Origin of the sequence: Asticcacaulis tiandongensis (assembly GCF_006475605.1) — a bacterium.
Taxonomy (GTDB): Bacteria; Pseudomonadota; Alphaproteobacteria; order Caulobacterales; family Caulobacteraceae; genus Asticcacaulis; species Asticcacaulis tiandongensis.
In genome coordinates this window covers 1-214,549 of the sequence record NZ_SSBC01000020.1, presented here as the reverse complement: position 1 = coordinate 214,549, position 214,549 = coordinate 1, and the positions used below count along the sequence as shown (strand labels likewise).

The 214,549-nt window shown below is 57.0% G+C and carries 205 protein-coding genes, 5 tRNA genes, 1 pseudogene and 2 riboswitches; of the genes and pseudogenes, 94 read left to right on the top strand and 117 right to left on the bottom strand.

Translation table 11 applies throughout. The annotated features are described in order from the left end of the window. Both E5201_RS13385 and E5201_RS13380 read left to right on the top strand, forming a co-directional pair. Positions 1 to 115 (top strand): annotated as a pseudogene (locus tag E5201_RS13385) (IS5/IS1182 family transposase); the annotation flags it as partial. Between the two features lie 398 nt (positions 116 to 513). Next, positions 514 to 771 carry a hypothetical protein gene (locus tag E5201_RS13380; protein WP_140986852.1) on the top strand — a complete coding sequence of 86 codons (258 nt, stop codon included), beginning with the start codon at positions 514 to 516 and terminating at the stop codon, positions 769 to 771. A 155-nt stretch (positions 772 to 926) separates the two neighbouring features. Here E5201_RS13380 and E5201_RS13375 read toward each other — a convergent pair whose 3' ends face one another. Both E5201_RS13375 and E5201_RS13370 read right to left on the bottom strand, forming a co-directional pair. Beyond that, positions 927 to 1,124 (bottom strand): CsbD family protein, encoded by a 198-nt coding sequence (locus E5201_RS13375; protein ID WP_140986851.1) that lies wholly within the window; start codon positions 1,122 to 1,124, stop codon positions 927 to 929. A gap of 128 nt (positions 1,125 to 1,252) precedes the next feature. Then, positions 1,253 to 2,416, bottom strand: coding sequence for a patatin-like phospholipase family protein (locus tag E5201_RS13370; protein ID WP_140986850.1), 1,164 nt, complete (start codon positions 2,414 to 2,416; stop codon positions 1,253 to 1,255). Positions 2,417 to 2,613: 197 nt separating this feature from the next. Here E5201_RS13370 and E5201_RS13365 point away from each other — a divergent pair, with 197 nt between their 5' ends. Beyond that, entirely contained in the window at positions 2,614 to 3,279 is a 666-nt protein-coding gene (locus tag E5201_RS13365) for a hypothetical protein (protein ID WP_140986849.1), read from the top strand. 102 nt (positions 3,280 to 3,381) lie between these two features. Here E5201_RS13365 and E5201_RS13360 read toward each other — a convergent pair whose 3' ends face one another. Then, entirely contained in the window at positions 3,382 to 4,266 is an 885-nt protein-coding gene (locus E5201_RS13360; protein ID WP_140986848.1) for an SIMPL domain-containing protein, read from the bottom strand. 194 nt (positions 4,267 to 4,460) lie between these two features. On the opposite strand from E5201_RS13360, the gene E5201_RS13355 reads away from it, so the two are divergent. From E5201_RS13355 to E5201_RS13310, 10 genes are all read left to right on the top strand, one after another. After that, positions 4,461 to 6,371, top strand: a complete 1,911-nt coding sequence (locus tag E5201_RS13355) for a class II glutamine amidotransferase (protein ID WP_140986847.1) — start codon at positions 4,461 to 4,463, stop codon at positions 6,369 to 6,371. 19 nt (positions 6,372 to 6,390) lie between these two features. Beyond that, positions 6,391 to 7,866 (top strand): circularly permuted type 2 ATP-grasp protein, encoded by a 1,476-nt coding sequence (locus E5201_RS13350; RefSeq protein ID WP_140986846.1) that lies wholly within the window; start codon positions 6,391 to 6,393, stop codon positions 7,864 to 7,866. 47 nt (positions 7,867 to 7,913) lie between these two features. After that, entirely contained in the window at positions 7,914 to 8,846 is a 933-nt protein-coding gene (locus E5201_RS13345) for an alpha-E domain-containing protein (RefSeq protein WP_140986844.1), read from the top strand. 72 nt (positions 8,847 to 8,918) lie between these two features. Beyond that, complete coding sequence (locus E5201_RS13340; RefSeq protein WP_140986842.1) at positions 8,919 to 9,920, top strand: hypothetical protein; 1,002 nt, start codon at positions 8,919 to 8,921, stop codon at positions 9,918 to 9,920. A gap of 71 nt (positions 9,921 to 9,991) precedes the next feature. Next, positions 9,992 to 10,975 carry a hypothetical protein gene (locus E5201_RS13335; protein WP_140986840.1) on the top strand — a complete coding sequence of 328 codons (984 nt, stop codon included), beginning with the start codon at positions 9,992 to 9,994 and terminating at the stop codon, positions 10,973 to 10,975. Positions 10,976 to 11,212: 237 nt separating this feature from the next. Further along, on the top strand, positions 11,213 to 13,369 hold the full coding sequence (locus E5201_RS13330) for an AAA family ATPase (RefSeq protein ID WP_140986838.1): 2,157 nt from the start codon (positions 11,213 to 11,215) through the stop codon (positions 13,367 to 13,369). Positions 13,370 to 13,514: 145 nt separating this feature from the next. Further along, positions 13,515 to 13,847, top strand: a complete 333-nt coding sequence (locus E5201_RS13325; protein WP_140986836.1) for a hypothetical protein — start codon at positions 13,515 to 13,517, stop codon at positions 13,845 to 13,847. Then, positions 13,837 to 14,340, top strand: coding sequence for a terminase small subunit (locus E5201_RS13320; protein ID WP_181404640.1), 504 nt, complete (start codon positions 13,837 to 13,839; stop codon positions 14,338 to 14,340). The genes E5201_RS13325 and E5201_RS13320 overlap by 11 nt, the downstream gene beginning before the upstream one ends. Next, positions 14,327 to 16,099, top strand: a complete 1,773-nt coding sequence (locus E5201_RS13315) for a phage terminase large subunit family protein (RefSeq protein ID WP_140986832.1) — start codon at positions 14,327 to 14,329, stop codon at positions 16,097 to 16,099. The genes E5201_RS13320 and E5201_RS13315 overlap by 14 nt, the downstream gene beginning before the upstream one ends. Then, a complete protein-coding gene (locus E5201_RS13310; protein ID WP_219993638.1) occupies positions 16,099 to 16,446 on the top strand; it encodes a hypothetical protein in 348 nt (115 codons plus the stop codon). The genes E5201_RS13315 and E5201_RS13310 overlap by 1 nt, the downstream gene beginning before the upstream one ends. Before the next feature lie 26 nt (positions 16,447 to 16,472). Here the strand turns inward: E5201_RS13310 and E5201_RS13305 are convergent, their stop codons facing one another. Continuing rightward, complete coding sequence (locus E5201_RS13305) at positions 16,473 to 16,766, bottom strand: hypothetical protein (protein WP_140986828.1); 294 nt, start codon at positions 16,764 to 16,766, stop codon at positions 16,473 to 16,475. 14 nt (positions 16,767 to 16,780) lie between these two features. Then, entirely contained in the window at positions 16,781 to 16,969 is a 189-nt protein-coding gene (locus tag E5201_RS13300; protein WP_140986826.1) for a hypothetical protein, read from the bottom strand. Between the two features lie 229 nt (positions 16,970 to 17,198). Here E5201_RS13300 and E5201_RS13295 point away from each other — a divergent pair, with 229 nt between their 5' ends. Genes E5201_RS13295 through E5201_RS15145 form a run of 7 tightly spaced genes read left to right on the top strand, consistent with a single transcriptional unit; the run spans position 17,199 to position 22,813 of the window. Beyond that, on the top strand, positions 17,199 to 17,729 hold the full coding sequence (locus E5201_RS13295; RefSeq protein WP_140986824.1) for a hypothetical protein: 531 nt from the start codon (positions 17,199 to 17,201) through the stop codon (positions 17,727 to 17,729). Positions 17,730 to 17,732: 3 nt separating this feature from the next. After that, entirely contained in the window at positions 17,733 to 19,139 is a 1,407-nt protein-coding gene (locus E5201_RS13290) for a phage portal protein (protein ID WP_140986822.1), read from the top strand. Next, positions 19,114 to 20,859, top strand: a complete 1,746-nt coding sequence (locus tag E5201_RS13285; RefSeq protein ID WP_140986820.1) for a prohead protease/major capsid protein fusion protein — start codon at positions 19,114 to 19,116, stop codon at positions 20,857 to 20,859. The genes E5201_RS13290 and E5201_RS13285 overlap by 26 nt, the downstream gene beginning before the upstream one ends. Before the next feature lie 2 nt (positions 20,860 to 20,861). Continuing rightward, complete coding sequence (locus E5201_RS13280) at positions 20,862 to 21,077, top strand: phage head-tail joining protein (protein ID WP_140986817.1); 216 nt, start codon at positions 20,862 to 20,864, stop codon at positions 21,075 to 21,077. Positions 21,078 to 21,079: 2 nt separating this feature from the next. Next, complete coding sequence (locus E5201_RS13275) at positions 21,080 to 21,409, top strand: DUF2190 family protein (RefSeq protein ID WP_140986815.1); 330 nt, start codon at positions 21,080 to 21,082, stop codon at positions 21,407 to 21,409. 1 nt (position 21,410) lies between these two features. After that, positions 21,411 to 21,752, top strand: a complete 342-nt coding sequence (locus E5201_RS15035) for a helix-turn-helix domain-containing protein (protein ID WP_140986813.1) — start codon at positions 21,411 to 21,413, stop codon at positions 21,750 to 21,752. 56 nt (positions 21,753 to 21,808) lie between these two features. Continuing rightward, the gene (locus E5201_RS15145; protein WP_425456584.1) at positions 21,809 to 22,813 is read left to right on the top strand and encodes a tyrosine-type recombinase/integrase; all 1,005 of its coding nucleotides are present in this window, start codon (positions 21,809 to 21,811) and stop codon (positions 22,811 to 22,813) included. Here E5201_RS15145 and E5201_RS13260 read toward each other — a convergent pair. Both E5201_RS13260 and E5201_RS13255 read right to left on the bottom strand, forming a co-directional pair. Then, positions 22,764 to 22,838, bottom strand: a tRNA-Val gene (locus E5201_RS13260). The two genes, E5201_RS15145 and E5201_RS13260, sit on opposite strands and share 50 nt — an antisense overlap. Positions 22,839 to 22,930: 92 nt before the next feature. After that, positions 22,931 to 23,287, bottom strand: coding sequence for a response regulator (locus E5201_RS13255; protein ID WP_140986811.1), 357 nt, complete (start codon positions 23,285 to 23,287; stop codon positions 22,931 to 22,933). A 99-nt stretch (positions 23,288 to 23,386) separates the two neighbouring features. Here E5201_RS13255 and E5201_RS13250 point away from each other — a divergent pair, with 99 nt between their 5' ends. Next, positions 23,387 to 24,262, top strand: coding sequence for an N-formylglutamate amidohydrolase (locus E5201_RS13250; RefSeq protein ID WP_140986809.1), 876 nt, complete (start codon positions 23,387 to 23,389; stop codon positions 24,260 to 24,262). Positions 24,263 to 24,529: 267 nt separating this feature from the next. Here the strand turns inward: E5201_RS13250 and E5201_RS13245 are convergent, their stop codons facing one another. Then, positions 24,530 to 25,318 carry a DUF599 domain-containing protein gene (locus tag E5201_RS13245; protein ID WP_140986807.1) on the bottom strand — a complete coding sequence of 263 codons (789 nt, stop codon included), beginning with the start codon at positions 25,316 to 25,318 and terminating at the stop codon, positions 24,530 to 24,532. A 224-nt stretch (positions 25,319 to 25,542) separates the two neighbouring features. Here E5201_RS13245 and ppa point away from each other — a divergent pair, with 224 nt between their 5' ends. Then, entirely contained in the window at positions 25,543 to 26,079 is a 537-nt protein-coding gene (gene ppa / locus E5201_RS13240; RefSeq protein WP_140986805.1) for an inorganic diphosphatase, read from the top strand. Positions 26,080 to 26,134: 55 nt separating this feature from the next. Here ppa and E5201_RS13235 read toward each other — a convergent pair whose 3' ends face one another. The 4 genes from E5201_RS13235 to E5201_RS13220 all read right to left on the bottom strand — a co-directional run bounded on the left by E5201_RS13235 (position 26,135) and on the right by E5201_RS13220 (position 29,228). Then, a complete protein-coding gene (locus E5201_RS13235) occupies positions 26,135 to 27,361 on the bottom strand; it encodes an alpha/beta fold hydrolase (RefSeq protein ID WP_140986803.1) in 1,227 nt (408 codons plus the stop codon). Between the two features lie 6 nt (positions 27,362 to 27,367). Beyond that, a complete protein-coding gene (locus E5201_RS13230) occupies positions 27,368 to 28,249 on the bottom strand; it encodes a class I SAM-dependent methyltransferase (protein WP_140986801.1) in 882 nt (293 codons plus the stop codon). A 253-nt stretch (positions 28,250 to 28,502) separates the two neighbouring features. Continuing rightward, a complete protein-coding gene (bfr, locus tag E5201_RS13225; RefSeq protein ID WP_140986799.1) occupies positions 28,503 to 28,988 on the bottom strand; it encodes a bacterioferritin in 486 nt (161 codons plus the stop codon). Positions 28,989 to 29,042: 54 nt separating this feature from the next. After that, positions 29,043 to 29,228 carry a (2Fe-2S)-binding protein gene (locus E5201_RS13220; RefSeq protein WP_140986797.1) on the bottom strand — a complete coding sequence of 62 codons (186 nt, stop codon included), beginning with the start codon at positions 29,226 to 29,228 and terminating at the stop codon, positions 29,043 to 29,045. 186 nt (positions 29,229 to 29,414) lie between these two features. On the opposite strand from E5201_RS13220, the gene E5201_RS13215 reads away from it, so the two are divergent. After that, positions 29,415 to 30,650, top strand: coding sequence for a tetratricopeptide repeat protein (locus E5201_RS13215; protein WP_140986795.1), 1,236 nt, complete (start codon positions 29,415 to 29,417; stop codon positions 30,648 to 30,650). Positions 30,651 to 30,659: 9 nt separating this feature from the next. Here E5201_RS13215 and E5201_RS13210 read toward each other — a convergent pair whose 3' ends face one another. The 8 genes from E5201_RS13210 to E5201_RS13175 form a co-directional block, all read right to left on the bottom strand. Continuing rightward, on the bottom strand, positions 30,660 to 30,896 hold the full coding sequence (locus tag E5201_RS13210) for a hypothetical protein (RefSeq protein ID WP_140986793.1): 237 nt from the start codon (positions 30,894 to 30,896) through the stop codon (positions 30,660 to 30,662). Between the two features lie 73 nt (positions 30,897 to 30,969). Continuing rightward, the gene (locus E5201_RS13205; protein ID WP_140986791.1) at positions 30,970 to 33,579 is read right to left on the bottom strand and encodes a glycosyl hydrolase 115 family protein; all 2,610 of its coding nucleotides are present in this window, start codon (positions 33,577 to 33,579) and stop codon (positions 30,970 to 30,972) included. Positions 33,580 to 33,598: 19 nt separating this feature from the next. Then, positions 33,599 to 34,621 carry a cupin-like domain-containing protein gene (locus tag E5201_RS13200; RefSeq protein ID WP_140986789.1) on the bottom strand — a complete coding sequence of 341 codons (1,023 nt, stop codon included), beginning with the start codon at positions 34,619 to 34,621 and terminating at the stop codon, positions 33,599 to 33,601. 3 nt (positions 34,622 to 34,624) lie between these two features. Further along, entirely contained in the window at positions 34,625 to 36,244 is a 1,620-nt protein-coding gene (locus E5201_RS13195) for a GH35 family beta-galactosidase (protein WP_140986787.1), read from the bottom strand. Continuing rightward, positions 36,245 to 38,641, bottom strand: coding sequence for a glycoside hydrolase family 3 N-terminal domain-containing protein (locus tag E5201_RS13190; RefSeq protein WP_140986785.1), 2,397 nt, complete (start codon positions 38,639 to 38,641; stop codon positions 36,245 to 36,247). A gap of 90 nt (positions 38,642 to 38,731) precedes the next feature. After that, positions 38,732 to 40,276, bottom strand: a complete 1,545-nt coding sequence (locus E5201_RS13185) for a tryptophan halogenase family protein (RefSeq protein ID WP_140986783.1) — start codon at positions 40,274 to 40,276, stop codon at positions 38,732 to 38,734. 49 nt (positions 40,277 to 40,325) lie between these two features. Continuing rightward, positions 40,326 to 41,768, bottom strand: coding sequence for a tryptophan 7-halogenase (locus E5201_RS13180; RefSeq protein WP_181404639.1), 1,443 nt, complete (start codon positions 41,766 to 41,768; stop codon positions 40,326 to 40,328). 1 nt (position 41,769) lies between these two features. Further along, a complete protein-coding gene (locus E5201_RS13175; RefSeq protein WP_140986779.1) occupies positions 41,770 to 43,314 on the bottom strand; it encodes a tryptophan halogenase family protein in 1,545 nt (514 codons plus the stop codon). 263 nt (positions 43,315 to 43,577) lie between these two features. On the opposite strand from E5201_RS13175, the gene E5201_RS13170 reads away from it, so the two are divergent. The 4 genes from E5201_RS13170 to E5201_RS13155 all read left to right on the top strand — a co-directional run bounded on the left by E5201_RS13170 (position 43,578) and on the right by E5201_RS13155 (position 50,452). Continuing rightward, positions 43,578 to 46,850: a TonB-dependent receptor gene (locus tag E5201_RS13170; RefSeq protein ID WP_246050750.1), complete on the top strand. Its 3,273-nt coding sequence runs from the start codon at positions 43,578 to 43,580 to the stop codon at positions 46,848 to 46,850. Positions 46,851 to 47,029: 179 nt separating this feature from the next. Further along, a complete protein-coding gene (locus tag E5201_RS13165; protein WP_140986777.1) occupies positions 47,030 to 48,172 on the top strand; it encodes an endo-1,4-beta-xylanase in 1,143 nt (380 codons plus the stop codon). 3 nt (positions 48,173 to 48,175) lie between these two features. Beyond that, positions 48,176 to 49,873, top strand: a complete 1,698-nt coding sequence (locus E5201_RS13160) for a glycoside hydrolase family 43 protein (protein WP_140986775.1) — start codon at positions 48,176 to 48,178, stop codon at positions 49,871 to 49,873. Positions 49,874 to 49,891: 18 nt separating this feature from the next. Next, complete coding sequence (locus E5201_RS13155; RefSeq protein WP_140986773.1) at positions 49,892 to 50,452, top strand: hypothetical protein; 561 nt, start codon at positions 49,892 to 49,894, stop codon at positions 50,450 to 50,452. 125 nt (positions 50,453 to 50,577) lie between these two features. On the opposite strand, the gene E5201_RS13150 is transcribed toward E5201_RS13155, so the two are convergent. The 3 genes from E5201_RS13150 to E5201_RS13140 form a co-directional block, all read right to left on the bottom strand. Then, positions 50,578 to 51,225: an OmpW/AlkL family protein gene (locus E5201_RS13150; RefSeq protein ID WP_140986771.1), complete on the bottom strand. Its 648-nt coding sequence runs from the start codon at positions 51,223 to 51,225 to the stop codon at positions 50,578 to 50,580. Between the two features lie 129 nt (positions 51,226 to 51,354). Beyond that, positions 51,355 to 52,443, bottom strand: a complete 1,089-nt coding sequence (locus tag E5201_RS13145; RefSeq protein ID WP_140986769.1) for an NADH:flavin oxidoreductase — start codon at positions 52,441 to 52,443, stop codon at positions 51,355 to 51,357. A gap of 65 nt (positions 52,444 to 52,508) precedes the next feature. Further along, complete coding sequence (locus E5201_RS13140) at positions 52,509 to 53,636, bottom strand: Mrp/NBP35 family ATP-binding protein (RefSeq protein ID WP_140986767.1); 1,128 nt, start codon at positions 53,634 to 53,636, stop codon at positions 52,509 to 52,511. Between the two features lie 107 nt (positions 53,637 to 53,743). On the opposite strand from E5201_RS13140, the gene miaA reads away from it, so the two are divergent. From miaA to E5201_RS13125, 3 genes are all read left to right on the top strand, one after another. Then, positions 53,744 to 54,607 (top strand): tRNA (adenosine(37)-N6)-dimethylallyltransferase MiaA, encoded by an 864-nt coding sequence (miaA, locus tag E5201_RS13135; RefSeq protein WP_140986765.1) that lies wholly within the window; start codon positions 53,744 to 53,746, stop codon positions 54,605 to 54,607. Positions 54,608 to 54,877: 270 nt separating this feature from the next. Then, entirely contained in the window at positions 54,878 to 55,975 is a 1,098-nt protein-coding gene (locus E5201_RS13130; RefSeq protein WP_246050743.1) for an aldose epimerase family protein, read from the top strand. 36 nt (positions 55,976 to 56,011) lie between these two features. After that, a complete protein-coding gene (locus E5201_RS13125; protein WP_140986761.1) occupies positions 56,012 to 57,823 on the top strand; it encodes an IlvD/Edd family dehydratase in 1,812 nt (603 codons plus the stop codon). A gap of 209 nt (positions 57,824 to 58,032) precedes the next feature. On the opposite strand, the gene E5201_RS13120 is transcribed toward E5201_RS13125, so the two are convergent. From E5201_RS13120 to E5201_RS13095, 6 genes are all read right to left on the bottom strand, one after another. Next, positions 58,033 to 59,286, bottom strand: coding sequence for a pentapeptide repeat-containing protein (locus tag E5201_RS13120; protein ID WP_140986759.1), 1,254 nt, complete (start codon positions 59,284 to 59,286; stop codon positions 58,033 to 58,035). Between the two features lie 58 nt (positions 59,287 to 59,344). Next, a complete protein-coding gene (locus tag E5201_RS13115) occupies positions 59,345 to 59,962 on the bottom strand; it encodes a bifunctional diaminohydroxyphosphoribosylaminopyrimidine deaminase/5-amino-6-(5-phosphoribosylamino)uracil reductase RibD (protein WP_140986757.1) in 618 nt (205 codons plus the stop codon). An 18-nt stretch (positions 59,963 to 59,980) separates the two neighbouring features. Further along, a complete protein-coding gene (gene gpmA / locus E5201_RS13110) occupies positions 59,981 to 60,706 on the bottom strand; it encodes a 2,3-diphosphoglycerate-dependent phosphoglycerate mutase (RefSeq protein WP_140986755.1) in 726 nt (241 codons plus the stop codon). Positions 60,707 to 60,859: 153 nt separating this feature from the next. Beyond that, on the bottom strand, positions 60,860 to 61,660 hold the full coding sequence (locus E5201_RS13105; RefSeq protein WP_140986753.1) for a hypothetical protein: 801 nt from the start codon (positions 61,658 to 61,660) through the stop codon (positions 60,860 to 60,862). 179 nt (positions 61,661 to 61,839) lie between these two features. Next, positions 61,840 to 64,056 carry an FAD-dependent oxidoreductase gene (locus tag E5201_RS13100; RefSeq protein WP_140986880.1) on the bottom strand — a complete coding sequence of 739 codons (2,217 nt, stop codon included), beginning with the start codon at positions 64,054 to 64,056 and terminating at the stop codon, positions 61,840 to 61,842. Between the two features lie 12 nt (positions 64,057 to 64,068). After that, entirely contained in the window at positions 64,069 to 65,286 is a 1,218-nt protein-coding gene (locus tag E5201_RS13095; protein ID WP_140986751.1) for an acetyl-CoA C-acetyltransferase, read from the bottom strand. A 239-nt stretch (positions 65,287 to 65,525) separates the two neighbouring features. Here E5201_RS13095 and E5201_RS13090 point away from each other — a divergent pair, with 239 nt between their 5' ends. The 3 genes from E5201_RS13090 to E5201_RS13080 are packed head-to-tail and all read left to right on the top strand — an operon-like array spanning position 65,526 to position 67,969. Then, a complete protein-coding gene (locus E5201_RS13090; protein WP_140986749.1) occupies positions 65,526 to 66,389 on the top strand; it encodes an SMP-30/gluconolactonase/LRE family protein in 864 nt (287 codons plus the stop codon). A 33-nt stretch (positions 66,390 to 66,422) separates the two neighbouring features. Further along, positions 66,423 to 67,334 (top strand): 2-dehydro-3-deoxygalactonokinase, encoded by a 912-nt coding sequence (locus tag E5201_RS13085; RefSeq protein WP_140986747.1) that lies wholly within the window; start codon positions 66,423 to 66,425, stop codon positions 67,332 to 67,334. Then, complete coding sequence (locus tag E5201_RS13080) at positions 67,331 to 67,969, top strand: 2-dehydro-3-deoxy-6-phosphogalactonate aldolase (protein WP_140986745.1); 639 nt, start codon at positions 67,331 to 67,333, stop codon at positions 67,967 to 67,969. The genes E5201_RS13085 and E5201_RS13080 overlap by 4 nt, the downstream gene beginning before the upstream one ends. A gap of 58 nt (positions 67,970 to 68,027) precedes the next feature. On the opposite strand, the gene E5201_RS13075 is transcribed toward E5201_RS13080, so the two are convergent. Beyond that, the gene (locus E5201_RS13075) at positions 68,028 to 68,441 is read right to left on the bottom strand and encodes a winged helix-turn-helix transcriptional regulator (RefSeq protein WP_246050734.1); all 414 of its coding nucleotides are present in this window, start codon (positions 68,439 to 68,441) and stop codon (positions 68,028 to 68,030) included. A 116-nt stretch (positions 68,442 to 68,557) separates the two neighbouring features. On the opposite strand from E5201_RS13075, the gene E5201_RS13070 reads away from it, so the two are divergent. The 4 genes from E5201_RS13070 to rlmN all read left to right on the top strand — a co-directional run bounded on the left by E5201_RS13070 (position 68,558) and on the right by rlmN (position 71,634). Beyond that, a complete protein-coding gene (locus E5201_RS13070) occupies positions 68,558 to 69,418 on the top strand; it encodes an SDR family oxidoreductase (RefSeq protein ID WP_140986743.1) in 861 nt (286 codons plus the stop codon). Between the two features lie 93 nt (positions 69,419 to 69,511). Then, positions 69,512 to 69,910 carry a YidB family protein gene (locus E5201_RS13065; RefSeq protein ID WP_140986741.1) on the top strand — a complete coding sequence of 133 codons (399 nt, stop codon included), beginning with the start codon at positions 69,512 to 69,514 and terminating at the stop codon, positions 69,908 to 69,910. Between the two features lie 49 nt (positions 69,911 to 69,959). Then, positions 69,960 to 70,379, top strand: a complete 420-nt coding sequence (locus E5201_RS13060; protein WP_140986739.1) for an MAPEG family protein — start codon at positions 69,960 to 69,962, stop codon at positions 70,377 to 70,379. 73 nt (positions 70,380 to 70,452) lie between these two features. Next, positions 70,453 to 71,634, top strand: coding sequence for a dual-specificity RNA methyltransferase RlmN (gene rlmN, locus E5201_RS13055; RefSeq protein WP_140986737.1), 1,182 nt, complete (start codon positions 70,453 to 70,455; stop codon positions 71,632 to 71,634). 40 nt (positions 71,635 to 71,674) lie between these two features. Here the strand turns inward: rlmN and bamJ are convergent, their stop codons facing one another. Together bamJ and E5201_RS13045 are read right to left on the bottom strand one after the other, a co-directional pair. After that, positions 71,675 to 72,172, bottom strand: a complete 498-nt coding sequence (gene bamJ / locus E5201_RS13050; protein ID WP_140986735.1) for a BamJ family beta-barrel-assembly machinery protein — start codon at positions 72,170 to 72,172, stop codon at positions 71,675 to 71,677. Further along, positions 72,153 to 73,355, bottom strand: coding sequence for a threonine ammonia-lyase (locus tag E5201_RS13045; protein WP_140986876.1), 1,203 nt, complete (start codon positions 73,353 to 73,355; stop codon positions 72,153 to 72,155). Before E5201_RS13045 ends, bamJ begins: the two co-directional genes overlap by 20 nt. A gap of 244 nt (positions 73,356 to 73,599) precedes the next feature. On the opposite strand from E5201_RS13045, the gene E5201_RS13040 reads away from it, so the two are divergent. Beyond that, positions 73,600 to 75,645 (top strand): NAD(+) synthase, encoded by a 2,046-nt coding sequence (locus E5201_RS13040; protein ID WP_140986733.1) that lies wholly within the window; start codon positions 73,600 to 73,602, stop codon positions 75,643 to 75,645. Between the two features lie 4 nt (positions 75,646 to 75,649). On the opposite strand, the gene E5201_RS13035 is transcribed toward E5201_RS13040, so the two are convergent. Together E5201_RS13035 and E5201_RS13030 are read right to left on the bottom strand one after the other, a co-directional pair. Further along, positions 75,650 to 75,970: a 4a-hydroxytetrahydrobiopterin dehydratase gene (locus tag E5201_RS13035; RefSeq protein ID WP_140986731.1), complete on the bottom strand. Its 321-nt coding sequence runs from the start codon at positions 75,968 to 75,970 to the stop codon at positions 75,650 to 75,652. Positions 75,971 to 76,027: 57 nt separating this feature from the next. Continuing rightward, entirely contained in the window at positions 76,028 to 76,834 is an 807-nt protein-coding gene (locus tag E5201_RS13030) for a sugar phosphate isomerase/epimerase family protein (RefSeq protein WP_246050731.1), read from the bottom strand. A gap of 138 nt (positions 76,835 to 76,972) precedes the next feature. Between E5201_RS13030 and E5201_RS13025 the strand changes: the two genes are divergently transcribed. Together E5201_RS13025 and E5201_RS13020 are read left to right on the top strand one after the other, a co-directional pair. Beyond that, the gene (locus E5201_RS13025) at positions 76,973 to 77,305 is read left to right on the top strand and encodes a metalloregulator ArsR/SmtB family transcription factor (RefSeq protein WP_140986727.1); all 333 of its coding nucleotides are present in this window, start codon (positions 76,973 to 76,975) and stop codon (positions 77,303 to 77,305) included. Then, complete coding sequence (locus E5201_RS13020; protein WP_140986725.1) at positions 77,295 to 77,888, top strand: SRPBCC family protein; 594 nt, start codon at positions 77,295 to 77,297, stop codon at positions 77,886 to 77,888. The genes E5201_RS13025 and E5201_RS13020 overlap by 11 nt, the downstream gene beginning before the upstream one ends. Here the strand turns inward: E5201_RS13020 and E5201_RS13015 are convergent. From E5201_RS13015 to E5201_RS13005, 3 genes are read right to left on the bottom strand one after another with little or no spacing between them, the layout of a single operon-like run. Then, the gene (locus tag E5201_RS13015) at positions 77,874 to 78,164 is read right to left on the bottom strand and encodes a hypothetical protein (RefSeq protein WP_219993637.1); all 291 of its coding nucleotides are present in this window, start codon (positions 78,162 to 78,164) and stop codon (positions 77,874 to 77,876) included. The genes E5201_RS13020 and E5201_RS13015 overlap by 15 nt on opposite strands. A gap of 44 nt (positions 78,165 to 78,208) precedes the next feature. Next, complete coding sequence (locus E5201_RS13010; RefSeq protein ID WP_140986723.1) at positions 78,209 to 78,511, bottom strand: winged helix-turn-helix domain-containing protein; 303 nt, start codon at positions 78,509 to 78,511, stop codon at positions 78,209 to 78,211. A gap of 3 nt (positions 78,512 to 78,514) precedes the next feature. Continuing rightward, complete coding sequence (locus tag E5201_RS13005; RefSeq protein WP_140986721.1) at positions 78,515 to 79,126, bottom strand: hypothetical protein; 612 nt, start codon at positions 79,124 to 79,126, stop codon at positions 78,515 to 78,517. A gap of 219 nt (positions 79,127 to 79,345) precedes the next feature. Here E5201_RS13005 and E5201_RS13000 point away from each other — a divergent pair, with 219 nt between their 5' ends. Both E5201_RS13000 and E5201_RS12995 read left to right on the top strand, forming a co-directional pair. Then, positions 79,346 to 81,520 carry a prolyl oligopeptidase family serine peptidase gene (locus E5201_RS13000; RefSeq protein WP_140986719.1) on the top strand — a complete coding sequence of 725 codons (2,175 nt, stop codon included), beginning with the start codon at positions 79,346 to 79,348 and terminating at the stop codon, positions 81,518 to 81,520. A gap of 125 nt (positions 81,521 to 81,645) precedes the next feature. Next, complete coding sequence (locus E5201_RS12995) at positions 81,646 to 82,035, top strand: MliC family protein (RefSeq protein ID WP_140986717.1); 390 nt, start codon at positions 81,646 to 81,648, stop codon at positions 82,033 to 82,035. Between the two features lie 22 nt (positions 82,036 to 82,057). Here the strand turns inward: E5201_RS12995 and E5201_RS12990 are convergent, their stop codons facing one another. The 4 genes from E5201_RS12990 to E5201_RS12975 form a co-directional block, all read right to left on the bottom strand. Then, positions 82,058 to 83,281 carry a hypothetical protein gene (locus E5201_RS12990; protein WP_140986715.1) on the bottom strand — a complete coding sequence of 408 codons (1,224 nt, stop codon included), beginning with the start codon at positions 83,279 to 83,281 and terminating at the stop codon, positions 82,058 to 82,060. Between the two features lie 24 nt (positions 83,282 to 83,305). Beyond that, positions 83,306 to 84,487 carry a hypothetical protein gene (locus tag E5201_RS12985; RefSeq protein ID WP_140986713.1) on the bottom strand — a complete coding sequence of 394 codons (1,182 nt, stop codon included), beginning with the start codon at positions 84,485 to 84,487 and terminating at the stop codon, positions 83,306 to 83,308. Continuing rightward, on the bottom strand, positions 84,484 to 85,398 hold the full coding sequence (locus E5201_RS12980) for a response regulator (protein ID WP_140986711.1): 915 nt from the start codon (positions 85,396 to 85,398) through the stop codon (positions 84,484 to 84,486). Before E5201_RS12980 ends, E5201_RS12985 begins: the two co-directional genes overlap by 4 nt. 66 nt (positions 85,399 to 85,464) lie before the next feature. Continuing rightward, positions 85,465 to 85,851, bottom strand: coding sequence for a DUF2147 domain-containing protein (locus tag E5201_RS12975; RefSeq protein ID WP_246050722.1), 387 nt, complete (start codon positions 85,849 to 85,851; stop codon positions 85,465 to 85,467). A 112-nt stretch (positions 85,852 to 85,963) separates the two neighbouring features. On the opposite strand from E5201_RS12975, the gene E5201_RS12970 reads away from it, so the two are divergent. Continuing rightward, positions 85,964 to 86,746, top strand: coding sequence for a DUF1295 domain-containing protein (locus tag E5201_RS12970; protein ID WP_140986709.1), 783 nt, complete (start codon positions 85,964 to 85,966; stop codon positions 86,744 to 86,746). Here the strand turns inward: E5201_RS12970 and E5201_RS12965 are convergent. The 3 genes from E5201_RS12965 to E5201_RS12955 are packed head-to-tail and all read right to left on the bottom strand — an operon-like array spanning position 86,735 to position 90,108. Further along, the gene (locus E5201_RS12965) at positions 86,735 to 87,949 is read right to left on the bottom strand and encodes an SAM-dependent methyltransferase (protein ID WP_140986707.1); all 1,215 of its coding nucleotides are present in this window, start codon (positions 87,947 to 87,949) and stop codon (positions 86,735 to 86,737) included. The two genes, E5201_RS12970 and E5201_RS12965, sit on opposite strands and share 12 nt — an antisense overlap. A gap of 3 nt (positions 87,950 to 87,952) precedes the next feature. Next, positions 87,953 to 88,738, bottom strand: coding sequence for a DUF1365 domain-containing protein (locus E5201_RS12960; protein WP_140986704.1), 786 nt, complete (start codon positions 88,736 to 88,738; stop codon positions 87,953 to 87,955). Then, a complete protein-coding gene (locus E5201_RS12955; protein WP_140986702.1) occupies positions 88,735 to 90,108 on the bottom strand; it encodes an NAD(P)/FAD-dependent oxidoreductase in 1,374 nt (457 codons plus the stop codon). The genes E5201_RS12960 and E5201_RS12955 overlap by 4 nt, the downstream gene beginning before the upstream one ends. Positions 90,109 to 90,229: 121 nt before the next feature. On the opposite strand from E5201_RS12955, the gene E5201_RS12950 reads away from it, so the two are divergent. The 3 genes from E5201_RS12950 to E5201_RS12940 are packed head-to-tail and all read left to right on the top strand — an operon-like array spanning position 90,230 to position 91,967. Next, positions 90,230 to 90,901: a sigma-70 family RNA polymerase sigma factor gene (locus E5201_RS12950; RefSeq protein WP_140986700.1), complete on the top strand. Its 672-nt coding sequence runs from the start codon at positions 90,230 to 90,232 to the stop codon at positions 90,899 to 90,901. Then, positions 90,898 to 91,554, top strand: coding sequence for a ChrR family anti-sigma-E factor (locus tag E5201_RS12945; protein WP_140986699.1), 657 nt, complete (start codon positions 90,898 to 90,900; stop codon positions 91,552 to 91,554). The genes E5201_RS12950 and E5201_RS12945 overlap by 4 nt, the downstream gene beginning before the upstream one ends. A 2-nt stretch (positions 91,555 to 91,556) precedes the next feature. Then, on the top strand, positions 91,557 to 91,967 hold the full coding sequence (locus E5201_RS12940) for a DUF2177 family protein (RefSeq protein ID WP_140986697.1): 411 nt from the start codon (positions 91,557 to 91,559) through the stop codon (positions 91,965 to 91,967). Positions 91,968 to 92,002: 35 nt separating this feature from the next. Here the strand turns inward: E5201_RS12940 and E5201_RS12935 are convergent. Together E5201_RS12935 and E5201_RS12930 are read right to left on the bottom strand one after the other, a co-directional pair. Continuing rightward, positions 92,003 to 92,076, bottom strand: a tRNA-Gly gene (locus E5201_RS12935). 144 nt (positions 92,077 to 92,220) lie between these two features. Further along, entirely contained in the window at positions 92,221 to 92,544 is a 324-nt protein-coding gene (locus E5201_RS12930; protein ID WP_140986696.1) for a hypothetical protein, read from the bottom strand. Positions 92,545 to 92,934: 390 nt separating this feature from the next. Here E5201_RS12930 and gcrA point away from each other — a divergent pair, with 390 nt between their 5' ends. After that, a complete protein-coding gene (gene gcrA / locus E5201_RS12925; protein WP_140986694.1) occupies positions 92,935 to 93,459 on the top strand; it encodes a cell cycle sigma 70 cofactor GcrA in 525 nt (174 codons plus the stop codon). 6 nt (positions 93,460 to 93,465) lie between these two features. On the opposite strand, the gene apaG is transcribed toward gcrA, so the two are convergent. Next, positions 93,466 to 93,864, bottom strand: a complete 399-nt coding sequence (gene apaG / locus E5201_RS12920; RefSeq protein WP_140986692.1) for a Co2+/Mg2+ efflux protein ApaG — start codon at positions 93,862 to 93,864, stop codon at positions 93,466 to 93,468. A gap of 124 nt (positions 93,865 to 93,988) precedes the next feature. Here apaG and E5201_RS12915 point away from each other — a divergent pair, with 124 nt between their 5' ends. Both E5201_RS12915 and E5201_RS12910 read left to right on the top strand, forming a co-directional pair. Continuing rightward, on the top strand, positions 93,989 to 95,008 hold the full coding sequence (locus tag E5201_RS12915) for a 2'-deoxycytidine 5'-triphosphate deaminase (protein WP_140986690.1): 1,020 nt from the start codon (positions 93,989 to 93,991) through the stop codon (positions 95,006 to 95,008). Between the two features lie 60 nt (positions 95,009 to 95,068). After that, positions 95,069 to 95,269: a YodC family protein gene (locus tag E5201_RS12910; RefSeq protein WP_140986688.1), complete on the top strand. Its 201-nt coding sequence runs from the start codon at positions 95,069 to 95,071 to the stop codon at positions 95,267 to 95,269. A gap of 2 nt (positions 95,270 to 95,271) precedes the next feature. Here the strand turns inward: E5201_RS12910 and E5201_RS12905 are convergent, their stop codons facing one another. Next, positions 95,272 to 96,228, bottom strand: coding sequence for a hypothetical protein (locus E5201_RS12905; RefSeq protein ID WP_140986687.1), 957 nt, complete (start codon positions 96,226 to 96,228; stop codon positions 95,272 to 95,274). A 2-nt stretch (positions 96,229 to 96,230) separates the two neighbouring features. Continuing rightward, the gene (locus tag E5201_RS12900; RefSeq protein ID WP_246050720.1) at positions 96,231 to 97,289 is read right to left on the bottom strand and encodes a glycosyltransferase family 2 protein; all 1,059 of its coding nucleotides are present in this window, start codon (positions 97,287 to 97,289) and stop codon (positions 96,231 to 96,233) included. Positions 97,290 to 97,567: 278 nt separating this feature from the next. Here E5201_RS12900 and E5201_RS12895 point away from each other — a divergent pair, with 278 nt between their 5' ends. From E5201_RS12895 to argF, 3 genes are all read left to right on the top strand, one after another. Further along, positions 97,568 to 98,506 carry a TraB/GumN family protein gene (locus E5201_RS12895; protein WP_140986685.1) on the top strand — a complete coding sequence of 313 codons (939 nt, stop codon included), beginning with the start codon at positions 97,568 to 97,570 and terminating at the stop codon, positions 98,504 to 98,506. Positions 98,507 to 98,616: 110 nt separating this feature from the next. After that, a complete protein-coding gene (locus E5201_RS12890; RefSeq protein ID WP_140986683.1) occupies positions 98,617 to 99,840 on the top strand; it encodes an aspartate aminotransferase family protein in 1,224 nt (407 codons plus the stop codon). After that, positions 99,840 to 100,763, top strand: coding sequence for an ornithine carbamoyltransferase (gene argF / locus E5201_RS12885; protein ID WP_140986681.1), 924 nt, complete (start codon positions 99,840 to 99,842; stop codon positions 100,761 to 100,763). The genes E5201_RS12890 and argF overlap by 1 nt, the downstream gene beginning before the upstream one ends. Before the next feature lie 10 nt (positions 100,764 to 100,773). On the opposite strand, the gene E5201_RS12880 is transcribed toward argF, so the two are convergent. Further along, the gene (locus E5201_RS12880) at positions 100,774 to 101,031 is read right to left on the bottom strand and encodes a hypothetical protein (RefSeq protein ID WP_246050717.1); all 258 of its coding nucleotides are present in this window, start codon (positions 101,029 to 101,031) and stop codon (positions 100,774 to 100,776) included. Positions 101,032 to 101,214: 183 nt separating this feature from the next. Between E5201_RS12880 and E5201_RS12875 the strand changes: the two genes are divergently transcribed. The 8 genes from E5201_RS12875 (at position 101,215) to E5201_RS12840 (ending at position 113,043) form a co-directional block, all read left to right on the top strand. Next, positions 101,215 to 104,082: an SEL1-like repeat protein gene (locus E5201_RS12875; RefSeq protein WP_140986679.1), complete on the top strand. Its 2,868-nt coding sequence runs from the start codon at positions 101,215 to 101,217 to the stop codon at positions 104,080 to 104,082. A 93-nt stretch (positions 104,083 to 104,175) separates the two neighbouring features. Next, complete coding sequence (locus tag E5201_RS12870) at positions 104,176 to 105,096, top strand: sulfite exporter TauE/SafE family protein (protein WP_140986677.1); 921 nt, start codon at positions 104,176 to 104,178, stop codon at positions 105,094 to 105,096. Between the two features lie 3 nt (positions 105,097 to 105,099). Further along, positions 105,100 to 105,816 (top strand): TIGR02186 family protein, encoded by a 717-nt coding sequence (locus tag E5201_RS12865; protein WP_140986675.1) that lies wholly within the window; start codon positions 105,100 to 105,102, stop codon positions 105,814 to 105,816. A gap of 158 nt (positions 105,817 to 105,974) precedes the next feature. Then, the gene (locus E5201_RS12860; RefSeq protein ID WP_140986865.1) at positions 105,975 to 108,788 is read left to right on the top strand and encodes an ATP-dependent DNA helicase; all 2,814 of its coding nucleotides are present in this window, start codon (positions 105,975 to 105,977) and stop codon (positions 108,786 to 108,788) included. A gap of 34 nt (positions 108,789 to 108,822) precedes the next feature. Further along, positions 108,823 to 109,908: a DUF2125 domain-containing protein gene (locus E5201_RS12855; protein WP_140986673.1), complete on the top strand. Its 1,086-nt coding sequence runs from the start codon at positions 108,823 to 108,825 to the stop codon at positions 109,906 to 109,908. 16 nt (positions 109,909 to 109,924) lie between these two features. After that, complete coding sequence (locus E5201_RS12850; RefSeq protein WP_140986671.1) at positions 109,925 to 110,731, top strand: chorismate mutase; 807 nt, start codon at positions 109,925 to 109,927, stop codon at positions 110,729 to 110,731. Between the two features lie 77 nt (positions 110,732 to 110,808). Then, on the top strand, positions 110,809 to 111,897 hold the full coding sequence (hisC, locus tag E5201_RS12845; protein WP_140986669.1) for a histidinol-phosphate transaminase: 1,089 nt from the start codon (positions 110,809 to 110,811) through the stop codon (positions 111,895 to 111,897). Positions 111,898 to 111,942: 45 nt separating this feature from the next. After that, on the top strand, positions 111,943 to 113,043 hold the full coding sequence (locus E5201_RS12840; protein ID WP_140986667.1) for an aromatic ring-hydroxylating oxygenase subunit alpha: 1,101 nt from the start codon (positions 111,943 to 111,945) through the stop codon (positions 113,041 to 113,043). A gap of 18 nt (positions 113,044 to 113,061) precedes the next feature. On the opposite strand, the gene mutT is transcribed toward E5201_RS12840, so the two are convergent. The 3 genes from mutT to E5201_RS12825 form a co-directional block, all read right to left on the bottom strand. Then, a complete protein-coding gene (gene mutT, locus E5201_RS12835; RefSeq protein ID WP_140986665.1) occupies positions 113,062 to 113,460 on the bottom strand; it encodes an 8-oxo-dGTP diphosphatase MutT in 399 nt (132 codons plus the stop codon). Between the two features lie 125 nt (positions 113,461 to 113,585). Further along, positions 113,586 to 115,007 carry a bifunctional glutamate N-acetyltransferase/amino-acid acetyltransferase ArgJ gene (gene argJ / locus E5201_RS12830; protein ID WP_140986663.1) on the bottom strand — a complete coding sequence of 474 codons (1,422 nt, stop codon included), beginning with the start codon at positions 115,005 to 115,007 and terminating at the stop codon, positions 113,586 to 113,588. 99 nt (positions 115,008 to 115,106) lie between these two features. Continuing rightward, positions 115,107 to 116,099 carry a peptidylprolyl isomerase gene (locus E5201_RS12825; protein ID WP_246050713.1) on the bottom strand — a complete coding sequence of 331 codons (993 nt, stop codon included), beginning with the start codon at positions 116,097 to 116,099 and terminating at the stop codon, positions 115,107 to 115,109. 279 nt (positions 116,100 to 116,378) lie between these two features. On the opposite strand from E5201_RS12825, the gene secA reads away from it, so the two are divergent. Beyond that, positions 116,379 to 119,222, top strand: a complete 2,844-nt coding sequence (secA, locus tag E5201_RS12820) for a preprotein translocase subunit SecA (RefSeq protein WP_140986661.1) — start codon at positions 116,379 to 116,381, stop codon at positions 119,220 to 119,222. A 298-nt stretch (positions 119,223 to 119,520) separates the two neighbouring features. Next, entirely contained in the window at positions 119,521 to 120,075 is a 555-nt protein-coding gene (locus E5201_RS12815; RefSeq protein ID WP_181404637.1) for a DUF2059 domain-containing protein, read from the top strand. 629 nt (positions 120,076 to 120,704) lie between these two features. On the opposite strand, the gene E5201_RS12810 is transcribed toward E5201_RS12815, so the two are convergent. Next, a complete protein-coding gene (locus E5201_RS12810; RefSeq protein ID WP_140986657.1) occupies positions 120,705 to 121,961 on the bottom strand; it encodes an aspartate kinase in 1,257 nt (418 codons plus the stop codon). 159 nt (positions 121,962 to 122,120) lie between these two features. Here E5201_RS12810 and ubiG point away from each other — a divergent pair, with 159 nt between their 5' ends. From ubiG to E5201_RS12785, 5 genes are all read left to right on the top strand, one after another. Next, complete coding sequence (gene ubiG / locus E5201_RS12805; protein ID WP_140986655.1) at positions 122,121 to 122,900, top strand: bifunctional 2-polyprenyl-6-hydroxyphenol methylase/3-demethylubiquinol 3-O-methyltransferase UbiG; 780 nt, start codon at positions 122,121 to 122,123, stop codon at positions 122,898 to 122,900. A gap of 36 nt (positions 122,901 to 122,936) precedes the next feature. Continuing rightward, the gene (gene prmC, locus E5201_RS12800) at positions 122,937 to 123,809 is read left to right on the top strand and encodes a peptide chain release factor N(5)-glutamine methyltransferase (protein WP_140986653.1); all 873 of its coding nucleotides are present in this window, start codon (positions 122,937 to 122,939) and stop codon (positions 123,807 to 123,809) included. A gap of 337 nt (positions 123,810 to 124,146) precedes the next feature. Continuing rightward, positions 124,147 to 125,124, top strand: a complete 978-nt coding sequence (locus E5201_RS12795; protein ID WP_246050711.1) for a DUF4167 domain-containing protein — start codon at positions 124,147 to 124,149, stop codon at positions 125,122 to 125,124. Between the two features lie 210 nt (positions 125,125 to 125,334). Beyond that, positions 125,335 to 127,581: a phosphoenolpyruvate--protein phosphotransferase gene (ptsP, locus tag E5201_RS12790; RefSeq protein ID WP_246050709.1), complete on the top strand. Its 2,247-nt coding sequence runs from the start codon at positions 125,335 to 125,337 to the stop codon at positions 127,579 to 127,581. Between the two features lie 53 nt (positions 127,582 to 127,634). Next, positions 127,635 to 129,728 (top strand): protein-disulfide reductase DsbD family protein, encoded by a 2,094-nt coding sequence (locus tag E5201_RS12785; protein WP_246050702.1) that lies wholly within the window; start codon positions 127,635 to 127,637, stop codon positions 129,726 to 129,728. A 45-nt stretch (positions 129,729 to 129,773) separates the two neighbouring features. Here the strand turns inward: E5201_RS12785 and E5201_RS12780 are convergent, their stop codons facing one another. Beyond that, complete coding sequence (locus E5201_RS12780) at positions 129,774 to 130,547, bottom strand: hypothetical protein (RefSeq protein ID WP_140986647.1); 774 nt, start codon at positions 130,545 to 130,547, stop codon at positions 129,774 to 129,776. Between the two features lie 118 nt (positions 130,548 to 130,665). Here E5201_RS12780 and E5201_RS12775 point away from each other — a divergent pair, with 118 nt between their 5' ends. After that, positions 130,666 to 131,328: a Fe2+-dependent dioxygenase gene (locus E5201_RS12775; protein ID WP_140986645.1), complete on the top strand. Its 663-nt coding sequence runs from the start codon at positions 130,666 to 130,668 to the stop codon at positions 131,326 to 131,328. 160 nt (positions 131,329 to 131,488) lie between these two features. On the opposite strand, the gene E5201_RS12770 is transcribed toward E5201_RS12775, so the two are convergent. Further along, entirely contained in the window at positions 131,489 to 132,199 is a 711-nt protein-coding gene (locus tag E5201_RS12770; RefSeq protein WP_140986642.1) for a DUF1013 domain-containing protein, read from the bottom strand. A gap of 208 nt (positions 132,200 to 132,407) precedes the next feature. Further along, positions 132,408 to 132,594: riboswitch (cobalamin riboswitch) on the top strand. Positions 132,595 to 132,721: 127 nt separating this feature from the next. Between E5201_RS12770 and E5201_RS12765 the strand changes: the two genes are divergently transcribed. Next, complete coding sequence (locus E5201_RS12765; RefSeq protein WP_140986640.1) at positions 132,722 to 134,590, top strand: TonB-dependent receptor plug domain-containing protein; 1,869 nt, start codon at positions 132,722 to 132,724, stop codon at positions 134,588 to 134,590. A gap of 416 nt (positions 134,591 to 135,006) precedes the next feature. Further along, entirely contained in the window at positions 135,007 to 136,209 is a 1,203-nt protein-coding gene (locus E5201_RS12760; protein ID WP_140986638.1) for a polysaccharide biosynthesis protein, read from the top strand. A gap of 11 nt (positions 136,210 to 136,220) precedes the next feature. On the opposite strand, the gene E5201_RS12755 is transcribed toward E5201_RS12760, so the two are convergent. The 3 genes from E5201_RS12755 to E5201_RS12745 all read right to left on the bottom strand — a co-directional run bounded on the left by E5201_RS12755 (position 136,221) and on the right by E5201_RS12745 (position 139,231). Then, positions 136,221 to 136,544, bottom strand: a complete 324-nt coding sequence (locus E5201_RS12755) for a DMT family transporter (RefSeq protein WP_140986636.1) — start codon at positions 136,542 to 136,544, stop codon at positions 136,221 to 136,223. Positions 136,545 to 136,567: 23 nt separating this feature from the next. Then, positions 136,568 to 136,631: riboswitch (guanidine-III (ykkC-III) riboswitch) on the bottom strand. A gap of 60 nt (positions 136,632 to 136,691) precedes the next feature. Beyond that, positions 136,692 to 138,086 (bottom strand): class II fumarate hydratase, encoded by a 1,395-nt coding sequence (gene fumC, locus E5201_RS12750; protein ID WP_140986859.1) that lies wholly within the window; start codon positions 138,084 to 138,086, stop codon positions 136,692 to 136,694. A 248-nt stretch (positions 138,087 to 138,334) separates the two neighbouring features. After that, entirely contained in the window at positions 138,335 to 139,231 is an 897-nt protein-coding gene (locus E5201_RS12745) for a hypothetical protein (protein ID WP_140986634.1), read from the bottom strand. A 91-nt stretch (positions 139,232 to 139,322) separates the two neighbouring features. On the opposite strand from E5201_RS12745, the gene E5201_RS12740 reads away from it, so the two are divergent. The 3 genes from E5201_RS12740 (at position 139,323) to E5201_RS12730 (ending at position 143,036) form a co-directional block, all read left to right on the top strand. Beyond that, positions 139,323 to 140,192, top strand: a complete 870-nt coding sequence (locus tag E5201_RS12740; protein ID WP_140986632.1) for a 50S ribosomal protein L11 methyltransferase — start codon at positions 139,323 to 139,325, stop codon at positions 140,190 to 140,192. 79 nt (positions 140,193 to 140,271) lie between these two features. Then, entirely contained in the window at positions 140,272 to 141,201 is a 930-nt protein-coding gene (locus tag E5201_RS12735; RefSeq protein WP_140986630.1) for an SHOCT domain-containing protein, read from the top strand. A 14-nt stretch (positions 141,202 to 141,215) separates the two neighbouring features. Further along, a complete protein-coding gene (locus E5201_RS12730) occupies positions 141,216 to 143,036 on the top strand; it encodes an aminopeptidase P family protein (protein ID WP_140986628.1) in 1,821 nt (606 codons plus the stop codon). A 94-nt stretch (positions 143,037 to 143,130) separates the two neighbouring features. On the opposite strand, the gene E5201_RS12725 is transcribed toward E5201_RS12730, so the two are convergent. From E5201_RS12725 to E5201_RS12685, 9 genes are read right to left on the bottom strand one after another with little or no spacing between them, the layout of a single operon-like run. Further along, complete coding sequence (locus E5201_RS12725; protein WP_140986626.1) at positions 143,131 to 143,988, bottom strand: SDR family oxidoreductase; 858 nt, start codon at positions 143,986 to 143,988, stop codon at positions 143,131 to 143,133. Then, positions 143,988 to 144,245, bottom strand: coding sequence for a hypothetical protein (locus tag E5201_RS12720; RefSeq protein WP_140986624.1), 258 nt, complete (start codon positions 144,243 to 144,245; stop codon positions 143,988 to 143,990). Before E5201_RS12720 ends, E5201_RS12725 begins: the two co-directional genes overlap by 1 nt. A 21-nt stretch (positions 144,246 to 144,266) precedes the next feature. Further along, positions 144,267 to 146,942 (bottom strand): methionine synthase, encoded by a 2,676-nt coding sequence (metH, locus tag E5201_RS12715; RefSeq protein ID WP_425456583.1) that lies wholly within the window; start codon positions 146,940 to 146,942, stop codon positions 144,267 to 144,269. Positions 146,943 to 146,948: 6 nt separating this feature from the next. Continuing rightward, positions 146,949 to 147,335 (bottom strand): hypothetical protein, encoded by a 387-nt coding sequence (locus E5201_RS12710; protein WP_140986620.1) that lies wholly within the window; start codon positions 147,333 to 147,335, stop codon positions 146,949 to 146,951. Continuing rightward, positions 147,332 to 148,318: a D-alanine--D-alanine ligase family protein gene (locus tag E5201_RS12705; protein WP_140986618.1), complete on the bottom strand. Its 987-nt coding sequence runs from the start codon at positions 148,316 to 148,318 to the stop codon at positions 147,332 to 147,334. Before E5201_RS12705 ends, E5201_RS12710 begins: the two co-directional genes overlap by 4 nt. A gap of 24 nt (positions 148,319 to 148,342) precedes the next feature. Further along, the gene (locus tag E5201_RS12700) at positions 148,343 to 149,011 is read right to left on the bottom strand and encodes a class I SAM-dependent methyltransferase (protein ID WP_181404636.1); all 669 of its coding nucleotides are present in this window, start codon (positions 149,009 to 149,011) and stop codon (positions 148,343 to 148,345) included. Positions 149,012 to 149,028: 17 nt separating this feature from the next. Beyond that, positions 149,029 to 150,135 (bottom strand): homocysteine S-methyltransferase family protein, encoded by a 1,107-nt coding sequence (locus E5201_RS12695; protein ID WP_425456582.1) that lies wholly within the window; start codon positions 150,133 to 150,135, stop codon positions 149,029 to 149,031. Between the two features lie 57 nt (positions 150,136 to 150,192). After that, complete coding sequence (gene metF / locus E5201_RS12690; RefSeq protein ID WP_140986612.1) at positions 150,193 to 151,116, bottom strand: methylenetetrahydrofolate reductase [NAD(P)H]; 924 nt, start codon at positions 151,114 to 151,116, stop codon at positions 150,193 to 150,195. Between the two features lie 25 nt (positions 151,117 to 151,141). After that, positions 151,142 to 152,101: an ArsR/SmtB family transcription factor gene (locus E5201_RS12685; protein WP_140986610.1), complete on the bottom strand. Its 960-nt coding sequence runs from the start codon at positions 152,099 to 152,101 to the stop codon at positions 151,142 to 151,144. 177 nt (positions 152,102 to 152,278) lie between these two features. Here E5201_RS12685 and E5201_RS12680 point away from each other — a divergent pair, with 177 nt between their 5' ends. The 3 genes from E5201_RS12680 (at position 152,279) to E5201_RS12670 (ending at position 153,573) form a co-directional block, all read left to right on the top strand. Beyond that, positions 152,279 to 152,653: a DUF983 domain-containing protein gene (locus E5201_RS12680; protein ID WP_140986608.1), complete on the top strand. Its 375-nt coding sequence runs from the start codon at positions 152,279 to 152,281 to the stop codon at positions 152,651 to 152,653. A gap of 116 nt (positions 152,654 to 152,769) precedes the next feature. Beyond that, complete coding sequence (locus E5201_RS12675) at positions 152,770 to 152,952, top strand: YegP family protein (RefSeq protein WP_140986606.1); 183 nt, start codon at positions 152,770 to 152,772, stop codon at positions 152,950 to 152,952. Positions 152,953 to 153,063: 111 nt separating this feature from the next. Continuing rightward, complete coding sequence (locus E5201_RS12670) at positions 153,064 to 153,573, top strand: GNAT family N-acetyltransferase (RefSeq protein WP_140986604.1); 510 nt, start codon at positions 153,064 to 153,066, stop codon at positions 153,571 to 153,573. A 120-nt stretch (positions 153,574 to 153,693) separates the two neighbouring features. Here the strand turns inward: E5201_RS12670 and E5201_RS12665 are convergent, their stop codons facing one another. The 3 genes from E5201_RS12665 to E5201_RS12655 form a co-directional block, all read right to left on the bottom strand. Continuing rightward, positions 153,694 to 154,146 carry an NUDIX domain-containing protein gene (locus tag E5201_RS12665; RefSeq protein ID WP_140986602.1) on the bottom strand — a complete coding sequence of 151 codons (453 nt, stop codon included), beginning with the start codon at positions 154,144 to 154,146 and terminating at the stop codon, positions 153,694 to 153,696. Between the two features lie 5 nt (positions 154,147 to 154,151). After that, entirely contained in the window at positions 154,152 to 154,475 is a 324-nt protein-coding gene (locus tag E5201_RS12660; RefSeq protein ID WP_140986600.1) for a 2Fe-2S iron-sulfur cluster-binding protein, read from the bottom strand. Positions 154,476 to 154,550: 75 nt separating this feature from the next. Next, positions 154,551 to 154,907 (bottom strand): Hpt domain-containing protein, encoded by a 357-nt coding sequence (locus tag E5201_RS12655; RefSeq protein ID WP_140986598.1) that lies wholly within the window; start codon positions 154,905 to 154,907, stop codon positions 154,551 to 154,553. A gap of 237 nt (positions 154,908 to 155,144) precedes the next feature. On the opposite strand from E5201_RS12655, the gene E5201_RS12650 reads away from it, so the two are divergent. Both E5201_RS12650 and E5201_RS12645 read left to right on the top strand, forming a co-directional pair. Continuing rightward, a tRNA-Lys gene (locus E5201_RS12650) sits at positions 155,145 to 155,220 on the top strand. Positions 155,221 to 155,474: 254 nt separating this feature from the next. Next, entirely contained in the window at positions 155,475 to 155,711 is a 237-nt protein-coding gene (locus E5201_RS12645; RefSeq protein ID WP_140986596.1) for a hypothetical protein, read from the top strand. 71 nt (positions 155,712 to 155,782) lie between these two features. Here E5201_RS12645 and E5201_RS12640 read toward each other — a convergent pair. After that, a tRNA-Arg gene (locus tag E5201_RS12640) sits at positions 155,783 to 155,859 on the bottom strand. A gap of 194 nt (positions 155,860 to 156,053) precedes the next feature. Here E5201_RS12640 and ggt point away from each other — a divergent pair. Continuing rightward, on the top strand, positions 156,054 to 157,766 hold the full coding sequence (gene ggt / locus E5201_RS12635; protein ID WP_140986594.1) for a gamma-glutamyltransferase: 1,713 nt from the start codon (positions 156,054 to 156,056) through the stop codon (positions 157,764 to 157,766). A 59-nt stretch (positions 157,767 to 157,825) separates the two neighbouring features. Here ggt and E5201_RS12630 read toward each other — a convergent pair whose 3' ends face one another. The 20 genes from E5201_RS12630 to E5201_RS12535 form a co-directional block, all read right to left on the bottom strand. Beyond that, positions 157,826 to 158,584, bottom strand: a complete 759-nt coding sequence (locus E5201_RS12630) for a 3-oxoacyl-ACP reductase (protein WP_140986592.1) — start codon at positions 158,582 to 158,584, stop codon at positions 157,826 to 157,828. Positions 158,585 to 158,586: 2 nt separating this feature from the next. Beyond that, positions 158,587 to 160,683 (bottom strand): NAD-dependent DNA ligase LigA, encoded by a 2,097-nt coding sequence (gene ligA / locus E5201_RS12625; RefSeq protein WP_140986590.1) that lies wholly within the window; start codon positions 160,681 to 160,683, stop codon positions 158,587 to 158,589. Between the two features lie 254 nt (positions 160,684 to 160,937). Next, entirely contained in the window at positions 160,938 to 161,486 is a 549-nt protein-coding gene (locus E5201_RS12620; RefSeq protein WP_140986588.1) for a hypothetical protein, read from the bottom strand. Positions 161,487 to 161,714: 228 nt separating this feature from the next. Then, entirely contained in the window at positions 161,715 to 163,439 is a 1,725-nt protein-coding gene (gene recN, locus E5201_RS12615; RefSeq protein ID WP_140986586.1) for a DNA repair protein RecN, read from the bottom strand. Between the two features lie 73 nt (positions 163,440 to 163,512). Further along, positions 163,513 to 164,424, bottom strand: coding sequence for an outer membrane protein assembly factor BamD (locus E5201_RS12610; protein ID WP_140986584.1), 912 nt, complete (start codon positions 164,422 to 164,424; stop codon positions 163,513 to 163,515). A gap of 109 nt (positions 164,425 to 164,533) precedes the next feature. Continuing rightward, positions 164,534 to 165,427, bottom strand: coding sequence for a UDP-3-O-acyl-N-acetylglucosamine deacetylase (lpxC, locus tag E5201_RS12605; RefSeq protein WP_140986582.1), 894 nt, complete (start codon positions 165,425 to 165,427; stop codon positions 164,534 to 164,536). Between the two features lie 130 nt (positions 165,428 to 165,557). Further along, positions 165,558 to 167,246 carry a cell division protein FtsZ gene (ftsZ, locus tag E5201_RS12600; protein ID WP_140986580.1) on the bottom strand — a complete coding sequence of 563 codons (1,689 nt, stop codon included), beginning with the start codon at positions 167,244 to 167,246 and terminating at the stop codon, positions 165,558 to 165,560. A gap of 407 nt (positions 167,247 to 167,653) precedes the next feature. Further along, positions 167,654 to 168,283: a YrbL family protein gene (locus tag E5201_RS12595; protein WP_140986577.1), complete on the bottom strand. Its 630-nt coding sequence runs from the start codon at positions 168,281 to 168,283 to the stop codon at positions 167,654 to 167,656. Positions 168,284 to 168,377: 94 nt separating this feature from the next. After that, on the bottom strand, positions 168,378 to 169,736 hold the full coding sequence (gene ftsA, locus E5201_RS12590) for a cell division protein FtsA (RefSeq protein ID WP_140986575.1): 1,359 nt from the start codon (positions 169,734 to 169,736) through the stop codon (positions 168,378 to 168,380). A 70-nt stretch (positions 169,737 to 169,806) separates the two neighbouring features. After that, positions 169,807 to 170,691, bottom strand: coding sequence for a cell division protein FtsQ/DivIB (locus tag E5201_RS12585; protein WP_140986573.1), 885 nt, complete (start codon positions 170,689 to 170,691; stop codon positions 169,807 to 169,809). Between the two features lie 256 nt (positions 170,692 to 170,947). Further along, positions 170,948 to 173,128 carry a heavy metal translocating P-type ATPase gene (locus E5201_RS12580; RefSeq protein ID WP_140986571.1) on the bottom strand — a complete coding sequence of 727 codons (2,181 nt, stop codon included), beginning with the start codon at positions 173,126 to 173,128 and terminating at the stop codon, positions 170,948 to 170,950. Then, entirely contained in the window at positions 173,125 to 173,274 is a 150-nt protein-coding gene (ccoS, locus tag E5201_RS12575; RefSeq protein ID WP_140986569.1) for a cbb3-type cytochrome oxidase assembly protein CcoS, read from the bottom strand. The genes E5201_RS12580 and ccoS overlap by 4 nt, the downstream gene beginning before the upstream one ends. A 118-nt stretch (positions 173,275 to 173,392) precedes the next feature. Beyond that, positions 173,393 to 173,914: a FixH family protein gene (locus tag E5201_RS12570; RefSeq protein ID WP_181404634.1), complete on the bottom strand. Its 522-nt coding sequence runs from the start codon at positions 173,912 to 173,914 to the stop codon at positions 173,393 to 173,395. Further along, positions 173,892 to 175,403 (bottom strand): cytochrome c oxidase accessory protein CcoG, encoded by a 1,512-nt coding sequence (gene ccoG, locus E5201_RS12565; protein WP_140986565.1) that lies wholly within the window; start codon positions 175,401 to 175,403, stop codon positions 173,892 to 173,894. The genes E5201_RS12570 and ccoG overlap by 23 nt, the downstream gene beginning before the upstream one ends. Before the next feature lie 217 nt (positions 175,404 to 175,620). Next, the gene (gene ccoP, locus E5201_RS12560; RefSeq protein ID WP_140986563.1) at positions 175,621 to 176,526 is read right to left on the bottom strand and encodes a cytochrome-c oxidase, cbb3-type subunit III; all 906 of its coding nucleotides are present in this window, start codon (positions 176,524 to 176,526) and stop codon (positions 175,621 to 175,623) included. After that, entirely contained in the window at positions 176,519 to 176,671 is a 153-nt protein-coding gene (locus tag E5201_RS12555) for a cbb3-type cytochrome oxidase subunit 3 (RefSeq protein WP_140986561.1), read from the bottom strand. The genes ccoP and E5201_RS12555 overlap by 8 nt, the downstream gene beginning before the upstream one ends. Then, complete coding sequence (ccoO, locus tag E5201_RS12550) at positions 176,668 to 177,411, bottom strand: cytochrome-c oxidase, cbb3-type subunit II (protein ID WP_140986559.1); 744 nt, start codon at positions 177,409 to 177,411, stop codon at positions 176,668 to 176,670. The genes E5201_RS12555 and ccoO overlap by 4 nt, the downstream gene beginning before the upstream one ends. Further along, positions 177,412 to 178,902 carry a cytochrome-c oxidase, cbb3-type subunit I gene (gene ccoN / locus E5201_RS12545; protein ID WP_140986557.1) on the bottom strand — a complete coding sequence of 497 codons (1,491 nt, stop codon included), beginning with the start codon at positions 178,900 to 178,902 and terminating at the stop codon, positions 177,412 to 177,414. A 91-nt stretch (positions 178,903 to 178,993) separates the two neighbouring features. Beyond that, positions 178,994 to 179,704, bottom strand: a complete 711-nt coding sequence (locus E5201_RS12540) for a sulfite exporter TauE/SafE family protein (RefSeq protein ID WP_140986555.1) — start codon at positions 179,702 to 179,704, stop codon at positions 178,994 to 178,996. A 242-nt stretch (positions 179,705 to 179,946) separates the two neighbouring features. Further along, positions 179,947 to 180,369, bottom strand: a complete 423-nt coding sequence (locus E5201_RS12535) for a group III truncated hemoglobin (protein WP_140986553.1) — start codon at positions 180,367 to 180,369, stop codon at positions 179,947 to 179,949. A 185-nt stretch (positions 180,370 to 180,554) separates the two neighbouring features. Here E5201_RS12535 and E5201_RS12530 point away from each other — a divergent pair, with 185 nt between their 5' ends. Beyond that, positions 180,555 to 181,274, top strand: a complete 720-nt coding sequence (locus E5201_RS12530; RefSeq protein WP_140986552.1) for an alternative oxidase — start codon at positions 180,555 to 180,557, stop codon at positions 181,272 to 181,274. Between the two features lie 107 nt (positions 181,275 to 181,381). Here E5201_RS12530 and E5201_RS12525 read toward each other — a convergent pair whose 3' ends face one another. Beyond that, a complete protein-coding gene (locus E5201_RS12525) occupies positions 181,382 to 183,223 on the bottom strand; it encodes an ABC transporter transmembrane domain-containing protein (RefSeq protein WP_140986550.1) in 1,842 nt (613 codons plus the stop codon). Between the two features lie 134 nt (positions 183,224 to 183,357). On the opposite strand from E5201_RS12525, the gene rpmE reads away from it, so the two are divergent. Beyond that, positions 183,358 to 183,582: a 50S ribosomal protein L31 gene (gene rpmE / locus E5201_RS12520; RefSeq protein ID WP_140986548.1), complete on the top strand. Its 225-nt coding sequence runs from the start codon at positions 183,358 to 183,360 to the stop codon at positions 183,580 to 183,582. Between the two features lie 161 nt (positions 183,583 to 183,743). Here rpmE and E5201_RS12515 read toward each other — a convergent pair whose 3' ends face one another. From E5201_RS12515 to E5201_RS12490, 6 genes are all read right to left on the bottom strand, one after another. Then, complete coding sequence (locus E5201_RS12515) at positions 183,744 to 183,944, bottom strand: DUF3126 family protein (protein WP_140986546.1); 201 nt, start codon at positions 183,942 to 183,944, stop codon at positions 183,744 to 183,746. Positions 183,945 to 184,172: 228 nt separating this feature from the next. Then, complete coding sequence (gene map / locus E5201_RS12510) at positions 184,173 to 184,946, bottom strand: type I methionyl aminopeptidase (protein ID WP_140986544.1); 774 nt, start codon at positions 184,944 to 184,946, stop codon at positions 184,173 to 184,175. After that, the gene (locus E5201_RS12505; RefSeq protein WP_140986542.1) at positions 184,943 to 185,155 is read right to left on the bottom strand and encodes a ParD-like family protein; all 213 of its coding nucleotides are present in this window, start codon (positions 185,153 to 185,155) and stop codon (positions 184,943 to 184,945) included. Before E5201_RS12505 ends, map begins: the two co-directional genes overlap by 4 nt. Positions 185,156 to 185,266: 111 nt before the next feature. After that, positions 185,267 to 186,430 carry an acetylornithine deacetylase gene (gene argE, locus E5201_RS12500; protein WP_140986540.1) on the bottom strand — a complete coding sequence of 388 codons (1,164 nt, stop codon included), beginning with the start codon at positions 186,428 to 186,430 and terminating at the stop codon, positions 185,267 to 185,269. Between the two features lie 5 nt (positions 186,431 to 186,435). After that, positions 186,436 to 187,263: a serine O-acetyltransferase gene (gene cysE, locus E5201_RS12495; protein ID WP_140986538.1), complete on the bottom strand. Its 828-nt coding sequence runs from the start codon at positions 187,261 to 187,263 to the stop codon at positions 186,436 to 186,438. An 11-nt stretch (positions 187,264 to 187,274) separates the two neighbouring features. Further along, a complete protein-coding gene (locus tag E5201_RS12490) occupies positions 187,275 to 187,901 on the bottom strand; it encodes an NUDIX domain-containing protein (RefSeq protein ID WP_140986536.1) in 627 nt (208 codons plus the stop codon). A 90-nt stretch (positions 187,902 to 187,991) separates the two neighbouring features. On the opposite strand from E5201_RS12490, the gene E5201_RS12485 reads away from it, so the two are divergent. Next, complete coding sequence (locus E5201_RS12485; RefSeq protein ID WP_140986534.1) at positions 187,992 to 188,624, top strand: nitroreductase family protein; 633 nt, start codon at positions 187,992 to 187,994, stop codon at positions 188,622 to 188,624. Positions 188,625 to 188,750: 126 nt separating this feature from the next. Here the strand turns inward: E5201_RS12485 and msrB are convergent, their stop codons facing one another. Genes msrB through E5201_RS12470 form a run of 3 tightly spaced genes read right to left on the bottom strand, consistent with a single transcriptional unit; the run spans position 188,751 to position 191,299 of the window. Further along, complete coding sequence (gene msrB / locus E5201_RS12480; RefSeq protein WP_140986532.1) at positions 188,751 to 189,227, bottom strand: peptide-methionine (R)-S-oxide reductase MsrB; 477 nt, start codon at positions 189,225 to 189,227, stop codon at positions 188,751 to 188,753. A gap of 51 nt (positions 189,228 to 189,278) precedes the next feature. Then, a complete protein-coding gene (gene pseG, locus E5201_RS12475) occupies positions 189,279 to 190,247 on the bottom strand; it encodes a UDP-2,4-diacetamido-2,4,6-trideoxy-beta-L-altropyranose hydrolase (protein ID WP_140986530.1) in 969 nt (322 codons plus the stop codon). Next, positions 190,247 to 191,299: an N-acetylneuraminate synthase family protein gene (locus E5201_RS12470; protein ID WP_181404633.1), complete on the bottom strand. Its 1,053-nt coding sequence runs from the start codon at positions 191,297 to 191,299 to the stop codon at positions 190,247 to 190,249. The genes pseG and E5201_RS12470 overlap by 1 nt, the downstream gene beginning before the upstream one ends. Positions 191,300 to 191,462: 163 nt before the next feature. Between E5201_RS12470 and E5201_RS12465 the strand changes: the two genes are divergently transcribed. From E5201_RS12465 to pseF, 4 genes are read left to right on the top strand one after another with little or no spacing between them, the layout of a single operon-like run. After that, positions 191,463 to 192,107: a class I SAM-dependent methyltransferase gene (locus tag E5201_RS12465; protein ID WP_140986526.1), complete on the top strand. Its 645-nt coding sequence runs from the start codon at positions 191,463 to 191,465 to the stop codon at positions 192,105 to 192,107. After that, positions 192,104 to 193,342: an NAD(P)-binding protein gene (locus E5201_RS12460; protein WP_342774738.1), complete on the top strand. Its 1,239-nt coding sequence runs from the start codon at positions 192,104 to 192,106 to the stop codon at positions 193,340 to 193,342. Before E5201_RS12465 ends, E5201_RS12460 begins: the two co-directional genes overlap by 4 nt. Before the next feature lies 1 nt (position 193,343). After that, positions 193,344 to 194,051 carry a WbqC family protein gene (locus tag E5201_RS12455; RefSeq protein ID WP_246050700.1) on the top strand — a complete coding sequence of 236 codons (708 nt, stop codon included), beginning with the start codon at positions 193,344 to 193,346 and terminating at the stop codon, positions 194,049 to 194,051. Continuing rightward, the gene (pseF, locus tag E5201_RS12450; protein WP_140986522.1) at positions 194,048 to 194,755 is read left to right on the top strand and encodes a pseudaminic acid cytidylyltransferase; all 708 of its coding nucleotides are present in this window, start codon (positions 194,048 to 194,050) and stop codon (positions 194,753 to 194,755) included. Before E5201_RS12455 ends, pseF begins: the two co-directional genes overlap by 4 nt. Before the next feature lie 23 nt (positions 194,756 to 194,778). Here the strand turns inward: pseF and E5201_RS12445 are convergent, their stop codons facing one another. From E5201_RS12445 to E5201_RS12410, 8 genes are all read right to left on the bottom strand, one after another. Then, on the bottom strand, positions 194,779 to 195,186 hold the full coding sequence (locus E5201_RS12445; protein ID WP_140986520.1) for a pilus assembly protein N-terminal domain-containing protein: 408 nt from the start codon (positions 195,184 to 195,186) through the stop codon (positions 194,779 to 194,781). 228 nt (positions 195,187 to 195,414) lie between these two features. After that, complete coding sequence (locus E5201_RS12440; RefSeq protein WP_140986518.1) at positions 195,415 to 196,260, bottom strand: aldose 1-epimerase; 846 nt, start codon at positions 196,258 to 196,260, stop codon at positions 195,415 to 195,417. A gap of 175 nt (positions 196,261 to 196,435) precedes the next feature. Next, on the bottom strand, positions 196,436 to 197,863 hold the full coding sequence (gene xylE / locus E5201_RS12435; RefSeq protein WP_140986516.1) for a D-xylose transporter XylE: 1,428 nt from the start codon (positions 197,861 to 197,863) through the stop codon (positions 196,436 to 196,438). A 382-nt stretch (positions 197,864 to 198,245) separates the two neighbouring features. Beyond that, on the bottom strand, positions 198,246 to 199,019 hold the full coding sequence (gene truA / locus E5201_RS12430) for a tRNA pseudouridine(38-40) synthase TruA (protein WP_140986514.1): 774 nt from the start codon (positions 199,017 to 199,019) through the stop codon (positions 198,246 to 198,248). Then, a complete protein-coding gene (fmt, locus tag E5201_RS12425) occupies positions 199,019 to 199,951 on the bottom strand; it encodes a methionyl-tRNA formyltransferase (protein ID WP_140986512.1) in 933 nt (310 codons plus the stop codon). The genes truA and fmt overlap by 1 nt, the downstream gene beginning before the upstream one ends. A 75-nt stretch (positions 199,952 to 200,026) precedes the next feature. Next, entirely contained in the window at positions 200,027 to 200,563 is a 537-nt protein-coding gene (gene def / locus E5201_RS12420) for a peptide deformylase (RefSeq protein WP_140986510.1), read from the bottom strand. Positions 200,564 to 200,648: 85 nt separating this feature from the next. Next, on the bottom strand, positions 200,649 to 201,911 hold the full coding sequence (locus tag E5201_RS12415) for a DNA recombination protein RmuC (RefSeq protein WP_140986507.1): 1,263 nt from the start codon (positions 201,909 to 201,911) through the stop codon (positions 200,649 to 200,651). Between the two features lie 52 nt (positions 201,912 to 201,963). Further along, positions 201,964 to 203,667, bottom strand: a complete 1,704-nt coding sequence (locus tag E5201_RS12410) for an alkaline phosphatase D family protein (protein WP_140986504.1) — start codon at positions 203,665 to 203,667, stop codon at positions 201,964 to 201,966. Between the two features lie 227 nt (positions 203,668 to 203,894). Between E5201_RS12410 and E5201_RS12405 the strand changes: the two genes are divergently transcribed. Continuing rightward, a tRNA-Arg gene (locus E5201_RS12405) sits at positions 203,895 to 203,971 on the top strand. On the opposite strand, the gene E5201_RS12400 is transcribed toward E5201_RS12405, so the two are convergent. The 4 genes from E5201_RS12400 to E5201_RS12385 form a co-directional block, all read right to left on the bottom strand. After that, complete coding sequence (locus E5201_RS12400; protein WP_140986502.1) at positions 203,942 to 205,597, bottom strand: recombinase family protein; 1,656 nt, start codon at positions 205,595 to 205,597, stop codon at positions 203,942 to 203,944. The genes E5201_RS12405 and E5201_RS12400 overlap by 30 nt on opposite strands. After that, the gene (locus E5201_RS12395) at positions 205,594 to 205,857 is read right to left on the bottom strand and encodes a hypothetical protein (protein ID WP_140986500.1); all 264 of its coding nucleotides are present in this window, start codon (positions 205,855 to 205,857) and stop codon (positions 205,594 to 205,596) included. Before E5201_RS12395 ends, E5201_RS12400 begins: the two co-directional genes overlap by 4 nt. A gap of 47 nt (positions 205,858 to 205,904) precedes the next feature. Continuing rightward, complete coding sequence (locus E5201_RS12390) at positions 205,905 to 206,321, bottom strand: hypothetical protein (protein ID WP_140986498.1); 417 nt, start codon at positions 206,319 to 206,321, stop codon at positions 205,905 to 205,907. A gap of 91 nt (positions 206,322 to 206,412) precedes the next feature. Further along, positions 206,413 to 206,604, bottom strand: coding sequence for a hypothetical protein (locus E5201_RS12385; RefSeq protein ID WP_140986496.1), 192 nt, complete (start codon positions 206,602 to 206,604; stop codon positions 206,413 to 206,415). Between the two features lie 284 nt (positions 206,605 to 206,888). On the opposite strand from E5201_RS12385, the gene E5201_RS12380 reads away from it, so the two are divergent. The 4 genes from E5201_RS12380 (at position 206,889) to E5201_RS12365 (ending at position 209,789) form a co-directional block, all read left to right on the top strand. Beyond that, positions 206,889 to 207,098, top strand: a complete 210-nt coding sequence (locus E5201_RS12380; RefSeq protein WP_219993636.1) for a hypothetical protein — start codon at positions 206,889 to 206,891, stop codon at positions 207,096 to 207,098. 37 nt (positions 207,099 to 207,135) lie between these two features. Beyond that, complete coding sequence (locus tag E5201_RS12375) at positions 207,136 to 207,378, top strand: hypothetical protein (protein ID WP_181404631.1); 243 nt, start codon at positions 207,136 to 207,138, stop codon at positions 207,376 to 207,378. A gap of 57 nt (positions 207,379 to 207,435) precedes the next feature. Continuing rightward, positions 207,436 to 208,617: a tyrosine-type recombinase/integrase gene (locus tag E5201_RS12370; protein WP_140986494.1), complete on the top strand. Its 1,182-nt coding sequence runs from the start codon at positions 207,436 to 207,438 to the stop codon at positions 208,615 to 208,617. Positions 208,618 to 209,147: 530 nt separating this feature from the next. Beyond that, complete coding sequence (locus tag E5201_RS12365; protein WP_140986492.1) at positions 209,148 to 209,789, top strand: DNA methyltransferase; 642 nt, start codon at positions 209,148 to 209,150, stop codon at positions 209,787 to 209,789. 243 nt (positions 209,790 to 210,032) lie between these two features. On the opposite strand, the gene E5201_RS12360 is transcribed toward E5201_RS12365, so the two are convergent. Further along, a complete protein-coding gene (locus tag E5201_RS12360) occupies positions 210,033 to 210,266 on the bottom strand; it encodes a hypothetical protein (RefSeq protein WP_140986490.1) in 234 nt (77 codons plus the stop codon). 267 nt (positions 210,267 to 210,533) lie between these two features. Between E5201_RS12360 and E5201_RS12355 the strand changes: the two genes are divergently transcribed. Next, the gene (locus tag E5201_RS12355; RefSeq protein ID WP_140986488.1) at positions 210,534 to 211,448 is read left to right on the top strand and encodes an ArdC family protein; all 915 of its coding nucleotides are present in this window, start codon (positions 210,534 to 210,536) and stop codon (positions 211,446 to 211,448) included. Between the two features lie 61 nt (positions 211,449 to 211,509). On the opposite strand, the gene E5201_RS12350 is transcribed toward E5201_RS12355, so the two are convergent. Further along, complete coding sequence (locus tag E5201_RS12350; protein ID WP_140986486.1) at positions 211,510 to 212,202, bottom strand: hypothetical protein; 693 nt, start codon at positions 212,200 to 212,202, stop codon at positions 211,510 to 211,512. Between the two features lie 107 nt (positions 212,203 to 212,309). On the opposite strand from E5201_RS12350, the gene E5201_RS12345 reads away from it, so the two are divergent. Both E5201_RS12345 and E5201_RS15140 read left to right on the top strand, forming a co-directional pair. Further along, the gene (locus E5201_RS12345) at positions 212,310 to 213,185 is read left to right on the top strand and encodes a hypothetical protein (RefSeq protein ID WP_140986484.1); all 876 of its coding nucleotides are present in this window, start codon (positions 212,310 to 212,312) and stop codon (positions 213,183 to 213,185) included. Further along, a complete protein-coding gene (locus E5201_RS15140) occupies positions 213,178 to 213,561 on the top strand; it encodes an ankyrin repeat domain-containing protein (RefSeq protein WP_140986482.1) in 384 nt (127 codons plus the stop codon). Before E5201_RS12345 ends, E5201_RS15140 begins: the two co-directional genes overlap by 8 nt. Here the strand turns inward: E5201_RS15140 and E5201_RS12335 are convergent. Continuing rightward, positions 213,553 to 214,549, bottom strand: a 997-nt coding sequence (locus E5201_RS12335) for a type IV secretory system conjugative DNA transfer family protein (RefSeq protein WP_140986480.1), incomplete at its 5' end; no start/stop codon positions are given. The two genes, E5201_RS15140 and E5201_RS12335, sit on opposite strands and share 9 nt — an antisense overlap.

Below are 214,549 nucleotides of genomic sequence, written 5' to 3'. Positions count from 1 at the left end.
GATCATGTTTGGACGGCTGAAGGACTGGCGGCGTGTGGCAACCCGCTATGACAGATGCCCGACTGTCTTCCTGTCCGCCATCGCACTCGCTGCTACAGTGCTCTTCTGGTTATGAGTCCTGAGCCTAAACTACCGGCGTGAAATCAGTTATTTAGAAAACGTTTCACATGAAATCGAATTCTAAATAAATAGTATAAATTCTATATTTTTGGAATAATTTATCGTCTGACATCGTTGGCATTCGCAATTTTCCGATTTTCAGGGCGAAAATTAGGATATTTTGCTATATGAATTTATTTTTACAGATAATACAAATAGATGGCGATCAAGACAGGTCTATGTATTTTCTGAACCTGCGTCTGGATTTCACCACATTATCCTATAAAATATGACGTATTAGAACGTAATGACGTAAGTGCGATTCCTTACGCCCCCTATACGTGTGTTTGTAGCGTTCCTCTTCCCGATCGCAATGTACCGAGTTCTGTCCAACTCTAAATGGCTAAACCTATCATGCCCGATTCCTCCCCGAATGCGGCATCACGTCTCTACGCACTGGCTGTGGCGCGCGATACCGCGAACCTGATTGATCTTGATGCCTCACTGGCTCTGGCGCGCGCTTCGGCGCGTACGCTGATGGCCCTCTCTCCACAGGCGGCGCTTTTGTTCAAAAGCTTCGCGCAGGAAGAGATTGACCGCCTGTCACTCGAATGTACCGAAGAGTCACAAGGCTCCATCGCCATTGTGCGCGAAACCATCAACATGGTCTGACTGTCCCTCCCCGGTCAGACCATGAAAAAAACCCCATGGGCCTTTGCTCATGGGGTTTTGATTTGGGGGTTTTTGATTTGGGGGTTTTTGATTTGGGGGTTTTTGATTTGGGGGTTTTTGATTTGGGGGTTTTTGATTTATGAAGGACCTACGACCTAAACGCGATCATTCCAGTCGCGGATTTGCTTTTCGGCTTCTTCTTCGGCAATGCCGTAGCGTTCCTGAAGCTTGCCCGCCAGACGCTTGCGGTCGCCTTCGATGACATCAAGGTCATCATTGGTGAGTTTGCCCCACGCCTTCTGAACGTTACCCTTGATCTGTTCCCAGTTACCTTCGATCTGGTTGCGGTTCATATGATCCTCCTAATGGCTAAAAAATGCGCGCTTTCGTAATTGAAAGCTGTCCTTAGCCTATGAAGCGATCCCTAAAGATGCAGCACGCACCGCGTCCCATATGGTCAAAAGGCCATAAGGCTTATGCCTCAGTCTTCACGCGAGAAATCATAGACCCGCAGCCCGTCCGCCTCGGCAGGCGGTTCGCGCCAGCGGCGTTTCGACATGGCCTTTTCGGCGTCACGCTGGCCCGCCGCCCAATGCTCGTTCATGGTGACGCGCGAAAATTCATAGTCTTTGGAATGGCTGTGATCGGTGCTGTCGTAGTTGATCAGGTGCACAATACTGACGCGGTGGTGGGCTGCCTTGCTGTAGCAGGCCCGCATGTCCGGATCGTCCTGCAACTCTGGAGGCAGGCGCTCATACAGGCTGCGAATGGTCTGTCTCAGGCGGTAACGCTCAAGGAAGGCGTCGGTGTTCAGGCGCGTCCGGCTGGAATAGGTGATGTCCTTGACGCGGGCATAGACCTCATCAAGCGTGTCCGGCATACCGCCCGAGGCGCTGAACAGATCCATCTGAAAGACCAGTGTATCGCCATCAAGCCCTTCGCTGGCACTGTGCAGTACATAGGTCAGGGGCGTGTTGCTGACCACACCGCCGTCCCAATAGGGCACGCCGTCAATCACGATTGCCGGAAACCCGGGCGGCAAGGCCCCTGAGGCCATGATGTGTTCAGGCCTGATTTCGGTTTCGCGGCTGTCGAAATACACTGAATTACCCGTCAGTACATTTACTGCCCCAACCGAAAGCCGCATTGCGCCGGAATTGATCCGGTCGAAATCGACAAATTGCAAAAGGGTTTCCCGCAGGGGTGTCGTATCATAGAAGCTTGTGTCCGAGGGCAATGTCCACGGCTGCACGAACGGCTGAACAAGTCCGGGCTGGAAAAAGCCCGGCACTCCACCGAACATGCTCATCATGCCTGACCATTGCCGGAACGACGCCCTGATCCACGGATGCAGGCCGCTCAGTTCGTCAGCCGGAAAGCGTACACTGATCCGTTCCCAGAAGCCCCTGAGCCTGGCGCAGCGGTCTTCGGGCGGGTTACCGGCGATGATGGCGGCATTGATGGCACCAATGGATACACCCGCTACCCAGTCAGGTTCCACCTCATTGGCTTGCAGCACCTCAAAGGCCCCGGCCTGATAAGACCCCAGCGCCCCGCCACCCTGAAGCACCAGAACCGTCTGGTCATAGGCAGCTGTTTTGGAGCCTTTTGCCTTTTTCGGCTGAGGGTTTTGTCCACGCGCCATGAGTAATCCTTACCTTTTTACGCCTTACGGCGAAACCCTAGCACAGGGGCACGCCCGACCCAACCTTGGCTGAGTATTAGTCGTCTGACGAACCGACGCTTCACTTTCACACAATACTAACAAAACGGCCTTACCGTTGATGACCAGTAAATTGTCCCTCCCCCGAAATGCCGCCCCAACCTTTAAGGATATGCCCCATGCGCCTCCATATTACCTCTTTTGCCGTTCTGGCCTTCGCGCTCAGCGCCGGTGCCGCCTCCGCCTATGACAGTGATTTTGCCGTAGGCGTACATGCCGGCACCACCGGCGTCGGTATCAGCGCCAAGTATCAGTTCAATGACTATTTCGTCCTTCGCGGCGACTATGATCACCTCGACTATTCGCGCGATTTCAATTCCGATGATGTCGATTATGACGGCCAACTGAACTTCAAGCCGTTTACCGTGGCCGTTGACATGCACCCGTTCCAGAACTCGTTCTTCGTTTCGGCGGGCTATAATACCGGCGACCGCAAGGTGAAGCTGACGGCCCGCCCGACCAGTAATACCGAAATCGGCGGCACCACCTATACCCCTGAGCAGATCGGAACCCTGACGGCCAATGCCGATCTGGGGAGTGGCGCGCCCTTCGTCGGTCTCGGGTTTGATAACACCTTCACCGCTTCGGGCAGCCTGAGCTTCCGCGTTCTGGCCGGTGCGATCATAGGTAAGGAACCGGAACTGCGCCTATCGTCTGACGGGACCGAGGCCAGCAATCCGCTTTATCAGGAAAGCCTGAGGCGCGAAGAAGCTGACCTTCAGGATGATGTCGATAAGGTCAAGACCTATCCGGTATTACAGATCGGTGTGAACTGGCGGTTCTAAGCATAGCGGAGGGGTAAAGCTATGGCTTTGCCCCTCCGGCTCGACTTCGCTAGCCACCTCCCCCGCACGCAGGGGAGGATGAAGCTATAAACGGATTCCGTTTTAGTTCAGGCCATACACAACACAGGCCTGCGCCGTGAGGGTATGCAGCGGCGGCTCCTGAATAAAGGCGTTTTGTGCCGCCTTGGCCTCAAGCTGATCGACCGCTGAGGCGCTTTCGGCCATCATCGGGGCCGGTGGAGCCGGGGCCGCCATCCGTGCACGCGCACCGGTTACCTGCACCGTGTAGGCATCCTGATCTTCGCCGTCTTTGGGCTCACCACGGGCCAGAATGTCAGTCTGACAGGCCCGTCCGGTCGGGTCGATCACCTTGACGCCGCCAAGCTTAGCGCCCGCCGCCGTCACCGCCAGATTGGCGCGTCGCGCCGCATCCTTCACCGCTTCGGAATAGAGCCATGTCTTGGTTTCATTTTCCGGCTCAAGGCTGAAATAGACCTGTTGCGTACTGGTGGGCGACGCCGCCAGCACCAGCGCATAGGCGCGCTCAAGGATTGATGTATCCAGTACCTTGACCGTCATGGTCAGGGTCACCTGATAGGAGTCTATCTTGTCGCCGCGCTGATTTTCGATACGGTTGCCGTCCTTGTCACGGTACTGTTCATAAAGGGCACGCATGGAAAAACCGGTATTGATCTGAACCTTGTCAGGCCCGAGCTTGCGCAAGGCTTCGGTCAGGGCGCGGGTTTGCTCGACGGCTTTGGCCTGTGCCTGATCAGCGGTTTTACCCACCGCAAGGAACGAGGCCGAGAACTGTGCCCGATTGGCAGGCACCTCAGTGCGGACATAGCCGACCTGAGTAATGACCGGCGTTTGCACCCACCACGGGGCCTTATCAAAACCTGATGCCGCGGTCTGGGCGGCGGCCGGTAAGGCCAGTAAAGAAACACCTGCGCTAACAAGAATGGATTTGGCAATAGATACAGGCATGTGTGCCCCCTTTGGTTGCGGACGTACCCCCATCTGTTACCGCAAAGGCGGCGGAAATTTGACCATGCGCGGATGTCACATCCTGTCACAAGCCTGTAATTAACACGAGAAAAATGTGTAACAAGCTGAACCACATAGCTTATAGACAACCAGACGGTTACACCGTCTAGTACATAGGCGTGAAAGGACGAAACGTGTTCGGCGATATTTCCAGCGACATATTTGCTTTCAGTTTCGACGGGTTAAGCTCGCCCGTCATCGACCTGAAGTTTCGCTCAGGCCCGCAAAAGGGGGATCACACGCTCGGCTGGGGGCTGGCCTGGTATCCTTCGGGTAATAAGGCCGCTCAGGTGGCCAAGGACCCCGCCGCCCGTGACACGGTGTCTTTTCGCGGCGCAATCAGCGACTGGGAAGGCTTTCGTTCAACCGTCTTCTTCTGCAAGGTGCGTGGCGCGGCGTCCGGCTATACCCATCTGGAGACCCAGCCCTTTACCCGATCCTTTGCCGGTCAGGAATGGGTCTTTATGCACAATGGCAACCTCGATAAGGAAGCCTTGCGTAAGCTGCATGACAATACCTCGATCTTCCTTGAGCCCTTGGGGCGTACCGATTCCGAACTGGCGCTGGTGTTCCTTCTAGGGCGCATTCAGGATTATGGCGCGCGCACGCTGGCCGATGTCGACCATCACGTCCTGCTAAGCTGGTTCATGCAGCTTGATGATCTGGGGTCGGCGGATATCGCCATCTCGGACGGGGTGAGCGTCGTTGTCTTCTACAGTGAACATTCTGAATCCACCCTCTATTACAGCCGCATCAGTCCGCCGCATAGTTCCACAGGCTTTGAGTCTGATGCCGCCTCCTTTGCCATAGATAATCCGCGTGACCTGTTCCGCACGGCGCTGGTCTTTGCGTCGTCGCCGTTTAACAATGGCAACTGGACACCGATGCAACCCGGCCAGATGATCATTGCCCGCAGAGGCTCTATGGTGTGGTCCAATAAGGCCGAGGCCCTGCCCAAGGCACCGCCCACCCTTCAGCGCGATCAACCCTCCGACAGCCAGAACCACATTGCCAATGTGCTTAAGGAGCATACCAGCGAGCGCTCGGCCCTGTTTGCCAGTGTCCAGTCCCAAAGCCAGCAAACCGCGCATCAGGCGCATATTATTCCGGCCCACACCCACATTATCAATACCCGGTCGATTACCCACGCACCGGATGGTACACCCCTGACCTATCGGCTCTATGATGTGCTGCACACGACCGAATATACCTATGCGCAGCCGGTCGAGCACTCGACCCATACCTTCCGCCTGCTGCCGGTCGAAGATCAGGTACAGGAGGTCATTCATTCGACCTTAAGCCTGTCTGCCGAAGGGGAAAGCGTGCGCTTTGAGGATGTGTTCGGCAATCAGAACATCCACTATTCGATCATCAATCCCTATACGTCGCTCAATGTCACCGTGCGGTCTCTGGTCAAGATATTTGGTCAGGCACCGGACGATTATGGCCCTGCGCGACGTCAGACCAACCTGCCGATCTCATGGATGCCCTGGCAAAATCAGGTCATGGAACCTTACATGATCGTTCTGGAGATGCCGGAAACCCAGATCGTTGAGTTGCTGAACTATGCGCGGTCCTTTTCCGAGCGCAACGGCAATCACCTGCTAGATACGCTCAATGACATGAACCAGACCATCTATCGGGATTATGGCTACGTGCCGGGGTCGACCTCGGTTTCGACGACACCATTCGATGTCTATGCCAACCGGCGCGGGGTCTGTCAGGACTTTGCCAATCTGTTCATCACGCTGGCGCGATTACTGGGCGTGCCAGCCCGCTATCGCATGGGCTATATCTATACCGGCGAAAATCACGAGAACAAATTCCAGTCGGATGCGTCTCACGCCTGGGCCGAGGTCTATATCCCCTACGTCGGCTGGCGCGGCTTTGATCCGACCAATGGCTGTCGCGTGGCGCAGGACCATGTGCGCGTCGCCTGCGGACGTAACTATCTTGATGCCACCCCTACCTCCGGTACCATTTACCGGGGCGGCGGCAGGGAAACGCTCAAGGTCGAGGTAAAGGTCAATGAGGTGTTTCTTTGAAAATTAACGGAGGGCGGCTATGAGTTTGGAAACCTATCAGACAGACGGCTTTTTCGATGAACTGTTCGCCCAGTGCGGCACCCCTCATCCATCCGCCGCCCCCCTTATTGCAGAGATAAACGCTCTCGGGCGCGGCGACTTAAAGCGTCGCCAGAGACTGGCCGAAGATATTCTCTATCAGTCGGGTAACACCTTCAATGTCTATGGCGACAAGAAGGGCACCGAAAAGATTCTGCCCTTCGACATCATTCCGCGACTGATCTCCAGCGAAGACTGGGGACGGCTGGAAAAGGGCATTACCCAGCGCCTGCATGCCTTGAACCTGTTCATTCAGGACATCTACAACGACCAGAAAATACTGAAGGACAAAGTCATTCCGGCGGAGATGATCTTCTCGTCTGCCTGTTATCTCAAGCCTTGCGAAGGCCTGTCGCCGCCAAAGGGCATATGGACGCATATTTCCGGCACCGATTTTGTTCGTGATGCGGACGGCGAATTTTATGTACTTGAGGACAATCTGCGCTGCCCGTCAGGGATTTCCTATGTACTGGAAAACCGCGCGGTTCTGAAGCGCCTGTTCCCGCAAGGCTTTCAGACCCTTAAGGTGCGGCCCGTCTCTAACTATGGCGATCACCTTTACCAGACGCTGAAATTTATCGCGCCTCAGGGCAAGGACAACCCGAACATCGTCGTGCTAACGCCCGGCATCTACAACAGTGCCTATTTTGAACATGCCTATCTGGCGCAGCAAATGGGTGTGCCCCTGTGTCAGGGATCTGACCTTCTGGTGTCCGACGATAAGGTATTTATGCGCACGACCAATGGCCTTAAGCAGGTTGATGTCATCTATCGGCGCATCGATGATGAATTTATCGACCCCGAGATATTCCGTGAAGACTCGCTTCTGGGCGTCCCCGGCATTATGCGCTGTTATCGCAAAGGTACGGTGGCGCTGGCCAATGCGCCGGGGACAGGCATAGCTGACGATAAGGCCGTCTATGCCTATGTGCCCAAGATTATCAAATACTATCTCGGTGAAGACGCCATCAGCCCGAACGTCCCAACCTATATCTGTGAGGACGAGAAAGAGCGCAACTATGTGCTTGATAATCTTGATAAGCTGGTGGTAAAGGCGGTGAACCTGTCGGGCGGCTATGGCATGCTGATCGGTCCAAAATCGACCAAGGCCGAGCGTCAGGAATTCGCCAGACGCATCAAGGCCAAGCCGCGCGACTATATCGCCCAGCCCACCCTGTCGTTGTCACGCGCCCCTACCCTGACCTCCGGCGGCATAGAGGGCCGTCACGTCGATTTCCGCCCCTATTCCCTTTACGGTCAGGACATCTTCACCCTGCCCGGCGGCCTGACGCGGGTGGCGCTCAAGAAAGGGTCTCTGATCGTTAATTCGTCTCAGGGCGGCGGTTCCAAAGATACATGGGTCTTATCCGATACTGAGGAATCTCACCGTTACGCCGGAGAACGTCCCCATGCGTGACGCCTGCCTGTGCTGTCATAACCATAATCCCCAAACGGGAGCCATTTATGCTTAGTCGCGTTGCCAATTCACTTTACTGGATGTCGCGTTATCTGGAACGCGCCGAGAATGTCGCCCGCTTTGTCGATGTTAATACCCACCTTATGCTCGATCTGGCCCTGCCGGTCGATCAGACCCAGTGGCTGCCGCTGATTTCTGCGTCTGATGACGAAGACGATTTCAAGGCGCGTTATGAACATGCCGATGAGAAGTCCGTCGTCAGGTTCCTGACCTTTGACGATAAAAATCCGAACTCCATATTGTCGTGCATTAACAGGGCGCGGGAAAATGCCCGCACGATCCGCGAAGTCATCCCCGTCGATGTCTGGGAGCGTATCAACGAGCTTTATCACCTGACGCAGGCCCATAGCCGCAAACGCTCCGTCGGCGCGCTGGAAAGCTATTACAACGAGGTCCGCCGGTCAGGTAACCACTTCGCCGGCATGCTGATCAACGCCATGTCGCGCGACGAAAGCTGGCATTTTGCCCGCATGGGGCAATTGCTGGAGCGCGCCGACAAGACGGCGCGACTCCTGGATGTGAAATATTTCCTGCTCCTGCCCAAGGGTGAAGCGATCGACAGTCCCTATGATAATGTGCAGTGGGGCGCAGTGCTGAAATCGGTCAATGCGCTGGAAATGTACCGTCAGGAATATCACGCCATCAACTATCGTGATGTGACGCAATTTCTGCTGTTTTCCAAACGCTTCCCGCGTTCGGTGCATTTCAGCATCGACTATGCGTCTTCGGCCCTGTCCAATATCTGCTCTGGCATGCCCGCCAATAAGGCGCTCAGTGACATGTATGCGCTCAACCAGCGCTTCCTGCGCACGGATGCCACAAAGATACTGACATCGGGCCTGCATGAATTTATCGACGACCTGCAACTCAGCCTGAATCAGGCCGATCAGTCGATCTATGAGACCTTTTTCATGCGGTAATCCATGGGCCGGAAAGCAGGGATTGCCTGACTAAGGTTTCCACCATACCCTCCCCAAAATAATGGAGGGGATATGGTTCAGTTTCACAAATTCATCTGCGCGACCGTGTGTGGGGCGCTAGCAATAGGCACGGCGCATGCGGCGGAATTGCCTGATCCACGGTCGTCCAGCTATCGCGAATTACCGCTGATGCTTGACGAAACCGGTACGATCTATTCAAAGCTTACCATTTCCCGCACTAAACAGACCGGCGACCAGCAGACCAGCCATTCCTTTGAAACCCATGCGCGTTACGATTTCGAATGGGATGATGAGGCTGAGGCCTTCCGGGTGGTTAAAAGTACGCTTCCGCTGAAGTCATCCAATACGTCATTAAGTCAGGCTCCGGTTGACCTGAGCGATATGACCACGGTTTTTAAAACACTGGCGCAAATTAGCTATCAGGCTGATGAAAGCCTCTCGCCTGTTGAAATCCGCAACTGGCCTGAGCTTAAGGAAGATCTCAAGCGCATATTTCGTTCGGTATCCTTACCGGAAGGTACAACGAATGATTTTATGTTCAACCAGCTTTATGGGGGCATGGACGCCCAAACCGCCGCCCCTTACCTTCTGGAAGCTGAACTGTTCGCGGCCATACCGCACAACCTCGGCCTTGAGATAGGCAAGCCCCTAATAGATGACACGCCGCTAATGGTGCCTATGGGCAATTTTCCGCTCGACGCACAGGTCAGGCTTACCCTCACAAGCTGGGATGAGGCCAGTAACACCGCCAAAGTGCATTATCTCTTCGCGCCTAAGCCTGAAGCTTTGGATCACTTTATAAGAGTGCATCTGCCGGCAACGCTCAAGGCTGCCAATGCGCCACCGGATGTGCTTAAGATGATCGAAGATGCCGTTAAAGCTAAGGGGGCTGGCGATCTGTTCGAATCCAAAACCGAATGCCATTATGATATGGCCATTGATACCGGCCTCATCAGAAAGGGTGAATGCACCAAGCATACACGTATTAATCTGTTAGACAGCATGACGGCGCAAACCGACAAGTGGACATTCAGCGAAAGTTTTAATCCCTGAACCTGCCACAGGATTGTCCCAATGCCTCGCTCTAATGGCGTCAATGACTAAATAATGCTATCAGGGCAGGTATGGGGTTACGTGGTTTCATTCTGATATGGCTTGTGACTGGTCTGGGGGCGGTATCCGCTCAGGCCCAGACCAAGGCCGTGACTGATCCCGGCGACTATTACCAGATCCCTTTGAACCTGCCGGATAAGGCGGCCATCCGGCAGGTCATCCACAAAACCACCCAGATACGTCTGAACGATCAGACCGAGACCGCCACCTTCTCAGGTGAATATATCAGCCGCTTCACCGCAGATAAGGACGGATATCGCGTTACCAAAACAACCGTCTCCTCCAACCTGACACTTGAGGGGGATGTGACGGACGAAAAAAGCGACGACATGCAGAAACTGTCGGCTGCACTGACAGACGTCGGTGTCATAACCTATGTGGCCGATGTCAATCTGACGCCCTTGCGTATTGATGACTGGCCGCGTCTGAGGCGCGCCATAAAACAGTCCATGCGTAAGGCCGGTCTGATGAAACAAAAGCAGGAAGCGGCTTTTGATGCCCTCTATGAACGCATAAGCCCTGAAGTCGCCTCCGAGCTGTTTCTGCCTGAGGACGGGTTGCTGGCTATACCGCGCAATCTGGGCTTAAGCCTTGAAAACCCCTATGTGCTGGAATCAAAAATTGAGCCCCCGTTTGGTGGCGAAGCCCTCAGGACGCGCGAAACGCTCAAACTGACCCGGTGGGATGAGGCGGGACAAAAAGCCTATATCTCCTATCAGTCCGGCCCCGCCAAGGCCGATCTTGAGGCCTATGCCACGGCCATTCAGCCCGAACTGGATACGGCGGCGCGTCTGGATGCCGAGCAATATGGCTGGGCCTATAGGCCTGTCATCGAAGTGCAACTCGATATCAGCACGCGCTGTAATTATGAAATGAGCCTGCAAACAGGATTGGTGCTCAGGGCCGCCTGTTTATCTATCCGCGACATCCGCGTCGGCGATCAGATACAGTCCCAGCGTGAAAGCTGGTCTATGAGCGAAAGCTTCGTAGATTAGATATGAAAAGCAAAAATCAGCGAAGAACCGCTTCGAGCTGATTTTTTCCGCTATAATTCACATTAAAGTACACTGAGCGAAGCGAAGGACTTTAGAGCGATTGAGAAAAATGGTGGACCCGACAGGGATTGAACCTGTGACCCCTACGATGTCAACGAACAAGAAAATCAATAAAATCAAAGGCAAAGGCCAGTAAAACACCGCAACGGCACGCAAGGAAAATAAGGATTTCCGCGAATGCTGCGTGTCACGAGCGTGTCACAGGACACAAACCCCGATCCCGAACTGGCTGAACTTTTGGGCGGTTACCCGCCACCAGATAATCAAAAAGCCGCCCCTGCGGACACAGGGAACGGCTTTGAAACGGTAGAAGAAGCAGCAAACTTCGGAGTGGAATATACCGCCGATCTCGATGAATTGCTAGGGGGCGCGATTGCCGAAGACCCACTTTTTTCGCTTCGCCGGAAACTGATCGAAAACGGCTACAGGCCAATTCCTTGCGAGGGGAAGAAACCTGTCCTTGGGAACTGGGGGCAGCTTCACGCCACGGTCGACGACCTGCGCGGCTGGACGGCGCCGAACACCGGAATCGTACTGGGCAGCAACCTGGTCGCCGTCGACATCGATGTTCTCGACGCGCATGTGTCTGGTGAACTGATCGAACTTGCCTTGAACCTTGGCACCGGCCTGCCGTTAGTGCGGGCGGGTAAAAAACCAAAGACCCTTTTGCTTTATCGCACTGACACGCCCGTCCGTAAGCGTAAATCGACCGTCTTCACGGATGCGCAAGGGCAGACCGGTGCCGTTGAGATTCTCGGTGATGGACAGCAATTTATCGCATATGGGACTCACCCAGACACCGGCAAGCCCTACCAATGGCTGCCGGAAACCATGTCACCGGTCGACATCCCATTGGCTGACCTGCCCCTGATCGACCTCGACCGCCTCGATACCTTCATGGTCGAAGCTGAGGCTATACTTCGGGCCACCGGCTGGGACTACAAAGGAAAACCAGAAGCCGCACCGGTCGAACAGCATGACGATGATGATGACCTTCTTGATCTTCTGGAACCCGATCACGCCCGCATAAAAACTGCCCTGACTTTCATCGGCAGCGATGATCATGACGACTGGATTCGCGTGGGCATGGCCCTGCACCATGAATATCGAGGCAAGGAGTCGGGCCGTGAATTTTGGCACGAATGGTCGCGGGGTTCCGATAAGTACGATCCACGCGATCTGAATCGTCGCTGGAAATCGTTCGGTGACAAGGCTCACTCGGTCACTATAGCAAGCCTGTACGATCTGGCGAAGGCGGGCGGCTGGAATAAGAAAGCCGCCCTGCCGCCGTCACGTTTATCGTTCCTGTCACCCGACGATTGCGACAACGCGCCGTCACGGGGCTATCTCATTAAGGGCTTGATAGCGCCGCGTGATGTCGGTTGCATCTTCGGCGCACCTGGGGCCGGTAAATCCCTCATATCCCCCTGGCTGGGGTACGCTGTCGCGCAAGGGCGGGAGGCCTTCGGGATGCGCACGAAGGCGGGCGAAGTGTTCTATGTGGCCGCTGAAGACGAACACGGCATGAGGGGACGTGTCAAAGCCCTGAAAGCCGAACACGGCAATGCTGAAGCCTTTACGCTTGTCGGTGGCGTCTCGGATCTCCTGTCACCAGATTCGCCTGATCTGAAGGCGCTGAAAGAGGCTGTCGAAGCCCGCAAGCCCGCCCTGATCTTTATCGACACCTTAGCGATGGCGTTTCCCGGACTGGAAGAAAATTCTGCCGAAGCTATGGGGCGTGTCGTGAAGGCGGCACGTGACCTCACGGCATGGGGCGCGGCGGTCATCCTGATACACCACGACACTAAAGCCGAAGGCTCGACGCCGCGCGGGCATAGCCTCTTGAACGGCGCTCTCGACATGGCCCTGCATGTGCAGCCCCGCGATGAGTCTGGGGTGATCAGGGGGAAGCTGACCAAGAACCGCAACGGCTCTTGTGACCGTGATATCGCCTTCAGCATTGGCACCGTCGACATGGGCGTCGATGAGGACGGCGACACGCTCACCACGGCGATATGCAGACCGCTATCAGGTGCGGCGGCTGTCAAAGGGCCGAAGCTGTCACCGAGTGAACGGGCAGCTCTCGACGTTCTGCGTGATCTCGAAAACATCGATTTAAATCGATGTTCTGTCCCGGAAAGAGAGTGGCGGGAGGCCTGTATTTCCGGACATTTAGTGTCCGGCGCGGAAAATCCTGACAGCCGCCGCCGGACATTCGATAGAGCGTGCCGGACATTGGCCGGACATGGCTTGGTCGTGTTTAACGGCGACAATGTAAACACCAAAAAGCACCATGATTACAACGGGATAATTGACGATGCTTTTGATGAATGAAGTGTCCCGGACATTCCGGACATTGGCCGGACATGCGGCTTTGTCCGACCGCAGAAACCCGGACGGACACGGACATGCCTTTATATAGGCATGTCCGAATGTCCGGACTGACCGAAAACCGTCCTATCAAATGAAACCTCCCCACATGGAACAGATCAATTACACCACCCCGCCGCTTGTCGGTACAATCGAAGTTTTCGGCCGTCGCACAGTTCGACTCACCAAAGTGACGCCTTACATTCGTCTGCGTGACGGCATGCCAAGTTTTGTTCTGCACTGGCACGACAAACACGGCACACACTTCACCTCTGGTCTGAAGTCAAAGTCGCTTACCCGCGTCAAAGACAAAAACGTCGATCCTAATGAACGTTCACACGGCGAAGGTACCTCCGGCGTATCTGTGCTGCGGGGGGCGCAGACCGCGGCGCTTCAATCTCCACAAAATTTTTTGAAAAAGGATTCCGACCGTGAATCTTGATCTCGACGAATTGCTGGGCGGCACCCCGGCACCCAGACACCCCCACAATCGCCCCGAGATTGCCACAGAGGCCGATCTTGCCACCTTCTGGGACGTGAGTACCCGGCAGGTCAGAAAGCTGCTCTCGGACGGCGTCATCTCGAAACTCGACGGGCGGAATTATGACGTGCAGGTCTGCACTGCGGCTTACCTAAAACACCTGGCGCAAAAGCGGTCATCGGGCAATTCGACCCTCGAAGCCGAGAAGATTAGGCTCGCCCGTGAACAGGCCGACAAATTGGAACTTCAGAATGCTGCTGCCCGTGGTGAATATGTCGCCGCGTCCGATGTCCAAAACACCTGGGCAACGATCCTGCGCGATGTTCGGGCTTCGGCATTGGCGCTTCCTGGTCGCGTCCAGACTCGACTGCCGCACCTCACGGCGCATGACATCAAAATTATCGATTCCGAAATTCGCACTGTCCTGACGGAGCTTTCCCATGCAACCGATTGAACGCATCCGCCGTAATGCGCTTAAAGCACTTATGCCGCCGCCAAACATCCGACTGGCCGATTGGATCGAGGCGAATGTTCACTTGCCTGAAACCGTATCGGCGCTGTCTGGCCGCGTGACCCTTTGGCAATTTCAGAAGGGAATCTGCAACGCGATCGACGACCCGGCTATTGAGCGCGTGACGATCATAAAACCCGTCCGCGTGGGCTTCACCACTTTGCTGACGGCAACACTGGCCAATTATGTCGCAAACTCACCGGCACCTATACTAAATGTGCAGCCTACCGAGGCCGACGCACGCGATTATATGGTTTCGGATGTCGAACCGACTTTTCAGGCTTCACCGGCTTTGCGCGGCCTGCTGACCGATGATGCTGACGAATCGGGCAGGTCGACTCTGCTTTCCCGAAAATTCCCAGCCGGTTCGCTGAAGCTTGTTGCCGCCAAAAGTCCGCGCAACCTTCGCCGTCACACAGCGAAGATTCTTTTGATGGATGAGGTGGATGCGATGGAACCGGGACCAGAAGGCGATCCACTTATTCTTGCCGAACGGCGGACACTGACATTTGCTGATCGGAAAATAATCGCCGGATCGACGCCGGTTTTCGATCATGGGCCGGTTTCAAAGCTATATGCGAAATCGGATCAGCGTATCTTCGAGGTCCCGTGCCCCGACTGCGGCGACTTCACCGAAATCCTTTGGCAGCACATTCAATGGGATGAGGGAAAACCGGAGACTGCCTATTTCGCTTGCCCGCACTGCGGTAGCTGCGTCGATGAGCGACACAAGGTTGCTATGGTCGAAAAAGGCCGATGGCGGGCAACCGTACCAGAGGTGCAAGGCCATGCAGGTTTCAGGCTCAACGCTCTGATCAGCCCGCATAAAAACGCCTCATGGGGCCGACTGGCGGCTGAGTTTGTCGCGGCTAAGGATGATCCGGCCACATTACAGGTGTTTGTAAACACGCTTCTTGGGCAACCTTGGCGTGAAGCCGCTGACGATCTCGATGAAAGCGACCTGTTGAATCGTCGCGAACCGTTCGGGCTTACGGCGATGCCACCTGAAGCGCTGATCGTGACGGCGGGCGTCGACTGTCAGGATGATCGTCTTGAAATCGTGTTTCTGGGGCATGGAAAAACGGAAACGTTTATCTTGGGCCATATAGTGATCTGGGGACCGGTCGACGCAGACTCGACGTGGGTCGAACTGGACGATCTATTACGGCGGTCGTGGCCTCACCCGAATGGGGGAACCCTGCGCGTCGACGCGGCGGTCATCGATTCCGGTGATGGTGGGCACTCTGACACTGTGACAGCCTTCACGCGTTCACGTTATGCGCGGCGAGTCGTCGCGGGCAAAGGGGTTGCGGGGTTTTCACGTCCGTTCATTCAGCGATCCACTACAAAGGGCACACCCTTGTTCCTGATCGGTGTCGACGCGATTAAAAGCCAACTTTTCAACCGCCTGTCACGTGGTTCCGGCTTCCGTTTTTCGGCTGATCTGGAACCTGTCTTCTTTGAACAACTGGCCTCTGAAAGGCGCGTCGTTCGGTATGTGAAGGGTGCGCCGGTGAGAAGGTTTGAGCGCGTGCCGGGCAAACGGGCTGAAACTTTGGATGCGACGGTATACGCATTGGCGGCGCGGAATCTTGTGGGTACTGACCTTGACCGTCGCACTGAAGAATTGCAATCTGCAGCTGCGCACACACCAAAAGCGCGTTCCACAATTAAATCAAATTGGCTGTCCGGGGGAATATGATGACTGCTAATGATAAAACGCCCGACTATTCATGGGGCTGCCTGCCAATTATTGGCATTATATTGTTTTTCTTATTAAAAAGCTGTTTTGCAGATAAACCTTCTGCACCTGTCAAAGAACGTCCTCAATACAGCAATGACGGCATGACTTATAAACAACGCAATGCAGCGGCGGCAGTCGTCAGGTCTTCAGGTTACTGGTGTGAAAATCCGGTCTCTTTGCATGAGCAATTAACTGGTAGCACGATACAAGAGTACATTGTGATGTGCGACACTGGGGATAGGGTCGCAAGATACAAAATCAGGATGACACCTGAGGGAAACTTTGGAACTGTGCGCCCACTTTAACTCATACTTAAATAAGAGATAGAAGATTATCGTTTTCCGAGTATCACTTCAGCACAAAGACCTGTGAATCTGTCTGCGGCAACAATTGCTTTTCCCCTATCATCTAACAGCCAGTCTACAAAAAGATGATATTCATCCTCAGTCTGATACCCTGGGGCGAAACGATCTTCAAAATTCCAGACAGCAGGATGTAAATAACCAAAATTACCTGCATCATACCCCATAGGTTTAAGGGTCCAAACGATGTCATATTTACACTGATCAGGTGCTATCTTCGCTGCGTGTTCCATTTCAAAAACGGGATCAAAACCTCTTTCCATAAACGAATTTCCCCTCAGTGAATTGTCTTCTGTTCAAGCCAATCGACCAGGCTGACCGGCGGTTCAACCCCACTTGAGGCGAATTTCCACACAAGCGCAACCATAACCTGTTTAAGGTCATGACCACACTCACGCGCTTCCGAGATGATCTGGGCAACCTCATATCGCCGTTCGGCCTCACTCATTTCCGCAAAAGATTTCATCTGGTTTCTCCTTCTATTTAAAAGAAAAACGCCGTGCGGTGAAGGAGATCGACCGCACGGCGCCTTGCCGCAGAAGGAAATTGTCAGAACTTGGCCACCCTGACACTTGGCATAATGACATAAAAATCATCACCGTCAAGCAATTTGACACATCGAGATAAATAATGCGTCACGACCCTTGATAATTTGACTTAACGTGTTAGATGTAACGTCAACACGGAGTTTCTTTATGCGCACTTTTCTCGACATCACGGCAATAATCGCCGATGGGCAGCACCTCAGCGCCCGTTCTGTTCCGACACTGTTGCGCCGCGTGCGCTTATTCGACAAACATGGCCTCCTGCCCGTAGAACGTGAGGATACCGGACGCCGTGAAGGCCGTTTGGACGTTGACGGCGCATGTCTGGCCGCAATTTTTTGCGAACTGCTTGATATGGGTTTTGACGTGGAAATGTGCCGTGAAGTAGCCGCGCGAATCCGCAAATATGACCTGTATCGTGCTGACGATGCTCCACTTTTGGAGGCCGTCATCGATGCAATAGGCAATCAGTCGGCAGTCGCTCTTACCCTTCAACTAATTTTGAATGGCAAGGGGGAAAAGTTCCATCGTGTCCGGTTTGACGGAGCCGAAACCAAAGACCCGTTAGTCACAGAGACGCAGACACTTGAGCGCCAACTGGCTTGCGAAACGGTTCGCGGCGAAACGCGGCTCGACTTAAACGTCATCCTGGCCCCCGTCATTGCTGCTTACGGGGAATAACCTATGTTTGCCCGTGCCCGTGCAGCCATCGATATTCTGACCGGAAAGCGATCTGCCGCGCCTATAGCCACGCGCCGCTTCGATGGGGCGGCAGGCGGTCGCCGTGGTCACGGCATGGGCCAATTTGGGCCGATCCAGCCGGAAGTAAGCGCTGCCGGTGCGACGGTGCGAAGCCGCGCCCGTCACCTTGCGCACAATAACCCATGGGTCAGTCACGCCGTCGCAAATTGGGCAGGGGCGTTGGTGGGGGCGGGCATAGTCCCAACACCCAAGCACCCCGACTCCGCGACCCGTAAGTCCCTTATCACTCACTTCAATACATGGTCCGAACACGCCGATTTCGATGGCCTGACTGATTTTTGGGGTCTGCAAGCGGCGGTCGCACGGTCGCTGGTTACAGATGGTGAAGCGTTCCTGCACATCATCGAAACTGATGACGGCCCGCGCCTTCGCCTGATCCCTGCCGAACTAATCGACGAAAGCAAAACCCTTAACCTGTCGGACGGCGGCTTTATAGTCTCTGGTGTCGAGTTCGATGCTTTCGGTCGCCGTGTCGCCTACCATATTCTGCCGCAACGCCCGACAGACCTGTTTGCGACGTATGCGCCTGCCGTGCGCGTGTCTGCTGATGACATAATTCACGTCTTTAAGCCTCTCGCACCTGGGCAAGTTCGCGGCATTTCGTGGCTGGCACCGGTGATCCTTCCGGCGTCTGATTTCGACCAACTAACCGACGCCCTCCTGATGGGGGCAAAAATCGCGGCTATGCACTCCGGTTTCCTGGTCGACCAAAACGGAAACGGCACGTCGATTTTCGACGGTGAGCAAAACGGTAGCATTCTGGAAGGTGGAATCGAACCTGGAGCGCTCAAATATCTGCCGCAAGGATGGGATGTAAAATTTAATAGCCCCGGTCAAGCACAGGAACTTTCGTCCTTTATAAAGCTAAATCTGCAAAGCCTTGCTGCCGGTCTGGGGTTGCCCGAACACTTTGTTTCCGGCGACCTCACTGGTGCGAATTATTCCTCCCTGCGGGCGGGCCTGCTGCCGTTTCGCCAACGAGTCGAGCAAACGCAGTATGGGACTCTTGTTCCCCAGTTCTTGCGCCCCGTCTGGCGTCGCGTTGTTACTTCAGACGTTCTTTCCGGCGCCCTGGACGCCCCTGATTTTGAGGCCGCATCTGCCGACTACCTGTCGGCCGACTGGCTTCCCCCGAAGCCGCTGCAGGTTGATCCGCTCAAGGACACTGAGGCGACGGTCGCGGAAATAAACGCGGGCCTGACCTCGCGCCGGAAAGCCGTTGCGGAACGTGGATGGGACCTCGAAGACCTTGATGCCGAAATCGCCGCCGACCCCTTCAAACCAAAAGCTAAGGAGGCGACCGATGCCCGACAACCCGCAACCGATTGAAACCCGTAGCGCTCCGGCAACCTTCTCACCGGATACGCTGAATCTGGAAACCGGAACCGTCGAGGCCGTGATCAGCACCGGCGCACCCGTGCTACGTAAGGGTTATACCGAACGTCTTGCTTTAGGCCGTGAGAACGTCACCCTTGCGCCGCGCCTTCCGGTTCTCGATGCGCACCGGCAGGCCTCTATCAGCGACATCAAGGGCCAAGTGGTCGATGTGCGCTTTGAAGCGGGACGAATTATCGCAACTCTAAAAATCTCTGATCCCGTTGTCCTCGCTGCGATCGAACGCGGCGATGTGACTGGGGTTTCAATCGGATACTCGGTTTCCCAATGGAGCGACACCGCCGACGCTCAAGGAAGAAACCGCGTACGCACGGCCACAGCCTGGACTTTAAAAGAAGTCTCACTGGTGCCAGTCCCCGCCGATCCGTCGGCATTGCTACGGAGTACACACATGACTGAAATTACTGAACAACCGGCGGAAAATCTAAACGCCGACACCATCGAAACCCGCGCCGCGATTAGACAAATTGCCCGCACGGCCGGACTGGACTCACAATGGGCTGATGCGCAAATCGACGCTGACGCTACCGTAATCGAAGCCCGAGCCGCCGCCTTTGAGGCGATTCAAACACGCTCCCGTCAAACCCCTGCGATCCGCGTGGTGTCGGCTGGTGACGATCCTGCGGCCCAGCGTCGTGCGCGTGAGGACGCGCTTTACGCCCGTGCGTCCGGTACGGCCCCAAGTGATCAGGGCCGCGCCTATATGGGCGACACGCTGCGCGACCATGCACGCGCCATTCTTGAAACCAACGGCGTTTCGACCCGTGGCCTGTCTGCGGACGAAATCTTTTACCGCGCGATGCACACGACCTCGGATTTCAAAAATCTGCTGGTCAATACCGGCAACCGGACTTTGCTGCCGGCCTATGAAATCGCGCAAAGCCCGCTGAAAAAACTGGCACGCCAATCGACCTTAACCGATTTCCGCGCCGCCTCACGCCTGAAGCTGTCGGACATTGGGCTGCTCCAAAAGGTCACTGAGTCGGGTGAAATCAAATCAACGTCGCGTGGCGAAGCGGCAGAGTCTTATAAGCTGGACACATACGCCACGATTTTCAGCCTTTCACGGCAGGCGTTGATCAATGACGATCTCGGAGCCTTCAGAGACTGGGGCAACACCGCGGGCCGCATGGCTGCCGAAACAGAAACGAATGTGCTGGTGAACCTCCTGCTTTCTAATCCGCTGATGGGTGAAGACAACAAAGCATTATTCCATGCGGATCATGGCAACTTGGCTATCGGTGACCTCGATATCGACGCAATCCGTGCCGCCCGTCTTGCTCTGCGCACGCGAAAAGGTCTGGATGGCGTCACACCGATCAACGCCACCCCGCGCTTCCTGCTGATCTCACCGGATCAGGAAACCAAGGCCGACGACATTATGGCGATCTTGCATGACGCGACTGTCGACTTTGCGCCGGAACTGTTGCGCAATCTGTCGGTTCTGGTCGATCCCCGACTGCCTAATGGTAGCTGGTACGTCTTCGCCGATCCTGCCGCGCTGCCGGTTTTGGAATATGCTTACCTTTCAAGCGCGCAAGGCCCGCAAATGTCTTCGCGTGAAGGCTGGGACACTCTTGGTATGGAGTTCCGCGTCGTCCTGGACTTCGGTGCCGGTGCCATTGATCACCGTGGCGCATATAAAGGCGGCTAATCATGGCGTCGTTAAGCGATCTCACCAGATGGCGCGACGCGCTTCAGGAGGCCCGTTTTAGGGGCGTCCGGCGCGTCCGAGATCAGTCTGGCGAAGAAGTGGAATATAAATCGGACTCGGAAATGGCGGCGGCTCTGGCTGCCGTCGAGGCCGCGATCTCCGGCGCTTCCCAGTCTCACCCTAAAACGATCTATCTCAGAACCTCGAAGGGAATCTGATCATGCGAAACTACGTACAAAGAGGCCACAGCCTCACAATTCCCGCACCGGCTGACGTTCTTTCCGGTGGAATCGTCATTGTCGGCGAATTGATCGGCGTGGCCAACGGTGATGCCAAAACAGGCGATTCGGTCGATGTCGATACGGTTGGTGTATACGTCCTTCCAAAGGTCGCCGCACTGGCAATTGCCATTGGTGATCTGGTCTATTGGGACAGCACAAACAAGCTGGTGACGAAAACAGCTTCCGGCAACAAAAAGTTGGGTTACGCTGTCACGGCGGCCGCTAATCCGTCTGCCGTTGTAAACATCCGCCTGGTGCCGACTGTCTAACATGTCGAATCTCGCCCTGTTTCCCAAACTTATGTCTGAAAAAGAAGCCTCTGAAATGCTTGGCATTTCCGTCGACACGATTCAGCGCATTCGGAAACGGGGCGAAATTGCCTTCAGGAAAATCGGAGGCCGTTATAGATATACGATTTCCGATCTGAATGAATACGCAGAAAATCAAAGAGTAGAGCCATGCCAAAGGGTACAAAAATCAGCGAAATCGGGGGCTTCTGGCTCTCACAACGCGCCCGCTCCCCTTTCTGGCACATCACATGGTTCGATTCCCGCACTCGACAGACAAAACGCCTCTCAACTGGCACAAGCGATCTTCGGGAAGCCGAAATAAAACTTGCCGAACACGTCACGACGCACGCCCATATACGCGACGTAAAGCCTGTAGAAATGCCTCTGGCGACCGTTCTGATCCGCTATTGGCAAGGTCACGCCTCCAAAATCGCAAGTAAGGTGCAGGCTAAGATCAGCCTCGCGCTTTGGAATGAATTTTTCGGGGATGACCTTGTTTCCGATCTGTCGATTGACCGGCAGGAAGCCTTCATGGTCTGGCTGAAAGCCAAGGGGCACAAGAACGCATATGTAAGCCGCACCATGTCTGTAGGCCGCGCTGCTATCCGTCGCGCCTGGCAACGTGGTGAAATCACCTCTGCCCCCTTCATTATAGATGAACGTGACCGCTCTGATGAGGATGAGCCTTACCGCTTATCAAAAGCTGAAATGCGCAAGCTGCTGAAAACAGCACAAGACTGGCCTCACCTTTACATCTTTATGATGATCTCTCTGAACACCTTGGCGCGCCCTGGGGCCGTGCTGGATCTCTCACCGTTTCAAATTGATCTCGACTCACGCCTGATCGACCTAAACCCGCATGGCCGGAAGCGCACAAAAAAGGGGCGTCCTGTCGTCCCTGCGACCGAAACCATACTGCCTTTCGTGACACGCAGAGACGTATCGCGTTTTGTGAATTGGCACGGGAAGCCGATTCAATCTATCAAGAAAGGATTCGCTACTGTCGTTAAAGCCGCTGGACTGCCTAAGGATGTCACGCCTTACAGCCTCCGGCACACGATGGCTGCGGAATTACGTGCCAGAGGGGTGCCCGCTTGGGAGGTCGAAGGCCTTCTTGGGCATAAACTTCCGGGCGTAACTGAAAAGTATGCGAAATTCGCTCCTGATTACCTCGGACACGGGGCCAAGGCGATCGACGCATATTTCACCGATCTGTTGAATTCTAAGGAGAATTTCGACGGATTTAATATCAATCGCGTGCCACTTGCGTTGCACACTGACCTATCGCCTAAAGACGAATTGATCAATTTTTCAATGATTTCAAAGGGAAAAATGGTGGACCCGACAGGGATTGAACCTGTGACCCCTACGATGTCAACGTAGTGCTCTCCCGCTGAGCTACGAGTCCACTTTTATCTTTGCGAGGCGCGCTGTATAACCTTGGCGTCTGGCTTTAGCAAGCGCAAATGATCAGCTTTTCCCCAGAAAGCTTATGTCAGCTTAGGCCGCAATCAGACGCTCGACCTCAGTGACGATTTCGCGCAGATGCACGGGCTTTTCCAGAACGGTCGCCTCAGGGGCCGCCTTCTGGGCATTGAGTGCCACAGCCGCAAAACCGGTAATAAACATGATTTTCAGGCCCGGTTGGCGTTGCGAGGCGATTTTGGCCACTTCGATACCATCCGCGCCCGGCATGACAATGTCGGTCAGAAGCAGGTCAAACGGCCCCTGATCGAGCGCTTCGATCGCGCTGTCGCCATCGGCGCAACTGATTACGTCGTAGCCCGCCCGTTGCAGGGCGCGCGTCAGAAAGCTGCGGACGGAATCTTCGTCTTCTGCCAGAAGTATCTTGGTCATCTTTTTCCTTGCCCCCAATAGTATGCTACGGTGCAATCATATCGCCCCGTATGTAAATTAGGGATGAAGAGATCGCAAATTTGTCTTATCAAGCCTTTAATGCCCGATCCATCTCTTTCAGATAATCAGCAACCGGCGTCAGCAGACCCTCCGGCCTTTGACCTGCGCAACACAGACGCTTCGGCGGCGGTGAATGGGCTGGTGTTTGCCGTACCGCATTCCGGTCGCTACCTGCCGCCTGATTTCCTCAAAGCGGCGCGTTATGATGAAACCACCCTCCGGTCGACCGAGGACGCCTTTGTTGATGAGCTGATCGGCTTTGACGCCCTGCTCCTGCCCTGTATTCGGGCGCGATACGGGCGGGCCTATGTTGATGTCAATCGCCATCCGCTGGAGCTTGATCCCCGCCTGATCAGCGATACTCTCCCCAGAGGTACGCTCAGCCATAGCCTGCGGGTCAAGGCCGGATACGGGGTCATCCCGCGCAGCCTTTCGGGCGGCAGGGATATCCACCTGCACCCCATTCGCTATGGCGAGGCCATCAGGCGTCTGCAAACCGTACACGCGCCCTATCACAGGGCCTTGCGGCAACTGATTGCCGATATCCGCTCAGCACACACACAGGTACGGCTTATTGACTGGCATTCCATGCCGGCCTCATCCGTGACGCAAAGCGGCGCCGACATTGTTCTGGGGGATCTGTTTGGCGAAAGCTGCCAGCCTACCCTGACGCAATTTGTCAAAAAGCGCTTGCAGGATAGCGGGCTTAAGGTGGCACTCAACCAGCCCTTTGCCGGTGGCTATACGCTGGAGCATCACGCAGAACCGGGCAAAGGTATTGAGGCCTTGCAGATCGAGATCAACCGCGCCCTCTATATGGATGAAGCGAGTCTTACACCGCATCAGGGTTTTGACCGGCTGCAAGCCATTCTGCGTAAGCTGATCAATGAACTGAAAGGCGGCGACCTGCAGTAAAGATAAAAAAAAGGCCGCGCATCTCGGCGCGGCCCAAGTCTACAGGGAGGAAACGCCCAGGAAGGGCATCGACGTAAAAACGTCGAACAAGTTGAATGTAGTTTGCAGCGCACAAAAACTCAAGCAAGGATTACGCACGACGTGATCACATATAGTAACAATAGCGGCCTGATCGCGCCAAATCGTGTGATTATTCGTGACAAAATAAGGCCATATTTGAAAAGGCCATTTCAGACCCGCCATCTCACAAATGGTGCACCGCCACATTTACGGCTCTTTTTCGCCCCTGAGCACGCGCTCATTGTCCTTGATTTCGTTTTCGTAAATCGGACGGGTATGGGTCGGATACGGATGCTCGGACAGGAGAATACGCATCTGGCGCAGGCCACGCGACGCGCGCGAGCGTGACTGACGCCAGACCAGAAGCGCGGTTGCACCAAGGCTGGCGGCAATCAATGCCCAGGGACCAAACAACCAGGCGGCGGCCGCCAGAGAATAGTAGTAGCCCCGCACCCCTTGCGAAAAATTCGACATGGCCGGTTCAATAATATCGGTGATTGCCTTGCTGAAAGCTTCGGCGGTTTCCTCATCGACATTATCCGGCACCGCGCCCATGCAGGCCACACAATAGTTGGTCTGACGCAGCGCCCAGATGAAATCGAGCAAACCACGTGACAGACAGACCATCACCAGAGCCAGCTTGGTCATCAGAAATTCGGACGACGTGTCAATACCCAGCGAATGCACGCTGTTATAGGACAGGTTGCCGGTAAAGATCGCCCCGCCGACCGCCGCAATAAGGATCAGGTTGGCCGAGGCAAAGAAACTGGTCGAATTGACGCTGTGGCCGATCAGGTTGGAATCGTACATCTTGAAGCTGCGGATGACCATTTCCTTCATCCACGCCCGCCGGACAAAGGACATATCCCTGACCGGGACGCCCGAGGCTTTTGACGACAGCTTGAGGATGGGCTCATAGCCTATCCAGCAGAGCAGAAACACCAGAAGTGCTACAAAATCATACCAGCTTCCGAACAGGGCAACGAACTTGTCCACAACCCGAATCTCCCATTATTTTCTGCCAGAGCCTAATCCAGCCCCATTAGATTATCCATGCATAAGCCGGAATTGTCCGGTTTAAAGCGTGGCTTGTCCCTAATCCGTAACGAAATATACCTTAAGGATCGGTATTAAGGACACTCTTCGCTTGTGCAAAAAGGGTTCACCCCTTAAAGACAAGCCAACTTTATTCCACCGAAACATCGAAGATTATAAAGAATATGAATATCGATAAAATCTCTGTTGGTCATAATGCGCCGTGGGACATTAATGCCATTATCGAAATCCCTCAGGGCGGGATGCCGGTAAAGTATGAACTGGATAAGGATTCTGGGGCGCTTTTTGTTGACCGTTTCCTCTATACCTCCATGTTCTATCCGGGCAATTACGGCTTCATTCCCCACACATTGGCGGATGATGGCGATCCCTGTGATGTGCTGGTGGTCGGGCCTGTGCCGGTTTATCCCGGCGTGGTGATCCGCTCGCGTCCGATCGGCGTGCTTTTGATGGAAGACGAAGCGGGTAAGGACGAAAAAATCCTCGCCGTGCCGGTCGATAAGCTGCACCCCTTCTACACCAATATCTCAAGCTATCGTCAGATGCCGACGATCCTCATCGAGCAGATAACCCACTTCTTTGCCCACTACAAAGACCTTGAAAAGGGTAAGACCACCAAGGTTCTGGGTTGGGGCGATCCGGAAGAAGCCGCGCAACTGATCCGTGAAGGTCAGGAACGTCTGGCGCAAAAAATCGGCTAAGGCCGGTTTAGTGTCTTTAATAAAAAAAGCCTTTCCGAAATGGAAAGGCTTTTTTTTATGGCTTGGTCGGTGAGGCCACCCGCTCTGGCACATCACTCAGTTCATAGGCGACAAATTCAGCCGGTGACGGTGCCTGAACCGCAATGGCATGCACCTCACCTTCCGGTTCAGTAACCGCCGTATGGGTGACTTCGTGCGTGTCATCCTCTGCCTCAGGTTCAAGGAGACGGGAATCGAATGCTTCTGTCTCTGCCTGAGGTGTGGGCGCATCCAGTTCAGTTGCCGGGGGCTCTGTTGCGGGCGTGGCCTGTTCAAAAACATAGCCCAGCAAGACATCGAACTCGTCCCAGAATTGCTGACGATACTCATCGAGCTCCATCAGGATTTCGTGCTCGGCACCTGCCACCTCGACATAGCGGCCCAGCGGCAATTTGCGGGCAAAAGCCTTCGAAGGCTGACGCATGATCAGGCTGTCGTCGCCGGAACAGATGATGCTGACCGGCGTTTTGACCTTTTTGACCAGCTTGCCCTTATCGCGGATCAGGGTCTCGCCCAGCTTGAGGGCGAAATGCAGCCAGCCCCAGGTCGGTGAACCAATCCCCAGATGCGGGCAGGCAAACAATTGTTCACGCCACAGATTATAGCGGCGCTCATCATGGGTCAGAGCGTCGCGCTCAAAAGTATGTTCAAACGGATCATCGAACAGTTCCGGCACATAGTCAGACGACAGGCCGTGGCGCACTTTCCAGTCGGTCTGGAAGGTCACCGCCCACAGGGAATGACGACCGGTCTTGACCCTGAGCATCGGGTTAATGAAAATCGCCCCTGATATCCGCGTCTCACCCTGTATCAGGGTCGCCAGATTGAGCGCCGCCCCCATAGAATGGCCGATCATCAGCCAGGGCTTGGGCGCGCGATCTTCAAACGCATCAAGAAGGCGCTGATAGTCATCCAGATATTCAGACTCAGACCGCGCATGGCCCTTAAGGCGATCTGGCATCAGGCGCGCCGACAGGCCTTGCCCGCGCCAGTCATGGACAACCACCGCAAAGCCGCGCGCCAGCAGGTCGCCTACCACCTCATAATATTTTTCGACGGGTTCGGTCCGCCCCGGACTGACAAATACGGTACCTCTGGCGGTTCCTTCAGGCTGCCAGAAGCCAAGCCGCAGGCGTAAACCGCCCGCCCCTCGGTACCATTCCCCGACACCACCCGCAGGCGGGCGTGCTTCGGGGATGGCCATCAAAGGGGCCTGAGACGACAGGGCGGCGATACGGCTCACGAGAAACTATCCGGGTTTTTTGAATTTCAACGTCATTCGGTCACTTTCACCGATTGATTCGTAGAGTGTACCATCAAATTCCGGATTTGGCGGCTCCCCCCGTGGAGAGGTTAACCTTTGTGGCGGCAAAGTCCATACCCCAAACGGATGGGCCTTATTATCCTTGGGGTTAGCATTTATTTCACTGGCCTCAACAAATTCAAAGCCCGCCTCACTGGCCAGTTGTTTGACGAAAGGTTCCTGCACATAGCCGTTGGTCGCGGCCGGGTCCTGAACATTCCCAACATCAGCGCGGTGCTGCTCTATGCCCAGTATGCCGCCCGGCTTAAGGACGCCAAAGGCATCAGCAAAAGCCTTTTCAGCAATACCCGCCGCCATCCAGTCATGCAGGGTCAGGAGGAACAGCACACAGTCCGCGCTGGCCGGATCACCCAGCCCCGTCGTCTGCGGGCCAAAGGCCGTATAGGTAATATCACCATATAGCTTTTTGTCGGCATCCAGCTGCGCCTTGTACTGGGCATTGAGCGTGTCCGCATCGGAGCCTTCTGCGGCCTCGATCAGGGCGGCAACATACTGCCCCTTGCCGCGCGCCAGCCAGGGCGCCAGAATGCCGGTCATATAGCCGCTGCCCGGCCAGACATCTATGACCGTATCACGCGGGTCAATGCCAAAAAACTCTATGGTCTCAATGGGGTGACGGAAGCGGTCGCGATCACGGTGCGAGGCATTGCGCCAGTTCCCTTCAATCGCCCAGATCAGCGAACCTTCTTCGGGCTTGCCCGGCACCGGCGCTTCTTCTTCGGGGGCCTTCGTGCAGGCGGGCAACAAAGCGGCCACCGCGCCGCCCATGCCGATACGCCGCAGCCAGTCGCGCCGGTTAAGACGCATATATTGTGAAACTGTTTGCCCGTCTGTCAAAAGCCGCACCTCAATCCAAGCCACACTGATTTCGCTTAAGGCCGCCAATCCCCTGCGGCCAGTTCGGGACTAAAGCCCCGAAACAGAGGAAGCGAAGTTAGGGGGAACGCCTGCAAAGGTCAAAGCCGAATCGCCCGCCAAAGCGCCTAAAAAACGCCAAAGGCCGCATCCCGATAAAGATAATCGGAATGCGGCCTGTAAAATACAACCTTAAAGACGGTTTCTAACCTTCGCCTTCGATCTCTTTCATAGCACTTTGCAGATAGTTGGGTTCGCCCATCAGCTTGATCAGGCTGAGTTGCGTCTCAAGCCAGTCAATGTGGTGTTCGGTATCCGACAGAATCTTCTTCAGAAGATCACGGCTGACATAGTCGGCATTGTCTTCGCAGAACTTGACGCCCTGCACCAGAATGCCGTGGCCATAGGTTTCAACCGACAGGTCAGCCTCAAGACATTCGGTGATGGTTTCACCGATCTTCAGCTTGTTCAGGTCCTGAAGATTGGGCAGGCCCTCAAGGAAGAAGACACGCTTGATCAGCATGTCGGCGTGTTTCATTTCCTCAATCGATTCCTGATAGACGATGCGGCCCAGATGATTGAGGCCCCAGTTTTCCAGCATACGCGCGTGCAGGAAGTACTGGTTGATCGCCGTCAGTTCGTTGGTCAGAACCCGGTTGAGAAGTTTAATGATTTCAGGATTGCCCTTCATGGCAGCCGCTCCTTAAAAGTGTCTATGGGCGGCAGAAGAAGGATGTTTAAAAGGCTACTCGGCGGCCATCTGGGCGCCAGCGCAAACCTCGTCGATCATCTGCCGGATGTCACAAACACATTTGGCGCACTGCGGACGGCTCTGGCAATGGTCGAAAACGGCCTTGACGGTTCCCGCCCCTGATAAAATGGCCTTTTGCGCATCTCTTTCGCGAATTGCGTTACAATTACAGACGTACACAGACTGACCCTATGCCTTTAGCGGTGTTAATGCCTCTGAGAATGGCTTTCATATAGATGACCATTAACCGGATTGCAAGTCAATTGCATCTGGTGGCAAGATTATTCCCTCCGCCCTCCCTGAACAGGGGTATGTGGCCTTGAGAACATCGCCTAGCTTCGGCTGTTCATCCTATGGAATCAGCCCATGAAAAAGTCTGCCGCGACACGCCTGTCCCTTTTGGTTTCCTCCGTGATTCTGGGGCTTTCGCCCCTGCCAATTCCGGCCGTTGCCCAGACATCCGTCCCTGCGCATGTCCCGCTCACAGTTGAACAGTGGATAAAGGAGGGCTTTCGTTTCTATGACCTGAAAGACAATGTGCGCGCGGCTGAGGCTTTTGAAAAGGCCGCCGAAAAAGGCAATGTGCTGGCCCAGACTCTGCTTGGGGCGATTTATGTCGCAGGCGGCAATGGCTTACAAGTTAACTATCCGAAGGCAGTGGGCTGGTTACGTAAAGCCGCAGATGCCGGAAGCGCCGATGCACAAAGTTTGCTGGCCGCCCTGCATAACGAAGGCAATGGCTTGCCCAGAGACCCTGTTAGGGCACGTCAGCTCTACACACAGGCCGCCGCAGGTGGCAATAATGCCGCTATTCAATGGCTGGAGAAGAATCCTCTGCCCAATCAGGGTCAGGGTCAGGGTCAGGGTCCGGCCGCCTATGCCAACAAAACGCCGGAACAACTCTACGATGAGGGGGAAAAACTGCATCTGGCGAAGAAATTCACCGAAGCCCTGCCGTTAATCACCGCTGCGTCCGAGCGCGGCTATGCGCCGGCCCAAAGCCGACTGGCAGGCATGCATCTGAGCGGTCAGGGGGTTCCGACAGATTACGCCAAGTCGTTCTACTGGACGAAAAAGGCCGCCGATCAGGGGCGGGCACTGGATGAATATGCGCTCGGGATAATGTACTGGAGCGGCATCGGCACTGGCAAAAATGAAGATACCGGTCGGCAATGGATTCGCAAGGCCGCCGACAAGGGGTTTCCTGCCGCTGTTGAGTGGCGGGCCAAAAATGACGGCTACACCAAAACCGCCGAAGAATGGTTCACCGAAGGGGCCAACTATCATCTGGCTGGTGATTACGCCAAGGCTGTCCCGTCACTGACCAAAGCCTCAGACATGGGCCACGCCCTATCCGCCAGCATGATTGGCGGCATGTACTTAGAAGGTACGCATTTCGCGCAGGACGACGCAAAGGCATTTCAGTGGTACAAAATCGCTGCCGACAGGGGCAACCGCGAAAGCCAGTTTCTGGTCGGCCTGCTCTATTATGTGGGGCGCGGCGTAACGCAGGATCAGGCAACGGGCAAACAATGGATCAGGAAATCAGCCGCGCAGGGCCTGACGCAAGCCACGGAATGGCTGGCTAAAAACGGCGGTTAGCCCGGAACCTTAAGCGTTTTCCTTAAACACCACCGTCACGCCGCGCTTTTTGAAATAGGACTGCATCAGCTTGCGGCCGGCGCGGTTGTTCTGGGCCAGACGCTCAGGCTCAACGACCACCTGCTTTTCACCGGCTTCGCTTAGCGCTTTCTTCAGGGCGCTGATATGCGTATCGAGATCGGCATTGTCCTCGATCATAGACGTATAGACGTTTTCAAGCGCTTCGGTAACTGTCAGGGTCGTCAAGGGAATGCTCCATAATCAATGCCCGCCCCTGTTATCAGAAACATTATGCCCTGATCAATCCTCAGAACCGTCATCAGTTGACCGGATGGCTTTGGGGCGGCCCCAGATAGGACGGCTTCAGGCCGCCTGTATCCAGCACAAGCTTCTGGATGACCACATTGGCATCGATGCGCCATATCTTGATTGTGTGATCGCCAGCCCTGAGCCCCTTGAACGGCACCTTGATAACATGGGCATTGTCGCTGACCGCCTTTTCCCAGTCAGGCTTATCGGGGATGAGGTCAAAACTCAGAATCTGCACCGGCCCGTCATCAATGGACACACCGAACCTAAGCCCCCCCTGCCCGCGCGTATCAAGCGTCGGCACCAGATAGACATGCAGTTCCGTATCGGCATCTTTGATCAGGCGGATGTCATATTCAAGCCGGACATTATCTTCCGGTGTCGTCGAAGGGGCATCCTGCGGCAGGGATACTACTGCCCCCAGTGTCCGGCCCAGATGGGGGATAACCGCCCAACCCACGTCAGATCGTTTTATCGACCGTTTAAAATTCGGTGCCTCGATGGAGACGACTTCGTTTTTCTCACCAAATTCATCGCCCGCCCGAATGTCCGGTTTAAACGGCTCGGGCGTGACCTTAAAAGCCGGTGCGGCTTTAGAATATGCATTCCGTTCAACCTTTGGCATGACCTGCGTTTCAGGCTGCTGCCAGTAGGTGTAACCAATACGCGTCTGTGACATCATATGGTTCCACTTGCCGCCATTCATCGCATGATAACGCGCGGATATAGCCTCATCATTTTTGAACAGGGCCTCTGCCCGATCGGCCCATTTATTGGCATCGGCATAGCCCCATCCATGCAGGGCGCGGTTCATGGCCACCGCCTCATAAAGCTGATACAGGTTCGACAGGGCGATGATCCGGTGGCTCACCAGATGGAAAAAGGCATCCTGCTGATCAGGGCGCAGTTTCGCGCCAATGGCTTCGGCATCGGCCTCAAGCGCTTTCAATTCGGCTACACGCTCCTGCCACTCGCCGCGACCAGCCTTGAGGTCTTCGAGTGTGCCCACACTGAACGTATCAGCATCCACCAGTTCAGGCTTACGGCGCGACGAAATCGTCGCATAACGGGTCATGAGATCGGCGATAGCCTCAGAATGCGTAACGCCGAACTGTTGCGCCGCCCATTGCGCAGACCAATGTGCCAACGCTTCCGGTGTCATGGCCTCAGGGTTCCATGCCATATCGAGGAAAAACGACAGCGGGATTTCAGCCGGTTTGATATCACCGACATTGACCACCCACAGGTCGCGGGCGCCACTGACATAGGCCAGATCCATCTGCTGCCAGGTCTTTTCAATCTGGATGGTGTCAATCCACTTATAGTTACGCGGCCCGCCGACATAGTCGAAATGATAATAGACGCCATAACCACCCTTACGGTCGAAGTCTTTGGTTGGCAACCGCCTGATCTGGCCCCAGTTGTCATCAGCAAACAGCAGCAACACGTCATCAGGCACCTGCATGCCGTGATCGTAATAGTCCTGCACCTCCTTATACAGCGCCCATACCTGCGGTGTGGCTTCGGGCGCGCGTCCGGTGACATCGGCTATGATCTTGCGCTGATCGGCCACGATGGTCTCAAGCAACTCGGTCGCCGTCCCCTCGGTCATGGGCTCATCACCATCACCACGCATCCCCAAAGTCACCAGACTGTCGTATATCGTCCCGTCCGTTTTGGTCATGCGCTCAATGCCGCCGCGCCAGAATTTGCGCAGGTTTTCGCCATTGGTGACATAGTTCCACGCCCCGCCGGTCACGCCCTGATCTTTATTGCGGTGCCATTCGTCCTGCGCCCGCATCATGGGTTCGTGGTGAGACGTGCTGACGACGATCCCCATCTCATCAGCCAGTTTATAGTTACGCGGGTCATCGTCGTTAAACGCCTTGCCCCACATGGCAGGCCACAGGAAATTGCCTTTAAGCCGCAGATTCAGCTCAAAAACGTTCTCATACATATCGGCATTGATGCCGCCGAACTTTTCCCGCGCCCAGTTGCCAAAGGCCGGTTCCTCATCATTGATAAACAGGCCACGGTATTTCACCTTGGGCTGATCCTGACGCTCACCAGCGGTGATATAGACCGACCGGCGACGCTCGACCGGCACATCCGCCCACCAGTACCAGGGCGACACACCGATTTTCGCGGAAATATCATAGGTGCCGAACACCGCCCCGCGCCGGTCGGAGCCAACAATCACCAAGGCCCGATCAATACCCGCAAACGGCTTATCGACCACCACCTGACGATAGGCTTCCCATTGGCCGCTGAGGTCGTCGGCCCGCACCGCACCCGAGGCCACAAGCCCGTCAACAACAGAATTGTGCCCCAGCGATCCGATGATCACCACCTGCCCTTTGGCGTTTTTAAGGTCATGTACCACCGTCGCCGGTTTGCCCGATACCCGCTCAAGGTCCTTGGCGAAGTTTCCGGCCACATGCAAAACCGCCGGATCATCCGTGGCGTCAACATAGATGCTGACGGGAGTGGCGTTGCGTATCAGTGCAAAAGCCGCCCCTGTGTCACGGTCACAGACACTTACCGGCGTATCACAGGCCAGTACTGATAAAGGTGTAAGAGCGGTAGCGGCCAGTAATGCGGCAATCATCTTAAGTCGCATGGGTCGTTTCCTCAGATTTTTATTTATTGGGCCTCAGCATGCTGAGAATGAAATTTTTCAGGCTGCCCATACGCTCAGGGGGCATGGGGCCAAACATGCCTCGCTGCGCTTCGGGCAGGTGGGCAAACGGTTCGCCGTTCACGCGGAAAATGAAATGGTCAAACATCTCTTTCCAGCCTGCGCGCATTTCGGGTGTCATATGGGCAAAAGCCGCAAGGGCCATGTAAAATGCCGGATAGGGCGGCATGAGATCAGGGCGTCCCGGACGCCACCAATAGTTGACCAGCATATTGAACGCCCCCCGCGCCTGCACGTCATGCCACCAGAAATAGGGGATATAGATGGCATCGCCCGGCTCAAGCACTGCCTGTTCCGCAGTTTCTAAAGCGTCGGCAAATTTCGGATATTTACCCAGTTCCGGCGCGATAACATCCGGCAAACTTATGGGCGTGCCATTAGGCGTCAGATCAAACGACCCCGGATAAAGATTAGGCAATTGCTCAGGTGGAAACAGCGTAAAGGTGCGCTCACCCGACACATTACAGGCGATATTGTCCATAATATCGTAATGGGTCTGGGTACGGGCGGCATTACCGATCCAGAAGCGCGGCCCCAGACGCGGATCAAGCAAACCGACCCGGTTTTCATTAACAAACGGCGGGCAATATTCGTGCGCGATCAGGGCCTGAAGTACATGGGCAGCGCATTCCCCTTCGCGGGGTGACTGCCCCTGATGTTGCAACAGCCAGTCAAGTGAGGCGCTTAAGGTTGTCGGAATTTTCTGAAAATTAAGCCCTGCAAAATCCGGCGTATAATAGAATTTCCCTCTGTGCTGCGCCTCAAGCGTCAAAGCCTGCGCCGGTTTACCAGTATCATGCTGCTTAAGATAGTTGCAAAGGGCCTCAGGTGAGGTTTGCGCCAGTCTGACCACCGGCCAGTCCACCACCAGACCCTTGAGCACCGCCGGACGGTTTGAGGGGATGATCTCCGCCTCAAACTGTTCTTTGGTGACGTTCTCATAAACGCGTACCGGTTTTACCATGGGCTATCTGTACCTGTAGAGGTTCAGGCGTTGTGCGCCGAAATGACTGGGGGGCAGGCGCAGATGCCGCCCCTGATGACTCTCGTCACCATTGAGCCAGCGCCCGTCCTGCCATTGCCGGTCAATGAACTCGGCTTCGATTATCCGGTCAATGGCAATCCGGTCATGGCCTTTCGGGTCTTCGAAGGTCAGAGTGACCCCTGAGCCCGCGACGATAAACTCATCCTTAGCCGTATGGATAATCAGCGCGCCGTGGGTCGCATGTTTCTGCTGATCCTTAGGCGTCCACGGATCGACAAATACCGCCTTAAAGCGATAGCCACCCAACTCAAAGAACTGAGGTGTCGTATCGACCTTGCCCTCACCATCCACAGGCGCAATCAGGCCCCGCATGGTGCCTTTGCCCTGATGGGCGGCAATGAGTGGTGACAGGTTTTTCAGCAGGCCATAGGCCTCACTTAAGCGCCCGTCACGCGGCAGGTTTTCTATCGCAAACGGAGAGACCCCGATCGTATCCAGTTCACCAAACGCATAGAAGGCTTCAGCCCCCGCCTCGGCCCGTTCGGCACGGTTCGATTCAGGAATGAACAGGGTATTGTCATGGCGTTTGAACTGCTGCACCCAGTGCACAAAATCCGGCCAGTAAATATCAATCGCCAGAATATCAATGGTCGGCGCACCAGCTTTCCAGACATCAAACAGATGCGGTAATGGCCCGGCGGACGGATATTCGCCCGACTTTTTTCCGGCCTGATTAAGCGCGGCATTGACGAATAACGGGATATTATGCGCGGCCTTACCCGATCTGGCCTGCGTCTCGACATATTGCGCATAGCCCCAGGCCTGAAACACCTCCTGCGCCGCATCGGACGTGCCAAATACCTCGGCCCATGTGCCTTTGGCTTTCGCGCCATTGGCGTCCCACAGGGCCTTCATCTGCGGATGCAGACGGGCGCGGTTCTTTGTCAGATAAGCCGTCAGCGCGGCAGGCACGGGCCCTTTCCACGCGGCTTCCGCCTCACGGCTGTGGTCGCGGGCCGACGGCAGCATACCAATCTCGTTCTGCACCTGAACCATGATCACCGTGTGGTCAGGGTCATTTTTCGCCAGATGCGCCATCAGGACGGCAAAGGCCTTGCGATCCGCCTCAAGCGTATCGGGATCATGCGCACTTAAAATATCCTGCGCCTGACCGTCACCGTTGCGGGCACGGGAAAAGCGTTTCGGGTCGTGCTTCACCCATGCGGGCACATAGGTGGACATGGAGTTTTTCCAAGCCCCAAACCACAGAAAGACCACGCGCATATCATTTGCCTGCGCCTGACGGATAATGCCGTCCGTCAGGGTGAAGTCAAAACGCCCCTCTTCCGGCTCAAGCTGCTCCCAAGTCAGGGGGATCAGCACCGTATTCAGGCCGCCAGCTTTCAATGTCTCCCACTGTTTCGCCAGATTAGGCAGGTAGGAACCGGTCGAATTGCCCAGTTCCCCCCCAAGGATCAGAAACGGCTGATCATCGACGATCAGTTGCTGGGTCGTTCCCTGTGTTTTCAGGTACGGGGCGGCGGCCTGAGCCCCGCCCGCAAGGGCGAAGCTCAGGGTCAGAACGCTGATCAGCGACTTCATTTACGCCACCGTCAGGGTGACGTTCTTGAGGTCCACACTGTTAGGGCCAACGCTGATGGTGAAGGTACCGGCTTCGACGACACGGGTCATGCTGGTGTCGAAGAACTCAAGCTCCGCAGGGCCGATTTTCAACTCAACCGTCTTGGTTTCACCCGGCTCAAGCGTGACGCGCTTAAAACCCTTCAGTTCCTTCACCGGACGGGTGACGGAGGCAAAGTCATCGCGGATATAAAGCTGCACCACCTCATCACCCTTGCGTGAACCGGTGTTTTTGACATCGACCAGAACCGTTACCGTCTCATTGGTAGCGATGGTTGATTTCGACAGACGCGGCTCGGAAATATCGAAGGTCGTATAGCTGAGGCCGAACCCGAACGGATAGAGCGGCGAGGTGTCGCCCCCGAGATAGCCGCGTCGTGCCGTAGGTTTGTGATTATAAAATACCGGCAACTGGCCCGTATTGCGCGCAAAGCTGATCGGCAGTTTACCGCCCGGATTGTAACGGCCAAACAGGATGTCGGCGGCGGCAAAACCGGTCTGTTGCCCGAGGTACCAGCCTTCGACAATCGCGTCGGCCTTTTCCTGCAACAGGTTGATCGACAAGGGTCGGCCATTGAGCAGGAACACAGTGGTTGGTTTTTTCAGTGCGAAAATGGCTTCGGCCAGTTCGTTCTGCTCACCAACCATATCAAGCGAGTCACGATCCCCCAGATGGTTGTCGGCCCAGGCCTCACGTGAGGTTTGCTCATTGTCCCCCAGAACCATGATGATGGTGTCGGCGGTTTTCGCCGACTCAACCGCTTCGGCAATCAGGCGACGATTGACCGCCGGATCGACGAAATGCACCTCATCGGCCGCCCAGTCGCGTTTTTCGGTGATGCGCACAGCTTCGCGGTATTCGAGCGTGAAGCCCTGTTGTTTGGCTTCGCGCTCAAGGCCCTCATAGATCGACACCACGTGACGCGGAATGTCGGAATAGCCACCGATCGGCGTGTCCTTGGCGTGTGTACCGAGCAACAGCACCTTGCCGACGGTCTTGCCATCCAGCGGCAACATGCCGTTGTTTTTCAGGAGCACGACCGACTTGAGGGCCGAGTCATGTGCCAGTTTCACCGCCTCAGGTGTTGCCGTCAGGCTATCGGCTTTCTTCGCATCAACATAAGGGGCCTCGAACATACCCGACAGGAACTTCCATTCGAGAATACGGCGCACAACGGTGTCAATCTCGGCGATGCTGATGCGGCCTTCGTTGACCAGTTCCACCAGATGCGGATAGGCTTCACCGTCCGGGGTTTCGATATCAACACCGGCCTTAAGCGCTCGGAAGGCGGCTTCCTTGAGGTTCGGCGTCAACTGGTGACGGCTGATGAGTTCCTTGATGGCGAAATAGTCGGAAACCGTCAGCCCCTTAAAGCCCCACTCCTCACGCAGGATCTTCGTCAGCAGCCAGCGGTTGGCGTGTGATGGCACACCATCGATTTCGTTATAGGACGGCATGATGGCCGCGATAGGCGTTTCGTTGACGATCTTTTCAAACGGCGGGAAATAGACTTCGCGCAGGACGCGCTCGGAAATCTGCGCTGGCCCGACATTGGTGCCGTTTTCCGGCTGACCGTGACCGGTCATGTGCTTCAGGGTCGCAAACACCTTATCAGGTGCCAGCTTACGCTCAGTACCTGAGAAGCCCTTGACCGAGGCCACACCCAGAACGCCCATCAGATAGGTGTCCTCACCAAAGGTTTCTTCAACGCGGCCCCAGCGCGGCTCACGGCAGACATCAACCACCGGCGTCAGAGCCAGATTGGCCCCACGCGCCCGCATTTCCTTGGCGCAGACGGCATAGATGTCTTCGACCATTTGCGGATCAAAGGCCGAGGCCATGGCAATGGCCTGCGGGAATGAGGTCGCATCGCGTGCCACATAGCCGTGCAGGGATTCTTCGTGCATAAACATCGGGATGCCCAGACGGGTTTTTTCAACGGCCCACTTTTGCGCCGCATTGATATAGGTCGCCGTTTCAAAGGCGGTACGGTTGACGACCTCGGCGTCAGCACCGGCATTTTCATTACCCTCGCTCATGCCGCGCTTGTCGCTTGGGCGGGCAATCATACCGAGGCCATTGGGGAATTCCGCAGACGCTTTTTTCGGGTCAAAATCGCCTTTGGGGTTGTTGATCTTGCCCTTTTCGAGCCAGATACACTGCATCTGGGCGACTTTTTCCTCTAAGGTCATGCGCCCCAGAAGGTCGTTGGTGCGCGCCTCAACCGAAGCGCTGGCGTCCTTATAGAGCGGTTTGCCCTGGGCTGAGGCCGATCCGGCGACGCCTAAAAACAGAGCGGTAGCGCTAACATTTGCAGTGAAACCTCGGCGCGTAACGGTTGTCGTAGCTTGGGTCATTTCATACTTCCCTTGTAGTGGTTTTTTTCTGGTTGTTATTCAAAAAGCGTCCCGCTCCGTCTGCGGCGGAGCGGTATCTCAACGGCGAACTCAGCCGTGTACGAACTCTGGTGAAGCACAGTGGCGTTTAATAAACTCAGCCTGACTGGGCATGACCTGTGACGATCGATAGATGACGTCCTTGATGTCATGCAGTCTGGCCTTCAGTTCCTCATCCGTCAACATCTCAACGACCGGATCATAGCTTCGTGACTGCATTCTCTGACCGGTCATGACGGCAAACCAGCTTGTGTCATTGAACAGTTCAAGGTCTTCGCGGAAAATACGCCCGCGGCTTTGGAATACTTCGTATTTTTCCTTAAGCCGGTCAGGCAGCGGAATATTACGGCAATAGTCCCAATAGGGCGTGTCATCGCGTTCCGTGGCATTGAAATGCAGCACAAGAAAATCGCGGATATATTCATATTCGTTGGTGCTTAAGGTATTGAAGCGGTCACGGTCCGCCGGTTCAAAATCCTTATCGGGGAACAGTTGCAGAAGCTTGGCGATACCGCTCTGGATCAGGAAGATCGAGGTCGATTCCAGAGGCTCCATAAAGCCCGCCGCCAGACCGATCGCCACAACATTTTTGTTCCAGAACTTCTTGCGATGACCACCGACAAATTTAATCAGGTGGGGTTCCTGAATATATTTGCCGTCCAGATTCTGAAGGAGTGTGTCACGCGCCTTTTCTTCATCGACAAAATTATTCGAGAACACATAGCCCGTGCCGATACGGTGCTGAAGCGGAATACGCCATTGCCAGCCCGCCTCACGCGCTGTTGCCCGTGTGAAAGGTGTAAAACCGACGGTCTTGCCGTTTTCATCACGGTGATATTCGCACTGCGTCGCCCAGGCACGGTTATTAGGCAGATATTTCGACCAGTCATTATAACCGGTTTTCAGCACCTGCTCGATCAACACGCCCCGGAAGCCTGAGCAGTCGATAAACAGTTCAGCCTCAAGGCGCTCACCATTCTCAAGCTTAATGGCGGTGACAAAACCGTTTTCCGGATTCTGTTCGACATCAACGACTTTGCCTTCGACGCGGGTGACGCCATGTGCTTCGGAAAACCGCCGAAGGAATTTGGCATAGAGGCTGGCGTCAAAGTGAAAGGCATAGGAAATATTGGCGATGGGTGAATTTTTCGCCGAACGATCCGCGCGCATGAAGCGATTTTCGCGTGCAGCGACCGACATCAGGTTATAGTCGGAAATTGAATCCACCACCCCAAGGGTCTGAAGCTTTTGCCAGTAGGCATGGAATGATACGCCGCGCATATCAACGCCATACGGACCAAAAGGATGGAAATAGCGATCGCCCTTACGCGCCCAGTCAACAAACTCGATACCGAGCTTAAATGAGCCATTAGTCTGACGGACAAAGTCGTTCTCATCCAACCCCAGAAGCCGGTTGAAAACATTCAACTGCGGAATGGTCGCTTCGCCGACGCCCACCGTAGCGATTTGTTCGGATTCGACCAGCCTTATGTCGGCATAGTCCTTACCCAGAATCTTGGACAAGGCCGCTGCCGTCATCCACCCCGCCGTGCCGCCACCGATAATGATGATCGACTGAATCCGGTTCTCACGCATAAACCTACGCTCCTGCTTCCTCTGTATATTTAAATAACGTCACGGCGGTTCAGGCCCGCCCTGACGCCGCCTGCTCTATCTGCTGCCGGAGTACGGCAAAGGATGGCAGGCGATTGATTTCATGGTTGATGATATTGCGCATCTGTTCAAGTCTTTTCAGCGTCAAAGCCTTGTCGAGCGCATCAATCGTGCGGTCATAACGCTCAGGCCGGATGCCCCGCCCCCACAAAAGTGAAAGGAAGTCGGCTTCACTGGCCGTTTCGTCGTCCAGCATCTGAATGTAACCGCGACTTCGGAAATAGCTGACCTTTTGCCGCACGCTTTCTGACCAGCCTGATTCCGCATAATGCAGCCGCGCAAAATCAGCCGTACGGTCAAAGCTCTGGGTCAGGACACGGTTATATTCGCGCGCCAGTTCCGGCCGACTTTCCTGATCGGGAAACAGCGCCAGAAACTGCGTCAGTTCGTGCTGAACAAACATCAGTTCATGCAGGCCAATGCCGTCCAGTACCCCTGAGGCCTCACCGATGCTCAGCACATTATCCTGCCAGAAGGCGGTGCGGCGGCCCTGTACAAAGGTTTCGATTTCGGCTTCGGCACCCATGTCTCCCAACAGGTTTCGCGCCTGATCCGTATCTATTTGGCGGCTGTCATATACCAGCCGAATACGGTCTTCGCCGCCCACGGGCCGCCGCAGCATAAAGCCGCCGTCCACCGCCGTAATATGATTGGCCGCCCGTTCATCGGCATGAAGGGCGCCGACCTCAATAGCCCGATCATGAGACAAGCCGACTGCGGCCACAAACGGCACATTCCGTTGTTCCGTCAGCCAGCCGTCAGCATCAATGAAAAAGTCCGCCTCGACCGTCTGACCGCCCTCAAGCTGTATCGCACTGACCCTCCCCAGCTCATCACGGCTAAAACCAGACAGCGTGCCTTCAATGACTCTGACCATAGGAGAGGCCGTTTTCAGCAAGCGCCTGTAGGCTGCGGTATCAAGATTGAGGCCATGGCCCACGCCGGAAAGCGGAGACTCCATCGCCGACACGGGCGGTGTAAAACGCCCCGAAGCCGCAAGTTTCACCGCGGGGGCATAGTCGTCTATATCGACCATCCCCGTCTGCTGCGCCTGCCAGGTCAGGAAATGATGGAAGGGGGCTGTATTCAGGCGCACGCCATAGTCACCAAAGGCGCGCCAGAACGCCCCCGAACCAGTACCATCCCCAAACCCGTCGTATTGGCTTCCATAAAACGGTAAGGCCTTCGCCGCCGTGAACAGTTGCGCCTCATTGAGGCCGATGCGCGCATTGAAGGCACGAAACGAGGGCGGCGCACTTAAGGCACGGCGGCTTTGTGGCGCATCCGTCGCCACCACACTGACCTGTGTCAACTGACGCCCATCCAGCGCCTTCAGGCTATGCCCCAGAAAGGCTGCTGCCATCCATGCCGCATAGCTGTCGCCAATAATAACTAAGTGTCTGAGCGCTGTCATATTAGTGCAACGCCTTTTCCGGTGTAACCGATCCCGGGCAATAGGCCTCAAGGAAGGCTCCATTGGACGGCATGGCGTCCACCGCCTGATCAATGCGTGATTTGGTATGCACCATCAGCGCCTCAAGTTCCGCATCGTTCAGACGCTCACTCAAAGGATCATAGCTGTCCGGCATGACGCCCTGCCCGAAATAGACCGACAACCAACTCGGCTCCAGGAAGAATTTTTGCTTGTAATTGACCACAACGGCCCGCTGACGGAACAGGTCCATCTCATATTTCAGGGCGTCAGGTATCTCCATCGTCCGGCAATAGTTCCAAAACTCGGAATCTGTCCGCTCGGTGGCGTGATAATGCAGGATCAGAAAATCACGTACCCGCGTATATTCCATGCTCATGATGCGATTATATTCATCACGGTCTTCGTCGCGGAAATCCTTGTCGGGGAACATCTCAACCAGATTGGTCACCGCCAGATGGATAAGGTGGATCGAGGTCGATTCAAGCGGCTCAAGAAAGCCTGACGACAAACCGATCGCCACCACATTCTTATTCCACTGTTTCTTACGCTTTCCGGTGACGAATTTCAGAAGCTTCGGCTCAGTGAGAGTCGGCCCTTCAAGATTATTCATCAGCGTATCGAGCGCGTCCTGCTCATCTATAAAGGCGCTGGAATGGACATAGCCATTGCCCAGCCGGTGTTGCAGAGGAATGCGCCACTGCCAGCCAACCTTATGTGCTGTATTGCGCGTGAGAGGCAGATGACCCTCGCGGATTTCACAGTTCACCGCCCAGGCCCGGTCATTGGGCAGCCAGTGGCTCCAGTCCTCGTAGCCGGTTTTGAGTGTCTGCTCGATCAGCAGGCCATGAAAGCCCGTGCAGTCAATAAACAGGTCCGCCACAATGCGCTCACCGCTGGCCAGCTGAATGGCCGTAACATCGCCGGTTTCCGGATGCTGCTCGACATGGGTGACCTTGCCTTCGGTGCGTACGACCCCGCGCGCCTCACTGTATTTGCGCAAATAAGCGGCATAGAGATAGGCATCAAACTGATAGGCATAGGAAAAGGTCGATAAAACCGATTGCGGGTCTTTGTCAGGTAAGGCAAACCGCCCCTTATTCATCATCTGTACCGACAAGGCATAGTCACCAATCTCGGACGCCAGCCCTTTTTTATGCGCCCTGACCCAGTGATGGTGAAAGCCGACACCAGCCACAGATTCGCCAAAAGCGCCGAACGGATGGGCATAGCGCAGACCTTCGCGGCCCCAGTTGCGGAATTCATTGCCCAATTTGAAGGTCGCCTGCGTGCTTTTCATGAATTCACGCTCGTCCAGACCCAGGCGTGCGTTAAAATATCTGATGTGTGGCACAGTTGCTTCACCCACGCCCACCGTGGCGATTTCTTGCGATTCCACCAGACGAATATTCAAATCCGCGTGATTATAAAGATGAGAGAGACTCGCAGCCGCAATCCATCCCGATGTGCCGCCACCAACAATCAGAACACGCTTTATTTTTTTATCATTACAATCAGTCACTTTCATCCGCCCCCGTGCAGATTCAATATATGCGCCCTGCCCGCCCTTATTTATATGATAATTATCCATTTTGTCGGATTAATGTATATATTGTCAGACACATTTATCTATTGCAGTGCAACCTAAGCATATAACTTCCCTTTATATGTATATTTATGCAACTCTTCCCCTTATGACTTGTGACGCATTCTTGACACAAGCTTTATACTAACCTAAAAAATACGAGAATGATAGCGCTAACAAACTATCATCAATCAGGGAAGAACATCATGAGAGACTCAAAACGTACGCGCGGCACGCCGCGCCCATACGGTCGCAATGTATCCGCAGCAGCTATGCTTTGCGGCGTTTCGGCCGTTGCTTTGTCGGCTTTTGCCGCCCCCGCCTTTGCGCAAAACACAGCACCTGCGGCCGAAGAAGTCGAAGAGGTCGTCGTTACCGGCATCCGTCGTTCATTACAGAACGCGCAAAACATCAAAAGAACTTCAGACGTCATCGTCGATTCGGTTACGGCTGAAGATATCGGTGCCCTGCCCGACCGCTCGGTTACCGAAGCGCTTCAACGTATCCCCGGCGTATCGATTAACCGCTTCGCTGCCGGCGTTGACCCCGACCACTTCTCTGTTGAAGGTTCTGGCGTCACGGTCCGCGGCCTGAATCTTACCCGTTCAGAGCTGAATGGTCGCGATTCCTTCTCTGCCAACAATGGTCGCGCACTGAGTTTTGCCGATGTACCGTCCGAACTTATGGCAGGTGTAGATGTCTTTAAGAATCCTTCTGCCGACATGATCGAAGGCGGTATCGCGGGTACAGTCAATCTACGTACACGCGTCCCGTTTGGCTCAAGCGGTCAGGTTTTCTCCTTCTCCGCTGAAGGCTCTTATGGTGATTTCGCAAAAAAGTGGACGCCCACCTATTCAGCCCTCTATTCAAACCGTTGGGACACCGAAGTTGGTGAGTTTGGTTTGCTGGTCAACTATGTCAATTCGGAATTGACTACCCGCTCGGACGGTGCCCAGCTTTCCAACTATTCCTGCCGCGATGATATTTTAACATACGACGCGAACAATCCCACAGCCCCCGCCACACCTGTCACGGCTCCAGGCGTTTCCTGCAACGGGAATGCAGGCGTTTATTTCCCTCGTGGCGCCGTCATGCGCACACAAACGTCTGAGCGTAAGCGCGAAGGTTACGGCGTGGCTGCTCAGTGGCGTTCCACTGACGATACGATGCTGGCAACATTCCAGTTCCTGCGTTCCGAAGCCACTCAGGCGTGGACCGAACACACAATTGAAATTGCTACCGACAATGTCACCAGCAACGGCGATTCGTTCCCCGTCTACGGTACGGATGTTGAATATGATCAAAGCGGCGTCTTCACCAACGGCCTGATCAGTGGTTACACCGGTTGGCGCTCGGATGTGGCGGGTGGTAACGACAGCCGTACGCCACGTTACGGACTGCAATCCAATAACCAGCGCCGCGATCAAAATCAGGAATACATGACTCAGGATATGAGTCTGGCCCTGCAATGGACCCCTAATGAGCGCTGGGGCTTCAAGTTCGACCTTCAGCATGTGAAATCTGATGTGGTTGTAGATGACCACGGCCTCTGGTCTTCATCTTTCCAGGACGTCGAAATCCGCACCAACGGCAAAGACATTCCTGATATTCGCTTCCGCACCCCAACCCTTCTCAGCCCCAATGGCACCCCATGTGATCCGGCTAACGGAGACTGGGATAACGATAATGGGTGTGGTCTTTATGCAGGCCCTGACCATCCAACCTATGCCGACCCGTACAATACATTCTGGCGGGCGGCCATGGATCACTTCGAACGTTCGGAAGGCGAACTCCTTTCCTTCCGCGCCGATAGCGAATATATTTTCGAACCCAATAATTACATAACCTCGATTTCATTCGGTGCCCGCTGGGCTGAACGCGACCAAACAACGCGTTTCTCCAGCTATAATTGGGGGGCTGTATCAGAAATTTGGGGCGGTACCGGTCCTGTATGGCTTGATGAAACCCTCAACAATGGTCAGGCCGCATCATCGAATGGCTACCTGTTCGGCTTCGATAATTTCATGAATGGTGAAATCAGCCATCCATTGGATACGCCGCGCTGGTATTCTTCAATTGATGCCGTAGCAGATTATCAGACCTATCGTGATTTTGCGTCCGCAATCAGCAGCACCTGGCGTGACCCGCAGCATCCGGATTTTGTCTGCGGCGACGGCACACCGGCACCGCAAAACTGGGTACCTGCCGATCTTCGCTGTGATGTGGTTGACGGGCCGTTCCGCGCGAACGAAATAAACCCGATCAACGAGATCAACAAAGCCGCTTACGTTATGGTCAAGTACCGTCACGAAGCCGATAATGGCTGGACTTATTCCGGCAATGTCGGCCTTCGCTATACATCGACCAATCGTCAATCGGATGGCTATATTGCTTTCCCCTTCGCTTCCATGATGACCGAAGCACAATGCGCCGCGGCACGGGCGGAAAGCGTATTCTGTAATGACCTTTCCCCTGCAGTACGTGATCAGGTTCGCGCTTTTTCCAACGGTGCTATTATTCCGGTTTCGGCAAAAACCGACATGCGTTACCTCTTGCCGAGCTTTAACCTGAAGGTTCAGCCAAGCCCTGAGTGGGTGTTCCGTCTGGGGCTGTCCAAGACACTTACCTATCCTGAAATGGGTGTCATTCGTAACTATCAAAACTATGCGATGGATCTTCAGGATAACGCCCGTGAAACCGTTCAGGCTAACGGCGGTGTACCACGTGTGGTCGCAGGGATAGGCAACCCTAATCTCACAGCTACCACATCAAATAATATTGACCTCTCGGCAGAATGGTACTTCGCACCTGTCGGGTCATTGACTTTGGCCCTGTTCCATAAGGAACTGTATAATGTCGTGACTAATGATACGCGTACGGTTCCGCTCACGAACAATGGCGTAACCTTCGAAGGCGTTATCAGCCAGCCAATGAATTCACCTGACAAGGCGAAAATCAAGGGTTTCGAACTGGCTTACCAACAGACGTTCAATTTCCTGCCATCTCCATTTGACGGACTGGGCGTCAACGCGAACTACTCATATATTTCGTCGTCTAACGTGAGCCAAAGCACGCTCTCCGCAACCGATCCGGACGTTGCCGCTGGTCGTGTCTCGATAATTGATACGTCGCTGCTGCCGCTGCAGGGCCTGTCCAAGCGGAATGCCAACCTCGCTGTTTTCTATGAAAAATACGGGTTGTCTGCACGTCTGGCCTATAACTACCGCTCAGACTTCCTGATCACCGTACGTGACGTTATCGTCCCTTATCAACCTATCATGCAGGAAGGCGGCGGTCAGATCGACGCCTCACTCTTCTATGATATCACGCCGCAGATCAAGATTGGGGTTCAGGGTGTTAACCTGAACAACGAGATCACCCACACCCGGGCAATTCTCAACAATCAACTGCTGACAGCCGGTCGCTCATGGTTCGTAAACGACCGTCGCGTGACCTTCGTTATTCGTGGTACATTCTAAGTAACGCCACGCTTTAGCGAGAAAAAACTGACGCACCGGAAACATTCCGGTGCGTCTTTTTGCGCCCCCTGCCGCCTCAACTGAATTTTACGTGAAACGGCACAAATAGAGTTGACGCCTTTCCTTAAACGCGGTTTTGTTAGCGCTAACAAATAATATAAAATCAACAGGTGAAGCGAATGAACTCCTCAAGGCTACTTTCACGCCGTCAGACGTTACAGGCCCTTGCCGGTATCACGGCCACGGGCGCCATTGCATGTGCGCTGCCTGCATTTGCGGCTTCGCCCACGCCGCTGAAAGATCTGGCGGCGGAAAAAGGCCTGCTGTTCGGTTCCGCTGTCGGGGCAGGCAAACCGGGCACACTCACCGGTACGTTTGAGAATGCCCGCTATCGGGAACTGCTTAAAGCTGAATGCAATGTGTTGGTGGCAGAGAACGAGCACAAGATTTACGTCATTGCCGCCCAGCCTGATCGCTATGATTTTGAGCCCGCTGACCGCCTGACGAACTTCGCGCTCGAAAACGGTATGAAGATGCGCGGCCACACCCTGTTCTGGAACCGTGTTGACTTCCTGCCTCAGTGGGTACTGAACTATGATTTCGGCCCCTTCCCTGCCACCGAATGTGAACGCTTCCTGCGCGACTATATCGAAACGGTATGCGAGCATTACAAAGGCCGCATCTATTCGTGGGATGTCGTCAATGAAACCATAGACCCGCAGACCGGTCTGGTACGCGACACGCCCTTCACCAAGGCTATGGGCTTTGATGCCCTGCGTGTTGCCTATGAGGCGGCACGTGAATATGCGCCGGGCACGGAACTGGTTTATAACGACTATATGGGCTGGGAAAAAGGCAACGAAACCCACCGCTACGGCGTACTTAAGCTACTGGAGAAGTTCAAAAAAGAGAACGTCCCCATCGATGCCTTTGGCGTCCAGAGCCACCTGGGCAATGACGGGCGCATCGACAATATCCAGCACAAGGAATGGAAGGCCTTTATCGATGAAATCGTCGGCATGGGCTATAATCTTCTGATCACCGAACTGGATGTCAACGACAAGGACCTGCCCGCCGACATCAAAAACCGAGATACCCAGCAGGCGGCGGTGACCAAGGACTATCTCGACTTCATGCTCTCATATCCGCAATTAAAGGCCGTGCTGTGCTGGGGACTGGTCGATAACTATAGCTGGTTGCAGGGCTTTGCCCCGCGGGCCGACGGCAAACCTCAGCGCCCGACACCTTATGACACGGATTTCCGCCCTAAGCCGATCCGCGAAGCCATAGCCTCGGCGCTCAAAGCCGCCCCAGCGAGGTAGATCATGCGCCTTATGCTCAAATCCGGTGCCCTGCTTCTGGCATTTTCTCTCGGCGGTTGCGCAGGTTTTTATGGTGGCGTCGATAAGGCCGTCGCTGCCGAAGCCCGCTTTGAGCGCTTCGGTTATGTCGGCAAGTCTCAGGAAAGCGCACAAGTCAAGCCGACCGCCAACCAGTACATTAACCCCATCCTGTCAGGCTATTATCCCGACCCCAGCATCACCCGCGTCGGCAATGACTATTACCTGATCAATTCGACCTTTGCCCATTTTCCGGGCATTCCGGTGTTCCATTCCACAGACCTTGTGAACTGGACACAGATCGGCAATGCCATTGACCGACCGTCACAACTGAATTTCAGCAACCTCGGCGTGTCACGCGGCGTCTTCGCGCCGGATATTTTCCATCATGAGGGCACCTTCTTTATCGTCAATACCTGCGTCGATTGCGGTGGCAACTTTATTATCACCGCCAAAGACCCCGCCGGACCGTGGTCTGATCCGGTATGGTTTGACTTTGACGGCATAGACCCGTCCATCTTCCTCGATACAGACGGTCAGGCCTATATGCTCAATAACGGCCCGCCGATCGGTGAACCGCTTTATGACGGCCATCGCGCCATCTGGATTCAGGCTTTTGATCCGAAAACCTTAAAACTGACCGGTGAGCGCACCCTGATCGTCAATGGCGGCGTGGACATATCGACCAAACCCAGCTGGATCGAAGGCCCGCACCTGATTAAAAAAGACGGCTTCTATTACCTGATTGCCGCAGAGGGCGGCACAGGTGATCAGCATTCACAGGTTGTCTTCCGCTCAGATTCTGTTCGTGGCCCGTTTGTGCCGCATAAAGGCAATCCGATCCTCAGCCAGCGCACCCTTGATCCCAACCGCGACCATCCGGTCACCTCAGCGGGTCATGCCAAGTTCGTGCAAACCCAGACCGGCGACTGGTGGGCAAGCTTCCTTGCCACACGGCCTTACGGGCCTGATCTGTATAATATCGGGCGTGAAACCTTCCTGTTGCCGGTGACATGGGAAGATGGTTGGCCGCGTATCCTTGAAGACGGTAAACGGATTGCCTTTGTGGTTGATAAGCCCGACCTGCCCGCACAAGGCCAGTCAAAGACGCCGACCACAGGTGACTTCGCCTATGTCGAAGAATTTGACGACGCCACCCTGTCGCCCGCATGGATAGGCATCCGCACACCGACGGCACCCTTTTATGACATTAACAATGGCAACTTAGTCCTCAAAGCCACCGACGACCACATGGGCAACACCAAAGGTGCGCCCGCCTTTATTGGCCGCCGTCAGCAGCATCATGTCGCTACCGTGACAACCACCCTCTCCTACAGACCTGAAAGCGCGGCCGACCGCGCCGGTCTGCTGGCGGTACAGAGCGATGACGCCTATCTATTTTTCGGCCTGACACAGCTTGAGGGCCAGACAGCGGTTGCGCTTTATAAACGCGAAAGCACCTCTGATCCGGCACAGGGTACACTAATCGCCAGCGCCCCCTTTAACGGCGATACCCTTAATCTTGAACTGAGGTTCAATGGTGCACAGCTTGAGGCGCTATACGGCACAGGCGGAGAACTGAGCCCGCTTGTTGAGGCTACCGACGCCACCTTTTTGAGTACCCGTAAGGCCGGAGGGTTTGTCGGTACGGTAATCGGGCCTTACACACATAAAACCAAATAAAAACAGGGGAGAATAAATATGAAAACACTGCGTTTAGCCGTAACGGCTTTTCTGAGCGCCAGTCTTGTGGTGCCTGTGGTTATGGCCCCTGCGGCCATGGCTCAGGAAGATATCCTCAAAAAGGCGATTAACAATCCGGCGGTATCCGCCTATGGTATCTATGGTTCAAAACAAACCAACTCAGCTATCAAGGACGAGACCGTACAGGGCGGAGAGGCCCGCCGTGTCGTCGTTACCGAAGCCAGCGCCCAGCCGTGGGACGCCACCGCTCAGACCGCCATTAAGGGCCGCATCAAACAGGGTGATCAGATTGTTGCCGTGGTCTGGCTGAAGTCGGTTGAAACCGATGGCTCGGCCCCCAAGGTCACCTTACGCCTTCAGGAAAGCGGCGCGCCCTATACCGGCCTGATCCAGAAGGACCATGTGATCAAGGGCGAATGGGAAATGTACACGGTGGAAATCATCGCCACCAAAGACTACCCCAAGGATACCACCGCCTTTGCCGTGCAACTGGCGCATTCGAAGCAGACCGTCGATATCGGGCCGTCCTTTGTGCTGAACATGGGACCGAAACAATAGATAAAAAAAGCCCTGAGACCTTTGAAAGTCGCCTCCTCAAAACGGCTACCGGTTTTGAGGGTTTAGCGGCAAAGGTCTCAGGGCAGTCTCCCACCTGAGGATTAAAAAGGTGGTTAGGCGTATACTCAGAAACGATAGCCTGCGCCAACCGAGACAACCCACGGATCAAGCGTTACCTTGGATTTCAGGTCGCCGCCGTTGATCTTGGCATCGGTTTCAAAAAAGACCTTCTTGGCATCAATATTGACCTGCCAGTTACCCTTGACGGCGATATCGACACCGGCCTGAAGCGCGTAGCCGATACCGTTATCCAGCTCGACGTCGAAACCGTTTAAGTTCTTATCATTATAAAAGACCATCGCATTCAGACCGGCGCCGACATAGGGGCTGACGCGGGCTTTCGGATTGAAATGATATTGTGCGGCCACGACGGGCGGCAGCACCCAGGTCGAATGCACCTTGGTATCGGTTGTACCGCCGACCGCGCGAACCTCATGCTTTGAGGTGCCTAGGATGGCCTCAACGGCAATATTGTCCGTAAAGAAGTAGGTAAAGCCAAGGCTTGGGATGGTGTCGTCGTTGACCTTTACATCAAGACCTGAATCAACGCCTGCGGCCGTTTTGATATCACCCGACTCCTCAGGTCCGACATTCGTCACGCGCGCATTGACGATAAAGGTGCCCTTTTCCTTAGGCTTAAAATCCTGCGCCTGAGCGGAAACAGATGCGGACAGGGCCAGAAGGCTGACGGCGGCAACGGAGAAAACTTTCATACCATAATTCCCTAAACTTAGCATGGGTATGAAGCCGTATTACGCCTCAGCGGGTGGCATAGCACCTGCGCATTATGCCGCGCGGCAGACTGACACACTGACAATCTGGCGCGCGGCAATCTGCGACAGCTAGTAAAGGCTGCCCAACAATGTCCGCTCAAAGGATTTGAAATCATCAGCGCCGCGGCGCACTTTTTCCACCCACTGCGGATCACTGATCAAAGCCCGTCCGACCGCCACCAGATCGAAATCACCGCGATCCAGACGACGCAACAACTCATTCAGATCGCTCGGTTCCGATTTTTCACCGGCAAAGCCATTGATGAAATCCCCACTCAGGCCCACAGACCCCACCGTAATGACCGGTGCACCGGTAAGCTTCTTGACCCAGCCGGCAAAATTGAGATCCGAGCCGTCAAACTCAGGTTCCCAGAACCGCCGTTGCGAGGCATGGATAATATCGGCGCCTGCCTCAAGCAGCGGGCGCACCCACGCCTCAAGTTCGTCGGGCGTCTGCGCCACCTTGGCGTCATAGGCACCGGGTTTAAACTGCGATAAACGGATAATAATCGGGAAATCAGGGCCGACGACAGCGCGAGCGGCCTTGATGATCTCAACGGCAAAGCGTGTGCGCTCACCGATGCTTGCCCCACCCCACTGATCTTCGCGGCGGTTGGTCTTGTCCCAGAAAAATTCGTCAATCAGATAGCCGTGCGCACCATGCAGTTCAATGGCATCAAAACCGGCAACTTTGGCGTCACCCGCCGCACGAGCAAAAGCCGCAATCGTGTCAGCAATATCGGCCTCGGTCATTGGCGACCACTGAGACTTAAGCTCCAGATCAAGACCGGAAGGCGACTCCTTGGGGCCTGCATCATAGCCACCCTGACTTGATGCCGCGCCCGTATGCCAGATTTGAGGCGCAATCAGTCCGCCCTTGGCGTGAACCGACTCAACGACCTTTTTCCATGCCGGAATAGCATCGCCGTAAAAATTCGGAATATCGCGTTCGTTTTTGGATGACGGCCGCTCAACCACCGTACCTTCGGTCAGGATCAGCCCGACGCCACCTTCGGCACGGCGCTGATAATAGGCGGCGACGTCCTGAGTTGGCACTCCGTGCGGCGAAAACTGCCGCGTCATGGGAGCCATAACGATGCGATTTTTCAATTGTAATGACTTGAGGCCAAATGGCGAAAAAAGCGTATCCAGAGACATAATAACTACCTTACCGAAACAAAACTGTCTCAGAGATAGTTACGATTGTGCCGCCCGCAAGCACATTAGCCGAGCTTTGCCCACACTTTTTCGGCAATGGCTTTAAAACGCTCAGCCACATCGCCGCTTTGAATCGGTTGTGCGTCGTCAGTCGCCTTACGCAAGGCCGGATCAAGCGGCACTTCGCCCAGGAATGTAATCCCCAATCCGTCAGCCAGCGCCTTCGCACCACCACGGCCAAAGACTTCGATCTTTTCACCCGATGGCCCCTCAAGATAGGCCATGTTTTCCACCACGCCCAGCACCGGAATAGAGGTCTTGCCAAACAGGGTCACAGCACGTCGGGCATCAATCACCGCCATTTCCTGAGGCGTGGACACCACCACCGCCCCGTCAATCAGGGTTTTTTGCGTCAGGGTAAGTTGCACATCCCCCGTTCCCGGCGGCAGATCAACCACCAGTACATCGAGCGGTGCCTCCGCCGTCCCCCATTCGGTCTGCGTCAGAAGCTGCGTCAATGCCTGAGAGGCCATAGGCCCGCGCCAGATCATCGCCTGATCGGCATCGACCAGAAAACCAACCGAATTGACCTTAAGGCCAAAGGCAACCGGCGGCACCATGTGCTTATGTTCATTGAAAGTCGGCGGCTGGGTAATCCCAAGCATAACGGGGGCCGATGGGCCATAGATATCGGCATCCAGAAGCCCGACCTTAAGCCCCAACGCCTTCAGACCCAGCGCCAGATTAAGGGATACAGTCGATTTGCCAACGCCGCCCTTGCCTGAACCGACGGCCACGACATATTTCACATGGGCGGGACGCTCGGTCGGCACCGGCGCAGGCTTGCCCTTACCGCCTGCCCCCTTGGCGTGCTGATCCACGGCCTGAGGGGCCAGACGCGCGGTTGCCGGACGGCGCGGCGGCGCGGGCTCGGACGGGTTTTCGACCTCGGCGGTCAGGACGACCTGCGCCTTCTGTATCCCCTCAAGCGAGGACAACAGACGCTCGGCCTCAAGGCGTACCGGCCCATAAAGCGTGACCCTGTCAGACGGCACTTCAATCATAAACCCGACCCGACCGGGCGACAACACCAGCCCACGCACAAGCCCCGCCGCATAGAGCCCCTCACCTGACACCGGATCCTTCAGGCCATTGAGCGCCGTAATGACGGCTTCCTTGTCTACCTGTGCCATGATCCGTATCCTTTAGTTTTAGGTGCCAATTTTAGATGTAAGTGCGGGCGTTTTCGCCTATAGGCTCAAATAGGCTTAATTAGACACAAGACAACCCTTTTTCGCAGATGTCCGCTTCCTCCCCCCCCGTATTTTTATTGGCTGGCCCGACCGCTTCGGGAAAGTCCGCCCATGCGCTCGACTGGGCCGCACAAACCGGTGGCGTCATCGTCAATGCGGATTCGATGCAGCTGTATCGTGATGCGCCCCTCCTGACGGCGCGACCTTCAGCCGCAGATGAGGCCGTAGCGCCTCACCACCTGTACGGCATACTCGCAGCCGATCAGCTTTGGTCAACCGGTGACTGGGTCAGGGCCATCAGGCCCTATATTGACGCCGCCCTTTCAGGTGGCGTACCACTGTGTCTGGTTGGTGGGACGGGGCTTTATTTTCTCAGCCTGATACGCGGCCTGTCTGAAATCCCTGATATTGACGAAGACGTGCGGCAAAAAGCCCGTCAGGCCTATGAGGAGATGGGCGAAGATGCCTTCCGCGCCCTGTTGCATCAGCATGATCCTGACGCTGCGGCCCGCATCGCCCCCAATGACCGCCAGCGCCTGACGCGCGCTCTTGAGGTCTTCTGGCAAACCGGCAAACCCTTAAGCGTCTGGCAGCAATCCAACACGCCGCTTTTGCTTGAGGGCCAGTATGAACTCACCATACTGAAGCCTGAGCGTGACATACTCTATGCACGTTGTGATCAGCGCTTTAAGCTGATGATACAGAACGGGGCGCTGGCTGAAGTCGAATCACTGGTCGCCAATGGCCTCAAACCGGACTGGCCGATCCTGCGCGTGCTGGGCTTAAACGAATTGTGGGCTTACCTGCGCGACGAGATGTCACTTGAGGCCGCCATAGCGCTGGCGCAACAAAAAACCCGCAATTACGCCAAACGGCAAACCACGTTTTTTGGCAATCAATTCAAGGTTTGATTTCGCCGTCAGCAGGGATAAATATCCTATGCTTTTAGCGACATTTTGTCATATAAATAGCCAGCCTCTATATTTGCTATTGTCTGACTTAAAAACCAAGGCTAAACCATTCACCGACGACGCAGGACACACTGCGCCCCAAAAAACGATCGTGTATAAAACTATCGGGAAACGCTAATCATCCCTTACGGAAAGGCTCCAGGCTTCATGAAAAAACTATTCGTATCCGCCGCAATGGCCGGGCTTGTGGGATTTGGAGGAATGGGTGTCATGACTCAAGCCATCGCCGCAACCGCCACTACCGAAGACTTCGGCAGTCTGGCTGACGGTTCAAAGGTTCAGGCCATTGTCCTGAAGAATAATAAGGGCGTTTCCGCCCGGGTTATCTCCTATGGCGCCACCCTTCAGGCGCTGCACGCCCCTGACCGTAAGGGCGACATTGCCGATATCACCATCGGTTATGATGACCTCAAAGGCTATGTCGATACGCCGCAATATCTCGGTGTGACCGTTGGCCGTTATGCCAACCGCATTGCCAAGGGCAAGTTCACCCTTGATGGCAAGGAATATACGCTGGCGACGAACAATAACGGCAACCATCTGCACGGTGGCCTCAAGGGCTGGGACAAGGTCAACTGGACGGTTAAGTCCGTCAAAGACGGCGGTGCCGCCGGTGAAGCCAGCGTCACCTTCACCTACATCTCCCCCGATGGCGAAGAAGGCTATCCGGGCAAGGTGATTGCCGAAGTGACCTATAGCCTTAACGAAAACAACGATCTGACCGTCAGCTATAAAGCCACCACCGATAAGCCGACCGTCGTCAACCTGACCAATCACGCCCTGTTCAATCTGGCGGGCATTGAGTCGGGCCGTAGCGCGCTTGAGGCCAAACTGCAACTTGAAGCCGACGGTTATCTGCCGACCGATGAGACCGCTATTCCCTATGGCAATATCGCGCCAGTCGCTGGCACGCCTTTCGACTTCACCTCTCCGGCCATCATCAATGACCGTGTGCGTGACGCCCGTGATCCGCAAATCCTGATTGGTCTGGGGATCGACCACAATTACGTCCTGCGTGGCGGCGTGACCAAAGAGCCCCGTCTGGCGGTTACCCTCACCGACGAAGCCTCAGGGCGCGGCATGAAGATTTTGACGACTGAACCGGGCATTCAGATGTACACCGGCAACTTCCTTGATGGTAAAATTCCCGGCAAGAACGGTCGGGTGACACGCATGGGTGATGCCGTGGCCTTCGAAGCCCAGCATTTCCCTGATTCGCCCAATCAGCCCTCTTTCCCGTCAACCCGCCTCGATCCGGGCCAAACCTACACCCAGACGACCGTTCACCACATTTTCGTGGCTGAATAATCCTTTTGCGTAATCTTATAAAAAGCACCGACTAATATGTCTAACGATCCCGTATCCCGTTCCAAGACCCAACTGCGTTCACGTGCATGGTTCGATAATCCGGAAAATGCTGACATGACCGCGCTGTATCTTGAGCGGTACATGAACTTCGGCCTGTCGCTCGAAGAGTTACAGTCCGACAAGCCGATTATCGGCATTGCCCAGACGGGATCAGACCTATCTCCGTGCAACCGCCACCATCTTGAGTTGGCCAAGCGCATCCGTGAAGGTATCCGCGAAGCCGGTGGCATCCCACTTGAGTTTCCGGTTCACCCGATTCAGGAAACCGGCAAGCGTCCGACCGCAGGCCTTGACCGTAACCTCGCCTATATCGGCCTTGTGGAAATCATCTATGGTTATCCGCTCGATGGCGTCGTTCTGACCATTGGGTGTGACAAGACGACCCCTGCCTGCCTGATGGCAGCGGCCACCGTCAACATCCCGTCGATTGCCCTTAGCGTCGGGCCAATGCTCAACGGCTGGTATAAGGGGGAGCGCACGGGTTCCGGCACCATCGTCTGGAAGGCGCGTGAACTTCTGGCCGCCGGTGAGATCGACTATCAGGGCTTCATCAAGCTCGTGGCGTCTTCGGCCCCGTCAACGGGCTATTGCAACACCATGGGTACGGCGACAACCATGAACTCGCTGGCCGAAGCTTTGGGCATGCAGTTGCCCTATTCGGCCGCTATTCCGGCCCCGCACCGCGACCGTCAGGAATGCTCTTACCTGACGGGTAAGCGCATCGTTGAAATGGTACACGAGGACCTGAAGCCTTCGGACATCCTGACCAAGGAAGCCTTTATCAACGCCATCCGCGTTAATTCGGCTATCGGCGGTTCGACCAATGCCCCGATCCACCTCAATGCCCTGGCGCGTCATATCGGTGTCGAGCTTTCGGTTGAGGAATGGCAGGAATATGGTGAGGAAATCCCGCTTCTGGTTAACCTCATGCCAGCCGGTGAATATCTAGGCGAAGACTATCACCATGCCGGTGGTGTGCCTGCGGTTGTCGGTCAGCTTATCAAGCAGGGCCTGATCCATGAAAACGCCCTGACCGTCAACGGCAAGACCATCGGTGACAACTGCCGTAATGCGATCATCGAAGACGAACGCGTTATCCGTCCGTTCGATCAACCGCTTAAGGAAGCCGCCGGTTTCCGCGTCCTGTCGGGCAACCTGTTCGATTCAGCAGTCATGAAGGTATCGGTTATTTCTCAGGAATTCCGCGACCGTTACCTGTCCGATCCGGCCTCCCCCAACGCCTTTACCGGCGACGCTATCGTGTTTGATGGCCCTGAGGACTATCATCACCGCATCGACGATGAATCTCTCGGCATCAACGAGCACTCGATCCTGTTCATGCGCGGCGCAGGCCCCATCGGTTATCCGGGTGCAGCCGAAGTCGTCAATATGCGCGCGCCGAACTACCTTCTGAAGCGTGGCATCACGTCTCTGGCCTGTATCGGTGACGGCCGTCAGTCCGGCACTTCCGGTTCGCCGTCGATCCTCAACGCCTCTCCCGAAGCGGCGGCTGGCGGTAATCTCGGCATTCTGAAAACCGGCGATAAGGTGCGCGTTGACCTCAATGCCAATACCGTCAACGTCCTGATTTCGGATGAGGAAATCGCTGAGCGTCGCGCCGCCCTTGAGGCAGCCGGTGGCTTCCAGTTCCCCGCCCACCAAACCCCCTGGCAGGAAATGCAACGCGCTGTTGTGGGTCAGATGGGTTCCGGCATGGTTCTGGAAAATGCGGTCAAATATCAACGCATCGCCCAGATCGGCGCAGGCGTGCCCCGCGACAACCACTAGCAGGCAAGGCCTCAGGCCCTGCACCCGTTAGCCCCGAGGCAAACGGTACCGACCTTTTCGCCTCCCTATGCCTGTGCATGGGGAGGCTTTCTTTATATTGTCATGGACAGAGACACACACCTCAGGCCTAACGGGTGCAGGGTCCGCGACCCTGCTCTATCTTGACGCGCTTTTAATCCGAAAAGTGCGACACACTTTTCGGAAAGCGCTTAAGCGGCAATCTTACCCTTTAGGGCGACACAGACCACGTTGACGAGGCTTTCAATATCGAGTTGCGCGTCCTGAACGTCCGAGCGCGACAGATCGGCCCCATCCATACGCGCCTTACGCAGATTGGCGCAGCGCAGATTGACACCCCGTATACGGGCTTCGCGCAGATCTGCGGGGAACAAACGATCGCCCCCCAGAATGAGCGGCCCGATCTGCGCCCCTTCCATATTGGCCCCATCCAGACGGGCGCGCGTCAGACGCACCCCGCGCAAGTCAGCGCCACGCAGGTCACAGTTACGCAGGTCGGCATCTTCCAGTTGCGCACCGGAAAGCTGCACATTGCGCATATCCAGACCGTAAAAGACGGCCCCCTTGGCCGATAAGGCCGCCAGATTAAGCCCCTTGATGCTTTTGAGGGCGCGCAGGTCCGCCTTATCAAACAAAGACGGCTTACCCGATTTCCCGACCGTCTCCACCCATAGGGCGTGGTCGCGGATCATTTCATCATAGGGCAGGGTCGTGACGTCTGTGCCTGCGGCCTTATCGGTCAGAACGCCGGACAAATCGGCCTGCGTGGCATTCCAGCCCTCGACCTTGGCCCCGATCAGCACCGCATCCTTCATTGACGCGCCCGACACATCGGCCCCCGACAGATCAGCGCCCGACAGGTCGCAATTATCCAGCTTGGCCAGCTTAAGGTTGGCTCGCACCAGCTTGCACTGGGTCATGATGGCGTCGGTAAAATCGGCCTTCATGGCCTGAATACCGGTCAGTTTCGACCGCTCAAGATTGGCCCCGCGCAAATTGGTGAAACCCGCGTCTGATATACGCGGCTGCGTCTCGACATAGGCCAGACCCGATGCCTTATCCGGCAAAGCCAGCGCCCCTTCACGCAAATCAGCCTCAAACAGGTCAACCCCCAGAAGGTTGGCCCCGCGCAGACAGGCGCCGCGAAGATCAACCCGACGCATTGACGCATAGCTCAGATTGGCCATCTGCATATCGACGCAATAGAAATTCGACTGATCAAGCCGCGCACCCGTCAGGTCGGTGCCGACCATGATCGTCGCCGTGAAATCGGCGTCAATAAGATCACGCCCTTTCAGATCAAGCCCTGAAATATCCGACCAGGCAAATACCGCGCGCGCGCCACCGGGACGACCTGACTTAAGGCGGGCATGCTTTTCACACACCATATCCACATCGGCCTGTGTCAGTTTTTTGTAACGCGATCCTGCGTTAGCGGCACTCATGGGTTACGGGCTTCCTTAAGGTCATTCTTATGCCCAAGCTTAACTGCGCACCGGTTAATTAACCGCTTACAGGCGCACGATGCAAAAGGCCTTGCTGCGCCAGATGTTTCGCAAGGTCTGAACCGCTTTCGACCCAAAGCCTGCGAAAGCCGCGCCCGCCCCAAATCTTTAAATCCTCAGCGGCCTCGGTCAAAGGGGCCTGTTCGTAACGGGCATCGAAGCCCTCGCCCGTGACACTTTCGGCCACCAATGGTCTGCCGGTATTCAGATAATGGACAAATCCGTGAATCAGACCGAAGGCTTCGGCGTGTATCAGGCCGGTTTCAACCACAATGCCGGCCGCCTCAAGCCGCCTTGTGCCGATGTGCGACGCATAGGGGGACGGGTCGTCACAGGCAAATACCACGCGCTTCACGCCTGCCCGCACGAGTAATTCTGAGCAGGAACAACCGCCCCCTGAGCGCTCACCGCAGGGTTCCAGCGTGACATAGGCGGTCGCGCCTTCAGCCTTGCCACCGAGGATTTGCAAGGCGGTTTCCTCGGCATGGGGTCTGCCGCCGTCACCGGTTGCGGCTTCAGCGATTACTTGCCCATCGCGCACAATGACACAGCCCACCGCCGGATTAGGCGAGGTGCGCCCAAGCTGACCATAGGCCAACTCAAGCGCCCTGCGCATATAGCTTTCGTCCGCCACTTAGGACGTATAGGCCGACAGAACCGGTAACGGATTGGCGCGCTCATGATCCAGATAATGCGCGCTCAGCGGACGCAACTCGTCAGTCAGTTGGATTACCAGCGGATTACCGGTCGGGATTTCCACCTCAAGGATGGCAGCTTCGGACAGGTCAAACAGTTGCTTGACGATGGCGCGAATGGAGTTGCCATGCGCGGCCACCAACACGGTTTCACCGCTTTTCAGCGCCGGAACAATGGTTTCCTCCCAGAACGGCAGCACACGATCAAGCGTCGTCTTAAGCGATTCCGTTTGCGGCAGGACCGAACCGGCATAGCGGCGGTCCTTAGTGAAATCAAACTCGCTGCCGGCCTCAAGCTCAGGCGGCGGCACGTCATAGGACCGACGCCAGATTTTCACCTGATCCTCACCGTGCTTGGCAGCGGTTTCCGCCTTATCAAGGCCCGTCAGACCGCCATAATGGCGTTCATTGAGGCGCCAGTCCTTGATGACCGGCACAAACCCTTGCGCCGCCGCATCCAGCGCCAGATTACAGGTGCGAATGGCGCGTGTCAGAACAGAGGTAAAGGCGCGGGTAATCTGAATATCTTCGGCCTTGATGAGTTCACCACCGCGACGGGCCTGTGCCTCACCTTCGGCGGTCAGATCCACATCCACCCAGCCGGTGAAACGGTTTTCCAGATTCCACTGGCTCTGGCCGTGACGAAGCAAAATGAGTGTGGGCATGGCGTTACCTTTGATCAATATATGAGAAACTATGGGCTAACCGCTATAAAAGCCCCTAAGCCTTAGCGCAAGCGACGATAGCGTGAGATGGGCGTGACTTTTGACGGCTGGCTTAAGGATACGCTTTTGGAAACAGCTCACGAAGCTTATCTTTTATAGCGCTCTTATTGTGCTGATATAACAATGACAAGAACAGGTCACCAACCCAAGGTGCCCCGCAAAAATCAGTTCATGCAAATGGTCTTCAAACAGGAATTGACGCACAGGCGCAAGCTTGAGCCGCCAGACGGCTAATTCCAGCACCACTATCGATCCGGCCGCAACCGGCAAAACATACGGACGCTTACCCCCATCAGAGGCGGCAAACCACCCCCCTAGAGCAACCAGAATGACATAGATGAACGGGCGTCCTGCCAAAAAATGATGCGTTCCATCACTATATGCCCGCCAGCTGATATAGACATAGGCGAGACACATCATCCACATGACCATCGCCAGACTATAGCTGCGTATCTCATCGTACGCACCTGGCCCCAAATCTCCCTTTCGGTAGGCCCCGTATAATCGATACAACAGGCCGATTGGAATGCCCACGATAATCAAAAGGCCTAACTCGGCAAACTGACGCAACTCTTCCAAAAATTCAGTCTGCCCCATGCGAAATGCCTCCGCCACACAGATAAGGGTGGCACACCAGATGACCGGCAAAACATATCGATACTGGAAGTACTTAGGCAAAGCGCACATAAGCACAAACAGGCCAAAAATTATGGCGAGCCAGACATGATACGGCTGCATTTCAGCGACAAAGCCTATAATGTGTTGCCCCTGTCGCCATGACGTAAGGGCGTAACCCAAAAGCACGACTCCATAACCAAGTATGGCCATAAATATATAGCTGGGCGAGAGACTGCCCTCCTTACCCACGATGCGTTCAAAACTTTCGTTGCGCATGCCCCACCCCGCTTGAACCTACTGCGCCAGCTTTGCGGTGTACCTCGGCATTAAGCGCCCAAGCCGATGATGCCCACAACATCATTGCGGCAATAGCGATAATTTTACTAATCATGATTTCCCCCCACCTAACCTATGGACAACTTTCAGGCGGGGCGATCAAAAAATCAACCGGAAAATCAAGCGGCCTTTTTCTCAGCCTTGCCGAAGCGGCCATAGAAGGTTTCGCCCTTCGTGGCCATATCGGTCAGCAGTTGCGGCGTAGCGAAGCGCGCACCGAATTTCGCCTCAAGTTCTTTCAACCGCGCAACAAATTTCTCAACACCAATCGCGTCGATAAAGCTGATGATCCCGCCTGACCAGGGCGCAAAGCCCCAGCCCAGAATGGAGCCGACATCGGCTTCACGCGGGTCGGTGATCACGCCTTCCTCGAAACAGCGGGCCGCCGTCACCGCCTGAATATACAGAAGCCGGTCCTTGATTTCCTGCACCAGTTCCGGCGTCGAGTCATCGACCTTCACTGCGAACAGATCACCAAGGCCCGACCACAGCGCCTTCTGGCCACCGTCAGGATAATCATAGAAACCCTTGCCGTTCTTCCGCCCCAGACGGCCATCGGCAACCATCTGAGCGACCTCTTTTTCACCCGGAATCGGCACATAGGCGTCACCCATGGCCTTGGCCGTTTCCGAGGTAATCTTGGTCAGGAGATCGAGCGCCACATCGTCCATCATCTCCAGCGGCCCGCGCGGCATTCCTGTCGCCCGTCCGGCATTGTCGATCAAGGCCGGTGCATAGCCCTCGGCCCACAGATGCAGACCCTCAGCCGTAAACGGAATGAAGCAGCGATTAGCGAAGAAGAAGCGCGCGTCATTGACGACAATCGGCGTCTTGCGGATTTTCAGCGCATAATCAATAGCCTTGGCCACGGTCTCATCCGAGGTCTGTTCCCCCCGAATAATCTCCACCAGTTGCATCTTATCGACCGGAGAGAAGAAGTGAATCCCGATGAATTTTTCCGCGGATGTTGACGCCTGAGCCAGTAGCGAAATCGGGATCGTTGAGGTATTGGTGCCAAAGATCGCACTGTCGGCCTTTGCGCCCTTATAAAGGTTGGCCTCGGCGTCCTTCGTGACCTTTTCTTTCAGGTCAGTGTTTTCAAACACCGCCTCAACCACCAGATCGCAGCCTTCGATAAGGCTGTAATCGGTCGACGGGGTGATCAGATCAAGCAGAGCCTGCCCCTTGGCCTCTGTCGTCTTGCCGCGTGAAACACCCTTTTTGACCAGCCCTTCGGCATGGGCCTTGCCCTTATCGGCGGCCGCCTGATCCCGATCCAGCAATATGACTTTGATACCCGCCAGAGCCGAGACATAGGCGATACCTGCGCCCATCATACCCGCACCAATGACCGCGACTTGTTGCGGATCGGTTTTGGCGATACCCGCCGGACGGCCCGCGCCCTTGCCAAGCTGCTGCATGGAAAAGAAGAAGGTGCGGATCATCGCCTTGGCCTGCGGCGTTTGCAGGGTATTGACGAAATAGCGGCTCTCGACACGAATGGCCGCATCAAAGGGCAGCTGAATGCCCTCATAGACCGCCTTCATCAGGTTTTGAACGGCGGGATAATTGCCAAAGGACTGCTTGCGCAACAGGGCATTGGCCATGACAAAAATCTGTGAGCCCGCCGGATGGTACGGCCCGCCACCGGGGATTTTGAAATCGGATTTGTCCCATGGAGCCGATGCCTTGGGATTGGCCTTTACCCATGTCTTCGCCGCCGAAAGCACCTGATCGTCAGCAACGACCTCATGGACGATACCGGCGGACAGAGCTTCTTTTGGCTTGAAGCTCTTGCCCTCGGACATGGCCATAAGCGCGGCCTGAACGCCAATCAGGCGCGGCAGTCTCTGCGATCCGCCCCCACCGGGGAACAGGCCGATTTTCACTTCCGGCAGGCCAACCTGCACCTTCGGCCCGTCGCTGAGTACGCGGTAATGACAGGCCAGAGACAGTTCAAGCCCGCCACCTAAGGCCAGACCATTGATCGCTACCGCCACCGGCTTGCCGCAGGTCTCAAGCGCGCGATAGACGCGGTTCATTTCAAAGGCGGCGTCAAAACCGGCCTTGAGCGCGCCTTCGGGGTCGTTCTTGTCAACCGGCCCTTCCCATGCGCCCCCAAGCATTTCCTCAAGGTCGGCACCAGCGCAAAAGCCGCTGGTCTTGGCTGAGGTGATCACCACGCCTTTGATGGCGTCATCGGTTCTTGCCTGTTCGGCAATGCGTGCCAGATCAGCCAGAGCGCCCTTGGTGAAGGTGTTCATCGACTTACCAGGCACATCGAAAAACGCCGTCAGGATGCCGTCGGAGTCGATTTCAATCTTGAAGTTTTCCATCATCCGACTCCCTTATATCCGTTCAATAACTGTGGCTGTGGCCATGCCACCGCCGACACAGAGCGTCACCAGCGCCGTCTGCTTGCCCGTCCGCTCAAGCTCATCAAGCACCGTGCCCAAAATCATCGCCCCTGTGGCCCCCAGTGGGTGGCCCATGGCAATCGCCCCCCCGCAGACATTGATCTTATCGTGCGGAATATCCAGCACCTGCATGTACCTCAGCACCACCGAAGCAAAGGCTTCGTTCAGTTCATAGAGGTCGATATCGCCGACACCCATCCCAAGTTTTTTCAGAAGCTTTTCGGTGACATAGGACGGTCCGGTCAGCATGATCGATGGCTCCGAGCCAATCGACGCCATGCCCTTGATGCGCGCACGTGGCTTAAGTCCTGCCTGCTTACCGGCCTCCGCCGACCCGATGAGCACCCCTGCCGAGCCATCGACAATCGCCGAAGAATTACCGGGCGTATGCACGTGATTGATGCGCTCAAGTTCGGGATAGCGCTGGTTGATCACCGCATCGAACCCCATCTCACCGATCATGGCAAAGGACGGATTAAGCCCGGCCAGAGTCTCAAGCGATGTGTTGGGACGGATGGTTTCATCGCGATCAAGGCGCGTCACCCCCATCTGATCCTTAACGGGTACGACCGAGCCCTTGAACCGCCCCTCGGCCCAGCTTTGGGCCGAACGTTTGTGGCTTTCGACGGCATAGGCGTCGACATCCTGACGCGAAAAGCCCCACTTGGTGGCAATCGTATCCGCCGAAACGCCCTGAGGCACGAAATAGGTCGGGAAGGCCGCATTGATATCAATGGCCCATGCGCCGCCATCCGACCCCATGGGGATGCGGCTCATGGATTCCACGCCGCCACCTATGGCGAAATCCGCCTCACCGGAAATGACCTTCGCCGCCGCCATATTGACCGCCTCAAGACCTGAGGCACAAAAGCGATTGATCTGAACCCCGCCGGTGGTTTGCGCATAACCCGCCGCCAGAACCGCCGCACGGGCAATATCACCGCCCTGCTCACCGACCGGTGTCACGCACCCCCAGATCACATCATCGATGCGCGCTGTATCAATACCGGTACGGTCACGCAGCGCCGCCAACACCTGTGCCGACAGGTTCAGCGCCGTAATATCATGCAGGCTGCCGTCCTTTTTCCCCTTACCGCGCGGCGTGCGCACCGCGTCATATATATAGGCTCCGTGAACGAGATCAGGCACTTGCGTTCTCCATAAGCGAGATTATGCCCGACACCCTGCGCCATGCTTACGCAAACGTCAAGATACGACACGGGTAACATATTCGGGAGATGGGGCAACGAAGCCCCTGTAAAGCCCGTTTTTGCTCTTGAAGAATTTTGGCTCAACCGGCCCAAATTATCGGACAAAAGCTTGCCACAGCGGCGTTGCGGCTGTAATCCGGCTATAGATTTTACCAACAAAAACCAAGGGGAGACGACATGAGCGATATCATCCGCTGCACGCCCGCAGGGGCCATTCTCGGCGAAGGGCCGCTATGGTCACGTCGTGACAACAGCATCTATTGGGTGGATATCCTTTCGCATCGTCTCCATGCCCATTCCCTGAAAGACGGGTCAAACCGTACATGGGATTTCCCCGAACCCATTGGCTGGGTGATCGAGCGCGAAAAAGGCGGCTTCATTGCCGGCCTGATGAGCGGTTTTGCCGAGGTCACGCTTGAGCCGTTTTCGATAAAACATATCGGCACCCCTTATCCGCATGAGCCGGAAAACCGCCTGAATGACGCCAAGGCCGACGATCGCGGTCGTATCTGGGCCGGTTCGATGCACAAGCCAATCGAAAAGGTGTCCGGTGCTTTTTACCGCCTTGAGACCGACCTGAGCTTCAGTGAGGTTGATGGCCCCTATAAGATCGCCAATGGCCCAACCTTTAGTGCGGATCACAAGACGATCTACCACACCGATACCGGCAAGTCGGAAATCTACGTCTTTGATGTCGTCAATGGCGAACTGGCAAACAAACGTTTGTGGCTGAAATTTGAAGACGACTGGGGCGGGCCGGATGGTATGACCACGGATGCACAAGGCGGCATCTGGGTCGCTCATTGGGGGCCAGGTCGTGTGACACGCTTCAACCCCGATGCGTCCATTGATTTCCATATTGACCTGCCCGCCAGCCAGATCACCAGCCTGACCTTTGCCGGCGAGAACCTTGATCGCGTCTTTGTCACCTCGGCTGCCGAAGGACTGGATGAGGTTCGTGAAGCCGGCACATTGTTTGAAATCCCAAGTGATCTGCTGCGCGGCCATACCGGTCTTGAGCCACAGAAATTCAAAGGCTAAGACTTAGGTCTTCGGAAAGAAAGAACCACAAATATGTCCACGCCATCACTGATCGCTGCCGACTGGGGCACGACCAACTTCCGTCTGTTCCTCTATGATCAGGACGGTAAGGTCATTGCCCGCCACGCCGCCAATATCGGCCTGAAAAACCTTGGGGTTCTGTCGTTTGAACAGGCGCTCCAGAGCGTGCTTAAGGACGACTTCGCCGGTCACGAAAACCTGCCGTTCCTGCTGTCCGGCATGGTAGGTTCGCGTCAGGGCTGGATCGAAGCCCCCTATGCCGCCTGCCCTGCCTCGCTTCAGACCCTTGTTGATGGTCTGGTGAAGGCCCCGTCCGACAAATACGACGTCTCGATCGTTCCGGGCCTGTTTGCCGAAAGCCCGGGCACCGGCCTTCTGAACGTCATGCGTGGCGAAGAAACCCAGATATTCGGCCTTCTGGAGCAGGAAAAGGCCGACGGCTTCTTCGTCCTGCCCGGCACCCATTGCAAATGGGCACTGATCCGTGACGAGAAGGTTCAAAGCTTCTCTACCCACATGACCGGCGAAGCGTTTCAGGTTCTGAAGACCCACTCGATCCTTGGGGCCTTGATGAACAATGACCGCCACGACGACGAAGCCTTCCTGCTGGGGGTTGAGCGCGGCATGTATAACCGTGCGCTTTTGTCGCTTTTATTCAGCGTGCGCACCGAAGCCCTGTTCAATAATATCAAGTCCGAAAGCCTGTCGTCCTATCTGTCGGGCATTCTGATCGGTTCGGAAGTCATTGCCGAACTGGAACGCCACGGCCACAGCCCCGTGCGTCTGGTGGGGGACGGACAACTGGTTGATCTTTACGAAAAAGCGCTGGCCTTTGCTGGTTTCAAGGACGTGACCCGTTATGACGGCACCAATGTCTCAGAAGCCGGTCTGTGGGCCATTCACAAACTGCGGAGCAATTCATGACCCTTCTGGCCCAATGGCAGGACATCCTGCAAACCCTGCCGCTCGTGGCGATCCTGCGCGGCCTCAAGCCCGAAGAGTCGGTCGAGGTCGGCGAAGCTCTGATGGAAGCGGGTTTTAAAATCGTCGAAGTGCCGCTCAATTCGCCTGAGCCCTTTGTCAGCATCGAAAAGCTGGCCAAGTCTCTGGGCAGCCGCGCCATTGTCGGGGCCGGTACGGTGCTTAACGTCGAAAGCGTGCGCAAACTGGCCGATGTTGGCGGTCAGATCGTCATTTCGCCCAATACCAATGTTGAGGTGATCCGCGAATCCAAGGCGCTCGGCCTTATCTCGTTTCCGGCCTTCTTTACCGCGACCGAAGCATTTGCGGCGGTTGATGCCGGTGCCGATGCCCTTAAGCTGTTTCCCGCCGAACTGGCTGGCCCCAAGGGTCTGAAGGCGCTTAAGGCCGTTTTGCCCAAGGACCTGCCGGTATTTCCGGTCGGCGGCGTAGAGCCTGATAATATGAACACCTATCTTGAGGTCGGTGCCGCCGGTTTCGGCATTGGTTCAGCAGTATATAAGCCCGGCGACACACCGGAAATCGTCTTCAAAAAAGCTAAGGCCTTTGTCGATGGCTGGAACGCTTTGAAGGCATAATCGCGTCTGCCCTCCTCTCCCCTTTGGGGAGAGGGTCGGGGTGAGGGGCAAACCGGCCCTACTGCGCCACCTCATCAAACCGCTCACGCGCCACAACCACCTGCGCGTGATTATCCACCGCCCAGCCAATCAGCGCCGACAACGGCACCATCAATGACCGCCCCATATCCGTCAGGCGATATTCCACACTCGGCGGCACGGTGGCAAAGACATGACGGCTAATGAACCCGTCCCGCTGTAAATCCTTAAGGGTCTGGGTCAGCATCCGCTGCGAAATATCCGGCACCGCGCGTTTCAGCGCCCCGAAGCGGTGTGGTTCAGTGCTTAAGGCCAGAAGGATCAGGCTCGCCCACTTGCCACTAATCTGATCGAGCACATCGCGCACCGGACAATTGCGCATGTCAAAGCCAGCGTTCATCACGCTCTCGGCGATCTGTGCCGCGTCAGGTAGCTTGTTTAACGTATCGGCCAATGGTTACCTCCGGCTCCCTATGGTACAAAAAGCTGCCGTCTTTACAGCTTTCCAAAACTTCCTAAATTATACCTGATCTCAATTTGAGACTATTAATATACTTAAGGAACTCAGATATGTCCACATTACTCGTAACCGGCGCTTCGGGCCAGTTGGGCCAGCTTGTCCTCAGCCATCTGAAAGCGACTAACGGCCACAAGGTCATCGCCGCCACACGCGATCCTTCAAAACTGTCCGACAGCGGTTTTGAGGCGCGCGCCGCCGATTTCGACAAGCCGGACACCCTTAAAGCCGCCTTTGAAGGCGTTGACCGTCTGCTGCTCATTTCCACAGACAGCATTGATGAAAAAGGCAAACGCCTGCGTCAGCACACCGCCGCGATTACCGCCGCCAAGGCCGCCGGTGTAAAGCACATCATCTATACCTCCCTGCCCAATCCGGTGCCTGAAAGCGCCCTGACGCTGGCCCCTGATCATTACGGCACCGAGCAGGCGATCATCGGCAGCGGTCTGGACTATACGATCCTGCGTAACAACTGGTACACGCAAAACCTGCTTGACGGCCTCGCTCAAGCCCTTTCCAGCGGCCAGTGGTTCACCGCCACAGCTGGCGGCAAGGTCGCCTATGTCACCCGCGAAGACTGCGCCGCAACCGCCGCTGCGGTTCTGCTTAACCCGCCCGCGCCCAGGGCCATTTATGAACTGACCGGCCCCGAAGCGCTCAGCTATGCCGACATCGCCCGTATCGCCACCGAGGTCACGGGCAAGCCCATTGACCTCATCGAAATCAGCGACGAACAATTACACGGAGGCCTGACGCAGGCCGGTCTGCCCGGTTTTGTCGCCGACATGCTGGTGTCATTTGAAAAGGCCGTCCGTCAGAATGAACTCAGTGCGGTCACAGACGCCGTTAAAACCCTGACCGGTCACAATCCGGTTAGTGCCAGAGACAGTCTGGCTCAGGCCCTTAAGGCATAAAGCTGACACATATCTGTACTTAAAAAATCACTGGCGTGAATCGTAGACAAAGCCCATGATCGCGCCAGCTTTTTTGATGAACAGGACTATATCATGCTGAACAATTTTCTCGGCGGCAAAGGCGGCTTCGACCTTGGCGCGATTGGCGACCTTCTCGGCAATGGCGGCGTACAGGACATCGTCGCAAAGCTGTCTCAGGGCGGTCTGGGTGAGGTCGTGCAATCCTGGATCGGGAATGGGGAAAACCTCCCTGTATCCGCCGAACAGCTTCAGAATATTCTCGGCAATGAACAACTAACCCAGCTGGCGTCGCGTTTCGGCATTGATCCGTCGCAGATCGCCAGCCTGCTGCCCGGCGTGATTGATCAGTTGACGCCGAACGGCCAACTCCCTGAGGGTGGCATTGCCGATGCCCTTGGTGGCCTTCTGGGCGGCAAGGGCATTGATGCCGGTGCCGTTGGCAACCTGCTCGGTGGCCTGTTCAAGCGCTAAGCCTTAAGGCCCCTTCCTCGTGGAGGGGCTTTTTCATACCCGAGGCTATATGACGCTCACCCAGTGGTTTATCCTGCCGTTTCTTGGCCACTTTGCTCTGGTCGCGCTTCTTTATGTCTGGCTAACGGTCCTGCGACAAAGCGCTGTGGCCAAGGGTGAGGTCAGGATTGGCGATTTCGTTAATGCCGGTGCCGACCCGTCGCGCTCAAAGCGCGTGGCCCGCAACCTGTCGAACCAGTTCGAACTGCCGGTTTTCGCCCTGTTTGCGGCGACGTTCATCTATTTTTCGCAAGCCGTCACAGCCATAGATGTTTTTGCGGCATGGCTGTTCCTCGCCGGACGCCTCATTCACAGCGCCGTTCAGACCCTGACCAGTAATATCCCCCTGCGTGGCATGGTGTTCCTTATCAATTTTGTGAGTGTAATGATACTGATGGGCCGTGTCGTCTGGCTCGCTTTAGCGATCTGAAAAGGCCACGCTTGGCGTCAAAGGCTTTTTCCTGTATAGGCTCGCAGCTTATCTCTTAATGAAAGCCTGAACCTTGGCCTATACACTCGATCTGTCTGCCAAACCTGATACCCCGTCACTGGTCAATATTACCGGATTGACGCGTCAGGGGCTGGTTGAGGCCCTGATCGCCTCAGGCGTGGTTGAAGCGCGCAAAGCGAAGATGCGTGCCACGCAGATCTGGCGCTGGGTGCATCATTACGGCTTTACCGACTTCGACAAGATGACGGATATCGCCAAGGATCAGCGCGGCCCGCTGGCTGAGAAATTCACGCTGGCCCGCCCCGAAGTCGTTGAGCGCCAGATTTCTCAGGACGGCACGCGCAAGTGGCTGATCCGCATGGCACCGGGCATCGAGGTCGAAACCGTCTATATTCCCGACGTCGGCCGCTCAGGCGCGCTTTGTGTCTCCTCACAGGTCGGGTGCACGCTCAACTGTTCTTTCTGTCACACCGGCACGCAAAAGCTGGTGCGCAATCTGACGGCGGCTGAAATCGTCGCTCAGGTACAGATTGCCCGTGATGACCTTGAGGAGTGGCCTTCACCCAAGGAAGACCGTAAGCTGTCGAACATCGTCTTCATGGGTATGGGCGAGCCGCTTTATAATCTCGACAGCGTGTCCGACGCCATCGATATCATTTCCGACAACGAAGGCATCGCTATTTCGCGCCGCCGGATCACGGTATCTACCTCCGGCGTCGTGCCTGAGCTGGAAGCGCTCGGCAACCGCACGGCGGCCATGCTGGCCATTTCGCTACATGCCACCAATGACGATCTGCGTGACATGCTGGTGCCGCTCAACAAGAAATACCCGCTTAAGGAACTGATGGCAGGTATTCGTAACTACCCCGGCATTTCCAATGCCCGTCGCGTGACCTTCGAATATGTCATGCTGAAGGATGTGAATGACTCACCCGCCGAAGCCCGTGCGCTTCTGGGGCTACTCAAAGGAATTCCAGCCAAGATCAACCTCATACCGTTCAATCCCTGGCCCGGCACCAACTATCAGTGCTCGGACTGGAAAACCATTGAGCGTTTCGCGGCTATTCTCAACAAGGCCGGTTACGCCTCACCGATCCGCACACCACGCGGACGTGATATTCTGGCGGCTTGCGGCCAGTTAAAATCCGAGAGTGAGAAGACCCGCGCCAGTGAACTGCGCAAGCAGGATCGCGTCGCGCCCCTGCCCTACGGAAATCTGGCCTCAGGATTATAAGAATAAAAAAAGCCCCTTCTTTTCAGAAGGGGCTTTTTACTTATGGCTGAATATCAATCAGCTCAATCTTGAACACCAGCACACTGTTGGCCGGAATGGGCCCTGCGGCCTTGTCGCCGTACCCAAGTTCAGACGGCACATAAAGTTCCCAGGTTTCACCCTTTTTCATTTGCGGGATCGCCACGCGCCAGGCCTCAACCAGCCCCTCAAGGGGGAACACGGCAGGCGAGCCGCGTTCAAAGCTGGAATCGAACACCGTGCCGTCAATCAGCTTGCCTTCATAATGCACCTTAACGGTGTCGCGCACCGTGGGCTTAGGGGCATTGGCATCGGCGGCAGGGGTCAGCACCTTATAGTACATGCCGCGCTCAAGCGGCTGCACGCCGTCTTCCTTGGAAACCTTGGTCAGGTAAGCCTGACCCGCCTCAAGGTTTGCGGCCACCGCTGCCGGATCAGGCTTTTGCCCGCAGGCCGCCCCGCTCAGACCAAACATCAGCGCCGTTGCCACAAGGGCAGGTTTAGTCCATGCGAAGGGCATATCCGGTATTCCTCAAGGCTTCAGAGATTTCATGGGCGTGGCGGGCATCCTGCGTTTCGACCATGATGTCGAACTCGGCCCCCTTGGCGGGGACATCAAGCACAAGGCGATTATGCGCCACATCGACGATGTTTCCACCCTTGCTCGAGATGACATCGGCCATCTGGCTGAGCATGCCCGGACGATCATCGCCCAGAATGCGATAGGTCACCAGACGCTTTTCACGCACCAGTTCGCGTTGCAGGATAGACGCCAGCAAACGCATATCGATATTGCCGCCGGTCATGATCAGACCGACCTTCTGGCCTTCGAACTTCTCAGGATGACGCAGAACCGCCGCAATGCCCGCAGCCCCCGCCCCTTCGGTGACCGTCTTTTCAACATTGACGTACATGGCGATGGCGCGCTCGAAATCGGCTTCTTCGATTACCAGCACCTCATCCACCAGCGGATCGGCAATGGCAAAGCTGCGCTCGCCGATATCCTTGACGGCAATGCCTTCGGCGATGGTTGAACCACCGACCGGCGAGGCCAGACCGTTACGGCGTGTATGGAAAGAAGGATACATCACCGTTTCCACGCCAACGATCCGGATAGACGGCTTGATAGCCTTGGCGGCCACAGCCATACCGGCAATCAGACCGCCACCACCGATCGGGATGATCAGGGTGTCGATCTCCGGCACGGCCTTAAGCATTTCAATGGCCACCGTACCCTGACCGGCCATGACGATTTCATCATTGAACGGATCGACATAGACGGCACCCGCATCACGGCACAGCTTTTGTGCATAGGCTGAGGTCTCGTCAAAGCTTGCGCCTTCGATGACAATTTTCGCCCCGTAGGACTGCGTTTTCTGCACCTTCACAAAGGGCGTACCGCGCGGCATGACGATGGTGACCGGAATCCCCAGACGCTGCCCGTGATAGGCAAGGCCCTGCGCGTGATTGCCCGCAGACGCCGCATAAACCCCGCGCGCGCGTTCGTCATCACTCAGGCTCAGGAGCTTGTTGAGTGCGCCGCGCTCTTTAAACGCCGAGGTATATTGCTGGTTTTCCGCCTTGATCCACACCTGTGTACGCGTCGCGGCGCTCAGGCGCTGCGAGTGGTAAAACGGCGTATTCAGCACGTGCCCCTTGAGGCGCTCGGCAGCGGCGGTGATATCCTTATAGGTCAGGCTCATAGATGTGTCTTCGTACATAATAAGGCGCTTCCTTAACAGAGGCGCGCTTAAGCCCCAAAGCTAAAATGCAAAAAGGCAGGAAAACCTGCCCGCACGAATAAAGTATCATTTGATACGTTTTGTACAAAATTCACGTGCAACACCTCACTTGCCGTCATTTATTACGTCAAATCTGATTTTCTGCATATTCATTTTACAATTACACCGGCATAAACAGGGCAATTGATTCAAGGATTGGCAGAAAATGTCCGAAACCGGAAAAAATCCGAAAACTTTCTCCTCACCGGCTTCACACGGATTTGTAAGAGTGGCCTGCGCCACACCCAAGGTCAGGCTTAGTGATCCTCAGGCCAATCTGGAGCGCCACCTCACCCTTTCGCTTGAGGCCAATGCCGCTGGTAGCGATCTGGTGCTGTTTCCCGAATTGTCTCTGACCGGCTATGCGCTCGATGATCTGTTCAGCCAGCAGGCCGTGCTTGAGAGCGCCCAATCCGCCCTGAAGGCCCTTATCGACGCCTCAAAAGACTGGCGCAGTGTGGTGGTGCTCGGCCTGCCGATGCGCCTTGGTCCCAGCCTGTATAATGTCGCCGCCATCATCAAGGGCGGGCGCTGCCTTGGGATTGTACCGAAAATCTATCTGCCCAATTACCGCGAATATTACGAGAAGCGCTATTTTGCCTCAGGCGCTGATCTGCGGATCACGGAAATCAATCTGGATGGTGAAACCGTACCCGTCGGCACCGACCTGATTTTTAGCGCCAACGGACTTTCTGACTTCACCTTTGGCGTGGAAATCTGTGAGGATGTCTGGTCTCCGGTCACACCATCAACCCAACTGGCGCTCAATGGCGCACACATCCTGCTCAACCTGTCAGCCTCTCCGGTCGTGGTTGGAAAATCCCGCGCCCGCAAGGCCTTATGTGCGGCCACCTCAGAGCGCCTGATGTGCGCCTATGCCTATTCTGCCGCAGGCCTGGGCGAATCCACAACCGATCTGGCGTGGGACGGTCAATCATTGATTCACGAACTGGGCAACCTGATTACCGAAGGCGAACGCTTCACCGCCGACAGCCTGATCTATGGCGATATTGATGCCGAACGCATCGCGCTGGATCGCCTGAAAAACGGCACCTTTGCCGACGCGGCACGCCTTGAGGCCAGATCAGCACGGCGTATTAACTTCGACTGGCAAGCCCATGATCTGACTGACTTTTACCGCAGCGTGGCCCGTCACCCCTATGTGCCCGCCGACCGCTCGCGTCTTGACGAAGACTGCTATGAGGCCTTCAATATTCAGGTGCATGGCCTTATGCAGCGCCTTGAGCACACCCGCTCGCAAAGCGTAGTGATCGGCGTGTCGGGCGGGCTTGACTCGACCCACGCCCTTATCGTCGCCGTCAAGGCTTTTGACCGTCTGGGCAAGCCGCGTGAGGCCATCAAGGCCTATACCATGCCGGGTTTTGGCACTACTTCCGGCTCGAAATCCGATGCCCATAAGCTGATGAAGGCGCTGGGCGTTTCGGCACACGAACTCGATATCCGTCCGGCCGCCAAGCGTATGCTGATGGATATTGGCCACCCCTATTCGCGCGGCGAAGCCGTCTATGACGTCAGTTTTGAAAATGTGCAGGCGGGCCTGAGAACCGATTTCCTGTTCCGTCTGGCGGGCGAACACAAGGGCTTTGTTGTCGGCACAGGTGATCTGTCGGAACTGGCGCTCGGCTGGTGTACCTATGGCGTCGGCGACCATATGAGCCATTACAATGTCAATGGCGGCGCGCCCAAGACCCTGATCCAGCACCTGATCCGCTGGGCGGCGAAAACCGAATTCGACCCAAAGACCTCACGCATATTGCGCTCGGTGCTTGAGCGCGAAATCTCACCGGAACTAGTACCTGTGACCGGCGAAGAGGTTCAGCGCACCGAAGACAAGGTCGGCCCCTATGACCTTCAGGACTTTACGCTCTATTACCTGACCCGTTACGGCCTGAAACCGTCCAAGATCGCCTTTTTGCAGTATCAGGCCTGGAAGGACGCCGAAACCGGACATTGGCCACCCGATTACCCCGCAGCCAAACGCCGCGCCTATGATCTGGCGGAAATCAAAAAATGGCTCGAAGTCTTCCTGTTCCGCTTCTTCACCATTTCTCAGTTCAAACGCTCGGCTGTGCCCAATGGGCCCAAGCTGATCTCCGGCGGGGCCTTGTCGCCGCGCGGCGACTGGCGCGCCCCGTCGGACAGCACAGCCACCGTCTGGCTTGAGGAATTGCGGGCCAATGTACCCGATTAAGAGGCTATCGGCCTTTATGGGTGACCGCCGCCATATCCGCCGCTTCGGCCAGACGTACATCCCTGTCGGATAAGCCGCCCAAAGAATGGGTTGTCAGACTGATACTGACTTTGTTGTAGCTGTTTGACCAATCGGGATGATGATCCGCGACCTCGGCGACGGCGGCCACCTCGGTCATGAAATCAAAGGCGCTCATGAAATCGCGGAACTTAAATTCTCGCGTAATCGTCAGGTGATCGTGGCTTACCTGCCAGAGGGGCAGGGTTTCGCTTAAGCCCCTGATCTGATCCTCGGTAAGGCGAATAGGGTCTGTAGCAAATGACATAGCGGCTCCTGTTTCCTACCGCCCCCATATCTTCTGTTGCCCCCTCACTATAGCGGCCTAAACCACTGTGCGCAAATAACGCAATGTGCTCTCAACCGTTGCGAACGGGTCCGACGCATCATCGCGCTCGACAAAGACATGCTTCACCCCTGAGGCCTTTGCCTGTTTCAGGATAGCCGGAAAATCAAGCGTCCCCGCCCCAACATCGGCCATTTTCTTATCTGCCGCCATGTCCTTGAGGTGCAGCAACTCGATACGATCCCCATGATGTGTCATCACATAGAGCGGATCATATCCGGCAAAGGCCGACCAGTATACATCGAACTCAAGCGTCACCAGATCGGCAGAGGTACGGTTCAGAATCGTATGCAGAACCGGCTCATTATCGACCTTCTGGGTAAACTCGAAATCATGGTTGTGATAGGCAAAGCGCAGCCCCCGCGCCTTAGCCAGTTCGCCCCACGGGTTCATGGCATCGGACAGCGCCTTCCAGTCACCACGATCAGCCTCCTCGACCCAGGCCAGAACGACATAACGGACGCCCAACTCTGCCGCCTCATCAAGCGCCGCCTCAGGCCGGTCGCGCCAGTCATGCAGACCGATATGCATCGACGGCACCTTAAGCCCCATATCTGACACGGCCTGACGCAATACCTTCGGGGCAATCCCCCCAAGCCCAGTGAGTTCCACTTCGTCATAGCCGATGGCCTTAAGGCGTTTGAGTGTCCCCAGAGGGTCGGCCGCATAGGCTTCACGCACCGTATAGACCTGCGCCCCGATATGCGGGAACGGGACGGTACCGGCCCTTAAGGACATTGGTGCAAACGACGCCATAAGCCCCAGCCCCATCACCCCTTTCAGCATACCTCTCCGTGAACACATCGCGCTCATTTTCCTCTCCGATTTATATTTATGCGCGCCACAGAACGCCGTTTTGCCGCCCCTGTCAATGTGAGTATATTTTATAATTGACTTAATTAAGTAGATGGTTAATTATTACATATGACTTCATCCGACCCCGACAGCTTCACCGCCCTTTCCGACCCGACGCGACGGCGCATCCTTGAGCATCTGGCGCAGACCGCCCACATGCCCGCCAGCGATATTGCCGCGCAATTCACCCTCTCAAAGCCCGCCATTTCCCAGCACCTGAAAATCCTCAAGGCTGCACAACTGGTCAGTGTCGAAGTCAGGGGACAGCAACGTATCTACCGGCTTAATCAGGCCGGATTTGACGACATGTCAGAGTGGATTACCCGCACCCGTCGCCACTGGGCACAGGCGCTGGACAACCTTGAAACCCTTCTTACGGAGACACCGGACGATGACCGATAAATCCCAAAACACAGACTACGGGAAAGTATATGAAAACGGCATGCTGGTGTTTGAGCGCCTTCTGCCCGGCCCGCTGGAAAAGGTCTGGGCCTATATTGTCGATGGCGATAAACGCGCCAGATGGTTCAGCAGCGGCAACATCCCCTCTCAGGCCGGTCAGTACTTCACCATGACCTTCAACCACACACAGCTTTCCGGCGAAGTGGCCCCTGAGCGGTTCAGCGTCATGCGTGAGCCGGTCAGTTTCGATGTCAAACTCCTGAGCATCGACGCCCCGCATCAGGTTTCCTTCACCTGGCCCGAAGGCGACGAAGCCTCAGAAGATGAGATCGCCACGGTCACCATTACCCTGACCCCTCAGGACGATAAGGTCTTATTGCGCCTGACCCAGACCAATCCGCGTATTCGCCGTGACCTGATTATCGATTATCTCGGCGGGTGGCATTCACATCTGGGCATTTTTGAAGACGTGGCTAATAACCGTCCGCCCCGTCCGTTCTGGACGACCCACGCCGCCATCGAAGCCCATTACCAGCAGATTCCCGACGACAAGCTGCTAAGCCTGCCGCTACCTCCGGCTTGAAGCCGCACCGGCACCACCACCGCCCCAGACCACTGACAGGCCAATCAGAAACCCGAAGTCGTACCAGCCGCCGCTATTGGGCACAGCATAGATGCGCACTTCGGGATTAAACAGGTGGCCGATGAGCGAAAAGGGCGCAATGGCCCCGTGCACCAGCCCCATCCAGAACCCCGGCACCGAAGGCGGCGACACATAGCCTGCCTGCGTCGCACAGGCGCTCAGTAAGACCACTCCCGCCATGGCCATCAAGCCCCATCTGACTGTTCTGACTGACATAATAAAAGCCCCCTCAGTGCCTGAGGGGCAGTGTAACGCTTTTGCTAAACCGTATCAATCAGGCGGCGCATGGCCTCAAGATAGCTTACGAAGGCGGCACGACCGGTCTCGGTCAGGGTGATCGTCGTCAGAGGCTTCTTGCCGACAAAGCTCTTGTCGATGGCCACATATCCGGCCTCCTCCAGCTTACGCAGTTGCACCGAAAGATTGCCGTCCGTGGCACCTGTCTTTTGCTTGAGGCGGGTAAAATCCGCCGATCCGGCCGTCGACAGATAGGCCATGACCCCCAGACGCAACCGACCATGAATAACATCATCTATAGCCTCAAGATTAAAATCATCTGCCACGATCTACCCCCGCTCCGCCGACATCAGCTTAAGGCCCGGCAGGGTCGCAAACAGGATCAGGCACAGGGCATAGACCAGAAACTGCTCAGGCTCATTGGCGGTCAGGGCCGTCAGAATGGCACCGCCAAAGGTGCCAAAACAGACCCATTTCAGCCAGTTTTGCCCCGAAATGACGGCGCTCACCCACCAGGCCACCCCATAAAGAACCAGAATAGTCGGTGCCAGCCCGGCAATCAGAATATCGGTATGGCCCAACCGGTTACCAGCCAGCAACAAACACATGGCGATGATAAATATGCTCACGCCGGTCATTGACCACACCGCACCAAACAGGCGGTTCATGGCTCCGCCTGAGCCATAACGGGCAATGGACGCCCTGATACTGACAATCGACAGAAGCGCATATATCGCACCTGCACCCAGCCAGCTTGCGCTGATAATCCACGGCGTCGGCATGGGCAGCAGCCCCGTAATAAATCCATAGTGCACAAGGCTTGCGGCCCCGAAGCACAGACCCGCCCAGAACAGAGCACCGCCCCCGCGTATCGGCTGACGGCCACCGTCTTCGGCCAGCGCCTTCATATAGGCTATATCGTTTTTCAGTGCTTCGGACATGTTTGCCCCCTCGTGGCAGAAATGGATGACCCCGCCTGTGTCACCTCGTAACGGTCGATGACATAGGCGGGAAGCGAACAGGGAAGTTCACACACATCCAACTACAAAAAGAACTTTATTTTGTAAAGTCATTTATTGCCACACACTCACTTTTCCGGTTGCACCCCCGCCCTTTGACAGTGTTAGCTGCCCGCTCATTCCTGCACAGGATCAGACCTCATGACCGGAAACCGCCCCCTGCGCTCCAAGCTCGCCAGCCTGAGCATTGCCTGTCTGGCCATGGCGTTTCCCCTCACCAGTAAGGCTCAGATGACAACCGCTAAACCCGCTATCCATAACCCGCACACCGCAACCGCCGACACACCCGATCCGCGTCAGTTCCTTGAAGAGGTTGAAAGCGAAGCGGCGCTCGATTGGGTGCGTGCGCGCAATGAACGCAGCCTGAATCATTTGCGCACCGATCCGCGCTTTGCCGAAAACGAAGCCGAGATGCTGAAAATCGTTGAGGCCACAGACCGCATCCCTGCGCCTTCGTTTGCCAAGGGCGGCAAGATCGACAATTTCTGGCAGGACAAGGACCATGTGCGCGGTATCTGGCGGCGCACGACCTGGGCCTCCTATGTCAGCGACAGCCCTGAATGGGAAACCCTGCTCGATTTCGATGCGCTGGCCAAGGCTGAAGACAAGAACTGGGTTTACAAAGGCTCGGACTGCCTGCCGCCGGAAAATACCCTGTGTCTGATCAATCTGTCCGATGGCGGCAAGGACGCCATCACCGTACGTGAATATGATCTGACAACCAAAACCTTCGTCGAAGGCGGTTTTGAACTTCCCGAAGGCAAGCAGGTGGTGACATGGAAAGATGCCGATACGCTTTATGTCGCACGTGAATGGGTGCCGGGTGAAGTTACCCCCTCAGGCTACGCCTATGTCACCAAGGCGCTTAAGCGCGGGCAAAAGCTTGAGGAGGCCGTTGAAATTCATCGCGGCGAAGCGACCGACATGATCGCCTACCGCACCGTGCTTCGGGATATCGACGGCAACTATGTCATTGATTTTGCGGATCGCCGCCCGTCGTTCTTTGAGGTCGAAACCACATGGTTCCATGAGGGCCGCGAGGTCAGACTGCCCCTGCCCCTCACCACTGAACTCAGCGCCTATCATAAGGGACAGGCGATATTCAGCCTCAAGGACGAATTTAAAAGCACCAAAGGCATAGTCTATCCCGAAGGCGCCGTCATTGCGCTTGATCTGTTTGCCGCCCTCAAATATCCCGAACAGATTGAACCCACAGTGGTCTTTGCGCCTTCCGACCACGAAAGCGTCGAAAGCCTGACCCTGACGCAAAACCGCGTCATTCTGTCGGTATTATCCAACGTAACCGGCAAGATCGTCAGCGTTGATTTCAACAACGGTCAGTGGACGCAACACACCATCGCCCTGCCGGAAAACTCATCCTTAAGCATTGGGTCTGCCGATGACGAAAGCGACGCGGTCCTTGCCTGGTCAACCGGCTATCTGCAACCTTCAACCCTGTACCGTGCCGATGCCGTGAGCCTTGAGGCCCATGAGGTCAAGGCCAGCCCGGCCCGTTTTGACCCCGCCGGCCTCAAGGTCGAACAGCACTGGGCAACCTCAAAAGACGGTACAAAAATCCCTTATTTCGTCGTGATGCGCAAAGACGCAAAGCTTGATGGTTCAACACCCACCCTGCTTTATGCCTATGGCGGGTTTGAGATTTCGCTGAAACCCTCCTATTCCGGGGGCCTAGGCAAACTCTGGCTGGAAAAGGGTGGGGCCTACGTACTGGCCAATATCCGCGGCGGCGGTGAATTCGGCCCCAAATGGCATGAGGCTGGCCTAAAAACCAACCGCCAGCTGATTTTTGATGATTTTCAGGCCGTAGCAGAAGACATCATCGCCAGAAAGATCACCTCACCGCGCCGTTTAGGCATTATGGGTGGCTCGAATGGTGGCCTGCTGATGGGCGTGCAACTGACCCAGCGCCCTGAGTTGTGGAATGCCGTGGTCATTCAGGTGCCGCTGCTCGATATGCTCCGCTTCCATACCCTGCTGGCCGGTGCCTCATGGCAGGGCGAATATGGCCGTCCGGATGACGCCACCGAAGGCGCGTTCCTTAAGAGCATCTCGCCTTATCATAACCTGAAAGACGGCGTCGCCTATCCGGAACCGTTCTTTGTTACCTCAACCAAGGATGACCGCGTTCACCCCGGCCACGCCCGCAAAATGGCTGCCCTGCTTGAGGATATGGGCCTGCCCTATCTCTATTACGAGAACATTGATGGCGGCCACTCCGCCGCCGCTAACCTTAAGGAAACCGCCAAGCGTCATGCGCTGGAATACACCTATCTGATGCAGAAGCTAATGGATTAATACCTAAGGGGCAGGTGCAAAACCTGCCCCTTTTTTGATCACGCAGCCCGTTACCGGCAATCGTTTTCTTATAAAAGCCCTGATACGCCTAAGCCCTCGCTTACAGGAATGTTCAGGAGGATATAATGATACGTCAAATTATCGCGGTCGGCTTTATGGGCGGCTTGCTTGTGGCCTGTAATAACCCCGAAACCGAAGAAAACCTCAACCAGATCGGCTCGGCCACTGAAAATCTGGCCAGCGAAGCCGCTGTCGCCGTATCGTCAGCCGCCGCAGACCTCACCACCTCTGATCCCAATATCTACGAATGCGCCAGCGGTGCGCGCCTGTCGGTCGTCTATGGCATGGATAAGGCGGATGTAACCATCCTTGGCACCACCAACCAGACCGTCACCCTGAACAAGGTCGATTCCGACCGTGGCGATCTCTATACGGGCGGTGATCACCGTCTGCACCGGGATGGCGATATGGCCACATGGGGTACGGACGACGCCTGCACCCGCACTGCGTCTTAAACACACTCTATAGACTGAGGTTTTAGCCCGCCGGTATAACCGCGCGGGCAAAGCCTGTTGTGGTCACATTGAAACTTGGCCGCTCTTCAAACAGGTGACTCAGCCCGCTTTCAAAATCCATCAGCACATCGGCATATTCGGCACTCTTGAGCGCCTTGCCGGTCTGGATGGACTTGCTCATGCGGAACTTCCAGAAGGATGTGATGTGATCAAGCGTACCAATCACCTCCCCCAGTTCCGTAAACAGGCCTGAGCCATTCAGCAAAAACCGCTTGAACGGAGCCGGTTTGCCACGCGCCACCATGTCGGCATAGGCTGTGTCATAGACATTCAACACGTCATAGGCCTGATTAAGGGCACGTGCCATGCCTTTGGCCAGCCTGACCTTCGCCGAAGCCAGATAGGTGCGCACCGTATCGTCTCGCATCCCCGTCGGTTGATAGCTGCCAAGGCCCGAAAGCACTTCGCGCAAGGCGTCCTGAAGCTCAAGGTAACGCCATTTGTAATAAAGAAAGCCCCGCCAGGCGAAGACGCCTTCGGTAAATTCATGCTCCGACATGCGGAAGGTGGATTTCAGCGGCAACAGTTCCTGATCAAGCTCATTGGACAATATCTTGTTGCCAAGCTTCATCGACGCACCGGTATAATACTCCCCCAAAGCCGTATTCACCAGTCGCTCGATTTCACGGCTGGTGAACTGCATCATGCGCGACAGGTCAGCGCCGGAAATCTGGAGATAGCATGAGGCCGGCCTGATGTCGGCACGCGCCAGATTTTCCCGCACCAGAAACGGATCAAGCGATGGTAGCCGGTCGAGAATACGCAGGACCTTGATGTCCTTGTTCTTATCAAAGTCAGCAATATTCAGATATTGCCGTGCCAGACTTTCAAAGCCCAACTGGTTGATAAAGATACTGGCGCCCCCCAGTCTCAGGTCGGAATGATCATAGGGCAGTATGATCTTGGTGACCGTACGACGATTGGAATGATAAAAATGGCGCTCATTGGCCCGCAGGGTATGTTTGAGGATAATGCAGCGGTTCAACAGCGACGACTGGAAAAACGGCGCCTCGCTATAGTCCCTGTCCCTGCCACAGATACGGTAAATGCGCGACAGGTTAAGCACACGGCTTGAGGACGCCGTCTGGTTCAGATTGGCCAGATTGCGATATTCGCGAATAACCCGTGGCTGAAACTCAGGGGTTATTCGGGACGCCACCGCTGAGGCTGGTTTTCTCGCCTTCATCTAATCTACCTTGTCGAAAACGCTTCAGTTGACTTCGGGCGCACCCAAAATCATCAGACTGTCTTCGAAATCCATCAGTATGTCCGCATATTCGAGTGGCGTCAGGCGCTGCATCATCGGATTGGCCGACATGCGATAGCCCCAGAACGAACTAATATGGCCCAGGATGCCGATGCTTTCACCCAGTTCAAAGAACAGGCTTGGTCCATCAAGCAAGAACCGCCGGAAAGGCCCCGGATTTTCCCCTTCGACCAGCGCATGATAGGCCTGATCATAGATGGCCAGCGTGCGACCCACGGTCGAAATCGCCTGTACGATGCGTCGGGCCAGACGCGGGCGGGCTTCCTTGAGATAGTCCCGAACCCCTTCATCCATGATACCCAGCGGCATATAGCTGGCGAGGCCCTCAAGCACGCGGCGCATTTCTTCCTGAAGTTCGATATGCCGCCATTTGAAGTATAAAAACCCGCGCCATGAGAAAATGCCATCCGAGAATTCCTCGTCGGACATCCGCAGGGTTTTCTTGAGCGGCCACAATTCGCGATCAAGCTCATTGGCCAGTATCTTGCCCGCCAGCTTGCGCGATGCCCCACCGACCAGTCCGTCACCAAACGCCGTCATTACCAGACGCTCGATCTCTTCGTTGGCGAAGCCGATCATGCGCTGCACATCATAGGGCGAGATTTTCAGATAACAGGCCGCTGGCTTGAAGCCATTGCGCGACAGGTGTTCACGCACCAGAAACGGATCAAGCGACGGCAACTGATCCAGCAGACGCAAAACCTGAACGTCGTGATGGCCCGCCACGTCATCAATATTGAAATAGTTACGCGCAAAGGTGTCAAAACCGATCTGGTTGACCAGAACTGAACGCCCTCCGAGCTTTAGGTCCATAGGATCAAACGGCAGGATAACCTTAGTGGCTGTGCGGCGGGGGCGCGAGAAATGGTCACGTTCATTCGCCCGCAAGGTATGCTTGACGACAATGGCTTTATTGAGTTGCGAATCCTTGAAGAAGGGGCGCGCGTAATAGTCGTCCTCGTTTGAGGAACTGAGATATATCTGCGACAGATTAAGCACACGGCTGGTGGACGCCGTTTCCCCGAGATTAGCCAGATTACGGACATCACGGCCCGCATTGCCGGTGCTTCCGTATGCCTGATCCGCAAAACCGCGACCCGACTCTTTGCCCGCCAAGGCATTCATGCGCTCAACCTTCTGTTTTTCTTGCGCCGCGCCACCAGATTATCCAGTTGGCGTATAATCTTTCGCGCCTCTTCCGTTTCCTCTGCCTGCAATCCGCTCAGCCGAATGATGGCCTCAAGATGCACATCCAGAACCTTCGGATCGGCGTCATCGCCAAACTCTTGCATATAATCGTTTAAAGAGTGTGTAGCGCGCGCCACGAGCGTCAGGCGATATTCCAGCGCCTTGCGTTCTTTCTCAAGCAACTGGCTGACCATATAGCGCAGCGTCTGTTTGTGCAGCCCGCCGCGCGCCTGCATCAGGGCCCGCAGACTTTCCAGTTCCACCGAAAGACTGCGCTGGAACATATCGCGAAATTCAGCATCTGCGGCGCGCTCTATGTCGTCTGTCCGACGCATTGGCCCGTCATAAGCGGTATCCGGCTTGCGGCGGCGGCACGGGCCAACATAACCGGCGGCAATAATGAAGGGGCGCGGGTTCAGGAGCACGGCCTGAACCGCCCTCAGAAGGCTGGTGGTTGAAAAAGGTTTGACGACGAATTCATCGACACCGGCATTACGGGCATCGGCCACATCCATCGATCTTTGACGTGCGGTCAGCATGACTACCGGCATTTTCGGATTGGGGAAGCGCTTGTCGTCCATGACCGCGGCTTGTCTAAGCCGGCTGACCAGTTCAAGGCCGGACATACCGGGTAAGCCCCAGTCAACCAGCAGAATGTCGGGATTATGCCCCTCTATCAGCGCAATGGCTTCCTCGCCTGTGCGGGCCTGCAAAAGCCTGTTGAACCCTATGGCCCGCAGGAGGTCGCTGATCATGCGCCGCGCGGAGTCATTATCCTCGACCACCAGAATACTGGCGCCCGTAACATTCGCACTCTCCGGTTTTTTCGCTGTGGATGTCCGCACCATTTCGGAAACTTGAGCCCGTTACCTCTAAAAGAGGCTTACCCTAGGGCAGATAACTTAATTCAAGATTTAGAGCCGGCTCCATTGTACAGATCGGCAAAAAAGACCGAGAAAACAGCCCTCTGTCGTCATGACCTCCGCACCGGTTTTGATGCGGATACTATAGGTCAGTTTGCGTTGCGGATCATAGGCTGATCCCGACAGACTTTTATCTCCCTCAGGCTTCAGCGTCATGATCAGGACATCTCCGGCCTTTTCATCCTTGGTGCCGGGCTTAATCCACAGATTGACCGCACACCAGTCATCGCCACAGCGGCTGATTTCCACGCGTGAGCGCCCGTCATCACGCGCCCATTGGCCTTTTATGTGTTCACTGCCAACATGGGCACTATCAGCATAGGCCGGAGATGCATTCAGCACCATAAGAGGCGCAAGGCAAAAGGAAAGATGTCGCATAGGAACCTCCATTTCCCTCTCAATACGTATGAAAATCGCTTCCGGATGACATCCGGAGCGTTCGAGTTGACGTAATCTTACTGACGGGGCTGAAAACAGAAGGGTAACCGATATGACAGCGGAACTTTTGATGGCTATCGCGGCATTTCTTTTCCTCGGCATGTCGCTGGCCTGGTGGATACAGAGGCGCACGGGCAATAGCGGCTGGATCGACACGGTCTGGGCGGCCCTGACCGGTCTGGCGGCGGTGTCAGGTCTGCTGATGCTGCCCGACAGTGCGCGGCGCTGGATGGTTATGGGGCTGATCGTTCTGTGGGCCGTGCGTCTGGCCAGCCATATTGGCCGACGAAGCGGGGGCATTACCGATGACCCGCGCTACGCCGATCTGATGAAACGATGGGGTGATCGTGCATCGTTTGAACTGTTCAAATTTCTGCAAATTCAGGCCGCTGCGTCGTTTGTTTTAGTCGTATCGATTCTGGCGGCAGCTTCAGGTTCAGGGCCGCTTGGCCTGACCGATGCTCTGGCTGTGATGATTGCCGTTGTCGCCATCGGCGGCGAAGCCCTGGCTGATCACCAACTGGCGGCGCATCGCAAGTCCGGCGCGAAGGGCGGCGTATTCGACGAAGGCCTGTGGCGCTATTCCCGTCATCCCAATTACTTTTTTGAATGGCTGTTCTGGTGCAGTTGGCCGGTAATGGCGCTTAGTGGCGGCTGGGGTTTGGTGACGCTTAGCCTGCTGGCACCGTTGATGATGTACTGGGTACTGGTACATGCGTCAGGCATACCGCCGCTTGAGAAGCACATGCTGGCCAGTCGCGGCGACGCCTTTCGCCGCTATCAGCGTCAGGTCAATGCCTTCTTCCCCGGCCCCCGAAAGTCCTTAGACGGATAGGGTATATTGATAGACATCGAGGGGATCGCCCTCAAAACCAGCCGCACAATATTGCAGATAATAGTGCCACATGCGGAAAAAGCGCTGGTCAAAGCCCTGCACCTTTATGCTGTCCCATTCCTTGATGAATGCCTGATCCCACAGGCGCAGGGTACGGGCATAGTCGCTCCCGAAAGCCAGGGCCTCATCGACCTTAAAACCGCTGGCGGTCGCACTGCGCCGGAAAGCATCAGGTGACGGCAACATCCCGCCCGGAAAAATATAGGTCTGTATGAAGTCAGCATGGCGGCGATAATGCTCAAACCGTTCATCCGAAATCGTAATTGTCTGGATCAGCGCCCTGCCCTCAGGCTTAAGGCGCTGGCGCAGCACGTCAAAATAGACCGGCCAGTTGTCTTCGCCGACTGCCTCGAACATCTCGATGGAGACAATCTTGTCATAGGTGCCGGTTACATGCCTGTAGTCTTCGAGGCGAATATCCGTCCGGTCTTCAAACCCGGCCGCCTTGAGACGCGCCCGTGCATAGTGCGCCTGTTCGGTCGACAGGGTCAGGCCGGTGACGCGGCACCCGGTTTTGCGCACGGCATATTCGGCAAACCCGCCCCAGCCACAGCCTACCTCAAGCACATGATCCTCAGGGCCGATATTTAACTGTGTCAGGATACGCGCATACTTGGCCGCCTGCGCCTCAAATAGGGTCAGGTCAGGCCGCGTAAACAGGGCCGACGAATAGGTCAGGCTTTCGTCAAGCCACAGCCTGTAAAAGTCGTTCCCCAAATCATAATGAAAGGCGATATTCTGACGACTGCCGCGCACACTGTTGGGGCGCAGGCGATGCCGCCAGTAATCCAGTCGCCCCCATACGCCTGAGGTTCTCAGGAGCGACAGAAGCGCCTGCTCGTTTTTCAGGGCAAACCCTAACACCGCGCCGACATCGGGACTGTCCCAGTCCCCCTCAAGATAGCTACGCGCAAAGCCCAGTTCGCCCGCCGTTATAAGCCGCCACACGGGCCTCAGATTATGCAGATGCAAAACGGCCTGCGGACCTTCGTCTGCACCACGGATGGTAAAATAATTTCCATCAGAAAATCTCACATGCAGGGTGCCTGCCTGCGCTTTGGACAGCAGGCGCTGAAACAGCGACTGCCACAGCTTGAGACGTACCGGTTTGTGGCCTTGCTTTAAAATATCTGCCTGCTGCATGGCTTAGTCTCCCCCTGCCGCGACACCGGACAGACTGCTGGCGACGCGGTGTTTGGCAGGGGTATGGCTATACACCCTAAGCCCCTTGAGCAGCAGGCGCAGGGCCTCGAAATGAATCGCCACCGTCACCTTAAGGGTCATCAGGGGGTAGGTCAGAAGCATTTTCAGCAGAGCCTTGTCACTCAGCGGCACGCGCGTGCCGTCAAAACCCGCAAACAGCACCTTCCCCTCGGGCAGGGTCTCGGTGATGTGGACACTGACCCGCTCAGCAGGCGGGGTAAGCTTGAAATGATAGTCCCCTTCCGGCGGCAGAAAGGGCGAAACATAGAAGGCCTTGGGACAGGATTGACGCACGGTTTCACCCTGACCAAGGCAAGGAATGACATAGGTATGACGCTCCTTGAAAGTGTTACAGACCTCATAAAGAATGGCCACAAGCTGCCCTTTGGCGTCGCCGCAATAATAGACGGTCAGCGGATTAAACACATAGCCGAACAGGCGCGGATAACAGAGTATCTCAACCTTAAGCCCCGCCGTGTCGTGCCCCAGACTTCTGACATGTCCATAGACCCAGTCTTTCAGAGAGGCTTCACTATCCAGCGCGCCATGGTCGGCATCATGGAAACTGAAGATGCCAAAGCGATTACGCTTAAAAAGCGTCAGGCGCTGGCTGAGGCCATCCAGTTCATCCAGATCAAGGCTCAGGCAAAACACCCTGTACCTGAGGTGATGAGGCTTGGGCCGAAACCGCTGATGCACGACGGTGCCTGTATAGATGGCCGAGGTCATTCTGCCGCCACCAGTGCCTTGGGCAGCCAGATACGGCCCGATTCATTATTGACCCGCCAGGGGCGTCTGACCTGCCCGGCCATTTCCGCCACCGCCAGACCGGATTGCAACCCGTCTTCGTGGAAGCCACTGCCAAAATGTGCGCCGCAGTACCAGACACCGCCCTGCCCCTGAAGACGCGAAAGCTGTGTTTGTGCCACAAGCGCTGCCTGATCAAACAGTGGATGCGCATAGTCAAATTCGGCATAGGTCAGGCCTGAACGCGGTTCACGGATGGGATTAAGCGTTACAAACAGGTCAGAACGCGTCTCCAGCGGCTGAAGGCGGTTCATCCAGTAACTGACACACAGTTTCTGACCCGAAGCCTCCCCTGCCCCGCCAAGATAATTCCAGCTGGCCCAGACCTTACGACGCCGTGGCATCAGAGCAGGATCAGAATGCAATACCGCACGGTTTTTCGTATAACCAAACGCACCGAGTAACCGCGTTTCATCATGGGTCGCGTCCGCCAACATGGCCAGCGCCTGATCGGCATGGGTAGCGATGATCACATCATCATAAACCTGCGCCCTATCTGGTGAGACCCGCACCTCAACACCCTTAGGGGTTCGCCGGACAGAGCGCACGGGTGCATGGGTAAGAACCGTGCCGTTGAAATCAGCCATCATCCGCTTGATATATTCGCGGCTGCCGCCCTTGACCGTTCGCCAGATCGGCTGATCTGTAATCGTCAGAAGCCCGTGGCTCTCGAAAAACCGCACAAAGGCCACCAGCGGATAGGACCGCATCTCACTGGCTGTGGTTGACCATATCGCCGCCCCCATGGGCAGGATATGATTATCTATAAAGCTCTGGGAATAGCCCTGCGCATCGAGATACTCCCCCAGAGTGACATCATGGCACGGCACCTCCCGCAGATAGCTCGGCGCATGGCGGTAGAATTTGAAAATATCGCTGACCATCTGCCAGAAACGCAGGCGAACCGCATTGGTTTTCTGCCCCAGAAGGCCCGACAGGCTGTGGCCTGCATATTCAAAGGCCCCATCCCCCAGAGACGCCGCAAAGGACATATCCGATTCGACCGTCGGGACATTCAGGGTGTCAAACAAGGCGGTCAGATTGGGATAGTTACGCTCATTATAAACGATGAAGCCGGTATCGACCGCCACACGACCTTCGGGCATAGACACGTCAACCGTATGGGCATGGCCCCCAAGGCGTGCGTCTGCCTCATAAAGGGTGACCTCGTGGGCGCGCCCCAAAAGCCAGGCTGCACTCAGGCCAGATATGCCCGAGCCAATGACAGCGATAGATTTGCGCTCGGAAAAAACGCTTCCTGAAAAAGCGCTATCGTGTGTGGTGTCGGCCATGTGCATCCCCGCAGTCGAAGGTCTTATAATTCAGATACGGTGTCACATCACCTTTGGATCACGCGGATAAAAAAATTCGCGGTGCATGATCCATTTAACGACACACTGCGTACTTGTGTTCATGCAAATAGTCGTTTCCAATAGAGCTGAGATAAGCTTCCGCGATACGTCACAGGGTGTCCTGCTGACGCGGACGAAGCCGCATTGGGAAAAGAAGCGCCGCGTGACACAGCCAGAGCCTGATGTTCTGACCCAGACGCTGAGCGATTGTCTCAGACGCGTGGCCACAAGGCAGGACGTGGATGCCTTTGAAACCCTGTTTCGTCATTATGGCCCGAAAATCACCGCCTATATGCTTAAGGCCGATGGCAACCGGCAACTGGCCGAAGAGCTGATGCAGGAAACCATGATGGCTATCTGGAACAAGGCCGCGCAGTTTGACCCTTCGCGCGGTTCGGTTTCCGGATGGGTCTTCACCATTGCCCGCAATGTGCGCATCGACGCCTTTCGCAAAACCGGCCGCCCGGCCTTTGATCCGAACGATCCGGCATTTGTGCCGGATGAAATGCCTGCCGCCGACCAGTCTCTGGTGGCGCAGCAACAGGCGACACATATCCGGCAGGCGCTTGTGACCTTACCGCCGGAACAGGCCGAACTGTTGCGATTGTCTTTTTACGAGGACCTGTCGCACAGTCACATAGCTCAACGGCTGAACCTGCCTTTGGGCACAGTAAAATCGCGTATTCGCATCGCTTTCTCCCGTTTGCGCGACCTGCTCGGAGACTGCCTATGACCATCAAGCACCATATCAGCGACGAATTGCTGCTCGAATATGCCACAGGCGCGCTTGAGGAAGGCTGGAGCATGGCTGTAGCGACGCATCTGGCTCTTTGCCCGCACTGCCGTCAGCGCCTGTCCTGCATGGAAGATACTGGCGGCGCCCTGCTTGAGGCCCTGCCGAATGCAGCATCTGCATCGGATGATTCATGGGCAGCCTTTAAGGCGCGCCTTAATGCCCCGAAGCCCGACTTGAAACCTGCAGCCGTTTCACGCGCCTCTTCGCCCGTTTTTCCGCAACCTTTGCGGGACTATATTGGCACGGATATGGATCAGCTGAAATGGAAGCCGTTGGGGCTTGGGGCCTATCACTACCCGATCCGCACCGGAAATCCGGATATATATGTGCGCCTTTTGCGCATTCCGGCAGGCAAGCCGGTGCCCGAGCACAGCCATAGAGGACGGGAACTGACGCTGGTGCTCAAAGGGAGTTTCCGCGACCACAACGGTCATTTCGGGCGCGGGGATTTCGAGGAAACCGACGAAACCATAGAACACCAACCCATTGCCAGTGCCGGTGAAGACTGCATTTGCCTTGCGGTTACCGACGCCCCCTTACGCTTCAAAAGCCGCATTGTGCGCTTCATCCAACCTATTCTGGGGATATAGCCATGACAAAAGCCCATCTCATAGCCTTCGCCGTACTCGCCCTGTCGTTTCTGGCCATGGACGCCCTGTGGTTAGGCATCATTTCGACAGGCTTTTATCAGCAGGCTATCGGTCATCTGCTGGCCCCCAAGCCGGATTTCGTCGCGGCAGCGGCTTTTTATCTTATCTATCTGGCAGGTACTTTTTATTTCGCCGTCTGGCCTGCCTTCAGGGACGGAAAGATTAGAACCGCTCTGATTTCGGGGGCTTTTTTCGGTTTTGTCGCCTATGCGACCTATGATCTGACCAATGCCGCCACCCTTAAGGACTGGCCCTTATCGATGACAATCATTGACCTGATCTGGGGTACGGTTCTGACCGGCACCTGCGCAGGCATCTCAGCCTGGACCGGCTTTAAATTCCGGTCGAGATAAGATCACTGACGATAAATTTCGGGAAAATAAAGGCTTGGAGCGGGTGAAGGGAATCGAACCCTCGTCGTCAGCTTGGGAAGCTGCTGCTCTACCATTGAGCTACACCCGCGAACCCTTTGCCTAGTGCCACAACCCTGGCCCTGCCGTCAACAGAGGCCTGTGGATTTTCCCCACTCATCTCCCTCTGATACCCTGAAACGAAAAAGGCCCAGACCTTAGCCTGAGCCTTATAATCCCGTTAGCCGGTTAAGGACTATACGCAGCCTTTGGACTTATAGATTTCCATCAGATGCGTACGGCGCTTTTCCACAAGCTTTTCGGCGTCCGCGGCGCTCATATAGTTCCCGACTGCGGCTGGCCAGAAAAACAGAACGGCCGCCACATTGGCGGTATTCACGCCCTTGTTGTGGTCAGCCTCTTCCATGACGGTATCAAGCTTTTTAAACTCGGCATTCAGGCCTTCGCAGGTCAGCTTGAAATCGTCCGTTTGCTGAACCGCCACCTTAGGTGTGGACGTACAGGCCGTGGTCCCAAGCAGAAGCGACACAGCACAGGCTGCGCTTATAATTTTTTTCATCGTGGACATCCCCCAATTCATGCCTTTAGCGGCATGTCATTTAGTAACGACAACCCAATAACAAAAAGTTGAGACCACCGCAAGCGCAGCTTAAGCGGGATGAAAAATCAGACTGACCCATGCCACCTTTCATAAAATTGCACCGGTGCAACTGAAGTGCGGTAGCGAATCGACGCCGATTAGGGCAAAGAGAAAACCTTATCCACAGATGACCACTACATATAGTTTTATGTGGACATGTGACTTATCCCCAAACACTACATATTGCGCTTTTTAACGTTTTGTTTACGATATGTGGACGGCGGCACTGAAATCTCCCGTCGCTTAAATCAACATCTTGTGGCCGCGCCCACCGCGCAGAACGTGTTAATCAAGGGGAGCTTACGTCTCATGAGCTGGACAGACGAACGGGTGGAAACCCTGAAAAAACTTTGGCAGGAAGGTCATTCCGCCAGCCAGATCGCCAAGCAATTAGGCGGCGTAACGCGTAATGCCGTGATCGGTAAGGTGCATCGTCTGGGTCTTTCCGGTCGTGCTGCTCCATCGCAACCGGCGCGTCCGCTGTATAAACCGGCCCGTCCGCCTCGTGCCGCCGCACCAGCCCCTGCACCTCAGGCGGTCGCCCCACGCCGGGCCGTTATCACCGATACGCCCGTCGCCACGCGTCCGGCACAGGTGCCTGCCCTGCCCACCATCGAAGAACCTGGCACGGCCACGGTTCTGACGCTTGGCACCAAGATGTGCAAATGGCCTATCGGTGACCCGTCATCAGACGGCTTCACCTTCTGTGGCCGCCGCGCAGGCGATGGCGCCCCCTATTGCGTCGAGCATGCCCGTCAGGCCTATCAGCCGCAGCAAAAGAAGAAAAAAGACACCGGCACCGATCTGTCACGCAGTCTTCGTCGTTACCTTTAAGGCACTTCAGTTCAGGACACGTCGCTGACCGGGCACATCGAGCGAAAAGGCGGGCACAGGGATTTTCATCATCTCCCCGTCTGTGTTCTCGAACATATAGTAACCGGTCATTGACCCCGACGGCGTTTGCAGCGGGCAACCGGACTGATAGCGATAGACATCATCCGGCTCAAGCAAGGGGTTTTCCCCGACAACCCCCACGCCGTCCACGGTCTGCACGCGCCCCAAGGCATCGGTGATCGTCCAGTGGCGGGTCTTGAGTTGCACGGTGTCACGCCCCTTGTTTTCCATAGTGATGAAATAGGCCCATGCCCAGACCTGCGGTGTGGTCTCCTCATCATCGGGGACAATATATTCGACGCGCACGCTGATGGTTATGTCATTGGTTGTCTGCTTATAGATCATGCCCTGATCATAACCGGCTTCTATAGCCTTATAAACCCCGCAAAGTGCATAGTTTTTCTTTGCGACATCCGAAATTGCAGCTTAAATGCCGCTTCCGTAAATTACAGAAAGACTTTGGCCGTTCATGACGACCTCAGCCCCACCGGTAGGCATTCTGCCGCTGCAATCCATCCGTGACCTGATTTCACAAGGCGCTATCACCAGCCAGACCCCGTTTGACGCCGATCAGATTCAGCCTGCCAGCCTTGATTTGCGGCTGGGCCTTAAGGCCTGGCGGGTGCGCGCCTCCTATCTGCCGCGCGGGCGCAAGGTCATGGATCGTCTGAAATATGTGCAGATGCACGAGATGGACCTGACCAAGGGGGCCGTCCTTGAAGCCGGTTGCGTCTATATCGCTGAGTTGCAGGAACATCTGAACCTGCCCGCAGGGGTTTCGGCCCGCGCCAATCCCAAAAGCTCTACGGGTCGCGTGGACGTGTTTGTGCGCCTTCTGACCGACGAAGGGGCTTTGTTCGATGACGTGGCCGAAAGCTATACTGGCCCGATTTTCCTTGAGATCGTCCCCCAGACCTTTTCCGTACTGGTACGCACCGGCACGCGCCTTAATCAGTTACGCCTGAAAACCGGCGATGTGCCCCGCACCCATTCGGTCGATTGTGAAGTCGATCTCACCGGCCCGATGGTCGGTTACCGCGCCCGCCGCCATGCCGGTGTCATCGACCTCGACCACGTAGGGGGCCACGATCCGCGCGACTTCTGGGAACCTTTGACTGCCAAAGACGGGCAACTGCTGCTCGATCCGGGCGAATTCTATATTCTGGCCTCAAAGACCGAGGTCGTCATCCCTGTGGATGAAGCCGCCGAGATGCTGCCGATTGACCCCGGCGTCGGTGAGTTCCGCGTGCACTATGCCGGTTTCTTTGACCCCGGTTTCGGCACAGCTGAAGCGGGTGGCGTCGGCTCGAAAGGCGTCCTTGAGGTGCGTTGCCATGAGGCCCCCTTCCTGCTTGAGGACGGCCAGACGGTCGCACGTCTCGTCTATGAACCCCTGACCGAAAAGCCTGAGAAACTCTATGGCCAGTCCGGGTCACACTATCAGAAGCAGGGCCTGAAACTGTCGAAACATTTTAAAAACTGGTCATAAACCGGATCGTTTTTTTGCACTCATCAGGCCTGAATGATCCTGTAATCCAAGGAGGGTCATATGGCTTTCAGTATCGGTGAAAACGTACAGTTTAAGGACGGCGGCCCATTCATGACCGTCAGCAATATCGACGGCGACGGTTATGTCTATTGTGAATGGTTTGACGACCATAATGACCGGCACACGGATAAATTCAGGGAAGACCTCCTGATCCATGCGGAAATAACCGACGCCCATCCGACGGCCGCGCCATCATTATAGGGTCAGGCGACATCATTTACCGGCGCAGGCGTGTCCTGATCAAAATGCAGCACATGTGCGGCCTTAGCATCGAGCGTAAATCGTGGCTTCAGCGGATTCTTGCCGCCGGTATAACCACCCGCCATTTTCACCAGTCGTGCAAAGACGACCTTGAACGGTTCAAGCCATTTCGGTGAGCGCTCAATCGACGGATCGAGCCTAAACCAGCGCCGCAGCAGGCCATTGGCGTAGAGGACATTGGCCCTCCAGATGGCGCGTGGCGTCATGAACTCAATCGATAGCGACACATTGACCATATCGTGATTGACGATGCGGTGCGGCGCGTTCTGCTTCCAGGTCAACATTTCACCGGGCTGAAAATCGACCACCATCGCCGCCTTGTCCCATTCCGGATTAAACGGCAACTGCTCATCGTTTTCGCGCAGGGCAATGGCCTCAAGATCGCGATCGGTGACAAACTCGGAGGTCGGCGGATAGACATAGACCCGCTTGATGCCGCGTATCTGATACAGCGTCACCAGCGGTATATCGAGGTGATAGAAGACATGCGCGTTGGGCGAAGAAATCAACAGCCCCAGATCCTGCTTCAGCGTCGTCACGCCTGACTTTGCCTTGATCTCGGCAAACATGGCGTCACACAGCGCACCGATGTCCGCATCAGACTGATTGACCTTACGCAGATTGAGCCACAGACGACCGGCACGCACACCTTCCATGAGTGAGCGACCATCATGATCGCCGCGTCGCCCCATATACCATTGGGTCCAGTTGGTCGGATCATAGCCCATCGTGAAAACTTCGAGTTTGTCACGCGGATAACGGTCGATCAGCGCAATCAGGGCCTCATCGCTGAACAGGTCACTTTTGTCCAACTGATGCTGAAACAGCAGGTTTTCGCGCGAAAAACCGGCTTTTTTATCCGCATCCCACTGCAAAATATCGTTTAAAGTTTCTGGCATTATCAACGCCCCGCCGGATTTTTCTTGAGCAGCGCCGTGCCGTAGAAATGCATCTTGAACGGCGGGAACCACAGAAGCTTTCCAGCCCCACGCGCCGCCTTGTCGAGCACATTAGGGGCGACCTTCGCCCGTACCAGCCACAGCAGACCACCGGCGATACCAAACACCGTCATCTGCACCAGACCATTAAGCATCCAGTAGGCACAGCTTACGGGCTTTGGCGGTATAGCCGCCATGGCTGTGGTCGAAGGCCCCTGCCCGTAGGCAAAGGCACGCTTAAGGGTATAGCCGAGATTGGAACGGCTTTCGGGCACGTCTTCGTGGACCACCGCATCGGGCGCCCAGGCAATGCGCGCCCCCGACTGCTGCAAACCGTAAAACAGCTTGTCATCTTCACCCCCGCAATTATTGCGCTCAAGCGAGAAGACATCACCCTTACGCGGCAGGGAATCGCGCCGGATCAAGCTATTGCCGCAGCCGAAATACACATCGAGCAATCCCGGCGTCTCAGGGCCTGTGCGCGAAAAGAAGGATTCAAAATAGTCCCGATAGGCGACATTCTCGTCCTTAAGACGGGCAATAACGGGGCCAAACACCACGTCCGCCTTAAACTGACATTGAGTACTGAGCATGCGCGACAGCCAGTAAGGCGGCGCTTCCTCATCGTCGTCAAGAAAGACAATAAACGGATCATGGTCGACTTTCAGGGCCGCATTCCGCGCATTGGCGACACCGGGGTTAGGCTCATGCAGATAGACCACCGTCATCTTGTCAGGTGGCGTGAGGGCCTCGACATATGCACGCGCCGAGCCTTCGGGGCTATTGTCACACACGACAATACGCAAAGGCACACGCTCGACGCCCTTTTGCATGAAAACGGACTCAAGCGCCGTCCTCAATCCGTCAGGGCGGCGAAAGGTCGGAATAATCAGAGTTACGGGACTGGCGGTCAAACGATCCTGCGAAGGGCTAAAACGGGTGGCAGACATGCCTTTGAGGGTAGCTTTCGATACAGGCGGAGCCGTGAGGCTCTCGTTAAAACGACTGAGAAGAGTGAGCATGGGCCATCCGGCTGAATATCCGTAATGGCATCAGGCTAACCCTGAGATGTAAATATAGCGTATGGCATCAGGATTAACAGACATTAAGCATTATCCAGCCCCTTAATTCCGCAGCCCTCCAGAACGCACTATATCTTCTTTTTGAATGACAGGACGTCTGACATGATTAATGCTATTGAAAAGGAAAATACGATCCTTCCTGCCGCTGGCCTTTAAGATCGCCACACTATTCGAATAAACAGAAAATATCTTCAGCCTTAAACTGTTCCGGAGAGAACATGCGCCTGCCTGAATTTGCCCGCCGTCCTATACTGGCGGCTCTTATCGCCGCGTTCACAAGTCTTGCAGCCATTCCGGCTTTTGCCGAAGCCCCCACTGAGGTCAGTGCGGACAAAAGACCAAACATGTGGGTCGTCAAAGACGCCGATTCCACCGTCTATCTGTTTGGTTCGGTGCACCTCCTGAAGGCTGAGTCTCAATGGCTGACGCCTGAGCTTGAGGCCGTATTTGACAGCGCCGACACACTTTATCTTGAGATCGCCGACATTGACGATCAGGCGCAGGCAGCGGCCCTTGTCATGAAATATGGCACAGACCCGACATGGGGCCTCTATGAGCCCTATACCCCCGAACAGGTCACGCAGATACGCGACAGCCTGACCCGCCACGGCATAAATCCGGATCAGGTTAAACCGCTTAAGCCCTGGCTGGTGGCCCTGATGCTGTCGATAAAACAACTTGAAGCTTCAGGTTTTGATCCGAATATCGGCGTCGACAAGACCTTCATGGCCCGCGCCAAGGCCAAAGGCCTGCCGGTCAAAGGCCTTGAAAGCATGGAAGATCAGTTCCTGTCCTTCGCCAATGCCCCGCCTGAGGCGCAGTCAGAATATCTGTGGATGACCGTCTCCGAAGAAGCCTACAGTCAGGACATTATTTCGGAACTGGTTGATGCCTGGCTGATTGGCGATGACGCCATCCTTGAGGGGCTGCTGGTGCAGGAAATGAAGGAAAAAACACCGGCCATATACGAATCCCTGATGGTCAAGCGTAACCGCAACTGGATCGGCGCAATCAAGACCATCCTCGAAGGCTCAGGCACACAGTTCATCGTCGTCGGTGCAGGCCACCTGACAGGGCCGGACAGCGTACAAAACATGCTCAAGGCCGACGGCATTGAGGTCGCCGGTTACGACTACAGCCAGTCACCGAAGCCATAATGGAATCTTGACTTTCGGGCGATTTATCCCCAAAAGAACCGCCTTCTGCAATCTATCCCTCCGGCCTGAACAGGGCGGGAGGGATAATTCTTTTAAGGGAACCCTAAACCATGACCACCTCTCAACCCAGCGATCAGGCGCAAAGCCATCTGTTCGGGGTTTATAACCGCGCACCCTTAGAGGTCGAACGCGGTGAAGGGGTGCGACTTCACGCCCGCGACGGGCGCGTATTTGTCGATCTGGTGCAGGGCATTGCCACCAACGGTCTGGGGCATTGCCACCCGAAACTGATCAAGGCGGTCAAGGCGCAGGCCGAGAAGGTCTGGCATGTGTCGAACATTTACCGGATTCCCGAACAGGAAGAACTGGCCAACCGCCTGTGTGCGGATTCGTTTGCCGACAAGGTGTTTTTCACCAATTCCGGCACCGAAGCCATTGAATGCGCCCTGAAACTGGCGCGCAAGTTCCACGCTGACAAGGGCCAGCCCGAACGTATCGACGTCATCACCTTCGAAGGCGCGTTCCACGGACGCTCCTATGCCGCCGTCAATGCCGGTGGTAATGACGCCTATCTCACCGGCTTTGGGCCAAAGCTACCGGGCTATGTGCACCTGTCGCTTGATGACCCTGAGGCCATTAAGGCCGCCGCCGCCGCCCCGACCGCAGCCGCCATTCTGGTGGAACCGGTACAGGGCGAAGGCGGCGCACGGGCGCTCAGCGAAACCGAGCTTCAGTTCCTGCGCAATCTGTGTGACCAGAACGGCCTGTTGCTGATGTTTGATGAAATCCAGTGCGGCGTCGGCCGGACGGGCAAGCTGTGGGCCTATCAATGGACCGGCGTGCAACCTGACGTCCTGACCACCGCCAAGGCATTGGGCGGCGGCTTCCCTATCGGGGCCTGTCTGGCCACTGAAGCGGCATCAGCAGGCATGATTCCCGGCACGCACGGCTCGACTTTTGGCGGCAATCCGCTGGCGATGGCTGTGGGTCTGGCGGCCTATGGCGAATTGTCAAAGTCCGAAGCGCTTGATCACGTCAACGAAGTCTCAGGCTTCCTGCGTCAGCAACTTCAGGGCCTGAAGGCCGCCTTCCCCGATATCATTGAAGATATTCGCGGTAAGGGCCTTCTGGTTGGCATCAAGGTCATACCGAACAATCGTGAAGTCATGACACTGGCCCGCGACAACGGCCTGCTGATTGCCGGCGGTTCGGACAATTGTGTGCGCCTTCTGCCGCCGCTGAACCTCAGCATCGACGAGGCGCGCGAAGCGCTCGGCCTGCTGGAAAAAACCTTCATTGCCGCCCGTGAGGCTGCCAAAAAGGAACCTGCCTGATGACCAGACATTTCCTCGATATTGCTGATCTCAGCGCCGAAGATTTGCGGGCCATTCTTGATGATGCCCATGCCCGTAAGGCCGCCCGCAAGGGCTGGCCCAAGGGGCGTGTCGATGCCGATGCACCGGCCACAGACCGTGTGCTGGCGATGATTTTTGAGAAAAATTCAACCCGCACCCGCTTTTCGTTCGATGCGGCCATTCGTCAACTGGGCGGTGACGCCCTGATTTCAACGGCCACGGACATGCAGCTTGGGCGTGGTGAAACCATCGAAGACACCGCCCATGTATTGTCGCGCATGGTCGATGCCATCATGATCCGTGCCAAACGCCATGCCGATGTCGAACGTCTGGCGGCGATCTCGACCATTCCGGTGATCAACGGCCTGACCGATAAATCCCACCCGTGTCAGATCATTGCCGACCTTCAGACCATCGAAGAACATCGCGGCAATGTTAAGGGCAAGACTCTGGCGTGGATCGGTGACGGCAATAATGTCTGCACCAGCTTTATTCATGCGGCGGCGCGCTTCGGCTTCCGTCTGAATATTGCCGCTCCCGAAGCCTATCTGCCCTGTGCGGCTGATCTCGACTTCATTACTCAGTCCGGTGCCGATGTGCATATTACCGCCGACCCGACCGAGGCCGTCAGGGATGCCGACGTCGTCATGACCGACACATGGGTCTCGATGGGGGATGAGGATGCTGAAGAACGCCTGAAAGCGCTTTGCCCCTATCAGGTCAATGCCGACCTGATGGCACTGGCCAAACCCGATGCCATATTCCTGCATTGCCTGCCGGCGCACCGTGGCGAAGAAGTGTCGGCTGAAGTGATTGATGGCCCGCAGTCGGTGATCTTCGACGAGGCGGAAAACCGCATTCACGCCCAGAAAGCCGTTCTGGCCTGGTGCTTTAAGGGCTAATAGCAAGTCGCTAATAACCTTGGGGCGGATCGGTCTTAAGACCCAGCAGCGATAGCAGATGCACCAGCAGAACTATCGCTGCAGTCACCGCAAGCAGCATGATAAACCGCCAGGGCACCATACGCGGACCTGTCTGTTTAAGGCTGGTCGGGCGCGCGCCCATATAACCGGAAAAAGCCGCCGTTACCGCAAGGGCCGACAACCATATGAGCGTGGTGTTTAAGGTCAGTTCCATGCCGCGCATATGGTTCAGCATTTGAAAACGCACAAGAGGCGCTGGTATTTTTTTATGCCCGTCGCCCGTACAATTCGCGGATACACTTTTCAGGCGATTCGCAAGCCTTCATCTTCCACAGAAGAGTGAGTTACCCCCAGATATTGAGGTTAACAAAAGGTTTACACCCCACATAATGAGTATTAGCCTCTCAATTAACCAATTGAGGGGATTCGCATGACCTCCGCCACGCCCTGGAGCGTAAAAGGAATAGATTCCAAGGCCCGTGAAGTGGCCAAGGATTTGGCGCGCCGTTCCGGCATGACGCTGGGGGAATGGCTGAATCACATGATTCTCGAAGGCCATGATGTCGCTGCGGTCATTCGCGACGAAAGCCGCCGCTCACGTCCCTATGACTCCCGCCCGGAGACACGTATGGAGACACGTTACGAATCCGGTCGCCATAAGCCCGCACGCAACCGCCGTCCTTTAGATGAGCCTGATTACGACGATGGCGCTGATTACGAACCCGACCTGAGTCGCGTGGCACGCGCCCTCGAAGGTCTGGGGGCACGCATTGAAACCTCTGAAACCCGTTCGGCAAACGCGGTACGCGGCGTATCACAGGCTGTCGAGGCCCTGCTCAACCGTCTGGAACGCTCCGAAGAGGCGCTGGCCAATACCGACAGCCGTATCGAGGCCCGCCTTCAGGAAACCGTCAGCGGTGCATCCGAGCGCCTGCAAAGAGAAACGGCACAGACCCGCAGCAGTGTCCTTGATCGCCTTGACGGCCTTTCGGGCAATATGCGCGAAGACCGCGAGCGTATCGCCCGTCTTGAGGACCAGTTGGCGAACAATACTGTCGCCGAAACGGTTCAGTCCCTTGAGGCCACGCTCGGCAAGCTGGCCAACCAGCTCTATGAAAATGACACCCGTACCCGCGACACGCTCAAGGGGATGCGTGAGGACATGCTGGGCCTGTCGCACCGTCTGGCCCAAAGCGAACAGCGCGATCCCGAACGTACCGCTCAGGCGGCTATAGACAAGGTCATTACCCGCCTGTCGCAGCGTCTGGAAACCGCAGAAGCCCAGACCTCAACGGCCATTCGCGGCTTGGAACAGGCCTTTGCCAGTCTTGACGCCCGCCTGTTGCGCGCCGAAGAAAGCGGCGATGTCACCGACCCCGAAAGCGTACAGTCCTTAAGCCGCCTCGCCTCTGACCTGTCGCGTCAGATTGATGACTCGCGCTTTGAAATCAGACGTGCGCTGGAACAGGACACCCAGACCCAGATCGATCAGGCCGTCTCACAGATTTCAACGCGTCTGAATGCGGTCGAAAAACGCTCTGCCCGCGCCATTGAATCCATGGGTCAGGACGTTCTGAAAATTGCTGGCAACCTTAACCAGAGGATGACAGAGGTGGAACGTTCGACCAGCGGCGCTATTGCCCATCTGTCGCACAAGCTGGATGACCGTCTGGGACAGGCGGAAAATAGCCATGCGCAGGCGCTTGAGCGTCTCGGCGGGGAAATTGCCCGTATTTCCGAACGTCTGAACCTCAAAATCATCGAAAACGAAAAACGCACCTCTCAGGTGCTTCAGGGTGTGGGCGAGGAGCTGGATTCGCGCCATCAGCGCACCCACGCCGATATTGCCGATCGCATTCGCCAGAGCGAGGAACGCACGCAAAAGCTTCTTGAAGAAGCCCGCAGCAAGATCGACAGCCGTCTGGGACAGGCCCGCACGCAAAACCTGTTGCAGGAACTGCGTCCGACGCCTGAACTGCCAACCCCCTTTGGCCCGACAGACCTTGAGAAGAAACCGTTTGCCGAGTTTGAGCACGGGTTCGATGAAACCGAAGCCGAGACTACGGTAAGCGCCGACAGCAATACCCCTGAGATCACTGAGACCGACCTCACGGCGCGCCTGCTTGAGGACGTAACCGCTCAGGCCGATGATAGCGACCTGACCGCCCCCGTCACCAAGTCCGCTTTTGATCCGTTTGAAGACGATTTTGACACGGAACTGTCTGCCCTGGCGCCGCAAGCGCCAAAGATGACGCCCGCCCCTGTCGAAAGCGACGACCCGTTCGCCGAGATCGACGCCTCACGCCGCGCCTCACCTGATCTGTTGTTCGAAGACGATGATCAGCCGATGTTCAATCGCAAGCCTGACGCCCTGGCCTCCGGCAAGGATGAAACCGCACCCACAGAATTTTCCACCGAACCAGACAGTGTTTCCCTGTCCACGCGCGATGCGCTGGCGGCGGCACGGGCGGCGGTGCGCGCCTCGATTGACGGCGGCGATGAGACGAAAAAAACTCTGGGTTTAAAGCTCGGTCAGTCACGCACCAAGGCCGCAGCCACAAAGCCTGCAAAGGCTGGTGGCAGCACGCTGATGCGCGCCATCAAGGCCTCGTCCGTCGCTATGGTTCTGACCACCGCTGCGGTGGGTTCCTATGTGCTGATGCAGGACAGACCTGACCCCAAAGCCCCGTCACAGGATGACATCCGCCTCGCCAGCGCCCTGACGGGTGATCCGGCCAGCACACCCTCAGCAGAGGACGATGCCCGCCTTAAGGCCATGTATGAGGCCGCCACCCTGACGCTTCAGTCGAATGACCCCAAGGCTGCCGAGACCATGAAAAGCGTAGCCCTTCTGGGTTATGCACCGGCACAATATCACATGAGCCTGATCTATAGCGGTGAAGGCAATCTGGTGAAAACCGACAAGGCCGAAGCCCGCAACTGGGCCGAACGCGCCGCTGCCGGTGGCCACGCGCCCGCCATGTATAACCTCGGGATCATGCTGTATAATGGTGACGGCGGATCGCAGGATCGCGTCGGCGCGGCCCAGTGGTTCCGCAAGGCCGCCGAATATGGTGTACGCGACTCCTATTACAATATGGGTGCGCTGTATCAGCAGGGCGATGGCGTCCCGATGAACCTGACCGAAGCCTATAAGTGGTTCAGCATCGCCGCCAAGGCCGGTGATACCGAGGCCTCACGCACCCTCAGCCTGATCAAGCCGCAACTGACGGCGCAACAGATCGCCACCGCCGAAACCCAGGCCGCCGCCTTCAAACCGGTAACGGCGCAGCCTTAAAAAGCGGCCTGAAACGGGGTGGCCGTAAAATGACCTTAAGGTTTTTGGACTATGGTTCCAAAAACCGGATGATCACCTCAGGACTGTAGTTTAGTGGAACTGTACCTGCCCATCGCCGAAATGTCGGTGAATGTCTGGCTCATGGCCGGATTAGGGGTGGGTGTGGGCTTTCTCTCCGGCCTGTTCGGCGTTGGCGGCGGCTTTCTCATGGCCCCCGTCCTCGTGACACTCGGCATCCCGCCCTCTATTGCCGTCGCCTCTCAGGCCGGTCACGTGCTGGCGACCTCCACCTCCTCTGTCTCAAGTTACCGGCGTCAGGACAGCGTCGATTTCCGCATGGGTCTGATGATGGCCGCTGGCGGGGTGGTCGGTGCGGGCATGGGCGTCGAGATTTTCCGTATCCTGCGCCTTATGGGCCAGATCGATCTGATGATCTCGGTCATCTATCTGGTATTTTTATGCGGTATCGGCGGATTGATGGCCCGTGAAAGCCTGACATCCCTTCTGCGTCGCAAAAAAGGCCTGCCCCCCGTCAGGCCAAAACTCAAACGTCCGCCCTGGCTCTATGCCCTGCCGTTCAAGATGCGTTTTCCACGCTCGGGGCTATATATCAGCGTCATTCCGCCCCTGTTCATCGGGTTTATTGTCGGCATCCTTGCGGCACTCATGGGGGTTGGCGGCGGGTTCCTGATTGTACCGGCCATGATCTACATATTGCGTATGAAGGCCTCGGTCGTCGTCGGCACCAGCCTGTTTCAGGTCATCATCACCGCAACCGTCACCATGATCCTTCAGGCTGTGCGTAACCATACGGTGGATGCGGTTCTGGCTTTTCTGCTGCTGATTGGCGGGGTGATTGGCGGACAACTCGGCATTCGTTTCGGCACCCGCTTCCGCGCCGATGAACTCCGTCTGGTACTGGCCCTGATCATACTTACGGCGGGCCTGCAAATGGGCCTGACTCTTTTTATCCCGCCCGAAGACCCCTTCGTCCTTATCCGGCCCGGAGGATAGGCGATGATTGATTTCGACCCTATCGTCACCAACCAGCTGGCCACCGACCTCACCCAGAGCCGCGTTGAGGTGTCCTCCTCGTTTCAGGGGGCTAAGGTCATACTGTATGGTGCAACCCTGCAACCGGACGGGCCGCCGCCGGATGTTATCGTCGTGGTGCGCGGGCCGGAAACCGACTTAAGGCTGATGCGTAAGGTGCGTAAGGCCGGTCTGTGGCTCAATTCACGCCCGATGATCTTTGAGGGTGCCCCCGGCTTTTACATGGCCGCCAGTTCCCGCCCCCTGTCAGAGATTTCCCGCAACGAGATGCGCTATCATCTGGGGCTGGGGCTTGATTATATGCCCATGGACATTGCAGCCGAAACGGCGCACCAGACCGATTATGCCGACTGGCGGCGTGCCGTTGTGCGGCTTCAGCAGAAAAACGGCCTCTATAGCGACAATGCCTCGGGCGTGCGCTTTATTGACCGCCACCTGTTCCGCGCCGAGGTGGAGTTGCCCTCCGATGCGCCCATAGGCACCTATACGGCTGAGGTCTGGCTGTTTCGCAACGGCCTGCCCGTCAATTACAGCGTTAAGCCCCTGACGGTGGAAAAGGTGGGATTTGAGCGCTTCGTCTATGACTTCGCCCACCGTCACGCGTGGATCTATGGCCTTATTTGCGTGCTGATGAGCATGGGTATGGGCCTGATCGCGTCGCGTCTGTTCCGCAGACGCTGATCCGTACCTGTTTTGTACTTGGACAGTGTGGCGGAAACCTATAATATACACATGTGATCGAATCCCCTCCCGCCAAAGTTCCTGACGCTGATCAGGCCACCGCCTTGCGCAGCCTTTTGCCGCCGCAGGGCTTTGCCCTGACGCCGGTAAGCGCCGTCATGAGCGATGGCAGGATGGCGTCACCGATTGGCATCCCTCAGGCCCGCGAGCTTTGGGGCCGCGAAGGGCTTCTGGTGGCCAATGCCCCGCTGATCCGCCAGCGCCTGTTCAGCGGTCGTCAGCACCGCGAAGCCAGACATTTTGACCTGCTCGAACTGTTTGCCTTCGTAAGACCTGCCCGTTTCTGCGCGCCGTCTGTGGCCGGACTGGCGCTCGCCGTGGGCTATAGCGAACCCGAAGATACCGAAGCACAGGCCCGCATTCTGGCGCAGGTCGCACTGGCGCTCGGGCGCGAACTGACCGAAGCGCCGCTGGCTTTCCGCCTGATGGCGCGGGCATCGCTGCAACTGATGGCTGAAAACGGCTGGGTCTGGGCACCGTTTCTTGAGGCCTGTCTGGCGCAAAATCCAGTACCCGAAGGTTATGTCTCCCCGCCCGCACTTCAGGTCTGGTCATTGCTTGATGAATGGGAAGATCAGGCCCCCGCCGGTGATGCCCGTCAGGTCAGCCTCACACCTGAGGAAGTCACCACCGGCCTATGGGAAAATCTCGGTCGCGCCGGACTGTCCGAACGCCGCAAAGAGCAACTGAGCTTTGCCCAGAAAACGCGGGATATATTCGGGCCGAAATGGGCCACGGATCAGCCGAACATGCTGTTGCTTGAGGCCGGTACCGGCACGGGCAAGACGCTGGGTTATCTGTCGCCCGCACACCAGTGGGCGCAGAAATCGCAAGGCCGTGTCTGGGTGTCCACCTACACCAAGGCCCTGCAAAAACAGATTTTCAACGATACCCGCGCCCTGTTTGCCACCGAAGCCGAACGCGATAACCACATCGCCATCCGCAAGGGGCGCGAAAACTATCTGTGCCTGCTCAACTATCAGGAACGGCTTGGCCCGCTCACCCAAGGGCCGGGCGAAACCATTATCGCTGCACTTCTGGCGCGCTGGGTCATCTATAGCCGCGACGGCGATATTGTCGGCGGCGATTTCCCGACATGGCTGCCGTCGCTTTTACCGCCTCAATCGGCTGCGGCCATGTTCGGGGCGCTTAATCCGTCCTCACTGGTCGACCGGCGTGGCGAATGTATCTACAGCGCCTGTCAGCACTACCGGACCTGCTTTGTCGAAAAATCGATCCGTAAGGCGAAATCGGCGCGCATCATCATCGCCAACCACGCCCTTGTGATGGCCCAGGCCGCCTATGACCTGAGTTCCGGTGGCACCGGCGAAAAGGGTAGCGAAGGCGAACCCGAAGCCCCCGGCCTGTCGCGTCTGGTCTTCGACGAAGGCCACCATGTGTTCGAAGCCGCAGACGGGGCCTTTTCCAGCGAACTTTCTGGCCTTGAGGCCTATGAGCTGCGCCGCTGGATACGCGGCAACGAAGGGCGCGGACGGCGCACACGCGGCCTTGAACAACGTCTGGGCGACCTGCTGGCGACGCGTGAAACCGCGCAAAACCACCTCAAGGATCTGATGCGCGCCGCCGCCGTCCTGCCGCACGAAGGCTGGTCACAACGCCTGACGACGCGCACCCGTTCCGGTGAGATGATGGAACCGGTCGGCCCCATCGAAGCCCTTTTGGCCGCTGTCCTGAAACAGATCGATGTGCGCCAGCAGGAGGCCGCCCCCAAAAGCCGCTACCGCCCTGATGATCATAATGCCGAATGTGAAGCCCATCCCTGCCTGCCCGAAGTGGCCGAAGCCGCCGCCACCGCCGCCAAGGCCGTGCAAGGCATCGAGGCCCCGCTTCTGGCGCTGGTGCGTTCTATCGAAGACGTTCTGACCAGCGAAGAAGACATAGACCTCGGCGAACGGGCGCGTCTGGATGGGGCTTTGCGTGGCCTCGAACGCCGCGCGCGCATCACCCTGCCCGCATGGCGCAGCCTGTTGCAACAACTGGCCTTCGGGGAAGACACCGATCCCGCCACGCCCTCACCCTTTGTCGACTGGTTCGCCACCATCGCCCATAATGGCAAGCTGGTGGACGCGGCTCTGCACCGCCATTTCGTAGACCCCAGCCTGCCACTGGCCAACTATGTGCTGAAACCGGCGCATGGCGTACTGATGGCCTCGGCCACCCTGTCGGATGCCTCTCAACAGCCGGATATTTTCGCATTGGCCCGACAACGTACCGGTGCCGCGCATCTGGCGCTTGAGGCGGGCACCTTACGTATCGCCTCGCCATTTGACTATGAGCAACAGGCGCGCCTGTTTGTCGTCACCGATGTGCCGCGCGATGATCCCCGTGCCGTAGCCTCAGCTATGAAGGCACTTTTCCTTGCCTCCAAAGGCGGTGGACTTGGGTTGTTCACGGCCATCAGACGCCTGAAAACTGTCTATGAGCATCTCTATAAGCCCTTGGGTGAAAACGGCATTTCGCTATATGCCCAGCATATTGATCCGCTTGATGTCTCCGATCTCATCAGCGTGTTCCGCTCGGAACATCATTCCTGCCTGTTGGGCACCGATGCCGTGCGCGACGGCATTGACGTACCAGGTCAGGCCCTGCGCCTGATTGCCTTTGACCGTGTCCCCTGGCCGAGACCCGATGCCCTGCATAAGGCGCGCCGAGTCCATTTTGGCCAGAAGCTTTATGATGACGCACTGGTGCGGTCACGTCTGGCGCAGGCCTTTGGCCGCCTGATCCGCAAAAAAGATGACCGCGGCGTGTTTGTCATGCTTGATTCTGCCGCCCCTACCCGCCTGTTCGACAGCCTGCCCGAGGGCGTGGTACTGCAACGGGTCACTCTGGCCGAGGCCATAGCCGGTATTGAGGCGTTTCTGTTGCCTTCGGTGACACAACAGGGATAAAACAAAACCATACCGCTCAATACGGGATTGCAACATGCCTGACACTGTCACAACAGATGCTGCCACGCCGGAAACCGAATCCAAAAAGAAGCCGTCGCGCTGGGGCCTGTTCGGGCCGCTCCTTCTTGCGCTGGTTCTGTTCGGCTTGTGGAGCGGCTACTGGCTCTACACCGCCCGCCAGATTGAAACGCGCATGACCGAATACAGCGACGGTCTGGTGCGGGCAGGTTATCATATCGGCCATGACGGCCTTAAGGTGCGCGGTTATCCATTCCGCATGTTCGTAAGCCTTGATCAGGCGCAGGTCATCTCCCCTTCAGGCAAGGGCTTTGCCGCCCCGCGCCTTGAGGCCGAAGCCTCGGCCTTTGTGCTGGATCGCTGGGTGATTGTCGCCACCGAAGGCCTGACGCTTTATCGCGGTCGCCTGAAGGACGGCACGGAACTGGGGACGGTCAACGTCACCGGCGACGCCCTGCGCGCCAGTGTCTCAGGCCTCAATGATCCGGTACATGATGTGCGCTTTGAAGGACTAAATCCGCTCTTTACCGTCTCGAAGCCCGAACATCCGTTTTTCATCTCTCAGGCTCAGCGCTTTGAAGCCTATATGCGCCCGACCGAAAACACCGCCGACAGCGCCGATTTCCTGTGGCGCGTCACCGGTGCTCGCGGGGAACCCGCAAGCCTTTCCGGTCGCATCGGACAATCCAAACCCTTTAACCTGCATCTGGAAGGCGTGATCGACCGCTTCAGCGCATTAAAAGGCGCCGATTTCACCAAAAGCCTGAATAACTGGCGCGATAAGGGCGGCACCCTGAAACGCGTGCGGACGTCGCTGATCATAGACCAGCTTGATCTGTTTGCCGAAAGTGAAAGCCTTGGCATCGATGCCAATCGCGCCCTCAAGGGGCCGCTGGCGCTTGAGATCAAGGGACAGGGCGATGCCGTCGGTTTCCTCATTGGTGCGGGCCTGATTGCCCCCGAATATGAGCCTCTGGCACGCCCCTTTATCGGTTCACAACTGGTCATCAGTGATACACCGGTAAAACTTGGGTTTGATTTTCGTGACGGCGGCACTTATGTGGGCACACTCAAAGTATCCGATGCGCCCGTAGTACACTGAGAAGAGATTACCGCTTATGACCGCGCCCGTTGAAACCGCTGAAACACTGGATAGCCTGCGCCAGCAGATTGATGCGCTGGACCATCAGCTTCTGCAACTGGCCGATCAGCGTTCATTGCTGGCCCACGCCATTGCCGCCGCCAAGGTGCGCGAAGCCGTGTCAACGGATGTGTCCCTGCTGCGCCCTGACCGCGAAGCCCTTTTGCTGCGTAAACTGCTCAATGCGCCGCGCAAGGCTGTGTCCGATGCGGCGGTCGTTGCCCTCTGGCGTGAACTGATTTCCGAGAGTCTGCGCATTCAGGGTGAAGATCGGGGCGGTCTTCACCTTAATTTTTGCGCGAAGGACACCACGGCCAATCTGATGGAATGGGCGCGTGAACGGTTCGGCATTGCCCCGTCGCAAGGCGTCCTGCCCGAAGCCACAGATGTCATTGCCGCCGCCCGTCACCCGTCACACATAGGTGTCCTGAGCCTTGACCCAAAGGTCGGCCCCTGGTGGGCACGTCTGCTGGCCGAGCCTAAGGTGCGCATCATCTGCGCCCTGCCGGAAATGGATCAGAACCGCCCGCGCGCCGTGGCCATTGCCCCGATTGCGCCTGAGCCCACCGGTAATGACATCAGTTTCTTCGTCACTGACAGCGGCAAATCCGAAACCGCGATCATTGACATCTTAAGCCATCAGGGTCTGGCCGCGGACTGGCTGATGACCACCGGCGGCATGAAGCTGTTTGCCCTGATCGGGTTTGTACAGGAACACGACAGCCGGCTTAAGGACTTCACCGGCCTGTCGGGCATTATCGGCACCTCGCCCAAAATCGTCTGATACTAAGGCACTTTGTCTCAGTGTACATTTGCCCCCCTGAGATATAGACATGCGAAATCAATTCTACGGAAACATCTATGACCACCCAATTGCCGACCCCGAAATCCGGTATACTTGACATTGCGGCCTATGTCGGCGGCAAGTCAAAAATCGAAGGCGTGGCCGAACCGGTCAAGCTGTCGTCCAACGAAAACGCTTTTGGTTGCTCGGCCAAGGCTTTGGCCGCCTATGATGAGGCCCGCGCCAAGCTGTTCCGCTATCCCGACGGCCATGCCAACCCCTTGCGTGACGCGGTCGCCGCCTACCATGACCTTGAGGCCAATCGTCTGGTGTTCGGCAACGGCTCGGACGAAGTCTTTGCGCTTCTCAACCAGACCTATCTTGAGGCAGGCGACAATATCGTCACCGGCGAACACGGCTTCCTCGCCTATCGCATCAGCGCACTGGCCTGCCAGGCCGATGTCAAGCTGGCACCCGAACCTGATCAGCGCGTTGAAATCGACCGCCTGCTGGCCGAGGTCGATGACAAGACCAAGATCGTCTATGTCTCCAATCCGGCCAACCCGACCGGCACATGGAACACCCCCGAAGAATTGGTTGACCTGCGTGAACGCCTGCCGTCACATATCCTGCTGGTGGTCGATGAGGCCTATGCTGAATTTGTCGATGAACCGACCTGGGAAACCGCCTTCCCTCTGGCGCGCCACAGTGAAAACATTGTCGTCACTCGTACCTTCTCGAAAATTCACGGTCTGGCGGGTTTGCGCATCGGTTTTGGCTATGCGCCCCTAAGCGTCATTGAGGCCATTGAGCGCATCCGCCTGCCGTTCAACGCCAATCTGCCGGCGCAATATGCCGCCATCGCCGCCCTGTCTGATCAGGCCCACATCGACACCTCCAAGGCGCAGGTCGTCAACTGGCGTCCGCGCTTCTATCAGGCCATTCGCGCGCTGGGTTACCGCATCGAAGTCTCCGCCGGCAACTTTGTCCTCATTCAGTTCAAGGACGAAGCGCAGGCCGTTCGCGCTAACGAGCACCTGATGACGAAGGGCTTTATCGTGCGTCATGTAGCCAATTACGGTCTGCCGCACTGCTTGCGCGTAACCGTGGGTAAGGATGTTGAAAACGAAGGCTTCATCGCTGCACTTGGTACGTTCGCTGGCTAATCGCTCAGGCTCTGGTATAGTCACCGGATAAACACAGGATCACATATGGCTGATCAATCCGCCCCCGTCACAAAAGAACGCATCGTTTTTGGTCAGGGCTTCCTGAAGGATGCGTGGTTCTTTGCCGCCCTGTCCGGCGATCTGAAGGCCGGTAAGCTGCAACGCTATGTGATTGTCGATGAGCCGGTGCTGCTGGGACGTGACACAAACGGCAAGGTTTATGCCATGCGCGACATCTGTCCGCACCGCGCCGCACCGCTGTCGGCGGGTCAGATGATCCCTGACGCCAAAACCGGTGAGCCGGTGGTGCAATGCCCCTATCACGGCTGGACATTCAATACGTCGGGCACCTGCACCTCTGTGCCGTCCCTGACCTGTGATCAGCATATGGATGTCGAACGCATCAGGGTGCGTAACTATGCCGTGCGCGAACAGCAGGGCATTGTCTGGATCTATATCACCGCTGACACCCGCCGCCCCGCCGAGCCCGATCACGAGCCGCCGGTGCTGCCCGGTGTCGTTGGCGGCAAGCCGATCATCGTCGAATCCATGGATTTCGAGAGCCATATCGACCACGCCGTTGTCGGTCTTATGGACCCCGCCCACGGCCCCTATGTGCATCAGCAATGGTGGTGGCGTTCCTCAAAGAAACAGCTTGAAAAGGCCAAGGCTTTTGAGCCGCGCGAACACGGTTTCAGCATGGTGCGCCATGCGCCGTCGAAAAACTCACGTGCCTATAAGATATTAGGCGGCGCACCGGCGACCGAGATTACCTTCCGTCTGCCCGGTGTGCGTTATGAACATATCGAGATCGGTGAACGCCAGATCTTAGGCCTGACCTGCCTGACGCCGATTGATGCCAATACCACGCGCATCACCCAGATATTCTGGTCGGATCATGGTATTTTCCGCTTCATTGCCCCGCTTTTCCGTCTGGGGGCCAGGGCTTTCCTGAAACAGGACGGCGATATGGTCAATCTGCAAAACGAAGGGCTGAAATATGACCCGTCATTGCTGTGGATCGACGATGCCGACACACAGGCCAAGTGGTATCAGCAGCTGAAAAAAGAATGGCTGGCCCACCGCGCCGAACAGCGCCCGTTCGTCAATCCGGTCAAACCCGCCGTCCTGAAATGGACAAGCTGACACCGCCGTCACAACAGATCAGATAAAATCACACAGATAGGCCACAAGCGGCGCATCCGCAGGCGGCATGGGATAGTCGCGCATATCCTTTGGCCGCACCCATTTCAGCGCCGAATGTTCACGCGGCTGTACGATACCTTCCCAACGCCGGATCAGATAAAGCGGCATTAGCAGATGAAAATCCTCATAGGTATGTGAGGCAAACACAAATGGTGCCAAACAGGCGGTCTTGGTGGTGATGCCAAGCTCTTCCTCAAGCTCACGGATCAGAGCCGCTTCCGGCGTTTCTCCGGCCTCGACCTTGCCGCCCGGAAACTCCCACATCCCCGCCAGTTGCTTACCCTCAGGCCGCTGGGCGATCAGCACCCGCCCGTCATTATCAATCAAAGCGGCGGCCACAACGAGTACGGTTTTCATGAGCGTTTCAGTCCCCAAAGAAATCAGAAATCGTCAGCCCTTGAGGCAAGCAGCAGAAGGCTAGCGACGGCTGTATGCCTATACAAGTGACGCCGACGCCCTGATTGCCCAAGGATGGCGATTTCCTACGAGCGGTAGTCGCCGTTGATGGAAATATACCCATGCGTCAGGTCGCAGGTATAGACATGGGCTATGCCGCGGCCAACACCAACATCAACGGTGATCTCAAGCTCATCATGCTTCATATAGGCGCTCATGGCGGCCTCATCGTAGCCGAGTGACACGGCCCCATGTTCGGCAGCAACCAGATCACCAAACTTGATCAACAGACGGTCACGATTGACCTCTTCCTCGGTCTTGCCAACGGCCATGACGATACGACCCCAGTTGGCGTCTTCACCTGCCAGAGCGGTTTTCACCAGCGGGCTTTCGGCAATCGACTTAGCGATCTTGCGCGCTGACGCCGGAGACGCCGCCCCCGTCACATTGACCTTAACGAACTTGGTGGCCCCTTCGCCATCGCGGATAAGCTGGGTCGCCAGAGAATGCATGACCCGCTCAAGCTTGATGCGGAAATCCGCCAGACGCTTGTCACCCGCCCGCGATATCCGCGGTGCGCCTGCGGCCCCTGTGGCAAACAGGATAGCTGTGTCATTGGTCGAGGTATCGCCATCGACGGTGACGCTGTTGAAGGTCGTGCGCGTATAAAGCCCGATCATGCTTTGCAGCACGGCAGGCGTCAGGGTCGCATCAGTCACCATAAAGGCCAGCATGGTTGCCATGTCCGGCGCAATCATGCCTGAGCCCTTGGCGATACCGGCGATTCTCACCTCAACCCCGTCAATCAGGGCCGTTTCATAAGCGCCCTTGGGGAAGGTATCGGTGGTCATGATGGCCTGAGCCGCCCTGTGCCAGGCATCGGCTTCAAAGCCCGCCTCAATTTCCGGTAGCTTGGCGGCGATCTTGGCATCATCCAGAACCACCCCAATCACACCGGTTGAGGCCAGCAAAATATCGCGCTGGCGGCAATCCAGCCGGCGCGACAAGGCTGCGGCAGATCGCCGCGCTGCGTCTGCGCCTAATTTGCCTGTGAAGGCATTGGCGCAACCCGCATTGACCATCAGGGCGCGGATGTCGCCGCCTTCATTGGCCTCAAGCTGCTTGCGGCACCAGTCAACCGGCGCGGATCCAATCGAGTGGCGCGTAAATACGCCCGCCGCCGTCGTGCCCTCGGCAAATTTCATGACCATCAGATCAGGGCGTGCGTGCTTATAAAAACCGGCCTGTGCAATGGCAATCTCAACGCCCCCGACCGGTGGCATAGCGGGTAAGGGAACGGCCAGAGGCGACACAGCCAGACCCGGCTTTCCCGTTACCGGCTGCGGCGCAGGCTCAGCCTTGGGCGTGTCAGATGCCCCCAAACCGGCCAGACCGGCACCGGTCTGCACGGCTTTTTTCAGGGCACTGGTCAGCGGATCAAGCGCGCGTTCAAGACCACTCGCACCGGCCGTGTGATCGGTAGGTTTGCCAGAGGTGGTTTTGCTCATGCGCGACGCTCCGTAGAGGCTGTAAGAACCAGAGTGAACGGGGGTCACTAAACACAAATAAGGGCCATGGAAAGGCCTTGTTACCGGTCGCGCCCTTTTTTATGGAGATACCGCTGCCGCCGCCGAAGAAGACGGCGAAGCAGATGCCCCGTTCTCTGAGCTTTCGGATGCCGAAGCGCTTGCCCCCACTGGCGGCGCATTGGCCGGTTCTTCTTCCATACCGCTGCCCAGACGTTTTCCGTCGATCAGCATTTCCCAGCGCGTCCCGTCACGCAAGGATACCAGCAAACCCCGCACCTGATCGAGTTTCAGCGCTGATAAAATGGCCGGACGTGCCTCCTCAAGCGTCAGGGGCACTTCGGGACGCCGGTCCTCAAGCTTGAAGACTGCCCAGCCACCGTCGATTTCGACCGGGCCAACCGCCTGTCCCACCTTAGCGGACAACAAAGGCTTGCGGTACGAATCAGGAATAACATCGGTGGCGAAATAGCCCATATCGCCGCCGTTAAACCGCGTAGCCTGATCGATGGAGCGCTCCATGGCCAAGGCTTCAAACACGCTGCCGCCCTCAATCTGCTTAAGGATGCTCTCCGCCTCAGGACGGGTTTTTACGAGAATCAGCCGCGCCCGCACTTCTTCGGAATTTTTCGCCAGCGCCAGTTGTTCGTTATAAAGCTGGGTGACCTTCTTTTCATCCACGGCCGCATCAAGGCTGCCCTCAAGCAGCATACGGCCCAGAATAGCTTCTTCGGCGTCCTTTATGCGTCTTTGGGCCTGATCACTGCGGTCAAGTCCGCGCTTACGCGCCTCCCTCGCCAGAAGCTTGCGGTCTATAACCTCCTCAAGGGTGCGGCGAAACAGAGGCGACGCCATATCCAGAGGCTCCCCCTCACCGATCAGGCCCTGCGCCACCGCTTCGTTGCGTACATCAGACGCCCAGACGATTTCATCATGGATTCGCGCCACCGCCGTGTCACCAAACTCCGGTGGGCGCTCGGCGACCTCAGGCTTATCGCAGGCCGCCAATACCAGACACATGGCCGTCATGACCATGAACGCTTTAAGCCCAACCGTTCCCCTGAATGCCCGCATAGGTTCCAAATACCGCCCTTACCGTCCCCGACCAACACATATGTCAGCTATGGTTATATCCCCAGCCATACCTCTGGCAATGATTTACAGGCGGTTCAATTGACATACACCCCCTGCACGCTTAAGTCAGTCACCGCGCTTGAAAAGCGCAAACGTCTTCCTATTTGCCTATACAGACTTAAAGCCCGGATATTGATATATCGCTAAAGCATCATTTTTAAGACCTGAGGCGCAACGGGCAGCCTGAGGTTTCAGGCTACGACACGGTTAAGGTTTCACATGCTGGCATTCGCCAAATCCCTGTTCGGTTCCTCCAACGATCGCAAAGTCAAATCGATGCACGGCCGCGTCACGCGCATCAATGCTCTTGAGCCGAAATACAAGGCCATGAGCAACGAGGAACTGGCGCACCAGACGGTTCTGTTCAAAGAGCGGCTCGCCAAGGGCGCCAAACTTGATTCGCTTCTCGAAGAAGCCTTTGCCGTCACCCGTGAAGCCGCCTGGCGTTCGATTGGCCAGAGACACTATGACGTTCAGCTTACCGGCGGCATGATCCTGCACGAAGGCGGTATCGCTGAAATGCGTACCGGTGAAGGTAAGACGCTGGTGGCTACCGCGCCGGTTTACCTCAATGCCCTTGAGGGCAAGGGCGTCCACCTGATTACCGTCAACGACTATCTGGCTAAACGCGACGCCGAATTCATGGGTCGCGTTTATCGTTTTCTGGGCCTCAGCACCGGCGTTATCGTCAATGGCCTGTCCCAGCCACAACGCAAACAGGCCTATAATTCGGATGTCACCTACGGCACCAATAACGAATTCGGCTTCGATTATCTGCGAGACAACCTGACCTATAACCGTCAGGAAATGGTACAGCGCGGACACAACTTCGTCATCGTCGATGAAGTCGACTCGATTCTGATCGACGAAGCGCGTACCCCGCTGATTATCTCGGGCCCGACCGAAGACCGCTCTGAGCTTTACAAGATTCTCGACGGCCTGATCCGCGAAATGATCAAGGACGAAGACACTTTCGAGCTTGATGAAAAGCAGCGTCAGGCGCTTCTGTCCGAACTCGGCTCCGAACGTATCGAGGAAATGCTGGCCGCGAACGGCCTGATCCCCGAAGACACCTCCGGCCTCTATGATCCGGCCAATATCTCGCTGGTGCACCACGCCAATCAGGCCCTGCGCGCCAATACACTCTATACGCTCAACAAAGACTATATCGTCCGCGACGGCGAAGTCATCCTGATCGATGAATTTACCGGTCGTATGATGCAGGGTCGCCGCCTTAGCGAAGGGCTCCATCAGGCCATCGAAGCCAAGGAAGGCGTCAATATCCAGCCGGAAAACCAGACCCTCGCGTCTGTGACCATCCAGAACTATTTCCGCATGTACAAAAAGCTGTCGGGCATGACCGGTACAGCGGCTACCGAAGCGGCGGAATTCGGCGACATCTACAAGATGGAAGTGCTTGAGGTTCCCACCCACCGTCAGATCAAGCGTATCGATGACGATGATGAGGTCTATCGCACCGAAGCCGAGAAGTACAAGGCCATCGCTGAGCAGGTCGCCGCCTGTTACGTGCGCGGCCAGCCGATTCTCGTGGGTACAGCCTCGATTGAAAAATCCGAAGCCCTGTCGGAATACCTCAATAGCTTCAACTACAAGACCGAAGTTAAGCGCGAGCTTAAGGGCGAATACGCCAATGCAGACAAGAAAACCCTGCAAAAGCTTGGGGATGACGCCTACAACATCGACTACCGCACAGGTAAGGGCATCCCGCACAACGTGTTGAACGCCCGCCACCACGAAAACGAAGCCTATATCATCGGTGATGCCGGTGTACCGGGCGCGGTGACCATCGCCACCAACATGGCCGGTCGCGGTACCGACATTCAGCTGGGCGGCAACGTCGATCTGCGTCTGCAAAAATGGCTTGAGGAACAGGACGCCGCCGGTGTCGAAGTCACTCAGGATCAGATTCTGGCGAAAAAGGCTGAAATCGAAGCTCAGGTGGCTGACCATAAGGTAAAGGCACTCGAATCAGGCGGCCTGTTCGTTCTGGGTACCGAACGCCACGAAAGCCGCCGTATCGACAACCAGCTGCGCGGTCGTACCGGTCGTCAGGGTGACCCTGGCCGTTCCAAGTTCTTCCTGTCGTGCGAAGACGATCTGATGCGCATCTTCGCCGGTGATCGCCTCAATGCCATGATGAAGACCCTTGGGGTCGAAGAAGGCGAAGCCATCACGCATAAACTGCTGAATTCCGCCATTGCCACGGCACAAAAGCGTGTCGAACAGCGCAACTACGAAATCCGTAAAAACCTGCTGAAATACGACGACGTGGTCAATGACCAGCGTAAGGCCGTCTTCGAACAGCGTCAGGACTTCATGGATGCCGAAGACCTGTCCGAACTGATCGCCGAATTCCGCGACGACACGATCCATGACATTGTTGAACGTCACCTGCCGCCCAAGGCCTATGCCGAGCAGTGGGATGTCGCGGGCCTGAAAGAGCGCGTTCAGGAGCTTCTGGGCCTTGATCTGCCGCTTGAGCAATGGGCCGCCGAAGAAGGCATCGCTAACGAGGAAATCGAAGAACGCATTCGCAAGATTTCTGCCGACAAGATGGAAGAACGCCTGCAGATGCTTGGTGCCGACCAGATGAAGGCACTGGAAAAGAACTTCCTGCTCCAGATGATCGACGTGCAATGGCGTGAGCATCTGATGCACCTTGACCACCTGCGGGCCGTCATCGGCCTGCGCGGTTACGGTCAGCGCGACCCGCTCAACGAATACAAGACCGAAGCCTTTTCGCTGTTTGAAACCCTGCTCGTCAACCTGCGCCACAATACGACGCGCTGGCTGATGACGGTCGAAATCCGCATGCAGCCTCAGGTACAGGAACCCGATCCGCTGCAGTTCGAGGAAATCCACCTCGATCCGGCCACCGGCCAGAATCTGGCCAGCCAGCCGATTGAGAACCTCAACTCCGAGCAACGTGAGCGCCTGCCGGTCACCTCCCTGCCCGCCGGCTGGGAAGGCACATCGCGAAACGCGGCCTGCCCGTGCGGCTCCGGCAAGAAGTTCAAGCACTGTCACGGTGCGCTGGTCTAATCTACGTCTACTGACCCTGTCTCTGCTAAACCGGAGACAGGGTTTTTTATTAGCCCATTGCCAGTCCCATCCTGTTGCGCTTAATATCCGCTCAGACAGGGTTTCGCTGTCATCCGGAGGGGGGCCTCATACATATACCGGACAACTTGCGGGCAGAATCCTTCTGAGCGCCGCCCTCAGGGTCACTCAGACGCCTGAACATCCGGTGATCACCGACGCCTCCCTCTTGTCTTTCGCACCTCAGCCATGCACCCTGAGGAAATATAACTTCACCATGCCTTCGCTTTACAGGTTTTCCATGACACTCCGTTCCTTCAAATATCTTCGCGCAACCACTCTGGCTCTTGGCCTGTCGACCGCAGCCCTCACAGCCGGTGCCACGCTTCCGGCTCTGGCGCAGACAGCCCCCGCCAATGCCGCTGCCCCCGCCGCTGACCCTGCGCGTCTGGCGCTGGCTCAGAAGCTGCTTGATGTGAACGGCACCCGCGCCCAGACCGAGCAGGGCCTTAAGGACATCATGCCGCTCATCGAGATGGCCCTGACCAACCAGCCGGGTATGGAGGAGCTTACGGCCGAAGAAAAAGCCAAGCTGACCGAGTATATGGGCGAGGCGTTTCAGGCTATCGTCCCGGAAATTCTGAACCGCTATGCGGGCCATTTCGCCAATTCCCTGACTGAGGCCGAACTGAACACGCTTATTACCTTCTATGGCACCGATACCGGCAAGAAGTTCGTCGCCGCCCAGATCGAAGCCAACAAGGTTCTGGAAAAAGAAATCGAAGCCTTAGGTGCCGAAGCCGGTATTCGCGCAGCGACAAAATTCATCGAATGGAAGCTGCGCAAGGACGCATAACACTATTCTCTGAAAGCCCGCTCTCCCTCTTGGCGAATTGCAAATATAGGTTACACTCGTTTTTCAGCCGCGTGACTCTTTAAGCGTCACCGTCTGCAAAAACGATAAAATGGCTAACAAGTAACGCCCTAAATTTCTGTTTCAACGCGCACCTTAACCCAAAAAGTGCCTCACACCTTTTGGGATGCGCTCGAAAAATCGCCAGGGAGGCGTCCGATGAAGTACGTGCGTAAGGTCCTCGCGGCCACCGTGGTCGTGTCGGCAATGTTGTCCGGCGTAGCCTATGCTCAGCAAACAGCTACACAGTGCAAAAGAACATGTAGCAATACATACACGGCCTGCCAAAAAGCTAAAAAAGACGAAAACAAGTGCTTGTCTGCATGGGTGGCGTGCAAGAAAAAATGTGACGCACCCAAGAAATAAAAAAAGCCGGTCAGACATTCTGACCGGCTTTTCTTTAACGCTTACTGAAACCTCTAACGTTTTAGAGAGTGTTTCAAAAGGTTAGAGTCTGTGTCGAAAAGGTCTGGCTTCGAGAACCGAAGCGCAGCGTACTTTAAGGTACGTGAGCATCGGAAGCGCAGAAGACGGGCCTTTGCAGGCCAGAAAACGACCTTTTCAAACACTCTCTAAGCGCCGATCTGATCCAGACCATATGCCGCATGAAGCGCGCGTACCGCCAGTTCGGTATAGGCCTCATCGATCAGTACAGAAATCTTGATTTCCGATGTCGAGATAACCTGAATATTGATGCCCTTTTCCGACAGGGCCGTGAACATGGTCTGAGCAACGCCGGTGTGCGAGCGCATACCGACACCGACGATCGAGACCTTGGCGACATTGTCATCGACCTTGATGTCATCAAAGCCGATTTCGTCCTTGGCCCCGAGCATGATGTCTGCCGCTGCCTTGGCGTCTCGACGCGACACGGTGAACAGCTGGTTGGCATAATCCCCCGAACGCTTTTCGGATTGTACGATCATATCGACATTGATGTTCGCCGCCGCCAGCTTGGCGAAGACGGCTGCCGAAACGCCGATCTTGTTCGGCAGGCCTAAAAGGGTGATCTTGGCTTCATCACGGCTGAAGGCCACGCCGGAAACAATATGCTTTTCCACGATTTCGTCCTCGTCGCACACGATGGTGCCATTATCCACGTTTTCGCCCGGTTCCACAAAGCTTGAGAGCACGCGGATTGGCATCCGATGCCCCATAGCCAGCTCGACCGAACGGGTCTGAAGCACCTTGGCTCCCAAAGACGCCATTTCCAGCATTTCTTCAAAGGCAATCTTCTTCAGACGCTTGGCCTTTGATTCCACGCGCGGGTCAGTCGTATATACCCCGTCCACGTCCGTATAGATGTCGCAACGCACAGCCTTCGCCGCAATGGCCACGGCCACCGCAGACGTATCAGACCCGCCACGGCCAAGTGTCGTGATCTTGCCCTGTGGGGTTACGCCCTGAAAACCCGGAACCACAACAATATAGCCGTCATCAAAGGCCTTATCGAGATTATCCGAAGGAATATCGACGATACGCGCCTTACCGTGCGCTTCGGATGTAATAATCGGCACCTGCCAGCCGGTCATCGAGCGGGCCTTATAGCCCATATTGCGCAGCGTCATGGCCAGAAGCCCCGCTGTCACCTGCTCGCCTGAGGCTACCACCACATCATATTCATCGTCACCGGCATTAACCTGACCGGTCGGCGCACCCGCACCATCCGTCCACGCCACCAGTTCGTTGGTTTTGCCGGCCATGGCCGAAACCACGACAGCTACCTGATGACCGGCATCGGCCTCCGCAGCCACCAGACGGGCGGCACGACGGATACGTTCCAGATCGGCCATGGAGGTGCCGCCGAATTTCATTACCAGACGGGTCACTTCGTCACCACGCACATAATTATCGACTTTCTTTTAACAGCCTGCTTCAAGACGGCGGCATATCTAGTTCGCAAAGTGCAAACTGTGAAGCGCATTTGCGAAAAAAACGCCCCCATGACGGAAAAAATAGGCTATTCAGCCCGTCTACGGAGCAAAATCATGGCTAAAACCGACACTCTGACCGCCGCAGATAAGCCCGAAGGGGCCAGTATTGACGCCGCCGAAGTGGCGCAGTTTTCGGCACTGGCCGCCAAATGGTGGGATGTGAAGGGCGAATTTGCCCCCTTGCATAAATTCAACCCGACCCGCGTCAGCTTTATCCGCGATACCGTACTTGACCATTTCAAACGCGACGCAAAGGCCATCAAACCGTTTGAAGGCCTGCGCCTGATTGATATCGGCTGTGGTGGCGGCCTGCTGTCCGAACCTATGCGGCGCATGGGTTTTGAAGTCACCGGTCTTGATGCCTCCGAGAAAAATATCGGCACCGCCAAAGCCCATGCCACCGAGGTTGGCCTCGATATCAATTATCAGGCCCAGACCGTCGAACAGCAGGTCGCCCGCAAAGCCCCCCTGTTCGATGTGGTTCTGTGTATGGAGGTCATCGAACATGTGGCTGACCCCGAAAGTTTCCTGAAGGCCTGCGCCTCACTTGTCGCTCCCGGCGGGCTTCTGTTTGTCGCCACCCTCAATCGTACGCTCAAAGCCCACGCACTGGGGATTGTCGCCGCCGAATATATCCTGCAATGGGTGCCCAAAGGCACGCATGACTGGAACAAATTCCTGAAGCCCGAAGAAATCGAACAGTTCCTGAGCGGCACCGGCCTGACGCCCGATCCGGCCACCGGAGTCAGCTACAACCCCCTCACGGGCCGCTGGGCCCTTTCCGGCGACACCGACGTCAACTATATGATAGTGGCACGGCAAGGCCTGCTCTAAAGACCGTCTTACTTTTTTTGTGTAACTGAGCTTCTCATGACCGACTCCATTACCCTCGTCAAAACCTGGACCAATGCCCAGCAACGCCTCAAGGCCGCCCGTGTCGATTCTCCGGCCATTGACGCCCGCTTGCTGCTTGAGGCCGCTACCGGTGCCAGCCGTACGGACATTCTGACCGACCCCTATCGTGTGGTGACCGAAGACCAGACACGCCTGATGGATGAGTATCTGACCCAGCGCGAAAAGCGTGTGCCCGTGGCGCGCATTCTCGGCCGTAAGGGGTTCTGGAAACTGCTGCTTAATCTCACACCGGCGGTGCTTGTCCCGCGCCCTGAAACCGAATGTCTGGTGGATATGATCCTCAAGCGGACCGAGGAGAACCAGAGCTTTACCGTGGCTGATCTCGGCGTCGGTTCCGGTGCCATACTGCTGTCCATTCTGGCCGAGCGTCCGGCCGCGAAGGGGCTTGGCACCGACATCTCCGAAGACGCCCTCGCGGTTGCCCGCGATAACGCCGCCTCGTTGGGTCTGGGCGGACGGGCTGCCTTTTTGCGCACCTCATGGGCCTCGGGACTGGATGACGAAAGCTTTGATTTCGTGGCCTCCAATCCTCCCTATATTCGCTCAGACGTCATTCCGACCCTTGATCCCGAAGTCAAGGACCACGACCCCATTCTGGCGCTGGATGGCGGCGAATCAGGCCTTGACGCCTATGAAGAGCTTATTCCACAGGTATATCGCATCCTGAAACCACAGGGCGGTGCCTGGCTGGAAATCGGATACGATCAGGCCGAAGCCGTCGAAACCCTTATGAAACAAGCCGGTTTCAGCGATGTTGTGACCTTTAAGGACCTGTCTGACATGCCGCGCATCGTGGTCGGCACAAAGAAAACGCTTGGAAAGTCCTGAAAGACCCGCTAAACGGTAAGTGTCTCCTGAAATTGCCATCTGCCTCAAAGCCACGAGCAGATACTTACGGATGCGCTTTTGTCGGGCCGGTATCGGTGTCCGAACACAGATCGCCGCCCGTTCAGGATGATCAGCAAAGGCTGCGCCGGGGGATATCAAACCGCGCAGTCAGGCTGTCGTTTCTTGAAAAAATGGAACAAACCCTAAAGCAATACAGATACCGCCTTGCGCGGTTAGGGCCACAAGGCCTGACCTTAGCTTCAAAATATAACCACGGCGGACAATGCTTTAAGTCGCCGCCAGACAACGGTCACGACACATGAAAGATTTTCGGGGTATGAAACGGCAACGCAGCCGTAATCGCAAGCCCTCCGGTAACCAGAACAACCCTAACCGCGCCTATGAATCAAATGGGCCGGAAGGGTCAAAGGTTCGCGGCAATGCCCAGACCATCTATGAAAAGTACCAGCAGCTGGCGCGTGATGCCAATTCATCCGGCGACCGTGTTCTGGCGGAAAACTATCTGCAACATGCCGAACATTACTTCCGCCTGATCCGTCAGATGCAACCACAGCGTCCGGTATCCGAATTCCTCAAGCCTGATCCGTTCTCAACTGGCTATGATTTCGATGAGGATATGGAAGCCGAAGCCGCGACCGAAGCCGAACAGAATACCGACGCCGAAAATGGGGCCGGAGAGAACGGCGACGACCAGCCGCGTCAGGATAATCGTCGCGAACGCTTCGAACGCAATGAGCGTAATGACCGCAACGAACGCGGGGATCGCGGCGACCGTAATGACCGCAGCCGCGATCGTGATCGTGATCGTGACCGTAACGCCGACAGATCCCGTGACGACAGGCCCCGCGACGAAAGACCCCGTGATGAGCGTTCAAACGACGAAGGCGATGACGGCATTCCCCGTCGCGAAAGCCGCCGTGAACGCTATGAGCGCCGCCGCCAGCAGCGTCTTCAGGATCAGGAACAGGATCTGACGCAGGATACTCAGGCTGGCCAGATTGCCTCAACCGAGCCGATTTCGGCGGCGGCACAGACCGTGGCTGGCCTTGAGACCATTACGCCCGAAGCGACCCCGATCAGCCCGGCACAAACCTCAGCCCCAGAGGCTCCAGTGGCCACTGAATCTGACACGTCGCACCTTCCGGCCTTCCTGCGTAAGCCCACAAGACCCGTAGCCGAAGACAAGGCTCCGGAAGTTGAAGCTATCACTGAGGCCGAAGCGGAAGCGCCTGTTAAAAAGCCCCGCGCCCCGCGTCGTAAAAAGGCTGAAACGGTTACCACCGAAGAGGCATAGGCAAACCGCCTGTAACCGGTATGTCCGGTTACAGGCCACCGCCTGCCTCCCGTGCTACCTTTTGTTTCACTCTTGTGACTCCATAAAGTCTTCGTGACTTGTGCCTGAGTCTGTGCCCCTATAGACAGCAGCCTGATCAAGCTGATAATCGGCACAAGAGAGAGTCTTTGGGAGTATAAAACGATTATGTCCGGCCAGGGTCATGCGGCTATGACAGTTCGCGGTCAACGCGGTCTTCTGAGACAGATACGCGAAGTTATGGCCGATGGCTCAAGTGCGCAGGCGCGCCTTGATGGCGTCGTGCAGATCATCGCCAATTCGATGGTCGCCGAAGTCTGTTCGATCTATCTGCGCCGAACCTCAGAAGAACTGGAACTGTTCGCCACCGAAGGCCTGAACCGCGCCGCCGTGCACAATACACGCCTGCGCCTGTCCGAAGGTCTGGTCGGTGAAGTCGCCCGCGCGGGTCAGCCCCTGAGCCTGACCGATGCCCCGTCGCACCCGTCCTTTGCCTATCGTCCGGAAACCGGCGAAGACCCCTATAATTCCTTCCTTGGCGTGCCGCTCCTGCGCGGGGGCCGCACCATTGGCGTTCTGGTGGTACAGAACCGCGCCATGCGCCAGTACCATGAAGAAGAGGTCGAAGACCTGCAAATCATCGCCATGGTTCTGGCGGAGATGGTTGCGGGTGACCTGATTGGCGGCGATGAGCTTAAGGACATCGAACTGGCCCCCCATCGGCCGGAACGCCTCAAAGGGGCCGTCTTTGCCGACGGCCTGACACAGGGGGTGGTCATACTGCACGAAGTGCCGGTGACGCCGGATCACCTGCTGGCCGACGACCCTCAGGCCGAAGAAAAGCGCATGCTCAAGGGCATTGATGACCTGAGGGCACAGATCGATGAAATGTTCGAAGGGCAGCACGGTCTGGCTGGCCCAACCTTTGACGTTCTGGAAACCTATCGCATGTTCGCCCATGATCGCGGCTGGACACGCAATCTGCTCGAGGCCGTGCGCTCAGGCCTGACCGCCGAAGCCGCCGTGGAACGTGTGCGCAATGAGCAACGTGCCCGCCTGAATAATGCCCGCGACACCTATATGCGTGAGCGTCTGCACGACCTCGAAGACCTCGGCAACCGTCTTCTGCGCGTGCTGGCCGGTAAGAACACGACCGCGCGCGATATCCCTGAAAATGCCATTCTGGTCGCCCGTGACTTAGGCCCTGCCGACCTGCTGGAATATGACCGTAAGCGCCTCAAGGGCATATTGCTTGAGGAAGGCTCCGCCGCCAGCCACGCGGCCATTGTCGCCCGCGCCCTGCAAATTCCCTGCGTCGGGCGTCTGTCGGGCCTGCGCGACAAGGTCAACCAGAACGATCCGGTGATTGTCGATGGCGAAACCGGTGAAGCCTATCTGCGCCCGCGTGCCGATATTATCGAAGCGACCGGTGCGCGAATGGATGTCCGCGCCCTGCGTCGCGCCGAATTTGACAAGATCAAGGATGCACCGGCCATCACTCGTGACGGCCATCGCATGACCCTGATGATGAATGCGGGCCTCGAGTTCGATCTCGACATCATGCACGAGGTCGGTGCCGAAGGCATAGGCCTGTTCCGCACCGAGTTTCAGTTCATGGTCTCCGAAGACCTGCCACGTCTGAACCGTCAGACCGAGCTTTATGGGCGCGTCATGGATATGGCGGGCGATAAACCGGTCACCTTCCGCACGCTCGATTTGGGCGGCGATAAGATCCTGCCCTATATGGAGATGGATCGTGAGGAAAATCCGGCGCTTGGCTGGCGGGCGATCCGCATGGGCCTTGATCGCCCCGCGCTCCTCAGGATGCAGGTACGCGCCCTGATCATTGCCGCTCGCGGGCGTGAACTGCGCATCATGTTCCCGATGGTCGCCTCGGTCGATGAATTCCGTCAGGCGCGTGAGTTGGTGGATATCGAATGTCAGTGGGCCAAAAGACGTGGCCGCGCCCTGCCCTCCATCCTGCGCGTCGGGGTAATGATCGAATGCCCGTCACTTCTGTGGCACCTCGACGCCCTGTTGCCGATGGTCGATTTCGCCTCTGTCGGCACCAATGATCTGACGCAGTATCTGTTTGCCGCAGACCGCACCAATCCGCGCATGTCAGACCGTTATGACGTTCTGTCTCCGCCAATGCTGCGCGCCCTGTCGGTCATTCAGAAAGCTGCCGAAGACTCCGGCACGCCTGTGTCCGTCTGTGGTGAAATTGCCGGTCGCCCGCTTGAGGCTTTCGTCCTGCTGGCGCTGGGCTTTAACCGCCTGTCCATGCCGCCTGCCGGTCTGGGGCAGGTCAAGCGCATGGTCCTGAGCCTCGATGTTGAAACCGCTTCAAAGGCCATTCAACGGCTGATGACCAGCTCCTACGGCTCCTTGCGTTCCGAAGTTCTGGCTCTGGCGCGTAAACTGAATGTTGCGCTATAAAAAAGCCGGTTTTATCCCTATATAGAAGCCGTGGGGTTTCCAAGGGTAAGACTGTGGCCAAATTCATCGCGCGGTTCATCGGCCTTATAGCCATTCTGCTGGCCACACCGCTTATGGCGGAACCGGTCAAAACCGCGCATCTGACCACAGAACTTGTGGCTGAAACCACCGTGACGCCACAGGGTGAAACATGGCTCGCCATTGTCCACACCCCGCTCAAAGGCTGGCATACCTACTGGAAAAACCCCGGTGACACAGGGTTAGCGCCGGTCGTGACCTGGACCTTACCCGCCGGCGTTGAGGTCGGTGAACTTCAGTTTCCCACCCCCGAAGTGCAGCCCTATCTTGGCCTGACCAACTATGGCTATAGCGGCGAGACATGGCTTCTGGCCAAACTGACCAATCATTCCGCCCTGACCTCAGGCGTTTTGCCGCTTAAGGCCCGCGTCGATTTTCTGGTCTGTGAAAAAATCTGCGTCCCCGAAACCGTCAATCTGTCGCTGGATCTCAAGGTCGGCCCCACGTCTGAGCCGCTGAACAGCAGTGCCTTCACCAAGGCCCGCGCCGCCCTGCCCGTACCGGTGACTATCACCGCCGCCTATGACCTGACCGACGGCCTGCGACTGGGCTTTAAGGCCAATGACAACACCCCCCTGAAGAACGACTTTGCCCATGCGGGCGGCGTCTATGTCTTTCCCGTCAACAGCGGCCTGATCGACCCGTCAGCCCCGCAAATCGCCGAGCTTGGCCCCGAAGGCTTCAGCGTCACCCTTAAGTCCGCCAAAGGTTTCGAAGCCGGTCAGCCGCTTGAGACGGTCGTGCGTTTTGCCTCAGGCCGTTCCTATCTCATCAGCGCCACAGCCGGTCAGTTGCCCGCTGGCACCTATGGCCTCGGTAAGCCACCGGCAGGTGCACCGGATATTACCGTTGGTGGCATCGGGCTGGCTATGGGGCTGGCTTTTCTCGGCGGCATGATCCTCAATCTGATGCCCTGCGTCTTTCCGGTTCTGTCGATGAAGCTGATGTCGCTGGCCCGTGCCGGTCATGATGGATCGATGGCGCGCAAAGAATCCCTGTTCTATGGTCTCGGCGTGCTGGTGACGTTTATTGTGCTGGCGCTCCTGCTGATGGCGCTCGGCAGTGCGCTGGGCTGGGGCTTTCAGTTGCAATCGCCGTGGATTACCGCAGGCCTGACGCTTCTGCTGCTGGCGGTGGCGCTCAATATGTCCGGCCTGTTCGAGGTCGGCGGCAGTCTGCAATCCCTCGCAGGCAAACCTCTCAGCACCCAAAACCCCAACACCACCGCCTTCCTGACCGGTATACTGGCCGTGATGGTCGCGGCACCTTGCACCGCACCCTTTATGGCCACCGCCATCGGCGTCGCGCTGGCGCAGGGCGGGATCATCGCTCTGGCGGTGTTCTTAGCGCTGGGACTTGGTTTTGCCGTGCCTTTGGTGGGCCTGACATGGCTGATCACCGGCATCCCCGCTGCGGCCCGCTTCCTGCCTAAGCCCGGGCCATGGATGGACCGCCTGCGTCAGATACTGGCCATCCCCATGTATCTGGCCGCCCTGTGGATGGCTTGGGTCTTTGCCCAGCAGGTCTCAGGAGCGGGGCTGATCCTGCTCATCACCGCCGCCTTCCTCCTGACCGTGGCCCTTTGGTGGCCGAAAAAACTGACCCTGCCGCCTGTTACACGTAGCGTGTTGGCCGGTCTCGCTATTGCCCTGACCGCCGTGGCCGCCATGCAAAAACCACAGGCTCCAAAAACAGAAATTGGCGAACTGGCCGATCAGGCCATTGACCATGAACGCTTCAGCACCGCGCGCATTGCCGAATTGCGGGCATCGAATACACCGGTTCTGGTCAATATGACCGCCGCCTGGTGCGTCACCTGTAAGGTCAATGAGCACGTCGTCTTTGCCTCAAAAGCGTTTCAGCAAGGCCTTGAGACCACCGGCACCGTCTATATGGTCGGCGACTGGACCAACCGCGATGCGGCCATATCCCAGTATCTGAGCCAGAACGGGCGCTCCGGTGTACCGCTCTATGTCTATTACGGGCCTGACAATGCCGAACCGGTGATACTGGATCAGCTATTGTCCACAAAATCCGTGCTCAGAACTCTGGAAGGCAAGACAAAATAAAAGGACCGAACAGCTTCCTGTCCGGCCCTCGCATCACCTCAATCCTTACAGGCTGTTGAGCGACAGCTCCATACGGCTGATATGGGCCACAACCTCAGCCTTATCGGTGGCCTTGGCAGGGTCCTCAGGGGCCACCGTCGTCGGCCAGAAGGTGATCAGTTTCGCCGCATCAGGGCGCAGAGCCGTCAGTTTGGCGCTCTGGTCGATATAGTTTTTCAGCGCCAGCGCCGCGCCCAGCGAATGCAGATATTCCGTGGCATCCACACCGGCATCGGTGACCACTTCGTTATAAAGACCAGACGTCAGTTCCGACAGACCAAAGGCCACGTCACGATCGAGCGTGGCGTTTTTCGGACGCGTCGTAAAGCTCTTATCGAGTGCATTGATGGCGTTGCGGATATCAGCCGCCTTTCCGGTTTCAGCCGCCTTGCGCAGGGCCGCCACATCCAGACCGATTGCCTTCAGCGGCGCTTCTTCGGGATCAAGCACCTCAAGCAGACCCTGCTGAATCACAATGCCCGCCGCCTCTTCGCCTTCGGACGGCAGGATGTGCTGTGCCACAAGGAAGAAACCCTTCAGGTGATAGAGACGCAGCGCCTGACGATTTTCAGCCGCGATCATCGAATAGGCAGTCGCCGCACCGGCTTCACCGGTTTCACCACCGGCCACAACGGCGTCATTGGTCGCACCCGCCGACACATTCGTCCCGTCTGTGGTCGCATCGGCCTCGGTTGTGTTCTTGTCACCACAGGCGCTGACCGACAGCAACATCATACCGGCAGCGCCGACCGTCCACAGCTTGGGCTTAAATTCGATCATGGCAATTTCCTTTTAGGGGCCTTACAACGCAAGGCATGAGAATATAGGCAAGACCTATCCGAACCCGCTTGTATTTGCAAGCCATTCTCAACTATTGTAGTGCTTTTGCAGGCTTCCCATGCTCCTGATTCAATCTGTCCTTGATACCGAAGACCTGTCGCGGGTGCGTGACATCCTGTCTGGCCTCCCGTTCAGGGACGGGCGCCTGAGCGCCGGTGCCACCGCCCGTCAGGTTAAGGCCAATCAGCAGGCCGATGCCGACAACCCGAAAACCGCAGCACTGGCCGATTTCGTGCGCAAAAAACTGATGGCACAGCCCTTGTTTGCCAACTATGCCCGTCCGGCTCGCTGGTCTAAGCTTCTGTTTTCACGCTATGGCGCCGAAGACGCCTATGGCCTGCACACGGATGACGCCCTGATGCGTGACGAAGACGGGGATGCTTTGCGCACCGACCTGTCCTTCACCCTGTTTCTCGCCGATCCGGCAAGTTACGAAGGCGGGGCCTTAAGCCTCGAAGGCCCCGAAGGCACACGTGACATCCGCCTTGTCGCCGGGGATATGGTGATCTACCGCACCGGCCTTATTCATCAGGTCACGCCGGTCACCAAAGGCGAGCGTCTCGCCTGCGTCGGCTGGGTCCAGAGCCTTATCCGGCGCGAAGACCAGCGGGAAATCCTGTTTGACCTGTGGCAACTTCAGAATGCGGTCCCCCAAGGCCCTGCCCGCCTCACGGCGCAGAAAAGCATCGGTAATCTGCTGCGCATGTGGAGCGAAACCTGATCATCTTATAACCTCCTCCCCTGTGAGCCGCGCGAACGGGGGAGGTGGCGCGGCGTAAGTCCGCGCCGTAGGGGGCAACTTCACCACCGCATTCTAACTAAAAACGCCCTTTCCGGCGGGCGGAAAGGGCGTTTAAATTAGGTCAGAAAACGATCCGGCCTTAGTAGGCGTCGTCTTCATCTTCCTTGTCTACCGGCTTGTTAAATGCCGAACCAAAGACATCCTCAGCCGTCAGGTCAGACTTGCGGGCATAGGGATCGTCCTCATCGTCAACCGGCTGAACCGTCACAGCAGGCTTCAGCGATGGATCCTCATAAGGAATGCCGAGCTTTTCAGCCTGCTTGCGCTTCACGTCCGCAGCCTTGCGTACCGCGGCATCAAGTTCGATCTGCGACACCAGACCGAGAGTCACCGGATCAACCGGCTTAAGGTTCGTGGCGTTCCAGTGCGTACCGTTACGCACCTGCTCGATGGTTGATTTCGTGGTGCCCAAAAGCTTGGAAATCTGCGCGTCAGTCACTTCGGGGTGGTTTTTCACAAACCACGAAATGGCGTCCGGACGATCCTGACGGCGTGACACGGGCGTATAGCGCGGCGCTTTCTTGGCCGGCTTAAGCAGTTCCGCATGACGGCTCTTTTGCGCCTTCATACGATAGGCACTGGTTTGTTCGGCCTTATCAAGCTCTTCGCGTGTCAACTGACCGTTAGCAATGGGGTCAGCCCCCCGAATATCACGGGCCACTTCGCCATCGGCGATGCCTTTAACCTCAAGCAGGTGCATGCCGCAAAAATCGGCGATCTGCTCAAAGGTCAGCGATGTGTTTTCAACCAGCCACACAGCGGTAGCCTTAGGCATCAGAATATCAGACATGTTCAGACGTCTTTCACAAATAGCTACGCCCGGCCTTTGCGACCGGGCGTGGGATGTTGGTCAAAGCTATAAATCGATTTCCATCGAAAGGAAACACCTTCGCCAGATATTTTCCTTTGCTGTGCAGATGGCGCTGGCGAGGCTTTCGCGCCACAGCCCTTGAAAATCAGCCTTATGCGATCTTGACCCTGTCTGCCCCCTGCCCTAAGCGCAGCCCTGTGCAAATGGTGCCGTATTTATACGGCTTAAAAGGGAAGCGGATGTAATCTCCGCACTGTCCCCGCAACTGTGAACGCCGAGTTTCCTGTCACAGGCCACTGATGAGCTTCATCGGGAAGGCGACATGAAACGTCTGAGGCGCAAGTCAGGAGACCTGCCTTTGCTGTCGTCCTTCGCGTGACCGGGGCAGTCGCAAGAGTGGATAGGCTTAAAAGGCTTGTTCCCCAGAGACGATATGTCCGTTCATTGCGTGCTTTTCCGCACGCAATGAACATCCATTCGTGCCTGAAGGCTTAAATACCTATGTCCCACCCCCTGCTTCGCACCGTTTGCGCCGCCGCTCTGATCGCCGCCGCCCCTGTCGCCTTTGCCGATCAGGCAGAAAACCCGAAAGAGACGATTATCGTCACCGCCACCCGCGCCCCGACACCTATCCTGAAGACCGGCCAGAGCGTCGCCGTACTGGATGCCGCCACCATCGAAAACAAGCAGGCCCTGAACGTCGCTGAACTTCTGGCCCTCACCCCTTCGGCGACCATCGCCCAGAATGGCGGCCTTGGCACGGTGGCCACGACGCGAATTCGCGGGGCCGAAAGCGACCACACCATCTATGTGCTGGATGGCATACGTCTGGCCGATCCGACGCAGATCGGTGGTAATATCAATGCCGGCCTGCTGATTGCGGGCGACATTGAGCGCATCGAAGTCGTGCGTGGCCCCTTCGCCACCCTGTGGGGTTCCGGTGCCGTGGGCGGTGTCGTCAGCCTGTCAAGCAAACAGGTTACCCGCCCGCTCGAAGGCCGCTTTTCGCTCGAAGGGCTTGAGGATTATGGTGCCGTCCGCCTGAGCCTTGGCGGCAAGCAGGACAAACTGACCTGGCGCCTTGCCGCCGGTCGCACCAAAGAATCCGATCTGTCCGCCCTCAAAAGCGGTACGGAAATCGACACCTTCAGCCAGAACCAGTACCGTCTGGGCCTGGGTTACGCCATCAGCGACGCGCATGCTGTAACCCTCAGCGCCCTGCGCACCCGCAGCCATTCCGATTATGATAATTTCGGCGATACGGCTGATTATGGCAATGTGCTGGAAAGCGTCTATAGCCTTGGTTATCGCTTTACCGGCGCAAATATGACCCACGCCCTGTCGCTCTCTCAGGTCGATTCAGAGCGCCACGACTACAGTGGTACAGACGTAGAAAACCTGAATGGCAAGGGCAAGGTACGCACCTTCGACTATACCGGCACGGCGCATCTGAGCGATGTCACCCGTCTGGTGTTCGGCGCCAGCCACGAGCAATCCGAAGCCACCTATCAGGCCTATGGCGGGCCGGTCATGGACAAGGACGTCTCGATCGACAGCCTGTTTGTGCAGGCCTCGCATGACTTCACCGACGCCTTTAATCTGACCGCCAGCCTGCGCTACGCCGATCACGAAACCTTTGGCGATCACACCATTGGCCACGTCTCGGCCTCCTATCTGGCCACCGACAATCTGGTGCTGCGCGCAAGCTTCGGTCAGGGCTTTAATGCCCCAAGCCTCTATCAGCTCTATTCCGACACTGGTAACCCTGACCTTGCGCCCGAAAAAGCCGAAAGCGGTGAAATCGGCGTGGACTATTACATGACGGCACGCCGCGCCCGCGTCAGCCTGACGGCCTTCAAACGCGAAACGAAGAACCACTTCACCTATGTCAACTGCTACGAAGCACCGATCGCCCTGTGTGATGATCGCGGCGAATGGGGCGGCTATTACCTCAACCGCGCCCGCACCGAAGCCGAAGGTCTGGAGCTTGAGTTCGAAGGCGACCTGACGGTCAATACCCGCCTGCGGGCCAACTACAGCCATGTGATTGCCAAAGACGCCGTAACGGACATCGATTTGCCGCGTCGTCCGCGTCATCTGGGCAATATCGACATCACCCATACTGTCACACCTGATTTCAACATCGGCCTCGGCCTGCGCTATGCCGGTTCGACCCGCGATTCGGATTTCTCTACGCGCCGCCTCAAGCCCTACGGTGTGCTTGATTTGCGCGCCGCTTATCAGATCCGTGAACGCATTACCGTCTATGGCCGCGTCGAAAATCTGGGCGATGCCGATTACGAAACCGCCGGTGGTTACAGCGTCCCGGGCCGTCGTCTGTGGCTCGGCCTGCGCGCCGACCTGTTTTAAAATTGAAAACCATGCGCAAAGCTATAAAATCACCACAGGTTGATTTTGATCAATGCGCACGTAAAAATAATATAACACGGTCTTATGGACGGTCCGGACGCCCCTGACTCTTCCCGATCGTTCATGACCCCATACAGATAAATTCAGGCAGTCCTGTCCCAAGTTTATCTGTGTATCCTGAGTGAGAGCTCTGGCTCTGCTCCAAGTGAAAAACTGGTCCCGACCGCAGACGTGTCCCCCATTCCTCGTCTGCGGTCTTTTTTTGCCCGCACCCACCTATCTTATTTATTTTTTATATTAATCCGTGGATTTAAACACATCTGCGTGAGGAAAAAGGGTTGTGGCAATACCCCGATACACGTTAATCTATAACTATAGGCCGAAGTAAGGTTTGGCGTTGTCGGATTTACAAACCATTGAATAACTATAAGTTCTTACGCTTCGTTGCCAAACTGCCGTTCATCGGCCGTAAATCCGTGACCCTGTCTCTGGCCGACCCTAATGATTCCCTATCCTATAAACGCCTTCTGCACCGCCCTCAGGTGGAGCTGGACAAGGATGGTCTGAAGCAATTTTATGCGGGCAAATCGATCCTTGTTACCGGTGCCGGCGGCTCCATTGGCTCCGAAATCGCCCGTCAGGCCCTGTCGCTGGGGGCCGCGCGCATTGTCCTGATCGACCATTCGGAACTGGCGCTTTATGACGTCGAAAAAGCGCTGCGTTACGAATTTCCTGATGCCCCCCTGTTGCCGATACTCTGCTCGATCCGCCGCAAGGCCCGCCTTGAGGCTATTTTCGTTGAGCAAAAGCCGGACGTCATTTTCCATGCCGCCGCCCTGAAACACGTGCCGATGGTTGAGCTTAACCCCTCTGAGGGTGTTCTGACCAATGTCATGGGCACGCAATATGTCATCGATGCCGCCAAGGCCGCCAAAGTAAAACAGCTGGTGCTGATTTCTTCCGATAAGGCTGTGGCCCCCGCCAGCATGATGGGCGCGACCAAGCGTCTGGCTGAACATCTGATCTCGACGCAACTCGGCTCATCCAATCAGGCCTGCGTCGTGCGTTTTGGCAATGTGCTGGGCTCGACCGGCTCGGTTGTGCCTCTGTTTCGTTCACAGATTGAGCGCGGCGGCCCCATCACCCTGACCGACCCAAAGGTTGAGCGTTTCTTCATGACCATTGCCGAGGCTGTGCAACTGGTGATGACGGCGGCACGTCACAACGCCTCACACCCCGAAGAAAAATCGAACCTGTATATTCTGGAAATGGGCTCGCCGATCAAGATCTGTGATCTGGCCAAACGCATGATCCGGCTGTACGGCCTGAGGCCTAACAAAGATATCAAAATCGTCCTGACGGGCTTACGTGATGGCGAGAAGATTACCGAAGCCCTTGTCGATGACAACGAAATCCGTGCGCCGCTGCGCCCCGGCATTTTCAAAGTCGTCAATCAGAATATGAGCCTGCAACTGTCACCAACCGCCATGGCCGAGCTTTATCTTCTGGCCGAACGCGGCGAAGATGAAATCGTCAAGGCACAGGTCTTTGCCTTCGTAAAATCCCTGCGTGATCAGCCCAGTAATGAAACGCCGGCACCATTACTGGTACCGGCGTAACCGTATCGCAATCAGGCGGCGGTGGCCTTAAGACCGATAATGGCCACCAGCAACATTCCGAGGAAAAACAGTCTCGGTGCCGTCACAGGTTCGCTGAACAGGAATATCCCCAATATAGCCGCACCCATGGCACCTATACCGACCCATATGGCATAGGCTGTGCCAATCGGCAGGGTTTCCGCCGCCTTGGCCAGCAAAAACATACTGGCCGCAAGGGTCACAAGCACAAACAGTGACGGCAAGGGCTTGGTAAAGCCTTCGGTATATTTAAGGCCAACGGCCCAACAGATTTCAAGAAGACCGGCAATGCCGAGAAAGACCCAGGCTAAGGGCATGGTAACGCTCCATTGGTTAAAACAAAGCGTCGTCTTGTCTTAACCCGGTACGGCGCGTCTCGTCGGGTAGCGGGCTTATAGCAAACTGAAAACCATAAAAAAAGCCCCTGCCGTTAGACGACAGGGGCCCGATTATAATGGGTTTGATTAACCCGGAGAGACCATGTTCTCAGGACGCACGTACTGGTCGAACTCTTCGTTGGTCAGGTAACCACCGCCGACAGCTTCGTCACGCAGGGTGGTGCCGTTCTTGTGGGCGGTCTTGGCGATTTTCGCACAGGCATCATAGCCCAGACGGCCATTGAGCGCCGTGACCAGCATCAGCGAATTTTCAACGCCCTTCTGAATATTTTCGATACGCGGTTCAATACCGACCACACAGTTTTCCGTGAATGACACCGCCGCGTCAGCCAGCAAACGTACCGATTGCAGGAAATTATAGGCCATGACCGGATTAAAAACGTTCAGTTCAAAATGCCCCTGCGAACCGGCAAAGGTCAGGGCGGCATGGTTGCCGAACACCTGCACACAAACCTGTGTCAGGGCTTCACACTGGGTCGGATTGACCTTACCCGGCATGATCGATGAACCAGGCTCGTTTTCCGGCAGAGCCAGTTCCCCCAGACCGGCACGCGGGCCGGAACCGAGGAAACGGATGTCATTGGCGATCTTGAACAGCGAAGCCGCCACCGTATTGATCGCCCCGTGCGAGAAGACCATGGCATCATGCGCCGCAAGCGCCTCGAACTTGTTGGGTGCCGTGGTGAACTTAAGGCCAGTAATCGCCGCAATACGATCAGCCACACCTTCGGCAAAACCAACAGGCGCATTAAGGCCCGTACCGACCGCCGTGCCGCCCTGCGCCAGTTGCATCAGCTTGGGCAGAGTCTGCTCAATACGCTCAAGACCATTGGTCAGTTGCTGCGTGTAGCCGGAAAATTCCTGACCCAGCGTCAGGGGCGTGGCGTCCTGCGTATGGGTACGGCCGATCTTGATAATCGCTTTCCATGCTTCGGCCTTGTCATTCAGGGCATTGCGCAGGGTTTGCAGCGCCGGCAGCAGACGGTGCACAATCTCCTCGGCACAGGCGACATGCATGGCTGTCGGATAGGTGTCGTTCGACGATTGCGACATATTGACGTGATCGTTGGGGTGCACAGGCTTTTTCGTGCCCTTTTCGCCCCCCAGAATTTCAATGGCGCGGTTCGAAATAACCTCATTGGCATTCATGTTCGACTGTGTGCCCGAACCGGTCTGCCAGACGACCAGCGGAAAGTGTTCATCCAGCTTGCCTTCGATAACTTCGTTGGCCGCCTGAACAATGGCACCGGCAACTGTCGCATCGAGCTTACCCAGCGCCAGATTGGTTTCGGCCGCCGCCCGTTTCACGATGCCCAAGGCCCGTACCACCGGCAAAGGCTGCTTTTCCCAGCCGATTTTAAAATTACCGAGCGAACGCTGGGCCTGTGCGCCCCAGTATTTTGTATCATCGACCTCGATCGGGCCAAAGGTATCGGTTTCGGTACGTGTGGTTTTCGTCATCTTGGGCGGCTCCGCTTGTACGGGAGCTTCCATAACCGTCCCGTCAGGGACCGTCGTTTTCGACTTGCGTTTCGTCTTGCCGAATAACCAGCCGAACATGGAAACTCCCCCCTATGAATTTCGATCCTGTCAGTGAAACATCCACGAAAAAAGTGCAACGACTTTCCTGCCGTTTCACCCTTTAGGGACAAAAAAACGCCGGTCTGAGCCTTCTCAAACCGGCGTTCGAATAATTTAAGCCCTAAGGCCTATTTGCGGCCAAACAGCCAGCTAAAGAAGCCGCCCTTTTTGGCCTCGCCCTGTGCCTTGCGCACCTCGGCCTGAGCAGCCTCAACTGTATCTTCAGCGCGATCCTTAACCGCCTCGATGGTCGCACCGGCGCGAACCTTGGCCGCCTGAATAGCGTCTTCGGCCTTATCTCTGGCCTCATCGATAGCGTCCGCCGCCTTGTCACCGGCGTCCCTTGCCGCTTTTACGGCGTCATCCAGCTTATCCTTGGCGGCTTCAATGACCCCTTCAGCCTTGACCTTGGCCTCACTGATGGCGGGCTTTGCCGCTTCAACCGCATCATCGATCCGATCCTTTGCCGCCGCCACAGCCGTCTCAGCCTTCTTGCGCGCATCCTTGATCGCGGGCTTGGCTGCTTCAACGGCCTCGTTGATCTTTACCTTTGCCGAGGCCACTGCGGTCTCGGCCTTCTTGCGCACAGCCGCGCTTTTAGCCTTGGCCTCAGTCGCTTCCACCGCCGCAAGCTTTGCCGGCGCCGCCTTAGCGGTTGCCGTCCTGGCGCGGGTCGTGACGGCCTTGGCTGTCTTGGTGGCTTCCGCCTTGACCTTGCTGGCTGTGGCCTTTGTTTCCTTGACCGCAGCCTTTGCCACTGTCTTCACGTCCTTTTCGGCCTTAACCGCTGTCTTTTTAGCGGTCGTCGCGGCAGCTTTGACGGTGCGGGTTGCCTTGGTTGCGGTTGCCTTCACACCGGCCTCAGCCTTGGTGGCTGTCTTGGCGACCGTCTTTTTGGCCTTGGTTGCGGCCGTATCAACGGCTTTTTGTGCCGCAGCGGTTTTGCGTGCAATCGTCTTTTTTACGCCCGCATCAGCGGCAATATCAGACGCTGCCGTCGTTTTTGTCTTTTTCTCAGTAGCCATCTTCCACTTTCCCATTGGCGCGCGGCGCGCGCACGCTTAAAGACCGTATTAATCACTCGTCACATCGAATCGGAAAATACCGCAGATCAGCATGACATATAATCCACAACAAATCATAGCAAAAGGCCCGCGCCAAGTGGCAGAAACCGCTGCCGAGGCTATCGACGACGATATTTTGCTCGAAGGCGTGACCTATTCGATCCTCGAAGAGGACGAAGACCGCAATATCTGGCGTATTGATGCCTTCCCCACCACCGAAGAGGAAGACCACCAATTACAGGAAGTTCTTAAGAATTATTCAGAGCTTACGGTAAACGCCGACACACTTGCCGATGCCGACTGGCTGAGCATGGCCCTGTCCGGCCTGCCGCCGGTACGCGCCGGTAGATTCTTCGTGTACGGCATCCATGATCGCGGCAAAAAACCCCAGAGCACGGTCAATCTGCGCATCGAAGCCGGCGCCGCCTTTGGTACCGGTCACCACGGCACGACCGTTGGCTGCCTTCAGGCCTATGATGAACTGCTGAAAAAGTATCGCTTTGAGCGCGTTCTGGATGTCGGCGCAGGCACCGGCGTTCTGGCGATTGCGGCTTCAAAGACCGGCACCACATACGCTGTCGGCACCGACATCGATCCGGTGAGCGTGCGCATTTCCAACGAAAACGCCAAACTGAATACTTCGAATGCGCGTTTCGTCTGGGCCAATGGTCTGAACCACAAGGATGTACGTCAGCGCGCCCCCTATGATCTGGTGTTCGCCAATATTCTGGCGCGCCCGCTCGTCAGCCTGTCACAGTCGATCAAGACGTCCCTTAAGCCGGGCGGCATTGTCATCCTTTCGGGCCTCCTGCGTACACAGGAACGCTTCGTCAAGGCTGCCTATCTCTCCAAAGGCTTCCGCGTTATCCGCCGCATCCATCGCGATGCCTGGTGTACGCTGGTGATGAAACGAAACGGCTGATTTTCCTTATCCGTATTTTATTTACGACAAGGTATGACTGGATTTTCTGTCTCATCCCGCCGGGAAGGAAGATTTAGTCATGAGCCAGCCCCCTCTGGACGAACAGACACATCTGGACGCACTCGAACGGCTGGCGGCCCTGCACCGTGACGGCACTCTCAGTGACGAAGAGTTCGAACGCGAAAAGGCCCGCCTGCTTAATCTGCCCCCGCCGCCTGCACCACCACCAGCAAAGCGCGGCGGTTCCGGCGTGCTTTTGGTCAGCCTGCTGGTTCTGGCCACAGCGGTGGCCGGTGGGTGGTATCTGCTTAATCGGGACAGACCTGCGGAAATCGCTCCCGACGGTCTGCCTACATCCTCAGCCGATGGCATAGACGGCACCACCCTTGCCCCGCCTGTGGCTTCGGCTGACGACGAAATGAAAAAGGCTACCGAAGCTGTCTTCGGCTCACCGCCCAGCTTCGTCTCCAGTGGTGAAGAAACCGTGGTCTATGCGCCCAAACATCTGGTCAAAACCGGCTTTGCCTCAATCCTTATCAGCGAAGGCAGCGTGGAAAATGCCGGCCACGTCAGCAGCGGCAAGGTCGCCGTCCATTATCTCAACCCGCAAAATGACGGCTTCATGCTGATCCGCAGCTACGTACCTGCGGTCGAAAGCGGCAGCTTCGGTCAGGTGGCCGACACTGACATCCGTGACGATCTCGCGCCCTATCCGGTGCTGGAAACCGAAGGCGGCGGCACATGGCAGGGCTATAGCTGTCACTGGCTCACACTGACGGAACTGACGCCTAACGGGCCGGTAGCGCTGGGCACCGTGCCCATTGGCTACAGTAATGGCGGAGCCGTGGAAACCAATGCTGAAGAGATTGAAGGCGAAATCACCAATGTGGTGAAAAACACCTCCTTCGATGTCAATTACAAGGGAACGCGCACCTTCACAGACCGCTATATCCGTAAGGGCAACCAATATGTTATTCAGGGGGCCACATCCTCGATGCAAACCTGTTAAAAAGCCCCGATCCCATGCCTGCCGACACGCATTTCCAGACCTATCACGCCACAACCACACCAGCGCAGGGCGCCAACCATGTCGCCGCCTTGCGTGCGCAACTAAGGTCAACCGGTCTGGACGGCTTCATCATCCCGCATGAAGACGAGCATCAGAACGAATATCTGCCCGATGCCAACGAACGTCTGGCGTGGGTATCGGGCTTTACCGGTTCGGCAGGCGCAGCCCTGATCCTGATGGATCAGGCCATCCTGTTTGCTGACGGGCGCTACACCCTGCAATCGCGCATCCAGACCGATCCGGCCCTGTTCACCGTAGCCGACTATAGCGCCACCGCGGTGGCTGACACGCTTGCGGCCCTGCCTTCGGGCCTTGTCATCGGCTATGACGCCCGCCTGCACAGCCCCAGAGCCCTGTTCGATTTTCAGGCCGCCGCCCATATGTCCGGCATTACCCTCAAGGCCGTCACCCCCAACCCGCTCGACATGGCATGGGGTGAGGCCCGCCCTACCCAGCCTGCCGCCCCCGTCGTGCCCTATCCGCTTGAATATGCTGGTGCCGCAAGTGCCGACAAACGCGCCGAACTGGCCGCAGACCTCACCCGTCAGGGTGTGGTTGCCGCCCTGATTACCGCCCCGTCCTCAATTGCCTGGCTGTTCAATATTCGTGGCGGCGATGTCATCCGCTCGCCCCTGCCGCTGGCGCAGGGCTTACTCTATGCCGATGGCCGCGCCGACCTGTTCCTTGAACCCTCTAAGGTCACAGACGGCCTCGAAATCTGGCTCGGCAATCAGGTACGCCTCCTGAACCCTGACCAAATGACAGAAGCCTTCGCCGCCCTGTCCGGTCAGTCGGTGCTGATCGACGCCCATCTGTCCGCCGCCAGCTGGTTTGACGCGCTCGGTCAGGCGGGTGCCAATGTCATCAGCGGCGAAGACCCCTGCACCCTGCCGCGTGCTTGCAAGAACGCCACTGAGATTAAAAATACCACCGCCGCCCATATCCGTGACGGCGCGGTAATGGCCGAGTTTCTTTTCTGGCTGTCGACCGAAGCCACCGCCACCCTGCCGACTGAAATCGAGGTCGCGCAAAAACTCGAATCCTTACGCCTCGCTACCGGCAAACTCAAAGACCTGAGCTTTGACACCATTTCCGGCTTCGGTCCCAATGGGGCGGTCGTGCATTACCGCGTCACCGATGACACAAATCTGCGCCTCAGCCACGGCAATCTGATGCTGGTCGATTCCGGTGCGCAGTATCTCGATGGCACCACCGACATCACCCGTACCGTGGCCATAGGTACTCCTGCAACTGAACAGAAACACATGTTCACACTGGTGCTCAAAGGTCACATTGCTCTGGCCACGGCCCGCTTCCCACAAGGGACAACCGGCACGCATCTGGATGCACTGGCGCGGCAATATCTGTGGGCCGAAGGCTATGATTATGACCACGGTACGGGCCACGGCGTCGGCGTCTATCTCGGGGTACACGAAGGCCCTCAGCGCATCAGTAAGGCGTTGAATGCCTATGCCCTCAAACCCGGCATGATCGTCTCAAACGAACCGGGCTATTACCGCGAAAACGCCTTCGGCATCCGCATCGAGAACCTGCAATATGTCACCGAACCCGACACCGGCGGCGAACGCCCCATGCTCGGGTTCAAAAACCTGACCTGGGCCCCCATTGACCGCAATCTGATCGATGTGACCCTGCTGTCGCCCGCTGAACGCGCCTATATGGATGCCTATCATGCCGAGGTGTTACGCCTGACCGGCCCGCTGGTGCGCCCTGAGGTACGCGACTGGCTGGCTGTGGTTTGCCAGCCGTTATAGCTGATTTTACCCCTCCGCCTCGCATGCTATCTTCTCCTCCCTGCTATGCGGGGAGGTGCCTGAGCAAGGCGAAGGCGGAGGGGTATCTTAATTCTTAATCCTGCATCCGCCGCCAGATATCCGCCAACCCCTCGCGGTAGGTCGGAAACTGCGGTCGCCACCCGAGTTCCGCCTTGGCCCGCGCATTGGACACCCGCTTGTTCTCGGCGTAAAACCGCCTTGCCGCCTGACTTAAGGCCGGATCATCAAACTGAATGACTGGCGGCAGGGCAAACCCATAGGTCTGCGCCGCATATTCAACGACAAAATCCGCCGGTGCCGGTTCATCGTCACAGAGGTTATAGACCGCCCCCGCACGCGGGTTTTGCACACTCAGCCACAGGGCTTCGGCCGCATCCGTATCATAGAGCCTTGAAAACACCTGATCGGGTTTATGGATGCGCCGCGCCGTGCCGTCGCGCAATTTCTCGATGACACTGCGCCCCAGACCATAAAGCCCCGGCAAACGGAACACCGCCACATCATGACCGGCTAAGGACTGCCACTGCCGCTCGGCCACCATACGCCGGTGCGCCTCACGCGATTGCGGCGCAGGCGGCTGATCCTCAAACACCCAACCGCCCCCCCGATCACCATAAACCCCCGTCGTGGATAGATAACCGATCCATTTACGCGTGCCACATGAAGCCGACAAACAGGATGAAATCCGCTCAAACGCCGGACACCCCTCATCCGTCGGCGCAGGCGTAATCAGCACCACCGACGCCGCGCCGAACGCTCTCGCCAGCGCCACGGCATCCGCCGGATCAAAGGCGTCTATACCGGCATCTTTCAGGGCGTCCCGCTTCTCCACCTCACGCGCTGTGGCGATGATGTCATATCCCTCCTGACGCAAGCGTTCGGCAAAAGCCCCCCCGATAAGGCCATAGCCGAAAATGAGTGCCGCAGGCATCAGTTCGCCGGTTCTGTGACAATCGGATCAGCCGCCGCTGCCGAAGCCGCCGCTGCGGCCTGCGCTTCGCGTTCTGCCCGCTGCGCTATGCGACGTGCCTCGCGCTCACGCTCCATGCGCACAATATCGGGTAACACCACCTCATGGCCAAACGGCTCAGGCGAACGCAGCCCCAGCCCCTGAGGCCAGACAAGGCTTAATCCGATCATCAGGACGGCCACCACCGCCGCCAGACTGTAAAACAGCTTATCGTTCATGCCTGCCCTTATAGCCGATGTTTAAGACGGGATATAGTTGAGAATGGGCGACAGCCAGCGCTCGGCCTCATCGACAGCCCAGCCCTTACGCCGTGCATAGTCCTCGACCTGATCCTTTTCGATCTTGCCGACCCCGAAATAGTGCGCCTTCGGATGGGCAAAATAAAGGCCCGACACCGATGCCGGCGGCGTCATAGCCAGAGACTCCGTCAGTTCCATCCCCGTACGCGACCGCGCCTCAAGCAGATCAAACAGCGTCCATTTTTCCGTATGATCAGGTTGCGCCGGATAGCCGGGGGCCGGACGGATGCCCTGATATTTCTCCCCGATCAGATCTTCCAGACCAAGCGCCTCGTCCGCCGCATAGCCCCACAGTTCACGCCGCACCTTTTTATGCAGGGCCTCGGCAAAGGCCTCCGCCAGACGATCGGCCAGAGCCGTGGCCAGAATGGCATTATAATCATCGCCCTGCGCCTTGAACTTCGCGGCGATCTCAAGCTCGCCATGCCCCGCCGTCACGGCAAACCCGCCGATCCAGTCAGGCGTGCCCTTGGGCGCAATGAAATCCGACAGCGCCGTATTATATTGCCCCTCACGGGTCTTTTTCATCTGCTGACGCAGGGTGTGGAACTTGGCGATGACGTCTGTGCGGCTCTCGTCGGCATAGACTTCGATATCGTCATGTTCATCCGCATTGGCTGGCCAGAACCCGACCACGCCACTGGCGGTGTACCACTTTTCCTCAAGGATGCGTTTCAGCATCTCCTGCGCATCGGCATAGAGCGCGGTCGCCGCCTCACCAACAATTTCGTCTGTCAGAATGTCAGGGAAACGCCCCGCCAGTTCCCAGGTCGAGAAAAACGGCGTCCAGTCAATATGATCCGCCAGATCATTGAGATCATAGGGACTAAAGGTCTTCAGCCCCAGAAACGACGGCGCGACCGGCTTTTCAGCGGCAAAATCAATCGGGAAATGCTTCGAACGCGCTTCAGCCAGATCCGAACGCGGCTTGTTATCCCCGCGCCCATAGGCGGCCCGCACCTTGTCATAATCAGCCTTGGTGTCAGCGACAAACTTCGGCTTATCGGTCTCAGATAGCAATTGCGACACGACCCCTACCGCACGTGACGCATCCAGCACATAGACCACCTGATCGTTGTGATAACCCGGCTCGATCTTGACCGCCGTATGGGTTTTTGAGGTCGTCGCCCCACCAATCAGCAACGGAATCTCAAAGCCCGTGCGCTGCATTTCGCGCGCGACAAACACCATCTCATCAAGCGACGGCGTAATCAGGCCGCTAAGGCCGATCATATCGACCTTATGTTCCTTGGCCTCGGCCAGAATGCGATCCGCAGGCACCATGACCCCAAGGTCAATAACCTCATAATTATTACACTGAAGCACCACGCCAACGATGTTCTTGCCGATGTCATGCACATCGCCCTTCACCGTAGCCATCAGTATCTTACCGGCGGCCTGATAGGAACCACCCGCCGCGACATGGGCCTCTTTCTCGGCCTCCATATAGGGCATCAGATAGGCCACGGCCTGCTTCATGACCCGTGCCGATTTCACCACCTGCGGCAGGAACATCTTGCCCGCGCCGAACAGGTCGCCAACCACATTCATACCGGCCATCAGCGGGCCTTCGATGACATGCAAAGGCCGCTCGGCCTGCTGCCGCGCTTCTTCGGTATCGGCTTCGATAAATTCAGTGATACCGTTGACCAGAGCGTGCTTCAGGCGCTCCGCAACCGGCCCCTCACGCCACACCAGATTGACGACCTGCGCCTGACCCTTTTCGCCTTTGTATTTCGGCGCAATATCCACCAGATATTCGGTATTGGACACATTATGCCGCTGAGGCCGGTTGAGAATGACATCCTCGACTGCCTGACGCAGTTCGGGGTCAATATCGTCATAGACCGGCAGGTCACCGGCATTGACGATGCCCATGTCCATGCCAGCCCGAATGGCATAATACAAAAACACGCTGTGGATCGCGCGCCTGACCGGCTCATTGCCACGGAACGAGAACGATACGTTCGACACCCCGCCAGAAATCCGCGCATAGGGCAGCGTGGTCTTGATAACTCTTACGGCCTCGATGAAATCTACCGCATAGTTGTCATGTTCCTCGATCCCCGTCGCAACGGCAAAGATATTGGGATCGAAAATAATGTCTTCCGGCGGGAAACCAACCTCGTTCACCAGAATATTATAGGCCCGCGTACAGATTTCGACCTTACGCGCCGCCGTATCGGCCTGACCGACCTCATCAAAGGCCATAACCACCACCGCCGCACCGTATTTCAGGCACTCACGCGCGTGGTGACGGAAAATGTCCTCGCCTTCCTTCATGGAAATCGAGTTGACGATGGCCTTACCCTGAACGCACTTCAGGCCCGCCTCGATGACTTCCCATTTCGAGGAATCGATCATCACCGGCACACGGGCAATATCCGGCTCCGCCGCCAGCAGATTGAGGAAGGTGCGCATGGCCACAACGGCATCAAGCAGACCTTCGTCCATATTGATATCAATGACCTGAGCGCCCGCCTCGACCTGCTGACGCGCCACATCCAGCGCCGCCGCATAGTCACCGGCAACGATCAGCTTTTTGAATTTCGCCGAACCGGTAACGTTGGTGCGTTCACCGATATTGATAAAGGTAGGGGTCATTGAAGTGCTCATAGGCGCTTAATCGTCCTTTACGGCCACAATATCAAGAGCAGACACATGCGCCGAAAGCTTGCGGATCGCGGTTTCAAGCTGTCCCGCCTGATGCACCCGCACCAGAGGCGTTTCCATCCACCGTGCCTGCGCAATCCAGCTTAAGGTGTGCAACAAAAGCGCCTCAGGCTCAGACCCGCCGACCGCTACCTCCAGCGCGTCCCAGTCGGGCATATCCGGCACCTGCGCCGCCACCCGCTGAAAGGCGGCATCTGACAGATGATACTCCGTCAGCACCAGCGTCAGTTCATCATAAAACGGCTGATCGACGCGCAATTCGTCGGGCGTGACATCCTTAAGGACGTCCGCCGCCATCAAAAGCCTGCGCGCCCAGTCTTCGCGCTCAGTGCTCATCCTTTGGCCCGCTTAACCGCGATATCGATCTGCCCCTTAAGGAAATCGACAAATTCAATGCCCTGCGCCTTGAGCGACTTCGGATAGAGTGACGCCCCCGTCAGACCCGGCAAGGTATTGGTTTCCAGATAGATCGGCCCCTTGTCGGAAATAATGACATCGGTGCGTGAATAGCCACGGCACGATAGGGCGCGGTGAGCTTTCAACGCAATCTCCTGAATGGCGGCATTGATCTCAGGCGCAAACCGCGCCGGACAGATTTCCTGAGTCTGGCTTGAAAGGTACTTGCCCTTATAATCAAACGCCCCGTCAGCGGGAACAATTTCCACCGGCGGCAGGGCGATCAATGACCCGTCCGCCTGCTCAAGCACCCCACAGGTAGCCTCAGGGCCAGAGACAAACGGTTCAATCACATAGGGCTCGGTCTTTGCCGCCGCCCGAACCGCGGCAATATCCTGCGTAGCATTGACATAGATCAGCCCATAGCTTGAGCCATCCTGCGCCGGTTTAGCGATCAGCTTGCCATAGTCTTCAAACGCCGTCTCAATGTTGGCCAATTCTACCGCCGCAGGCGACGGCACACCGGCGAAGGACGCAAACAGCTTGGCCGAGACCTTATCAAAGCTAAGGTGCGAGGCCGCCGAACCGGAACCGGTAAACGCAACACCGCGCAGTTCACACCTGACCTGAAACTGGCCATTTTCCGCAGACCCGCCATGCAGCCCCAATATCAGCACCCGCCCATCTGATGCGGCCTGATCGAGCGCGGCCTCAAGCGCGATGCCTTTGCTATCAGCCTTAAACGGCACCTCAAACGGGCGGTCATGGCCCAAAAGCGCCTCACCCGTCACCGGATAGACATGATCATCCGTATCCCAGAACCAGATATCTGCCTCAGGCAGGGCACGATGCAGTGACTGCGCCGTAGCGACAGAGACAAAACGTTCACGGCTCAGACCGCCAAACAGAATGGTAACAGACATAGGCAATGGCTCGGAAAAATGAAATCAGGCGTAAGCGACCCAACCACACCAGTAAAGCCCTTTGAACACAAGCTCAATGCCGCTGAAGCCCGCTTCACGCAAAAGCTGTTCATCGCGCTCAGGCCCGACGCAGTTCAGCATCTCACGCACGCGCTTATGGGCCTTTTCCAGCGCCTGTTCATCCATGCCGCTCGCCTGAGCAAACCGCAGATAACGCTCAAAATGCAAATCTGACTTTGGATCGGCCTTATCAATCGACAGATGTGCGATCACAAACGGCGCACCGCTTTTCAGCCGCGCCCTCAGCGCCTTAAGCGTCTCAAGTTTCGCCCCGTCATCCGGCACGAAATGCAGCGTCAACAAACAGGTCGCGGCATCAAACGGGCCTTCGGGGGCATCGAAAATCAGCCCCTCAACCCAGTCCACCCGCGCATCGTCCTGCAAATATGCCTTACCCTGCGCGAGCATTTCTGCTGACGGATCAACCGCACAGACCCGCGCCTCAGGCACATGATCCAGAAGCGTGCGCGTCTCAAGGCCGCCCCCACCGCCCAGCGCCAGAATGGTTTTGGGACTGGCTTCGGCAATCAACTGCCCCGTTATCCGGTGCAAGCCGTCAAAACCCGGAATGATCTGCTTCGGGCGATTGGCATAGGTGGCCGCATGTTCAGGGTCTTTGAACAGCTCAGCCATATTCTCTGAGCCCGCCATCAGATCAACTCAAACGGTTCAAGACCCGCCAGACGCAAACCCTTGGGCCGCTCAGGGATCGGGCGTGGCGGAACACCCGCCACTTCTTCGGCTACGTGCTGAATATGATCCGGCGTTGTCCCGCAACAGCCGCCGACAATATTGACGATACCGTCCTTGGCCCATTCATGCAGTTCATGCGCCGTCTCGTGCGGCTGCTCGTCATACTGGCCCATAGCATTCGGCAGGCCCGCATTCGGATAGGCAGCCACCAGCGTATCCGCCACACGCGACAATTCCGCGATATGCGGGCGCATCAGGTCGGCCCCCAGCGCGCAGTTAAAGCCCACAGCAAACGGCTTGGCGTGCTTAACAGAGTTCCAGAAGGCTTCGGCAGTCTGCCCCGACAATGTACGTCCCGACCGGTCGGTAATGGTGCCGGAAATCCAGATCGGCAGTTCCTCAAGCCCTTCGTCCTGAAGGTCCATAATCGCCTTCAGCGCCGCCTTGCAGTTCAGCGTATCGGTAATGGTTTCAATCAGATAGAGATCAACCCCGCCCTCATTCAGCGCCTTTATCTGCTGGCGATAGGCCTCATAGACCTGATCAAAGGTCACAAGCCGCGCGCCCGGATCATTCACATCCGAAGACATAGACAACATCTTGTTCAGCGGCCCGATCGAACCAGCGGCAAAGCGCGGCTTGTGCGGCTCTTTTGCCGTAAACCGGTCTGCTGCTTCCCGCGCCAGACGGGCCCCCTCAAAATTGATATCCCAGCACGCCTGCGCATCGAGATGATAGTCATCCTGCGCAATGGTCGTCGCCGAAAAGGTATTGGTCTCGGAAATATCCGCCCCCGCCGCATAATAGGCGTCATGCAGATCGGAAATAATATCCGGCCGTGTCAGGCACAGAATATCATTATTGCCCTTCATCTGGCCTTTGTGCCCCTGAAAGCGCTCGCCAAGGAAGTCCGCTTCCTCAAGACCACGTCTCTGGATCATCACGCCCCAACTTCCGTCGAGCACCAGAATACGCTCTTTGGCCGCCGCCTTAAGCGCAGCAATGCGTTCAGCACGGGTCATCTTATCTCCTCCCCCGACACACGGGGCCAAGATTCTAAACATCCTCCCCTGTTTACGGGGGAGGTGTCAGCGCGAAGTCGCTGACGGAGGGGGCACCTTTCAGGCGCTTGCGCCAAGCTCCTTCAACCCCAGCACACGGCAGATCGAATAGACCAGTTCCGCACGGTTGAGCGTATAGAAGTGGAAGTTATGTACGCCTTCGCGCTCCAGATTCAAGACCTGCTCCATGGCCACCGCCGCCGCCAGCAGCTTGCGCGTCTCCGCCTCATCATCCAGTCCGGCAAACAACTCACTGAGCCACTCAGGGATCGCCGCCTCACAGGCCGCCGCCATACGCTTGAGGCCCTTGAAATTGGTCACCGGCATGATACCCGGCGTCAGTTCAATCCTGATGCCCGCAGCGGCGACCGCATCACGAAAGCGCAAAAAGGTTTCCGGCTCAAAGAAGAACTGGCTGATACCGCGCGTGGCACCGGCATCGACCTTTTGCCGCAACACATCCAGATCGAACGCCAGGGAAGGGCTTTGCGGGTGCTTTTCCGGATATACCCCGACCGAGACCTCAAAATCGGCAATGCGCTTAATCGCCTGCGTCAGTTCAGTCGCATTGGCATAGCCATCCGAACGCGGCACATACTGCCCGTCCATCCCCGAAGGCGGATCACCACGCAGGGCTACGATATGACGTACGCCAGCCTCCCAATAGGCACGGATAACCTCATCGACCTCCGCACGCGACGCCTCAACACAGGTCAGGTGCGCGGCAGGCTTAAGGCCGGTCTCATCCAGCATCCGCTTGACGGTACGGTGAGTACGCTCACGCGTCGATCCCCCCGCCCCATAGGTCACAGAGACAAAGGACGGATTAAGCGGCTCAAGGCGTCGGATCGATGACCACAGGGTCTGTTCCATCTCGTCCGACTTCGGCGGAAAGAACTCAAACGACACCTTAAGGTGCGAAGCCCCCTGCCCTATGGAACGGGCAATGGCGCTGATGCGGTCAAGTGAAGGCGCAGGTGACATACTATTCTCGGATCAATCTAACTTCTTAAACGACAGGCTTGCGCATCAGCCAGATGCGTACCGTCAAACCAGGTTCTTTATGCGGCGGTAAGGACAGGCTCTGTTCGGCCTTAAGCCCCGCCGCCTTGCGCCAGTGCCCCATATCCTCATCCCCGATCCCCAGGCGCCGGTGCTGATATTCGTCACGCATGACCTCAAGGCGGTGCGGCGCAAAATCAACGATCAGCACCCGCCCATCGGGCTTAAGCACCCGCGCGGCTTCCTTCAGCGCCTGCGCCGGATCGGCCAGAAAATGCAGCACCTGATGGATAATCACCAGATCAGCACTTTGCCCATTAAGCCGCGTCGCTGTAATATCCCCGTGCCGGAAATCAATCGCCCCAATACCGGCCTCAAGTGTGCGGGCGCGGGCAATATTGAGCATCTGTTGCGACAGATCTATACCTGTGGCCGATTTCGCCCGTGGCGCCAGAAGCGTCAGCATACGCCCTGAACCGGTCCCCAGATCAATCAGGTCACCCACCGGCCCGTCCCCCAGCACCTTCAGAAGCGCGGCCTCGACCTCGGCATCATCAATATAGTGCGTACGTATCTGATCCCAGACCGGCGCGATATTTTCAAAATAGCCTTGCGCCGCCTCAAGCCGTTGGGCACGCACCTGCTCAAGCTGACTGAGATCACTGGCCTCCTCATCGCCCATAGCCGCCAGCACCGCCTCAATCAGCGGCGTCAGGGCTGCTTGCTCAGTCAGGCGGTAAAACACCCAGGCCCCGTCGGGAAAGCGGTCTATAAGCCCCGCTTCGCTCATCAGTTTCAGATGGCGGGAAATGCGCGGCTGGCTCTGGCCAAGTATGCGCACCAGTTCCATGACCGACAACTCTTCGTGCGCCAGCAACCGCAACAGCCTGAGCCGCGTCGGTTCCGCGACCGCCTTGAGCGCCTCAAGCAGCGCTGCCTGTCCTAATATGTGCGACGAGCCATCCATATAACCACATAAGGATATCTTTATATGGTTTTGCAAGTCTTATTTATGCGCCATCCGGATTTTTATGCTGCGACAGGATTACACATAGCGTATTTCGCTTTCCGTAGCTACATAAGCTACATACTCACTGTTCCCGCCCGCAACAGGCCCATTATCGGGCACAGCCCAAAGGTTGCCATGACGACTGAAAAAGCGCCCCTCTCGACAGCCCTTTGGCGCGGTCTGCGTCGCCAGTGTCCGGCCTGTGGCGAAGCCAGTGCTTTTCGCGGTTATCTGAAAATAGCCGATACCTGCCCTAACTGTCATACGCCGCTTGGGCTATACCCTTGCGATGACGGTCCGGCCTATATCACCATGCTTCTGGTCGGCCACCTTGTGGTCGGGCCTTTATTTGCCCTTGAGTTCTTCTGGAAATATCCTTTGGGCGTGGTCATTTCGGTAACTCTGGGTGCACTGGTGGTTATGACACTGGCCCTGCTGCCATTCATCAAAGGCGGTTTTCTGGCCCTTCTCTGGCACCACGGCCTCAAACGCTCACGACAACCGCATTAGAGCGCTCTATAGGCTCTAAGGTAATACTTGACAGGTAAACCTGCGCGGGTGAACCTCCTTACCGGTCAGCAGCACATCTGCGCCGGCCGCCACGTCAGGCATTATGGAGGCTTCCCATGGCACACAAGTTTGAAATCAAGAAAAACAAGGCCGGCGAATTCGTCGCCTATTTCAAATACAACTCCGAAATCATTTTCTGGACGGAAGGCTATAAATCAAAGGCCTCTGCCATCAATGCCATTGAGTCCGTTAAGAAAAACGGCCCACCCGCCGAAATCGAAGACAACTCCGCCGCCTAAAATCTGACCTTTCACTCCTCCCCATTTTAGTGGGGAGGAGGACCGCCGCGTAGCGGGGCTGGTGGGTATCTTTCTTTCCCCTACAGGCTTCGCAGCCCCTCTGACCCATTCATGACACCACCAACCCCATCCGATATCCCTGCTCTGACAGAACTGGCCCGCCTCACCTTCACTGAGACCTTTGGCCACCTGTATCCGCCTGAGGATTTGCAGGCCTTTTTCGACACAACCTACAGTGAAGCGGCACTGGCCGACGAAGTCGCCGATCCCGACCATTTCTGGCGTCTCATCTACGCCAAAGACAAGACCCCGCTGGCCTTTATTCAAGCCAGCCCCGTCAGCCTGCCGCACGCCGATGCTGACCCGAACCATCACGGCGAAATCAAGCGCCTCTATGTCCGTGAGTCAGCGCAGGGCGCAGGACTGGGCCGACACCTGCTAAATGAGGCCCTTGATTATCTGTCGGAAAAATACCCCGCCGCCCCGCAATGGATCGGCGTATGGAGCGAAAACCACAGGGCACAGGCGATCTACGCTGCCCGTGGCTTTGAAAAGGTCGGCGAGTACGGCTTCCCCGTCGGCGACACCATCGATCTCGAATACATCCTGCGACGGGGTTGATTTAGGTCAAAAGGGTTGGAGAAACACTTTAGACTCTGGGCCAAAAAGACGTGTCTTCGATAAGCGCAGCGTACTTAAGAAGCACAGAAGAGGCGTCTTTGCAGGCCAGAAACGACCCTTTTAGACCCGCTCCCGCAGCCACAGCAACAACGCCCAGGCATAGGCCGGATGCTTGACGCGCTTCATCGCCTCAAAGGGCCGCATCCACACCAACTCATGATCCGCCTCGCTTTTCAGCTCCGGCTGTTCCGCAACCCATTCCATCTCATAAAAGCGGCAATGATTGTTATAGGGCGTACCGTCCTGATGAACGAAATAGTTGAGCACCTCGCCCACCGGCTCAACCACCCTGACCACAAGACCGGTTTCTTCGGCAAATTCTCGCTCGACCGCCGCTTCCGGCGTCTCACCCTCATCCAGCGCGCCCCCCGGAAAGTCATAGCTGAACCTGGTATATCCGATCTGCGCAATCGCCAGATAGCCGTCCCGCTGCAAGAATCCGTAAGCCGCCTGACGCGGCTGATAGTCCAGCCCCTCAAGACGATGTCCGAACTGCCTCAAGGGTGCTTGCATGTGCCTTAGCCTTCCGGCGCCAGCGTAACCTCAAGCCCATTAAGATCGTCACGCATCAGAACCTGACACGACAGACGCGAATGGCGCTTCACCAGAAACGCCTCATCGAGCTTTTCTTCTTCCTCGTCGGTCTTTTCAACCAGCTTGTCCCACCATTCCGGCGCGACATAGACGTGACAGGTGGCGCACTCCAGCGCCCCGCCGCACTCCGCCTTAATCGGCAGGCCATTGTCGCGAATGATCTCCATGATCCGCCAGCCCTCGATCGCCGGCAGATTATGGGTAACACCCTCACGGTCAGTGCACAGGATATGAAGTTCGTCGCTCATGGCAGGTAGACGCTTTGCGGAAATTACAGACAGTCGGGCTGCGGTTTATAACCCCCGCTCCGCTTTTGCAAAGGTTTATTGCGCCTTAAGCGCCCTGAGCCTGAGCCCATGCAGATAGGCTGCCACATCCATAAGCGCTGCATCCAGCGCATCGCGCACCTTCAAAAGCCGTCCGGCGGCCCCGTCATTATCGCCCCGCTCTGCGGCCTCCGCCGCCGCCGCCAGCGCATTGGCCCCGATGCCCGCCGCCGCGCCTTTCAGCGTATGGGCCGCATCGCGCCACCCCGCATGCGACACATCCAGAAGCGGCGACCATATATCGGCCTGCTGGCCGAACAGGGTCAGCACCTCTTCAATGATCCCGACATCATTCAGCGTATAGGCCTCAAGATGCGCGAAATCTACCGCGCCACTCAGATCCCGAAATGCCATATCCCTGCTCCCATTAGAATCGCACGCGAATGTGAACCTTACATCCGCCTCAGACAAGCCCTGACAAACACAAACAAAAGCTGATTTAATAAATAATTGCGCCTTTAAATTGTATTTTGTTAAGGAATAACTGTATATGAGTTGAAATTAGGCCTTGAACCTCCGGCAAAAATCCGTATGTTCCGCGCCTCACCGCCGAGGTTTACCAACACCTCTTCTGATGCGGCTGAAAAGTGTGGGTGTGTAGCTCAGTTGGTAGAGCAGCTGACTCTTAATCAGCGGGTCCACGGTTCGAGTCCGTGCTCACCCACCATTTTCTTTCAATACAATCAATATTTTACCCCCCCAAAGACATCCTGGCCCATTTTGTCATGCGCGGCACTGTTAGTCGCGCACCTGAGACATACTTTTACACGCTCCTGAGGAGCTAAGGCAGCAATCATATATCATCCTGAACCTCCCATGACCAAATATGGAGACCTCCGTGCACCGCCTACAAACGGGCAGACAGAGGGGAAACATTTCTAACGTTTCATATACTTTGAAATGAAAAGAGGATGAACGTCCATGTCCACGCAGAATGATCCACGCCCGAACGCACCTTCCGATACCCTTCCGGTCGCGAAAAAGCTGGGCCCTAACTGGGTATGGCCCGCCCTGTTCGTCGCGGCGCTTGTCCTTATTGCCATGTTTATTGCCATGGCCACGTCGCCTGAAAATCAATCCATGATGAACCCGGGCGACGTTAATGCCGTTGAAGAAGGCACCCCCGAAAGCCCGCCCGCCCCAACTGCATCCCCATAAACCGAATCGATTGCGACCCTTCAGGCACAAAAAAAGCCCCATAGGGGGCTGATTTTATTCAAAAAATGAAATGGCGCACTCGAAGAGATTCGAACTCCTGACCCTCAGATTCGTAGTCTGATGCTCTATCCAGCTGAGCTACGAGTGCGCATTTTTTCAATTCCCGCCGCTAAGCTTGCTCAGCAGCGAGGGCCGGACAATTAGTCTCAACAGATTACAAAGGCAAGCCGTTTAATGGCCTTTTTGCCTATTTTTTTTGATTTCCTGTTGAAAGTCCGCCCCCACAGGGTCATGACAGGTCATATTTGCCTCTCTGGTCCTGTTTTAAGCAAAGTCCCCTGCATGTTTGCCCGCAATCTGTTTATCCGCCCCCTGTTCATTCTTGCCGCCGTCACTTTATGTGCCTGTGCGACCACCACACCGGATCAGGCCCCGACCTTTGCGCCGGTGGTCATCGCAGCCAATCCTCTGGCGGCCGAAGCAGGCATGGATATCCTTGAAAAAGGCGGCACAGCCATAGATGCCGCCGTGGCGGTTCAGGCGACCCTGGGCCTCGTTGAGCCACAAAGCTCAGGCATCGGTGGCGGGGCCTTCATGGTCTACTTTGATGCGAAAACCGGAAAGGTCATTCAATATAATGGCCGCGAAACCGCTCCTAAGGCCGCCAGCAGCGACTGGTTCCTGAAAGAAGACGGCACACCCCTGCCCTTCGTTGAGGCCATGCTGTCAGGCCGCTCCACGGGCGTACCGGGCGTTATGCACATGCTGGAAAAGGCCCACTCCGCTCACGGCAACCTTCTGTGGAAAGACCTGTTCGGCACCCCCGTCAGGCTAGCTGAAAACGGCTTTATCATTTCACCGCGACTGGGCGACTACCTGACCCAGACCCGCCTGCCTCAGAACAATGCGCCTGATCTGAAAGCCTATTTCTCTGATGGTCAGGGCGGCCTGAAAAAAACCGGTGACCGTCTGACCAATCCGGCCTATGCCGAAACCCTGCGTCATCTTGCCGATAAAGGGGCGGTGATCTTTCGCGAAGGCCCGCTGGTTGAGGCCATCATCGCCCGCACCTCCGAAGGGACACCGGCGGGCGCTCTGACACCCGATGATTTCAAATCCTACTTCCCGAAGTCCGACGATGCCCTGTGTGAGCCATATCGCATCTATATTATCTGCGTGCCCTTGCCGCCGTCCTCGGCGCCGTCCCTGCTTCAGGCACTGAAAATCGCCGAACGCTTCCCGATGGGCGAATATGGCCCCACTGACCCACGCGGCTGGCAGGTGATTATCGAAGCCCAGCGCCTGATGTATGCCGACCGCGACCAATATATGGCCGATTCCGAATTTGTCTCCGTGCCGCTCAAAGGCCTGCTCGATCCGGCCTATATTGACGGGCGTGTAGCCACCATCACGCCGGGCAAGGCGGCTCCTACACCTACCTACGGCCAGCCCTCAAAAGCCGTGGCATGGGCTGCCGATAACACCCGTGAACCGGCGGGCACCTCGCATTTCGTCATCCGCGACCGTTATGGCAATGCCGTAAGCGTGACCACTTCGGTCGAAAGCTATTTCGGCTCAGGCCGCATGGTCGGCGGCTTCTTCCTAAATAACCAGTTGACCGACTTTTCCTTTGCGCCCACCGGCACCGATGGCCACACAGCCGCCAATGCCGTCGAAGGTGGCAAGCGTCCGCGCTCTTCCATGTCACCGGTAATGATCTTCGATCAGAACAAAAACCTGATCGGCATGGTGGGGTCACCGGGCGGCTCATCCATTCTGGCCTATAATTTCAAGGCCCTGATCGGCGTTCTCGACTGGGGCCTTACCATGCCCGAAGCCGTGGCCCTGCCCAATGTCGTGGCCCGCGGCGACACCGTCCGTATCGAAGCCGCGCTCATGCCCGCCGCCATCACCCAAGCCCTGAAAGACATGAGTTACGACATTCAGGAAGTTGCCGGCGAAAACTCAGGCCTGCATGGGGTGATGTTCTATCCTGACCGTATCGACGGCGGTGCGGACCCCCGCCGCGAAGGCGTCGTCCTGATCGGTAAATAATCCCTTCCCCCTCTCCCTTTCCAGGGAGAGGGTCGGGGTGACGGTGGCTTAACGCCTGCCTATCCGAACACCAGCCCGCCATCGACCATAAGGTTCTGACCGGTCACTGACCGCGCCCAGGGGCTGGCAAAGAACAGCACCGCATCCGCCGCTTCCTCAGGCGTCGTCACCCGCCGCAGGGGCGTAGAAGCGGCAATCAGGTCAAACACCGCCTCAGGCGTCCCGGCACTGGCCGCTGTCGTGCGCAAAAGTCCGCCCGACACCATATTGACCGTGATTCCGTCTGGGCCCAGATCCGCCGCCAGAGTCCGCGTCAGCGCCATCAACGCCGCCTTGGCCGCCGTATAGTCATGATAGGGCACAACCGGATTCTGCACCAGATTGGTACCGATGGTCACGATACGGCCAAAGCCCGCCGTCTTCATCGCCGGATGCACAGCCTTGGCCAGATTGAGCGCCCCGCCGACCGCCGTATGCGCCTGCGCCTCAATATGGCTATAATCCAGCGTATCGATTTTCTCGCGCGCATCACCGTTAAAGCTGTAATCGGCCAGCGCATTATGCACTGCCGTCGTCGGCGCACCGAAAGCCTCGGTCACCTCCGCGACCATATGCTTTACCGCCTCAAGGTCACGCACATCGGCCTGAAAGGCGCGCGCATTTCCCCCCAACTGCGCCGCCAAGGCTTCGGCCTCGTTACGGCTGTTGCGATAATTAATCGCTACCTTAGCCCCTTCACGGGCGAAGGCTGTGGCAATCGCTGCCCCCAGACCGCGCCCCGCGCCGGTCACAATAACCACCTGTTCATTCAGCTTCATACTTAAACTCCTGAAATGTGGGCCAGCCACTCATCCTCGGTCATCACCGCCACCCCCAGTTCAGCAGCTTTTTTCAGCTTTGAACCGGCCCCCGGCCCGGCAATGACAATATCGGTCTTTTTCGACACAGACCCCGCCACCTTGGCCCCCAGCCGTTCAGCCTGCGCCTTGGCCTCATCACGCGTCAGGCGCTCCAGCGTGCCGGTAAACACCACCGTAAGCCCTGAAACGCTTGAGGTCGCCGCCACCGCCTCGGCATCTCTGACCCTAAGCTCCGCCACCAGATTGCGATAGACCGCCTGGTTATAGGGATTGGCGAAATAGTCCGTTAGCGCCGCCACCGAAGACGGCCCGATCTGATCCATATCACTTAAGGCCCCGCGCACCTCTTCATCTTCGGCCACCAGCGCCATCAGGGCTTCGCGGAACGCCGCCTCCGAGCCATAGGCCCGCGCCAGCAACCGCGCCGTCGTTTCCCCAACCCCCCTGATCCCCAGAGCCGCAATAAACCGCTCAAGCGAAATCTCCCGCCGGTCTTCAATCGCGGCAAACAGGTTGCGCGCACTGACCTCGCCAAAGCCCTCCCAGTTGCGGATCGGCGTCAGAGACATCTTATCGCGCGCCTCAAGGGTGAATATATCCGCCGGTTCGCTGATCAGCCCCTTTTCGATAAACAGCTGGATTTGTTTTTCCCCCAGCCCTTCGATATCCAGCACCTTACGACCGGCAACATATTTCAGATATTCGATCTTCTGATGCGGACAGGCATGATCGCCCGTACAGCGCCGCGCGACGCCTTCCTCGCCCTTATGGTTGGTTTCGCGCACCACAGGGGTTTGCAGCGGACAGGGACAAAGCGTCGGAAACTCATACGCCGCCGTCCCTTCGGGCCGCGCAGACAATTCCACTCCGACAATCTGCGGGATGACGTCACCGGCCCGCTGCACCCGCACCAGATCACCGATACGCACGTCCTTGCGCGCAATCTCATCGGCATTGTGCAGGGTGACATTGGACACCACCACCCCACCGACATTGACCGGCTCAAGCCGCGCCACAGGCGTCAGCGTGCCAATACGCCCGACCTGAATATCAATACCTTTAAGGTGCGTCAGGGACTGCTCGGCAGGGAACTTGTGGGCAATGGCCCAGCGCGGCGACCGCGAGACAAACCCCAGACGCCGCTGATAATCCAAACGGTCGATCTTATAGACCACGCCGTCAATATCGTACCCGAGCCCCGACCGGTCGCGTTGCAGATCCTCATAGGCCGCAATCAGCGCCTCAACCCCTTCAGCCCTTATTGACCTCGGATTGACCACCAACCCCCAGTCACGGAATTTCCTGAGCGCCTCCGATTGCGACGCGACAAACTCAGGATCAGACACCTCCCCCCAGGTATAGGCAAAAAACCGCAAGGGCCGCGACGCCGTGATCGTGGCATCCAACTGCCGCAAAGCGCCAGACGCCGCATTACGCGGATTGGCGAACACCTTGCTGCCGGTTTCCGCCGCCGCCGCATTCATCGCCTGAAAGGCCTCAAGCGGGAAATAGACCTCGCCACGGATTTCGATACGCTCAGGATGGCCACTGCCCGACAGCCGGTGCGGAATATCGCTGATGGTGCGCACGTTCTCGGTGATATCTTCGCCGGTGCGCCCGTCACCGCGTGTCGCCGCCCGCTTCAGTTCGCCGTTAATATACAACAGCGAACAGGACACCCCGTCGATCTTCGGCTCCACGGCATAGGCCAGAACCTCATCCTCAGGCAGCCGCAAAAACCGGCGGATGCTTTTTTCAAAATCCCGCACATCTTCAGTGGCAAAAGCGTTATCCAGCGACAGCATGGGCACACCATGCGCCACCGGCGCAAACTTGGCATTGATCTCCGCCCCCACCTGTTCGGTCGGGCTGTCGACGCTCTTCAGCGCCGGATACTGCGCCTCAAGCGCCCTAAGCTCCCCCTCAAGCGCATCATAATCGGCATCGGACAACTCCGGTGCCTCGGCATTATAATAGAGATCGCGGTGCCGCTTTATTTCGGCCGACAGTTCGGCATGACGGTCACGCGCCGCAGAGGGGGTATCATCGGTGTTCATGCGCCCTGTCTATCATCGGTTTCCATATCTGCAAAACATCCACTTAACCCCCAGCTTCATACTCCCCTGGCTATGCCGGGGGAGATGTCACAGCAAAGCTGTGACAGAGGGGGGTTCTTTCTGTGGTAACTTTTATGCCCCTACCGGCTGACGCAACCGCAACGCCGCCGCCCGCGCCTCAGGCTTAATCTCTTGCCTTTCAGCCACCGATACTAATTCACAGTAAAAAATGAGACATGCAAGTGTAGTATCATTTATTTTTCGGCACGTGGAAAACTCAACCGAAAGCCATCAATCATTTTGCTAATGCGAGGCTTTTCTAGTGGAGGGAGCGTTTCTGAACAGCTTTCTGGCCTATTAGGCGTATCTTTCGTAATTCCAGTAACTTCCTGTGTAAGTAAATCAACCACAACAACAAAATCGCGACAATTACTCGTTCCAGACTGTTCTAATATAACCTGTTGATCATCCCATTTAATAATTTTTACAAATTTCGAAGTTCGGACATTAAGGGAATTTTTATAGATAGTAGCTTCAGTTAAATTGCAATAACCTTCATTATCTAGCCAGCAATCATAATGAGAGATATTTTTAGGCCAAGCAATACTCCCCTCTTCAATCTTCCAAGTCCCTTGAAAATGCAATGATTTACCCAATGATTTACCATCATAATGGTCCACGCTCTTGGATGACATCACAATAACATCTTCAGCGGTTACACTATTCTTTCCTATATTATGGAACAAATAAGCCGTGATGAAAATTACAAATACCCACCCAAGATGCGTTTTCCAGTTTTTCATATCTGCCCCTTTAATTCTTTTCTTCTCTGAAAAAACGCAACCCACTTAGGCAGTGTTATATTTTCAATAATTCTCTGCCCCACAACAGCAACAGCAACAGCAACAGCAACAGCAACAGCAACAGCAACAGCAACAGCAACAGCAACAGCAACAGCAACAGGTAATTAAAAATTACAACTCATATCTATCAGTCATTCATCATAAATAGGTGCGATGAATCACTTCTGACTACCCTGCCACCACCGGAGACTGCCGCAACCGCAAGGCTGCCGCCCGCGCCTCAGGCGTGATCTCCGCGCCCGACAGCATCCGCGCCAGTTCCTCAAGCGTCTCATCGGCACTGAGCTCAACCACTTTCGAGCGCACCGCCCCCTCAACCTCGGCCTTGGACACCTTAAGATGCTGATCCCCGCGTGCCGCCACCTGCGGCGAGTGCGTCACCACAATCACCTGACCAGCTTCAGCCAGTTTCTTCAAACGCAGGCCCACCGCATCGGCCACAGCCCCGCCAACCCCCTGATCCACCTCATCGAAGATCATCACCGGCCCCGCCACCCCTTCATCGCCGCGTGTCGCCAGCGCCGCCTTGAGCGCCAGCGCAAACCGCGCCAGTTCCCCACCTGAGGCAATGGCCGCCATCCCGCCCCAATCAGCCCCGGGGTTGGTGCGCACCTCAAAGGTAATCTGATCCCCGCCGTGGGCCGTATAACGTTCCGGCTCCAGCGCGCGAATATCGACACGGAACGCCGCCTTATCGAGCTTGAGCGGCGTCAGTTCGGCCATCACCGCCACCGACAGCGCCGCACCGGCCTCAAGGCGTTTGGCCCGAAGCGCCTCAATCGCCGCATTGAACGCCGCCTGCGCCTGCGCCACTTCGGCTGATAATTTGCGCAAAGCCCCTTCGGCATCTTCGATTTCACTTAAGGCATGGGCCATCTTCGCCCGCGTCGCCGGCAGATCCTCCACCAGCACATTCAGCTTACGTGCCATGGCCCGAAGCGCAAACAACCGCTCCTCAACCCGATCCAGCCGCCCCGGTTCGACATCCAGCGCATCCGCCGCCGCATCCATCAGCGCCAACGCCTCATCCGCCGCAATCAGCGTGCGATCCAGCGCCTCGGCCGCTTCCGACAACGCCTTCAGCACCGCATGGCCTTCATTGGCACCGGCCTGTTGCGCACGGCTTCGGGCATGATCCAGCGCCCGAAACGCCTTGGCAAGACGCTGTGACAACTGATCCCCGCCCACCGTGGTCCGCGCTTCGGTAATGTCCTCAAGCGCCCGCTCGGATGCCCCGAGCAATGACCGCTCGGTCGCCAGTTGCGCCTCCTCGTCAGGCTGCGGATCTAGCCGGTCAAGCTCTGACAAACGATGCGTCAGTTCCTCAACCTCTTCCGCCGCCCGCTCCGACCGCGCCTGCAGATCGCGGTAACGTTCGCGTACCGCTTTCAGCGCCCTGAACGTCTCGGCCACCGCCGCCTTTTCTGCCGCGCAATCGCCATAGGCATCCAGCATGGCCGCATGGGTGCGCGGATCAAGCAGCCCTACCGTCTCATGCTGGCCATGCACCTCAAGCAGGCTGTCCCCCAGCGCCTTCAGCACACTGACCGATACCGACTGATCATTGACAAAAGCCTTGGAACGCCCGTCACGGCTAACCACGCGACGCAGGAGCAACGGCTCACCGGCCTCTAAGGCCAGCCCTTTGTCCTCAAGGAAATCATAAAGCGCGTGACCCGCAGGCAGGTCAAATTCCGCCGTCACCGCCGCCTGAGATGCACCGGCCCTAATAAGCCCCGCGTCACCGCGTGCACCGGTCGCCAGTCCCAATGAATCGAGAATAATGGATTTACCGGCCCCCGTCTCGCCGGTCAGAACGCTTAAGCCCTGACGGATATCGAGATCGAGCCGGTCAACAAGGACAACATCCTGTATCGTCAGACGTGTCAGCATGGAATCCTGCGCAGGTAAAGACTAGGGGTATCACGCACCTGACCGGAATACCGGCCCAAATGCACACTTTCACCTAAGACTTAAACGGATTCAACTGGCTTAGCCAGCCCTTTTTCTCTTTTTGTTCCGCTTCTGTACCGACAGGTTCCGGCCCCTTTGCGCCACCGGCCACAGGCCGAACCTCAAGCGCCTGACCATGCTTTTGCATCAGGTCATAGGCCGACTTATACCAGCGATCACCGGGGTAATTATAGCCCAGCACCGCCGCATTGCGGTTGGCCTCATCAACAATACCCATCATCAGATTGGCTTCGACCAGACGATACAGCGCCTCAGGGGCATGGCTGGTGGTCTGATAGGTGGTAATGACGGTTTTGAAACGCCCAACCGCTGACAGAGGCTGATTACGTTGCAGGTAGAAACGGCCGATTTCCATTTCCTTACCCGCCAGTTGGTCATAGACCATGTCGAGCTTAACTGAGGCATCGCGCGAATATTCGGTACCGGGATAACGCAGCACCACTTCGCGCAGATAGGCCTGCGCCGTTTCCGTATAGGCCTGATCGCGACCAATATCGACGATCTGCTCAAAATAGTTCACCGCCCGCATATAATAGGCATAGGGCGTCATATCCGAACCGGGATAGAGCTTAATGAACCGCTCAGCCGCAGCGGTCGATTCATTATAGTTATTGCCCATATAGTTGGCGTAGATTTCCATGATGATCGAACGCCGCGCCCATTCGGAATGGGGGTGCTGACGCTGAACTTCCTGGAAATAATCGACAGCCTCTTTCCAGTTGCGCTCATCAAGGCGGCGCATACCGGTATTATAAAGCTGTTCGACAGGGCGTTCTTCATAGACCAGGCGGGTCTGTTGCCCGCCCTTGCCCGCACAGCCGCTCATGACGCCGACGCTGGCCACCGAAGCCAGAATCACCAGACCCAGCTTCAATGCCCGTTTAGTATTGGTTTTCGCAGTCATGGTCGCAACCGGCACGTCTATATCCCCACAGGGCCGGTAAGGTTACCGGCGTGACTCAAAATGTTCGGAGGATAGCTCTACAACAGGGCCGTACAAACGCCAACAGCTTTTAGACAGCTTCTTCCAGTGCCTCACCGCGCACAACAATGCGGTAAGCCTCCGGCTGAGACAGTAGAGCACGAACCACGGCATTATTAAGGCCATGACCGGCACGAATGCCTTCAAAACGGCCCTGAATCGGCATGCCCAGCACATAGAGATCGCCGATGGCATCCAGCGCCTTGTGACGCACAAATTCGTCAACGAAGCGCAGGCCACCGTCGTTCAGCACCTTGTCGCCGTCAATAACAATGGCGTTGTCCAAAGACCCGCCACGTGCCAGACCGGCCGCCCGCAGGGCTTCGACACCTTCGACAAAGCCAAAGGTACGCGCCGACGCCAGCTCGGTACGGAAGCTTTCCTCGGTGATCACCAGTTCAACTTCCTGATGGCCAATAACCGGATTGTCGAAATCAATTTCAAAGCGCATCTCAAAGCGATCCGCTGGCAAAAGCGCGGCCCGCTTGTCACCTTCGATAACTTCGATAGGCTTGAGAATTTCAATGACGCGTTGCGCAGTCGACTGGCGACGGAAGCCCGCCTGATCCAGCAACTGCACGAAAGGCTGCGCTGACCCGTCCATGATCGGCACTTCCGGGCCATCAAGTTCGATAATCGCATTATCAACCCCAAGCGCCGACAGCGCCGCCATCAGGTGCTCAATGGTTGATACAGACACGCCCGACGCATTGGTGATGACGGTCCCCAGACGGGTCTGGGTTACATAATCGGCACGCGCAGGCACTACATTATCGTTCTGGTTCAGATCCGTGCGCACGAAAACCACGCCCGTACCGGCAGCCGCCGGACGGATAGACAGACGCACGTGCTGCCCCGTATGCAAACCGATCCCGGCGCATATAGCAGGCAAAGCCAGTGTGTGTTCGTGATGTTCAGGCAGCATTTGCGTGATCCGAAAAACAAAAAATGCGGGCACTTCCGCACCCGCATTTATATTATTTGTGACGACCGCACTCAATTAAACATGAATTACGGTTTGTAACGCCAGAATTAACGCAAATTAACCCGTATAATCAATTAGCTAAGCGCCGCAAAAATGCCGGAATCTCGAGATCGTCCTCTGCTTCCGGAGCCTGTTGCTGAACCGGCTGAGGTTGTGCCTGAGCGGCCTGAGAATGGGGCTGCGACGCGTGAGATTGAGGCGGGGCCTGCACTTGCGGGGCCTGACCATAACCGGCCGAAGGTTCCTGACGCGCATTGCGGTTCGGGAACAGGCCGCGCCAGATCGAGCCACGGTTTTCTTCTTCCGGCTGATGCACAGGGGCTGCCGGACGCTGCGCCACGCGCGGCTCAGGCTGACGGGTGCCATAGCCGGCGACCGGACGTTGTGACACCTCGTTACGTGGCGCAGGGGGTTCCTGACGCTGAACCGGAGCCTCATAGCCCTCGCTGGCTTCTTCGACCGCCGGATCAACGATCTTACCTATAATGCGTGGTTCACCCGCCGCTACGGGAGCATGAGGTGCCGGTGCCCGTACAGGCTCAGCCTGCGGTGCCGCATAGGACGCAGGCGCAGAGACAGGGGCCGCCGGTGCCGGACGCTGCTCAAAGGTTACACTGCTCGGTGCCGGTACACGGGCAACCGTCTCAGGAGCGGCTTGCGCCACAGCGGGTGCCGGTTGAGGCGCAGGCTGCACCACCAATGGCTCGGCTTGCGGACGATTATAGAGCGGCACACGCCCCGAACCCGTCGGGGTCTGGTTATTCTGTTGAACCGGGGCCGGTTGCGCAGCCGCCTGACTATCCATACCGGTCGCCACGACCGATACGCGCAGCTTACCCTCAAGGCTCGGATCAAACGCCGCACCGAAGATGATGTTTGCGTCGGGATCAACCTCGGACGAAATGGCATTGGCCGCTTCATCAACCTCAAGCAGGGTCATATCCAGACCACCGGTCACATTGACCAGAACGGCCTTGGCCCCCTTAAGCGAGGTTTCATCCAGAAGCGGGTTCTGAATAGCGTTCTGCGCCGCCTGCAAGGCACGGTCATCGCCCGCGGCCTCACCGGTCCCCATCATGGCCTTGCCCATTTCGGACATGACTGAACGCACGTCGGCAAAATCAAGGTTGATCAGACCTGGCAGAACCATCAGGTCGGTGATCGAACGCACGCCGGAATGCAGCACCTGATCGGCCATACCAAAGGCTTCGGCAAAGGTCGTGCGCTCATTGGCGATACGGAACAGGTTCTGGTTCGGGATAACAATCAGGGTGTCAACATAACGCTGAAGCTCGGAAATACCAGCGTCAGCCAGACGCATACGGTGACGACCTTCGAACATAAAGGGCTTGGTGACCACACCCACCGTCAGAATGCCGCGCTCACGGGCGCATTTGGCGATGATCGGTGCCGCACCGGTGCCGGTACCTCCGCCCATACCGGCGGTGATAAAGACCATGTGCGCGCCTTCAAGGTGCTCGGAAATCTCGGCAGCGGATTCCTCAGCGGCGGTCATGCCGACTTCAGGATGAGCGCCCGCCCCCAGACCTTGCGTCAGGGTGATCCCAAGCTGTACCCGACGATCGGTCTTTGCGAACTGCAACTGCTGCGCATCGGTGTTGGCGACAACGAATTCGACGCCTTCAAGCCCGGCCTCGATCATATTATTCACGGCATTGCCACCGGCTCCGCCAACGCCGAACACAACTATACGCGGCTTTAATTCCGTGGCGCGCGGCGCCGAAAGATGAATAGCCATGCGATCAGATCAACCTTCTGCTTGCCCTTTGGGGGGCGTCAAATTCCCCGCTCCGGCGCTCCGTTTGTGCGAAACACCATGAGACATCAAATATGCTTAATGATTAGTTACCCGATAGCGTGAGTCGTGCGAATTTGAAGTGAAAATACTAATAAATTTTAACCATAATCCGCAAATACGCCACTTAATGGAATCCTTACACACGCTGAGATAGCGCAAAGGGCCAATACGAGCACAAACCCATAGTTTTATTAACAAATCCGTTAACGTACATTAACCTTTTCGCCTCAGATCATACGTCACGTAAATGGTATTATAAGACCTCATTAAGGGACTTTCCAACATCTGTGCGTCTGCGAAATATCTGTTGAAAACCATTCTCAGCCAGACACGCGCCCCGCCGCCTCTCAGGCAGTCTGAGGCGCAGACAGCAAACCCTCAACCTCGGCAATCATCCGGTCAAAGCGGCGGCGGATTTTGTGGCGCATGGCAAAGGGCAGCACGGACGAAAACGGAATAAACTCACGATTCAGCCGCAGTTTCAGATCAAAGGCCATGCAGTGATATCCCGCGTCCTTGCGTACAAAATACAGGTTATGCCACTCATCGCATGAGGCAAACACCGAGTGACGCACGCAGAAATCGGCGAAATTACGCAACTCTGCCACCAGCATGTCCGGCGTCAGTTCGCCCCGCACACCCTTTTCGATATAGTCCCTGAGCGTCAGCGCGCCTTGTGGCAAGGCCGCATCTATGCGATCGACCACAAGCCCCTGCCCCAGATCGGTATCCACCAGATCATGCACCGCCGGAAACCGGCTTTCGACCGGCACACCGCGCGCTTTCAGCTTCTTGTAGGCGAAAAGCTCCCTGAGGTTCGGATCAGTAGGCTCCTTAAGGTCCACCAGCTTTGCCCGCTTAGGCAGGGGGTGATCTTTCAGGGCAATCTTGACGCACTTATCCTGCTGTTCCGGATGCGGGTAACAGGCGCGGAACAGACCGTGAGCCATGGGCTCAACCCCTTGGAGTATAATCATGATCACAACACATTATGACGAAACCGTCATATATATGTACGCGCTCACCTGCTCCGTTTAAAGAGCATTAAAGCCACAGGCTGAAATTATCCGCCTACAGATTTTGTCTGAGCCAGTCGAGCGCCCGCCCGAGCGGGTTTCCCTGTCCGGTTTGCGGGGCGTCACGCGGGCTTAGGCGCGCCGCCATGATCTTCTTGACCGGCACGACATCGCGTGGCCCGTAAAGCGTTCTGAGGATGACACCAGAGCAGGCCGAAAACGCAGGCCCCGCCGCCGCATCCGCCAGATGCGGCACGCGACGCGGCTTACCCAGACGCACAGGGCGATCAAACACCCGCACCGCCAGTTCACGCACGCCCGCCAGTTGTGACGCCCCACCGGTCAGGACAATGCCCGCACCCGGATCAACCGGCACACCTGAGGCTTTCAGCTTTTCTTTCAGCAGTTCAAAGGTTTCTTCCACGCGCGGCGCGATAACGCCCTTAAGGATCGAACGCGCCACCACAATGGGTGCCGCCCCCGGATCATCGCCACGTGGCGGGGCCTCAACCGTTTCACGGTCTTCATGGCTTGAGGCAATAGCCGTACCATGCAGGGTCTTGATACGCTCGGCACCGGCCAGCGTTGTCGAAAGCCCGCGCGCAATATCCGCCGTCACGTGCGCCCCGCCGACATTCAGGCAGTCAATATGCACCAGCGCGCCATTATAGAATACCGACGCCGTGGTGCAGCTAGCCCCCATATCAATGCAGATGCAGCCCAGTTCCTTTTCATCATGCTCAAGCACTGACACCGCCGCCGCCAATGGGGCCGAAACAATAGCCTGCACCTCAAGGTGCGCCATGTTCACGCACTGAATGATGTTGTTGAATACGTTCTCATCAATCGTCACGACCAGCAACTCAAGGCCGAGCGTGCGCCCCGTCAGGTTACGCGGATCACGCACCCCGCTTTGCTCATCAACCGACCAGGATACCGGCAGGAGGTGAATGGTGCGTCGCCCCTGAAAGCGCACCTGCGCCAGACCGGAGGCAATGGCGCGGTTGAGATCGGTATCGGATACCGGCTTAAGCCCCAGTGACACACTGGCCGACACGCGATGCGACGCGGTCTGCGCTCCGGGCACCGTGACGCGCACGCCCTGAATCGAGACATTGGCCATGGCTTCGGCGCGCTCAACGGCCTGCGCAATCGCGGTCGAGGCCGCTTCCATATCCAGAATGGCACCGGCGCGGATACCTTTGGACTGCACATAGCCGGCACCCGCAACCCGCACCGACTGATCTGCCGCCCGGGCTCCGTCAGGCTTCATGATAAAGCAACCGATCTTGGACGCCCCAAGATCAAGCGACGCCACCAGACCCGGCGTCACCGCCACAGGTTTCACCACGTCGCGTGACATGACATCACGCGATAAATCTCTGGCCAGTTTACGATCTTCTAATCGTGACATGCGCTTTCAAGCCCATTACCTACAGTCAAAAAACAAATCCCATCCACATTTTGCGAATGAAACCACATCCTTATGCGTTACCCGCGTTTAACGGCACTACTACCAACGTATTGGGATCAAGCAGGTCAATGACCGCAAATCCCTGATCCAGAATGCGCTTTTGCACAATCAGCGCATCCAGACGATTAAGCGCCTCGTCCTCGTTAAGCGCCGGCAGCTTGATAATCGCCCCGTTCTTGAGACGCACATCCCAGCGGCGCGTATTGACGCGGATCAGCGCCTCGGTACGCGTCAGAAGTTCAGGCCGCGCCCGCAGAAGTTCCAGCACCTGCGCCGCCTGTTCATTGGCCCCCTCACCGACAATCAGCGGCAGGTCGGTAAAGGTATGGGCATTGGCTTCGGGGATAATCTGACCCTTGTCGTCAATCACCACGACGCGGTTATTATGCTGCCACACCGCCAGACGGGGACGCTCGGTCACGGTAATAATCAGACCATCCGGAAACTGACGGCGCACAACCGCCGACTTGACCCAGCCAACCGCCTCGACATCCTGACGCACCTTCTCCAGATCCATCAGAGCAATCGGCTGGCCGCGTTCAAAGGTCAGGGCTTTTTTGATATCGGCACTGGCGGCTTCGGATACCCCCACCAGACGCATTTTTTGCAAATTCACGCCAACGGCAGCAATACGCCCGTCGACAAAGCTGGCCACCGAGGCTTGCAGCATTTCCGCCCGCCCACCGGTCAGCAAAACGACACTCATCAGCGTCGCCAGCCCGCCAAAGGCCAGCCAGCCAATGAGCTCATTGGACATCGGCACCGAGCCGATACGGCTGTGCGTCGCCTGAGCCTTACGCCCACCGCCACGCGCACCACCCTTGGGGGCAGCCTTACCGGCGCCCTTGTTCGGTTGTGCCGTCTGACGACGACCGCCTCTGACGATTGCAGGCATCACGCCTCTCCCAAACAGACCCGCCCCGTCATATCGTCGCCTCTCCCTCCTCTCGGAAGCAGAGCTGTATCGTAACGATTTGCCGGATGCATAAGCGTTTAGAAAAGACAGAACGTCCTTAATAATATGATAACGGAATCGCTAACTGTCAGGAATTGATTCACCAAACCTGACTTATCAACGCACAATCATTCCCCCTCTCCCTTTTAGGGAGAGGGCCGGGGTGAGGGTCAGTTTAAGGCACACCGCAAATCCCCTACCCCACCTTGCCCCACTTCAGGCGGAAGGCATTGACGACCACAATCAGTGACGACCCCGACATGGCAATGGCGGCAATCATCGGTGTGACAAAGCCCGCCACCGCCAGAGGCACAGCCAGCACATTATAGAGCATCGAAATCGCAAAGTTCTGCGACACCAGTTGCCCCGTACGCACCGACATGCGCTGCGCCGTCAATACGGCCTTAAGCCCCTCACCACGCCAGACAAAATCCGCTGCATTCTGCGTGACATCCATGGCCGAAGACGGTGACATGGAGACATAGGCCGCAGACAAGGCCGCCGCATCATTCAGCCCATCCCCGACCATCAGCACCTTACGCCCCTCAGCCTGCAAGGCCTCAATCACCGCCACCTTATCGGCGGGCAATAACTCGGCCCGAACCTCATCAAGCGGCAGACCCGACGCCACAGCCTCAGCCGCCGCCTTCCGGTCACCCGATAACATAACAAGCCTCAAACCCCGCGCTTTAAGCCCTTTCAGGGTCTCCGCCGCATCGGCCCGCAGCTGATCGGCGAAGACAAGCCGCACAGGCGACGCCTCACCGCGCCGGAACCACATTTCCATCTGGCCGTCATTGACGCTTTCCGCCCCCAGCCATACCCCCTTGCCGAGCCTAACCTCCTGCCCGTCCACCTGCGCCTTAAGTCCACTTCCGGCAATGTCTTCAATGGCAACCTCTGCTGTCACATCCTCACCATGCAGCGCCAATGCCTGCGACAGCGGGTGACGGCTTTGCCGTGCCATAGCCACCGCCAGAATCCGATCTTCGGCGTTTAATGCCTCAGGATTAAGCCATTGCGGCTGCCCCAGCGTCAGGGTGCCGGTCTTGTCAAACACCACCGTGTCCGCCAGAGCCAGAGTCTCCAGCCCCTTGCCGGATTTCAGCAATATACCGCGCCGGAACAACTCCCCGCTCGCCAGCACCTGCACCACCGGCACCGCCAGCCCCAGCGCACACGGGCAGGTGATAATCAGCACCGCCATGGCCTTGAGCATGGCATCCTGCCAGTCAGACTGGCCGATAAATATCCACCCCAGAAACGTTACCGCCGCCAGCACATGCACCACAGGGGCATATTTGGCCGATACGCGGTCGGCAATGCGCACATACTTCGCCTGCCCCTGCTCGGCCTTTTCCATCAGGGCGACCACCTGCGACAACAAGCTGCGGTCACCCGAAGCCGTAACCTCGATCTCAAGCGGGGCGGACATGTTGATCGTCCCGCCATAGACCGCCTCACCGATGCCCACACTGCGCGGCAGGGTCTCACCGGTGATCAGGCTGGTGTCGATGTCCGATGCCCCCCGCACCACCACTCCATCCGCCGCGATCTTTTCCCCCGTCGCCGCCAGCAACACCTGACCGGCCTTAAGGTCGCGAATACGCACCGAAGTCCCGTCCTTAAGCGTCGCCGTCCCCTCCATCATGGCCAGAAGCCCCTGCGCCGCTTCACGCGCCTTGCCCCGCGCCAGACTATCGAGATAGCGCCCGATCAGCAGGAAGAACAGCAACATCACCGTGGCGTCGAAATAGACGTAATCGCCCTGCCGCTGAGTTTCATAAAAACTCAGCGCGCTGGTCAGAATGACCGCCAGGGTAATCGGCACATCCATATTGGTGCGCCCGTGCCTGAGCGCATTAAACGCACTGTAAAAAAACGGACGCCCCGAATAGATCAGCGTCGGCAGGGCAATCAGGGCCATGGCCCAATGCATCATATCCTTGGTCGCGCCCGCCACCGATCCGGCGGGCGAGAACCACAGGGCTTGTGAAAACATCATGACATTGCCGGTGGCAAAGCCCGCCACCACCAGACACCGCAGTAAAAACCGCTGCGCTTCACGCGTCTGCTCAAGCTGGCTTTCGGCATCAAAAGGTGCCGCCTTATACCCCAGCTTTTCAATCAGTGGCACAAGCGCGTTAATCCGCCCCTTGTCGGCTTCGGTCTCGCCCGCCCAACTGACATGCAGGCGCTGCGTCCCGTAATTGACACGGGCCTTGACCCCCGCCTCGGCATTGAGCCGGTCTTCGATCTTGAAGGCACAGGCCGCACAGGTCATGCCCTCGATTTGCAAATAAAGCGCCTGACGTTTCCCCCCGTCCTTAGCCACCCCTTCCTCGTCATGGGCATAACAGGCGTAATCGATACTCAATCCGCATCATCCTCATCGTGCAGGATGCGCTCGGCATTGCCTTGCATATCTTCAAACTGGTGGCTTTTCAGCGCCCACATGAACCCCCACAGCGCCAGCAGACCCAGCGCACCGGCAATCGGTATCATCAGGATCAGTATGACCATAATCTCACCTTGCCTTCATACCTCCCTGCCTTTGGCGGGGAGGGTGGCATCGCGTCAGCGATGACGGGTGGGGCCTCTTGCTGCCGGTTCGGGCAGGCCTTGGCGGGGAAAGCCGGTCTCACTCCTGCCCTCCCATCAGCATAACAGTCTGATATTCCCGCTCTCTGGCTGCTGCCGTGATATGTACCGAATAACCGGCCTTTTCCGCCAGATCAGGCGTTCCGGCATAGGTGCCCGGCCCGACCGGATGCAGGTCAAGCTGACGATCCAGCTTTTTGTCAGCCGGGTGAACAAACCACGCCTTGACGGCAGCCCCGTCAATCGCCGCACCGTCGACGTCATTGAGCACCAGCCTCAGTTCGCCCTTATCGAACGCGGCAATGCTTTTCCACCCCAGTGCGTCCTGTGCTGCCTGTTCGGATAGGGTGATATTATAGTTCAGCCCCTTCTCATAGGCCGACTGTGTTACCTCCGAAGGCATATTGCGAAACGCAATAACCGTGAAACCGATCAGCGGCAGGATGAAGACCAGATAGAAGGCCACAATAACCCACGGCACGATGCGTCCACGTTGTTTATTATAGAGTTCACGCTGTTCCGGCGTCATATCTTCCGGCTTAACGGGCAAAGTAGCTGTCACCGAAGGTTTCCTTTCCGCTCTGGCTGTCCTTGAGGACAATAGCAATATCCTGACGCTTGTCTGCATCGCTTCCGGCAGGCGGCACAACGATCATCAAACGGAATTCACCGACACTGTTGGCAGGCACATCAATCTGCTCAACCGGACGATCCCCTGCCGCCAGCACCGTAATCTGCGCCCCCTTAAGGTCTGGCGCACTTACCTGATAGTGGCGATCGTCATGCGACTTGTTCAATACCTTGATCTGGTAATTGTTACGAATGCTGCCATCTGACAGGCGCACGAACTGCGGCGCCCGGTTGTGGATGACATTGACCTCGGTATCCGCGCGGGTGAGAATGGCCCCCAGCATCAGACTGCCGACCACCGACAATATCAGCGCATAACCAATAGTGCGCGGACGAATCCAGCGGATTTTTTCTTTGATCGCCGGCTGTCTGACAACCGCCGGCTCCGTTACCGCACTGGTTACGTCGCTGGCCTTACGGTGACTGATATCAAGGCTATAGGTGCGCCCGGCCCCCTGACGGGCCTTCTGGTTGGTTTCCGTATCATAGCGGATCAGCCCGCGCGGCAGACCCACCTTGTCCATCACCTCGTTACAGGCATCGATACACAGCCCGCAGGAAATACACTCGATCTGCAAGCCGTCACGAATATCGATCCCCATGGGGCAGACAACGACACAGGCCGTACAGTCGATACAGTGCCCCCGCCCTTCCCAGCTTGTGCCCGCCTTGTGTTTACCGCGCGGCTCCCCGCGCTCGGTCTCATAGGTGACAATCAGCGTGTCCTTGTCGAACATGGCCGACTGGAAACGCGAATAGGGACAGACATAGGTACAGATATTTTCCCGCGCAAAACCGGCCATGAAATAGGTCGAAAGCGTCAACGCGATCACCCAACCCAGCACCGTCCAGGACACATCAAAATGGATGATATGATCAAACAGGGTCGGCGCATCATTAAAATAGAAGACCCATGCCCCACCGGTCAGCATACCGATGACCAGCCAGATCGAATGGGTCAGGCTTTTTTTCCAGACCTTCTCAAGCGTCCACTTGCTCTGATCAAGCTTGCGCCGCGCATTGCGGTCGCCCTGCACGAAGCGCTCAACCCAGACAAACAGATCGGTCCATACGGTCTGCGGACAGGCAAAGCCACACCACACCCGTCCCAACAAAGCGGTGGCAAAAAACAATCCTACCGCTGCAAGGATCAGCACCCCGACCAGCAGATAGACTTCCTGCGGCCAGATTTCGATACCGAAGAAATAGCCGCGCTGCCCCACCAGATCGATCAGGATTGCCTGATCCGGCACATGCGGCCCACGATCCCACCTCAGCCAGGGCGCGCCATAATAGATGCCCAGAAGCACAATCATGGCGACCCACTTCAGGCTCCGGAAATTACCCTTTACCCGTCTGGGATAGATTTTTTCAGCCTTTTCAAAAAGCTGGGTACTGGCTTGATCGTCGGTGGTATTCATCTGCCTATTTCGACATTTATTATACTGCCCCAGCCTGTAGCACGCCGTCGACGGCCGCAACATGCGACCGTTTCACCCCGTGGCGCTTTGACACACCGCTTAAACATCCTCCCCTGTGCGTTACGCGAACGGGGGAGGTGTCGCGGCGAAAATTTTTAATTTTGGCCAGCGACGGAGAGGGCAAATACCGTCAGTATCGCCCGCTCCGCCACCTTACCTACTCTCCACCCCCAAGACCATGCACATAGATCGCCAGCTGACGCAGGGTATCTTCACTGAGCCGGTTTTCCCAGGTCGGCATGACACCGGCGCGGGAATGGGTAATGGTCTGAACGACGGCCTCACGATCACCACCGTAAAGCCAGATCGCATCATTAAGCCTTGGTGCGCCCAGATTGCGATCACCGACTCCGCCTTCACCGTGACAGGTGACGCAGTTGGCGGCAAACAGGGCTTCCCCGCGAATATGCGCCGGAGTCTGCACCGCCTTGTCCCCCTTGGCCAGATCGATGACATAGGTCGCCAGATCGTCGATCTCCTCAACCTTCAGCATAGGGCCATAGGCGGGCATCTGGGTGATGTGCGCCTCAGGGTGGCCTGAACGGATACCCACCTTAAGCGTATGATGGATACCCTCCACCGTACCGCTATAGAGCCAGTCATCGTCATTCAGGTTCGGATAGCCGACCTTGCCTTCACCCCCGGCCCCGTGACAGGCGGCGCAGTTTTCCTTGAACGCGACCTCACCACCGGCGCGGGCGAATTCATAGACCTCAGGATTGGCACTGATGGTGGCAAAATCCGACTGGCGGAACTGCGTCAGCCACTCACCCTGACGGGCGTCGATCTGTGCCTTTTCCGCCTCAAGCTTACCGTACTGGGTCCATCCGGCAATACCCTTGGTGTGACCATTGATCGTCGGCCAGGCCGGATAGACGACCCAGTAACCGATGGCCCAGACGATGGTAATCATCCACACAATCAGCCACCAGCGCGGCGTCGGGTTATTCAGTTCCTTGATGCCGTCCCATTCGTGACCGGTGGTTTCCACACCGGTAGGTTCATCAATATCCTTATCCGCCGAATTTTTGGCAGAGTTCTTATCAGAGGGTTTGTTACTCATTATCGTCCGCCTCATCCTTGAACGGGATTTGTCCATGCGACTGTATTTTCGACTTGTTCTTCGGCCAGTAGGCCCAGATCGCTATACCGACGAAAACCACGGTAAAGGTCAGGGTCAGAAGCGCGCCCATTAATCCGTTGCTCATTTGGCCCCCGCCTTCTGGATGCGATAGTCAGGGTTATAGGTCGTGAAATCGACGTCGGTCCCCAGCTTCTGCAGATAGGCCACCAGCGCATCCATTTCCGTCAGACGGTTCGGATTGCCATCGAAATCACGGATAGCCACCTTGTCGCCATAGCGGGCCTGAAAACCGGCAATGTCTTCGTTCGGCAGGGTCTGAAGCTGAAGATCACGCTTCGCCTCGCTGACCATTTCATCCGTATAGGGCACCCCAAGCGCCTGCAATGCCTTCACCTTCTGGGTGATCTTGGAATCGCGCACCAGCGTATTGGCCAGAAACGCATAGGACGGCATGATCGATTCCGGCACCACAGCGCGCGGGTCTTTCAGGTGCGCCACATGCCATTCGTCGGAATATTTACCGCCAACGCGCGCCAGATCAGGGCCGGTACGCTTTGAGCCCCAGACGAACGGACGATCATACATGCTTTCCGCCGCAAGGCTGTAGTGACCATAGCGCTGCAACTCGTCACGCAACGGACGGATCTGCTGCGAGTGACAGGTGGTGCAGCCTTCGCGCTTGTAGATTTCCATGCCCGCCAGTTCCAGCGGCGTATAGGGCCGCACGCCTTCGACCTTTTCGATGGTCATCTGCATACGGAACAGAGGCAGGATCTCCACCAGCCCGCCGATCGAGACGGCAACCACCGTCAGGACCAGCAAGAGCATGGAGTTACGCTCGATTTTCTTATGTTTCTCTAACATTTACGCCACCTCGCTTTTGGCCGCATTAGCGTCAACAGACTCGGATTGCGGAGACTTGATCGTTTTCCAGACGTTGTAGACCATGACCAGCGCACCGGTGAGGTACAGGACACCGCCCAGAATGCGGATAATGTAGTAAGGCTTCATCGCCTCAACGGTTTCGACGAAGGAATAGGTCAGGAAGCCCATCTCATTATAGGCACGCCACATCAGGCCCTGCATGATACCGGCAACCCACATCGAGGTGATGTAAAGCACGATCCCGAGCGTCGCGACCCACAGGTGCACCGAGATCAGCTTCGTCGAATACATGCCCTTCTTTTTCCAGAGGTTCGGCACAAGGTAATAGAGCGCACCAAAGGTGATAAACCCGTTCCAGCCCAGCACACCGGCGTGAACGTGACCGACGGTCCATTCCGTATAGTGCGACAGCGAGTTAACGGCCTTGATCGACAAAAGCGGCCCTTCAAAGGTAGCAATACCGTAGAAGGCCAGCGCAATGATCATGAACTGAAGCACCGGATCGTCTCGCAGCTTGTGCCAGGCGCCCGACAGGCTCATCATCCCGTTGATCATCCCGCCCCATGACGGCATCCACAGCATGATCGAGAAGGTCATACCAAGGGTCTGCGCCCAGTCGGGCAGCGAGGTATAGATCAGGTGGTGCGGGCCAGCCCACATATAGATGAAGATCAGTGACCAGAAGTGGATGATCGACAGACGGTAGGAATAGATCGGGCGATTGGCCTGCTTCGGAACGAAATAGTACATCATCCCGAGGAAGCCCGCCGTCAGGAAGAAGGCGACGGCATTATGCCCGTACCACCACTGGATCATGGCCGACTGCACACCGGCCCAGGTGCTGTAGCTGTGCACGCTGGTCAGCGATACCGGCAGGGCCATGTTGTTGACGATATGCAGGATGGCAATGGTGACGATAAAGGCCAGATAGAACCAGTTAGCTACATAGATGTGCTTTTCCTGACGGTTCCACAGGGTGCCCAGATAGTTGATCAGATAGGCCACCCAGACGATGGTCAGCCACAGATCGGCATACCACTCAGGCTCGGCATATTCGAGACCTTGCGTCACGCCGAACACATACCCTAAACCCGCAATCAGGATAAACACCTGATAGCCCCAGAAGGTGAACCAGCCGAGCTTGTCCGAGAACAGGCGCGTCCGGCAGGTGCGCTGCACGACGTGATAGGATGTCCCCAGAAGCGCGTTACCCCCAAAGGCGAAAATCACCGCCGAGGTATGCAACGGACGCAAGCGCCCGAAGGTCAGGTAAGGCTCAAGATTCAGTTGCGGAAAAGCCATCTGCGCGGCAATCAGGATTCCGACAAGGAACCCGGCAATGCCCCAGAACAGGGTCGCAATGGTGAAATACTTGATGAGGGTGTCGTTATAGCGCGGCTTCGGCAAACCTGCCGCAGTCGCCTGCGTCGGCTGGCTTCCGCCGCCGGATGTCACGGCGATATCAGTCATTGGATTTCCCATTGGTTTTTAGTGTCATCAAACTCATTCCGGATACTCGTTTTTTAGTGTTCTTATCTCTCGTGCGCTGCATCTCAGGTCATCACCTCAGACTGAGCGCCAGCAACAGCGCGGCATTGACCCCAAGCGCGGTCATGCCAAAAATCGTTTTCAAAGAGGGCCAGCGGGCAAACACGCCCTGCCCGGCCAACCCCACCCCCATCAGGGCGGGCACAGTCCCCAGACCGAAGGCCACCATGGCAAAGGCACCAGTAAACGCGTTACCGGTGGTCGCGGCGGTCATCAGGGCGGCAAAGATCAGGCCGCACGGCAAAAGCCCCAGACTAAGCCCCAGCGCGTAACGACCAACCGCTCCACGCGTCTGCATAAGCCGTCCCGCCGACTTCAGCGCACACGGCAGCCTGAAGCCCATACGAAACGGCAGACGCACGCCAAAACGCGACAACAAGCCCTCCGCCAGCAGGAACAGGAAGATCATCGCCACCGCCCCCAGCATCAGGCGCGTCAGTATCTGAAAGCCCGCAAACCCTGTCAGCAGCGAAAAGGCACCACCGGCTACCGCACCCAAAACCGCATAGGTAGTGATTCGCCCCGCGTGATACGGCAAAAGCAAGCGGGCCATAAAGGATTCATCACGCAGCTGCGCACTCTGCATAAGTACAAACGGTGTGCACATAGTCAGGCAATGGGCGACACTGCCGGTCAGGCCCGCCAAAAACAATACAAAAAGTACGGGATTTTGGCTTCGGACGATCTCGCCGCACATGGTCAGCCAATCAATACTTTCATTCACCGGACATAATCCAAAAAATGCACAATGCGCCCAAGTATAGCGCAAGCAACAAGATGGCCAACTTCACCGAATGCGATATTTCCAACCGTATTTCCGGTTATAAAATTCGCGTCTGATATTCACGTCTCTAGGCCCGTGTCCGAAATGTGTCAAATGAATATAGGATGACGCTTATGCGGCAAGTTGTCACGAAGCATAAGTTGAGAACAAATCTCACAGACGCGCTTGCGTCGTCACACGCCCTATAGCTTGCTCGGATCGAAGAACATCGCCAGCTTCAGGCTTTCGCCGATGCGCTGCGCCCGCTCCATGAAGTATTTTACCGCCTCCGGCGTCGGGGCAATATCCTTGAGTGTCTGCTCGAACAGCCCCAGCCACACCCCGAAATGCCAGGGCTCGACCTCGCTTAAAGATCGGTGTGCAACGACCGGCTTGCCGGAATACACCCCTGCATTGAGCGCCACCGAGGCCCAGAAGGATTTCAGCAGCGCCAGATGCTCATCCCAGTCATCAATGCGGGCATTGAAAATCGGCCCCAGCACCCCGTGACGACGCACGCGGCTGTAAAATTCATCGACCAGTTGCGAGATGAAGGCCTCATCAATCCCCATAGCCGCCGCCTGGTCGCGGATACGCTGACGCGCCTCGCGGGCATAATCGGACATAAGCTCCTCCTCTCGGTTTCGTGTGCTGACCTATCCTTAAACCTGACTATACTCAACCGCGACATAATGCCTCCCTGACCTATATGGACGCTTCGTCGCATCGTAAAGCCAGACCAAAAGCTCCATATTCATCCACAGGACAACCGCTTTCAGGTTAACCCCGAAATGACATTAAGGAGAACTCCATGTCTGTTGCACCCTCATCTGTCGCTCCTCCGGTTGATGCTGGCGTACATCATACCCCCACCTCTTTTTCTGACCGCTTTGCCTTGGGCTTTACCAAGATGCTGCGCTTTTTTGCTGATACGTTTTTTGCCAAACGTTATGGCCACCGCGCGATTGTGCTTGAAACCGTCGCCGCCGTTCCCGGCATGGTCGGGGCCATGCTGACCCATCTGAAATGCCTGCGCCTGATGAAGGATGACGAAGGCTGGATACGCACCCTGATGGAAGAAGCGGAAAACGAGCGTATGCACCTGATGACCTTCATTGAGGTCGCCCAACCGAACTGGCTGGAACGCGCCCTGATCATTGTCGTTCAGTGGTTCTTCTTCGTTGGCTTCTTCCTGCTCTATGTCGTGTCACCGAAAACCGCCCACCGCGTCGTCGGCTATTTCGAGGAAGAAGCGGTCGTCAGCTACACCCAGTATCTGGCTGAAATCGAGTCCGGTCGCAGCCCAGACGTCGCCGCGCCCGACATTGCCAAACGCTACTGGAAACTGCCGGATAATGCGACCTTACGTGACGTGGTTCTGGTCGTCCGCGCCGACGAAGCCCACCACAGAGATGTCAATCATGGCTATTCGAGCCAACTGAGCGGCAAGCCTATGGATGTCTCCAAGGTCGCCCCCTACCCTGAGCACGAAACCGACCTGTCCGACCCGCTCACCACCCCCGCCGTCTAAACCTCCCCCCCCTTGCCGTTGAGGGGCGCGATCTTTCTTCACTCCTCCCTAGCTTGCTGGGGAGGGGGACCGCGATCCGTAAGGATCGGGGTGGTGGGGTATCTTATCTACGCCCCGAACTGCAACTTCGCCAGCCGCGCATAAAGCCCGCCCTGCCTCACCAGATTATCATGCGTGCCGACCTCAACGACGCGGCCCTCATCCATTACCACAATCCGGTCAGCCTTTAGCACAGTCGCCAGACGGTGCGCGATCACCAGCGTCGTCCGCTCGTCCATGGCCTCATCCAGCGCCGCCTGCACCAGACGCTCGTTCTCCGCATCCAGCGCCGAGGTCGCCTCATCGAGCAACAGCACCGGTGCCTGACGCACCAAGGCCCGCGCTATCGACAGGCGCTGCTTCTGCCCGCCGGACAGCGATTTCGCCCGCTCGCCCAGCGGCGTATCAAACCCTTCTGGCAAGGCCTCAATGAAGCCCAAAGCCTGCGCCCGTTTGGCCGCTTCACGTATCTCGGCCTCCGTCGCCGCTTCCCGCCCAAAGCGGATATTGTCGCGCGCCGAGCCGGAAAACAGCGCCGCATCCTGCGCCACCAGCGATATTTCTTCACGCAGGTCTTTGGGATCAAGGCTGCGGATGTCGATGCCATCCAGCGCCACACGACCCTGATCGGCATCATAATATCGCAGCAACAGCCTGAACACCGTCGACTTGCCCGCCCCAGACGGCCCGACAAGCGCCACCGTCTCACCGGCCTTCACCTCAAGGGTAAAGCCCTGCAAGACCGGCTGATCAGGCCGTGACGGATAGGCAAAATCAACATCGACAAAACTGAGATCACCGCGCACCGGCTGAGCCAACACCACCGGCTCTTCAGGTGCCCGAATGCCTGGCTCTGCCTGCAACAGCTCATCGATGCGCACCATAGCGCCCGCCGCCTTTTGCACATCGCCCCAGGTTTCACTGAGCGACCCGACCGAACCGGCCACCAGTACCGACAGCATGACAAACTGAATCAGCGTACCTTCGGTCATCTCACCCGTGATCACCGCCCGCGACCCCAGCCACAGCACAAAGGCCACCCCGCCGAACACCAGCGAAATCACCAGCGCCGTCATGATCGCCCGCGCGCCCATGCGCTTGAGCGACAGGCCAAACGCCGTCTCGATGCCGCCGGAAAATTTGCCACGCACCTGATCTTCACGCACAAAGGCCTGCACGGTCTCAAGCGCATCAAGGCTTTCGCCGGCCACCCCGACCGTATCGGCAAAGCTGTCCTGCGTTTTCCGCGTCAGCTTGCCGACCTGACGCCCAAAGGTAAACAGCGGCACCAGCACAAACGGAAAGATACACAGCACCAGAAGCGTCAGCTTCGGACTGACGATCATCAGCAGGATCAGACCGCCGATGAAATTGATCGCGTTACGCAGCGCCATCGATACCGAGGTCGACACTAGCGTATCGACGATCTGAAGATCGGTCGTCAGGCGTGACACCACTTCGCCGGTACGGATTTTCAGGAAAAAGCCGGGATCAAGGCTTAAGATATGGCCAAACACATCCTTGCGCAGATTGGCAACGACCCGTTCGCCCAGTTTGGTAATGAAAAAATATCTGAGTGCCGTCGCCAGCGCCAGCACCAGCGCCACGCCCCCCAGCACCAGAAACCAGAAATTGAGCTGATCAGCATCGCGTGACCCGAAACCTTCGTCGATCAGCAGCCGCGACGCCCCGGTCAGCGAAAAGGTCGCCCCCGTTGACACCAACACAAACAAAAGGGCGAAAAAGGCATCGACCTTCTGACGGGCAATATAGGGCCACAACCGGATCAGGGACTTAAGGTCGCGCGATTTACCACGCCCGGCTGTTTCCTGACTTAACTGACGGTTCAGTGTGGCCCCCGCCCCCGGGCGGTCGCTGCGAACTTCATTACGATTTACGGTGTCACTCATAAATGCGCTCCTTACAGGCTTATGGCTTGCACGGCAACGGGTCTTCCTGTATGAGCGCCGCTTCGGTTACTTTCGACCTCCACCTTTCTTCGCGTTCGCACAGATGCTGGCCGGACGTTTTTAAGGATCAAGCTATGAAAAAAGAAGGCCACCCAGATTATCACTGGATCACCGTCACCCTGACCGACGGTTCGTCCTACAAGACGCGTTCGACCTACGGTAAGGCCGATGCAGTCCTGAACCTCGACATCGACCCGCGCACCCATCCGGCATGGACGGGCGGCACAGGCGCCATGCTTGACCGCGCCGGTCGCGTTTCGCGCTTCAACAACAAGTTCGGTGGCTTTCTCAAGAAGTAAGCTCTGGCTCAAGAAGCAAGCGACAGCTTGATACGCATAAAAAAACCGGCCCCTGTCTCAGGTGGCCGGTTTTTTTATGCCCTTCTTACCTCCCCATCTGTGATGGGGAGGGGGACCGCGATCCGTCAGGATCGGGGTGGTGGGGTTTCTTAGGCAACCAATCAGAGATCTTCCTTCAAAATCGCCATCTCAAACAGGTAAGATCCGGCCTCATCCTCATCGACATAGACCACGCCGATAAATTCTTCACCAATATAGACTTCGGCAGAATCTTTTTGTTTACGCGGCTTAACCTCAAGCCCCTTGGTGCCAAAGGTCTTCGTCAGATAGGCCTGTACTTTTTCAATATCGGCAGGTGTCATTACATGTCCTTTTGGGTCTGGCTTTCGGGCGAGTTTAGACCGCCGCATCAAAGCACGAATCTTGATCATCGGGGATAAAATCTGTGTGTGGTCTTATCAGCCCCATCCGTCGCGTCAAACCCCGCCCCGCCATTCACCCACAGAAAGCCGCCCCCTCTTCACTCCTCCCTGCCTATGGCGGGGAGGGGGACCGCCGCGATCTATCGCGGGGGTGGTGGGGTTTCTTGCTTACTTACTACCTCTATCCCCCTCGTCCGCCCGTAACGTCAGCACCCGAACCCCCGTAGCGGTCACCGCCACCGTATGCTCGAACTGCGCCGACAACGTGCCATCCCGCGTGACCACCGTCCAGCCATCGGCCTCGGTCTTTACCCCGCGCCGCCCACGATTAAGCATCGGCTCAATGGTAAATACCATGCCTTCGCGCAAGGTAAGGCCCGTGTTCGGTTTTCCGAAATGCAGAATCTGCGGGTCTTCGTGCATTTCCCGACCGATACCGTGGCCGCAATAGTCATGCACCACCGAATAGCCGTTGCGTTTGGCGTGTCGCTCGATGGCAAAGCCAATATCCCCAAGCCGTGCCCCGGGCCTGACCGCCCTAATCCCCTGCCACATGGCCTCATAGGTCGCCTGCACCAGCCGCCTGGCCGCAGGATGCACCTCACCGATCAGATAGGTCTTGCTGGAATCGGCAATAAAGCCGTTCTTCTCAAGCGTAATGTCGAAATTGACAATATCCCCGTCGCGTAAGCTATCCGCCGCAGACGGCACCCCGTGACAAACCACCTGATTAATCGACGCATTCAGCGCAAATTCATAACCATACTGCCCCTTGCTCGCCGGTCGCGCCGAAAGATCGTCAACAATATAACGCTCGACCCGATCATTGACCGCAAGCGTGCTCATCCCCTCAAGCACCAATGTGTCAATCATACCAAACACCGACGCCAGCAGGCGACCGGCTTCAGCCATGACCTCAATCTCTTCCGGCGTCTTGATCATGTGTCCGCCGCGACCAGAGCCTCAGCCGAAACCCCCGCCGCATTCAGTTCACGCGCCATGATCTCGGCATAGCTGAGCGATGGATTGGTTTCACACAATATGCCGACCCTGATCCAATAGGCCGCCTGTGCATTGATCGATCGGCACGACACCCGCGTCGCCCGCCGCACCTGCTCATGCAGTTCGTCATCAATATTCACAATACCCATCAGGCGCTCCACACAAAACATATACAAATCATATACGCTTCATATACCCACAATTCAAGCCGCCCTTTTACTCCCTCTCCCTTTCAGGGAGAGGGTTGGGGTGAGGGTTTCTTAAACCACCAGCTCCACGATCAGGCCCTGCAAAAACGCCTCACAGGCCGCCAGTTGCGACAGCTCAATAAACTCATCGACCTTATGCGCCTGTTCAATCGACCCCGGCCCGATAATAACCGTCGATAAGCCCGCCTGCTGAAACTGCCCGGCCTCAGCCGCATAGGGCACGGCAAACACCTCATTCGTCCGCAGTATCCGCTTGGCCAGCGCCTCCGCCGCCCCGTCGTCTTCCGGCTTCAGCGCAGGCGCATCCGCCCAGACCCGCGTGTGGGCATCGACATTGCCAAACTTTGCCCGCGCCGGAGCCATCACATCGCGTTCCAGCCGCCGCTCAAATTCTGTCCGCAGTTCATGCGCATCCACCGCCGGAATCGAGCGGATATCCCACTCAAACCACGCTTGCCCCGCGAGGATATTGATAGCTGTCCCACCACCGATCAGATTGACTGATATCGTCGCCCGTGAAGGCTCAAAACGCGGATCGGCATGTACCGCCGCCCGCTCAGCCTCAAGGGTTTGCAAGATGCCTATCGCCTGCGCCGCCAGACCAATAGCGCTGACGCCCTGATGGGCCAGACTGGAATGAGCCTCGCAGCCGGTAATCTCCGTACGCGCCGCCATAATCCCCTTATGGGCATTGACGACCCGCATCAAGGTCGGCTCTCCGATAAAGGCAATGGCCGGTTTGTAAGGCTGGTTGCGCAACCACTTCAGCAGATGCGGCGCACCGATGCAGCCGACTTCCTCATCATAGGTCAGGGCAATATGCACGGGCCGCTTAAGCGGCAAACGGCTGAGACTCGGGGCCGCGGCCAAAACACAGGCGACAAAACCCTTCATATCCGCCACCCCGCGCCCATAGGCCCGACCGTCACGAATATCCATCAGAAACGGATTGCTCGACCAGTCCTGCCCGTCCACCGGCACGACATCACTATGCCCCGACAGGACGATACCCCCGTCAATCTCCGGCCCGATGGTCGCCCAAAGACTGGCCTTGGTGCCGTCGTGAGACGGAACAATCTCCGCCCCGATCCCGTGCCCCTTAAGGTAAGCGGCCACATAATCAATCAGGGCGCGGTTAGATTTGGCCGATACGGTGTCAAACCCGATCAGGTCACCCAAAAGACCTAAGGTCTGGGTCGAAGGCAGGACAGTCATGCCGTTTAAATGACGTAGTCGTAAATGACATCCGACAGGGTCTGATCCATGCTACGCGCCGGATCAGAGCAGGTTTCGCAATTGATCAGCTTGGCAGGCACACCCGCGGCTGTGCAATGCTCCGGCACAGGCTTAAGCACCACCGACCCTGCGGCCACCTTGGCGAAATCGCCGACGGTGATATTGCCCAGTATCTTGGCACCAGCCCCGATCAGCACACCCTGCCCGATCTTCGGGTGACGATCGCCGCGTTCCGAACCCGTACCGCCCAAGGTCACATTATGCAGGATCGAGCAGTCGTCTCCGACCACAGCCGTTTCACCGATCACAATACCCGTGCCGTGATCCATGAAAATCCCGTGGCCGATACGCGCAGCGGGGTGGATATCGATCTGGAACAGCTCCGACACGCGGCTCTGGAGGAAATGCGCCATCGTATAGCGCTCATCCTGCCACAAACGGTTGGCAATGCGGTAAATCTGAAGCGACAGGAAGCCCTTGAAGAACATAAAGGCCTGCAAATAGCCCTTGGCCGCCGGATCGCGATCATAGACCGCCTGAAGGTCAGCTTCCGCCGCCCGCACCAGCGCCTCGTCACGGGCGTAATATTTGCGCACCATTTCCCGCAGGGTCATACCGCGAATGCTGTCATCACCCAGCTTGCGCGCCACATGATAGGACAGGGCGCTCGGCAGATCGTCATGCGACAGTATGGTCGAATGCAGCATCGACGCCAGAGACGGCTCGGACGCCAGCGCATCCGAGGCCTCCTGACGCAGCGTAAGCCAGACCGGCTTATCCTCAGGGGTGATGACTTCAAACGGTTGGGCCATGCGCACTCCGGTTATCGTATCAGGCGACCGAGTTCCTCAGGAAGCTCACCAGTCGCCGCCATATGAAACACCCTTAATACGGTAACGACCGTTAAGGAGTCTCTTATTGCACCGCTTATAACAGCATTCAGCACGTCTTTGAAGGGAATCCGCACCGATTCGAACAGTTCCGTCTCATCCGGTGCCGTTTCACCCGCACTCAGGCCCCACGCCAGAAAGCAGGTCGCCACCTCAGTGCTTACCGAATTGGACATATCGAAATTAAGTATTTCGCGCCAGTTTTCGGCCTTAAGCCCCGTTTCTTCCGCCAGTTCCCGCTTGGCCCCCTCAAGGGCGGCCTCGTCAAACGGCACCCCGCCCTCGGGCATTTCCCAGCTGTAGGCGTTAAACGGATACCGCATCTGCCCCACAAGCGTTACCGTCCCGTCCGCATGCAGCGGCAATACACCGACCGCACGCGCCTGAAAGCGTATCAGGCCATAGGGGGATCTGTGTCCGGTCGGCGCAATGGTGTTGTGTTTTTCAACCGCGATCCACGGCGTTTTGAAAACCGTCTCAGTCGCCAGAGTCTGCCAGCGCGGGCGTCCGGCCTCTTTTTCCGGTGTGTCCCACTCAGGCAACAGGCGCTTATCTGTCATGCGAATTACTTTCAATATTATATTCGTAGGGGTGACGCACCATACCTATATAAGGTAGCCTGATCGTATTTGTGACCCGAAAGACCTTTTATGACTAACAAAATTGATCTGTCTGAGTTTGACCTGTCGCCGATTGCCTTTGGCACCCCACTGCCGGTCACACCTTCTGCTGACACCCTGCGCTTTCTGCTCAGCCGCCGCTCGGCACCGGCCCCGACGCTTGGCCTGCCCGCCCCGTCCGAAGATGAAATTGAACTGCTGATCAAAATCGGCTTTCGCGTCCCCGACCACGGCAAGATCGGGCCCTGGCGCATCGTCCGCTTCACCCCTCAGTCCAAAGCCACACTGGTTGAAAAACTGAAAGCGCTGGCCGAAAGCCGTGGCGACAAAAAAGCCGCCGGTGCGCTCTTAAAACTCTCCACACCGCCCGAAGCCCTGCTGGTGATCTATTCGCCGGTCAAACCGCATAAGATTCCGGAATGGGAGCAGATGGGCTCCGCCTTCGCCATCTGCCAGAACCTGCTGATTGCCGCCGGTGCGCTGGGTTACGGGGCCAACTGGATCACCGACTGGTATGCCTATGACGCAGATGCCAAGGCCCTGTTAGGCCTCAAAGATGGTGAAGAGGTGGCCGGGTTTATCTTCCTCGGCACCCCGACCGAAGCCCCCCTTGAACGCGACCGCCCGAGCTACACCGAACGCGTCAGCTTCTGGCAAGCCTGACCGCTCCCCCTCCCTGTCCCTGGCTATCCTTCCTTCACTCCTCCCTAGCTTGCTGGGGAGGGGGACCGCCGCGATTTATCGCGGGGGTGGTGGGGCATCTACTTGCTTACTTTCGTCCTTACCCCCCTACCCCGCCACCTGCGCCGGATCATCCCGCTCGAGCACATCCGGCAAGGCCTCTCCTTCGGGCGTAAACATCATCGCCACCGAGTTAAGACAATAGCGTAATCCCGTTGGCCTTGGCCCATCCTCGAACACATGCCCCAGATGTGAGTCACAGCGTCCGCAGCGGATTTCCGTGCGCACCATACCATGTGAGCGGTCAACAATATTGCGGATGTGATCCGCATCCACGCCCTGATAAAAACTCGGCCAGCCAGAGCCTGAATGAAACTTGGCGCGCGAAGAAAACAGCGGCAGGCCGCACAGAGCGCAGCCGTAAACACCTTCGTCCTCATATTCATCGAACTTGCCACAAAACGGCGGCTCGGTGCCATGATCGAGCAATATGCGCCGCGCCTCGTCATCCAGATGCGCCGCCAGAGCGGTCACTTCCGCCTCTGTCGGCGGCGTCAGATCAAAACCTGATTGTGAACGTGTCATAGCAACTCCTGTGTCTCATCGCTCCCCTTATATAGGCACGCAAATACTTTATCACACCGGCAGGGCCTGCAAAATCCGCTGACAGCCCAACCCGTCAACCTGTATCCGCGCCGTCTGGCCAATATCAGGGTTACGAATGACCGCCGCCACCCATTTTTCAAAATTTTCCGGCCACTGGTCGCGCGCCTCAAGCGCCGGATAGGGGCAGGCCGCCAATGCCCCCGCCTGATTATCCACCACCACCAGCACCAGCGCCGGCAAGCCCATGGCGGCAATCTCATACAGACTGCCCCCTGCCGCCGTTATCACCATATCCGCGCCATAAAGCACCTCGGCGACATTATCGGGTGCCAGATAAAGCTTGATGCGTGGCCGCGCCGCACACAGGCGACGCAAGTCATCGACATGGGCATGGGCCGGACCCGCAATCAACCGGATATCGACATCCGGCACCGCCTCTAGTAACGCCAACGCCGCCTGCGCCGTCAGATTGGCCGGATCGGAACCCCCAAACGTCACACAAACATGCGGCCGATAGGGGTCAGGATAGGCACGGCGAAACTCATGGCGTACCTGCGCAAAATCCGGCCCCAGCAACAGGCTGGCCTCAGGCGCTATCGCCGCATAGCCCATGTCTCTGGCCCCAAGCGCCGCATTGATGACAACGTGCGCCTTTAAGGGCATGGCCGCCGCATCATCCATCACCGCCACAAAGTGCGTCTCATAAAGCCGCGCATAGTAGCCCGCCTCAAACCGATAGGAGTCAAGCAACACCGCCTGACCTTCACGGGCAATGCGTGACACGAACTGGCCGTCCTCAGGACTGCCGATATCATGGGGCACATAGATATGATCGATACCGGCAAACCGTAACCGCTCCAACGCCTGCGGCGGTAAGTCACCGGTCAGAAACGTCACCTTGTCACCATCCAGCCGCGCCTGTTCGGCAATGGCATAGCAACGCATGAAGTGCCCCAGACCCACGCCATGCGACGCCTCTGTACGCACCCACAGGGCCATTATTTGAAATCCGCCCAGCTTAAGACGTGATTGGCCGCCAGATCGCGCGGCACCCGCAATCCGATGATCTTCTCCTGATCCGCCGGATGGATACCGGTGCCGGGCCGCACCGCTTTAAGATCAGCTCTGGTCACCACCTCACCGGCCTTAAGCGCCCGCGCCGTCACCAGAGACCGCACGGAGGTCTGGCGTTCACTCAACTCGCACTCAAGCACCCCCTGACGCACACCGGGCAAGGCCGCTTCCAGTGCCCGCACTTCACGCACCAAAAGCGCCATTTCCGCCGGATCAGCGCTGAACCAGTGATCCGGCCCCGGCGCGTCCTTATCATAGGTGACATGCTTTTCGATGATTTTCGCACCTAACGCCACCGCCCCAAGCGCCGAAGCTATGCCGATCGAATGATCCGAAAGCCCCACCACACAATCGGGATATAGCGATTTCAGCACCGGTATAGTCGACAGCTTCATCTCGGCATGCGGGGCCGGATACTGCGCCACACAATGCAAAAGCCCCAGACCGTTGATGCCTGCCTTGCGCGCATGACTGACACTGAGATCAATCTCAGCCAGCGTACATTTGCCCGCTGATAAAATCGTAGGCTTCCCCCAGCGGGCAATCTCATCGATCATATCGAAATAACACAGATCAGATGCCGCCACCTTAAACAGCGGCATGCCGATCCCCCCCAGATGCGCCGCCCCCTCAGGGCTGAATGGCGTGGCAAACGGGATCAACCCCAGCGTACGCGCATAATCAAACAGGTCTTCACACGCTTCACGGGGCACCACCAGCTTGTCGAACATGGTGCCAATCTGATCGGTTACCCGCCTGTCTTCGGCCCCATAGGTCACCTCACGTAGGGGGTCAGCCAGCAATTCCCCTGCCGTATAAAGCTGAAGCTTAATAGCATCGGCTCCATATTCAGCCGCCTGACCGATCATCTCTCTGGCCCTGACCATGTCGCCGTCATGGTTGGCGCCAATCTCGGCGATGATAAAACAGGGCTGGCCATCACCAATAATACGTCCCTCAACATTGAATTGAGCCATGAGGATATCCTTATACATATAGGTCTGATCGGGCTGGTGCAGGCATCCAGCCTCAAGGGTCATTATTCTTGGATTATCTTACTATTACCAACAATATTAATAATTACTTAGGCATAAATCGGCCATCCTTCGCGACGAAAACACGCTTATCGCCGGAACAAGTATGCTGGAACTTACGCACATTCAGGGGCTGAAATTCCCCGACGAATACGTCATCAGGCATTTCTTCAAATCCGGCCTTCAGCGACGCACTGGCAAAGTACTCGAAATCGGGTGCGGGAACGGTAACAATTTGATGCTTTACTCAGCCTTCGGCTGGCACATAACAGGCATCGATATAGATCCGGAAGCACTCAGCATGGCACGGCACAATCTGGGGCCTGATGCTCGTTTACACAACGCCTCTGCGGATACCAACCTGTCCGCCTGCCTCGACGGCCCCTATGATGTCATCCTACTGCCCAATGTCGTGTGCTATATTAGCGATAAAGGTTTGAAAGCACTCTGCCAGCAGGTAAGGCCTCATATGGCTTCCGAAGCCCACGTTTTTCTACGGACACGTCTCATTGACGACTATCGCTATGGGCGCGGCGAAAAAACCGGTGAGAATGGTTTCATTCTGGATACGCCGGAAACAGGTGAAAAAGGCCTCTACCATCGCTTCTATACCGAAGCCGAATTGCTCGCCATCATGCACCAGTCTTTTGGCATTACTGCTCCGGTGGCCTTGCGCGTCAACTTTGACAATCATCAGAATGGTGAGATTATCCGGCACAACAGCGATCTGGTTCTTTGGGGACAGACGTGAACAGTCTGCACATTGTGGGCGGCGGCTTAAGCGGCATAACGGCTGCCCTGTTGGCCCATAAGGCAGGCCACAGGGACACCATAATCTATGAGCGTGCCGAAGCCCTTGGTGGCGTTGCCCGCTCAACCCTATGCGGCGAATTCGAAGTGCGTACCGGCACTTTATATTTTGGTGACACCACCGACCCCCAACTCGCCTTGCTGCAATCCTACGGATCAGATTTTACAGCCTTCCCCAATCAGTTCGGCTCCATTAACCCACATGAAACAGGTAAGCCCTTTTACACCGATAGTTTTGGCGGCCCTGTCATCCCCTGCGGCCAGAACATAACACTATTTCCGAACAAACAGGCAAACCTGTACGAACGGCTCTCACAATATCCACCGAATATAGCTATGCGTATGCTGGCCCTTGCCCGTAAACACGTAGATGTTGATCCAGTAACCTTGAGCGCCGAAGCCGTAATCCCCATGGCCTTAAATCGCCTTATTCCTTTGGATGCAGATGCGGCAAATCTTGCCCGTTTGAAATCACAGGCGCCATTATATGATGACCTTTACGGCTTGCCACGAAACAGTTGGGGTTACGCCCGAAATCAGATTGCCCACCTGCCCACAGACGGCTTCCTGACCTTCTTCTCTCAACTTGAAGAAACTCTGACGCACCTGGGCATAACCTGTTCATTCCGCAAGCTGTTGCGTCCTGCGCAAGCCGAGCACCTTATAAAGAAGGGCGACAGCGTATTCTGGGGTGTAAACCCGCTCCCCCTGTTTCCCTATCTCGGAATACCCGTACCCGAAACTGTTCAGAAAACCTTCTATGTTTATAGTTTTCTGGCAGAAAGCTCGCTCACAAGCCCCTATTACCTTCAAAGTTTTCTGCCCCACGGCAGCATCTTTCGTTTATACATCTATTCCTCAGGCCCCGCAAAAATCGTTACCCTTGAATGTATGCAACCCGCAACCGAGGTTGAACTCAGGTCAGAAGTATCTGAACTGATAAATGACACCCCCATAGCAGACCTGCAAATGGGTGAAAATATCGCCTCTGTCCGGCAAGCACGCTGGCTGTATCATTCGACAGAAACGATCAGCGCGCTCAAAAGTCTGCGATCCAAACTATCCGACCGTTTCGGCACTGCCTTTTTATGCGGAAACTGGGAGGATTACGCCAAGGGAGCTAAATACACCGGTTTACAAAAAACCCTGACACAGTGGGCAGGACAGGCGGTTTAGTGTGAAGCAAATTGCCATCATGCAACCCACCTATCTGCCTTATCTGGGCTATTTCGCGCTGATGAAACAGGTGGACACATTTGTCTTTCTCGATGACGTTCAACTGGAGCGCAGGTCATGGCAAACCCGCAATCGCATTCTGTCCGGACAGGATATTATTACCCTGAGCGTCAGCTTGCAAAAACACAAGCAAACCGACCGGCTTGACAGCATTTATCTTGCTGATAGCCCGGACTGGCGCAGCGCACATCTCAACAACCTAACTCAGGCCTATCGGCGGGCGGCCTATTTCGCAGAAGGCTACGCATTCATACAGGATTTTCTGACCAGATTTTCCAACAATGCCAGACTGGTTGATCTCAATATTGCCCTGATCGCCACGGCCGCTGCAAAATTCGGCATATCACCCGTGTTCATCAGAGCATCAGATCTTCAGTGTGGCGGCAAACGCTCCGCCCATCTGTTGGAAATCTGCCTGAAATCAGACGCCGGACACTATATTTCCCCCCTTGGGTCCAAAGAATACATGCAGGAAGAACAGGCGTTTGCCAGAGCGAACCTTCCGGTTGACTATTTCACCTATCCCCCCGCCCCCTATCTTCAGACCACCGCCGGAACTTTTGAACCCTATATGAGCTTCATCGACGCTGTCATGAATATTGGATTTGCCGGGGTTGCCGCTTTACTAACTGAGGGCGCCCCCCAATGACCCGTATTGCCCTCATCCCCGCACGTGGCGGCTCAAAGCGCATCCCGCACAAGAACATCCGTCCCTTTCACGGCAGGCCCCTGATCGCCCGCTCCATCGAAGCCGCGATTACCTCAAACCTGTTTGACCGGATCATTGTCTCAACTGACGACGCAACCATTGCGGAAACCGCCCGCGCCCACGGAGCCGAAGTGCCCTTTGTGCGCCCCGACACGCTTTCGGATGATCATACCGGCACAAGCGATGTTGTCCGCCACGCCATAGGCTGGCTCGCTGACAACAATGAACGCCCCGAGGCCGTCTGCTGCATCTACGCCACGGCCCCCTTCCTGACGCCGGAACGTCTGCAACAAGGATGGGACGCCCTTCAGGGAAAACACTTCGCCTTTTCCGTTACCTCCTACGCCTTCCCCATTCAGCGCGCCCTGAAACGCACCGCAGACGGCGGCGTAGCGATGTTTCAGCCCGAACACCTCAATACCCGTTCTCAGGATCTGGAACCGGCCTATCATGATGCCGCACAATTCTACTGGGGCTGGTCAGATAAATGGCTAAAGGGCGAAAGCGTCTACGGGCCGCAATCCGCACCGGTCATCCTGCCGCGCCACGAAGTCGTGGACATAGACACCCCCGAAGACTGGGAACTGGCCGAACGCCTTTATGCGGTTTCCTCCCTCTCCCTCTCAGGGAGAGGGCTGGGGTGAGGGTTCTTCCCTGAAAGGTTCGGCTACTGGCTTGCGCCGCCGTCGCTGATCTGGCCTTCGTTCTGCTCATAGCAGATATTGGCACAGATCACCGTCGTGGCCTTAAGCCCCTTATAGACGGTCACACCGCCCTTGACGGGGGTGCCCACGGAAATATCACCGTCCCAGATGGTGCGTCCCGAACGGTCGGTCACCGTCACGGCACTGCGGCCATAGTCCTTGCCGACAATATAGATTGTGCGCGAATCGACGACGGTGACATCGGCAATGGCCGGATTTCCGACAATGACAGACCCCGCCGAAGCGCTCAGGCTCACCCGCTGGGTATGGTTCTTCTCAATGACGACGCGTTGACCGGCAACCGCAGCGCCTGCCGCCATTACCGCCGCCATGGTCACAATGGCCGCACCCGTCGCAATGAGTTTCCGCATCCGTCTATCCATAAGAGACTATTGTCCCTTCCAGACATACTGAACAAATGTTTAAAAAGCCTGAATGGCTATCACCCGCCCCTCTAAGAGGCCGTTTCAAAAGATTGGAGTCTGTGGCGAAAAGACGTATCTTCGAGAACCGAAGCGCAGCGTACTCAAGGTACGTGAGCATCGGAAGCGCAGAAGATGCGGCTTTGCAGGCCAGAAAACGACCTTTTGAAACCGCCTCTAATGGAAATGCAGATCCATCCATATCATCGCCACCTCATTCGGCCTTAAACACCTGAGACCCGAATTGGCATGATTAAACGGATCAGGCATATGATTGACCGGCTCGGCACAGAAAAAATCCTCTCCTGGCGGCACATAGATATGCAGCCAGCCACAGTCCGGTGAGGCCCTGAGACTGACCACCGGTTTACGCCCCTCGCTGATTTCCACCCGTCCACTGTAACCGGTATGGCAGTGATCAATCAGGCGGTCGTGACTGACCTTATCGCCATTGCCCCAGTCCTTTTGCCAGCGACCGGCATGCCATTCGACCGGCAAACAGTCCTCATCCGATAACCACACGCCACTAACCTGCGCCTTTAACCGCGTCTTGTCCGTGCGATTAAAATAGGGATGAAACCCAAGCCCCGCCGGCATCGGCGACAAACTGAGATTACGCACACTCAGCCACACCCTTAAGCCCTGCGCCCCCAGTTCAAACAACTGCGTCGCCTCATAATCCCACGGCCATTCATCCGCCTGATGACGATAGGTCAGCAGTGCGCGACTCGCACTGGCCTCCGTCACCGACCATTGCGACCGCCAGCCCTGCCCATGCAAGGTATGCGGATGATCCCCCAGATTAGGTTTCAGCCTGATCTCGTTGCCGCCAAAGACAAACCGTCCGTCACGGATACGATTACAAAATGGCACCAAAGGAAAACAGGCGGTTTGCAGCACATCGTCCGCCCCCGCTGGCGTCACCCGCAACATATCACGCCCCTTGTGCGTCAACCGTCCTATAGCGCCCCCCAGCTCCGGCAAAAGCTCCAGTTGCGCACGCGTATGGCTCAGGCTGATCATGGCATACTCCTGGCATTTTCTTTCATACCTCCCCATTTTAATGGGGAGGGGGACCGCCGCGAAGCGGGGGTGGTGGGGTATCTACCCGACCCTCCCAAAACCACTGATTTCAGACACAGAAGGCGGAACCGGTGTCCCGCCCCCGCCTTCTGCTGCGATCTGTTTTTCCAGATGCTTATTTTTTCCACAACTGTTCGATGGCTTCAAGGGTTTTACCCTTGGTTTCCGGCACGAACTTCCAAACGAAGATCGCCGCCAGAACCGAGAAGCCGGCATAGATGTAATAGTTCAGACCGTGGTTAAAGACGGCATTCAGCGCACTGTCGCCATCCACCACCTTGAATGACCAGGTGACGATATAGTTGGAGATCCATTGTGCCGCGACGGCAATAGCCATGGCTGTTCCCTTGATTGAGTTGGGGAACATTTCCGACAGAAGCACCCAGACAACCGGCCCCCACGACAGGGCAAAACCGGCGATATACAGAATGGCCGCATACAGAAGCAGCGTCCCTTCCTGCTTTTGCTGGAACAGAACCCCAAGCGCCAGCATGGCCACCGCCATAACAATCGCCCCAAGGATCAAAAGCGGCTTACGGCCCCAACGGTCAACCGTAAAGGTCGCCACCAGCGTGAACACCACATTGGCTGCCCCGACGATCACCGTCTGCAACAGGGCCGTATCCGTCCCCGACCCGATGTTCTTGAACATCAGCGGCGCATAATAGAGTACGGCATTGATACCGACGAACTGCTGGAAAACCGACAACAGCACGCCCACAACAATAACCGCCGCCCCAAAGGAAAACAGTTTGCCCGAATGCTGCGTCAGGCTGCCCTTGATTTCGCGCATGGTTTCCTGCGCCGCTTCCGGGCCATTCAGCTGGTTAAGCAGCTTTTCCGCCTTATCATTCTTGCCCTTAAGCACGTACCAGCGCGGCGTATCCGGCATGGTCAGGGCCGCCACGAAGAACAGAGTCGCCGGAACCGCGGCCGAGGCCAGCATCCAGCGCCAGCCGGTGGCCAGAATCCATTCATCCGTGCCCTGCTGGGCAATTTTCATATTGACGAAATAGACCAGCAACATGCCGCTGACGATGGCAATCTGCTGAAAGGTCACCAATAGCCCGCGATGCTTGGCAGGCGCGATTTCGGCAATATAAAGCGGGGATATCAGTGAGGCCATACCAATGGCCACCCCGCCAAAGAAGCGATAGATCATGAACGGCGTCAGGCCATCAACGCCCATACCACCAATCGGTGCCAGCCCCAGTTCGGGATAACCCGACAGGATCGACGAGGCAAAAAACAAAAAGGCCGCAATCAGCATACCGGCCTTACGGCCAATCGCGGTGGCCAATGGCCCGGCCAGCAATGAACCGGCGACACAGCCCCACAACGCAATGCCGATGGCCGTACCCGAAAGCGAGTTACGCGCCATTTCCGACATGTCGGTGCGCGGTGTGATGAAATTATGGTCAATCGATTCGACCGCGCCGGATATCACCGCCGTGTCGTAACCGAAGAGCAACCCGCCCAGAGCCGCACCAATCGCAAGCCCCATGACAAGGCCCGTATTCACTTTCCCCACGGTTGAGGTCATGAACTATCCTCCCTTGCTGACAAAACAGGCAAATTATGCGCCGTTTCGTCCCTGTTTTTTCCAAAAAGCAAGACCCCCCTTAAGGTCCGCCCGCGTTTCCTGTTCTGTGCCGCATCCGTTATTAAGCTTGCCGTTGGGGCGTCGGATTTCGGTTAAACTGACTCATAATGTCAGCGCTGTCATTCGTAAAGCGGGGATACGTAACGAAGGGAAAATACCCGCCTTATCCCCCAGACTTCACCTCTTTCAGAGCATCTGGCAAGTAAATTATGATAGCGCTACCAAAACACGCCTGCATCGCCCCCTGCGAAACTTAACATCCTCCCCTGCGAAGCGGGGGAGGTGTCAGCGCGTAGTCGCTGACGGAGGGGGCAAACCCTGCCTAAACAGGACTCAATGCCGAAAAATCAGGCTCGGCATCATAGGTCACATGCGTCAGGCACAGGCCCTCAGGCGGAGCCACAGCCCCACAGGCCCGACGATCAGCCGCCTCAAGCGCGGCCTTCACATCTTCTGGTTCCCAGCGACCGACACCGACCTCCGCCAGCGTACCGGTCATGGAACGCACCTGCCGGTGCAAAAACGAACGCGAGGCAAAACCCAAATGAATTTCGTCACCTACGCGTTTCACGCGCGCCACATCAAGCGTCTTCATCGGTGATTTGGCCTGACAGCCGATATGCCTGAAGGTCGTAAAATCATGATGCCCAATCAGGTATTTCGCGGCTTCAGCCATGCGGTCGGCATCCAGTGGCTTACGCACATGCCAGACCCTGCCCTGCTCAAGGGCCGGCGGTGCCCGACGCGTCAGGATACGAAACAGATAGACCCGACCTGTCGCCGAAAACCGCGCCGAAAAGCTTTCGTCCACCTGCTCGGCCTCAAGCACAGCAATCGGCTCCGGCGTCAGATAGGCATTCATCGCGTCGCGCACGACATCGGCCTTGAATTCTTTAACCAAATCAAAGCTTACTACCTGCCCTGAGGCATGCACGCCGGTATCTGTCCGCCCCGCCGCCGTCAGCCGCAAAACCTCACCACTGAAGCGGAATATGGCCCGCTCAAGCGATCCCTGCACGGTCGGCAGATCGCCCTGCGCCTGAAACCCCTTATAGGGTCTGCCATCATATTCGATAAGAAGGCGATAACGCGGCATCAGACTAACCGCTCACCGACCGGCAAGCTGGCCCCGTTAAGAAACTCAGCCGCATCCTGTGCCGCCTTACCTTCGCGCTGTACGCGTAACAACTCTATCACCCCGTTACCGGTGGCAATATATAATCCGTCCCCTTCAAGCCGCGTTCCCGCCGCCTGATCGGATATTTTATCCGCCACGCGCGATAAAAGTACCTTCAACCGCTGCTCGCCCTTAGGCGTCTGAACCATCGTCCAGGCTCCCGGAAACGGCGACAAACCGCGAATATGCCAATCCAGTTCCTGCGCTGATCGGCTCCAGTCTATCCTCGCCTCCGCCGACGTAATTTTTTTCGCGTAAGTCACCTCACCCACCTGCGGCTGATCCGTCGCTCCACCGCGTTCAATCGCCGCCAGAGCCACCGGCAACAGCGCCGCCCCCATAGTCGCCAGCTTATCGTGCAGGGTTTGCACCGTATCACTGGCGGTAATTTCCACCCGCCCCGACAGGATCACCGGCCCCTCATCAAGCCCTTCGGACATGCGCATGACCTGCACGCCGGTATGGCTGTCACCGGCCATGATCGCCCGCTGAATAGGGGCCGCCCCGCGCCAGCGTGGCAACAACGACGCATGCAGATTGAAACAGCCAAGCGGCGGATGTTCAAGCACCTCGGCCTTTAATATCTGACCATAGGCCACCACCACGCAGGCATCGATATCCAGTGCCTGAAACTCGGCAATGGCCTCAGGTGACTTCATGGATTTCGGGGTGCGCACCTCAAGCCCGAGGCTGATTGCAAACGCATGCACCGGTGATGGCGTCAGTTGCTGGCCACGCCCTTTGGGTGCCGGTGGCTGGCTATAGACACAGACAATCTCATGACCACTGGCCACCAGTTCAGCCAGGGCCTTAACGGCGAAATCGGGCGTGCCCATAAAGGCCAGACGCATGAGATATCCTTAAAACAACAACAGGCGCATCATATGATGCGCCTGTTTGGCTCAAAACCCTGTCTGATGCAATGATCAGGCAACACGTTTCAGTTTTTTGACCCGCGTTACCGCCCGATCGCGTTTCAGCTTCGACAGGTGATCAATAAACAGGACACCATTCAGATGATCCATTTCATGCTGAATGCAGGTGGCATAAAGGCCCTCGGCCTCTTCCTCAACCTGCTCACCCTGATAATTCAGATAACGAATACGCACCTTTTCAGGGCGAACCACCTCGTCATAGATTTCCGGCACCGACAGACAGCCCTCGTCATAGGACGACAGCTCTTCCGAGGCCCAGACAATCTCGGGATTAACGAAGAAGAGCGGCTTTTTCTCGCCCTCAGCATCCTCAGGTGCGCCTTCCGGCTTTTCCTGCAAATCCATGACAATGACCCGAACCGGTTCACCGATCTGGATCGCCGCCAGACCAATGCCTGGTGCGTCGTACATGGTTTCCAGCATGTCATCCATCAGGGCGCGCAGTTCATCCGTCACCCCGCCTTCAACGGGTTTGGAGACTTGCTTCAACAGCGGGTTCGGAACAGTTATGATTTCACGTATAGCCATGGCCTGAAAATAAGGTTCGCAAGGGTTCCGGTCAAGATGGCGCAACCCTTGGCCTGACGATTACTATGGATTCAAAGACTTAAATTCAACCCTTGTCACCCTCAAAAACCTTAAGCTTGCTCAATGGCCGTGGATGCGCCTCAATCGGCGCGATTTCCGGCAGGTCCTTGCCCTCATGATCGACCTTGAGGTCTTCAAACTTCCGCGCCTGCGTCAGCACCTGAGACTCAAGCGACCCGACAAAGCTGTTGTACTTATCGACCGCGCTGGCCAACCCCTTGCCCAGCCCCGCCACATGCCCGCCCATAACACTCAGGCGGTTATACAGATCACGCCCCAGCACAGCGACTTCACGCGCATTATGTATCTGCTCCTCCGCCCGCCAGCCATAGACCACGGCCTTGCACAGGGCAAACAGCGTCGTCGGCGTGACAATGATCACCTTACGGTTCATCGCCTCGCTCATCAGGTCGGGCATGCGCTCTAACGCCGCCGACAATATGCCGTCACCGGGCACAAACATGGCGACAAAATCAGGCGATTGTTCCCGAAACTGATCCCAATAGGCCTTGGCTGACAGGTCGCGCACATGTTGCTGCAAGGCCCGCGCGTGACGCTGGAACAGGTCTTCGCGCAACACCTCATCCGTCGCCTCGGACGCCTCAAGATAGGCCGTCAGATTGACCTTGGCATCAATGGCGAATACCCCGCCAGGCAGCTTGACCGTCACATCCGGCCTGCGCCGTCCAGCCTCCGTCTCAAGGTTCATCTGCTCGGTAAAATCAAACTGCGTCAGACCAGCGGCTTCAAGGACGTTACGCAAGGTCTCCTCACCCCACCGACCCTGCACCCCTGCCCCGCGCCGCAAGGCATTGGCCAGCTTCTGCGTCACATCCCTTGTCTGGCTTGAGGCCTGCAAAAGCTGGGTGATCTCCTGCCTGAGACCACTGGTGTCCTTAAGCCGGTCTTCCTCCATCTGTTTGACCTGCGTCTCCACCTTCACCAGCGTCTCAGCCACCGGTTTCAGCGTATGGGTCATGCGTTCCAGCGCCAACCGTTCCCGCGCCACGAAGGATTCCTCTGCCCGCTTCAAGAGCGCATCGGTCGACTGCGCCAGGGCCTGCTGCGACGCGGCCTGAAAATGCTCGCTCATGGCCGCCCGCGCATCCTCAAGGTTCCGTGCCCGTTCGCGCACCTGAGACAGCTCGGAAACCGCACGCAGCAGACGCTCATTCAACCCGTCATTCTGCCCGCGCAAACGCCGGTTTTCCTGAAACAGCAACACAAGCCCGCCCGCCAACAGGACAGATAGACCACCGACAATGAGAAGAATCCATTCAAAGTTCATGAAATGTTCTTAGCGTGAATTTATAAACCCCGCAAGTGGTCTGAGACCATAATTACACGCTCTCTAACGGCCCCATGCCTTCGGCCTTGGCCCGCGCTTCAAAAGCCTGCTCTGTAAACAGACGGAATTCGCGGGAACCAATGCCCGACACAGACATCCACTCCCCCAAAGCCTTTTGTGGCGTCAGGGTCAGCCGGACAAAGCCGTTATGCGCCGTACTGGCCGCCAGAACCTCAGCGTTCTGATCCGTCAGGGTTTGCGCCAGATTAAACCCTGGCACCAGCGCATCAAACCACACGGTCGGGCTGGATATCGCGGTGACGCCCAATTCCACGGCCACAGGCGTGCCCGCCGCATCATGTAACTGATTGGCCCAGGCGCTATGGCTGTCACCCGACAACACCACCGTCCGCGCCCTATGCCGCTTTAGGATGTCATAAAGCCGTTCCCGCTCCGCCGGATAACCGTCCCAGGCATCCAGATTCAGCGGCAATGCCTGCTCCTGACTGAACAATTCGACCATGGGCTCAACCACGGCGCGGGCCTTGGTGGGCAAGCGATTGAGAAGACCTGTCACCGCCGGTTCCCCATAAACCTGCCTGACATCAGGTCCAGCCACACGGGCCATTATGATCTGGTTACCCAGCACCTGCCATGTCACCTCATGGGCGACCGAGGCTTCAATACCCTGATCCAGCCACTGGCGCTGAGCTTCGCCCAAAAGCTCCCGTTCAGGCGCATTAATCAAAGCCCGCAGCGCATCGTAGTCAGGGATTTTCTGACCATCCTCACCTACCCGAAACGGAATATCGTCAGGATAATCAAGTTGTTCAGTACGCGCCACCAGACGTGTCTCAAGCATAAACAATTCGGCAAGCTTGCCAAACCGGAACCGGCGGTAAATTGCTTCGGACAAATGCCCCGCTTCCGCATCACGGATAGGCATCCACTCGCGATAGGCCTTAAGCGCCGCAGCCTTACGGGTGAAATAGTCGCCTTCGCCCTTTTCAGGATCATGGTTTTGCGCCCCTCCTACCCAGGGATTGTTGCAGATTTCGTGATCATCAAACACACATATCCACGCCGCCCGCGCATGCGCCGCCTGAAGCTCCGGCTCACGCTTATACTGCGCGTGGCGCTGGCGATAATCCTGCAAGCTTACGATCTCATGCGGCGGTTCGGGAATGCGCCCCAAAAGCTGGCCATTGGCCATGCCATAGTCGTTTAAACCCGCCCCGTATTCATAAATATAGTCCCCAAGGTGAACAACCGCATCGACCTCCTTAAGGTCGGCAATCGCCTGATAGGCATTGAAATAGCCATTGGGATGCAACGAACAGGACGCCACCGCCAGCACCAGACGATCCGTATTTTCCGGCAGGGTCTTTGCCTGCCCCACAGGTGATATCTGCCCGGCGCTCAGAAAGCGGTAGAAATAACCCTGCCCCGCCTCCAGCCCGCCGACATCGACCTTAACCGTATAATCACGGCCCTGATCGGTAATGAAACGTCCCCTCTGCACAATCCGGCCAAAGTCTTCGTCTTCGGCGACCTGCCAGATAACCTCTGTGGCCCTGTCAGCAGTCAGGCGTGTCCAGATGATCAGCCTGTCCTGCAAAGGATCACCAGACGCTACCCCATGTGCGAAATGCACCCCTTCGATGCCAGCAATACCTGCACCACCGACCGCTGGCGCCAGCCCCGCCAGCCCAAACGTCAGCAGTGCGCGGCGACGATTGATCTTCCCCTCGGACATGGCTTCGCTCCAAAAACTATACCCGAAGCCGTACCATAAGAGGGTTTGATGACAGGGATTTAACCATTAGGTGACCGTTTTATTCACAGCCACCAGCCAGATAAACGCTCAAACCAACGGGCAAATCATGATTTTTGTGTGCGGCCTTATTTTCTCATTGAGCCTGAGAGCGCTTTAGCATAGGTTCCGCCCCATTGCGCCGGAGCTGGTTTATCTGCGCGCCCTACGCACCCGTAGCTCAGCTGGATAGAGTGCTGCCCTCCGAAGGCAGAGGTCACAGGTTCGAATCCTGTCGGGTGCGCCATTTACGAACAAAACTGGGCACTCCTGCCGGAGTAGCCCCACCACCCATCACAAGCCGCTCTAGAACATCCCGCCGCCCGTGGATTCGGATTTCCGTGTCGTCGACTTCGACCTGGTCGATGACGGAGCGCAGATAGGCGCGGCGGAACGGAATAGCGCCGTTTGCGACGTTGTCGCGCATGAGCGCTGCGAAGGCGCTGATCTTCTCTTCGGTGATTCTGGTTTCCGGCTGGAGCTCGGCGAAGGCGCGGTCCTTGGCGGCCTTCGCCTGATCGCGTTCGGCCTTGAGCGCGGCCAGCCGCTCTTTCAAGGTCGGGTCGGATGAGTCGGCTATGCCGTTCTCGATAGCTTCGTAGAGACGTGACAGGCGGCTCTCGCAATCTGACATCTTGTTCTGGAGGGCCGTAAGGCGCTGCGCATGGTCTTCGCTGCGCGAGGCCTGCCGGGCCATCAGGCCGCCAAGGATGGCGCGGACCCTCTCCGGGGTGAATAGGGATGCATTGAGCTGGTCAGTGACGATCTGGTCGAGCTTGTCCATCGGGATGGACCGGCCCGGGCAGGCAGACTTGCCCTGCTGGGCGCAGGTGGCGCAGGTGTAATAGCGGTAGCGGCCTGACTTGCCAGTCCGCAGCGTCATACCGCCGCCGCAGCTGGCGCAGGTCGCTAGGCCCGTCAGGAGGATGGGACCGGTGACGACGCGCGGCGGCGTCTGTTTGGGGTTGCGGGATTTCAGACGGGCCTGCACGGCATCGAATAAGGCCGGGTCAATGATGGGATCAACCGCAACCATAATCTGGTCGGCGGCGGGCTTGTCTTCCTTTGTCTTCCAGACCTTGCGGTTAAAGCGGTACTCACCCTTGTAGGTCGGACTGGTCAGGAGGGCGTGCAGCGGGCCGATACCCCACCGCGCGCCGCGCCGGGTGCGGTAGCCCCGTTCGTTTAGGTAGCAGGCAAGGGCTTTGACGCCGAGGGGGCCGCTTGTGCCATTGCCTTCGTGGACAAGGCGGAACATGAGCCGCACCACTTCTGCTTCTACGGCATCGATGGCGAGGCGCTTTTTGGTTTTTGCTCCCCGCTGCTCCGCAGCCACAATGGCGTATCCATAAGGCGCGGCAGCGCCATTCCAGAAGCCTTGCCGGGCGTTCTCCTGCATGGCACGGAGAACGTGCTTTGCATTCTCCTTGGACTGGTACTCGTCGAACAGTGCGAAGACCTGCCTGACCATCACGCTCATCGGGTCATCGCCAAGGTCTTGGGTGATGCTGACGAGCTTGACGCCGTTTTTGCGCAGGCGGCGGACATGATATTCGAGCGCGAAATGATCGCGCGCGAAGCGGCTAAAGGAATGGACGACTACGACATCGAAGGGTGAATCCCCGCCCGCCGCCAAGTCGAGCAGCCGCTGCAGCTCGGGACGGCGGTCGTCGGTCCCGCTGAGGCCGGCATCGACGAATTCGATGACGACCTCCCAGCCGCGCGCTTTGCAGAATTCTTGTGCCTGCCGCCGCTGGTCCGGGATGGAGAGGTCGTTTTCGGCCTGGCGACCTGTCGAGACGCGCAAATAGAGGGCTGCGCGCAGGCTGTCAGCGTTCTTCGCTTCCAGATTCGTGCTGTTGAGAAGCTTCATGACGCTGCCCCCTCGCTTTCCAGCACTATCGCAGCTGTTTGGGGCCGTTTCGAGTCGTCATGCTTGCTGGGGGTTGTTCCCAGCAGGTGCAGTATCTGCGGCATCAGGAATGCTTCGATGGCATCCAATTCTTCGGCAGTGACGGGCAGATGCTCAAGCTCTTCGCAGACAACAGCAGGACGCGTGCCGTCACTGCCGCTGGCCTTCTGGCCGGCAGCAGGGCGCAGCAGCTCGCGATGGCTGGACTGGCGTCCGCGCATCTCCGCGTCCTCGGGAAAGGGTTGGGGTAGAACATCACGATGACGGCCTATGCTTGGCCGTCACCACTGTCTTCGCGTCGGTCCTTCAGGCCGCCGCCGGGGTCGAAAGCGTCAGACTCGTCGCCGCGGCGGGTGTTTTCCTGAAGGATCTCGAAAGCAGGGCTTTCAACGGCTTCCTTGAGGAAAGCGAGGAAGGACCTGCCGACGGCCTGCGCCTCCGGTGTCACGCGCCGGCCATGGCCCCAAGCGTAGAGATTGTCCTGCGCCTGCCGGAAGTAGGCAGGGTCATCCATGTCCGGGCCGTGATGGCCGGACATGAGTATGGCAAGGAGATTGACCATCTCCTGAAACGCTTCGGTCTGTTGTGCGGACGTCGCGCCGTCGACACTAAGGCGGTCGAACCCTTCGGCAATAAAGCGCTCAATCGAGTCAGGCATCATGATGGTTGTTTTCGTATTCGACATGGCCGAGACCTTTGAAGAGCGGGGCGATTAGTACTGACCTTGTAACAGGTCAGTACTATCTCGTTCCACGCGAAAACCTCGCGCCTGCCGGCTAGCCCATGCGGGGGCTGGTCGTGCGCTGCCGGATGACGCGGTTCACGGCATCAAGGCTCTTAAGAGTCGCGCGTGCCTCCCCCGAATGCGGGGGAGCCAGCGCCAGCTCGCGGTACAGTTTGCCGCGCAGGGTGTGAAGCGCGGACAGGCTCAGGGATTGAAGGTCTTGAAGGGTGTAGGTGCGGGACATCGCATTTCCTTTCTCTCGCGGCCCCGCCAATCGGGGCCTTTGAGCCCCACACACAGACAATCGGCAGAAGGACCGATTGCGGGTTGCGGAAGAGAAAGGAGTGATGGATAGCGCTGCGCCCGGAGAGAGCGAGATATGAGCCTGTCGGGCGCCATGCGCGGCGTCGCAAACTCTCGCGAAATTTGCTGGCCGCCGCGGGTGCGTGGTAGAATGTCCTTATATTGGGAGAGACTATTTAAGAGATTTGCGTGTCGATAATGATAAGCGTACGCGGCGATCTAACGATGGCCCAGGTACGGCAGGCGATATTTGAGGCCCTTGGAGAAATCGAAGACGAATACAACTTGCGCCATTCGCGCAACGTGACCCTCTTTGTGAATCCCACTGATGAATTCGGCGAAAAGGTCATCCTGCGCGACGAGCGCGGGAAGGCGCTTTCGCGCGTGACCAAGAAAGGGCCCTACCGGTCGGCGGCAGAGGACTACAACCTCTGACGAATAGCCGGAGCGAGAATGGGAAAGGTGGTGCGGCATGAAACTGCCGCCCTGTTACGTAGGTCTGGAACAAGCGCGCCAGGTGCTGGCGGAAATAGGGGTAGAGTTGACGCCGCGCCAGATGAAGCGGGCCGCCGATCGTGACGCCCATGGCCATCGCAAGCTGCCATTTTTTGTTGACCCGATAGAAGGCACGCTAAAGATCGAGAAAGGCACGCTGGTCGCGATATACCAGCAACTTCAGAATGAAGCTGTCCGAGACTTCAATGATAACGATTGACTTCTATGTTCGTATTTTGTTCTATACTTGAAACAACAATAAAAACAATGATTTTGCATGGCAGATATAAGGAAGCGCACGGGCAGTAACGGGACGAATTATCAGGTCCGGTATCCGAGCAAAAGCACAAAGACCGGCTATGCCTACGCCACCTTCGATACGTTGAAGGAGGCGCGCGCTTTCACCGAAAATCTGGGCAGCCTCAAACATATCGCTGGCGGACGGAAAGTGACCGTACCGGAAGCCGTACAAATCTGGCTCGATACCTGCGAGAAGATTGGCCGTGATGGGCGGGAGAAGGTGGAGACCACCACCCATGTTGAATATCAGCGCCGTGGCGCCGTCATGATGGCGTATGCATGGGAGAAGCACCTGCACGAACTTGAGGCCGCTGACGTCGTGCATTTCCGGAACTGGCTGCTTCAGCACAAGAGCCGGGATCTGGCGCGCCGCACCCTGTCCTCATTCCATTCGGTCATCATCGAGATGAGATTCCAGGGCCTGATTAAGGACGATCCTGCCGCTGGTATCACCATCCGGGCAGATGGCCGGTATGAAGAGGATGACAGCGAAGTCCGCATCCCGACCGACGACGAGGTCCGCGCACTCCTGAAGGCGGCGGATGCCGTGGGCGAAGGGTCAGAGCAGCTGGCGAAAGCCTGGCGCCGCTATCGCCCGATGATTTACCTTGCCGTGTTTTCAGGTATGCGCCCGTCCGAGTATCGGGGCCTGGCTTGGAGCAATGTCGCTATTGACCGCGTCCATGTCCGGCAGCGCGCTGACCGCCTCAACCAGATTGGACCGGTAAAGTCCCGCGCTGGTCGGCGCACCATTTACCTTCCTGAGGCTGTAGGGAAGATGATCTTGGATTGGCGGCAACATTGCCCGGCATCGACGTTAGGCCTCGTGTTCCCGACGGCGCAGGGCAAACCGATGGCGCTTAACAACTTTGCGCGGCGCTGCTGGGAGCCCCTGATGAAGGCGGCGAACCTGATGGAGGCAGACCCCAACGGGAAAGAAGGCTCCATGCGGCCTCGCTTCACTCCCTATGCCTTGAGGCACTATTTCGCATCGAAGTTGATCGCCAAGGGCGAAGACCTGAAGTTTATCCAGACCAGCATGGGCCATGCCGACATCCAAATTACCTTGAATGTCTACGGTCATCTGTTGAAAGATAAAGAAGCGAAACATCAGCGCACGGCCGAAGAATTTGCGGCAGAACTGATGGCAGCCGAGTAAGTTTGTGTAGCGAGAACAAAGGCAGAAAATCGATGTGGCAAATATGTGGCAAATCGGCTGGAGGCCGCAGAAACCTTAGACTCTTTCTCAGCTTCCCAAGCTGAATGTCGCGGGTTCGACCCCCGTCGCCCGCTCCACTTTAAAATCAAATACTTAGCTGCAATTTAGTTGTCGTAATCGTCAATTTCCGGCGTTTTTTGCCACAAATCATGAGTCCGCTGGAACCCGCAGAAATCCTTGATTGTCCGGCGTAGCCCGGGTGGGCTTGTGGCAAGGTTGTGGCGAATCTCCCCTCAAGGCAAAGGGCCTTTTTTCTGGATCTTTGTCGCGTTACGTTAAGTCATCGACGCTGCTCACCCCCTGTCGTTTCAGATTTCTTGCTCGCCCTGACAGGCCACGCGGCGCCCGCAACAGCCGCCCGCTCCGTTCGGCTGGGGCCTCCCGTGTTGGCTGTTCCCCTCCGGTGCGGACGCCGCTTGGCAGCCTGTCCTTTCCTCGCTTCTGAAACAGCAAGAGGAGGAGCAATCTCAATGACGAAAGAATATTATCGAAACCGCGTATTTCAGGGCGACTGCGTTGAAGTCATGCAATGCCTGCCGTCCCGTTCCGTGGACTTTGTCCTGACAGACCCGCCTTATCTGGTGAACTACCGCCCGCGCAGCGGGCACACCGTTATGAACGACAATCAGTCTGACTGGCTTACCCCCTCGGCGGCGGAAATGTACCGCCTCCTGCAGAGCGATGGCCTGTGCGTCAGCTTCTATGGCTGGCAAGCTGCTGACCTGTTCATCGACGCTTGGCGCAAGGCAGGATTCCGTATCGTCGGCCATCTCGTATTCAGCAAGGCCTACACGGCCAGCGCCCGTTTCCTATCTCACCGGCATGAATGCGCCTATGTCCTTGCCAAGGGCAGTCCGGCATTGCCGGAAGCGCCCCCGGCTGATGTGATTAAGTGGGCCTACACAGGCAACCGCCTGCATCCCACGCAAAAACCGGTGTCGGTCCTGAGCCCGCTGATTGAAGCGTTCTGTCCCGAAGGCGGGGTGGTGCTGGACCCGTTCTGCGGTTCAGGCTCGACGCTTGTGGCTGCTCAGCAGTGCGGCCGCGACTATATCGGCATCGAACTGGCCAAAGAGCACCACAAGACCAGCGTCGACAGGCTTGCCGCGTGAGGGTGCTATTCGTCGTCGACCGGAGAGAGGGTCATGGTGGAATTTTCCAGCTTCCACCGTGCGGCCAAAGCATCCTTCGGCCAGGACGCATCCGGACCTAATATGGCCTTCACCTTTGCGTCTTCGTGCGCCCTCATGTTTTCTAATATTTCAGCCTTTTCGGCGTCGGTTAACTTTCGCTTTGTCATTGAGCGAGGTTAACCGGGCCGGGAATACGGTTGCAAGGAAAGACTGTTCGGAGCCTCAGCGCGATGGCACACCGGCATCCCGCCGCAGTATCCGCAGTGCCGTCGTGATGGTTTCTTCCAGGTCGCACGTATAGGACGACCGCCCGACGACGTTTTCGACCAGCCATTCGGCAAGGTCCGCATCGATGCTGATGGTCACTTTGTGTTGGCGGTGCAGGTAGCCTTTCATGTCCGCTGGCCAAACGGCCTTGCGCCGTGCGGAGTGCTTTTTCCAGTCCTGATACTTCATGGCCAAGCCCTTTCTCTGTCATCGGATTGCATCGTTCTGTGGCCTCCGCAGCAGCTTTTACGGAGGGGCAGGCATGACCGCCGCCGTAGCGGATTTCCTCAACCATTGACGCTGAGTTCTGGCCGGGCGCGCCGTCCGGTCAAACCCCGCCCGCACCACTCCCGCCTTCAAGGGGCGGGACCGTGTTAGGGCCTGACCCGCCGGCTTATCCGCCCGTCCTTCCTTGCCCGCGTCTTGAGGAAAACCCGCAACGCAAGGAGCAAGGTCATGACGACCACCACCGAAACCCCGCGCCTGGATGTCTACAGCCGCATCACCAACCAGATCATCGAAGCCCTTGAGCAGGGCGTGAAGCCCTGGACCCAGCCCTGGAACGCCGCCCACGCGGCGGGGCACGTTTCCCGGCCGCTGCGCCATAACGGCCAGCCCTATGCCGGCATCAACGTCCTGACGCTCTGGGCGTCGGCGATGACGGCACATTACTCGGCGCCTATCTGGATGACCTTCAAGCAGGCCATCGAGCTTGGCGGCCATGTCCGCAAGGGCGAGAAGGGCTCCCCCGTCGTCTACGCCGACACGATGCGCCGCACCGAGACTGATGATGCCACGGGCGATGAGACCGAGCGGGCCATTCCGTTTCTGAAGGCCTACACGGTCTTCAATGTCGAGCAGATCGAAGGCCTGCCAGAACATTTCCACGCGCAGGCACATACCACCCGCAATCCCGACGAGCGCATTGCCGAGGCCGAGGCCTTCTTCGCCGCGACCCGCGCCGATATCCGGCATGGGGGCGACAGCGCCTATTACAGCCCGGCGCTGGATTACATCCAGATGCCGCCTTTCGAGGCTTTCCGCGACGCGCAGGCCTACTACGCAACGCTTGCCCATGAGGCGACCCACTGGACACGCCATGCGACGCGGCTGGACCGGGACTTCGGGCGCAAGAAGTTCGGCGATGACGGCTACGCCCGCGAAGAACTCGTGGCCGAGCTGGGCGCGGCGTTCCTGTGCGCAGACCTCGGCCTGAAGCTCGCAGACCGGGCCGACCACGCCGCCTATATCGGTCACTGGCTGTCCGTCCTGAAGGACGACAAGCGCGCTGTCTTCGCCGCCGCCGCGCACGCGCAGCGTGCTGCTGACTATCTCGGGCGCTTCAGCCGCCCGCTGGAGGCCGCCGCCTGAGCGGAGGCCTTTCTTCCCGGATGCAAATTTGCTGGTCATGGCCACCGTCCTTCTCGCAACGCTATTGGGGGATCGAGCCGGACGGCCCGGGCCATTCGTCCTGCGGACGGATCGGCAGCCTTTTGCGGGCATCCGTCAGGCTGTCCATGTATTTGTCGCAAAAGGTCAGCCGGTCGAGGATGGCGTTGGCCCGTCGTTGGCCCATGACTTCAGCCACATCAAAGCGCTGGCCGAGATATTCAAGAACCACGTAGTAGGACTCCCCATAGTAGCGCGCTACGCGCAGGCCGGGTTTTGTCCTGATCTGATGGTCGATTTTGTCCTTCTCGGCCTGCGCTTTGTCGTGCTGGACCAACACGAAGCGGTGCTCGTGAGAGCGATCGAAGCTGTGCCAGTCCTGCTCCGGCTCCCAGGAGGGCGCCTTCTTGATCTTGTGGAGCAGGATGGCGTTTTCGGTGAATTTCACCGTCGCTGTCACCTGCGCGACGTGCCGGATTTTCTGCTGCATAAAGGGGCGTCCGCACAGGCCGACGAGGAAAAACCCGACAGCGGGGGCGGTCACGGCCATCGCTTCGTAGCTGATCCAGCCCGCAACTCCGACAGCGGCGACAGCCAGAAGACTCGCCATATCATCGGCGGACTGCGCGTCGAACGGGCGCAGATGGCGGAGGGCCACATTGATGGTGGTGCGCCCGCCTTCCACGGTGATGTCTGTGCGGGGCTCGCCTTCAAAGACTTTTGCAAGACCGTTCATGACCGTTCTCCTTGCGGCGCGCCTTGTTTGGCGCTGGCCTGCATGAGAATGTGTCACCGGAAGACGCGGCGTTTCCTCGCGCTTTCCTCGCCAGGATGGGCAGGTCTATGGAGTATGCGGACGATATACTCGCAAGAATACAGGCGGCGCTGATAGATTATCACGCCGCAACCAATACCAATGGCCGCAAGCGGACATGGTCCGCCATCGCCCGTGAATTGCACGAAACCGCGCTGGATACGCTCGATACTGACGAAGACCTTGATGATGACGACGAGCCTCTCGGCGACCCTTACAAACCGCTCGCGGAGGCCTTGCGGCGCTTCGCGGCAGGCACGCAGACTCCCAGCCAAGAGCGGCTTGATGCGCTCTGCGCTTACCTTAAATCAAAATCCTTCCTGACCGATGCCGACCTTCGACCAGCCGAAGCGGGCAACCCGCTCGTCCATGCGTTCGCAGCGTTCTTCGGTGGGCAGGATGACGGAAGGGATTTCGCGCCGCTGCAGGGGCGCTTTGCGGCAAGCCGTAAGCTGTCCAACGGACGCACGGAGATGTCCGTCATCACTGTGCGGGATGGGGGAGCCCGTGCCCCGGTCGTCGAAGACAAGCTCTACAGCCTGCCCATAGCGCCGCAGTCGACGAAGCGCGATGCGCTGGCGCGGCTGCTGAAGCGCTCCGGCGGCAGCGAGCAGCGCTTTGACGGATGGCTTTTCCACCGGAACGGACAGGCCTGCCTTGTCGTGCAGGACAGCTTACGAGAGGAGCCGAGCATTTACACGGTTCTCGACCGCAAGGTCGCGGCGGGCGAGACACCCGCCGCTATTCTGCTCGTGAAATCACGGGATTTCGGCGCGCCTGTCCCGGGATACGAGAAGGGCCGGATGAGCTTCGTGGCGGAGGACGCCAGCACCCGGGACATTGCCTTCGGAAAGATCAAGGAGCGCATCTGGGAGTACCGGCAGGAGGGCGAGCCTGATGCCTAGCCAGCCACATGACGCCGAACGCCGCCGGTTACACGCGGCGTTCCTGGAGGCTGTCAATATCGGCGATGTCGACAAGGTGCGGCAGTTCCTCGCCAACCCCACCATCGACATCAACTATGCCGAACTCGGCACAGGCCTTACGGCCCTCCATATCGCGGCGGGTCGCAACGCTGCTGCCGTCCTGCGCCTCCTCACCGGAACCGGCCGCTGCGACCTTGGAACCAAGGACGCGCAAGGGCGGACGGCGGCGGTTGTTGCCGTAACCGTGGGGCGCAATCCCGCCGTTGGGCGTTACCTCGCCGACCTGCAGCATGGTGCAGGGATTGCCGTTACCAGGCAGCGCCGCCGCCCGGGCGAGCAGACGGACTCAGGGTGAGGCATACTTTCCGGCGAACGCTGGATGCACGGGACTGCTTTCGTCGAAATACTCCACGCGCTGCAGCATCAGCGGGTTATAGCCCGCCCACAGCACCAGCTGGCGCTTGAGCCGGTCGCTGCGTGCGAACTGGCGGCTGACCTCATCTGGCGTCAGCAGGTCATATTGCTCCAGCGATTCCGACCGCCCTGTGATGCCGGAGGCCTTCTGGTCGGTCGCCGCTTCGCCTTCGCGCGTCACCTTGACCACCGTCTTGCCGAGACGCTTTGAGACGTACTCCGTCGTCATCGAATCACTGTTGCCGAAGAACTGGAGGATACCGGCATTACCGGCGAAGGTTTCCCAGCGTTCCTTGTAGAGCGCCTTGCCCTGTCCCCAGTCTTGCAGCACCACCCATAGCTTCACGCCAAACGAGGCAATCTGCCCAGCGGCATCCTCCAGCTGCTTCATGTGCCCCAGCACCGGAAATTCATCCAGACAGGCAAGAACCGGGACGGCGGGTTTTGCCTTCTCACGCTCCATCGCATCGAGCAGCAGGTTGATGAACACGCGCAGCCATCGGCTGCAGCGTGCCATGCGGTTGGCAGGCAGGCACAGATAGACCGTCATCCCCTGGGGTGCGGTTTTGAGTTCCGAGAGGTCAAAGTCGTGCCCGCCCAGCACCCGTGCCATCGCCCGGAAGTCGAGGAACTTGGTATGGCGGCGCGTCGTCGACAGCACGCTTGCCCGCTCGTTGGCGGGCCGCTCGTAGAAATCGCGGGCCGCACCCTCGATGACATCTCCAACATCGGCGAGGTCATCACTGCGTTGCAGGCGCGCCGCGTTCTTGAGCATCGCGAGTTCGAGAGCGAAGGGGGCATCTGGCCTGTCCCTGGTTTGACGGACACGAAGAAAAGCGTGTTTATCGAACTGGAGGTAAGAAATGGAGAAGCGAAAATATAGTCGCGAGTATAAGATCGAGACTGTAAAAATGATCAGGGATAGAGGT

What these genes read in the sequence shown, in the direction of transcription:
- E5201_RS13380 (WP_140986852.1), top strand. Translation starts at nt 514, where the DNA reads ATGCCCGATTCCTCCCCGAATGCGGCATCACGTCTCTACGCACTGGCT.
- E5201_RS13375 (WP_140986851.1), bottom strand. Translation starts at nt 1,124, where the DNA reads ATGAACCGCAACCAGATCGAAGGTAACTGGGAACAGATCAAGGGTAAC.
- E5201_RS13370 (WP_140986850.1), bottom strand. Translation starts at nt 2,416, where the DNA reads ATGGCGCGTGGACAAAACCCTCAGCCGAAAAAGGCAAAAGGCTCCAAA.
- E5201_RS13365 (WP_140986849.1), top strand. Translation starts at nt 2,614, where the DNA reads ATGCGCCTCCATATTACCTCTTTTGCCGTTCTGGCCTTCGCGCTCAGC.
- E5201_RS13360 (WP_140986848.1), bottom strand. Translation starts at nt 4,266, where the DNA reads ATGCCTGTATCTATTGCCAAATCCATTCTTGTTAGCGCAGGTGTTTCT.
- E5201_RS13350 (WP_140986846.1), top strand. Translation starts at nt 6,391, where the DNA reads ATGAGTTTGGAAACCTATCAGACAGACGGCTTTTTCGATGAACTGTTC.
- E5201_RS13345 (WP_140986844.1), top strand. Translation starts at nt 7,914, where the DNA reads ATGCTTAGTCGCGTTGCCAATTCACTTTACTGGATGTCGCGTTATCTG.
- E5201_RS13340 (WP_140986842.1), top strand. Translation starts at nt 8,919, where the DNA reads ATGGTTCAGTTTCACAAATTCATCTGCGCGACCGTGTGTGGGGCGCTA.
- E5201_RS13335 (WP_140986840.1), top strand. Translation starts at nt 9,992, where the DNA reads ATGGGGTTACGTGGTTTCATTCTGATATGGCTTGTGACTGGTCTGGGG.
- E5201_RS13330 (WP_140986838.1), top strand. Translation starts at nt 11,213, where the DNA reads ATGCTGCGTGTCACGAGCGTGTCACAGGACACAAACCCCGATCCCGAA.
- E5201_RS13325 (WP_140986836.1), top strand. Translation starts at nt 13,515, where the DNA reads ATGGAACAGATCAATTACACCACCCCGCCGCTTGTCGGTACAATCGAA.
- E5201_RS13315 (WP_140986832.1), top strand. Translation starts at nt 14,327, where the DNA reads ATGCAACCGATTGAACGCATCCGCCGTAATGCGCTTAAAGCACTTATG.
- E5201_RS13310 (WP_219993638.1), top strand. Translation starts at nt 16,099, where the DNA reads ATGACTGCTAATGATAAAACGCCCGACTATTCATGGGGCTGCCTGCCA.
- E5201_RS13305 (WP_140986828.1), bottom strand. Translation starts at nt 16,766, where the DNA reads ATGGAAAGAGGTTTTGATCCCGTTTTTGAAATGGAACACGCAGCGAAG.
- E5201_RS13300 (WP_140986826.1), bottom strand. Translation starts at nt 16,969, where the DNA reads ATGAAATCTTTTGCGGAAATGAGTGAGGCCGAACGGCGATATGAGGTT.
- E5201_RS13295 (WP_140986824.1), top strand. Translation starts at nt 17,199, where the DNA reads ATGCGCACTTTTCTCGACATCACGGCAATAATCGCCGATGGGCAGCAC.
- E5201_RS13290 (WP_140986822.1), top strand. Translation starts at nt 17,733, where the DNA reads ATGTTTGCCCGTGCCCGTGCAGCCATCGATATTCTGACCGGAAAGCGA.
- E5201_RS13285 (WP_140986820.1), top strand. Translation starts at nt 19,114, where the DNA reads ATGCCCGACAACCCGCAACCGATTGAAACCCGTAGCGCTCCGGCAACC.
- E5201_RS13280 (WP_140986817.1), top strand. Translation starts at nt 20,862, where the DNA reads ATGGCGTCGTTAAGCGATCTCACCAGATGGCGCGACGCGCTTCAGGAG.
- E5201_RS13275 (WP_140986815.1), top strand. Translation starts at nt 21,080, where the DNA reads ATGCGAAACTACGTACAAAGAGGCCACAGCCTCACAATTCCCGCACCG.
- E5201_RS15035 (WP_140986813.1), top strand. Translation starts at nt 21,411, where the DNA reads ATGTCGAATCTCGCCCTGTTTCCCAAACTTATGTCTGAAAAAGAAGCC.
- E5201_RS15145 (WP_425456584.1), top strand. Translation starts at nt 21,809, where the DNA reads ATGCCTCTGGCGACCGTTCTGATCCGCTATTGGCAAGGTCACGCCTCC.
- E5201_RS13255 (WP_140986811.1), bottom strand. Translation starts at nt 23,287, where the DNA reads ATGACCAAGATACTTCTGGCAGAAGACGAAGATTCCGTCCGCAGCTTT.
- E5201_RS13250 (WP_140986809.1), top strand. Translation starts at nt 23,387, where the DNA reads ATGCCCGATCCATCTCTTTCAGATAATCAGCAACCGGCGTCAGCAGAC.
- ppa (WP_140986805.1), top strand. Translation starts at nt 25,543, where the DNA reads ATGAATATCGATAAAATCTCTGTTGGTCATAATGCGCCGTGGGACATT.
- E5201_RS13230 (WP_140986801.1), bottom strand. Translation starts at nt 28,249, where the DNA reads ATGCGTCTTAACCGGCGCGACTGGCTGCGGCGTATCGGCATGGGCGGC.
- bfr (WP_140986799.1), bottom strand. Translation starts at nt 28,988, where the DNA reads ATGAAGGGCAATCCTGAAATCATTAAACTTCTCAACCGGGTTCTGACC.
- E5201_RS13215 (WP_140986795.1), top strand. Translation starts at nt 29,415, where the DNA reads ATGAAAAAGTCTGCCGCGACACGCCTGTCCCTTTTGGTTTCCTCCGTG.
- E5201_RS13205 (WP_140986791.1), bottom strand. Translation starts at nt 33,579, where the DNA reads ATGCGACTTAAGATGATTGCCGCATTACTGGCCGCTACCGCTCTTACA.
- E5201_RS13200 (WP_140986789.1), bottom strand. Translation starts at nt 34,621, where the DNA reads ATGGTAAAACCGGTACGCGTTTATGAGAACGTCACCAAAGAACAGTTT.
- E5201_RS13195 (WP_140986787.1), bottom strand. Translation starts at nt 36,244, where the DNA reads ATGAAGTCGCTGATCAGCGTTCTGACCCTGAGCTTCGCCCTTGCGGGC.
- E5201_RS13190 (WP_140986785.1), bottom strand. Translation starts at nt 38,641, where the DNA reads ATGACCCAAGCTACGACAACCGTTACGCGCCGAGGTTTCACTGCAAAT.
- E5201_RS13185 (WP_140986783.1), bottom strand. Translation starts at nt 40,276, where the DNA reads ATGCGTGAGAACCGGATTCAGTCGATCATCATTATCGGTGGCGGCACG.
- E5201_RS13180 (WP_181404639.1), bottom strand. Translation starts at nt 41,768, where the DNA reads ATGACAGCGCTCAGACACTTAGTTATTATTGGCGACAGCTATGCGGCA.
- E5201_RS13175 (WP_140986779.1), bottom strand. Translation starts at nt 43,314, where the DNA reads ATGAAAGTGACTGATTGTAATGATAAAAAAATAAAGCGTGTTCTGATT.
- E5201_RS13170 (WP_246050750.1), top strand. Translation starts at nt 43,578, where the DNA reads ATGAGAGACTCAAAACGTACGCGCGGCACGCCGCGCCCATACGGTCGC.
- E5201_RS13165 (WP_140986777.1), top strand. Translation starts at nt 47,030, where the DNA reads ATGAACTCCTCAAGGCTACTTTCACGCCGTCAGACGTTACAGGCCCTT.
- E5201_RS13160 (WP_140986775.1), top strand. Translation starts at nt 48,176, where the DNA reads ATGCGCCTTATGCTCAAATCCGGTGCCCTGCTTCTGGCATTTTCTCTC.
- E5201_RS13155 (WP_140986773.1), top strand. Translation starts at nt 49,892, where the DNA reads ATGAAAACACTGCGTTTAGCCGTAACGGCTTTTCTGAGCGCCAGTCTT.
- E5201_RS13150 (WP_140986771.1), bottom strand. Translation starts at nt 51,225, where the DNA reads ATGAAAGTTTTCTCCGTTGCCGCCGTCAGCCTTCTGGCCCTGTCCGCA.
- E5201_RS13145 (WP_140986769.1), bottom strand. Translation starts at nt 52,443, where the DNA reads ATGTCTCTGGATACGCTTTTTTCGCCATTTGGCCTCAAGTCATTACAA.
- E5201_RS13140 (WP_140986767.1), bottom strand. Translation starts at nt 53,636, where the DNA reads ATGGCACAGGTAGACAAGGAAGCCGTCATTACGGCGCTCAATGGCCTG.
- miaA (WP_140986765.1), top strand. Translation starts at nt 53,744, where the DNA reads ATGTCCGCTTCCTCCCCCCCCGTATTTTTATTGGCTGGCCCGACCGCT.
- E5201_RS13130 (WP_246050743.1), top strand. Translation starts at nt 54,878, where the DNA reads ATGACTCAAGCCATCGCCGCAACCGCCACTACCGAAGACTTCGGCAGT.
- E5201_RS13125 (WP_140986761.1), top strand. Translation starts at nt 56,012, where the DNA reads ATGTCTAACGATCCCGTATCCCGTTCCAAGACCCAACTGCGTTCACGT.
- E5201_RS13120 (WP_140986759.1), bottom strand. Translation starts at nt 59,286, where the DNA reads ATGAGTGCCGCTAACGCAGGATCGCGTTACAAAAAACTGACACAGGCC.
- E5201_RS13115 (WP_140986757.1), bottom strand. Translation starts at nt 59,962, where the DNA reads ATGCGCAGGGCGCTTGAGTTGGCCTATGGTCAGCTTGGGCGCACCTCG.
- gpmA (WP_140986755.1), bottom strand. Translation starts at nt 60,706, where the DNA reads ATGCCCACACTCATTTTGCTTCGTCACGGCCAGAGCCAGTGGAATCTG.
- E5201_RS13105 (WP_140986753.1), bottom strand. Translation starts at nt 61,660, where the DNA reads ATGCGCAACGAAAGTTTTGAACGCATCGTGGGTAAGGAGGGCAGTCTC.
- E5201_RS13100 (WP_140986880.1), bottom strand. Translation starts at nt 64,056, where the DNA reads ATGGAAAACTTCAAGATTGAAATCGACTCCGACGGCATCCTGACGGCG.
- E5201_RS13090 (WP_140986749.1), top strand. Translation starts at nt 65,526, where the DNA reads ATGAGCGATATCATCCGCTGCACGCCCGCAGGGGCCATTCTCGGCGAA.
- E5201_RS13085 (WP_140986747.1), top strand. Translation starts at nt 66,423, where the DNA reads ATGTCCACGCCATCACTGATCGCTGCCGACTGGGGCACGACCAACTTC.
- E5201_RS13080 (WP_140986745.1), top strand. Translation starts at nt 67,331, where the DNA reads ATGACCCTTCTGGCCCAATGGCAGGACATCCTGCAAACCCTGCCGCTC.
- E5201_RS13070 (WP_140986743.1), top strand. Translation starts at nt 68,558, where the DNA reads ATGTCCACATTACTCGTAACCGGCGCTTCGGGCCAGTTGGGCCAGCTT.
- E5201_RS13065 (WP_140986741.1), top strand. Translation starts at nt 69,512, where the DNA reads ATGCTGAACAATTTTCTCGGCGGCAAAGGCGGCTTCGACCTTGGCGCG.
- E5201_RS13060 (WP_140986739.1), top strand. Translation starts at nt 69,960, where the DNA reads ATGACGCTCACCCAGTGGTTTATCCTGCCGTTTCTTGGCCACTTTGCT.
- bamJ (WP_140986735.1), bottom strand. Translation starts at nt 72,172, where the DNA reads ATGCCCTTCGCATGGACTAAACCTGCCCTTGTGGCAACGGCGCTGATG.
- E5201_RS13045 (WP_140986876.1), bottom strand. Translation starts at nt 73,355, where the DNA reads ATGAGCCTGACCTATAAGGATATCACCGCCGCTGCCGAGCGCCTCAAG.
- E5201_RS13040 (WP_140986733.1), top strand. Translation starts at nt 73,600, where the DNA reads ATGTCCGAAACCGGAAAAAATCCGAAAACTTTCTCCTCACCGGCTTCA.
- E5201_RS13035 (WP_140986731.1), bottom strand. Translation starts at nt 75,970, where the DNA reads ATGTCATTTGCTACAGACCCTATTCGCCTTACCGAGGATCAGATCAGG.
- E5201_RS13030 (WP_246050731.1), bottom strand. Translation starts at nt 76,834, where the DNA reads ATGCTGAAAGGGGTGATGGGGCTGGGGCTTATGGCGTCGTTTGCACCA.
- E5201_RS13025 (WP_140986727.1), top strand. Translation starts at nt 76,973, where the DNA reads ATGACTTCATCCGACCCCGACAGCTTCACCGCCCTTTCCGACCCGACG.
- E5201_RS13020 (WP_140986725.1), top strand. Translation starts at nt 77,295, where the DNA reads ATGACCGATAAATCCCAAAACACAGACTACGGGAAAGTATATGAAAAC.
- E5201_RS13015 (WP_219993637.1), bottom strand. Translation starts at nt 78,164, where the DNA reads ATGTCAGTCAGAACAGTCAGATGGGGCTTGATGGCCATGGCGGGAGTG.
- E5201_RS13005 (WP_140986721.1), bottom strand. Translation starts at nt 79,126, where the DNA reads ATGTCCGAAGCACTGAAAAACGATATAGCCTATATGAAGGCGCTGGCC.
- E5201_RS13000 (WP_140986719.1), top strand. Translation starts at nt 79,346, where the DNA reads ATGACCGGAAACCGCCCCCTGCGCTCCAAGCTCGCCAGCCTGAGCATT.
- E5201_RS12995 (WP_140986717.1), top strand. Translation starts at nt 81,646, where the DNA reads ATGATACGTCAAATTATCGCGGTCGGCTTTATGGGCGGCTTGCTTGTG.
- E5201_RS12990 (WP_140986715.1), bottom strand. Translation starts at nt 83,281, where the DNA reads ATGAAGGCGAGAAAACCAGCCTCAGCGGTGGCGTCCCGAATAACCCCT.
- E5201_RS12985 (WP_140986713.1), bottom strand. Translation starts at nt 84,487, where the DNA reads ATGAATGCCTTGGCGGGCAAAGAGTCGGGTCGCGGTTTTGCGGATCAG.
- E5201_RS12980 (WP_140986711.1), bottom strand. Translation starts at nt 85,398, where the DNA reads ATGGTGCGGACATCCACAGCGAAAAAACCGGAGAGTGCGAATGTTACG.
- E5201_RS12975 (WP_246050722.1), bottom strand. Translation starts at nt 85,851, where the DNA reads ATGCGACATCTTTCCTTTTGCCTTGCGCCTCTTATGGTGCTGAATGCA.
- E5201_RS12970 (WP_140986709.1), top strand. Translation starts at nt 85,964, where the DNA reads ATGACAGCGGAACTTTTGATGGCTATCGCGGCATTTCTTTTCCTCGGC.
- E5201_RS12965 (WP_140986707.1), bottom strand. Translation starts at nt 87,949, where the DNA reads ATGCAGCAGGCAGATATTTTAAAGCAAGGCCACAAACCGGTACGTCTC.
- E5201_RS12960 (WP_140986704.1), bottom strand. Translation starts at nt 88,738, where the DNA reads ATGACCTCGGCCATCTATACAGGCACCGTCGTGCATCAGCGGTTTCGG.
- E5201_RS12955 (WP_140986702.1), bottom strand. Translation starts at nt 90,108, where the DNA reads ATGGCCGACACCACACACGATAGCGCTTTTTCAGGAAGCGTTTTTTCC.
- E5201_RS12950 (WP_140986700.1), top strand. Translation starts at nt 90,230, where the DNA reads ATGCAAATAGTCGTTTCCAATAGAGCTGAGATAAGCTTCCGCGATACG.
- E5201_RS12945 (WP_140986699.1), top strand. Translation starts at nt 90,898, where the DNA reads ATGACCATCAAGCACCATATCAGCGACGAATTGCTGCTCGAATATGCC.
- E5201_RS12940 (WP_140986697.1), top strand. Translation starts at nt 91,557, where the DNA reads ATGACAAAAGCCCATCTCATAGCCTTCGCCGTACTCGCCCTGTCGTTT.
- E5201_RS12930 (WP_140986696.1), bottom strand. Translation starts at nt 92,544, where the DNA reads ATGAAAAAAATTATAAGCGCAGCCTGTGCTGTGTCGCTTCTGCTTGGG.
- gcrA (WP_140986694.1), top strand. Translation starts at nt 92,935, where the DNA reads ATGAGCTGGACAGACGAACGGGTGGAAACCCTGAAAAAACTTTGGCAG.
- apaG (WP_140986692.1), bottom strand. Translation starts at nt 93,864, where the DNA reads ATGATCTATAAGCAGACAACCAATGACATAACCATCAGCGTGCGCGTC.
- E5201_RS12915 (WP_140986690.1), top strand. Translation starts at nt 93,989, where the DNA reads ATGACGACCTCAGCCCCACCGGTAGGCATTCTGCCGCTGCAATCCATC.
- E5201_RS12910 (WP_140986688.1), top strand. Translation starts at nt 95,069, where the DNA reads ATGGCTTTCAGTATCGGTGAAAACGTACAGTTTAAGGACGGCGGCCCA.
- E5201_RS12905 (WP_140986687.1), bottom strand. Translation starts at nt 96,228, where the DNA reads ATGCCAGAAACTTTAAACGATATTTTGCAGTGGGATGCGGATAAAAAA.
- E5201_RS12900 (WP_246050720.1), bottom strand. Translation starts at nt 97,289, where the DNA reads ATGCTCACTCTTCTCAGTCGTTTTAACGAGAGCCTCACGGCTCCGCCT.
- E5201_RS12895 (WP_140986685.1), top strand. Translation starts at nt 97,568, where the DNA reads ATGCGCCTGCCTGAATTTGCCCGCCGTCCTATACTGGCGGCTCTTATC.
- E5201_RS12890 (WP_140986683.1), top strand. Translation starts at nt 98,617, where the DNA reads ATGACCACCTCTCAACCCAGCGATCAGGCGCAAAGCCATCTGTTCGGG.
- argF (WP_140986681.1), top strand. Translation starts at nt 99,840, where the DNA reads ATGACCAGACATTTCCTCGATATTGCTGATCTCAGCGCCGAAGATTTG.
- E5201_RS12875 (WP_140986679.1), top strand. Translation starts at nt 101,215, where the DNA reads ATGACCTCCGCCACGCCCTGGAGCGTAAAAGGAATAGATTCCAAGGCC.
- E5201_RS12865 (WP_140986675.1), top strand. Translation starts at nt 105,100, where the DNA reads ATGATTGATTTCGACCCTATCGTCACCAACCAGCTGGCCACCGACCTC.
- E5201_RS12860 (WP_140986865.1), top strand. Translation starts at nt 105,975, where the DNA reads ATGAGCGATGGCAGGATGGCGTCACCGATTGGCATCCCTCAGGCCCGC.
- E5201_RS12855 (WP_140986673.1), top strand. Translation starts at nt 108,823, where the DNA reads ATGCCTGACACTGTCACAACAGATGCTGCCACGCCGGAAACCGAATCC.
- E5201_RS12850 (WP_140986671.1), top strand. Translation starts at nt 109,925, where the DNA reads ATGACCGCGCCCGTTGAAACCGCTGAAACACTGGATAGCCTGCGCCAG.
- hisC (WP_140986669.1), top strand. Translation starts at nt 110,809, where the DNA reads ATGACCACCCAATTGCCGACCCCGAAATCCGGTATACTTGACATTGCG.
- E5201_RS12840 (WP_140986667.1), top strand. Translation starts at nt 111,943, where the DNA reads ATGGCTGATCAATCCGCCCCCGTCACAAAAGAACGCATCGTTTTTGGT.
- mutT (WP_140986665.1), bottom strand. Translation starts at nt 113,460, where the DNA reads ATGAAAACCGTACTCGTTGTGGCCGCCGCTTTGATTGATAATGACGGG.
- argJ (WP_140986663.1), bottom strand. Translation starts at nt 115,007, where the DNA reads ATGAGCAAAACCACCTCTGGCAAACCTACCGATCACACGGCCGGTGCG.
- E5201_RS12825 (WP_246050713.1), bottom strand. Translation starts at nt 116,099, where the DNA reads ATGCGGGCATTCAGGGGAACGGTTGGGCTTAAAGCGTTCATGGTCATG.
- secA (WP_140986661.1), top strand. Translation starts at nt 116,379, where the DNA reads ATGCTGGCATTCGCCAAATCCCTGTTCGGTTCCTCCAACGATCGCAAA.
- E5201_RS12815 (WP_181404637.1), top strand. Translation starts at nt 119,521, where the DNA reads ATGACACTCCGTTCCTTCAAATATCTTCGCGCAACCACTCTGGCTCTT.
- ubiG (WP_140986655.1), top strand. Translation starts at nt 122,121, where the DNA reads ATGGCTAAAACCGACACTCTGACCGCCGCAGATAAGCCCGAAGGGGCC.
- prmC (WP_140986653.1), top strand. Translation starts at nt 122,937, where the DNA reads ATGACCGACTCCATTACCCTCGTCAAAACCTGGACCAATGCCCAGCAA.
- E5201_RS12795 (WP_246050711.1), top strand. Translation starts at nt 124,147, where the DNA reads ATGAAACGGCAACGCAGCCGTAATCGCAAGCCCTCCGGTAACCAGAAC.
- ptsP (WP_246050709.1), top strand. Translation starts at nt 125,335, where the DNA reads ATGACAGTTCGCGGTCAACGCGGTCTTCTGAGACAGATACGCGAAGTT.
- E5201_RS12780 (WP_140986647.1), bottom strand. Translation starts at nt 130,547, where the DNA reads ATGATCGAATTTAAGCCCAAGCTGTGGACGGTCGGCGCTGCCGGTATG.
- E5201_RS12775 (WP_140986645.1), top strand. Translation starts at nt 130,666, where the DNA reads ATGCTCCTGATTCAATCTGTCCTTGATACCGAAGACCTGTCGCGGGTG.
- E5201_RS12770 (WP_140986642.1), bottom strand. Translation starts at nt 132,199, where the DNA reads ATGTCTGATATTCTGATGCCTAAGGCTACCGCTGTGTGGCTGGTTGAA.
- E5201_RS12765 (WP_140986640.1), top strand. Translation starts at nt 132,722, where the DNA reads ATGTCCCACCCCCTGCTTCGCACCGTTTGCGCCGCCGCTCTGATCGCC.
- E5201_RS12755 (WP_140986636.1), bottom strand. Translation starts at nt 136,544, where the DNA reads ATGCCCTTAGCCTGGGTCTTTCTCGGCATTGCCGGTCTTCTTGAAATC.
- fumC (WP_140986859.1), bottom strand. Translation starts at nt 138,086, where the DNA reads ATGACGAAAACCACACGTACCGAAACCGATACCTTTGGCCCGATCGAG.
- E5201_RS12745 (WP_140986634.1), bottom strand. Translation starts at nt 139,231, where the DNA reads ATGGCTACTGAGAAAAAGACAAAAACGACGGCAGCGTCTGATATTGCC.
- E5201_RS12740 (WP_140986632.1), top strand. Translation starts at nt 139,323, where the DNA reads ATGACATATAATCCACAACAAATCATAGCAAAAGGCCCGCGCCAAGTG.
- E5201_RS12735 (WP_140986630.1), top strand. Translation starts at nt 140,272, where the DNA reads ATGAGCCAGCCCCCTCTGGACGAACAGACACATCTGGACGCACTCGAA.
- E5201_RS12730 (WP_140986628.1), top strand. Translation starts at nt 141,216, where the DNA reads ATGCCTGCCGACACGCATTTCCAGACCTATCACGCCACAACCACACCA.
- E5201_RS12725 (WP_140986626.1), bottom strand. Translation starts at nt 143,988, where the DNA reads ATGCCTGCGGCACTCATTTTCGGCTATGGCCTTATCGGGGGGGCTTTT.
- E5201_RS12720 (WP_140986624.1), bottom strand. Translation starts at nt 144,245, where the DNA reads ATGAACGATAAGCTGTTTTACAGTCTGGCGGCGGTGGTGGCCGTCCTG.
- metH (WP_425456583.1), bottom strand. Translation starts at nt 146,942, where the DNA reads ATGAGCACTTCAATGACCCCTACCTTTATCAATATCGGTGAACGCACC.
- E5201_RS12710 (WP_140986620.1), bottom strand. Translation starts at nt 147,335, where the DNA reads ATGAGCACTGAGCGCGAAGACTGGGCGCGCAGGCTTTTGATGGCGGCG.
- E5201_RS12705 (WP_140986618.1), bottom strand. Translation starts at nt 148,318, where the DNA reads ATGTCTGTTACCATTCTGTTTGGCGGTCTGAGCCGTGAACGTTTTGTC.
- E5201_RS12700 (WP_181404636.1), bottom strand. Translation starts at nt 149,011, where the DNA reads ATGGCTGAGCTGTTCAAAGACCCTGAACATGCGGCCACCTATGCCAAT.
- E5201_RS12695 (WP_425456582.1), bottom strand. Translation starts at nt 150,135, where the DNA reads ATGTTTAGAATCTTGGCCCCGTGTGTCGGGGGAGGAGATAAGATGACC.
- metF (WP_140986612.1), bottom strand. Translation starts at nt 151,116, where the DNA reads ATGTCACCTGCGCCTTCACTTGACCGCATCAGCGCCATTGCCCGTTCC.
- E5201_RS12685 (WP_140986610.1), bottom strand. Translation starts at nt 152,101, where the DNA reads ATGGATGGCTCGTCGCACATATTAGGACAGGCAGCGCTGCTTGAGGCG.
- E5201_RS12680 (WP_140986608.1), top strand. Translation starts at nt 152,279, where the DNA reads ATGACGACTGAAAAAGCGCCCCTCTCGACAGCCCTTTGGCGCGGTCTG.
- E5201_RS12675 (WP_140986606.1), top strand. Translation starts at nt 152,770, where the DNA reads ATGGCACACAAGTTTGAAATCAAGAAAAACAAGGCCGGCGAATTCGTC.
- E5201_RS12670 (WP_140986604.1), top strand. Translation starts at nt 153,064, where the DNA reads ATGACACCACCAACCCCATCCGATATCCCTGCTCTGACAGAACTGGCC.
- E5201_RS12665 (WP_140986602.1), bottom strand. Translation starts at nt 154,146, where the DNA reads ATGCAAGCACCCTTGAGGCAGTTCGGACATCGTCTTGAGGGGCTGGAC.
- E5201_RS12660 (WP_140986600.1), bottom strand. Translation starts at nt 154,475, where the DNA reads ATGAGCGACGAACTTCATATCCTGTGCACTGACCGTGAGGGTGTTACC.
- E5201_RS12655 (WP_140986598.1), bottom strand. Translation starts at nt 154,907, where the DNA reads ATGGCATTTCGGGATCTGAGTGGCGCGGTAGATTTCGCGCATCTTGAG.
- E5201_RS12645 (WP_140986596.1), top strand. Translation starts at nt 155,475, where the DNA reads ATGTCCACGCAGAATGATCCACGCCCGAACGCACCTTCCGATACCCTT.
- ggt (WP_140986594.1), top strand. Translation starts at nt 156,054, where the DNA reads ATGTTTGCCCGCAATCTGTTTATCCGCCCCCTGTTCATTCTTGCCGCC.
- E5201_RS12630 (WP_140986592.1), bottom strand. Translation starts at nt 158,584, where the DNA reads ATGAAGCTGAATGAACAGGTGGTTATTGTGACCGGCGCGGGGCGCGGT.
- ligA (WP_140986590.1), bottom strand. Translation starts at nt 160,683, where the DNA reads ATGAACACCGATGATACCCCCTCTGCGGCGCGTGACCGTCATGCCGAA.
- E5201_RS12620 (WP_140986588.1), bottom strand. Translation starts at nt 161,486, where the DNA reads ATGAAAAACTGGAAAACGCATCTTGGGTGGGTATTTGTAATTTTCATC.
- recN (WP_140986586.1), bottom strand. Translation starts at nt 163,439, where the DNA reads ATGCTGACACGTCTGACGATACAGGATGTTGTCCTTGTTGACCGGCTC.
- E5201_RS12610 (WP_140986584.1), bottom strand. Translation starts at nt 164,424, where the DNA reads ATGACTGCGAAAACCAATACTAAACGGGCATTGAAGCTGGGTCTGGTG.
- lpxC (WP_140986582.1), bottom strand. Translation starts at nt 165,427, where the DNA reads ATGCTGCCTGAACATCACGAACACACACTGGCTTTGCCTGCTATATGC.
- ftsZ (WP_140986580.1), bottom strand. Translation starts at nt 167,246, where the DNA reads ATGGCTATTCATCTTTCGGCGCCGCGCGCCACGGAATTAAAGCCGCGT.
- E5201_RS12595 (WP_140986577.1), bottom strand. Translation starts at nt 168,283, where the DNA reads ATGATTATACTCCAAGGGGTTGAGCCCATGGCTCACGGTCTGTTCCGC.
- ftsA (WP_140986575.1), bottom strand. Translation starts at nt 169,736, where the DNA reads ATGTCACGATTAGAAGATCGTAAACTGGCCAGAGATTTATCGCGTGAT.
- E5201_RS12585 (WP_140986573.1), bottom strand. Translation starts at nt 170,691, where the DNA reads ATGCCTGCAATCGTCAGAGGCGGTCGTCGTCAGACGGCACAACCGAAC.
- ccoS (WP_140986569.1), bottom strand. Translation starts at nt 173,274, where the DNA reads ATGGTCATACTGATCCTGATGATACCGATTGCCGGTGCGCTGGGTCTG.
- ccoG (WP_140986565.1), bottom strand. Translation starts at nt 175,403, where the DNA reads ATGAATACCACCGACGATCAAGCCAGTACCCAGCTTTTTGAAAAGGCT.
- ccoP (WP_140986563.1), bottom strand. Translation starts at nt 176,526, where the DNA reads ATGAGTAACAAACCCTCTGATAAGAACTCTGCCAAAAATTCGGCGGAT.
- E5201_RS12555 (WP_140986561.1), bottom strand. Translation starts at nt 176,671, where the DNA reads ATGAGCAACGGATTAATGGGCGCGCTTCTGACCCTGACCTTTACCGTG.
- ccoO (WP_140986559.1), bottom strand. Translation starts at nt 177,411, where the DNA reads ATGTTAGAGAAACATAAGAAAATCGAGCGTAACTCCATGCTCTTGCTG.
- ccoN (WP_140986557.1), bottom strand. Translation starts at nt 178,902, where the DNA reads ATGACTGATATCGCCGTGACATCCGGCGGCGGAAGCCAGCCGACGCAG.
- E5201_RS12535 (WP_140986553.1), bottom strand. Translation starts at nt 180,369, where the DNA reads ATGTCCGATTATGCCCGCGAGGCGCGTCAGCGTATCCGCGACCAGGCG.
- E5201_RS12530 (WP_140986552.1), top strand. Translation starts at nt 180,555, where the DNA reads ATGTCTGTTGCACCCTCATCTGTCGCTCCTCCGGTTGATGCTGGCGTA.
- E5201_RS12525 (WP_140986550.1), bottom strand. Translation starts at nt 183,223, where the DNA reads ATGAGTGACACCGTAAATCGTAATGAAGTTCGCAGCGACCGCCCGGGG.
- rpmE (WP_140986548.1), top strand. Translation starts at nt 183,358, where the DNA reads ATGAAAAAAGAAGGCCACCCAGATTATCACTGGATCACCGTCACCCTG.
- E5201_RS12515 (WP_140986546.1), bottom strand. Translation starts at nt 183,944, where the DNA reads ATGACACCTGCCGATATTGAAAAAGTACAGGCCTATCTGACGAAGACC.
- map (WP_140986544.1), bottom strand. Translation starts at nt 184,946, where the DNA reads ATGATCAAGACGCCGGAAGAGATTGAGGTCATGGCTGAAGCCGGTCGC.
- E5201_RS12505 (WP_140986542.1), bottom strand. Translation starts at nt 185,155, where the DNA reads ATGGGTATTGTGAATATTGATGACGAACTGCATGAGCAGGTGCGGCGG.
- argE (WP_140986540.1), bottom strand. Translation starts at nt 186,430, where the DNA reads ATGACTGTCCTGCCTTCGACCCAGACCTTAGGTCTTTTGGGTGACCTG.
- cysE (WP_140986538.1), bottom strand. Translation starts at nt 187,263, where the DNA reads ATGGCCCAACCGTTTGAAGTCATCACCCCTGAGGATAAGCCGGTCTGG.
- E5201_RS12490 (WP_140986536.1), bottom strand. Translation starts at nt 187,901, where the DNA reads ATGACAGATAAGCGCCTGTTGCCTGAGTGGGACACACCGGAAAAAGAG.
- E5201_RS12485 (WP_140986534.1), top strand. Translation starts at nt 187,992, where the DNA reads ATGACTAACAAAATTGATCTGTCTGAGTTTGACCTGTCGCCGATTGCC.
- msrB (WP_140986532.1), bottom strand. Translation starts at nt 189,227, where the DNA reads ATGACACGTTCACAATCAGGTTTTGATCTGACGCCGCCGACAGAGGCG.
- pseG (WP_140986530.1), bottom strand. Translation starts at nt 190,247, where the DNA reads ATGGCCCTGTGGGTGCGTACAGAGGCGTCGCATGGCGTGGGTCTGGGG.
- E5201_RS12470 (WP_181404633.1), bottom strand. Translation starts at nt 191,299, where the DNA reads ATGGCTCAATTCAATGTTGAGGGACGTATTATTGGTGATGGCCAGCCC.
- E5201_RS12465 (WP_140986526.1), top strand. Translation starts at nt 191,463, where the DNA reads ATGCTGGAACTTACGCACATTCAGGGGCTGAAATTCCCCGACGAATAC.
- pseF (WP_140986522.1), top strand. Translation starts at nt 194,048, where the DNA reads ATGACCCGTATTGCCCTCATCCCCGCACGTGGCGGCTCAAAGCGCATC.
- E5201_RS12445 (WP_140986520.1), bottom strand. Translation starts at nt 195,186, where the DNA reads ATGCGGAAACTCATTGCGACGGGTGCGGCCATTGTGACCATGGCGGCG.
- E5201_RS12440 (WP_140986518.1), bottom strand. Translation starts at nt 196,260, where the DNA reads ATGATCAGCCTGAGCCATACGCGTGCGCAACTGGAGCTTTTGCCGGAG.
- xylE (WP_140986516.1), bottom strand. Translation starts at nt 197,863, where the DNA reads ATGACCTCAACCGTGGGGAAAGTGAATACGGGCCTTGTCATGGGGCTT.
- truA (WP_140986514.1), bottom strand. Translation starts at nt 199,019, where the DNA reads ATGCCGCGTTATCGCCTTCTTATCGAATATGATGGCAGACCCTATAAG.
- fmt (WP_140986512.1), bottom strand. Translation starts at nt 199,951, where the DNA reads ATGCGTCTGGCCTTTATGGGCACGCCCGATTTCGCCGTTAAGGCCCTG.
- def (WP_140986510.1), bottom strand. Translation starts at nt 200,563, where the DNA reads ATGGCTATACGTGAAATCATAACTGTTCCGAACCCGCTGTTGAAGCAA.
- E5201_RS12415 (WP_140986507.1), bottom strand. Translation starts at nt 201,911, where the DNA reads ATGAACTTTGAATGGATTCTTCTCATTGTCGGTGGTCTATCTGTCCTG.
- E5201_RS12410 (WP_140986504.1), bottom strand. Translation starts at nt 203,667, where the DNA reads ATGTCCGAGGGGAAGATCAATCGTCGCCGCGCACTGCTGACGTTTGGG.
- E5201_RS12400 (WP_140986502.1), bottom strand. Translation starts at nt 205,597, where the DNA reads ATGAAGCTTCTCAACAGCACGAATCTGGAAGCGAAGAACGCTGACAGC.
- E5201_RS12395 (WP_140986500.1), bottom strand. Translation starts at nt 205,857, where the DNA reads ATGCGCGGACGCCAGTCCAGCCATCGCGAGCTGCTGCGCCCTGCTGCC.
- E5201_RS12390 (WP_140986498.1), bottom strand. Translation starts at nt 206,321, where the DNA reads ATGTCGAATACGAAAACAACCATCATGATGCCTGACTCGATTGAGCGC.
- E5201_RS12385 (WP_140986496.1), bottom strand. Translation starts at nt 206,604, where the DNA reads ATGTCCCGCACCTACACCCTTCAAGACCTTCAATCCCTGAGCCTGTCC.
- E5201_RS12380 (WP_219993636.1), top strand. Translation starts at nt 206,889, where the DNA reads ATGGCCCAGGTACGGCAGGCGATATTTGAGGCCCTTGGAGAAATCGAA.
- E5201_RS12375 (WP_181404631.1), top strand. Translation starts at nt 207,136, where the DNA reads ATGAAACTGCCGCCCTGTTACGTAGGTCTGGAACAAGCGCGCCAGGTG.
- E5201_RS12370 (WP_140986494.1), top strand. Translation starts at nt 207,436, where the DNA reads ATGGCAGATATAAGGAAGCGCACGGGCAGTAACGGGACGAATTATCAG.
- E5201_RS12365 (WP_140986492.1), top strand. Translation starts at nt 209,148, where the DNA reads ATGACGAAAGAATATTATCGAAACCGCGTATTTCAGGGCGACTGCGTT.
- E5201_RS12360 (WP_140986490.1), bottom strand. Translation starts at nt 210,266, where the DNA reads ATGAAGTATCAGGACTGGAAAAAGCACTCCGCACGGCGCAAGGCCGTT.
- E5201_RS12355 (WP_140986488.1), top strand. Translation starts at nt 210,534, where the DNA reads ATGACGACCACCACCGAAACCCCGCGCCTGGATGTCTACAGCCGCATC.
- E5201_RS12350 (WP_140986486.1), bottom strand. Translation starts at nt 212,202, where the DNA reads ATGAACGGTCTTGCAAAAGTCTTTGAAGGCGAGCCCCGCACAGACATC.
- E5201_RS12345 (WP_140986484.1), top strand. Translation starts at nt 212,310, where the DNA reads ATGGAGTATGCGGACGATATACTCGCAAGAATACAGGCGGCGCTGATA.
- E5201_RS15140 (WP_140986482.1), top strand. Translation starts at nt 213,178, where the DNA reads ATGCCTAGCCAGCCACATGACGCCGAACGCCGCCGGTTACACGCGGCG.